220 protein-coding genes, 17 tRNA genes, 3 rRNA genes, 2 pseudogenes and 7 riboswitches (2 of these 249 running past the window's edge) are annotated in these 230686 nt (G+C 43.0%); of the genes and pseudogenes, 77 read left to right on the forward strand and 165 right to left on the reverse strand.

Annotated elements, in window-relative coordinates:
* From aceB to ABN702_RS13795, 8 genes are all read right to left on the reverse strand, one after another.
* Positions 1 to 395, reverse strand: partial view of a malate synthase A gene (gene aceB, locus ABN702_RS13760; RefSeq protein ID WP_417897391.1) — the start only. 1201 nt of this gene lie to the left of the window's left edge; 395 of the gene's 1596 nt are visible here — the first part of the coding sequence; its start codon is at positions 393 to 395; its stop codon lies off the left edge, out of view.
* A 329-nt stretch (positions 396 to 724) separates the two neighbouring features.
* Positions 725 to 1987 carry a M48 family metallopeptidase gene (locus tag ABN702_RS13765; protein ID WP_417897392.1) on the reverse strand — a complete coding sequence of 421 codons (1263 nt, stop codon included), beginning with the start codon at positions 1985 to 1987 and terminating at the stop codon, positions 725 to 727.
* 118 nt (positions 1988 to 2105) lie between these two features.
* On the reverse strand, positions 2106 to 2414 hold the full coding sequence (locus tag ABN702_RS13770; protein WP_417897393.1) for an AzlD domain-containing protein: 309 nt from the start codon (positions 2412 to 2414) through the stop codon (positions 2106 to 2108).
* Positions 2407 to 3135 (reverse strand): AzlC family ABC transporter permease, encoded by a 729-nt coding sequence (locus ABN702_RS13775; protein WP_417897394.1) that lies wholly within the window; start codon positions 3133 to 3135, stop codon positions 2407 to 2409. The genes ABN702_RS13770 and ABN702_RS13775 overlap by 8 nt, the downstream gene beginning before the upstream one ends.
* 130 nt (positions 3136 to 3265) lie before the next feature.
* The gene (locus ABN702_RS13780) at positions 3266 to 4045 is read right to left on the reverse strand and encodes an enoyl-CoA hydratase-related protein (RefSeq protein ID WP_417897395.1); all 780 of its coding nucleotides are present in this window, start codon (positions 4043 to 4045) and stop codon (positions 3266 to 3268) included.
* A gap of 79 nt (positions 4046 to 4124) precedes the next feature.
* Positions 4125 to 5675 carry a fatty acid--CoA ligase family protein gene (locus tag ABN702_RS13785; RefSeq protein ID WP_417897396.1) on the reverse strand — a complete coding sequence of 517 codons (1551 nt, stop codon included), beginning with the start codon at positions 5673 to 5675 and terminating at the stop codon, positions 4125 to 4127.
* Between the two features lie 176 nt (positions 5676 to 5851).
* Positions 5852 to 6838 carry a lipoate--protein ligase gene (locus ABN702_RS13790; RefSeq protein ID WP_417900910.1) on the reverse strand — a complete coding sequence of 329 codons (987 nt, stop codon included), beginning with the start codon at positions 6836 to 6838 and terminating at the stop codon, positions 5852 to 5854.
* Between the two features lie 3 nt (positions 6839 to 6841).
* Complete coding sequence (locus ABN702_RS13795) at positions 6842 to 7582, reverse strand: MBL fold metallo-hydrolase (protein ID WP_417897397.1); 741 nt, start codon at positions 7580 to 7582, stop codon at positions 6842 to 6844.
* Positions 7583 to 7734: 152 nt separating this feature from the next.
* On the opposite strand from ABN702_RS13795, the gene yhfH reads away from it, so the two are divergent.
* Complete coding sequence (yhfH, locus tag ABN702_RS13800) at positions 7735 to 7869, forward strand: protein YhfH (protein WP_204416747.1); 135 nt, start codon at positions 7735 to 7737, stop codon at positions 7867 to 7869.
* Positions 7870 to 7917: 48 nt separating this feature from the next.
* On the opposite strand, the gene ABN702_RS13805 is transcribed toward yhfH, so the two are convergent.
* Together ABN702_RS13805 and ABN702_RS13810 are read right to left on the reverse strand one after the other, a co-directional pair.
* Positions 7918 to 8424, reverse strand: a complete 507-nt coding sequence (locus ABN702_RS13805) for a GNAT family N-acetyltransferase (protein WP_417897398.1) — start codon at positions 8422 to 8424, stop codon at positions 7918 to 7920.
* Positions 8425 to 8532: 108 nt separating this feature from the next.
* Positions 8533 to 9843, reverse strand: coding sequence for a polysaccharide deacetylase family protein (locus tag ABN702_RS13810; protein ID WP_417897399.1), 1311 nt, complete (start codon positions 9841 to 9843; stop codon positions 8533 to 8535).
* Between the two features lie 198 nt (positions 9844 to 10041).
* On the opposite strand from ABN702_RS13810, the gene ABN702_RS13815 reads away from it, so the two are divergent.
* Positions 10042 to 11778 carry an ABC transporter ATP-binding protein gene (locus ABN702_RS13815; protein ID WP_417897400.1) on the forward strand — a complete coding sequence of 579 codons (1737 nt, stop codon included), beginning with the start codon at positions 10042 to 10044 and terminating at the stop codon, positions 11776 to 11778.
* 184 nt (positions 11779 to 11962) lie between these two features.
* A complete protein-coding gene (locus tag ABN702_RS13820; protein ID WP_417897401.1) occupies positions 11963 to 12841 on the forward strand; it encodes a PIG-L deacetylase family protein in 879 nt (292 codons plus the stop codon).
* Positions 12842 to 12891: 50 nt separating this feature from the next.
* On the opposite strand, the gene ABN702_RS13825 is transcribed toward ABN702_RS13820, so the two are convergent.
* The 8 genes from ABN702_RS13825 to ABN702_RS13860 form a co-directional block, all read right to left on the reverse strand.
* Positions 12892 to 13902, reverse strand: coding sequence for a LacI family DNA-binding transcriptional regulator (locus ABN702_RS13825; protein ID WP_417897402.1), 1011 nt, complete (start codon positions 13900 to 13902; stop codon positions 12892 to 12894).
* A 342-nt stretch (positions 13903 to 14244) separates the two neighbouring features.
* The gene (locus tag ABN702_RS13830) at positions 14245 to 16437 is read right to left on the reverse strand and encodes a YhgE/Pip family protein (protein ID WP_417897403.1); all 2193 of its coding nucleotides are present in this window, start codon (positions 16435 to 16437) and stop codon (positions 14245 to 14247) included.
* Between the two features lie 74 nt (positions 16438 to 16511).
* Positions 16512 to 17078 (reverse strand): TetR/AcrR family transcriptional regulator, encoded by a 567-nt coding sequence (locus tag ABN702_RS13835; RefSeq protein WP_417897404.1) that lies wholly within the window; start codon positions 17076 to 17078, stop codon positions 16512 to 16514.
* 133 nt (positions 17079 to 17211) lie between these two features.
* A complete protein-coding gene (gene hemY, locus ABN702_RS13840; RefSeq protein WP_417897405.1) occupies positions 17212 to 18639 on the reverse strand; it encodes a protoporphyrinogen oxidase in 1428 nt (475 codons plus the stop codon).
* Positions 18640 to 18663: 24 nt separating this feature from the next.
* Positions 18664 to 19605 carry a ferrochelatase gene (hemH, locus tag ABN702_RS13845; RefSeq protein ID WP_417897406.1) on the reverse strand — a complete coding sequence of 314 codons (942 nt, stop codon included), beginning with the start codon at positions 19603 to 19605 and terminating at the stop codon, positions 18664 to 18666.
* 43 nt (positions 19606 to 19648) lie between these two features.
* The gene (hemE, locus tag ABN702_RS13850; RefSeq protein ID WP_417897407.1) at positions 19649 to 20689 is read right to left on the reverse strand and encodes a uroporphyrinogen decarboxylase; all 1041 of its coding nucleotides are present in this window, start codon (positions 20687 to 20689) and stop codon (positions 19649 to 19651) included.
* 149 nt (positions 20690 to 20838) lie between these two features.
* The gene (locus tag ABN702_RS13855; RefSeq protein WP_417897408.1) at positions 20839 to 22485 is read right to left on the reverse strand and encodes an ATP-binding protein; all 1647 of its coding nucleotides are present in this window, start codon (positions 22483 to 22485) and stop codon (positions 20839 to 20841) included.
* A 37-nt stretch (positions 22486 to 22522) separates the two neighbouring features.
* Entirely contained in the window at positions 22523 to 24631 is a 2109-nt protein-coding gene (locus ABN702_RS13860; protein WP_417897409.1) for a transglycosylase domain-containing protein, read from the reverse strand.
* Positions 24632 to 24926: 295 nt separating this feature from the next.
* On the opposite strand from ABN702_RS13860, the gene ABN702_RS13865 reads away from it, so the two are divergent.
* Entirely contained in the window at positions 24927 to 25445 is a 519-nt protein-coding gene (locus tag ABN702_RS13865) for an antibiotic biosynthesis monooxygenase family protein (RefSeq protein WP_417897410.1), read from the forward strand.
* A 38-nt stretch (positions 25446 to 25483) separates the two neighbouring features.
* Here the strand turns inward: ABN702_RS13865 and ABN702_RS13870 are convergent, their stop codons facing one another.
* The 4 genes from ABN702_RS13870 to ABN702_RS13885 all read right to left on the reverse strand — a co-directional run bounded on the left by ABN702_RS13870 (position 25484) and on the right by ABN702_RS13885 (position 28827).
* The gene (locus ABN702_RS13870; protein WP_417897411.1) at positions 25484 to 26134 is read right to left on the reverse strand and encodes a response regulator transcription factor; all 651 of its coding nucleotides are present in this window, start codon (positions 26132 to 26134) and stop codon (positions 25484 to 25486) included.
* A complete protein-coding gene (locus ABN702_RS13875) occupies positions 26135 to 27199 on the reverse strand; it encodes a histidine kinase (protein WP_417897412.1) in 1065 nt (354 codons plus the stop codon).
* Positions 27186 to 27986 (reverse strand): cell wall-active antibiotics response protein LiaF, encoded by an 801-nt coding sequence (liaF, locus tag ABN702_RS13880; RefSeq protein WP_417897413.1) that lies wholly within the window; start codon positions 27984 to 27986, stop codon positions 27186 to 27188. The genes ABN702_RS13875 and liaF overlap by 14 nt, the downstream gene beginning before the upstream one ends.
* A 160-nt stretch (positions 27987 to 28146) precedes the next feature.
* Entirely contained in the window at positions 28147 to 28827 is a 681-nt protein-coding gene (locus tag ABN702_RS13885; RefSeq protein ID WP_417897414.1) for a phosphatase PAP2 family protein, read from the reverse strand.
* Positions 28828 to 28954: 127 nt separating this feature from the next.
* On the opposite strand from ABN702_RS13885, the gene ABN702_RS13890 reads away from it, so the two are divergent.
* A complete protein-coding gene (locus ABN702_RS13890) occupies positions 28955 to 30163 on the forward strand; it encodes a M20 family metallopeptidase (protein ID WP_417897415.1) in 1209 nt (402 codons plus the stop codon).
* Between the two features lie 40 nt (positions 30164 to 30203).
* Here the strand turns inward: ABN702_RS13890 and ABN702_RS13895 are convergent, their stop codons facing one another.
* From ABN702_RS13895 to ABN702_RS13905, 3 genes are all read right to left on the reverse strand, one after another.
* Complete coding sequence (locus tag ABN702_RS13895) at positions 30204 to 30908, reverse strand: EcsC family protein (RefSeq protein ID WP_417900911.1); 705 nt, start codon at positions 30906 to 30908, stop codon at positions 30204 to 30206.
* Between the two features lie 152 nt (positions 30909 to 31060).
* Positions 31061 to 32275 (reverse strand): ABC transporter permease, encoded by a 1215-nt coding sequence (locus tag ABN702_RS13900; RefSeq protein WP_417897416.1) that lies wholly within the window; start codon positions 32273 to 32275, stop codon positions 31061 to 31063.
* On the reverse strand, positions 32268 to 33008 hold the full coding sequence (locus ABN702_RS13905; protein ID WP_417900912.1) for an ABC transporter ATP-binding protein: 741 nt from the start codon (positions 33006 to 33008) through the stop codon (positions 32268 to 32270). The genes ABN702_RS13900 and ABN702_RS13905 overlap by 8 nt, the downstream gene beginning before the upstream one ends.
* A 743-nt stretch (positions 33009 to 33751) precedes the next feature.
* Between ABN702_RS13905 and ABN702_RS13910 the strand changes: the two genes are divergently transcribed.
* Together ABN702_RS13910 and ABN702_RS13915 are read left to right on the forward strand one after the other, a co-directional pair.
* Entirely contained in the window at positions 33752 to 34174 is a 423-nt protein-coding gene (locus tag ABN702_RS13910; RefSeq protein WP_417897417.1) for an HIT family protein, read from the forward strand.
* Between the two features lie 586 nt (positions 34175 to 34760).
* Positions 34761 to 34919 carry a DUF3934 family protein gene (locus tag ABN702_RS13915; RefSeq protein ID WP_417897418.1) on the forward strand — a complete coding sequence of 53 codons (159 nt, stop codon included), beginning with the start codon at positions 34761 to 34763 and terminating at the stop codon, positions 34917 to 34919.
* Positions 34920 to 35154: 235 nt separating this feature from the next.
* On the opposite strand, the gene ABN702_RS13920 is transcribed toward ABN702_RS13915, so the two are convergent.
* A complete protein-coding gene (locus tag ABN702_RS13920) occupies positions 35155 to 36033 on the reverse strand; it encodes a hypothetical protein (RefSeq protein WP_417897419.1) in 879 nt (292 codons plus the stop codon).
* Between the two features lie 101 nt (positions 36034 to 36134).
* Here ABN702_RS13920 and serC point away from each other — a divergent pair, with 101 nt between their 5' ends.
* Together serC and ABN702_RS13930 are read left to right on the forward strand one after the other, a co-directional pair.
* Positions 36135 to 37217 (forward strand): 3-phosphoserine/phosphohydroxythreonine transaminase, encoded by a 1083-nt coding sequence (serC, locus tag ABN702_RS13925; protein WP_417897420.1) that lies wholly within the window; start codon positions 36135 to 36137, stop codon positions 37215 to 37217.
* Between the two features lie 124 nt (positions 37218 to 37341).
* Positions 37342 to 37866, forward strand: coding sequence for a tryptophan transporter (locus ABN702_RS13930; RefSeq protein WP_417897421.1), 525 nt, complete (start codon positions 37342 to 37344; stop codon positions 37864 to 37866).
* Positions 37867 to 38107: 241 nt separating this feature from the next.
* Here ABN702_RS13930 and ABN702_RS13935 read toward each other — a convergent pair whose 3' ends face one another.
* On the reverse strand, positions 38108 to 38299 hold the full coding sequence (locus tag ABN702_RS13935; RefSeq protein WP_417897422.1) for a hypothetical protein: 192 nt from the start codon (positions 38297 to 38299) through the stop codon (positions 38108 to 38110).
* Between the two features lie 220 nt (positions 38300 to 38519).
* On the opposite strand from ABN702_RS13935, the gene ABN702_RS13940 reads away from it, so the two are divergent.
* Both ABN702_RS13940 and ABN702_RS13945 read left to right on the forward strand, forming a co-directional pair.
* Positions 38520 to 38882: a YtxH domain-containing protein gene (locus ABN702_RS13940; RefSeq protein WP_417897423.1), complete on the forward strand. Its 363-nt coding sequence runs from the start codon at positions 38520 to 38522 to the stop codon at positions 38880 to 38882.
* 97 nt (positions 38883 to 38979) lie between these two features.
* Entirely contained in the window at positions 38980 to 39576 is a 597-nt protein-coding gene (locus tag ABN702_RS13945; RefSeq protein ID WP_386636731.1) for an HTH-type transcriptional regulator Hpr, read from the forward strand.
* On the opposite strand, the gene ABN702_RS13950 is transcribed toward ABN702_RS13945, so the two are convergent.
* Positions 39563 to 39904 (reverse strand): DUF1878 family protein, encoded by a 342-nt coding sequence (locus ABN702_RS13950; protein WP_417897424.1) that lies wholly within the window; start codon positions 39902 to 39904, stop codon positions 39563 to 39565. The two genes, ABN702_RS13945 and ABN702_RS13950, sit on opposite strands and share 14 nt — an antisense overlap.
* 172 nt (positions 39905 to 40076) lie before the next feature.
* Between ABN702_RS13950 and ABN702_RS13955 the strand changes: the two genes are divergently transcribed.
* Both ABN702_RS13955 and ABN702_RS13960 read left to right on the forward strand, forming a co-directional pair.
* Entirely contained in the window at positions 40077 to 40631 is a 555-nt protein-coding gene (locus ABN702_RS13955) for a DUF3267 domain-containing protein (RefSeq protein ID WP_417897425.1), read from the forward strand.
* A 118-nt stretch (positions 40632 to 40749) separates the two neighbouring features.
* A complete protein-coding gene (locus tag ABN702_RS13960) occupies positions 40750 to 40935 on the forward strand; it encodes a hypothetical protein (RefSeq protein ID WP_078381556.1) in 186 nt (61 codons plus the stop codon).
* Positions 40936 to 41054: 119 nt separating this feature from the next.
* On the opposite strand, the gene ABN702_RS13965 is transcribed toward ABN702_RS13960, so the two are convergent.
* Positions 41055 to 41141: a YjcZ family sporulation protein gene (locus ABN702_RS13965; RefSeq protein WP_082380849.1), complete on the reverse strand. Its 87-nt coding sequence runs from the start codon at positions 41139 to 41141 to the stop codon at positions 41055 to 41057.
* Positions 41142 to 41280: 139 nt separating this feature from the next.
* Positions 41281 to 41367, reverse strand: coding sequence for a YjcZ family sporulation protein (locus ABN702_RS13970; protein ID WP_223701000.1), 87 nt, complete (start codon positions 41365 to 41367; stop codon positions 41281 to 41283).
* 343 nt (positions 41368 to 41710) lie between these two features.
* On the opposite strand from ABN702_RS13970, the gene ABN702_RS13975 reads away from it, so the two are divergent.
* Positions 41711 to 42598 (forward strand): peptidylprolyl isomerase, encoded by an 888-nt coding sequence (locus ABN702_RS13975; RefSeq protein WP_417897426.1) that lies wholly within the window; start codon positions 41711 to 41713, stop codon positions 42596 to 42598.
* 60 nt (positions 42599 to 42658) lie between these two features.
* Here the strand turns inward: ABN702_RS13975 and ABN702_RS13980 are convergent, their stop codons facing one another.
* The 7 genes from ABN702_RS13980 to ABN702_RS14010 form a co-directional block, all read right to left on the reverse strand.
* Entirely contained in the window at positions 42659 to 42844 is a 186-nt protein-coding gene (locus ABN702_RS13980) for a sporulation YhaL family protein (protein WP_417897427.1), read from the reverse strand.
* A gap of 78 nt (positions 42845 to 42922) precedes the next feature.
* Positions 42923 to 43867: a 3'-5' exoribonuclease YhaM gene (yhaM, locus tag ABN702_RS13985; RefSeq protein ID WP_417897428.1), complete on the reverse strand. Its 945-nt coding sequence runs from the start codon at positions 43865 to 43867 to the stop codon at positions 42923 to 42925.
* Between the two features lie 270 nt (positions 43868 to 44137).
* Positions 44138 to 45355 carry an MFS transporter gene (locus ABN702_RS13990; RefSeq protein WP_417897429.1) on the reverse strand — a complete coding sequence of 406 codons (1218 nt, stop codon included), beginning with the start codon at positions 45353 to 45355 and terminating at the stop codon, positions 44138 to 44140.
* 91 nt (positions 45356 to 45446) lie between these two features.
* Positions 45447 to 48467, reverse strand: coding sequence for an AAA family ATPase (locus tag ABN702_RS13995; protein WP_417897430.1), 3021 nt, complete (start codon positions 48465 to 48467; stop codon positions 45447 to 45449).
* A gap of 6 nt (positions 48468 to 48473) precedes the next feature.
* The gene (locus tag ABN702_RS14000) at positions 48474 to 49706 is read right to left on the reverse strand and encodes a metallophosphoesterase family protein (protein ID WP_417897431.1); all 1233 of its coding nucleotides are present in this window, start codon (positions 49704 to 49706) and stop codon (positions 48474 to 48476) included.
* A 144-nt stretch (positions 49707 to 49850) separates the two neighbouring features.
* The gene (locus tag ABN702_RS14005) at positions 49851 to 51098 is read right to left on the reverse strand and encodes an ABC transporter permease (RefSeq protein WP_417897432.1); all 1248 of its coding nucleotides are present in this window, start codon (positions 51096 to 51098) and stop codon (positions 49851 to 49853) included.
* Entirely contained in the window at positions 51091 to 51993 is a 903-nt protein-coding gene (locus ABN702_RS14010) for an ABC transporter ATP-binding protein (RefSeq protein ID WP_417897433.1), read from the reverse strand. Before ABN702_RS14010 ends, ABN702_RS14005 begins: the two co-directional genes overlap by 8 nt.
* Before the next feature lie 135 nt (positions 51994 to 52128).
* Here ABN702_RS14010 and ABN702_RS14015 point away from each other — a divergent pair, with 135 nt between their 5' ends.
* A complete protein-coding gene (locus ABN702_RS14015) occupies positions 52129 to 52314 on the forward strand; it encodes a YhzD family protein (RefSeq protein WP_417897434.1) in 186 nt (61 codons plus the stop codon).
* A gap of 46 nt (positions 52315 to 52360) precedes the next feature.
* Here ABN702_RS14015 and ABN702_RS14020 read toward each other — a convergent pair whose 3' ends face one another.
* The 6 genes from ABN702_RS14020 to ABN702_RS14045 all read right to left on the reverse strand — a co-directional run bounded on the left by ABN702_RS14020 (position 52361) and on the right by ABN702_RS14045 (position 58679).
* Complete coding sequence (locus ABN702_RS14020; RefSeq protein WP_417897435.1) at positions 52361 to 53227, reverse strand: TVP38/TMEM64 family protein; 867 nt, start codon at positions 53225 to 53227, stop codon at positions 52361 to 52363.
* 234 nt (positions 53228 to 53461) lie between these two features.
* A complete protein-coding gene (locus ABN702_RS14025) occupies positions 53462 to 54229 on the reverse strand; it encodes an enoyl-CoA hydratase (RefSeq protein WP_417897436.1) in 768 nt (255 codons plus the stop codon).
* 214 nt (positions 54230 to 54443) lie between these two features.
* A complete protein-coding gene (locus ABN702_RS14030) occupies positions 54444 to 55949 on the reverse strand; it encodes a coproporphyrinogen III oxidase (protein WP_417897437.1) in 1506 nt (501 codons plus the stop codon).
* A gap of 127 nt (positions 55950 to 56076) precedes the next feature.
* Complete coding sequence (locus ABN702_RS14035; RefSeq protein ID WP_417897438.1) at positions 56077 to 56937, reverse strand: Cof-type HAD-IIB family hydrolase; 861 nt, start codon at positions 56935 to 56937, stop codon at positions 56077 to 56079.
* 153 nt (positions 56938 to 57090) lie between these two features.
* Entirely contained in the window at positions 57091 to 57447 is a 357-nt protein-coding gene (locus tag ABN702_RS14040; RefSeq protein ID WP_417897439.1) for a YlbF family regulator, read from the reverse strand.
* A gap of 98 nt (positions 57448 to 57545) precedes the next feature.
* Positions 57546 to 58679, reverse strand: a complete 1134-nt coding sequence (locus tag ABN702_RS14045; RefSeq protein WP_417897440.1) for a DUF445 domain-containing protein — start codon at positions 58677 to 58679, stop codon at positions 57546 to 57548.
* A gap of 223 nt (positions 58680 to 58902) precedes the next feature.
* On the opposite strand from ABN702_RS14045, the gene ABN702_RS14050 reads away from it, so the two are divergent.
* From ABN702_RS14050 to ABN702_RS14085, 8 genes are all read left to right on the forward strand, one after another.
* Complete coding sequence (locus tag ABN702_RS14050; RefSeq protein ID WP_417897441.1) at positions 58903 to 60279, forward strand: YheC/YheD family protein; 1377 nt, start codon at positions 58903 to 58905, stop codon at positions 60277 to 60279.
* Positions 60280 to 60281: 2 nt separating this feature from the next.
* Positions 60282 to 61352: a YheC/YheD family protein gene (locus ABN702_RS14055; protein WP_417897442.1), complete on the forward strand. Its 1071-nt coding sequence runs from the start codon at positions 60282 to 60284 to the stop codon at positions 61350 to 61352.
* 3 nt (positions 61353 to 61355) lie between these two features.
* Positions 61356 to 62714: a YheC/YheD family protein gene (locus tag ABN702_RS14060; RefSeq protein ID WP_417897443.1), complete on the forward strand. Its 1359-nt coding sequence runs from the start codon at positions 61356 to 61358 to the stop codon at positions 62712 to 62714.
* Positions 62711 to 63907 carry a YheC/YheD family protein gene (locus ABN702_RS14065; protein WP_417897444.1) on the forward strand — a complete coding sequence of 399 codons (1197 nt, stop codon included), beginning with the start codon at positions 62711 to 62713 and terminating at the stop codon, positions 63905 to 63907. The genes ABN702_RS14060 and ABN702_RS14065 overlap by 4 nt, the downstream gene beginning before the upstream one ends.
* Before the next feature lie 46 nt (positions 63908 to 63953).
* Entirely contained in the window at positions 63954 to 64166 is a 213-nt protein-coding gene (locus ABN702_RS14070; protein WP_417897445.1) for a YheE family protein, read from the forward strand.
* Between the two features lie 54 nt (positions 64167 to 64220).
* Positions 64221 to 64406 (forward strand): hypothetical protein, encoded by a 186-nt coding sequence (locus ABN702_RS14075; protein WP_417897446.1) that lies wholly within the window; start codon positions 64221 to 64223, stop codon positions 64404 to 64406.
* A gap of 93 nt (positions 64407 to 64499) precedes the next feature.
* Positions 64500 to 65411, forward strand: coding sequence for a PucR family transcriptional regulator (locus tag ABN702_RS14080; protein ID WP_417897447.1), 912 nt, complete (start codon positions 64500 to 64502; stop codon positions 65409 to 65411).
* 146 nt (positions 65412 to 65557) lie between these two features.
* Positions 65558 to 66661 (forward strand): ABC transporter ATP-binding protein, encoded by a 1104-nt coding sequence (locus ABN702_RS14085; protein ID WP_386636785.1) that lies wholly within the window; start codon positions 65558 to 65560, stop codon positions 66659 to 66661.
* A 45-nt stretch (positions 66662 to 66706) separates the two neighbouring features.
* On the opposite strand, the gene ABN702_RS14090 is transcribed toward ABN702_RS14085, so the two are convergent.
* Complete coding sequence (locus ABN702_RS14090; protein WP_417897448.1) at positions 66707 to 66880, reverse strand: hypothetical protein; 174 nt, start codon at positions 66878 to 66880, stop codon at positions 66707 to 66709.
* 317 nt (positions 66881 to 67197) lie between these two features.
* Here ABN702_RS14090 and ABN702_RS14095 point away from each other — a divergent pair, with 317 nt between their 5' ends.
* Entirely contained in the window at positions 67198 to 67401 is a 204-nt protein-coding gene (locus ABN702_RS14095) for a small, acid-soluble spore protein, alpha/beta type (RefSeq protein WP_386636789.1), read from the forward strand.
* Between the two features lie 718 nt (positions 67402 to 68119).
* On the opposite strand, the gene ABN702_RS14100 is transcribed toward ABN702_RS14095, so the two are convergent.
* From ABN702_RS14100 to ABN702_RS14120, 5 genes are all read right to left on the reverse strand, one after another.
* Positions 68120 to 68863 carry an amino acid ABC transporter ATP-binding protein gene (locus tag ABN702_RS14100; RefSeq protein WP_417900913.1) on the reverse strand — a complete coding sequence of 248 codons (744 nt, stop codon included), beginning with the start codon at positions 68861 to 68863 and terminating at the stop codon, positions 68120 to 68122.
* Positions 68864 to 69066: 203 nt separating this feature from the next.
* Positions 69067 to 69768 (reverse strand): amino acid ABC transporter permease, encoded by a 702-nt coding sequence (locus ABN702_RS14105; RefSeq protein WP_417900914.1) that lies wholly within the window; start codon positions 69766 to 69768, stop codon positions 69067 to 69069.
* The gene (locus tag ABN702_RS14110) at positions 69755 to 70576 is read right to left on the reverse strand and encodes an amino acid ABC transporter substrate-binding protein (RefSeq protein ID WP_417897449.1); all 822 of its coding nucleotides are present in this window, start codon (positions 70574 to 70576) and stop codon (positions 69755 to 69757) included. The genes ABN702_RS14105 and ABN702_RS14110 overlap by 14 nt, the downstream gene beginning before the upstream one ends.
* Before the next feature lie 246 nt (positions 70577 to 70822).
* Entirely contained in the window at positions 70823 to 72853 is a 2031-nt protein-coding gene (locus ABN702_RS14115; RefSeq protein ID WP_417897450.1) for an ABC transporter ATP-binding protein, read from the reverse strand.
* Positions 72850 to 74607 (reverse strand): ABC transporter ATP-binding protein, encoded by a 1758-nt coding sequence (locus tag ABN702_RS14120; RefSeq protein ID WP_417897451.1) that lies wholly within the window; start codon positions 74605 to 74607, stop codon positions 72850 to 72852. Before ABN702_RS14120 ends, ABN702_RS14115 begins: the two co-directional genes overlap by 4 nt.
* A 792-nt stretch (positions 74608 to 75399) precedes the next feature.
* Here ABN702_RS14120 and ABN702_RS14125 point away from each other — a divergent pair.
* On the forward strand, positions 75400 to 75600 hold the full coding sequence (locus ABN702_RS14125; RefSeq protein ID WP_386636799.1) for a cold-shock protein: 201 nt from the start codon (positions 75400 to 75402) through the stop codon (positions 75598 to 75600).
* Positions 75601 to 75846: 246 nt separating this feature from the next.
* Complete coding sequence (hmpA, locus tag ABN702_RS14130; RefSeq protein WP_417897452.1) at positions 75847 to 77076, forward strand: NO-inducible flavohemoprotein; 1230 nt, start codon at positions 75847 to 75849, stop codon at positions 77074 to 77076.
* 202 nt (positions 77077 to 77278) lie between these two features.
* On the opposite strand, the gene thiE is transcribed toward hmpA, so the two are convergent.
* The 15 genes from thiE to ABN702_RS14205 form a co-directional block, all read right to left on the reverse strand.
* Positions 77279 to 77944: a thiamine phosphate synthase gene (gene thiE / locus ABN702_RS14135; protein WP_417900915.1), complete on the reverse strand. Its 666-nt coding sequence runs from the start codon at positions 77942 to 77944 to the stop codon at positions 77279 to 77281.
* Positions 77944 to 78753 (reverse strand): bifunctional hydroxymethylpyrimidine kinase/phosphomethylpyrimidine kinase, encoded by an 810-nt coding sequence (gene thiD, locus ABN702_RS14140; RefSeq protein ID WP_417900916.1) that lies wholly within the window; start codon positions 78751 to 78753, stop codon positions 77944 to 77946. The genes thiE and thiD overlap by 1 nt, the downstream gene beginning before the upstream one ends.
* A 182-nt stretch (positions 78754 to 78935) precedes the next feature.
* The gene (locus tag ABN702_RS14145; RefSeq protein WP_417900917.1) at positions 78936 to 79961 is read right to left on the reverse strand and encodes a thiazole biosynthesis adenylyltransferase ThiF; all 1026 of its coding nucleotides are present in this window, start codon (positions 79959 to 79961) and stop codon (positions 78936 to 78938) included.
* Positions 79958 to 80725 carry a thiazole synthase gene (locus ABN702_RS14150; protein WP_417897453.1) on the reverse strand — a complete coding sequence of 256 codons (768 nt, stop codon included), beginning with the start codon at positions 80723 to 80725 and terminating at the stop codon, positions 79958 to 79960. The genes ABN702_RS14145 and ABN702_RS14150 overlap by 4 nt, the downstream gene beginning before the upstream one ends.
* A 1-nt stretch (position 80726) precedes the next feature.
* Positions 80727 to 80930 carry a sulfur carrier protein ThiS gene (thiS, locus tag ABN702_RS14155; protein ID WP_417897454.1) on the reverse strand — a complete coding sequence of 68 codons (204 nt, stop codon included), beginning with the start codon at positions 80928 to 80930 and terminating at the stop codon, positions 80727 to 80729.
* A gap of 4 nt (positions 80931 to 80934) precedes the next feature.
* Complete coding sequence (gene thiO / locus ABN702_RS14160; RefSeq protein ID WP_417897455.1) at positions 80935 to 82062, reverse strand: glycine oxidase ThiO; 1128 nt, start codon at positions 82060 to 82062, stop codon at positions 80935 to 80937.
* A 13-nt stretch (positions 82063 to 82075) separates the two neighbouring features.
* Positions 82076 to 82666, reverse strand: coding sequence for a thiazole tautomerase TenI (tenI, locus tag ABN702_RS14165; protein WP_417897456.1), 591 nt, complete (start codon positions 82664 to 82666; stop codon positions 82076 to 82078).
* Between the two features lie 324 nt (positions 82667 to 82990).
* Positions 82991 to 83097, reverse strand: a riboswitch (TPP riboswitch).
* A 60-nt stretch (positions 83098 to 83157) separates the two neighbouring features.
* A complete protein-coding gene (locus ABN702_RS14170; protein WP_417897457.1) occupies positions 83158 to 83958 on the reverse strand; it encodes an energy-coupling factor transporter transmembrane component T family protein in 801 nt (266 codons plus the stop codon).
* Entirely contained in the window at positions 83939 to 85417 is a 1479-nt protein-coding gene (locus tag ABN702_RS14175; protein WP_417897458.1) for an ABC transporter ATP-binding protein, read from the reverse strand. The genes ABN702_RS14170 and ABN702_RS14175 overlap by 20 nt, the downstream gene beginning before the upstream one ends.
* Positions 85418 to 85430: 13 nt before the next feature.
* On the reverse strand, positions 85431 to 86021 hold the full coding sequence (locus ABN702_RS14180) for an ECF transporter S component (protein WP_417897459.1): 591 nt from the start codon (positions 86019 to 86021) through the stop codon (positions 85431 to 85433).
* A gap of 3 nt (positions 86022 to 86024) precedes the next feature.
* The gene (gene tenA, locus ABN702_RS14185; RefSeq protein ID WP_417897460.1) at positions 86025 to 86708 is read right to left on the reverse strand and encodes a thiaminase II; all 684 of its coding nucleotides are present in this window, start codon (positions 86706 to 86708) and stop codon (positions 86025 to 86027) included.
* A gap of 119 nt (positions 86709 to 86827) precedes the next feature.
* Positions 86828 to 86934, reverse strand: a riboswitch (TPP riboswitch).
* Between the two features lie 82 nt (positions 86935 to 87016).
* A complete protein-coding gene (locus tag ABN702_RS14190; protein ID WP_417897461.1) occupies positions 87017 to 90076 on the reverse strand; it encodes an efflux RND transporter permease subunit in 3060 nt (1019 codons plus the stop codon).
* Between the two features lie 213 nt (positions 90077 to 90289).
* Entirely contained in the window at positions 90290 to 91570 is a 1281-nt protein-coding gene (locus tag ABN702_RS14195; RefSeq protein ID WP_417897462.1) for an MFS transporter, read from the reverse strand.
* A 382-nt stretch (positions 91571 to 91952) separates the two neighbouring features.
* Positions 91953 to 92918 (reverse strand): quinone oxidoreductase family protein, encoded by a 966-nt coding sequence (locus tag ABN702_RS14200; RefSeq protein WP_417897463.1) that lies wholly within the window; start codon positions 92916 to 92918, stop codon positions 91953 to 91955.
* 185 nt (positions 92919 to 93103) lie between these two features.
* Complete coding sequence (locus ABN702_RS14205; RefSeq protein WP_417897464.1) at positions 93104 to 95131, reverse strand: transglycosylase domain-containing protein; 2028 nt, start codon at positions 95129 to 95131, stop codon at positions 93104 to 93106.
* A 273-nt stretch (positions 95132 to 95404) separates the two neighbouring features.
* Positions 95405 to 95506: riboswitch (purine riboswitch) on the forward strand.
* A gap of 129 nt (positions 95507 to 95635) precedes the next feature.
* On the opposite strand from ABN702_RS14205, the pseudogene ade reads away from it, so the two are divergent.
* The 3 genes and pseudogenes from ade to ABN702_RS14220 all read left to right on the forward strand — a co-directional run bounded on the left by ade (position 95636) and on the right by ABN702_RS14220 (position 98636).
* A pseudogene (gene ade / locus ABN702_RS14210) lies at positions 95636 to 97359 on the forward strand (adenine deaminase).
* A 108-nt stretch (positions 97360 to 97467) separates the two neighbouring features.
* Entirely contained in the window at positions 97468 to 97980 is a 513-nt protein-coding gene (locus tag ABN702_RS14215) for a universal stress protein (RefSeq protein WP_417897465.1), read from the forward strand.
* A 128-nt stretch (positions 97981 to 98108) separates the two neighbouring features.
* The gene (locus ABN702_RS14220; RefSeq protein WP_417897466.1) at positions 98109 to 98636 is read left to right on the forward strand and encodes a hypothetical protein; all 528 of its coding nucleotides are present in this window, start codon (positions 98109 to 98111) and stop codon (positions 98634 to 98636) included.
* A gap of 62 nt (positions 98637 to 98698) precedes the next feature.
* Here ABN702_RS14220 and ABN702_RS14225 read toward each other — a convergent pair whose 3' ends face one another.
* Both ABN702_RS14225 and ABN702_RS14230 read right to left on the reverse strand, forming a co-directional pair.
* A complete protein-coding gene (locus ABN702_RS14225) occupies positions 98699 to 99028 on the reverse strand; it encodes a hypothetical protein (protein WP_417897467.1) in 330 nt (109 codons plus the stop codon).
* Between the two features lie 13 nt (positions 99029 to 99041).
* Complete coding sequence (locus ABN702_RS14230; protein ID WP_417897468.1) at positions 99042 to 99194, reverse strand: hypothetical protein; 153 nt, start codon at positions 99192 to 99194, stop codon at positions 99042 to 99044.
* Positions 99195 to 99342: 148 nt separating this feature from the next.
* Between ABN702_RS14230 and ABN702_RS14235 the strand changes: the two genes are divergently transcribed.
* From ABN702_RS14235 to ABN702_RS14245, 3 genes are read left to right on the forward strand one after another with little or no spacing between them, the layout of a single operon-like run.
* A complete protein-coding gene (locus tag ABN702_RS14235; RefSeq protein WP_417897469.1) occupies positions 99343 to 99936 on the forward strand; it encodes a TetR/AcrR family transcriptional regulator in 594 nt (197 codons plus the stop codon).
* 1 nt (position 99937) lies between these two features.
* Complete coding sequence (locus ABN702_RS14240; protein ID WP_417897470.1) at positions 99938 to 100279, forward strand: DMT family transporter; 342 nt, start codon at positions 99938 to 99940, stop codon at positions 100277 to 100279.
* A 1-nt stretch (position 100280) separates the two neighbouring features.
* On the forward strand, positions 100281 to 100595 hold the full coding sequence (locus ABN702_RS14245; protein ID WP_417897471.1) for a DMT family transporter: 315 nt from the start codon (positions 100281 to 100283) through the stop codon (positions 100593 to 100595).
* 56 nt (positions 100596 to 100651) lie between these two features.
* Here the strand turns inward: ABN702_RS14245 and ABN702_RS14250 are convergent, their stop codons facing one another.
* Complete coding sequence (locus tag ABN702_RS14250) at positions 100652 to 101917, reverse strand: dicarboxylate/amino acid:cation symporter (protein WP_417897472.1); 1266 nt, start codon at positions 101915 to 101917, stop codon at positions 100652 to 100654.
* Between the two features lie 311 nt (positions 101918 to 102228).
* On the opposite strand from ABN702_RS14250, the gene ABN702_RS14255 reads away from it, so the two are divergent.
* Together ABN702_RS14255 and ABN702_RS14260 are read left to right on the forward strand one after the other, a co-directional pair.
* Positions 102229 to 102459 carry a hypothetical protein gene (locus ABN702_RS14255; protein ID WP_417897473.1) on the forward strand — a complete coding sequence of 77 codons (231 nt, stop codon included), beginning with the start codon at positions 102229 to 102231 and terminating at the stop codon, positions 102457 to 102459.
* 253 nt (positions 102460 to 102712) lie between these two features.
* On the forward strand, positions 102713 to 104170 hold the full coding sequence (locus ABN702_RS14260) for an IS1182 family transposase (RefSeq protein ID WP_417897474.1): 1458 nt from the start codon (positions 102713 to 102715) through the stop codon (positions 104168 to 104170).
* A 203-nt stretch (positions 104171 to 104373) separates the two neighbouring features.
* On the opposite strand, the gene ABN702_RS14265 is transcribed toward ABN702_RS14260, so the two are convergent.
* Positions 104374 to 105276, reverse strand: coding sequence for an aldo/keto reductase (locus ABN702_RS14265; protein WP_417897475.1), 903 nt, complete (start codon positions 105274 to 105276; stop codon positions 104374 to 104376).
* A gap of 193 nt (positions 105277 to 105469) precedes the next feature.
* Between ABN702_RS14265 and ABN702_RS14270 the strand changes: the two genes are divergently transcribed.
* From ABN702_RS14270 to ABN702_RS14280, 3 genes are all read left to right on the forward strand, one after another.
* The gene (locus ABN702_RS14270; RefSeq protein ID WP_417897476.1) at positions 105470 to 106309 is read left to right on the forward strand and encodes an STAS domain-containing protein; all 840 of its coding nucleotides are present in this window, start codon (positions 105470 to 105472) and stop codon (positions 106307 to 106309) included.
* 122 nt (positions 106310 to 106431) lie between these two features.
* Positions 106432 to 106627, forward strand: a riboswitch (cobalamin riboswitch).
* A 356-nt stretch (positions 106628 to 106983) separates the two neighbouring features.
* Entirely contained in the window at positions 106984 to 109218 is a 2235-nt protein-coding gene (locus ABN702_RS14275; RefSeq protein WP_417897477.1) for a ribonucleoside-diphosphate reductase subunit alpha, read from the forward strand.
* Positions 109219 to 109239: 21 nt separating this feature from the next.
* On the forward strand, positions 109240 to 110283 hold the full coding sequence (locus ABN702_RS14280; protein WP_417900918.1) for a ribonucleotide-diphosphate reductase subunit beta: 1044 nt from the start codon (positions 109240 to 109242) through the stop codon (positions 110281 to 110283).
* 51 nt (positions 110284 to 110334) lie between these two features.
* On the opposite strand, the gene ABN702_RS14285 is transcribed toward ABN702_RS14280, so the two are convergent.
* From ABN702_RS14285 to ABN702_RS14300, 4 genes are all read right to left on the reverse strand, one after another.
* Positions 110335 to 110595, reverse strand: coding sequence for a hypothetical protein (locus ABN702_RS14285; protein WP_417897478.1), 261 nt, complete (start codon positions 110593 to 110595; stop codon positions 110335 to 110337).
* 400 nt (positions 110596 to 110995) lie between these two features.
* The gene (locus ABN702_RS14290; RefSeq protein WP_417897479.1) at positions 110996 to 112681 is read right to left on the reverse strand and encodes a DUF2339 domain-containing protein; all 1686 of its coding nucleotides are present in this window, start codon (positions 112679 to 112681) and stop codon (positions 110996 to 110998) included.
* Positions 112682 to 112770: 89 nt separating this feature from the next.
* Positions 112771 to 113550 (reverse strand): undecaprenyl-diphosphate phosphatase, encoded by a 780-nt coding sequence (locus ABN702_RS14295; protein WP_417897480.1) that lies wholly within the window; start codon positions 113548 to 113550, stop codon positions 112771 to 112773.
* Positions 113551 to 113564: 14 nt separating this feature from the next.
* On the reverse strand, positions 113565 to 114149 hold the full coding sequence (locus ABN702_RS14300) for a DedA family protein (protein ID WP_417897481.1): 585 nt from the start codon (positions 114147 to 114149) through the stop codon (positions 113565 to 113567).
* Between the two features lie 177 nt (positions 114150 to 114326).
* Between ABN702_RS14300 and ABN702_RS14305 the strand changes: the two genes are divergently transcribed.
* From ABN702_RS14305 to ABN702_RS14320, 4 genes are all read left to right on the forward strand, one after another.
* A complete protein-coding gene (locus tag ABN702_RS14305; RefSeq protein ID WP_386636865.1) occupies positions 114327 to 114683 on the forward strand; it encodes a hypothetical protein in 357 nt (118 codons plus the stop codon).
* Between the two features lie 322 nt (positions 114684 to 115005).
* Positions 115006 to 115428 carry a hypothetical protein gene (locus ABN702_RS14310; protein ID WP_417897482.1) on the forward strand — a complete coding sequence of 141 codons (423 nt, stop codon included), beginning with the start codon at positions 115006 to 115008 and terminating at the stop codon, positions 115426 to 115428.
* A gap of 57 nt (positions 115429 to 115485) precedes the next feature.
* Positions 115486 to 116151, forward strand: coding sequence for a hypothetical protein (locus ABN702_RS14315; RefSeq protein ID WP_417897483.1), 666 nt, complete (start codon positions 115486 to 115488; stop codon positions 116149 to 116151).
* A gap of 225 nt (positions 116152 to 116376) precedes the next feature.
* A complete protein-coding gene (locus ABN702_RS14320) occupies positions 116377 to 116571 on the forward strand; it encodes a hypothetical protein (protein ID WP_417897484.1) in 195 nt (64 codons plus the stop codon).
* A 57-nt stretch (positions 116572 to 116628) separates the two neighbouring features.
* Here the strand turns inward: ABN702_RS14320 and ABN702_RS14325 are convergent, their stop codons facing one another.
* Positions 116629 to 117030, reverse strand: coding sequence for a DUF2500 domain-containing protein (locus tag ABN702_RS14325; protein WP_417897485.1), 402 nt, complete (start codon positions 117028 to 117030; stop codon positions 116629 to 116631).
* Positions 117031 to 117137: 107 nt separating this feature from the next.
* Entirely contained in the window at positions 117138 to 118118 is a 981-nt protein-coding gene (locus ABN702_RS14330) for a hypothetical protein (protein ID WP_417897486.1), read from the reverse strand.
* 257 nt (positions 118119 to 118375) lie between these two features.
* On the opposite strand from ABN702_RS14330, the gene ABN702_RS14335 reads away from it, so the two are divergent.
* The 5 genes from ABN702_RS14335 (at position 118376) to ABN702_RS14355 (ending at position 123797) form a co-directional block, all read left to right on the forward strand.
* Positions 118376 to 118996, forward strand: a complete 621-nt coding sequence (locus tag ABN702_RS14335; protein ID WP_417897487.1) for a hypothetical protein — start codon at positions 118376 to 118378, stop codon at positions 118994 to 118996.
* 167 nt (positions 118997 to 119163) lie between these two features.
* A riboswitch (purine riboswitch) is annotated at positions 119164 to 119265 on the forward strand.
* Positions 119266 to 119406: 141 nt separating this feature from the next.
* Entirely contained in the window at positions 119407 to 119997 is a 591-nt protein-coding gene (locus ABN702_RS14340; protein WP_417897488.1) for a xanthine phosphoribosyltransferase, read from the forward strand.
* Positions 119998 to 120024: 27 nt separating this feature from the next.
* The gene (locus tag ABN702_RS14345) at positions 120025 to 121554 is read left to right on the forward strand and encodes an NCS2 family permease (protein WP_417897489.1); all 1530 of its coding nucleotides are present in this window, start codon (positions 120025 to 120027) and stop codon (positions 121552 to 121554) included.
* Positions 121555 to 121692: 138 nt separating this feature from the next.
* Positions 121693 to 122217 carry a hypothetical protein gene (locus tag ABN702_RS14350; protein WP_417897490.1) on the forward strand — a complete coding sequence of 175 codons (525 nt, stop codon included), beginning with the start codon at positions 121693 to 121695 and terminating at the stop codon, positions 122215 to 122217.
* Positions 122218 to 122627: 410 nt separating this feature from the next.
* Positions 122628 to 123797, forward strand: a complete 1170-nt coding sequence (locus ABN702_RS14355; protein ID WP_417897491.1) for an IS256 family transposase — start codon at positions 122628 to 122630, stop codon at positions 123795 to 123797.
* A 403-nt stretch (positions 123798 to 124200) separates the two neighbouring features.
* Here the strand turns inward: ABN702_RS14355 and ABN702_RS14360 are convergent, their stop codons facing one another.
* From ABN702_RS14360 to ABN702_RS14380, 5 genes are all read right to left on the reverse strand, one after another.
* A complete protein-coding gene (locus tag ABN702_RS14360) occupies positions 124201 to 125721 on the reverse strand; it encodes a potassium/proton antiporter (RefSeq protein ID WP_417897492.1) in 1521 nt (506 codons plus the stop codon).
* 17 nt (positions 125722 to 125738) lie between these two features.
* Entirely contained in the window at positions 125739 to 126296 is a 558-nt protein-coding gene (locus tag ABN702_RS14365) for a tyrosine-type recombinase/integrase (protein ID WP_417897493.1), read from the reverse strand.
* 178 nt (positions 126297 to 126474) lie between these two features.
* Positions 126475 to 127290, reverse strand: coding sequence for an undecaprenyl-diphosphate phosphatase (locus ABN702_RS14370; protein WP_417897494.1), 816 nt, complete (start codon positions 127288 to 127290; stop codon positions 126475 to 126477).
* A 12-nt stretch (positions 127291 to 127302) separates the two neighbouring features.
* A complete protein-coding gene (locus ABN702_RS14375; protein ID WP_417897495.1) occupies positions 127303 to 128256 on the reverse strand; it encodes a calcium/sodium antiporter in 954 nt (317 codons plus the stop codon).
* 24 nt (positions 128257 to 128280) lie between these two features.
* The gene (locus ABN702_RS14380) at positions 128281 to 129012 is read right to left on the reverse strand and encodes a DUF3784 domain-containing protein (protein WP_417897496.1); all 732 of its coding nucleotides are present in this window, start codon (positions 129010 to 129012) and stop codon (positions 128281 to 128283) included.
* A 150-nt stretch (positions 129013 to 129162) separates the two neighbouring features.
* Between ABN702_RS14380 and ABN702_RS14385 the strand changes: the two genes are divergently transcribed.
* From ABN702_RS14385 to ABN702_RS14395, 3 genes are all read left to right on the forward strand, one after another.
* Positions 129163 to 129657, forward strand: coding sequence for a hypothetical protein (locus tag ABN702_RS14385; protein ID WP_417897497.1), 495 nt, complete (start codon positions 129163 to 129165; stop codon positions 129655 to 129657).
* A 153-nt stretch (positions 129658 to 129810) separates the two neighbouring features.
* A riboswitch (cyclic di-AMP (ydaO/yuaA leader) is annotated at positions 129811 to 129956 on the forward strand.
* A gap of 80 nt (positions 129957 to 130036) precedes the next feature.
* A complete protein-coding gene (locus ABN702_RS14390; RefSeq protein WP_417897498.1) occupies positions 130037 to 130693 on the forward strand; it encodes a potassium channel family protein in 657 nt (218 codons plus the stop codon).
* A 3-nt stretch (positions 130694 to 130696) separates the two neighbouring features.
* A complete protein-coding gene (locus ABN702_RS14395) occupies positions 130697 to 132016 on the forward strand; it encodes a TrkH family potassium uptake protein (RefSeq protein WP_417897499.1) in 1320 nt (439 codons plus the stop codon).
* 68 nt (positions 132017 to 132084) lie between these two features.
* Here the strand turns inward: ABN702_RS14395 and ABN702_RS14400 are convergent, their stop codons facing one another.
* Both ABN702_RS14400 and ABN702_RS14405 read right to left on the reverse strand, forming a co-directional pair.
* On the reverse strand, positions 132085 to 132564 hold the full coding sequence (locus ABN702_RS14400; protein ID WP_417897500.1) for a hypothetical protein: 480 nt from the start codon (positions 132562 to 132564) through the stop codon (positions 132085 to 132087).
* Positions 132565 to 132633: 69 nt separating this feature from the next.
* Entirely contained in the window at positions 132634 to 133746 is a 1113-nt protein-coding gene (locus ABN702_RS14405) for an FtsW/RodA/SpoVE family cell cycle protein (RefSeq protein WP_417900919.1), read from the reverse strand.
* Positions 133747 to 134033: 287 nt separating this feature from the next.
* Between ABN702_RS14405 and ABN702_RS14410 the strand changes: the two genes are divergently transcribed.
* Positions 134034 to 135281, forward strand: a complete 1248-nt coding sequence (locus ABN702_RS14410) for a hemolysin family protein (protein WP_417897501.1) — start codon at positions 134034 to 134036, stop codon at positions 135279 to 135281.
* Positions 135282 to 135326: 45 nt separating this feature from the next.
* Here ABN702_RS14410 and ABN702_RS14415 read toward each other — a convergent pair whose 3' ends face one another.
* The 7 genes from ABN702_RS14415 to ABN702_RS14445 all read right to left on the reverse strand — a co-directional run bounded on the left by ABN702_RS14415 (position 135327) and on the right by ABN702_RS14445 (position 141424).
* The gene (locus ABN702_RS14415; RefSeq protein ID WP_417897502.1) at positions 135327 to 135962 is read right to left on the reverse strand and encodes an FMN-dependent NADH-azoreductase; all 636 of its coding nucleotides are present in this window, start codon (positions 135960 to 135962) and stop codon (positions 135327 to 135329) included.
* Positions 135963 to 136147: 185 nt separating this feature from the next.
* Positions 136148 to 136297, reverse strand: a complete 150-nt coding sequence (locus tag ABN702_RS14420; RefSeq protein WP_417897503.1) for a hypothetical protein — start codon at positions 136295 to 136297, stop codon at positions 136148 to 136150.
* Between the two features lie 360 nt (positions 136298 to 136657).
* The gene (locus ABN702_RS14425; protein ID WP_417897504.1) at positions 136658 to 137977 is read right to left on the reverse strand and encodes a hemolysin family protein; all 1320 of its coding nucleotides are present in this window, start codon (positions 137975 to 137977) and stop codon (positions 136658 to 136660) included.
* Between the two features lie 467 nt (positions 137978 to 138444).
* Positions 138445 to 139659 (reverse strand): DUF4825 domain-containing protein, encoded by a 1215-nt coding sequence (locus ABN702_RS14430; RefSeq protein WP_417897505.1) that lies wholly within the window; start codon positions 139657 to 139659, stop codon positions 138445 to 138447.
* A complete protein-coding gene (locus ABN702_RS14435; RefSeq protein ID WP_417897506.1) occupies positions 139652 to 140176 on the reverse strand; it encodes an RNA polymerase sigma factor in 525 nt (174 codons plus the stop codon). Before ABN702_RS14435 ends, ABN702_RS14430 begins: the two co-directional genes overlap by 8 nt.
* Before the next feature lie 128 nt (positions 140177 to 140304).
* On the reverse strand, positions 140305 to 140943 hold the full coding sequence (locus ABN702_RS14440) for a protein kinase family protein (RefSeq protein ID WP_417897507.1): 639 nt from the start codon (positions 140941 to 140943) through the stop codon (positions 140305 to 140307).
* Between the two features lie 43 nt (positions 140944 to 140986).
* Positions 140987 to 141424 carry a DUF6376 family protein gene (locus ABN702_RS14445; RefSeq protein ID WP_417897508.1) on the reverse strand — a complete coding sequence of 146 codons (438 nt, stop codon included), beginning with the start codon at positions 141422 to 141424 and terminating at the stop codon, positions 140987 to 140989.
* A 702-nt stretch (positions 141425 to 142126) separates the two neighbouring features.
* On the opposite strand from ABN702_RS14445, the gene ABN702_RS14450 reads away from it, so the two are divergent.
* Together ABN702_RS14450 and ABN702_RS14455 are read left to right on the forward strand one after the other, a co-directional pair.
* A complete protein-coding gene (locus ABN702_RS14450) occupies positions 142127 to 142447 on the forward strand; it encodes a PadR family transcriptional regulator (protein ID WP_417897509.1) in 321 nt (106 codons plus the stop codon).
* Positions 142444 to 143619: a chromate transporter gene (locus ABN702_RS14455; protein ID WP_417897510.1), complete on the forward strand. Its 1176-nt coding sequence runs from the start codon at positions 142444 to 142446 to the stop codon at positions 143617 to 143619. The genes ABN702_RS14450 and ABN702_RS14455 overlap by 4 nt, the downstream gene beginning before the upstream one ends.
* 167 nt (positions 143620 to 143786) lie before the next feature.
* On the opposite strand, the gene ABN702_RS14460 is transcribed toward ABN702_RS14455, so the two are convergent.
* The 3 genes and pseudogenes from ABN702_RS14460 to ABN702_RS14470 form a co-directional block, all read right to left on the reverse strand.
* Positions 143787 to 144908, reverse strand: a complete 1122-nt coding sequence (locus tag ABN702_RS14460; protein WP_417897511.1) for a DUF418 domain-containing protein — start codon at positions 144906 to 144908, stop codon at positions 143787 to 143789.
* Positions 144909 to 144918: 10 nt separating this feature from the next.
* Positions 144919 to 146040 (reverse strand): annotated as a pseudogene (locus tag ABN702_RS14465) (threonine aldolase family protein).
* A 145-nt stretch (positions 146041 to 146185) separates the two neighbouring features.
* The gene (locus ABN702_RS14470) at positions 146186 to 146626 is read right to left on the reverse strand and encodes a ferritin-like domain-containing protein (protein WP_417900920.1); all 441 of its coding nucleotides are present in this window, start codon (positions 146624 to 146626) and stop codon (positions 146186 to 146188) included.
* A 149-nt stretch (positions 146627 to 146775) separates the two neighbouring features.
* Between ABN702_RS14470 and ABN702_RS14475 the strand changes: the two genes are divergently transcribed.
* Positions 146776 to 147411, forward strand: a complete 636-nt coding sequence (locus ABN702_RS14475) for a histidine kinase (RefSeq protein WP_417897512.1) — start codon at positions 146776 to 146778, stop codon at positions 147409 to 147411.
* A 51-nt stretch (positions 147412 to 147462) separates the two neighbouring features.
* Here the strand turns inward: ABN702_RS14475 and ABN702_RS14480 are convergent, their stop codons facing one another.
* The 6 genes from ABN702_RS14480 to ABN702_RS14505 all read right to left on the reverse strand — a co-directional run bounded on the left by ABN702_RS14480 (position 147463) and on the right by ABN702_RS14505 (position 154443).
* Positions 147463 to 149331 (reverse strand): PTS fructose transporter subunit IIABC, encoded by a 1869-nt coding sequence (locus tag ABN702_RS14480; RefSeq protein WP_417900921.1) that lies wholly within the window; start codon positions 149329 to 149331, stop codon positions 147463 to 147465.
* Between the two features lie 15 nt (positions 149332 to 149346).
* Positions 149347 to 150258: a 1-phosphofructokinase gene (gene pfkB / locus ABN702_RS14485; RefSeq protein WP_417897513.1), complete on the reverse strand. Its 912-nt coding sequence runs from the start codon at positions 150256 to 150258 to the stop codon at positions 149347 to 149349.
* Positions 150255 to 151010 carry a DeoR/GlpR family DNA-binding transcription regulator gene (locus ABN702_RS14490; RefSeq protein ID WP_417897514.1) on the reverse strand — a complete coding sequence of 252 codons (756 nt, stop codon included), beginning with the start codon at positions 151008 to 151010 and terminating at the stop codon, positions 150255 to 150257. The genes pfkB and ABN702_RS14490 overlap by 4 nt, the downstream gene beginning before the upstream one ends.
* A 131-nt stretch (positions 151011 to 151141) precedes the next feature.
* Entirely contained in the window at positions 151142 to 151924 is a 783-nt protein-coding gene (locus tag ABN702_RS14495; protein ID WP_417897515.1) for a type II CAAX prenyl endopeptidase Rce1 family protein, read from the reverse strand.
* Positions 151925 to 152073: 149 nt separating this feature from the next.
* Positions 152074 to 152991, reverse strand: coding sequence for a DUF2628 domain-containing protein (locus ABN702_RS14500; protein WP_417897516.1), 918 nt, complete (start codon positions 152989 to 152991; stop codon positions 152074 to 152076).
* 654 nt (positions 152992 to 153645) lie between these two features.
* The gene (locus ABN702_RS14505; protein WP_417897517.1) at positions 153646 to 154443 is read right to left on the reverse strand and encodes a sulfite exporter TauE/SafE family protein; all 798 of its coding nucleotides are present in this window, start codon (positions 154441 to 154443) and stop codon (positions 153646 to 153648) included.
* A 622-nt stretch (positions 154444 to 155065) separates the two neighbouring features.
* On the opposite strand from ABN702_RS14505, the gene ABN702_RS14510 reads away from it, so the two are divergent.
* The 5 genes from ABN702_RS14510 (at position 155066) to ABN702_RS14530 (ending at position 159211) form a co-directional block, all read left to right on the forward strand.
* Entirely contained in the window at positions 155066 to 155350 is a 285-nt protein-coding gene (locus ABN702_RS14510; RefSeq protein ID WP_417900922.1) for a four-helix bundle copper-binding protein, read from the forward strand.
* A 177-nt stretch (positions 155351 to 155527) separates the two neighbouring features.
* Positions 155528 to 156889: an ATP-binding protein gene (locus ABN702_RS14515; RefSeq protein WP_417897518.1), complete on the forward strand. Its 1362-nt coding sequence runs from the start codon at positions 155528 to 155530 to the stop codon at positions 156887 to 156889.
* A complete protein-coding gene (locus ABN702_RS14520; protein WP_417897519.1) occupies positions 156886 to 157581 on the forward strand; it encodes a response regulator transcription factor in 696 nt (231 codons plus the stop codon). Before ABN702_RS14515 ends, ABN702_RS14520 begins: the two co-directional genes overlap by 4 nt.
* 23 nt (positions 157582 to 157604) lie before the next feature.
* On the forward strand, positions 157605 to 158531 hold the full coding sequence (locus ABN702_RS14525) for a F510_1955 family glycosylhydrolase (RefSeq protein WP_417897520.1): 927 nt from the start codon (positions 157605 to 157607) through the stop codon (positions 158529 to 158531).
* Between the two features lie 149 nt (positions 158532 to 158680).
* Positions 158681 to 159211, forward strand: coding sequence for a hypothetical protein (locus tag ABN702_RS14530; protein ID WP_417897521.1), 531 nt, complete (start codon positions 158681 to 158683; stop codon positions 159209 to 159211).
* Between the two features lie 85 nt (positions 159212 to 159296).
* Here ABN702_RS14530 and ABN702_RS14535 read toward each other — a convergent pair whose 3' ends face one another.
* The 3 genes from ABN702_RS14535 to ABN702_RS14545 all read right to left on the reverse strand — a co-directional run bounded on the left by ABN702_RS14535 (position 159297) and on the right by ABN702_RS14545 (position 163047).
* Complete coding sequence (locus ABN702_RS14535) at positions 159297 to 159884, reverse strand: YdhK family protein (RefSeq protein ID WP_417897522.1); 588 nt, start codon at positions 159882 to 159884, stop codon at positions 159297 to 159299.
* A 147-nt stretch (positions 159885 to 160031) separates the two neighbouring features.
* Positions 160032 to 161339: a murein hydrolase activator EnvC family protein gene (locus tag ABN702_RS14540; RefSeq protein ID WP_417897523.1), complete on the reverse strand. Its 1308-nt coding sequence runs from the start codon at positions 161337 to 161339 to the stop codon at positions 160032 to 160034.
* A gap of 292 nt (positions 161340 to 161631) precedes the next feature.
* Positions 161632 to 163047, reverse strand: coding sequence for a SpoVR family protein (locus ABN702_RS14545; RefSeq protein ID WP_417897524.1), 1416 nt, complete (start codon positions 163045 to 163047; stop codon positions 161632 to 161634).
* A gap of 159 nt (positions 163048 to 163206) precedes the next feature.
* Here ABN702_RS14545 and ABN702_RS14550 point away from each other — a divergent pair, with 159 nt between their 5' ends.
* Positions 163207 to 164067, forward strand: coding sequence for a sulfite exporter TauE/SafE family protein (locus ABN702_RS14550; RefSeq protein ID WP_417897525.1), 861 nt, complete (start codon positions 163207 to 163209; stop codon positions 164065 to 164067).
* Between the two features lie 72 nt (positions 164068 to 164139).
* Here the strand turns inward: ABN702_RS14550 and mgtE are convergent, their stop codons facing one another.
* The 3 genes from mgtE to ABN702_RS14565 form a co-directional block, all read right to left on the reverse strand.
* The gene (gene mgtE, locus ABN702_RS14555; protein WP_417897526.1) at positions 164140 to 165498 is read right to left on the reverse strand and encodes a magnesium transporter; all 1359 of its coding nucleotides are present in this window, start codon (positions 165496 to 165498) and stop codon (positions 164140 to 164142) included.
* 222 nt (positions 165499 to 165720) lie between these two features.
* Positions 165721 to 165885: riboswitch (M-box (ykoK) riboswitch) on the reverse strand.
* 57 nt (positions 165886 to 165942) lie between these two features.
* Positions 165943 to 166260, reverse strand: coding sequence for a DUF3889 domain-containing protein (locus ABN702_RS14560; RefSeq protein WP_417897527.1), 318 nt, complete (start codon positions 166258 to 166260; stop codon positions 165943 to 165945).
* Between the two features lie 32 nt (positions 166261 to 166292).
* The gene (locus ABN702_RS14565) at positions 166293 to 167315 is read right to left on the reverse strand and encodes a M14 family zinc carboxypeptidase (protein ID WP_417897528.1); all 1023 of its coding nucleotides are present in this window, start codon (positions 167313 to 167315) and stop codon (positions 166293 to 166295) included.
* Positions 167316 to 167451: 136 nt separating this feature from the next.
* Between ABN702_RS14565 and ABN702_RS14570 the strand changes: the two genes are divergently transcribed.
* On the forward strand, positions 167452 to 167715 hold the full coding sequence (locus ABN702_RS14570) for a YhdB family protein (protein WP_417897529.1): 264 nt from the start codon (positions 167452 to 167454) through the stop codon (positions 167713 to 167715).
* 298 nt (positions 167716 to 168013) lie between these two features.
* Here ABN702_RS14570 and ABN702_RS14575 read toward each other — a convergent pair whose 3' ends face one another.
* The 8 genes from ABN702_RS14575 to ABN702_RS14610 form a co-directional block, all read right to left on the reverse strand.
* Entirely contained in the window at positions 168014 to 168553 is a 540-nt protein-coding gene (locus ABN702_RS14575; protein ID WP_417897530.1) for an NADPH-dependent FMN reductase, read from the reverse strand.
* 139 nt (positions 168554 to 168692) lie between these two features.
* Complete coding sequence (locus tag ABN702_RS14580; RefSeq protein ID WP_417897531.1) at positions 168693 to 169328, reverse strand: response regulator; 636 nt, start codon at positions 169326 to 169328, stop codon at positions 168693 to 168695.
* Positions 169325 to 170461, reverse strand: a complete 1137-nt coding sequence (locus tag ABN702_RS14585; RefSeq protein ID WP_417897532.1) for a GAF domain-containing sensor histidine kinase — start codon at positions 170459 to 170461, stop codon at positions 169325 to 169327. The genes ABN702_RS14580 and ABN702_RS14585 overlap by 4 nt, the downstream gene beginning before the upstream one ends.
* 174 nt (positions 170462 to 170635) lie before the next feature.
* The gene (locus ABN702_RS14590; protein WP_417897533.1) at positions 170636 to 171358 is read right to left on the reverse strand and encodes an SDR family oxidoreductase; all 723 of its coding nucleotides are present in this window, start codon (positions 171356 to 171358) and stop codon (positions 170636 to 170638) included.
* 78 nt (positions 171359 to 171436) lie between these two features.
* Positions 171437 to 173200, reverse strand: coding sequence for a phospho-sugar mutase (locus tag ABN702_RS14595; RefSeq protein WP_417897534.1), 1764 nt, complete (start codon positions 173198 to 173200; stop codon positions 171437 to 171439).
* 179 nt (positions 173201 to 173379) lie between these two features.
* Positions 173380 to 175053 (reverse strand): FAD-dependent oxidoreductase, encoded by a 1674-nt coding sequence (locus tag ABN702_RS14600; RefSeq protein WP_417897535.1) that lies wholly within the window; start codon positions 175051 to 175053, stop codon positions 173380 to 173382.
* 351 nt (positions 175054 to 175404) lie between these two features.
* Positions 175405 to 176895 carry a glycerol kinase GlpK gene (gene glpK, locus ABN702_RS14605; RefSeq protein WP_417897536.1) on the reverse strand — a complete coding sequence of 497 codons (1491 nt, stop codon included), beginning with the start codon at positions 176893 to 176895 and terminating at the stop codon, positions 175405 to 175407.
* Between the two features lie 104 nt (positions 176896 to 176999).
* Positions 177000 to 177902, reverse strand: a complete 903-nt coding sequence (locus tag ABN702_RS14610) for an AEC family transporter (protein WP_417897537.1) — start codon at positions 177900 to 177902, stop codon at positions 177000 to 177002.
* A gap of 186 nt (positions 177903 to 178088) precedes the next feature.
* Here ABN702_RS14610 and ABN702_RS14615 point away from each other — a divergent pair, with 186 nt between their 5' ends.
* Positions 178089 to 178520 (forward strand): DUF4395 domain-containing protein, encoded by a 432-nt coding sequence (locus ABN702_RS14615; protein WP_417897538.1) that lies wholly within the window; start codon positions 178089 to 178091, stop codon positions 178518 to 178520.
* Positions 178521 to 178747: 227 nt separating this feature from the next.
* Here the strand turns inward: ABN702_RS14615 and ABN702_RS14620 are convergent, their stop codons facing one another.
* Positions 178748 to 180247 (reverse strand): GNAT family N-acetyltransferase, encoded by a 1500-nt coding sequence (locus ABN702_RS14620; protein ID WP_386637147.1) that lies wholly within the window; start codon positions 180245 to 180247, stop codon positions 178748 to 178750.
* A 248-nt stretch (positions 180248 to 180495) separates the two neighbouring features.
* On the reverse strand, positions 180496 to 182178 hold the full coding sequence (locus ABN702_RS14625) for a glycoside hydrolase family 13 protein (protein WP_417897539.1): 1683 nt from the start codon (positions 182176 to 182178) through the stop codon (positions 180496 to 180498).
* Between the two features lie 243 nt (positions 182179 to 182421).
* On the opposite strand from ABN702_RS14625, the gene ABN702_RS14630 reads away from it, so the two are divergent.
* Positions 182422 to 182856: a disulfide oxidoreductase gene (locus ABN702_RS14630; RefSeq protein ID WP_417897540.1), complete on the forward strand. Its 435-nt coding sequence runs from the start codon at positions 182422 to 182424 to the stop codon at positions 182854 to 182856.
* A 2-nt stretch (positions 182857 to 182858) separates the two neighbouring features.
* A complete protein-coding gene (locus ABN702_RS14635; RefSeq protein ID WP_417897541.1) occupies positions 182859 to 183341 on the forward strand; it encodes a thioredoxin family protein in 483 nt (160 codons plus the stop codon).
* Positions 183342 to 183362: 21 nt separating this feature from the next.
* Here ABN702_RS14635 and ABN702_RS14640 read toward each other — a convergent pair whose 3' ends face one another.
* Positions 183363 to 183776 carry a DUF5365 family protein gene (locus tag ABN702_RS14640; RefSeq protein WP_417897542.1) on the reverse strand — a complete coding sequence of 138 codons (414 nt, stop codon included), beginning with the start codon at positions 183774 to 183776 and terminating at the stop codon, positions 183363 to 183365.
* A 154-nt stretch (positions 183777 to 183930) separates the two neighbouring features.
* On the opposite strand from ABN702_RS14640, the gene ABN702_RS14645 reads away from it, so the two are divergent.
* A complete protein-coding gene (locus ABN702_RS14645; RefSeq protein WP_417897543.1) occupies positions 183931 to 184824 on the forward strand; it encodes an RluA family pseudouridine synthase in 894 nt (297 codons plus the stop codon).
* 10 nt (positions 184825 to 184834) lie between these two features.
* On the opposite strand, the gene ABN702_RS14650 is transcribed toward ABN702_RS14645, so the two are convergent.
* Positions 184835 to 185254 (reverse strand): GNAT family N-acetyltransferase, encoded by a 420-nt coding sequence (locus ABN702_RS14650; RefSeq protein WP_417897544.1) that lies wholly within the window; start codon positions 185252 to 185254, stop codon positions 184835 to 184837.
* 149 nt (positions 185255 to 185403) lie between these two features.
* Between ABN702_RS14650 and ABN702_RS14655 the strand changes: the two genes are divergently transcribed.
* Positions 185404 to 186216 (forward strand): FixH family protein, encoded by an 813-nt coding sequence (locus tag ABN702_RS14655; RefSeq protein WP_417897545.1) that lies wholly within the window; start codon positions 185404 to 185406, stop codon positions 186214 to 186216.
* Between the two features lie 230 nt (positions 186217 to 186446).
* Here ABN702_RS14655 and ABN702_RS14660 read toward each other — a convergent pair whose 3' ends face one another.
* Positions 186447 to 187229 carry an aldo/keto reductase gene (locus ABN702_RS14660; protein WP_417900923.1) on the reverse strand — a complete coding sequence of 261 codons (783 nt, stop codon included), beginning with the start codon at positions 187227 to 187229 and terminating at the stop codon, positions 186447 to 186449.
* Between the two features lie 170 nt (positions 187230 to 187399).
* Between ABN702_RS14660 and ABN702_RS14665 the strand changes: the two genes are divergently transcribed.
* Positions 187400 to 187726, forward strand: coding sequence for a hypothetical protein (locus ABN702_RS14665; RefSeq protein WP_417897546.1), 327 nt, complete (start codon positions 187400 to 187402; stop codon positions 187724 to 187726).
* Positions 187727 to 187777: 51 nt separating this feature from the next.
* Here ABN702_RS14665 and wrbA read toward each other — a convergent pair whose 3' ends face one another.
* From wrbA to ABN702_RS14685, 4 genes are all read right to left on the reverse strand, one after another.
* Positions 187778 to 188392, reverse strand: a complete 615-nt coding sequence (wrbA, locus tag ABN702_RS14670) for an NAD(P)H:quinone oxidoreductase (RefSeq protein WP_417897547.1) — start codon at positions 188390 to 188392, stop codon at positions 187778 to 187780.
* 186 nt (positions 188393 to 188578) lie between these two features.
* Positions 188579 to 190501, reverse strand: coding sequence for a S8 family serine peptidase (locus ABN702_RS14675; RefSeq protein ID WP_417897548.1), 1923 nt, complete (start codon positions 190499 to 190501; stop codon positions 188579 to 188581).
* Positions 190502 to 190699: 198 nt separating this feature from the next.
* Positions 190700 to 190864, reverse strand: coding sequence for a hypothetical protein (locus ABN702_RS14680; protein WP_417897549.1), 165 nt, complete (start codon positions 190862 to 190864; stop codon positions 190700 to 190702).
* Between the two features lie 12 nt (positions 190865 to 190876).
* A complete protein-coding gene (locus tag ABN702_RS14685; protein ID WP_417897550.1) occupies positions 190877 to 192178 on the reverse strand; it encodes a helix-turn-helix domain-containing protein in 1302 nt (433 codons plus the stop codon).
* Between the two features lie 289 nt (positions 192179 to 192467).
* On the opposite strand from ABN702_RS14685, the gene ABN702_RS14690 reads away from it, so the two are divergent.
* Entirely contained in the window at positions 192468 to 192980 is a 513-nt protein-coding gene (locus ABN702_RS14690; protein ID WP_417897551.1) for a MerR family transcriptional regulator, read from the forward strand.
* 12 nt (positions 192981 to 192992) lie between these two features.
* Here the strand turns inward: ABN702_RS14690 and ABN702_RS14695 are convergent, their stop codons facing one another.
* A complete protein-coding gene (locus ABN702_RS14695; RefSeq protein WP_417897552.1) occupies positions 192993 to 193289 on the reverse strand; it encodes a hypothetical protein in 297 nt (98 codons plus the stop codon).
* A 116-nt stretch (positions 193290 to 193405) separates the two neighbouring features.
* Here ABN702_RS14695 and ABN702_RS14700 point away from each other — a divergent pair, with 116 nt between their 5' ends.
* Complete coding sequence (locus ABN702_RS14700; protein ID WP_417897553.1) at positions 193406 to 194710, forward strand: LytS/YhcK type 5TM receptor domain-containing protein; 1305 nt, start codon at positions 193406 to 193408, stop codon at positions 194708 to 194710.
* 77 nt (positions 194711 to 194787) lie between these two features.
* Here the strand turns inward: ABN702_RS14700 and crcB are convergent, their stop codons facing one another.
* Together crcB and ABN702_RS14710 are read right to left on the reverse strand one after the other, a co-directional pair.
* On the reverse strand, positions 194788 to 195177 hold the full coding sequence (gene crcB, locus ABN702_RS14705; protein WP_417897554.1) for a fluoride efflux transporter CrcB: 390 nt from the start codon (positions 195175 to 195177) through the stop codon (positions 194788 to 194790).
* Positions 195174 to 195575, reverse strand: a complete 402-nt coding sequence (locus tag ABN702_RS14710) for a fluoride efflux transporter FluC (protein WP_417897555.1) — start codon at positions 195573 to 195575, stop codon at positions 195174 to 195176. Before ABN702_RS14710 ends, crcB begins: the two co-directional genes overlap by 4 nt.
* A 220-nt stretch (positions 195576 to 195795) precedes the next feature.
* On the opposite strand from ABN702_RS14710, the gene ABN702_RS14715 reads away from it, so the two are divergent.
* Positions 195796 to 196044: a hypothetical protein gene (locus ABN702_RS14715; RefSeq protein WP_417897556.1), complete on the forward strand. Its 249-nt coding sequence runs from the start codon at positions 195796 to 195798 to the stop codon at positions 196042 to 196044.
* A gap of 91 nt (positions 196045 to 196135) precedes the next feature.
* On the opposite strand, the gene ABN702_RS14720 is transcribed toward ABN702_RS14715, so the two are convergent.
* Positions 196136 to 197200, reverse strand: a complete 1065-nt coding sequence (locus tag ABN702_RS14720; RefSeq protein WP_417897557.1) for an SDR family oxidoreductase — start codon at positions 197198 to 197200, stop codon at positions 196136 to 196138.
* A 354-nt stretch (positions 197201 to 197554) separates the two neighbouring features.
* Between ABN702_RS14720 and msrB the strand changes: the two genes are divergently transcribed.
* Positions 197555 to 198508, forward strand: coding sequence for a peptide-methionine (R)-S-oxide reductase MsrB (gene msrB, locus ABN702_RS14725; RefSeq protein ID WP_417900924.1), 954 nt, complete (start codon positions 197555 to 197557; stop codon positions 198506 to 198508).
* A gap of 58 nt (positions 198509 to 198566) precedes the next feature.
* On the opposite strand, the gene proC is transcribed toward msrB, so the two are convergent.
* The gene (gene proC, locus ABN702_RS14730) at positions 198567 to 199379 is read right to left on the reverse strand and encodes a pyrroline-5-carboxylate reductase (protein WP_417900925.1); all 813 of its coding nucleotides are present in this window, start codon (positions 199377 to 199379) and stop codon (positions 198567 to 198569) included.
* A 125-nt stretch (positions 199380 to 199504) separates the two neighbouring features.
* Entirely contained in the window at positions 199505 to 200773 is a 1269-nt protein-coding gene (locus tag ABN702_RS14735; RefSeq protein ID WP_417897558.1) for a hemolysin family protein, read from the reverse strand.
* 198 nt (positions 200774 to 200971) lie between these two features.
* Between ABN702_RS14735 and ABN702_RS14740 the strand changes: the two genes are divergently transcribed.
* On the forward strand, positions 200972 to 201940 hold the full coding sequence (locus ABN702_RS14740; RefSeq protein ID WP_417897559.1) for a ring-cleaving dioxygenase: 969 nt from the start codon (positions 200972 to 200974) through the stop codon (positions 201938 to 201940).
* A gap of 149 nt (positions 201941 to 202089) precedes the next feature.
* The gene (locus ABN702_RS14745) at positions 202090 to 202269 is read left to right on the forward strand and encodes a hypothetical protein (RefSeq protein WP_417897560.1); all 180 of its coding nucleotides are present in this window, start codon (positions 202090 to 202092) and stop codon (positions 202267 to 202269) included.
* A gap of 186 nt (positions 202270 to 202455) precedes the next feature.
* Here ABN702_RS14745 and ABN702_RS14750 read toward each other — a convergent pair whose 3' ends face one another.
* The 4 genes from ABN702_RS14750 to ABN702_RS14765 form a co-directional block, all read right to left on the reverse strand.
* Positions 202456 to 203163 (reverse strand): DNA alkylation repair protein, encoded by a 708-nt coding sequence (locus tag ABN702_RS14750; RefSeq protein ID WP_417897561.1) that lies wholly within the window; start codon positions 203161 to 203163, stop codon positions 202456 to 202458.
* Between the two features lie 132 nt (positions 203164 to 203295).
* Complete coding sequence (locus ABN702_RS14755) at positions 203296 to 203505, reverse strand: hypothetical protein (protein WP_417897562.1); 210 nt, start codon at positions 203503 to 203505, stop codon at positions 203296 to 203298.
* Positions 203506 to 203631: 126 nt separating this feature from the next.
* Positions 203632 to 204633, reverse strand: coding sequence for a DUF3231 family protein (locus tag ABN702_RS14760; protein WP_417897563.1), 1002 nt, complete (start codon positions 204631 to 204633; stop codon positions 203632 to 203634).
* A 97-nt stretch (positions 204634 to 204730) separates the two neighbouring features.
* Positions 204731 to 205588 (reverse strand): VOC family protein, encoded by an 858-nt coding sequence (locus ABN702_RS14765; RefSeq protein ID WP_417897564.1) that lies wholly within the window; start codon positions 205586 to 205588, stop codon positions 204731 to 204733.
* Positions 205589 to 205768: 180 nt separating this feature from the next.
* Here ABN702_RS14765 and ABN702_RS14770 point away from each other — a divergent pair, with 180 nt between their 5' ends.
* Positions 205769 to 206092 (forward strand): winged helix-turn-helix transcriptional regulator, encoded by a 324-nt coding sequence (locus ABN702_RS14770; RefSeq protein WP_417897565.1) that lies wholly within the window; start codon positions 205769 to 205771, stop codon positions 206090 to 206092.
* Positions 206093 to 206159: 67 nt separating this feature from the next.
* Here the strand turns inward: ABN702_RS14770 and ABN702_RS14775 are convergent, their stop codons facing one another.
* Entirely contained in the window at positions 206160 to 206651 is a 492-nt protein-coding gene (locus ABN702_RS14775; protein ID WP_417897566.1) for a DinB family protein, read from the reverse strand.
* Between the two features lie 246 nt (positions 206652 to 206897).
* A complete protein-coding gene (locus tag ABN702_RS14780; protein WP_417897567.1) occupies positions 206898 to 208331 on the reverse strand; it encodes an alanine/glycine:cation symporter family protein in 1434 nt (477 codons plus the stop codon).
* A gap of 361 nt (positions 208332 to 208692) precedes the next feature.
* Between ABN702_RS14780 and ABN702_RS14785 the strand changes: the two genes are divergently transcribed.
* Positions 208693 to 208896, forward strand: a complete 204-nt coding sequence (locus ABN702_RS14785) for a hypothetical protein (RefSeq protein WP_417897568.1) — start codon at positions 208693 to 208695, stop codon at positions 208894 to 208896.
* A 329-nt stretch (positions 208897 to 209225) separates the two neighbouring features.
* The gene (locus ABN702_RS14790) at positions 209226 to 209864 is read left to right on the forward strand and encodes a phosphatase PAP2 family protein (RefSeq protein WP_417897569.1); all 639 of its coding nucleotides are present in this window, start codon (positions 209226 to 209228) and stop codon (positions 209862 to 209864) included.
* A gap of 124 nt (positions 209865 to 209988) precedes the next feature.
* On the opposite strand, the gene ABN702_RS14795 is transcribed toward ABN702_RS14790, so the two are convergent.
* From ABN702_RS14795 to queG, 9 genes are all read right to left on the reverse strand, one after another.
* Entirely contained in the window at positions 209989 to 210573 is a 585-nt protein-coding gene (locus ABN702_RS14795; protein WP_417897570.1) for a hypothetical protein, read from the reverse strand.
* The gene (locus tag ABN702_RS14800) at positions 210570 to 210854 is read right to left on the reverse strand and encodes an autorepressor SdpR family transcription factor (protein ID WP_417897571.1); all 285 of its coding nucleotides are present in this window, start codon (positions 210852 to 210854) and stop codon (positions 210570 to 210572) included. The genes ABN702_RS14795 and ABN702_RS14800 overlap by 4 nt, the downstream gene beginning before the upstream one ends.
* A 126-nt stretch (positions 210855 to 210980) precedes the next feature.
* Positions 210981 to 212228, reverse strand: coding sequence for an ATP-binding protein (locus ABN702_RS14805; RefSeq protein ID WP_417897572.1), 1248 nt, complete (start codon positions 212226 to 212228; stop codon positions 210981 to 210983).
* A 130-nt stretch (positions 212229 to 212358) separates the two neighbouring features.
* A complete protein-coding gene (yhbH, locus tag ABN702_RS14810; protein ID WP_417897573.1) occupies positions 212359 to 213528 on the reverse strand; it encodes a sporulation protein YhbH in 1170 nt (389 codons plus the stop codon).
* A gap of 307 nt (positions 213529 to 213835) precedes the next feature.
* The gene (locus ABN702_RS14815; RefSeq protein WP_417897574.1) at positions 213836 to 213997 is read right to left on the reverse strand and encodes a hypothetical protein; all 162 of its coding nucleotides are present in this window, start codon (positions 213995 to 213997) and stop codon (positions 213836 to 213838) included.
* Positions 213998 to 214310: 313 nt separating this feature from the next.
* Positions 214311 to 216206, reverse strand: a complete 1896-nt coding sequence (locus ABN702_RS14820) for a PrkA family serine protein kinase (protein ID WP_417897575.1) — start codon at positions 216204 to 216206, stop codon at positions 214311 to 214313.
* Between the two features lie 526 nt (positions 216207 to 216732).
* Positions 216733 to 217233, reverse strand: a complete 501-nt coding sequence (trmL, locus tag ABN702_RS14825; protein ID WP_417897576.1) for a tRNA (uridine(34)/cytosine(34)/5-carboxymethylaminomethyluridine(34)-2'-O)-methyltransferase TrmL — start codon at positions 217231 to 217233, stop codon at positions 216733 to 216735.
* 63 nt (positions 217234 to 217296) lie between these two features.
* The gene (locus tag ABN702_RS14830; protein WP_417897577.1) at positions 217297 to 218184 is read right to left on the reverse strand and encodes an amidase domain-containing protein; all 888 of its coding nucleotides are present in this window, start codon (positions 218182 to 218184) and stop codon (positions 217297 to 217299) included.
* A gap of 93 nt (positions 218185 to 218277) precedes the next feature.
* Positions 218278 to 219417, reverse strand: coding sequence for a tRNA epoxyqueuosine(34) reductase QueG (gene queG, locus ABN702_RS14835; RefSeq protein ID WP_417900926.1), 1140 nt, complete (start codon positions 219415 to 219417; stop codon positions 218278 to 218280).
* Positions 219418 to 219539: 122 nt separating this feature from the next.
* On the opposite strand from queG, the gene ABN702_RS14840 reads away from it, so the two are divergent.
* Positions 219540 to 220238 (forward strand): B3/4 domain-containing protein, encoded by a 699-nt coding sequence (locus tag ABN702_RS14840; protein ID WP_417897578.1) that lies wholly within the window; start codon positions 219540 to 219542, stop codon positions 220236 to 220238.
* A gap of 119 nt (positions 220239 to 220357) precedes the next feature.
* Here the strand turns inward: ABN702_RS14840 and ABN702_RS14845 are convergent.
* The 21 genes from ABN702_RS14845 to ABN702_RS14945 form a co-directional block, all read right to left on the reverse strand.
* A tRNA-Gly gene (locus ABN702_RS14845) sits at positions 220358 to 220431 on the reverse strand.
* Between the two features lie 34 nt (positions 220432 to 220465).
* Positions 220466 to 220546: transfer RNA gene (locus ABN702_RS14850), tRNA-Leu, on the reverse strand.
* Positions 220547 to 220570: 24 nt separating this feature from the next.
* Positions 220571 to 220659: transfer RNA gene (locus tag ABN702_RS14855), tRNA-Leu, on the reverse strand.
* Positions 220660 to 220692: 33 nt separating this feature from the next.
* A tRNA-Cys gene (locus ABN702_RS14860) sits at positions 220693 to 220766 on the reverse strand.
* 11 nt (positions 220767 to 220777) lie between these two features.
* A tRNA-Gly gene (locus ABN702_RS14865) sits at positions 220778 to 220852 on the reverse strand.
* Between the two features lie 4 nt (positions 220853 to 220856).
* A tRNA-Gln gene (locus ABN702_RS14870) sits at positions 220857 to 220931 on the reverse strand.
* 70 nt (positions 220932 to 221001) lie between these two features.
* A tRNA-His gene (locus ABN702_RS14875) sits at positions 221002 to 221077 on the reverse strand.
* An 18-nt stretch (positions 221078 to 221095) separates the two neighbouring features.
* Positions 221096 to 221169: transfer RNA gene (locus ABN702_RS14880), tRNA-Trp, on the reverse strand.
* A 31-nt stretch (positions 221170 to 221200) separates the two neighbouring features.
* A tRNA-Tyr gene (locus ABN702_RS14885) sits at positions 221201 to 221284 on the reverse strand.
* 7 nt (positions 221285 to 221291) lie between these two features.
* Positions 221292 to 221367: transfer RNA gene (locus ABN702_RS14890), tRNA-Thr, on the reverse strand.
* 23 nt (positions 221368 to 221390) lie between these two features.
* A tRNA-Phe gene (locus tag ABN702_RS14895) sits at positions 221391 to 221466 on the reverse strand.
* A gap of 7 nt (positions 221467 to 221473) precedes the next feature.
* Positions 221474 to 221549: transfer RNA gene (locus tag ABN702_RS14900), tRNA-Asp, on the reverse strand.
* A gap of 4 nt (positions 221550 to 221553) precedes the next feature.
* Positions 221554 to 221630: transfer RNA gene (locus tag ABN702_RS14905), tRNA-Met, on the reverse strand.
* Between the two features lie 46 nt (positions 221631 to 221676).
* Positions 221677 to 221752, reverse strand: a tRNA-Val gene (locus ABN702_RS14910).
* An 84-nt stretch (positions 221753 to 221836) separates the two neighbouring features.
* Positions 221837 to 221911: transfer RNA gene (locus tag ABN702_RS14915), tRNA-Glu, on the reverse strand.
* 9 nt (positions 221912 to 221920) lie between these two features.
* Positions 221921 to 222012: transfer RNA gene (locus ABN702_RS14920), tRNA-Ser, on the reverse strand.
* A gap of 6 nt (positions 222013 to 222018) precedes the next feature.
* A tRNA-Asn gene (locus ABN702_RS14925) sits at positions 222019 to 222093 on the reverse strand.
* Between the two features lie 9 nt (positions 222094 to 222102).
* Positions 222103 to 222219, reverse strand: a 5S ribosomal RNA gene (gene rrf, locus ABN702_RS14930).
* A gap of 112 nt (positions 222220 to 222331) precedes the next feature.
* Positions 222332 to 225264, reverse strand: a 23S ribosomal RNA gene (locus tag ABN702_RS14935).
* Between the two features lie 292 nt (positions 225265 to 225556).
* Positions 225557 to 227106, reverse strand: a 16S ribosomal RNA gene (locus tag ABN702_RS14940).
* The 16S, 23S and 5S rRNA genes sit together here with 17 tRNA genes alongside, the layout of an rRNA operon.
* 404 nt (positions 227107 to 227510) lie before the next feature.
* Positions 227511 to 228380 carry a nucleotidyltransferase-like protein gene (locus ABN702_RS14945; RefSeq protein WP_417900927.1) on the reverse strand — a complete coding sequence of 290 codons (870 nt, stop codon included), beginning with the start codon at positions 228378 to 228380 and terminating at the stop codon, positions 227511 to 227513.
* Positions 228381 to 228569: 189 nt separating this feature from the next.
* Between ABN702_RS14945 and ABN702_RS14950 the strand changes: the two genes are divergently transcribed.
* Positions 228570 to 228923: a YgzB family protein gene (locus tag ABN702_RS14950; protein ID WP_417897579.1), complete on the forward strand. Its 354-nt coding sequence runs from the start codon at positions 228570 to 228572 to the stop codon at positions 228921 to 228923.
* Between the two features lie 41 nt (positions 228924 to 228964).
* On the opposite strand, the gene perR is transcribed toward ABN702_RS14950, so the two are convergent.
* From perR to ABN702_RS14965, 3 genes are all read right to left on the reverse strand, one after another.
* A complete protein-coding gene (perR, locus tag ABN702_RS14955) occupies positions 228965 to 229399 on the reverse strand; it encodes a peroxide-responsive transcriptional repressor PerR (RefSeq protein ID WP_204415488.1) in 435 nt (144 codons plus the stop codon).
* 103 nt (positions 229400 to 229502) lie between these two features.
* On the reverse strand, positions 229503 to 230060 hold the full coding sequence (locus ABN702_RS14960; protein WP_417897580.1) for a cob(I)yrinic acid a,c-diamide adenosyltransferase: 558 nt from the start codon (positions 230058 to 230060) through the stop codon (positions 229503 to 229505).
* 2 nt (positions 230061 to 230062) lie between these two features.
* Positions 230063 to 230686 carry the 3' portion of a D-2-hydroxyacid dehydrogenase gene (locus ABN702_RS14965; protein ID WP_417897581.1) on the reverse strand. It continues 333 nt past the right edge of the window, so the window shows 624 of its 957 coding nt (coding positions 334-957); its start codon lies beyond the right edge, outside the window; the stop codon is at positions 230063 to 230065.

Below are 230686 nucleotides of genomic sequence, written 5' to 3' on the forward strand. Positions count from 1 at the left end.
TTGATTTGGCCATCCATGATATTGGACCAGGTAGGTGATGTTGCATCCTCAAAGTCTGCCATGAACACTCTTGCACCTGAATTCAGCGCATGGATGATCATTTTCCTATCCACCGGCCCGGTAATTTCCACTCTTCTATCCTGTAAATCTTGTGGGACTGGGTTGACCTGCCAATCACCGTTTCTGATATGTGCAGTTGATTCAAGGAAATCCAATTTTGTTCCTTGATCGAGTTTCTTCTGTTTTTGCACTCTTTTTTGAAGAAGCTCTTTTCTCCGAGGATTGAATGTTGTCTGCAGCTTTTCAATAAAAGTAAGTGCGTCCTGTGTTAATACAGTTTCATAGCCTTTTTTCCATTCCCCTGTAACCCTAATGCCTGATGTGTCTATGTTCACGCTTCTTGCAACCTCCTTTGTTATGAAACAGTTAATATATTTGTATTGTATTATATAACAGAATGTTCAAAAAAATAAAGCCCTTTTTTGGATTTGTTTAGTAATTTTTTTCGACAAGGTGAATTCCACACAAACACCGCTGTTGATTTCCTCACTAGGCGCAGCGACCCAAGGGGCGTTTGTGGAGCCTCCTCGGCTGCGCCTGTGGGGTCTCAGCTAAACGCTTCCTCCTGCAGGAGTCTTCGCCTATTGCTCCAATCAACAGCTAGATTCATAAAAATCAATTCCATTGTTTTTTGACCCATCAAAAAAAGAGGCAATAGGTTTCCCTACTCCTCTTCTTTCAAGAATTCTTCAAGATAGGCGATGCGGTCGACCATCGGTGGATGGGTATATCTCAGGAATTTTACAAGTGCCGGCGGATGGACTTCACTGAGGCTGGATCTGGTTATCTCCTGAAATGCGCCGATAGCAGCCTCCGCATCACCAGTCAGTTCGATGGCATAGACATCCGCCGTATGCTCCTGGTGCCGTGACACTGCATTGGTGATGGGGCTTGCAAGAAACAGAACAAGGGATAACAGGAGCAGCAGCAAAGGCAAAGAGGCCAGCTGTCCCAAACGCGTAATCTTGATTGCCTCCCCCCACCTGCGGATCACTCTGACTGCACACCAGTGAATCAGATAAAAGGCAAAAAAGGAGAATACAATATAGCCAGTGATACCGATCACCACATGGTTCATGACGAAGTGTCCCATTTCATGTGCCATGATGAACAGGATTTCCTCCTCTTTGAGGCGCGTCAATAACGTGTCCCATAAAACAATGCGTGAATTTCCTCCGACACCTGTTACATAGGCATTGATGCTATTTGTCTTTTCCGACATATTCACTTCATAAACCCTGTCCGCTGCAATATCCGATTCTGCAGCAAGCCCAAGGATTTTCTCTTCCAATTCCTTGTCCTGAAGCTCGGTGAAGTCGTTGTACAATGGATCGATGACAACGGGCTGTATGTACATGAGGAAGAAAACAAACGGAATGAACAACGCCCAGGCTGCCACCCACCACCTTTTCTCGAAGCGCCGTATCAGATAATAGAGGACCGCCACCACGAGCCACATGATGAAAATCCCTTCCCAGAAGCCGACCACCTGATCCCGCATCCAGCCGGTAAAGGGTTGAACCGTGATATCATAGCTTTTCGAAAGACTGAACCGGAGATAACCGAGCGGAAAGCTTGCGAGAGTGACAAAGAGCGTCAGCCAGAATACATAGATGCCGCCTTGGAGCCAAGCGTATTTTGTCACCTTCTCCGACCAGGACTGGATAGCCCGCGCACCTCCAAGCAGGATCAACAGGAAGTAAAGCACCCAATCAAACGGCAAGGATAGAAAATACATCATATTGCGTATCTTGGAGTATTCCTCTACGAGCAGCATTTCCTTGCTTGAGAGAAACGTCCTCGGATCCGCCTTCGTTCCCATCAGATCTGCCGGCAGGGAAGTATCCGCACCAAACCAGAGATAATAGGCCATCACAAGCGCATATAGGACGTACCCTGCTATTGTTCCAATAAGAATTTTTTTCAAGAACGCACCTCCCCACTTCCATACTATTCTATTGCCGAAATGGCTGTTTTATTAGTCTGTACAAAAAAACACACATAGAGACATGTGTGCTTTACAGAAAGGCTTTCCTATCATACTATCAACTCACCACCCATGAATATACACTCAGAGCGGCAATTGCACTGATGACAACCAAGATCACATTCGCCCCTAGATAGGCAACAACCAAGGCCACCGCACCGCCGATCACCCCGTACAAGATATCTTCATTGATGAGAAAAATCCCTGGAACGATCAGTGCTCCAAGTGTTGCATACGGAACATTTTTCAACACCGCTTGCACAAAAGGAGGAAGCTCTTTCCCCTGAAACATGACAAATGGGATAAGACGAGGCAGATAGGTAACCACCGCCATGCCGACAATCATGATGACAATCATATTATTCATGGTCCTTCTCCCCCTCTTCTACACCACTTCGAAAAATAATTTCCACTCCAACTGCACTGACTAGCGTGGCCAACACAATGGACCATCCTGGTGCAATGCCGAGGACAATGGCGAATGCCGTATTCAACATCGCAGCAATCCCCGCCAGGACAACGACTTTTCGATGCTTTTTAAAGGACGGGACAAGCAAGCCGACAAACATCGCATACAGGGCCACTGCCATGCTTTCCTGCAGGGAATCAGGCAGGCTGCTTCCGATGGCATGGCCGATCCCGGAACTCACGACCCAGCTGGAATAGGAGATGAAAATCACTCCAAACATATAACCTGTCCTGATGGTTCCTTCTTTTGTCGCTGTGACAGAAAACGTTTCATCTGTAATGCCAAATGAATAGAGTGACTTCTTCCAAAGCTTATCTTCCTCGACCTTCTCATTAAGTGAAGCACTCATCAGAAAATGGCGGATGTTCAGGATAAAGGTGGTCATGACAATCTCAAACACTCCTGACCCCAGGACTATCATATTCAAACTCATATACTGTGCCGCTCCTGCAAAAACAAGGAGACTCATCATAACTGTTTCCGTTACTGTCAGCCCTGCCGATTTCGCCAGCAAACCAAATGTAATCGCAATCGGAACATAACCGATCGCGATACTGACACCTGCCTGCAGACCGTTCCGGAAGGATGAATTGTTTCTTGTTGCAATAGTCGTTGCCACGCCGCATTTCCCCTATACCTGTCAATTTTATTAACTATTAATATACTAATTGTCAGGAGGGATTGTAAAGAGTATTTCGAAAATCGTAATAGATCAATAAAAGAGTGCCCTCATACGAGAGCACCCTTCCTTATTTCCCTTTAAATTCCGGCGCCCGTTTCTCCCCGAACGCCACCAATGCTTCCACCCTGTCTTCGGTCGGAATGATAACTTCATAGGCTTTGCGTTCGATCTGCAAGCCTGTCTGCATATCGACACCCATCCCTTGCCTGATGGCAAATTTGGCCTGTTGAAGCGCAACAGGACCATTTTTCAGCATTTCATGAGCAAGCTCCATGGCTCCGCCGAGTACTTGGGAGCTTTCGTCTACGAGTCTCGTGATCAAACCAAAGCCGTTCGCCTCTTCTCCTGTAAAACGTCTTGCAGTCAGGATTAGCTCCATTGCCTTCGCTTCCCCTATGATTCGCGGGAGACGCTGCGTGCCGCCTGCTCCCGGGATGATGGCAAGGCTCGTTTCCGTCAGTCCCATTTTCACATCGCGGGCCGTGACACGGAAATCACATGCCAAAAGAAGCTCCATCCCGCCTCCGAATGCATAGCCGTTGATCGCGGCAATCGTCGGCTGCGGCAGGTCGGCGATGCGGTTGAACACATCCCCGATCTTATACACATTGCGCCGGACCTGTTGCTCGGTCAGGCCTCTTCTTTCCTTCAGATCAGCACCGACACTAAATGACTTTTCCCCGGCTGCCGTCACAACGACAACCCGTACCTCCGTGTTCGTACGTAGTTCTTCTGCCACAAGGCCAAGCTCCACCAGCATATCGTAATTAAACGCGTTCATCGCATCAGGGCGATTAAGCGTGACAGTCGCAATATAGTTCTTTACTTCCACCTGTATAAAATTCATGTCTGTTCCCTCCTCGAGATTGTTAGCGGTTACAAAATTCGCTATTTTTATAGATTCTCTAAGGAGTCCAAATATCCTCTTATACTCCCAGCTTTTCTTTCAGAGCTCTTCTAAGTATCTTCCCCGTCGTATTCTTTGGCAGCTCCTCCAAAAACTCAATGGAGGATGGAACCTTATACTTCGCCAAACGTTCAGCACAATAAGCGAGCAGCTCCACTTCCGCCACCGGTCGATCTGTCACGACGAAACACTTTACCGCTTCACCGAGCTCGGGGTCAGGCACCCCAACAACTGCCACTTCCACCACATTTTCATGGCTGTACAGCACTTCCTCGACTTCACGTGGGTACACATTGTAGCCGCCGACGATGATCATGTCCTTTTTGCGGTCGACGATGTAGAAATAGCCTTCGTCATCCATTGTGGCAAGGTCACCGGTATAGAGCCAGTTATCTCGGATGGCGTGTGCCGTTTCTTCCGGCATCTTGTAATAGCCCTTCATGACATTCGGCCCGCGTACCACAAGCTCTCCCACTTCACCAGGAGCAACCTCTTCCCCCAGTTCGTTTACGACCTTGTTCTCCACGTTCACGATTGTCGTACCGATACTACCTGGTTTTCTTGGCTTATCCAATGGGTTGAAGCATGTAACAGGTGACGCTTCGGATAGTCCATAGCCTTCAGAGATGATGACCTGGTATTTCTTTTCGAAATTCTGCAAGAGTGCAACAGGCATGGAAGCACCGCCACTGATGCAAAGTCGCAGTGATTTTAGATCCTCCACATCGCCCTGGGATTGCAAGAGGAAGTTGTACATCGTCGGCACTCCGGCAAACACGGTTGCTTCGTATTTTTTCACAGTTTCAAAAATTGCCTGCGGGCTGAACCTCGGCACAATGATCACGGTTGCACCATTCATCAACGGGGCATTCAGCGCCACCGTCAAACAGAAGACATGGAACATCGGCAAGGTTGCCACGACCTTATCACTGTCATTCATTTTCAGGAAGTCAGCTGCATCCTTGGCGTTTCGGTACAAATTCTTATGTGTCAGCATCGCACCCTTTGGCTTTCCGGTCGTTCCGGATGTATAAAGGATCACTGCCACATCATCATCCTGAAGTTCCGGACCCTCATAAGTAAAGGTTCCGTTCGCCATAATGCTTGTAAACGATTTCATTTTAGGGAATAGGGAAAGCTGTTCAACCGGGAAGCTCTTCGCTTTTTCCTTTCCATCCGGTGTTTCGCAAATGATGTAGGTTTCTGTGTCTGGTAAATAATTATGAAGCTTTTCAAAAAGTGGGACAAGAAGGTCTAAGGTGATGACAGCCTTTACATCGCCGTCTCTTAATATGTAGCCCAGTTCATCTGGTGTGTAGATGGGATTGATTGGAACGACCGTTGCTCCTAGGCGTGCGGCACCGTATAAGCCGACAACAAAATACGGAGAGTTGCCTACCACAAGTGCGATATGGTCACCCCTTTTGATGCCAATTGCTTCAAGTCCTGAAGCGAAGGCATTGATTGCAGCATTCAGTTCCGCATATGTTTTGGAATCCCCTTCAAAAACATATGCCTCTTTCATCGGGTTCGTTTTAGCCGTCAGTGCTAATTGTGACGAAATATTCATTTGTTTCATCTCCCCTATAGTTTATTGAATGAATGACCATTCATTTATCTCCCACTAACAATTATAGTAGATTGCTAGAGTTCTGTCATTAAATTATGTCTATAAAATTAAAATATTCAGATAAGATATTTCGCTATAGAAAAAAACGTGAAGCCGACTGCCCCACGTTCCCAAAATTAGTATATTAGATCAAGTAATTCTTCACGTGTTATATTACCGAAATAATGTTTCACATCTACTGTTTCGATCGCTTGGGCTATTTCAGCTTTCTCATATTTGACGCCAATGAGCAGCTCTTCTATTTCACTGACATCCCCGACACCAAAGAAGTCCCCGTAGATTTTGCAGTTTTCGATTTTCCCTTTTGTCACATCAAGGCGGATATCAATCTGTCCGACCGGGAACCGGTGTGAATGCTGCAGGTTGAACTTGGGTGATTTTCCATAGTTCCAGTCCCAGTTCTGATAGCGTTCCTTCGATAGCTCATGGATGTTCTTCCAATCCTCTTCCGTCAGTTCATATTGAGGAACATCCTTCGTCTTGAAAATCGCTTCCAATAGTAGCTGGCGGAACTGCTCGATGGTGATATCCTCTTTCAGGAATTCCTTGATATTCGCCACACGGCTCCGGATCGACTTGATTCCCTTCGATTCGATCTTATCCTTTTTCACATTGAGTGCAGAGACAACATGCTCGATCTCGGAATCGAATAATAATGTCCCATGGCTGAACATGCGGCCCTTTGTGGAAAATTGCGCATTCCCTGAGATTTTGCGTCCCTCTGCCAGGATATCATTGCGTCCGCTCATCTCTGCATCCACACCTAGGCTCTTCAACGCCTCCACCACAGGTGCGGTGAACTTTTTGAAATTGTGGAAGCTCTCCCCGTCATCCTTTGTGATGAAACTGAAATTCAGGTTTCCATGGTCATGATATACCGCTCCACCGCCGGAAAGGCGCCGTACGACATGGATGCCATTATCCTCCACATATTTCGTATTGATCTCTTCCACACTGTTCTGATTCTTCCCGATGATGATGGAAGGCTCATTGATGTAGAACAATAGGTAGGTATCCTCGATATCAAGATTTTTCAGTGCGTACTCCTCGATAGCCAGATTGATCCTTGGATCGGTAATTCCCTTATTATCAATAAAAAGCATCATTTATTTTCCACTCTCCCACGTATATCCTTTATGTGCCAATGTGATTTCACCCTTATAGATGGAGGAAGCCTCCTCCACCAGCTGCTCGATGTTTCCGAAATGTGGCAGATGCGTAAGCAACAGCTTCGGAACAAAGGAATCCCTTGCCACTTTTGCAGCATCATGGCTGTTCATATGCCCTGCAGCCTGTCCATTCTGATGGGCATACAGGTTGCACTCGCATATCAAGAGGTCCGCGCCCCTAGTAAAAGGGATGAATGATTCCTGATAGCTCGTATCTGCGGTATAGACAAAAGAGCCCTTTTCGGTCGTGACCTTCATCGCATAGCATGGAACCGGATGGGTGGTCTTCATGAACTCTATGGAAAACGGCCCAATCTGAAGAGTCTGCGCGGGATCGTATGCCACACCCTTTGTATACTCCTTATGATCCAATGAGGCAAAACCCTGCATGTCCTCCTGATGACCATAGATCGGCAATTGTGTCACCGATTTGCCCATATAAAAGGAAATAAGTCTTGCAAACTGCAACGGCCCGATGTCTGCTACATGATCATGATGATAATGCGACAGGATGACGGCATCCAACTCTGTGACTTCTATGTAATTCTGGAGCTGTGCTAATACACCGCTTCCGCAATCAATCAGTAAACGAAAACCATCATGCTCGACCAAATACCCGCTTGTTGCACTATTTGCAGCCGGATATCCGCCCCAATACCCTACAACCGTAAGCTTCAAAGTCACATCACCCTTTACCTGTTTCTATTCAAAATAAGAATACCATACCCACACCCAATTTCCTATTTTACGCTTTGTATTAAAACAGTTGTTGACAGGACGAGCCCTGTTATAATACAATAACAACAAATAACAAAACGGAGGGTGATAACATGTTGATTAAAAGTACAGAATTTTTCAAAACCTTACCACCTAAAAAATGCGTAGAATGCAAAAAAACAATGGATGAGCAGCACGAATGCTACGGCAACCATTGCAACGAATGCATGTCCAACCAATTAAAATAGGAAACTACCAACAGGGTATCCTTATCGGCTACCCTGTTTTTATTGTCGTTACTTATATTTTTTATAGACTTTTACGATATTATTTGATTCTTCTTCTTTCATTTCTTCAATAAATTCCATGGATGACTTTTCTAAAATCTTTATGGATGGGATATTCTCCACATCAGCAATTGCTACAACTTCCTTTATTCCTTTTTCAGCTAGTGCAAACTCTATAAGCCCTTCTAGAACCTCGTGCCCGTACCCTCTTCCCCAAAATCTCTCCAAAATTCTATAACCAATCTCATTTTTCCCATAATCATTTTTTACTAGGGCACACGTTCCTAATAACCGTGCTTTATCTTTTACTTCAGTAACTGCCATTACAAGCAGGTCTGTATTTTCTTGTTCATAACTTTTAATAATCCTATTAAATTCTTGCATGTTTTCTTCTTCCATTTTCGCTCGGCCAATAATATACCTCATCACATTAATATTACCTTGCATTTCATGAAAAGCTTGAAAATCACTTTGCTCTAACCTTCTGATCTCTAGACGTTCCGTCCTGAAAAACATGGTATTCCTCCTAAAAACGTTCTGAAGAACTCCCTCTCTACAACTCTTGGTGATGATCAGCAATTCCGAAAGTCTTAATACTTTTTATAATATCAGGAGATTGCGCTGTCATTCAGTTTTATATCCTTGAATCGATAAAAGGGTTTCTAAATCCACTAAATCATAATTCCTTGCTTTCAATTCCAAAATCAATTTAGGTAAAGCTTTGGCAGTTTCAGTTTTTTCGGAATCGGAATGCATAAGAATGATATCTCCATTTCGAACATTTTCCATTACATTATTCACAATATTTTCTGATTCCTTCTGGGACCAATCAAGGGTATCAATGGACCAGAGTACAATGGAATACCCTTCTTCATCTGCAATATCCGCAACAAGTCCATTCGTTTCCCCATAAGGAGTTCGGAAGATTGCTGGCTCCCTTCCTATTACTTTCTTCACAGCGTTCCCGGCCATTTCAAGTTCAAGCCTTATTTTGTCCTCTGGCAAGGTAGTTAGATCCACATGATGGTAGCTATGGCTTAATACAAAATGCCCCTCCGAATAAGTTCTCTTCACAATATCAGGATGCTTCTCAACTTCACTCCCTAGATAGAAGAAACTTCCTTTCACATTATACTCTTTTAAAACATCCAAAATGGCAGGTGTTACGAAATTGTCCGGTCCGTCATCAAACGTGAGGGCAACCTTTTTCTTATTTGGGCCATTTATGTAGATATGGTCATAGTCTCTGGAAAATGAAACAATATCCTTCCGCCATTTTTGCATGTCTTTCCATGCCTTAGCAGATAGTTGATTTGATGTCCCTTTTATATCAAGGTGATAGTCTCTTTCCTCTTCGATCACAGACGCTTTTGCCCTTTCCCCATTAAACACAGACAAATGATCAACTCCTTCAGTCTGATTGGTTATTACCATTTTCAACTCAAGCTGATTTTCAAGTCTATAAACATAAATCCTTTCGTTTTCAAGCTCACGTATTTCCGAAGGTTTCCCCAACTTCTTTTCCATCATTTCCAAAGTGATTTCATGAAGATTTATTGCATAGGACCGGATATCAAAAATCTCCCCGTCATCGCTATATCCGATGGTAATCTGCTTCTCCGGGAAGCTGGCATATATTCCGTAGCCTGCCCGATCTACCTGCTCGGGTTTGCCCCATTCCTTTTCCACTTGGGCGATAGTTGTTTGCCATACGTCATATGAGCTTTCCTTGATCATTCCTTTTTGTGCCATGGCTAAGATTTCATCAAGTAGTATGGATGGATCGATCTCATTAATTGGTGAGGGTTCTTTTTCGACTGAAGGACTTTCTGCTTCATCAGGTGGAATTACCATTTCCCCTTTTTCACATGCCGACTGGGCGAAAATAAATAAACAAAGGAGGAAAATTAAGGAATTGGCTATTTTACGTTTCATCCGATACCGGACCTCCCTTCATTTCTTGGATTGATTTCTTTTAAAAACATTATATTCTCTTTTGGACTGACTCATCATAATATTGATGAATTCATGTAAGATTTAAAGGAGATGATAAGCATTTTCCTACATGTAATTCAATAAGAGAGTGGTAAAATAAGGAGTCACCCTTATTTCGAGTAAAGGAGTTTACATATTTTGACAAACGGACAAAAAAAGACGTTAAAGCCTTTTATAACACTTATTCTTTCCACGAACATACCCAAGCTGGCATTGACCCTCGGTTTAATCGGTAGCATATTGACGACCTTTGTCGGCCTTACCATCCCATTGTTGACCAAACAGCTTGTTGATGGGTTCTCAGTCGACTCCCTCAGTATCTGGCTCATCGTCGCCATCGGAGTCGTCTTTATTGTCCAGGCGCTGATTGACGGTTTTTCCACCTATCTTCTTGCATATGTCGGACAGAAAATCGTCTCACGGCTTCGTGAACTGATGTGGCACAAGCTGATCCGCCTCCCTGTGAGCTATTTTGACAAGCAGAAAAGCGGGGAATCAGTCAGCCGGGTCGTCAATGATACGGGAATAGTTAAGGATCTGATTTCTCAGCATTTCCCTCAGTTCATTACAGGTATCATCTCCATATTTGGTGCAATCATCATCTTGCTCATTATGGACTGGAAGATGACTCTTCTCATGCTTATATCTGTGCCCGTCACCACAATAATCATGATTCCTCTCGGCAGAAAAATGGCATCCATCTCCCGCGGACTTCAGGATGAAACCGCCCAGTTCACCGGAAGCATCCAGCAGACATTGAGCGAGATCCGCTTGATGAAGGCCTCCAATGCGGAAACGGCGGAAGCTGCGAAAGGGATTGACGGAATTGGCAGGCTTTTGACTTACGGTTTAAAGGAATCTCGTATTTTTGCCATGATCGGCCCTTTGATGTACTTGATCATCATGGCGGTCATTGTGGTCATCATCGGATATGGCGGTATTCGGGTGGCAGAGGGTTCCATGACCACCGGTGCCCTTGTCGCTTTCCTGCTTTATCTTTTCCAGATCATCTTTCCCATCACCTCCTTCACGATGTTCTTTACCCAGCTTCAAAAAGCGAAGGGTGCTACAGAACGGATCATCGATATTTTGAACCTGGAAGTCGAAGCGGGTCAGGAAGGATTGGCAATGGACATTTCCGATCTACCGCTGAGCGTGGAGGGAATATCTTTTTCCTATAATGATGGTGAGCCGATTTTAAGCCATGTTTCCTTTGAAGCCGAGCCTGGCACCATGGTGGCCTTCGCTGGTCCAAGCGGCGGAGGGAAGTCAACGATGTTCGGACTGCTGGAGCGATTCTATGAACCTACCTCCGGGGAAATCTATGTTGGAGACACACCCATCCATGATCTTTCCATGGAATCCTGGAGAAGCCAGATCGGCTATGTTTCCCAGGACAGTCCCATGATGGCTGGAAAAATCCGCGACAATCTGACGTACGGATTGAGTGATGCTTCAGAGATCCCTGATGATCGCTTATGGGAAGTGGCAAGGATGGCCTATGCCGACCAGTTCATAGCCGAGTTTCCAAAGGGCTTGGATACCGAAGTCGGTGAGCGTGGGGTCATGCTTTCCGGCGGACAGAGACAGCGGATTGCCATCGCCCGCGCATTCCTCCGAGATCCGAAAATATTGATGATGGACGAAGCGACGGCGAGCCTCGACAGCCAGTCTGAAAGCATCGTGCAGCAGGCACTGACGAGACTGATGGAAGGTCGCACCACCTTTGTGATCGCCCATCGATTGTCGACCATTGTGCATGCGGATAAGATTGTTTTTATTGAAAAAGGGCAAGTGACTGGTGTGGGTACTCATCAGGAACTGATTCGCAACCACGCCTTGTACCGGGAGTTTGCAGAGGTGCAGCTTGCTTAAAAATATTACCCGTTTAGGACTGGCTTTTATAAAGGCTGGTCCTTTTTTTATTGATAAGTGATATCTCTATGATTTTATTAACAATTAAAGTAAGGGATTTTTTTAAAACATAGTTGTACTTTCAAAAATTCGATATATTGTAAAACAAGATATATAGAACATAATTATATACGGGGGAATCGGAATGGCTCAGACAGTATTAAGAAAAGGCTCCAAAAAGAGAATTTTATTGAAGGTTTCAGGAATTCTTTTCATATTTCTTTTGCTTCTTTCTGCTATAGGGACTTATTCCTTAAATGCCTATATCAACGATAAAGCAGTACCTGTTAAAGATACTTTAATGTCTACAGGAGAATCAAAGAATCTATTGGCCATTTTTGCTCATCCTGACGATGAGATCATGGCTGCCGGGACTTTACACAAGCTTGCAGATGAAGGAGTAGAAATCACACTTTTATACTTAACTAAGGGGGAATCTGGACCTACAGGCGGTATTGTTTCGCAAGATGAATTAGGTGCCGAACGTGAAAAAGAAACAAAGAAAGTAGCGGAAATATTGAATGTGGAACACCTTGAAATACTTGATTATCCTGATGGTGGACTAGTTGAAGCTGATCATGCAGCCATAAAGAAAAGTATTACAGATATCATTAGGCAAACAGAGCCATCTACAGTTATTTCATTCGATGATACTGTTGGGCTATATGGACATGCGGATCATCTTCTTACAGGGAAACTTGTAAAAGAGATTTTACTAGAAGAGTCCTATGGCGTAGAGCGTTTCTATCAAATGACACTTCCACAACCTATGATCGATACTGCTTTGAAAATATCGAAAACCTTCCAGGAAAGATATCCCACTGATCCGGAAGATGGTCTGCCTCAACCAACAGTGGCAATAAAAATGGCATCTGAAGCAAGAGAAAAAATCTCCGTAGTTAAAGCCCATAAAACACAATGGGAGGTTACCGGAGATGTCCAGCCATTACATGATAAACTCCCTTACTGGATTTATTATCGGATTTTCAATCGTGAATATTTTGCCGAGGTGGAGTTGGATTAGATACTAAATACAAAAAAGCGCACCATCCCCACAGTGCGCTTTTTCCTATTCTATACGTAAACCCCTTGTTTGACCGTTGATTCCCGAACGATGAGCTCGAGATCGTATTCGTAGATTTCCTTGTGGCGGAAGCGTTTGGAGCGGACCTTTTCCATCATGACCTGGAAGGCTTTGCGTGCCATGTCCTCAATCGGCTGGTTGACGGTTGTGATGGACGGTTCGACCAGTTCAGTGATGGCCTGGTTGTCAAATCCTACAACTGCGAGATCCTCCGGAATTCTTACTCCATGTCGCTTCGCTTCTGTAATGATGCCGGCAGCCACTTCATCCCCGCCTGTGAAAACGGCGGTCGGCTTTTCCTTTAGTGTGAGCATATCGCGAAGAATTCTACGGCCGTCCTCGATGGTGAAGGCGTCCCCAAAGGTGAACTCTTCTTGAAATGGCACATTAAATTCCGCCAGCGCTTTCCGGAAGCCAGCTTCACGGCTTTGCGCCACATTGCTTTTGTACCCCCCAGTACAATATGCAATCTTACGGTGACCAAGCTCGAGTAGATGCTTGGTGGAAATGTATCCCCCATATGTCTGATCAAGGCGGACGGATGGCACTTGCGCATCTTCTTCAAATTCGTTGCATAAAACGATCGGTCCATATTCTAAAAATGGCTCTATTACATTCCAGTCGTTTTGAATCGAGGAGAGTATGATGCCGTCAACCTGCCTTGTTTTCAGAAGGTTTAAGTAGTCCATTTCCTTTTTCTTGGAATATTTCGTCTGACAGATGATCAGCTGATAGCCGTTCTCCGCCGCTGCCATTTCCATTCTTTCAATCAGTTCGCTGAAAAATGGATTCATGACCCGCGGAATCAAGAGGGCAATCATCTCCGTCTTTTGACTGCGTAAGCTTCTGGCCGAGGAGTTCGGGACATACCCAAGCTCACTCATCGCATTCATGACAAGCACTCGCTTCTTCTCCGACACATACGGGTGGTTGTTGATGACACGGGAAACAGTCGTTCTCGATAACCCTGCTAGTCTTGCTACATCTTCTATAGTTGCCACGAGTCTCCCCACCTAACTAGAATTTAATATCTTAGTAGAATAATTGAAATCGTTTTCATAACTACTAGTATAAAAGGAAATGTAAGTGTTTTCAATAGGTTTTTTGCATTTAAGCAGGAAATATGGGTGTGGTGCGTTAGAAATTAATTCTTTTACTGGAATAGGAATGATGATTTAGGCATGTTGACATCGAGTTCGTGCGGAACAAGGCAGAGTTGATGCCGAACTTGGGTGAGTTCGTGCCAAACATTGGCGAGTTCGTGCCAAAGTCCCCCTAGTTCGTGCCAAACCACCGAAATACAGAAAAAACGGAGCCCAGCATCCAGCCGGGCCCCGTCTCCATTATTCTTCTATCAGTCTACCAATCTTCTTAAATCTTGCCACAAAGTACATCCACGTCCCGGCCATCAGCACACCCATGAATCCCGCAAGAACCGCTGCATTCTCCCACATGAAGCCGTAGTCGCCGCTTGAGATGACCGCTTTGAAGCCGGCAACCGAATAGGTCATCGGTAGGAATGCATTAAACACCTGCAACGCTCCCGGAATCAGTTCCAATGGGAATGTACCTGCGCTTGTTGTCAGCTGCAGGATCAAGATGATGATAGCAACAAATCTTCCCGGATCGCCGAGCAGTGTCACGAGGAACTGCACAAGTCCGATAAATGCAAGCGATGTGAGGATACTGAACCCTACAAACAACGGAACGCTTTGCACCTCAATGCCAAGCCCATATAACAGTACCACATCCGCAAGCAAGGCCTGCACCACACCGACAGCCACCAAGACACTCAGTTTCCCGAGAAACCAGCCGGTACCGGAATTTGGTTTACCGACAGTGTCCCGTAATGGATAGACAATCGATAACAACAGGGCTCCGACAAACAACCCGAGTGATAAAAAGTAAGGAGCAAATCCTGTACCGTAATTAGGGACACCATTGGCAACCTCTGATTTCACTTTCACCGGATCGGCGAACATCCCGAATGTCCCTTCATCCCCTTTGACCTCTCCTGCCTGATCGGCTGCATCCGTCAGCTTGGACTCCAGTTCCCGGGATCCGTCCCCCAGCTTGCTGATTCCTTCGTTCAAAGCGGAGGAACCTTCTGCAAGCTTGGATGTCCCATCGCTGAATTGCTTCGAGCCATCATCAAGTACTCCCATTCCGTTGACCAACTCTTTTCCTCCGGCAGAAAGCTCACGGCTTCCATCAGCAGCAGAAGTCAAACCATCACCGAATTTGGCCATACCTGAAGTCAGCTCGGTCTGACCAGCAAGCAACTCATTTGTCCCTGCCGTCAATTTTCCGGACCCATCAACAAGTGCTGCCAACCCTACTGAAAGATGTGCCTCACCGCCAGCAAGCTGTGCAAGTGAAGCTTCTGACACATTCAAACCGTTCTGCAGCTCACGCACCCCGCCGACAAGCTCAGCCATGCCTTGTGAAAACTGATCGGAACCTGCAACAAGCTCCTTCATATAAGCCTCGACAACAGCGCGCTCCTCTTGAGTCGCATCTTCCAAAACAGGCTGCAGCACTGTTTCAAATTCTTTCATGCTTCCAGCAAGCTGCTCCGCCTTCACAGCAGCTCCTGAAGTCTTTTCCTGCAAGGAGGCTCCTCCTGATGCCAGTTTTTTCGATCCTTCATGAAGCTGTGAGGCAGCACCGGCAAGCTGTTGCTGGGAGCCGTATGCCTTCTCAATACCTGCCTGTGTTGCTGCAGCACCATCACTCAACTCTTTCGTTCCAGCAAGCGCGCGCTCCATTCCATCTGTCAGGCTTCTATGTCCCTCTTCCAGCTCATCCAAACCATTTGCAAGCTTTTCATTCCCAACATAGATTTCCTGTACTCCGCCATAGGCCTTTGCCACCCCTTGACTGAAACTGATCGATTTTTCAGCAGCCTGGCTCAAAGCTTTCTTCAAATCCCCCGAGCCTGATTGAATTTCCGCAACACCTTCATTTAGTTGATGTGTTCCATCTGCCGCCTGAGAAAAACCGTCCCCGAGTTTTTCTATATTGGCAAACATCTCTTCCGCATAGGTAGCTGTCAATTCGTTGGAAACTTCTTCTTTGATTTTCTCGACAGCGGTTGAACCGATCTGTGCAGATAGGAAGTTGTAGCTTTCATTCGGTACATATTTCAATTCCATTGGAAAAGGCTTTTCATCCAGAAGCGTCGTTGCCCGCTTCGAAAAGTCTTCCGGTATCTCGATCACCATATAATATTTCTGATTTTCCAGGCCTTGATAAGCATCGTCCTTATTCACAAACTCCCATTGGAACGAAGGATTATCCTTCAGATTCTTCGAGAGATCCTCGCCTATCGCAAGCTCCATTTCTTCAAATTGAGCACCTTCATCAAGATTTACAACCGCAACCGGCAGGTCATCCAATCTTTCATAAGGATCCCAAAATGCCCACAGGAACATCCCACTGTACATCAATGGAATGAAAAGGACTGCCAACACCGGGATCAATATTTTTTTATTTGTAAAATGATCCTTCCATTCTGCACCAATTAAATTTTTCATTGTATCAATACCTCCTGTAAACTATATGACCATTTTTCTCATTTGGTCATTTCTCTTCAAATAGATAAGGATCATCAGACTGACAATCCTTTGAAAAAGTAGAGCTCAAACAGCTCTGCGATTTTTTCTTTTGATAATGCTTCGTGATTTTTTTCCCAATCCACAATCAGGGCAAAATAGAATTTCAGCATCAGGAAAGCTGTAAGTTCTGAATCGCATGGAATGATGTCACCTTTTGCAATGGCAACGTCGATCTTGTCCTGGATATAGGCGACAATGACCTGTTCCACTTTTTGCAACTCTTCCTTCACAATCGGTGTGCCAAGCTCTTTTTCCTCCTGGATCAATTTTATCGTCAACTGATGCTCTTTCCGGAACTCCAAAATCCTTACAAGTGCCCGGTGTGCGTTCTCATGAAACGTCAGCTCGGGATCGATTGCTCTATCTGCAACCTCTCTCATTTCGCAAATGATGGCTGATACAATGTCACCGAAGAGCTCCTCCTTATTGGAATAAAAATTATAGATAGTTCCTTTTCCAACATTGGCAATTTTGGCAACCTGGTCCATGGTGGTGGCTTTGTAGCCGAACATGGAGAAGGATTTCGCAGCCGCTTCCTTTATGCTTTGTTTTTTATCCATGATTGATTGGCCCCTTTTTATTTGCTGACCAAAATACAATTTCGGTCATTTCGTCATTATTATATTCCCTGTTCACAAAAATTGCAATAAAAAAAGGGGATTACATCCGAAAAATGCAATTCCCCTTTTCTATTTATACCGTAACCGGCTGATTCTGGTAATGATTCAAAATGGTCGCCACTGCCGCTTTCCCTTGATCAATACAATCCGGCAGTCCCACCCCTTCAAAGGAGCTTCCTGCAAGATAGACTCCTGGCATATCTGCAGCAAGACGCTCATTGATCTCACGCAGCATCTTTTTATGGCCGACAGCGTATTGTGGCATGGCCTGCTTCCATCTGCTCACAATGGTGAAATCAGGCTTTGCATGGATGTCCATGATCTTATTCAGGTCATCGAGCACCACCTGCTTGATTTCTTCATCACTTTGCTCGACAATAGCCTCTTCACCAGCTCTGCCGACATAGCAGCGCAACAGTATTTTCCCATCAGGTGTCGTATGCGGCCACTTTTTGTGGGTCCAAGTACACGCGGTGATGGTGTAGTCGCTGTTTCGGGATACCACAAAACCAGTGCCCTCGATATCATGCTTGATGGCAGATGCGTCAAACGCCATGGCTACTGTTGCAACACTTGTAGAATCCATCTCTGCAAGTGGTGCCAAATAATCAGCATGTGGCAGCATGCTTGTAGTTGCAAAATGTGGTGTGGTCATCACTACATGATCAGCTTTCAGCGTTTTGCCATTGCTTAATGAAATCTGATAATGAAAATCACCCTGCTTGACTAATTCATCCACTTTTACAGCCTTTTGCACGTTCACATGTTTCAATTTGTCCTCAACAGCATCCACAAGTGACTGCAAACCGCCCGTCAATGTCTGGAACATCCCTTTTTTGCTCTTCGGTTGATTGGCTGGACGCTTTGGTGTGGTCTGCTTCATTCCTAAGATCAAACTGCGGTACTTCTGCTCCACCTGCTGAAATTGCGGGAAGGTTGCCTGCAAGCTGAGTTTATCAATGTCCCCTGCATAGATGCCGGATAACAATGGTTCTATCAGGTTTTCGACAACCTCATCTCCGAGCCTTCTACGGAAAAAAGATCCCAGTGACTGGTCTTCACCATTTCCTGAAGAAGGCATGATAAGGTCTGCCGCTGCTCTCATTTTCCCCATTGGAGAAAATAGACCGGTTGTGACAAATGGTGTCAGCTTTGTCGGAATACCCATCACTGCACCCTCCGGCATTGGATAAAGCTTTCCTTTTAACAGGATATGGGCAGTGCCTGTTGCGTTATTGGTCAATTTGCTTTCAAGCCCTACATCCTTGGCCAACTGACCGGCACTGACCTTTCTCTCCAAGAAAGAATCCGGCCCGCGCTCAATGGTAAAGCCGTCTTTTTTCACCGTCTGGATTTTCCCGCCTAATCGATTGCTTGCTTCAATCAATGTAATCTCTATATCTAAATTTTTCTCTAACATTTCTTTTTGAAGATAATAGGCGGCAGAAAGGCCTGTAATCCCTCCACCGATGATGACAACCCTTTTTTTCTCCTCGTTCATGGTTTCATCGCCTTCTTTACTAGTTTACTGATTGTGCTTTTTCAATTCTTCCAATACGACTGTTGCCATTGCATCCACAAACTGTGGCTGAGTATTCGGCATTTCCGGACGATAGTATTTGGCACCGATCTCGTCCGTTACAATCTTACACTCGATATCATTATCATAAAGTACCTCAAGATGGTCGGAAACAAATCCTACTGGTGTGTAAACAAATGATGTGTAACCCTTTTCTTCATGAAGGTCACGTGTAATATCCTGAACATCGGGACCTAACCATGGATCTGGTGTGTTTCCTTCACTTTGCCAGGCAATCACATAGTTGTCGACCCCTGCACCCTTGGCGATCAAATCAGCCGTTTCCTGAAGCTGGTCGCGGTAAGGGTCCCCCATTTGAAGGATCTTTTCAGGCAGACTATGTGCAGAAACAATCAGTACCGCCTTCTCTCTTTCAGCATCATCCATGCTTTGGAAGGTTTCCTTGACACCTTTTACCCAGTAGTCGATGAATTTTGGCTCATCATACCAGCTCTCCACAGAGTAAATTGCCGGACCGTCGATTTTCTCTGCCTCTTCCTGTGCACGGCCGTTATAGGATTTCACGCTGAATGTGGAGAAGTGCGGCGCAAGAACGATGCTGACCGCTTCTTTGATTCCGTCATTATGCATCGCTTGCACTGCATCTTCCACGAAAGGCTCGATATGCTTCAACCCCAGATACACTTTGAATTCGATATCGTCCTGGATGGAGTTCAGGTGTGCGCCAAGTGCATTCGCCTGGTCTTCTGTGATTCTTGCAAGAGGAGATATTCCTCCGATTGCATCATAGCGGTCTCTCAAATCCTGCAGCATTTCATCCGACGGTTTTCTTCCATGTCGGATATGTGTATAATAACGCTCCAGGTCTTCTTCTTTATATGGCGTACCGTAAGCCATGACCAATAGGCCCATTGTCTTTTTTGCCATTAGTTCTACACCTCGTTCTATTATTCTTTATAGGATAAAGTGATTATTTCTTAGAAGAATAGTCGTGTACGAATTGTGCCAGACGTTTCAATGTGTCAGGGTTCACTTCAGGGAATACACCGTGACCCAAGTTGAAGATATAACCAGGCTGTTGCATCCCTTGATCCAGGATAGCCTTCGCTTTTTCCTCGATCACTTCCCATGGGGCAAGAAGAATGGAAGGATCCAGATTCCCTTGTACCGTTTTAGTGATGCCGCGCTGTCTTGCTTCTGCGATTGGCAGTCTCCAGTCAAGTCCCACTACATCCAATGGAAGGTCATGCCATTCATTGGCCAAGTGGCTCGCACCGACACCGAACATGATCAATGGGACATTTTCCTCTTTAAGAGATGAGAAGATGCGGTTCATGACAGGCTTGATGAAGTAGCGGTAATCTTCCACATTCAACGCGCCAACCCAGCTGTCGAAAATCTGAATCGCTTTTGCTCCTGCATTGATCTGTGATTTCACATAAGTGATCGTCATATCCGCAAGTTTATCCATTAATGCGAACCATGCTTTTGGTTCTGCATACATGAATGCTTTTGTCTTGTTGTAGTTTTTGGACGGACCGCCTTCGATCATGTAGGAAGCGAGTGTGAATGGCGCGCCCGCAAATCCAATCAGTGGTACATCCAACTGTTCCTGTGTCAATAGCTTGATTGTATCAAGTACATAAGGAACGTCCTCTTCCGGATTTATTTCCCCAAGCTTTTCCACGTCCTGAACGGAACGGATCGGATTATCGATAACAGGGCCGATTCCTGATTTGATTTCTACATCCACACCGATTGCTGGTAGCGGACTCATGATATCCTTATACAGAATGGCAGCGTCGACATTATATTGATCAACCGGGAGCTTTGTTACGTATGCACATAGCTCAGGCTGGTGTGTAATTTCAAACAGGGAATACTTCTCTTTGATTTTTCTGTATTCAGGCTGTGAACGGCCGGCTTGCCTCATATACCATAAAGGAACATGATCCGTTTCTTCCCCTCGACATGCTTTTAAAAATGTATCATTGAACTTGCGTTGACTCACTGTGATGACCCCTTCCGTCTATCGATTGATTCTCTTTTATTACGTTTCACTTCTGTCATTTAACACTATACCTATTATTGTAAGGAAAGTATAGAATTAGCGCACATTGTTCATAAAATAGACGATTTATTTATGCACTTTTCGTACATTTATTTATGCAGCGGCAATAAGATTCTTACGGTTGTACCTTTATTTTCCTGACTTTGGATCGAAACTGCTCCACCATGGTTTTCAATGATCTTCATGCTGACCATCAGTCCAAGGCCTGTCCCCTGCTCTTTTGTCGTGAAAAAAGGCTGTCCTATTCTTTCAATCAGTTCATCCGGTATGCCTGTCCCTTCGTCCTCAATGAACAGATAGATGAAGTCGTGCTCTTTTTTTACCTTGATACGGATCTTTCCACCTTCAGGCATAGCTTCTATTCCATTTTTTATCGTATTGAGCAGCACCTGCTTGATTTGGTTCGGTTCACAATCAATCCATAAGGCAGTTTCTTCATGCTCCACCAAAAGCTCCACCTTATGCAGCAGTGCTTCGCTTTCAAGGAAATCGGTCACCTGGCAGATCAGTTCCAAAAGATTCTGGTTTTTGATTTTGATTGCCTGGGGTTTGGCAAGTGCCATAAATTCATTGGTGATCTGGTTGATTCGATCAAGTTCCTTTTGCATGATATTGAAGTAATAGGGATCCGGGATGGTCCGTTGCTGAGAGAGAAGCTGAACGAACCCTTTCAGGACGGTCACCGGATTGCGGATTTCATGGGCCACTCCTGCTGCCAATTCACCGATGACGGAGAGCTTCTCCGACTGCATCAGCGCTTCTTCCGTCCTTTTCTTATCCGTAATATCCTCTATCAGAAAGATGAGTGCGATGATGTTTCCTCTTGGATTTTTGATAGGTGTTACTGTCACTTTCACTTCGAGCGATTGATTGCCGACAGAAGTCACGGTCTCGAAGGAAACGTTCTTCTGCTCTTCCATTATGCGTAACAGAGGGAGCAGATTTTCCATTTTCGTGAAAGCAAGAAAGCTTGTTTGCTTGCCGACTACATCCTCTGCACGGACTTGAAAGATATTTTCAAAGGATGCGTTGATTTGAAGAGCATGTCCATTTAAATCATACACGCCGATTGCATCGGTAGTATTGGCGAAGTATGCCTCCAAGTACTCTTTGGTTGAAAGCAGTTCGCGGGATGTCTCTTTTTCTTTCTCCTCCGCTTTCAGACGGAAACGTTCATTTAAGCTGCTTGAAAAAAGGAGATAGACGGTTACAAAAAGCGTAAACAATAAAAAGTAGACCACGTCCACTTTTATATTTTCATAAAATACAGTTTGGAAATAATAGAAGTAGAAATATGTCAAGGTAACCAGGGTTATGGCACTGGCCAAGATGGTAGGCATGATCCTGTTGTATACCGAAGACATGATTAAAGGCATCGTTAAAAATATGTAATTGATAACATCCTTGTCAAGGTAGGCTACCACCCAAAAGGGCAAAAAGGATGTACAGACAATCACGTACATCCCTATTTTTGCAAGCCTGGGCTGTAAAACAAAATAAAGGGTCACGCAGCAGCCAAACAAAGACAGAAGAATTACCGGCAATAGAATACTTGGAAAAACAAAGATGTTTGTGATGGTATCAAGGACGGACAGCGTGACGAAAACAATCAGCAATAGTTTGTTCCTTTTATGAATCATCGCAAGCTGTTCACTCGTGTCGTTCTTTTCCAAATTCCATTGTTCGGCTAATCTTAGGGTGAAGCCAGTAAAAAAGTTTGGTTGATAAGATTTCATTTCCTTGTTTCTCCTCTATTGCATTGCTTTATCTATTTTAGCGAAATGCTGGTTTTACTACAGGTGACGGTTCCCCTTCCTGTTCTGTCTGCGGATTGTATGGAACCAAATAATAGGAAGGGACGGCAAAGATATTGATCATTTCCATCTCATACGTTCCGTTTCCTGTGACCTCATCTACAAGTGTCGCTTTGTCATCTTGAAGGGAGTAGATACGGTAGACTACCCTCTCGTCCTCCGATGCAGGCCAATGCAGGATCGTGGTAAACAGGCCGAATGGACGGAATGTCAGCGATGCTTTCAGCTCTTCGACTTCGGGCAGAATGATCGGCTCTTCAAGATCGGTTACACCTGCCGGAACGGAAAACATCCCATCATCCAATCCTGATTCCCTGACTATGTCCTTAAAAAGCTTGGTAGGGAAAGCACCGCCGCCTGTCAGATACTGCTCTTCAGTCGTCACATCGTAGCCCATCCATACCGTTCCAACGATATCCGGAGTATACCCGACAAACCAAGTATCCTTGATGGCACCCTCGACATGGGGATAATTGGTGGTCCCGGTCTTTCCCGCCAGATCCCCTTTTATCGATCCTGCCTGTGCAGTCCCCTGCTCGACTACTCCCTCAAGCATTCTTGTCATGGTCCACGCCGTTTGGGAGCTGAAGACATGCTTTTCTTTTAATTTTGCCTTTGCGATGACTTCTCCGGTTCTGCTCTTTATTTCCTTGATGAAGTATGGTTCCACAATTTTACCGCCGCTCCCGAAATTACGGTAAGCCTTGGTCAATTCCAGAGGTGTAACCCCTTCTTTCAACCCGCCAAGTGCGATGGCCAATCCGTTATCCGGGATGGACAGATCCATTCTATCGAGATAGCCTTTACTCTTTTTTATCCCCAGTTCATTTAAAGCCCAAACCGCTGGTGCATTAAGCGAATCCCTAAGCGCATCATACATCGTGACCTGCCCCAGATACTTGTGATGATAGTTTCTAGGTTCATAGTCGCCATAGGATAGAAGCTTGTCCGATAATAGGCTGTATGGCTCAAACTCTTTTTCCTCAAGGGCGGGTGCATAGACAGCGAGGGGCTTAAAAGTAGAACCTGGCTGCCTTTTGATGGAAACCCGATTGATGCCTTGGGTGACATAATGCCTTCCTCCCATCACCGCAAGCACGCCTCCTGTTTGCTGGTCCATCAGAACAAAGGATCCTTCCACATTTTCGGGTTTGCCTGGAAAATACTCATCCTTTTGGAACAGCTCGAAGGCGGCGTCCTGTGCGGCAACGTTCATTGGGACAGTAATCGAGTACCCTCCTCTGTGCAGTTCTTCGTTGGTAAGGCCATAACGGGTTTCGGCCTCTTCCACCACCATATCGATATAGGTCAGATAGGCCTGTTTCTCTGTTGGCTCCACAACATGGATTCCAAGAGTTTTGCCTTGCAGGGTCACCGCTTCCTCCGCTTCCAGGTATCCATGCTGATGCATAAGCTGAATCACCAGATCTCTCCGGTTCTTGGCTTCCTCCGGATTATTGATAGGGGAATAGCTGTTTGGAGCCTTCGGAAGTGCCGCCAGCATTGCACCTTGTTCCACAGTGAGATCCTTGGCGCTTTTATTAAAATAGAACTTGGAAGCCGCTTCTACTCCATAGGCACCGTGCCCAAAATATATCTGATTCAGATACATTTCAAGGATTTCATCCTTCGTATACCGTCTCTCCAGATTAATGGCAATGACCGCTTCCTTCGTTTTACGTAGCCAAGACTTCTCATTCGTCAAAAAGATATTTTTCGCAAGTTGCTGCGTTAAGGTGCTCCCCCCCTCCGCCTTGCTCCTTGTCACCACATCTCGATAAACTGCCCGTCCAATGGCCCGGACATCAATGCCACGATGCTCATAAAACCGTTGATCCTCCACCGCAACAAATGCATGCTGGACATGCTTCGGAATACGGTCGAGCGTCACAATTTCCCGATTTTCAAAAAACAGCTTCGTGATGGGCTTCCCTTCTTCATCAACTAGCGTGGTGGTCGAATCCATAATGAGCTTCGTATCGTCTATCACGTAGTTGCCCGCCAGAATAATCGCGATATACCCGACTAGACTGAATAGTATCGCACAGACTGCTATCAATGGAAACACAATATATTTTTTCTGAAAATGCTTCTTTACCTGTTGAATTCTATTCCACTTCTTTTTTTTCGTAGATCTTTCTATGATGTTTACCTCCTTATGAAAAGCGGTAATAATAAGTAAGACTAATTTGCTCGGGCAACCTTGTATTGGGGCCCGGGCATACTTTTTCTTATATAATGGGAGAAAAAGAGTAAGGCTAAAAACGTCCAGGTACTATTTTAACTTATTCTGGAGAATCTTTCTTGCATTTACCTTATTTTGTTATAAGAAACCGTTAATTAAACATGAGGAGAGATGAAAAATGAACTTTTATATGACATTTGGAACAGCGGGGTTCCTCGAGGATCTGCGCGAAGGTATACATGATGGTGAATTACTGTTGATGCATGGGGAGGATAACGCAGTACTGATGCACGAAACCACAGAACAGTCCAGCTTCAATTCCGGAAATAAATATGAAGTGCTGGACGCATCCGGCGAGCTCTCGAAGGGGAAATTCGCAGTCCTGAATAACATTCCGGTGTCAGATGAAGGCCGGCCAGTATTTGAATACCGCTTCAACCAGCGAGCAAGATTAATTGAGGATGAAGCAGGTTTTGCGGCTATCAGGGTTCTACGACCAGTAGGTTCTGATACTTACGTGATTCTTACACTATGGGAAGACATCAAATACTTTACACAGTGGCAGGAATCCAAGGCATACGATAAAGCCCATGAAAAACGCGGTTCATCGGAAGGAATCGACCAAAAGCAGCAGGTATTCCCACGTCCCTCTTATGTCACCACCTACCATGTGCAGATGCCTTCCGAGGCGGAATAGGCAGCAAAAAAGGACCGTTGATCCGGTCCTTTTTTATATCATTTTTTCTCTTTATCCCTCAATACCCCATGCCTATTAGCATAAATGGCTGCTTGGGTGCGATCTGCGACATTCAGCTTGCTTAGTATATTGCTTACATGCGTTTTGACTGTTTTCACACCGATAAAAAGCTCATCACTGATTTCCTGATTCGTTAATCCATCCCCTAGACACATCAGCACCTCTATCTCCCGGCCTGTCAATTCATCGTGCGGGAGCTTGGAAGGAGCACGGAATCTATTCATCATCTTGCTGGCCACCTTAGGTTCAATCACTGGCTCATTACGGACAGCCTTCTCGATGGCCAGGATAATATCCTCTGCCCTTGCGGTTTTCAATAGATAGCTGTATGCGCCTGCTTCTATTGCCGGAAAGACCTGTTCATCATCATAATAGCTTGTGATAATGATAATTTTGCAGTTTGGGTGGAATTTCACTATTTCCCGTGTAGCTTCTATCCCCGTGCCATCCTCCATTAAAAGGTCCATCAGCATGACATCCGGCATTTGCCTTCTTGCCAATTCGATGGCAGCCCTGCCACTCGCCCCTTCTCCGACTATTTCAATTCCCGGCTCTGTTATCAGGTAAGCCAAAAGGCCTTTCCGCACCATGTCATGGTCATCCACCACAGCGACTCTTACCTTATCCATTTAATTTTCCTCCCCTCTTATCGGAATATGAATTTCTATATGCGTGCCTTCCCCTCTTTTCGAACGTACCGTAAACTCTCCGCCAATCTCTTCACAGCGCTCCTTCATATTCGACAGACCGTAGGAGGATTGCTTCTGATGGTTCACTTCAAATCCTTTTCCGTTATCACTAATAAATATGTATACATACTGATCTTCCTTTTGATGCATATCTATTTTTACAATGGTGGCATCAGCATGACGGAGTATATTCGATATCGCTTCCTGAACAATCCGGAACAAGTGATCCTCCGTTGCATTGCTCAAGGATGAGATTTCCTTAATATCATGCTGGAACGTAATTGGAGTCCTTTCCTCCAATTCTTCAAGGAGCTTATGTATTCCCACACACAATGTATCGTTCGTCAGGGAAACAGGACGTAGATGCAAGAGCAATGCCCTCATCTCCCCTTGTGCCTGGGCAGCGATACCTGCAATATCATTCAACTGCTTTTTGGACTCATTCGGGTACTGCTCAAACATTCTTATCGCAGCAGAGGACATGATACTTAAGGCGAAAAGCTGCTGACTGACGGAATCATGCAATTCCCTGGCCAGTCTCTGTCTTTCTTCAATGGTCGCAGCATTATGGGCTTTCATGGCAAGCTGGTTTTTCTCTTCCGCAAGCTTCTGAAGCGAACGGACCTGGCTTTGAAATTTGTTTGCAAGCTGGTTGATATCTTCCGTCAATCTTCCCAATTCATCCTTTTCTGCGACAATGATTCTTTCAGAAAATTTCCCACGGCCCAGTGTCGCAATGAAGGTTGAGATATCCTCCACCCTCTTTTTCAAATAGCTGCTCTGCTTATAGCCGATATAAATACTTGTACCAACAGAAATCAAAAAACTCATGACTGTCATCCAGATCGAAATGGAAACAGTGATTTCAAAATCCTGAACTAATAGGACCAGTAATTGAAGGGAAATGAAAAATAAGGAGCAGGAAATCGTCGCCACCGTCACAAAAGAACGAATCAGCCAAAAGCGCAAACTGTTTATCTTTTTATCTTGTTTAGATTCGGTCAATGCGCACATCCCCTATTTTCAGATCCAGTTCAATATTAAGCTTTCTGGTCGCACTATCATAATTCGGTGATTCATAGAAAACCCTGCATTTTTTCCCTTGAGAGGATTCATCAAAAACCCTGATTTTCCCTATCTTAACCGATGACTCTATTCGAATTGGCAGGTCATCCGGTATCAACATTTTCAAGTCCGCGACCACTCCCTTTATTCGAATTTTAGTTTCCTTGTCAGGGATATAAGCTTTTGAAAAATCAAAGTAGTAATCCCCTACCACCGTTTTCAATGTCAAAGGCTCAACAGCCCAGTTCGGCTGATTCATTTTTAACTCGCCGATTGTAATGACCCTCTTTTGATGGGAGGGGTCTTTCTTTTCCTCATTTGAAAAATCATCGTCTTCCTCTTTTGAAAATAGGTCAAAATCATAATCACCCTTAGTGACCGTTATTTTAACCGGGCGCTTTTTGATAAATAACTGGAGGCCAAAATAGATGAACAAAAGCGGCCAAAGCTTCCAGATCATCCTAAATTCAAATACGAGGAAATCAAGACGGTCCATCAGCAATAACGCCCCAAACACGACAAGTACAAGGCTGATAAAGAGAGCTTTCTTACCGTATAGAACAGATTCTATGAGCCACTTTAACCCCAGCAATACGATAATAACGGGATAAAACGTGACAAAATACTCTTTTATTTCCAAGGAAATGACTCCTAAATTGACAAGAAGCAACATAATTCCTATAAGAACAAATAAAATTGCGATTATTTTCTGATTGAATGTTTTCATGATGATGCTTTTCTCCCCCCTTATACCTAATTAGACAACCTCAACGGAAAATCCTTTTAATCTACTATCAGTTTACTTAAAATCAAAGCTTTAAAAACCGACCTGCAGTTTGTATCTTTATCCGTCTAGGGGCGGAAATTGCAAAAAAGAGCAGCTTGCCCTAAGGCTTCACTGCTCTTTTCTGAAAATAGGAATGTAACCATTCGTAGGCCAACACACCTAGTAGCAGACAGATATAGCCTGCTGCATAACCTGCAAACACGTCGGAAGGATAGTGGTAGTTAAGGAAGATCCGACTGGTCCCAAGCAACGCAATGAATACGATGCCGGCCACAAGGATGATAAACCGTTTCCCTCCGGTCTTGGTATAGGTCAAGATCAGATACAGGAGCAGCCCATAGAAAAAGAGCCCTACCATTGCATGTCCACTTGGAAAGCTGAGACTTTCCGCACCTGGTCCGGTCATCGGCCGCTCTCTCCCGGTATAATCCTTAAGCCATTTGTTTAACTCATTGACAACAATAACTCCTGCAATGATCGTTCCCATCGCTATGTAATCCTTTTTTCTCCACCAGATCAGCACCACAGCAATTAGCATGATTGTGATCACACCAGGTTTATCGCCAAGTGTGGTAAACAGATGAAAGAAACCGACAAGCCACTCCGCTTCCAATCCGTTGACTGCCTCCCGGATCACTTCATCAAAAGCTATCGTATTTTCAGCAACAATCTGTTGAAAGGACCAGAAGAAAAACAGTCCACATAAAAGAAAAATGGCACTCCGCGTCCAAATCCTATATTTGATTGCAACCTGTTCTCTTTTCACTTTTTCCGCTTGCATTCTATCTCCTCCACCATACTTTCTACCTAACTATCATACATGATTTTTGAAAAATATGACTATTCTTTTTTGGTGAAATCATATAGAATACTAGAAAAACAATATTTATTTCGAAAGGGGAAACATTATGCTGGAAAAATTGAATGAGCTTTTAGAAAAACATTTTGATGAAATGGTAGAAATCAGGCGTTACTTGCATCAATTTCCTGAGGTATCCTTCAAAGAATTTCACACCGCGACATACATATCCGATTTTTATAATAATCTCGGGATCTCCGTGACAACAAATGTAGGTGGAAACGGCGTGGTTGCAAAAATAGAAGGAGCCCTCCCAGGCAAAACGGTTGCATTGCGTGCTGACTTTGACGCCCTTCCTATCCAGGATGAAAAAGAAGTGGAATACAAATCGAAAGTTCCAGGAGTGATGCATGCATGCGGTCATGACGGTCACACTGCAACCCTTCTTGTACTGGCAAAATGCTTAAATATGCTCCGCGATCAATTGTCCGGGAACGTGGTCCTCATCCACCAGCATGCCGAGGAATATGCTCCAGGCGGTGCAATTGCCATGATCCAGGATGGCTGCCTGGAAGGCGTTGATGTAATATTCGGCACTCATTTATGGGCAGGTGTTCCCGTTGGTACCATCCAATATCGTGTAGGTCCCGTAATGGCCGCTGCTGATCGCTTTTCCATTAAAATTCAAGGCTCAGGTGGACATGGTGCCCAGCCTCATAAAACAAAGGATGCCATTGTGACCGGCTCCCAGCTTGTCATGAACCTGCAGCAGATCGTCAGCCGAAGAGTCAATCCTGTAGATCCGGCGGTCATTTCTGTCGGAACATTCGTAGCAGAGAACGCCTTTAATGTCATTGCAGATTCTGCACAACTTATCGGTACTGTCCGAACCTTTAACGATGATGTCCGCGACCAGATCGAAAAAGAAATTGATGCAGTGGCAGCCGCAACTTGTTCGCTGAATGGCTCGACTTATGAATATACTTTCGATCGCGGCTACCCTGCTGTCGTGAATCATAAAGAGGAAACAGAATTTCTCGTGGAGATTGCCAAACAGATTTCCGAGGTGGATTCTGTCGAGGAAACAGCGCCTCATATGGGTGGGGAGGATTTTGCCTATTACCTTCGTCATGTAAAAGGAACCTTCTTCTTTACAGGGGCGAAACCTGAAGGCGTGGAAGTTGCCTACCCGCATCATCACCCTAAGTTTGATATCAATGAAAAATCCTTGCTGGTTGCAGCAAAAACACTTGGTTCTGCAACTGTTCAATATCAGAATCAGTCACAAAAGTCTCTCGTTCAGCCCCGTCAGGCATAGTTAAAAAGCACCGAACTTCTCTTTTGAAGTTCGGTGCTTTTTACATAAGTCCCTGTTCCTTCAGATATCTCAGTCGGTAGCAATTAACCGCTGTTTTCCCAAGATGATCGAGGAAATTATAATTTGCATATGCCCCAACAATCGCTCCAAATCCCGGAATCATCTGCAGCATCTTGATAAGATCGATATAATCTCTGTACTCCTGTTGAAATGTCTGCCAATCCAGTTCGGTTATATCCTCTTTGTTCTTTTCCCACTCTTCTAAAAACCCTAGAACATTCCTGCGGTGGTCTTCACCTGAAAATGCCAGCTGGAAAATATAAAGGATGTACACCCGCTCCTCATAGTCCTTTACGTTGTAGCCGTAGATGGATGCGACTTCAAAAAGGAACTTCATTTTGATTGAAAGGAGAAGAGGGAAGTCCGCCAGTCCCAATAAAATGCCGCCAGCCCCTGTTCCCGCCCCTTCTACAGCAGCGGTTCTCTTGTAAAAATCAAGCTTTTCCTGTACCAGTTTTTCTTTTTCTTTCAAGGAAAGGTTGTTGATATCTTCCTTCTTCTTAGTAGTAATATTACTCCCCACTAAAGTTGCCTGTACCATCTTTTTTATACTTTCACGCATCACCGTATGGACTTTTTCCGGAATCATGGCATTCACTTTATTTTGTGCACCTTTGGAAAGCCTTTGGAACATTGTTGATTTTTTCTGTAGCTGGAGTTTCCATTTTGTGACTTCTTCTAGCATTATTTGTTCGTACACGGGAAACACTCCTCTGTTCTTTATTTTCATATATACGTTTGTTTTTACGACAGGTTTCATCTGATGTAGAAGAAAAATGAATCAACTCCATAAAGTATAAAAGCACGCAAACGCCAATACGCTTACGTGCTCAACATTTACAACTTTGCAATTTTATTCTTCACTACAGTATTCACATAAACAAAAGCGAACAACACACCACCAGCCAACACGATGACCACTTCCAACCAGGAAGCCACAGACGCAACAAGGACACTTAATATCACAGACTGCACAACTAGAATGCCTGTCATCATCTTCAAGAATGCGCGGCTTCTTTCCTCTTCCTTGACCGGATAGATGGATAACCATAATTTGTTGTAATGATGGCGCCACATCGGCACAAGTTGGAAGGCTGTCAGATAAAGAACGAACAATGGTGCAAGGTAGGTTGCATATCCCACAGGCAATAACAACAGGAACACTCCGCCGATGATCAGCAGCCTCAGGAATAAACCGAAGTAGTCACCAGAACGAAGAAATGTCCGCAAGTATAAATAGAGATAGCTTTGTTTCTGATGATACTTTGCCAATGGCAGCACCGCATCCAGCCATCTTCTCCTTTTCACTTTTTCCTTCAGTCCAGGCACATCCACAAACAGGTTTGCTACACGGTAGAAAAGCTGCATTCTCTTTGTTTCATTTTCGATCAGGTATTCCCATTTCCAATTCAGGTTAGAGGTTGCTTTTTGGAAATAAACGAGCAAGAAAGCCATGATTACCAATACAAGCCCAATGAATAGATAGTCTGCCCGCGCAAAAACGAGGTACAGTAGGGCAAAGTTCAAGAAAAGCCTGATCCACCAATCAGCCAGGCGCGCCTTATTATCCGTGTAAAAGCTCATAAGCCAGGCTATCCAGAGGTTCCAGGCTTTCACTGCAACTAAAAGGACCAGGATTGCCACGACAGTCTGCATCGTTACCCCTGTAAGCGTTACAAACAATGGCACCGATACTCCAAAGACGAGGAGAAGGAAATAGCTCTCCAGGACAATCGAAAACTTGAATGATTTTTTTATGTATGGCCCAAGCTTTGCTTCAAGCGGAAGCAGAAAGACAATATCCGGATCCTTTAAGAACGTATGAATGCTTCCCCTTGTCAAAAGAAGAGCAAGAAGCGCTCCCATAAGTGGGGCATACGGGAAATCCTTCGGGACGACCTCCAGCCAGTTTTGATAGGCAAGCGCAAGTCCACTTAATAGAAAGATCATGACAATGACCAGATGATCATTGAACATATAGCGTAAATATTTTCTGGTATCCTTTATATATTGACTGAACCTTGTTCTCCAAAGCTGATCGACATTAAACATTGTTTTCTTCCTTTGTAAGTTGGATATACAGGTCATCCAATGAAGCATGCGGCATACCGAATTGCTGTCTTAGCTCCGTTAGTGTTCCCTTTGCCCTCACTTCCCCCTCATGCAGGATGACAAAGGAATTGCAATATTTCTCCGCAGTTGCCAGGATATGCGTGGACATCAGTATTCCTGCACCACTTTTCTTTGCTTTGTCCATGATTTCCAGCAAGGAATGGATCGCAAGCGGGTCCAACCCGACAAACGGTTCATCCACAATGTAGAGCTTCGGTTCAATCAGAAAGGCAGCCAAGATCATGACCTTCTGCTTCATTCCTTTAGAGAAATGCGCTGGAAACCACTTCAAACGCTTCTCCATACGGAATTCCTTCAATAAAGGATGCAGCCGTGCCTCAAATGTTTCCTTGGATAGGCCGTAAGCCATCGCTGTCAGCTCCAAATGCTCGTAAAGAGTCAGTTCATCATATAAAATCGGCGTCTCCGGTATGAAGGTAAAAGTGGAACGGTACTTGGTCGTATCCTCCTGAATGGATATGCCATCTATCTTAATGGACCCTTTCTTCGGCTCCATCGTACCGATCACATGCTTGATTGTCGTACTCTTCCCTGCCCCATTCAGACCAATCAATCCAACCAGCTCGTTCCTCTTCACCGAAAACGAAATATCCTTCAACACTGCCTGATTCGTATATCCTCCGGTCAACCCGCTAATCTCCAACAAATTCAAACTCACCAACACCCCATCCTTTCACAATCCACTAAAGCAATATTAATATGTACTACATAAAAAGGGAAAATCCTGCTGGGGTCTGGCCCCTTATTTTTTTCTTGTTTTTTCTTATATATAAAATTTACCATAACATATTTTCGCGGAAAGTGCGCATCATATGTAAGGAAGGGGAACAGAGGGCAAGAAACAAGCCTTAAGGTTAACTTTATGAGATGAGGTGGCTGTCCAAGACAGTTGTGCTTGACTCAAAAAAAGTTAAATTAATGTTTTCTCGTCGTTGTGGGACTTAACCGGCTACAACAAATCGATCATCATGAACTCCTACGATGATTAAGAATGAGGTGTTTACGGGCGACGCTTTACTGTAAAGTAGTGTATCCGTGAGTAATTCATTTTGAAAATGAGGTGTTCGTCAAAGACTATATAGTCGAAAATCCAAGTTACTCTAGTTGTGAAACCAAGTAACAAGGGGATGGTTGTTTTGAACAGGAAAGCTGACCATTAGACACATTTTTAAAAACAGATGAGGTGTTTATCAAACACAGTTTATTTGTAAGCTAAAAATGCTGTTTGAAGGCTTCTCCTAATTCTGATAGAGAAGCTTGTTGCCCCCTTTCCCTTTCTTTAAAGCAGAGGCTTAATGCTTCTGCTTTTTATTTTATCCAATTCTTGATGATTCACCGATTATGCAACGTGTCCAAAACATGGTAAAATGAGAAAAAATTAATGAGGTGATTCTGATGCATGATTGCATTTTCTGCAAAATTATCAATGGAGATATTCCTAGTGCAAAGGTATACGAGGATGAGCATGTTTACGCATTTTTGGACATCAGTCAGGTAACGAAAGGTCATACACTGGTGATTCCTAAAGTACATAAGGAAAACATCTATGAACTCACTCCCGAGATTGCATCCAATCTGTTCAAGGTGGTACCGAAAATCGCAAATTCCATTCAATCACAATTTGAACCGATCGGCTTAAACCTCCTGAACAATAACGGGGAAGCTGCAGGACAATCGGTATTCCATTATCACCTCCATATCCTGCCGCGCTACGGTAAAGGGGACGGATTCGGTGCAGTGTGGAAGTCCAATCAAAGCGATTATTCCACCTCCGACCTATTGGAGATTTCCTCCAAGATCGCTGAAGGAATTAAATAAAATGATTAGATGAGCTGTCCGAAACTCAGGCGGCTTTTTTGATTTTGCTGGGGGTATTTAAAGCAGCGGGCAATTCTAAGTGGATGATGGACTTTTTACATGCATTCACAGCTCAAAAAGTCCTTCATAAACCCGATGATGGACTTTTCACATACCTTCACACCCCAAAAAGTCCTTCATAAACCCGATGATGGACTTTTCACTTGCATTCACACCCCAAAAAGTCCTTCATAAACCCGATGATGGACTTTTCACTTGCATTCACACCCCAAAAAGTCCTTCATAAACCCGATGATGGACTTTTCACTTGCATTCACACCCCAAAAAGTCCTTCATAAACCCGATGATGGACTTTTCACTTGCATTCACACCCCAAAACGTCCTTCATAGCCACGATGATGGACCTTTCCATAAAGATCACACCCCAATAAGTCCTCATCCAATAACGCTACAAAGACATCCCTTCATCACCCACTTTTTAAAAGCACCTTTTACATATCAACAAAAAACATGATATGCTTGTTGTCATGTGTTCATTTCTTTTTCAAATCCAACGAACACATACAAGAATGATGGAGTTGATAGTATGAGTAAGAGCAAAGGCGGCGGAACTGGCCGGGGTACAGGAAAAAAAGGCTGGAATCGCTGGAAAGCCGGCGCCAATAAAGCAAAAAGCGCAAAGCCCTATAAAAGCAAGGGTGTCAAGCACGGCAGCAAAGACAATCCCGATAGTTCCGATAACTGATAGATACCTGTACAGTGCTTGGTCAAAAACCATCGCACTGTATTTTTTTGACTGTTTACGCATACAGTGTTGTTTTGACGTATCCAACGTAAACACGTCATATTACTTACTTTCGTGCTCTTTTCTCGTGAAGTAGTTTATTTTTTCTTTGAATATTATGGGGTGAAATGCTGTAAACAATCCAAAAGCCGATTTTTTACGGACAGAAGCAACCAACTTTACGAAAAGAGCTTTTTTATCTGAACGATCGATTCATCTCCCCGATGCTTGCAATCGTCTCGAGTGGCTTCCAATCCTCATGATGAAATTCACCTGTATGCTTCTTCAAGAAAAGCTCCACCTGTTCCCTGAACGCGAAATCCCATCTTATTAAATGGATAAATTCTTCCCTGGTTCCCCTAAAATCGATCCTCTCTCTCACCTCATTCAGCATATCTGCCTGCCAGATAGCCGGAAGCTGACTTGTGCCAGGGATATCAGGAAACCTTATCATATTCCCTTCCCAAACAAGCGCTTCGGGAACAAAGTAGGCATATACTTTTTCAAAAACCTCACCTGATTCCAAGACCACCTTCTGGCCGCTATGTTCCCTTAGCTCATAGCCCTTTTCTGTCGCGTTTATCAATTCGAGCTGCTTTTTATCCATAAAGGTGATCCAGACCTCGGTTTCCGCTCCCTTCATTGGTGCTATTACCGCAGGCAACGAACCATATGGTGCAAGAAAAGGACCATACACAATTTCTGAATCCGTAATTTCACCCTTAACACAAAGCATGAAGTCATCTACAGATGGACGGAGATTGAATTTATAGCGGAGCTGTGCTAAGCAGACGTTCGACCCATAAGCGACTACAGGCACTTTTTCCTTCATTAGATCCTCGCCTAAGAAATCCGCCACCTTCCTTGTCTCAAAGCTATTGAAGGCAAGGCTGCCGAGAATATGGTCACTATTTGATAGATGGACACATTGGTGCTCAATAGGCAATCCTTTGACCGCTTCTATTCGGTGTGCTTTTCCCTGCCAAAAGACAAACGAGGAATGCGGCCTTGGTCCAGGATAGATATCGGGATGGTCATAAGGACTCAAATCAAATGGTTTGTTATCTCTATACATGATAGGATCTCCTTCGTTTTCAAAATCTTTTATGTATTCTAACATAATTCGTGGTAGGATATATATTAATATTTTGAACCAAAGCCAAGGAGGAATCTTCCATGAAACAAGTGTTCAATTTCAATGCTGGTCCTGCAGCATTACCCAAAGAAGTACTGCAGAAAGCGCAAGCGGAACTATTAAACTATCAGGATTCAGGCCTTTCCGTCATGGAACTCAGTCATCGCAGCAAGCAGTATGAAAGTATTCAGAATCATGCCACAGAGCGACTTCGGACGTTGATGAATATCCCGGATGATTATGACATCCTCTACATGCAGGGCGGTGCCAGTCTTCAGTTTTCTGCTGTTCCCATGAATTTTCTCAAAGAAGGTAAAACCGCCAATTACTGCCTGACCGGTTCCTGGTCTGAAAAGGCGCTGAAAGAGGCAAAGAAAGTCGGCAGCACCCATATTGCATCCTCCTCAAAAGAGGCAAACTATTCCCACATACCAGAATCCCTGGAGCTTTCAGACAATCCTGCCTATTTGCATATTACCAGCAATAATACCATTTTCGGCACGCAGTGGAGAACCACACCTGACCTGCCTGCAAAAGTCCCTTTGATTGCGGATATGTCCAGCGATATCCTGAGCAGGTCCATACCCGTAGATGACTATTCTCTTATTTATGCCGGTGCCCAGAAAAATCTTGGACCGTCCGGCGTGACCGTTGTCATCGTCAAAAAGGAATTGCTTGAGCGTTGCCCGGATAACCTTCCAACTATGCTAAACTATCAGACCTATGCAAAAAACAGCAGTTTATATAACACACCACCAACCTTTTCCATCTACATGCTGTCCCTTGTATTGGATTGGGTAGCGGATCAGGGTGGAGTAGAGCAAATCGAAGCCATTAATACTGAGAAAGCAAACCTGCTCTACCATGTAATCGATTCCAGTGACAACTTCTACAAGGGACCGGCACGAAACGATAGCCGATCAAACATGAATGTCACTTTTACATTGCCATCAGAGATGCTCACGAAAAAGTTCTTGCAACAGGCAAGCGAATCAGGCTTTGTGGGACTCTCAGGACATCGCCTGATAGGGGGCTGCCGTGCTTCCATCTATAACGCGGTCCCACTTGCGCATTGCGAAAAACTGGCGCAATTCATGAAGGATTTCCATACCAATTTTATGTAATAATGATCATTCCCCTTTTCAAACACGGAAATAGTTTGTATAATTGTCTCTATAATCCGCATTAGACAACGAGTGTACTAATGGGGTTATAAAAAAGAGTAGTAGAGATGAGGAGAGTTGAGAAATGAATACAAAAACGTTAGTTGCACTATCTTTAATGGTGGGAATCGGTGCGGTATTACATACCGTTGTTCCCGGGGTGATCCTTGGCATGAAGCCTGATCTGGGCTTGACCATGATGTTCCTTGCGATCATGCTGTTCCCGGAAAAAAAGAATGTATTGTTGGTTGGTATTGTTTCAGGATTAATTTCCGCTTTGACCACAGGATTCCCTGGAGGTCAGATTCCAAATATCATTGACAAACCGATTACAGCGTTTCTTTTCTTCTTCCTGCTTCTTGCAGTGAAAAAGATAAATAAACCTTTAGTGAAAGCTGGAGTGTTAACCGCAATTGGTACCATTATATCAGGCGCTATTTTTCTATCGTCTGCACTTCTGCTTGTCGGGTTGCCAGGAGGAGAATCATTCACGTTTTTCTTTGTTACTGCCATTTTACCGGCAACAGCATTAAATACCGTGCTGATGGTAATCATTTATCCAATTGTAACCTCCATTGCCAAACGATCAAATATTATTGCTACTGCTTAAACAACAGAGGGGATGCTCCAAATGGAGTCATCCCCTCTTTTTATTGCGTCTATTTTCGCATACATGGTTGCTATTGACGTATCCAACGTAAACACGTAATAAACTTTGCTTTCGTGCCTTTTCCCGTGAAATAGATATATTTTCTCTTTGAATATTAGGGGGAGAAATGCTGTAAAAAATTCAAAAGCCGATTTTTTACGGGCAAAAGCAATAAACTTTACGAAAAGAGCCTTATTGTTATTTATGAGATCCATAAAGCAAGCAACGCTAGTAGAAAAACTGCCCCGCCTCCACCGCAGATGACCAGGCCTTTTTGCTGCAATACTCTCTTGGGCGGGTAGACACCTGCTCTTTGGGAAGCTAATAGAAAGTTTACTCCTCCCAACAATAGCAAGATGCTTATGGTAAACAATCCAAATGTTATCCCTGCCATATCATGCCGCCCCCTTTCTTCATATCTATGCAATCCCCCTCTTTCTTATGTACATGTTCTTCTTCCGGCACCATATTTTCCAGTCTTCAATCCGCGGATAAATATTTTTATCCTATCTCGTAAAGAATAAAAAAAGGAATTTTTCAATAAATGTTGAATTATATAATAATCTTAGGGTATTGAACTATACTTACATAATTTTAATAACGAGGTGATTTTAATGAATGGCAAATCATTCATCTATGGTGTAATTATTGGCGGCGCAGTGGCAGGAGTTTCCACTTTGCTTGCGACTCCCACTTCCGGAGAGAAAATGCGAAACCGCCTACAATCCACAAAGCAGCAAATCCAACTGGGTATAAATGAGCTCAAAGACGAGGCAATGGGAATAAAAGATCAGGTTTCACAGGCAGTGGAAGAAAGCAAATCTGTTGTCACAAACCTTTCAAACGACTTGAAAACTTCCGTGGAGCTTTGGCAGAATTCCATCAAACCTCATCAGGATTCGATCCAGCACAGCATCGCGCTAGTGGAACAGGAATTGGAAAAAATAGAGAAAAACCTAGGCAAAAAAGCCGAGTGAAGAAAAAATTTTAATTTTTTGTAAATTTTGACCTTTATTAATTATTATTTTATTGTCATAATAGATAGTAATATATTAGAAAAAAGTAGGTGAGTTTGTGAATACACAGAACGGTCAGTATTCATTAAAAGAAGCTATGCTATTTAGCCAGCGTGTCGCCCAGCTAAGTAAAGCTCTTTGGAAAACAATTGAGAAGGATTGGCAAGCTTGGATCAAGCCATATGACTTGAATATCAATGAACACCATATTTTATGGATTGCATATCATTTGAAAGGTGCAAGCATTTCAGAGATTGCTAAATTCGGAGTCATGCATGTATCTACCGCCTTCAATTTTTCCAAGAAGCTAGAAGAACGTGAATTACTGCAATTCTCCAAAAAAGAAAATGATAAGAGGAATACTTACATTGAATTAACGGACAAAGGGGAAAAAATTCTGCTCGATCTAATGGAAAGCTATGATCCTAGCAAAAATTCCGTTTTCAGCGGAGCCCTTCCTATGCATGATTTATATGGGAAATTCCCAGAGCTGTTGGATGTGATGTGTGTTATCCGCAATATATACGGAGAGGATTTCATGAAAATCTTTGAACGTTCTTTTAATAATATTGAAGAGGACTTTGAGGAGATTGATGGAAGACTTTCCAAAAAAGAAGAAGCTGCAGAGAAAAATGAAAGCGTTACTTCTTCTTAATAAAGGGCTTCATAAAGGCATCCATAAGTGGTTCATACAACCTTTGTGCCTTCATGGCATGTATCGTTTTTTCCAATGGCAGATCAGGATGTAATTTCTGATGAAACTCAGTAAGAAGCGGAGCGAACGTCACAAACCCTTCCGCTTTTTGCTTTTCCATTTCTATGCTCAGTTTTTCACAAAGATTCATCAGTTCCAGGACTTCTTTTCTTGAAAGTTTACTCTGGATTACCAGGGCATCGAAAGGATATTGATCCATTTGAATCTGTTTTAACAATAGTTCCATATGGTATTCCAACTTCGCCAATCTTTCTTCTACACTACTCATTTTCTTCTTCCTTTTTCGTCATTTCCCTCTATTTTACCCTATAATTTGCCTCTTACCAATATTTAGATTCCATTCTTTTAAAATAAGTGAAAAACACCTATTGCTTTTCAATACAAAAAGGCTTACAGTAGTTTAGTAATTTGAACTTGTAATAACGGAAGGTGAATCAACCATGAACTGCTGGAAATCCATTAATATCGTTAAACAATATGGACTCCATCGCATAACGCTCGTTTCCTTTATCATCGCCTTACTTTCATTTATCTTGTTGTTTTTATCTTTTAGCCTCATTTTTCATGACATAACGGTTTCATCCAATAATTTTGGTTGGTTCTGCCTATCAATAGCTTCCATGTTTACCATGCATAAGCTATGTCATGCTTTGCCGCTGCTTGCTACTAGAAAACAAGTGAAGTTTCGCTGGAAACTGAAAAGCTTTATGCCTTATATGATTATAAAAACAAAAAAACCTTTTTCAAAATTCCAATCATACATTGTATTTTTGTCACCATTCTTTATCATTACGTTTGCCATACTAATACTTACGAGCATTTTCCCAAGCTATTATCATTATTTTGCGATGCTTGCCGCTTTGAACATCGGGTTGTGTTTTCCTGATTTCCTGTATGTCAAACACATCCAGGGTGCACCGAGCGCATGTCAGATTGAAGAACTGGAAAGCGGTTATGATATTTTGATAAGTAATGAAACAGAAGTGGCTTCCTAACATATATTAGGAGGCTTTTTCTTATTTCTGTAAAAGTTTTGGAACGTCTAGGTATCTTTTTTACTCAAACTTTGGTAATGTATTATGTATAACCGGAAGCCAAAAGGAGGGATCTTATATGGCTATCTTATTTATCGTGGTGGCTGTATTTATACTCTTCTACATAAACAAATTAACTAATGCATTGTGTGTTCAGAAGGAAATCCCTGAAGAGCGTCAACCAAAGGTATTCCGAACCATCAATGTACTCATTACCATTCTTTTAATTTCTTCTTATGTAGATATCCTGTTAAAATCTCTGTAACTATTCATCCAGCATTCTATTAGCAATTTGATCAAAAAAGCATCTCTTTCTTAAGGGGATGCTTTTTGCATTCCAAAAGCAAAGGGTGGGGAAATTCTTCCCCACCCTTTCTGGTTATATTAGCATAACCAAGCTGCACCTACGATTACTAGCAAAATAAATAGTACTACGATTAAAGCGAAACCGCCTGAATGTCCACCTGACATCTTTTTTCCTCCTTTTGTTTTATAAGTGAAACTCCCAGTAATGAATGTTTTCATCCATTACAAGTTAGTTGAACCAATCGGGGTGTTAATTTCCGTCCACTTTATACAAGTTGAACTGACAACCTGGATTAGAATGTACTTAGTACAACCAAGCTGCACCTACGATTACCAACAAGATAAACAATACTACGATCAACGCGAAGCCACCTGCATATGGAGTACCCATTTAGTAACACCTCCTTCTTGAGTTGTTACGATATCTTATGCTGCATTTTCTTAGGAGGCATAGGCGTTTATCCTGCCTCTAAGCTTTTTTACATGAAATCCTTGTGTGTTCTGGACAGTTGGTGTATTTCATGATTCTGTTTATCATATGTAGGGCAGTCAGAATTGGATTGGACTTTTACCCATTTTTTTAGGAAGAACGTACTTCGCCTAAATAAACAGCTCTTCAGCCAAATGCTACAAATTTCTTATCTTTCTGTATAAATCCGATAATTTTTTCATTAATTTAGGAGATTATGCTATAGTAGACTTTGTACCTTTAATACATATGGGAGTTGTTTAGAATGAAAAAATGGATGATTGCTTTTACTGCGACAACAACAATCTTTGCACTGTCCGCCTGTAACGCCGAAAAAGGAGACAATTCCGATGTCGTGGCAGAAACTGCAGCGGGGAACATTACGCAAGAGGAACTGTATACTGCTTTGAAGGAGCGTTTCGGCGAGGAAGTCCTTCGTGAGCTTGTGTATGAAAAAGTTCTTGGAGATACATACGAGGTAACGAGCGAAGAACTGGATGATCGTTTGAATGAACTAAAGCAGCAGCTTGGGCCACAGTTCGAAGCTGCCCTGATGCAAAGCGGATTTAAAGACGAAGAGCAATTAAAACAGACTCTCCGCATTTCCATGCTTCAGGAAAAAGCTGCGATTGCAGATATAGAGCTAACGGACGAGGAAGTACAGCAATATTACGATAGCATGAAGGCTGAAATTCGTGCGAGCCACATTCTAGTTGAAGATGAAGCAACTGCCCAGGAAGTAAAGAAGAAGCTTGAGGAAGGCGGAGACTTTGCTGAATTGGCCACAGAATATTCCACTGATACTGCTTCTGCTGCAAACGGTGGCGACCTGGATTGGTTTGGTGCAGGCAAAATGCTACCTGAGTTTGAAGAGGCAGCTTACAGCCTGGAAGTTGGCCAAATCAGCGACCCGGTACAAAGCATGTACGGCTACCACATCATTAAGGTGACCGATAAAAAAGAAAAGCAGCCATTGGAAGAAATTCGTGCAGACGTAGAAGATGAGCTACGCCGCTCCAAGGTTGGACAAGAGTCTGTCGATGCCGCTGTGGAAAAAGAGTTGGAAAACGCAAAGGTAGAAGTGAAGGAATCCTCCTTAAAGGATACGTTTAAGAAAGATGAGCCTGCCGAGGAAGCAAAAGACGAGGAATAATATACAAAAAGCTGGAGCATCCGTGCTCCAGCTTTTTTGTTGACCATGCTACTCCAGACTTTAAGAGGCATTGGAAGACATGACCTGTCTTCTCTTCTCCCTTTCTTCCTGGATCCGGTCCATATAGACTTGTCCTTCTTTTTCGATGATGGCACTTTCCACTTCTTTCTCCTCTTTTGCAGTCCGAAGCGTCATATACGCACTGAAACAGATGCCAATAACCACAAGCAACATCCACCAAGGCATGTTCATTCCTCCTTCAAATCTAGCTTACACTTCCTAGCTAGTCTATTTATATGAAAGAGAATGATAGCCTATTACTTATTATTCATGAAAAGTAGGCTTATAGAAGTTTCGGTTGTCCATCGCAAAAATTCTCTCTGTATACTCTCCAGGCTTTACTCGTTCAAGTGCGCGATCAAGCATATTCATCTTCGCATCAATATTATCAATATAGTGCAAGATCTCAGCTTCCTTGATCAGAGGCATCTTAGGACTGCCCCATTCCAGCTTCCCATGGTGACTTAATACTAGATGCTGAAGCACCATCACTTCTTCACCGGCTATCCCCAGCTCCTCTGCGGCTTTGCCGATCTCATTCACCATAATGGATATATGTCCGATCAGGTTCCCTTCAATCGTATAGCTCGTAGAAACAGGTCCTGAAAGCTCTGTCACTTTCCCCAGGTCATGCAGGATGACTCCAGCGTAAAGCAGGTCCTTGTCAAGTGTTGGATATAAGTTGCTGATTGCTTTTGCGAGATCCAGCATGGAAACAACATGATAAGCTAAGCCTGAAACAAATTCATGATGGTTTTTCGTTGCAGCAGGATATTGCAGAAAGTCCTGCTGATGTTTTTTTAACAGATGACGGGTAATACGTTGGATATTGGGATTTTTCATTTCGAAAATAGCCTGTGTGATCTTTTCCATCATCTGATCTTGGGCAAGTGGAGCGGTCTCTATCAAATCAGCAACGGAAACTGCTTCATGCTCTTCCTTGGGCTTGATTTTGCGTATTTTCAGCTGATTTCGACCACGGTAATGGTGAATATCCCCTTGGACCCGAACGATGCTTTGAGGGGCATATAGATGCTCGTCATCAGTTGAAGCATCCCAAAGCTTGGCTTCGATTTCCCCGCTTTTATCTTGGAAGATAAGCGTCAAAAAAGGTTTTCCATTACTGGCAATCCCTTTTGTCGAGTTTTTAATCAATAAATGAACATCCACCTGTTCGCCAACCTCAAAGTGGAGAATTCCTTTTTTCATGTACATTTCCCCCTGTCTACATCTAGCAAATGTAGGATAGTATTATATTATTTAGTTTGGCTCTTTTAACACCGCTGTTGATTTCCGCAAATAGCACAGCGACCCTCGGGGCGGTGCTTGCGCCTCCTCGGGCTCCGCCCTGCGGTGTCTCAAGCCTACCGCTGTCCCCCGTAGGAGTCTACGCCTTTTGCTCCAATCACCAGTTGAATACGGATAAATATCAACATACTTCTTTAACAGAGCTTATAGTATGAAAAGCAGTCCTGTATATTATGAAGAGACTTCCACGGCTCTGTTTTTTTTCGCAAGCCACAGTTTTGTAGCGGAAAGTCCGAACAGCATGACAAATGCACCAAACAGATATGGAATATGAATATTAACTTCGAAGAAAATACCTGCCAAAATAGGGCCTGCTACATTCCCGAGGCTTAAAAAGGAATTATTCAGCCCCATGACCAAACCTTGTTTATTTCCGGCAAGCTTGGAAATGAAAGAATTAAGTGATGGACGAAGCAGGGAGTTCCCCAGGAAGAAAATGCTTGTCGTCACTAGAACGAGCAGGAAATTCGTCGCCAGTGTCATCAGTACAAAGCCAAGTGCACTGATCAATAGCGATGCTGTCACGACTCTTTCTTCTCCGAACCTTTTAGTAAGCCTTCCAACCAGCACTCCCTGGACCACGGTGCCAACGATTCCCACCAAAAGTATGATCAGTCCCACTTCACTCGGGTCATAGTGGTAGCGTTGCATGGTATAGTACCCGAAAATGGACTGGAAATTTGCCAATCCGAAACTCATTATAAATACCAAAATCAGCAAGAAACCTACTGGACTTTTTAATGCCTTCCACATCTGTACAAATTGGTTATCCCGTTTCTCTCCTGCTTCAAGAAGCGCATCCTGCTCCCGTTTTTCCTTAGTATAGGATTCCGGCAGAATAAGAATGGATAATACTCCGGCTATGCTTGCAGCTGCACCTGCTACGATAAATGGGAAGGACAGATCGATTTCTCCAAGCCATCCACCAAGGCCGGGTCCTACTACTATTCCAAGCCCCATGGCTGCTCCAAGAATCCCCATTCCCTGACCACGTTTTTCTGAGGTGGTGACATCCGATACGTAAGCCATTGCTGTCGGCATCAGAGCTGAACCGAAAATACCTGCAAGTATGCGCGATAGAAACAGCATCCACAGTCCATTGGCAAAAGCAAAGACGAATTCAGCTACGGCAAACCCGAACAGTCCGATGGTAATCAGTGGCTTTCTCCCTATTCTATCGGAAAGTCTACCCCATAATGGTGCAAACAGAAATTGCATAAATGCAAAAACAGCTACAAGCAACCCAAGGGTTCTTGCATTTGCACCGAAAAGGTCAATATAAAAGGGAAGGATGGGGATGACCAATCCGATTCCCACCATGATGATAAATAAATTGAAGCTCAACAAGATCAAGGGAGCTTTTGTTTTTGATACAAGTCTTTCTTTCATTCATTTGTTCCTTTCAGGCGTTCCTCATTTTTGTCTATATAAGCATAGCACTTGTCTTATCCAGGTAGCAATCAAATATAGACAATAAGCCTTAGCTTACCGTGATTGGTAGGCCCGTTCGTTCCAATTCTACGATCTTGGTGTTTTCTACTTTTTCAAAGAGTGCTTTCATATGCTCATGGCAAGTAAAAAATAACAGCTGTTCTCCCTCCTCAGTGATCTTCTTCATGAGATCCAGGGCTTGAACCGTACGGATATGGTCGAAGTTGACAAAACTGTCATCCATCATAAATGGAAAGCGTTGTTCCTTGCTCCAGACGCTCGCAACTGCAAACCTTATTGAAATGTAAAGCTGTTCAACAGTCGCCTGGCTGAGTTCCTTCGGTTCAAAAGCAAGTCCGTTTTTATGCTTTACCATCAGCTTTGTCTCATTAGTCGGATCGTAAACTTGGCTATACTCCTCTTTGGTCAAAAAGCGGAAATACTCGGATGCCTTATCGAGGACCTCAGGCAGTTTTACGGTGCGATAATAGTCCATTGTTCTAATGAGCAATTGCTGGGAGGTTGCAAGGACAGCCCACTTCCTGGCCTGCTCCTGGAGATTGCTTTTTGAGATTTCGAATTTCTGGACCGCATCAGAATAGGTTCCTCCCTCTTCCAAAGTGTGAACGGCTTCTTCTTTTTTGGTTTTCAATTGATAGTAACGGGTTTGCTCCTCCGATAAGTGGCGAAGCTGTTCTTCCGTTTCCGCTTTATCCGAATTCCACATCGAAACGGTCTTACCTTTTTCTGGAATGATGCCGTATGAATTCTGCACTTGCTCAAGCTGTAACTCTAGCAGCGACATATTCTGCTCATATTCCATCCCTTTTTGAAACAGCCGATGTTTGTATCGAAACTCCTCTTCCGTTGAAACGTCCGCTTGTTTCATCAATTTCCATATTTTTTCAGTGATATCCTTCGCTTGAATGGTTAAGAATGTTACTTCTTCCTCGATTTCTTGTCTTTTAGTATGAAGGGATCCAAGTTTTTGCTTATTCCTCTGATTCTTCTCGAGTTCCGCCTTAAGATAATAGAAAGCTTCCTCTAAGGATGATTGAGTCAAGCCTAGTTGATTCATGATCTTGGAGGCTTCATCCTTGAATTGATCAACCATGCTTTCGCTCAGTTGGATCCTCTTATGGAGATTCTGCCTTTCCATGAATACCGCTTTTAATTCTATTGCTTTGGCAAAGGCCTCATCCATATGACTTGCAGGAATTGCTTCCAATCCTCGATTCTCTGCCCATTCCTTCCACTTCTCCTCATAGGAAAACTGTTGTTTTTCCCACTCTTCAAATTGAAGAATGATTCTGTCATAGGTTCTTTCGCTTTGGGAAAGAAGTAGCCTTTCTTTTTGCAGAAGCTCTTCAATCTGCTTTTCTTTTGCCAACATCATCCTATACTTTTCAAGACCGGTTCTCTCAGGACTTGTGTAGAGTGTTTCCTTGATTTTGCTGAGCTTCTCTTTCTGGGCCTCCCGATCCTTTTGCAATCGAATCAAAAGGGATGTGGATGCCTTCGTAAAGAAAAGATATCCTCCGATACCCAGTGAGAGAATGAACAAGAATAGTCCTAACAATGTGTTGTCCTGCATGTATAATATAGCAGCCCCTGCTACCCCTCCTGCGCTACTTATCACTGCGGCGAGCTTTTTTTTCTGTTCCCTTTGGACATGTTCATGCTCCTGCTGTTGAATCTGACCTTCAATTTGATGAAGCAACTGCTCCTGGATAGCGATATCAGTTTCCAGACGTTCGACCCCAAGGCTTTGCACCTTCTCCTGCAGTTGTTGAAAGTCTTCTCGTGGTAGCTGTTCCTTTAGCAGGGATGATATGCGATCTTCCTGCTTTTCAAGTTCATCTTTCGCTTGCTGGAATTCTTCATCCAAGTGCTCTTTTTGAAGGGACAGCTTATTCTGTTGTTGCAGAAGTCCTCTCAGCTCCGCTTTCGCTGCAAGGCTTGTATCGATTGCCTCTACCTGTTCTTCGTGTTTTCCTTTCCATTTCAGCTCCATTTTCAAAACTTGAATCTGTTTTTCCAGTCGCTGCTCCTCGGTAGATAGAAACGCTAATCTCTCCATCGATTCCTGATACTTAGGGAATTGAGTCAATAGGCTTTCTATGCGTTCCCGCTGCTCTAGTAGGACTTCATCCACTTCGAGCTGCTCCATTTTTCTATCCATCGAGAACCTGTCCTGCTCTAGCTTTTCCAATCTGGAATTGTAGTTGGACTGTTCAATCAGGAGCTTTTCCAACCTTGCTATCCCATCAAGAGGAAAGGTTGAATAGTCCCCTAGCTTAGATATCTCGCTTTTCACTTGTGATAATTGATCCTCAATAGGCTGTATGGCTACCATCGCATTAATTTTTCTTAGCTTTGTGGAGAGATTTTCCTTTTCTGACTTCAATGTTTTAAGCTTGTCTGCTGCATGTTGTATATCTTTCTGGAGCGATTCATATTGCTCGAGCTTTTGCTTCCATTGAAGCACCGTCTTTTCCTCTTCCTTTAAATCCCCCAGAAGCTTATTCATCATAGGCTTTCGACCGCCCGGCTTGAACAATTCCTCCATAGATTTGTTCAACTGATCCGAAATCCTCTGCAGCTTATCTGACCCAATCAGACCCGATGAGAACAAATAGCCTCCAAGTTGCTCTAAATCTATAAGCTTCAGATTTTGTACATCCATAATATTGAAGGAAAAAATTCCTTTATAAATATTCCTATCAATTCCTGCCAATACAGAATCGATGGAAAGGTTCATCCCCTTCTCATCCGTTACCGTTACATCACCTGCTGATTTTCCTGCAATTCTTTCAATGGTTAGGAGTTTGCCAGCCTTCGTTTCCATGATAAGTCTACCGCCATACTTGTACCCTTTTTTGGGCTCATACCTTAGTTCAGTCTGATTTTTCAAAGGAAACCCAAATAGAATGGCATGTATAAATGCCATCAGTGTGGACTTTCCAGCCTCGTTTCTTCCATAGAATACTTGAATGCCTTGGGAAAACTCATCTATTTTCACATTCTCCAATTTACCAAAACCATAGATTTCGAGAGATTTTATTTTCAAGTTCTATCACCTCTTTTCCGATTCCAGAAATTTCGTCACGAGCCATTGCTCCGCTTCTTCCAAGATGGCTTTTTTATCCTCCTGCTTAAACGGATCCAAAAACCCCCTTGCATCAGAATGCTTGAACAGCGATCCCAGGAATGGAGTGATATCCGCTGTTTCCTCTACCACCTTAAAGAAGTCTTCATAAAAGGCTTTCTTTTTTAACTCTTCCTTTGTGAAAGAAGGGGTAGTTTGATTTGCTGCACTATATACAAATTGAAAAATGGGCTGAGCTGATTCGTCTTCATTTAAAAATTGCAAAAGATCCTCCAGGAGACTTTCATCTTGAATCTGCACAAATAATGGACCGCTCCCTGTTAATACAATACGGATAAGAGAGGCTTTTTCTTCCTGCCTACTTTTATCCAGTAGGTTCTTTGCTTCCTGCAACAGTTCATCCATTGTCTCAATCGATTCAATGGAAAGTTTGAGTTCCTTCCATAAAATGGTGGCTGTCTCCTTAAAGGTAGTTTTTGCCCCGTGCTGATCCAGTTCAACTAGATAACAGCCTTTCTCACCGGTTTCTTTTTTATTTCTGCCTTGGATGTTTCCCGAATAGATAACAGGGGGATTCTCATGAAGGATCTCGCGTTTATGTATATGCCCAAGCGCCCAGTAGTGGAATTCCTTTTCCAATAGTTCCGAAAGGGAAAATGGCGCATATGGGTCGTGATCCTCCCTACCTGCCAGGTTTCCATGCAACACTCCGATATGAAAAGGGACGTCATGGTCCTTCTTTATATATTCACTTGTTCTGTTCTGAAGTACATGCCGTCTGTCATAGCTGAATCCATAGATATTGGCAATGTGCTCTCCATCCTTGATAAACTTTTTGCTAGCTACCTTCTCATTAAAAATATGTACATTTTCCGGATACCTGAATTGCAGAGAGCCGGCACCGATGAAATCATGGTTTCCGTGAATAACATAGACTGCGATGGCCGCCTTCTCCAGACGCAGGAATTCCTCTCTCAGCTTTGCCTGAGCCATTAGACTTCGTATTTCCATGTCAAAAAGATCTCCTGCCAAAACAAGAAAATCAACCTTCTCTTTTATAGCAATATCCACCAGGTTGGCAAGTGCTGTAAAGGTGCTCGCTCTCACTTGCTCAAAAATTTCCCGCGGCACATAGTTCAGCCCTTTAAATGGGCTATCTAAATGCAAGTCTGCTGCGTGTATAAATCGAATAGCATTCATTGGTATACCTCATCTATCACTCTTTTTCTTTATTTTACCACGGTTGAAATACGAATGCACGTTCGCGCCGAATGAAAGTTATGGTTTAGACTAACCCTTTTCAAAAAACAAACCCCCAAATGATTTCATTTAGGGGTGAGTGCATTATTTATCTTTTGAAAGCTGCAATGCCTTTTTGATATCCTTCAGGGACGTGCTCTTTCCATACATGAGAACTCCGCCACGATATACCTTTGCTCCAAATATCGCAAGAAGCACAATGGTGGCAATTAAAATCCCAATGGATAATCCGATTTCCCATAATGGAACCTCCAGCATCCCGACTCGCAGGAACATAATCATTGGCGCAAAGAACGGGATGAATGAGGTTACCTGAATAAACGAATTATCAGGGTTGTTCAAGCCAAACATCGCAATCATAAAACCAGCAACAATCAACAAGGTCATAGGCAGAATGATTTGCTGTATTTCCTCGATTCTGCTTACTAAAGATCCCAAGAATGCTGCAAACGTAGCATAGAGGAAATACCCGAGCAGGAAGAATACAACTGCAAAGATAAAGGTTGAAACCGCAATATCCCCTACACCGAAGTATTCAAACACGCCACCTGTCATGCCCTCCAGATTCCCACTTAAGGAGATGTAGCCAACCACAATCCAGAACGTCAATTGTGTTAAACTCAGTAGGGCAATTCCCAGGATCTTTCCGAACATATGCATGATCGGTGATGCCGAAGAAATCAGGATTTCCATGACCCGGGACGATTTTTCCACTGCCACATCTGTAGCAATCATACTTGCATACAGGATTACCGAGAAATAGATGACAAATAGAAGGATATACACCAATCCTCTTGCCTGACTCAGTTCTTCCTCCGATTTTGCCGACTCCTGTAAAGCTACGACATCAAACTGTATCGGCTCATATAGGGATGCTATCTGCTCCTGGGTGAGCCCAATCTGACTTGTTGCAATACCAACCTTGATTTGCTGCAGGGCCTGCTCAAGCTGGGAGATGGTTTCGTTATCTGTGATGGACGAAGCCTTGTACTCTCCTGTTGGGAGTCCCTCCTCATCAAAGGATACGACCAAAAGCCCTTCATACTCACCGGACTCAATCTTTTCCTCGATTCCTTCCGTATTGTCCACCCGTTTCACTTTCAAGGAATCGCCGGTAGCAGCCAACTGCTGTTCAAGCAAGGGAATGGCCACATTCTGTTCATCATAGACAGCCACAATTTTTTCTTCCTCTGAATCAAATATATCAATGATCGACTGGATATTGGTGATGCCCAAAATGAAAATGGTACTGATAATCGTTGTGATAATGAATGATTTGGATTTCAGTTTACTCATATACGTATGAAAAAGAATGACTAAAAACTTATTCATGATAGGAGGCACCTACCTTTTCAATGAAAATATCATTCAACGACGGCTCTTCAAGGATGAATTTCCTTACATAGCCTCTTCCGGTTATCTGCTGTAGAATATCCTGGGAGATTACTTCATCCTTCACCTGAATAATCATGCCCTCCGCTGTTTTCTTTGTGTTCGTCACTCCCGGCAACTTCCCTAGAAACTCCAAATCAAAGTCTGCATGAATGATGACATTTTTTCTTCCGAAGGAGCGTTTAATATCCCTTAGCGCGCCATGCACTACCGGTTTCCCGTGATGCATGATGCAAAGATGCTCACAAAGCTCCTCCACATGCTCCATCCGATGCGAGGAGAACACGATCGAAGTGCCCTGATTTTTCAGATCTACCACCGCTTCCTTCAATAGCTCCACATTCAATGGATCAAGTCCACTGAACGGCTCATCGAGGATCAGCAGCTTTGGTCTATGAATGGTGGAAGCGATGAACTGTATCTTTTGCTGATTTCCCTTGGAGAGCTCCTCCACCTTTTTATTCAAGTATTCCGGCACCCGGAACCGTTCTAGCCAATAGTCAAGCTCCTTCAATATTTCGGACTTTCCCATCCCTCTTAGGCGTCCTAAATAAATCATCTGGTCTTTTACTGTCAGCTTCGGATACAGCCCTCTCTCTTCTGGAAGATATCCAACAATCTGACTTTCCTTGTACGTAATCGGCTTCCCTGCCCAGGAAATCCTGCCTGCCGTAGGTTCGAGCAGCCCAAGGACCATACGGAACGTCGTCGTCTTCCCCGCACCGTTTGCCCCAAGGAATCCGAACATCTGGCTTTCAGGGATCTCCAGGGTTAGATCATTCACTGCGACATGTTTCCCGAATTTTTTTGTTACACCTTCTATTTGCAATGCCATCACTATATCCCTCCTAAACTCTCCTTAACTATACGATATATAAAACAAATAGTTTCATATTCTTTTTACAAAATAGGAATCTAATAGTAAAATAAAAGCAATGAATGCGTTTCATTCTTTGATGGAGGGATTAAGATGGGGAAATACACACTGACTGTATTCAGCAAAGCAGGGGAAACGCTACTTGACCAAAGCTTTGAAGCTGCGACTGAAAAAGAAGCAAAAGAAACAGGCGAAAAAAGATTAGCCGAACTGAACTACTTGGATTCCACCCACCGCTGTACAAATGCAAGCGGGAAATTGGTATTGTTTCATAGATAAAGGCTCTTTACGATAAGAGCCTGGATAAAAAAGACGCTTCGATCAGTCATTGTGATCGTAAGCGTCTTTTGCTTTTTTCCAACACTCTTTTGATAGCGATGCTAGAAACGAAGATGACAAGCAGGATAATAGAACCAGCAACCACCAGCTGGGTGCTGGTCAAGGAAAGTGCTGTGGCAAAATAAACAGAATAGGCTAATAAGGAGGTAGTGAACAGCTTGGAGATGGCTGCGATGACAAAGAATCTTTTGAACGAAACCGCCCCAATCCCCGCCCCAACGCAAATGATTTCGTCCGGTAAGATCGGAATGATAAAAAGTAGCGCCAGTATAACTGTTTCATTCTTCCCCATGTAATCCTGAAATTTCAGGAGATGCTTTTCCTTCACCAATCTGGATACCAGCTTAATTCCGCCGATACGCGCAATGAAAAACATGAGGATAATTCCGGCCATCGTTCCCAGGAACCCCATGTATGCAGCAGTGAAAGGACCGAAAACCGCACTTCCAGCCGGGAGAGTCACTGCTTCGGGAATCGGGAGAATAATGGGCTGTGCCATACAAACGAAGAAAAAGATCAACTGGGCTGTCGATTCATGTTCACGCAGCATATTTTCCATGCCATACATATCCGTTAAAACCAGGAATTTGGTTAAGTAGTATACTAGAAATAAAAGAAGTACAAAAATGAGAACGGTAAAATGTGCGATTTTTGTGATTTTCAGATATTCATAGCGTTTCCAAAGCATAAGAAAAAAGTCCACCACTACGATTCCGATGATGATGAATAGAAAAACCAATTTATAAGTTAAAAGCAAGGTTGGAAAAACTGTACAGAGCAAATAAGTGGATGTGACCGCTAAAAGGATGTGCAAGAAGACCTCGAGCGGCAACTGTTTTCTGTTATTTATCAAGGCAGTAACATCTCCAATGTGAACCGTAATTTTCTAACTGATATACCACTTTTATTATAGTTAACCACCAATTATGATAAAACGCACCAAAGCATTAAGTTTAGATAAGTCTTGAGTCTTAGTTGAAAAAATAGTATCACCATTGGGGGAGCTCTGTCTATTTTTAACACAAGCAATAATTTGGATGAAACAAAAAAATGCTGCTACTCGAAAAAGTAGCAGCATAAACACCTATTATTTTCCTGTAAAAACAGGCATCCTCTTTTCCACGAAAGCCTTGATGCCCTCTTTATGATCCTCGGACTTTCTCATTCTGCCTTGTGCATTTTTTTCAAGTTCCAGAATCTGTTGCAAACGAGGCAGGGAAGTTTTAGTGTAAATCTCTTTTGTCTCGAGCATCGCCTGGAGTGGAGCATTTAGAAGCATGGACACTTTTTTCATGATCATTTCCTCCATCCCGTCTTCCTCTACACGATCTACCAATCCCAGTTCCAAAGCGGCAGCCGCGGAAATGGTTTTGCCTTCCCATATCATTTGTTTCGCTTTCGATTCCCCTAAGCGCTTTTCCATAAAGAAGTGCCCGCCGCCATCGGGAATAAGGCCGATCTTGATAAAATTCATCGCCAATTTCGTAGAAGAATGAGCTACAACAAAATCACTTGCAAGAGCCATACTCAACCCAAGACCTGCGGCAGCCCCGTGGATGGCGCTGATCGTAATTTTCGGCATCGTGTATAGTGTCGTAATCATCGAAGCAATGGAATCCATGACTCTATCAAAGTTGCCCTCATCCTCCTGCAGCATCATCTTGATGTCTCCCCCTGCACTAAAGGCATTCCCGCTTCCCTTCAGCACTACTACCTTCGCATCTCCTTTAGCGATATTTTCCAGTTCCTCCGCCAAAGTCTCCAGCATCTCCACATTCATGGCATTCAACGACTCCGGTCTATTCAACTCCACCATAACAACCTGTCCCTGATCCTTCACCTTCACCGTGCTCATTCAATAACCTCCCCATTATCAAACCAAATATGAATGACTATTCATTTCTTTATTATACAATAAAACTTATGTGGTTGATAGAATTTTCAGAAATATAAAATTGTGTTTTGAGGCAAAGGACACAGCACAAAAAAGAACGTACAGCTCAAAAGCTCATACGTTCTTATCCTTGGGCCTACACTTCTCCTCGAAATCAGCCCATCCATTCACCCTTTCATACCTCCAGCTTATCATCCGAAAAGAACAGCTCATCCAGGATGCGGATTTTCTCCTCCGTATAATGAAGAAACCCGTCGTTATACGATTTCGGGTCTTTCGGGTTTGCGAATCTAGTAATTTTCCCGGTAGTCGGATGGACAAATTTACTGGAGGCACCGCAGCCCAAACCGATGATCGTCTGCTTTTCTTCCATGATCATGATGTTGTAAATGCTGTCCTGTCCTGGCAGTGCGTAGCCGACATTCTCAAGATTGCCTAGGATGTTCTTCTGACGGTACAGATAATATGGCACATAGTCATGTTCACGTGTCCATTCTGTCGCCATATCCATCATCCGGCTGATTTCATTGCGGTCCGCCACCTTGTATTTACGCTTATTTTGCGTCATCTCGGAGGCACGCTTAAAGGAAAGGGTATGCACCGTCAAGGATTCCGGCATCAGTTTTTCCGTCTCCCGCAGGGTATGGTCGAATTCCTCGACACCTTCCCCAGGCAAACCGATAATGAGATCCATATTGATATTGTTCATTCCCATTTCACGCGCGAGATGGAATTTTTCAATGGTCTCCTCGACCGTATGGTGACGCCCGATCGCCTTTAAGGTTTCCTGTGTGTAGGATTGCGGGTTGATGCTGATACGGTCGATGTTCCATTTTTTAAGAACCTCGAGCTTTGCTGGGGTAATCGTATCAGGACGGCCCGCCTCCACCGTTACTTCGCGTACACGGTCCATGTCAGGAAATGCTTCATACATCTCCTCATACAGCATGTCCATTTCCTGGGCCGTGATGCTTGTAGGTGTTCCGCCGCCATAGTAGACGGTCGTGATCTTGATTCCTTTTTCTTTCAACCAGGCACCGATTTCTTTGATTTCATGATGCAATCCGCCCAGGAAGGAATCTACCTTGCCCTGCTTGCCATTGATCGCATAGGCCGGGAATGTACAGTAGGCACATTTCGTCGGACAGAATGGAATCCCGATATAGATGCTGACCTCGTTTCCAAGCTCGTAAAGGTCAGGCACGACGGATAGCTGACGATCGACAATCTCCTGCATCAGTGCAATCTTTTCGTCTGTAATCAAATAGTCCTCACGCAGCTGCTGGTGGACCTTTTCCTTCTCTTCGCCCTTTTGCAGCTTTGAATGTAGAAGCTTGGTAGGACGTATGCCTGTCAAAATACCCCACTTCTGGACTATTCCCGTCTTATTTTGCAGCAGAGTCAGATAAACATAGGAAACCGCCTGCTTTTTTAAGCGAAACCGTTCCTTCTCATCAGTTGATGTCAAATCCTTGTCATGTTGGACTGTATCTCCGCCAAGCATTCCTTGTACATGGAACGTATCAGCCACTTCCTCAATAGAAAAAGTGATAAGGATATCAGCCATTTCCTTTTCGCTATTCTGAAATTGCACTTTCGTTTCTTCAAAAAACAAGTCCGAAATCAAGGATAACGGACGGTGGTATCTATCATCATGAAGCCCTTTAATTGCTATTTTCATTATAATCACCCTTCAATGTTGCTCTCCATTTCACTCTTTCTAGTGTAACGGAACAGGTGAGCCATTATCAAGCGTCAGGATAAGGAAAAAGAGGCGGACCAAAGTATGCGTCCGCCTCCCTATTCATCTATATTTTCATTTTATTTAAAAATGCAATTCGCTGCTGCTTGCGGAAATGCTCTTTTATCATGTAAGCAACACCGGACTCATCATTGGTCCTAGTGATCCAATCGGCTGCCTGCTTCACTTCTTTTGGTGCGTTGCCCATTGCTACACCAAGACCTGCAACCTCGATGATTGGCAGATCCTCCATCGTGTCTCCGATGACGACCATTTCCTGTGGGGGAATCTTAAGAACATCCCCAAGCATCAACAGCCCATCCAGCTTTGTTCCCCCATCAGGAAGAATATCCACTTTTCCATCTGCATGTACGAGGATCTCAATATCGTTGAAGGCGGATTTCAATGTATCGATGACCCGCTCCCTTTCTTCCGGCTCTGTAAAATAAACCTCGATCTTTGGCGGCGCTATCGGATTATCTATTAAAGTATCTCCCAGCGATTCCACAAACTGCATCGGATAGATCAACGGATCACTCGAACCGAGAACCGCCCTTGCCATCAGGTTATTTGCACCCCTCAATCTGTTACCGATTGAGTAGCGTTCATGCAATATCCTCACCGTACAATCATAGTTTTCCAATACCTGAACAAGATTGAACGTTTTATCCTCCGAAATTCTTTTTGCCTGCAGCGGCTGATCCAGCTTGGAGGCGATGAATGCTCCCCCATGTGTGATCAGGAATGTGTCAAGCTTCATCGATTTGGCAACCTTCTTCGCAAATGCAAAGTTCCTGCCCGTCACTAACGTCACATAGACCCCTTTATTCTTCACATATTCGATGGCTTCCTTCGTTTCCTTCGCTAATCTTCCATTCGATTTCAACAAAGTGGCATCGATATTTATGGCTAGTAAGCGGTATATCATGGAGAGGCCTCCTTATCTAAGATGTTTGTACTTACTGATATGAGTATGAGGAATGAGGGCAAAATAGAACAGGTAAGGTGCGGTTGCAGGGGATGTTTATGGTTGTATGCAAATAATCCAAAAACAAAAAGCGTACCGAAGTACGCTTTTTGTTTAGTTCTGGTTCTCTTCGCTATACAATTCTTCAAGAGGCTTCATGATGATTTTGTTCAGTTCGCTTACCATCATGCTCATGCGCTGCTCGGCTTCCATCAGCTTGGCGATGCTTTCGTTCTGCTGAACCAGAGCCACCGTTTGTTGCGCCTGCTCCACTTCTTCCTGAGTGATTTCCTGACCGTTCATTTGCTTCTGCTGAAGCTCCAATTGGATGTTACGGAAGTTCTCGAACATTCTTTTAGTAGACTCGTCAGCAAAAACCTCTTTATATAAATGTTGAAGATTTTTAAAGTCGTCGCTTTCTCTAACCGCTTTTTCCAAACCATATGCTACATCATAAACATTATTAGACAAGATAAATCATTCCTTCCTTTTTTACCCAACTATCAGGTATGCTAGTGACCAGTATAACAAACCTGCCAATCTCATTCAAACAATTCACTATGCGGCTCTTAAACGAAAAGAACAAATATCCCCTGAAAAAGTCCGATCAGCCCGCCGAGCAGGGCTCCAAGATAGGTGATCATCTTCAGTTCCTTTTTGGATACCGAAAGGACCATTTCCTCCAATTGCTCCAAAGAGAAGGACTCGACCTGATCAGAGACCACCTCCTCGAGCTGCAGTTTCGCAAGAAGTTCTTCGAGTTTTTCGAGTACGAGATGACTCCCTGTCAAAAGAATCGATGGTACAAGCTTTTCCATCATCCATGGATGAATCGGCCCAATAGCCTCAAGCAGGCTCTTCTCCATCCAGCCTGGAATGTTCAAGGTGCGGTCAAGCGCTTTGTGGATAGTGGAGAGGATGGTCACTTTTGTCAGCTTCTCTTCGACTTCCCCGATTTCCATCCTCTTGATTTTTTCCCATTCTCCATACAGCACCTTCATCAGTACATCTTTTGTTCCATCATGCTTCAGGAACTTGACGACCTCTGGCTGCACTTTATCCACGATATTGTAATTGCCCATAAACATTTGGACCACACTGCCGAGCTTGCCCCGTGTAGCGATAAAATCCTGAATCATTTTGTTGAGCTGTCTTTTTCCTTCAGCGCTTTCAAAATAATGGACCCCTTTTGATAAAACATATTCCGCAGCATACGGTATATTGCTCTGGACAGAATGAACTATTGAAGCTGGCAGTACTTGATGTAGTGGATTGGAGCGCAGACCCGTCATGATTTCTTCATATTTTGATTCCACGACGCGCTCCAGATTCTCCTTCAACTTTTCATCCGCATTTTCGATTCCGAATCTGGACAAAAACTCCTGGACGGTAATCCCGCTTTCCAGATAGTTTTGCAGTTCTGCTTTGACCCATTCCTCCATCTTCTCTTGGAACTGGCTGTTTTCCAGTCTTCGCTTCATGCTGTCTGCAGTGAGCAGGTGCTCCATTACAAGCTTTCCCAGTTGGTCTGCCAGCTCCCCTCTTCGTTTAGGAATAAGGCCTGGGGTAAACGGAACCCTTTTCCCGAATAGATAAATGGGTTTGTAAGGACGGAACAGCATCCGTATCGCAAGGGAGTTCGTGACTCCCCCGATCAATGCACCTACAAGAACCATAACAGATATGACATACAGTATTTTCATCTATAAACAACCTTTCTTTTATCACCTATTACTTGCGCTTTCATATTATAAAAGGAACCTTCTACTCGGTTAGGAGCCCAGGCTTCCAACCAGAGTTAGTTGAACCAATCGGGGTGTTAGCGACCTTCCTCCCATAGACGAGGACAGATCCTGGCACCTTCTTACTATCCACACACTGAATCACCTACACTTTGCCGCTACAGGTAATAAATGAGGGAATATCATGAACTTTCATATTGTAAGAGTAGTACCCTTTGAAAGCATGCATTCAGTTCCAATTATACAAGTTAGTGAAGCGTTGGCAAAAAAATTGAAGCTTCCACGGGATATAACTTTACTTGAATTGCAATGCAGCCGGAATACAATTTCGGCTCCGGTCGTATGTATCAAGGGAGAGGATTTCACCATAAGACTCGATCCCTCTATTTTACATTCCCTGCTGCTCTTTGAGGAAGAAAAAAATTATTTGATCTCCTTTGATCACGCAAACCAAAAACTTGTGATCGGTCCTGTTATCGGGCTACTGACTGAAATCACCTTAAAAGAAGAAGGTATCGATCTGAAGTCCATACATGAATACTGCCAGGAGCTGGCGAATTACTCTGATGAGATAGGAGCCATCTTTTATGTGTTTTCCATACCGGATCAGTGGGCAGCGCCATCGATTGAAGGCTATTTTTACGAAAATGATTCCTGGAAACGATACACCCTCCCTTTTCCGCAGGTGATCCATAATCGACTCCATAAACGTACGAATGAAAGACGGCAAATGTTTCAGGATTTCACTCAAGCATTGCAGGAGTGGAAAATACCCTATTTCAATGACCATTTTCTTGATAAGTGGACGGTCTATAAGCAGTTGCAGGAAGCAGAGCATCTTCAGCCCTTCTTGCCGGAAACGGCTCTCTACTCGAAGGAATCGCTGATGAGTTGGCTGGACAAATACTCCACCATTTTTATTAAACCCATCAATGGCAGTCAGGGAAAGCAGATTTTCAAGGTCTGCAAGATGCCAGATGGTTTTGCATTAAGCTACTCATCCATTCAACAGGAAGTATCTTCAACATACAGTACTTTTGCTGAATTGTACAAGCGACTCTCCTCGCATATCAAAAAAAAGCACTATATTATCCAACAGGGTCTTGATCTGTTGGACCTCGATGGCCGACCGGTGGATTTCCGCTACCTCTGCCACCGCGGGGAAAACCACCGCTGGCGTGTGACCTCCTCCGTCGCTAGAGCGTCCAAGGCGGGATACTTTGTCTCCAACCTTGCACAGGGCGGCGAAATGCTGACCGTTTCAAAAGCATTGCGAACACGTTATGAAAGGGAGGAGCTTCTACATCTGCGTCAGCATCTGAAGGAGATTGCGCTTGAGGTGGCCGATGTAGTGGGAATGGTTTCGGAGGGAATATATGGTGAGCTTGGGATTGACCTGGCTATCGATCATACCGGACGTCCCTGGATTATCGAAGTGAACACCAAGCCCTCCAAAAATTTGGATAGTACTCCAAGCTCCCCTACTGTCCGCCCTTCAGCAAAAGCGATTATCCTCTACTGTCTGTATCTGATAGATGAAACAATAAAGGAGGCCAAATAAGCATGATAGCACTAGGAATACTTTCTTTTTTGAAGCCGACTCCATATATGACCAAAATAGCACAGCATGCCGTCAGCAGTACGATGGTATATCACTTTACTCCTCAAGCATTAAACGGAGAGGAAAAAATAAATGGTCTCCGGTATTGTCGTGAAAAAAAGGAATGGGTAAGTGACAGCTTTCCTATTCCTTCTTTTATTTATGACCGTTGCTTTTACTCCTCCCAATTGGCTCGTGAACTGTCCGGTAGAGTGGAAAGGTTGAAGATGGAGAGGGAGTGCCGTTTTTTGGGATATGGCCTGCCAAACAAATGGATGGTTCATCAGGCTGTTTCAACAGACCCATCTCTTGCGCCTTTTTTCCCGAAGACTTTAAGACTCACAACATCAAGCTTTCTATTGGCAAATTTGCAGCTTCAAAAAAAGTGGGTGCTGAAACCGATTCAAGGCTCACAAGGAAAAGGTCTGATCAAGGTGGAAGCCTCCAATGGGCATTTTGTAGCTAAAGAAGTGAAGCAGCCGGGGGAGCAGCATTTCACTTTTCCGTCCTCAAGCCTTTTTCAGCAATGGCTACATACCCGCATGAAAAAAACATCCTATATCTTCCAGCCTTTTTTATCCCTTCAAAATAAGGAAGGTACGCCTTTTGATATCCGGCTCTTGCTGCAAAAGGATGAAAGGGGTGAATGGCAGGAGCGGATCAGGGTCATTCGTACAGGCATTCCCCATCACATTACCTCCAATCTGGCTGGGGGAGGAAGGATGCATCCCTACTCCTCGCTGACTAAAAGCCTCAGCTCCCTGCAAAAAAGAAAACTGGAAGAGGACATCCGAAAAATAGTTACTCACCTTCCTGTATTACTCGAAAGAGCATTTCAGCCCCTATTTGAATTGGGCGTAGATCTCGGATTGGATAGCCGTCAGAATTTATGGATATTAGATATTAATTCCAAGCCAGGTCATAAGATAGTAACAATGACAGCAAAGCAAAATCAAAAGGAAATCTATGAGGCTCCAAGTAAATATTGCGAGTTTCTGACTTTTTCAAAAGGAAACAAAATGGGAGTTGAATAAAATATGAAAGCTCTTTTACCTGTAAAGTGTAAGGATTCATTAAAGGAAGATGCCATTTCCATCCCTGACACATTGAAGGAATGGCCAGTCTCCTCGATTGCTTTTGGAACATTGCAATACAGCTGCAAGCCCACCTACCATACAGGAGGAACTTTATACGTATCAAAGAAGATCTATGAGGAACTTATGCTGCCATATGAAGGGAAAATCCACTTGTTCATCCATGAGGATGTGCTCCATCTCGGACCATTGATCGGTATTTTCACAGCCGGTTTTACCAACTCCATCGTCAGGCCAATCGGCGAGCGGACTCTCTTCTTTTCCAAGCTTTTGGCCACTGAGAAAAAGGTGGGTGCGTATGTATTTCTTTTTGGTGCAAACCATATCAATTGGGAAGATGGAACAATGGAAGGATATATGTTTTCAGACGAGGGCTGGTGCAGAAAAACCGTACCCTTCCCTCATGTTGTGTACGATAGACTTCCAAATCGACGAACAGAAAAACACAAGCTTCTCTCGGAAACGAGAGAGAAAATCCAAAAAGATTATGCCATTCCCTGGTTCAACCCAGGTTTTTTCAACAAGTGGGATATCCATCAGAAATTGATGATCGAGGAGAGCATGGTCCCCTATCTCCCTGAGACGAGCAATAAAGTGACCATTGAGAAAATGGAGGAATATCTGGCTCATTATCCTTTCATTTATGTAAAACCGATGAACGGAAGCCTTGGTCTTGGTGTTTATAAAATCATCTATGACCGCGAGAAAGGCCTCTATTATGTTCGATTCAAAAATGCAGAGCTTCAGAACAAGCTGATGCGCTTCTCCTCTTTGGAAACCTTGCTCGGGACCGTCATGAAAAACAAAGATCTATCAGGCTACATTATTCAGCAGGGCATTCCTTTACTGAAAAAGAATGATTCTCAGGTGGACTTCCGGGTACACACGAATAAGGATGAAAATGGCAGATGGATGGTAAGTGCAATGGCTGCTAAGCTCAGCGGCAAAGGGAGTGTCACCACCCATATGAATAGCGGCGGAGTGGTAAAAACCCTCTCTGAGCTATTTCCTGACGAGGTCGATCATGCGGATGTCACACAAAAACTCACCCAGGCTTCCCTTCTGATCAGTGAATCCATTGATACTCATTTGCCCGGATTTATCGGGGAAATCGGCTTTGACTTTGGGATGGATAAGGAGAAAAGGGTCTGGCTATTTGAAGCTAATTCAAAGCCTGGAAGATCAATTTTCTATCATCCAAAACTTAGAAATGAAGATATCCTGACAAGAAAGCTTTCCATTGAATATGCCGTCTATCTCACAGAAAAAAGCATCCAGTATCCGGATGGTATATTCTCATGAAGCAGCTTTTCTACGATTTGTCCGGAGAATCCTGGTATCATCTCAATCAGGGGAAAGAGAAAATATTTCTGGGTAAATACTTTACTGTCCCCTATAGGGACTCCCATCCAAAGAGCTATCAGTCCTTTCACTTCCATTTCGAGGAGTCCAAAGCAGGTCCGCTTGTCGGGATCCTGGCGAGCCCGAATAAAGAGGGGTTTATCGGGAATATCGGTTTGTTCAAACGGCTGCAGCTCTCCTTGGCCAGAAAAGGCGGGAATTCGATCGTCTTCACTCCGGATCAGCTTTCAGAGGATGGTATGGAAGGATTCTGTTTTCTGCCGGCCCACCGGAACTGGATAAAAATGAAGGCACCACTCCCTGATATCATCTATAACAGGCTCTATTCCCATGAAGATGAAGCGGAGCAACTGGAACAAGTGCAGAATCTTGCCGACCTTTACCATATCCCGATTTTCAACCCATGTTTTTTTGATAAATGGGAGCTTTATCTGCAGCTGAAAAGCCATGAAGAAATAGGGCGGCACCTCCCTCGGACTGCTCTTTTATCCGAAGAGAGTCTGGAGGAATTCCTGACCACATTTGGGGCCGTTTACATTAAAAAAAGAAAAAGTAAAAAGGGAATCGGTCTTGCCTACATCTATAGCAATGGCCATAGTTATATACTAAAAACAACTTCTGCCAAAACCTTTTTGTTCCCGAGCATTAAAAAGCTGGTCCAATATTTCGGCAATACCGACTCATTACACTCCTTCATTGTCCAGGAAGCCATCGCCACCCTTCCTTTTGAAGGAAAAAAGTTCGATTACAGGATTCTTGTCCATGCAAAAGGACTGAGCCTAGGTTTTGACATCACAGGAATCGGAGTACGGGTCGCCAATACGCAGCAGGTCACCACCCATGTTCCTGCAGGCGGAAGTATTGTATCCTTGGAAGACCTTCCCTTTGCGCTCGACATTCCTGCCGTTCGAAATCTAATCAACCTATGCGGTAAACATCTCTCCACCTTTTATGATAATCTGAGTGAGTTCTCAGCTGATATAGGATTGACACCTGATGGGAAACTTTTTCTTTTTGAGTTGAATGCAAAACCGATGGACTTCGATGAACCAGCAATCAAAAAGGCTTCAACAGAAAAACTGATTGACCTTTTTATCGGAAAATCAAATAAAATAAAGGATTTTTCTGTTTAATGAAGAACTAATCATTATTGAGAAATAATGATTAGGAGGTAACAGCATGATATCACATTTCCAGATAAAACCTTTCTATAAAAACAGCCAGTTGCCCGGGTGGCACCTGTCCTTCTTTTTCAAAGGCCAGAGCATAAAAGCCACCTATCATAAAGATGGAAAAATTGAATTTGACGAGTCTGCCTCCTTCTCTCCTGCTGAAAGAGAGCAAGTGGAAAAGCAAATACATGAACTGATGCTCTTCCACGTATATGAATAACTGGTATGGTTCCTCCCTCCTTCACACAAACTACTTGTAAAAGGAGGGATTTTTTTGAGTGAAAAAAAGAAGGATCAGACCAGGAAAGAACCAAGCTATGAGGGTCGTGATGAATATTTCATGGACGTGGACCGCTATATCAATGAAGGGATGGCCGGTGGCAGCGTTTTTTCCAGAGACAAGTATACGAATATCGAAGAGGCGCGCGAGCTCGAGAGGGAAACGCCGCCGAATGAATAGCTTTATGGACTCTTCCTTTCTGTGGGAAGAGTTTTTTTGTTTGTTCTTTTGCTATAATAGAAGCAACGCATGTACAGAAAGAAAGGGATCCACATGTACAATCAACTGAAAAAAATTTACGGAGATTCTCTTGTCAGAAGATCCATGCCTGATGATTTCGAACAATATGAATGGTTCTATGGTCCAACCAATGATTATATAGGTATTGAGAAAAGCGAATTAGGAGAAAAGGACAGGCTATTGTTGGCTGCATTTTTGGAGCGGGTTTCACAAGTCCAATTCGAAATGACATCAACCGAAAATTGGTGGCATTCCTTCTTATATCTAAATGAATATAGTGCACCTGACCATCCATATCCACCCCATATGCAGTGCCGTTTTATCCAGTTTCATTTCGGGCAGGCCTTCCCGCTCAAGGAAGAATGGAAGGAAGCATTGGCTGCCTTCTTTGAAACTCCCATCGAGCTGATATGGGAAAATGCGACAAGCGGAGTCATGGTTGAAGTCTTTCCGAAAACCCATAAACCAGAAGACAGCCCTCCCTATTCCGATATTACCGATACGACTGCAAGCGACTTTTACTCAAATGTAAAGCTGTTCATCGGCTCCACCAGACCTATAGACGAAAAAGCGAAGGATTCCTTTGACTGGGAAAAGAAATGCTTTGACCTCTCCCGCCACTCACAAAAGAAAATGGCGATCCATACATTTGAACAGGCCATCCCCTACTTGGTGACAGGCCAATTGGAACCTGAGCTGGTCACACAGTTTAAGCAGCAGTTCGGACCTGTGCTCGAAGAAGACCAGGAATTGCTGCAAAGCATCAAGGTCTACATTGAAAATAATCTCAATGTCTCGTTGACTGCCAAAAAACTTTTCATGCATCGCAACAGCCTGCAATATCGAATAGATAAGTTCTCCGAGCGCACCGGGATAGATATTAAAAACTTCCAGGGGGCATTGGCGGCTTATCTTGCACTTATCATTTTGGAAACGGAAAAGTAATGGTTACTGCACCATGTTGTCAGGCTCATGACAACATGCACAAAAAACCTCCCCCATCTTTGTGCAACTTGTACATTTACGAAATGTATCCGTTTTCGTTACACTGATACTAGTTAAGAAAACGATTTCACAGGAGGAAATGAACAATGGCTGAATTAAAATTAGATCATATTTATAAAGTATACGAAGGCGATGTTACTGCCGTTAAAGACTTCAATTTACACATCAAGGATAAAGAGTTTATCGTATTTGTAGGACCATCAGGTTGTGGTAAATCTACAACTTTACGTATGATTGCCGGTCTTGAGGAAATTTCCAAGGGTGACTTTGAAATCGACGGAAAAAGAATGAACGATGTAGCTCCAAAGGACCGCGACATCGCGATGGTATTCCAGAACTATGCGCTTTACCCGCATATGAATGTATATGACAACATGGCTTTCGGATTAAAGCTTCGTAAGTTCCCGAAAGAAGAAATCGACCGCCGCGTAAAAGAAGCTGCAGCAATCCTGGGGTTAGAGCAATATTTAGACCGTAAACCAAAAGCATTATCTGGTGGTCAGCGTCAGCGTGTTGCGCTAGGTCGTGCAATCGTTCGTGATGCAAAAGTATTCTTGATGGATGAGCCTTTATCCAACCTTGATGCGAAGCTGCGTGTTGCGATGCGTGCTGAGATCTCCAAGCTTCACCAACGTCTGCAAACAACTACTATCTACGTAACGCATGATCAGACAGAAGCAATGACAATGGCAACTCGCCTTGTTGTAATGAAAGACGGTATCATTCAACAGCTTGGTTCTCCAAAAGAAGTATACGAAAATCCGGAAAACGTATTTGTTGGAGGATTCATCGGATCTCCTGCAATGAACTTCTTCAATGGTAAATTGGAGGAAGGTGCATTCTTACTAGGAGAGCAAAAAATCTCTGTTCCAGAAGGAAAAATGAAAGTTCTACGTGACCAAGGTTATGTTGGGAAAGAAGTGATTCTTGGAATTCGTCCAGAGGATATCCATGATGAGCCTGTTTTCATCGAATCAGCTGTTGGTTCTACCATCACTGCAGTAATCGAAGTTGCAGAATTACTTGGTGCTGAATCCATGCTTTACTCCCAAATCCACGGGCAGGATTTCGTAGCACGTGTTGACTCTCGTTCTGATGTCAAGCCTCAGCAAACGCTGCAGCTTGCACTTGATATGAACAAAGCTCACTTCTTCGATTTCGAAACAGAATCTCGCATTCGTACAAAATAATAAAGCTTCCAAGCCAGGCCGTCTCTTTCATGAGTGGCCTGGCTTTTATTCATTTACTGCCAATATCAGGTCCTGATGACAACTAGTGCAACTTATAACATGAATGCAGATATTATCACTCAGACTTGTCAAATTCCCATCAACCAGCTTTAACACATCAATATCCATATATGCGCTGTAATCATCCAAAAAATCTGTTGCCGTACCAAGGTCGTGCATCAAACCACCACAAGATGAGCACCGGCTTTCATAGACCTCAAATCCATTGCACAAAGGACACATCGCCATCCTTGTCCCTCCATTCCTGATTAGGTTTATTTTTTCTCAAACTGTTGGAATTATGCTTTGTCACCTCCTCTGTAATATCCAATAATTACCTGAAAGAAAAAAGAATAAGGATTTTAAGAAATTCCTATAATACAAGTAACATCTTACTAACAAATGGACCAGGCTAAAGAGCGCGGCGGAAACATCTGCTGAACTGGTGCAAACCCAGTGGGTCCAACCAAAACTATATTTCGAGGAGATGAATCAACATGGCAAACCAATCAAGAAATTCGTCTAATCAATTAGTAGCACCTGGAGCACAAGCAGCTATCGACCAAATGAAGTATGAAATCGCTTCTGAGTTCGGAGTTAACCTTGGTGCTGACACAACTTCTCGCTCCAACGGATCTGTTGGTGGAGAAATCACAAAGCGCCTAGTACAAATGGCTGAGCAATCCCTAGGCGGAAGATAAGTTTCAGTTTTTATGTAACACATAATTTTATATGAATGGCTATGGGCACCTCAAACTAACTTTGGGGTGCCTTCCTATTTGTGTGGATAAAAAAAGACTGATTTTCAATTCATTGTTAAATTGTTGCTATTCTAATAAAATGTAAACATTAAATTTAGCCCGTTGATTTCCGCTCCAGACACTTGCTTTCCGCGGGGACGGATGGGAGCCTCCTCGGCTTCGCCTGTGGGGTCTCCCATGCCCTCTATTTTCCCGCAGGAGTCAAGTGTCCTCCGCTACAATCAACTCACGGGTTAAACATTATTTGCTACTAGAAAACCTTAAAACAAATTAAATTCGCTATTGAAATGAAAATTTGATATAAAATGCATTTATTGTACCTTTAGTAAGTTGAATTTTTTACTATGAGTCACCCCTGTTGGTTGGAGTGCAAGGTGTGAGACTCCTTGAAAATGCAAGCATTTTCTGCGTGCGATGTATCGCTGCCGGAGCCTTCCTTGTCCTGCGGGAGAAGCGTGTCAAGGGAGACCCCGCAGGCGCAAAGCGCCGAGGAGGCTCCCGAGGCCGCCTTAGGATAAGCGAACGCCTGGAACGGAGACCAACAGGGTGTTTAATGTTGATACTTTATCTTTAGCCCAGCCCTATTCTTAAAGTATAAATCTTTACTAATAGAACCTAAAAAAAGACCTCGCACAATACGAAGTCTCAAATACTATATTCAAACTCCACTGCTGATCAAACGCAGGAATTGTTTCGTTCTCTCTGCCTTTGGAGACTCAAAGATCTCCTCCGGCTTCCCTTTTTCGACAATCACGCCTTTGTCCATGAAGATCACTTCATCTGCCACTTCCCGGGCAAACTGCATTTCATGGGTGACCACAACCATGGTCATCCCCTCCTGGGCAAGCTCCTTCATGACTCGAAGAACTTCGCCGACAAGTTCGGGATCCAACGCGGAAGTCGCCTCATCAAAGAGCATCACTTTCGGCTCCATCGCCAAAGCTCTTGCAATTCCGACACGCTGCTGTTGTCCTCCTGAAAGCTGGAATGGATAAAAGTCCGCTTTATCGCCGAGGCCAACCTTCTCCAGGAGACGTCTTGCTTTTTCTTCGACCTTTGCCTTCTGTTCCTTTTTCACCGTTATCGGCCCTTCCATTACATTTTGGAGGGCTGTCATATGAGGAAAAAGATTATAGCTCTGGAACACCATACCCGTCAATCTTCTGAAGCTGGCAATTTTCCCTGAAGGAACCTTCGAGGAAAAGTCCAATATCTGACTGTCAATGGATACTTTTCCGGAGGTTGGTGTCTCCAAAATGTTCAAGCAGCGTAAAAGTGTCGTCTTTCCTGAACCTGATGGGCCAATGACGACCACCACTTTCCCCTGCTCCACATTCAAATCTATTCCTTTTAAAACTTCTAAATCTCCGAACTGCTTGTGCAAGCTCTCTACTGCAATCATTTCTCGAGCTCCTTTTTCATGGCCGGTTTCGCATAGTCTGTTGCTTTCCGTATGGATTTCCACCCGTAGTAAACGTACCATCGTGCTCTTTTCCTAAAAATCATACGAAGTGAGAACAACATCTTTTTCATATGAATGTAAAAAATCCAACTGCAGATTTTTTACTAGCGACAGAAAGCAACATTGATGTGAAAAGAGCCTTTTTATTTAGCTACATATCTGTCAAGGCGTCTCTCAAGCTGCCCTTGAACAAGTGAGAGAAGAAAACAGATAATCCAATACAAGGCAGCTGCCTGTGTATATAATAGTAGAAATTCATAATTGGTGGCTGCAATTTCCTGTGCTTTCCTGAACATTTCCGTCACCAATATCAACGACGCCAAGGAGGTATCTTTGACAAGGCTGATAAAGGAATTAGACAACGGAGGTATGGACACCCTGGATGCCTGCGGTAAAATAATGCGTTTTAACGCCTGCGGGTAAGTCATTCCCATGGAATAGGCTGCCTCCCACTGTCCTTTTGGCGTGGATAGAATGGCTGCACGGATAATTTCAGAAGCATATGCACCAAGATTAAGTGAAAATCCTATAACGGCAGCCGGAAATGAATCTATGGTAACGCCTATAGACGGTAAACCGTAGAAAATGATAAATAATTGCACCAATAGCGGCGTTCCCCTGATGATGGAGACATAGATTCTTGCTATGATCTGGAGCGGCTTAACCGAAGAAATTCGTGCCAATGCCGTTAACACCGCAATCACAAGACCGATGTAAAAAGAAATCAATGTCAATGGTATCGTATAAGTGAGAGCTCCCTTCACCAATGGGAGAAGGGAACTCTGGGCAATGCTCATCATCCGGTCGAGTCTTTCAGGATCTGAAAAAATACTAGTTAAGTACATCTTCACCAAACCATTTCTCAGAAATTTTTGCGTAAGTGCCGTCTTCGATCATTTCTGCCAATGCACCGTTGACTGCTTCTACAAGTTCGTCACTGCCTTTTCGGAACATAAATCCGCTTTGTGCAGCATCTTCATGCTCTGCTACGATCTTAATTGGTGCATTCGGGCGGTTTTTCTGGAAATCAAGGACAGACAGATTATCATTGATTGTTACATCTACACGATTGGATGATAAAAGCTCAATCGCTTCATTAAAACCGTTTACTCCAACAATCTCCGCTTTGTGCTCGCGCGCAAGATCCGCGTAGTTGCTTGTCAGGGACTGAGCAGATTTTTTTCCTTCAATATCAGCAAATTCCTTGATGTCATCATTGTCTTTATTTGCTACAACGACAGCTGTGCTTGTAATATAATGATCAGAGAAATCATACTTTTCGAGACGATCCTCTCTGATCCCAACCTGATTTGCAATCATATCAAAACGTTTTGCATCAAGACCCGCAAACATGGCATCCCATTGCGTTTCCATGAACTTCGCTTCAACGCCTAAGCGCTTTGCCACTTCTTCTGCCACTTCCACATCAAAACCAGTCAGCTTGCCGGAATCATCATGAAATGTGAATGGAGGGTAGGTGCCTTCTGTTCCAATCAGAAGTGTTCCTTCTTCCTCCACTTTGCTTAGCAGATTTTCCTTTTCTTCTGCCTTGTCGCCCTCGCCTGTCGTACCATTATTATCTGTAGTTCCACATGCCGCCAAAACGAATGCGAATGTGAACAATAGTGTAAAGAGTGTTAAATATTTCTTCATCTTTTTTAAACCCCCAGTAATCTTATCAGAATTGTTTTATTTACATATTGTATAGTATTATAAAGTTTCTCCTGTTGTAAAGAGTTTTGTTTCAACATTATCATTTCCTATTTCCTTGATAATAATGTTGCATCAGATCACCTAGAATCATCCATTACTGAACCTATACCCTGCACATGATAAGAATAACTGATTATTTAGCACCAAAAAAAAGAGCCCGGATTATCCCGGACTCTGGTTGATATATTAACCTGCCAAATGCTGGCCACCCTGTTGCAGCTCATACATCTGATAGTATTTTCCCTTACGCTCCATGAGTTCTTCATGGTTACCTCTTTCCACAATTGCGCCGCGATCCAATACCAGGATCTGATCTGCACTCTTAATAGTAGAAAGTCGGTGGGCAATGATAAAGGTCGTTCTTCCTTTTTTCAGCACTTCTAGTGCATTTTGGATGACTACCTCCGTTTCGGTATCAATGCTGGCAGTAGCTTCATCTAAAATCAGGATTGCCGGATCAAAGGCCAAGGCTCTTGCAAAAGAGATGAGCTGTCTTTGTCCAGAGGAAAGCGTGCTTCCCTTTTCGATAACAGGCTCCTCCAAACCTTTTGGCAGTGCGGAGATGAAGTCCATTGCACCCACATCCTCCAGCGCTTTTTCGACCTTCTCCATGGAAATCGAAGGATCCTCCAAGCTCACATTGGAAGCGATCGTACCAGAGAAAAGGAAAGGATCCTGAAGCACAATCCCCATGTGCTGCCTGATTTCCTGTTTAGAAAGTTGCCGAATATCTTTCCCATCAATAAGGATTTTTCCTTTTTCAATATCATAGAAGCGGAAAAGAAGGTTCATGATGGAGCTTTTTCCTGAACCTGTGTGACCGACAAGTGCCACCGTTTCACCTTTTTGGGCCTGAAAGCTTATATCCTTCAGGACATATTCATTCTCTTTGTAGCCAAACCATACTGATTCAAAGGTGACATTCCCTTCATAGCGGGGATGCTTATCATCCGATACTTCCACCCCTGCCTCATCCATCAACTCAAATACCCGAGCTGCGGATACACGTGCCTGCTCCAGGTTTGCCAATTGATTGACCATCCCTGTAATCGGTCCGAACATTCTTCCAAGATAGTCTACATAGGCGTACAGAACACCCAAGGAAATCATCGATCCGGCACCCAATGAGGCACCACCGAAATACCAGATAACCACCACAAACGAAATGTTTCGCAATACACCAACCAGATTATGGGAGGTCAACGCATTCAGGCTCAACAATTTGTTCTGATAAGTGAAGTGCTCCTCGTTCCATGTTTCGAATTCTTCCTTCGCTTTCTTTTGACGGCGAAACGCTTGAATAATCGTCATCCCCTGAATGGATTCATTGATATTTCCATTAATATCGCTTAACAGTGCTCTGATTTTATGATTATAAACAGATGCGTACTTTCTGTAGAAAATAAACCACACTATAAGGATCGGGATGAGCAGCAAGCTTATGGCTGCAAGCTTGGCATCCAATAGGAATAAAGCAATATAGATCCCTGTAATATAGATGATTCCGGAAAAGAACGTAGCAAGGACTGTTACGTACAATTCCTTGATTGTTTCCGTGTCATTGGTGATACGTGATACAACCTTACCAGCCGGAAGATGATCAAAATACTGGATTGGAAGCTTTTGAATCTGACCGAATACATCCTCTCTCATCTTTTGGATGATTCGGTTTGCCGATGTCTGAAGGTAATAGCTTTGCCCGTACTGGAAAAATGATGATACGACCAGCAGTCCAAAGTATATCGCAACGAGATACCCGATATATTTTACCTCAGGCTGATAAAAGTCGATCAGCTCACCGTTAGTGAGTAATGTTGCCTCATACGTAGCTGATTCTTCACCCCGGGTAATGGTGAGTTCGCCATTGTAAGCACTTCGCTCACCATCAAAAGTAATTTCTGAAGGGACAAAATAATACTCTCTTCCAACCTGGAGAACCCTAGCTGTTTCGCTACCGGAGACATCTATTCCTTCCGAACGGTCCTCCCTTATATAGTACGATCCATCATAATAGACCTTATCCTTTCCGTCCTTCTCTGTCGCAAACCACGTTTTTTCAATACCTAAAATGTGGTTGTCGATCATACGCTTCGCAATAAACGGACCTGTAAGCTCTGCTGCAACGGCTATGGAAAGCATGATTAACGCAATAATGATAATTTTCTTTTGTGTAAGGGCATAACGGAATAGCCGTTTCCCTGATTTTACTTCTTTCATGTCAACACCTCGCCTCCTTTTGGCGACTGAACTTGCTGTCGTTCAAACTGTTCTTTGTACCATCCTCCAACTGCCATTAGCTGCTCATGTTGCCCGGACTCGACGATTTCCCCGTTTTCAAGCACGATAATCCAATCTGCATGCTGCACTGCGGATAAACGGTGAGTGGAGATGATGGTCGTTTTACCTGATCGTTCATTTCGGATATTTTCGATGATGGTTGCTTCCGTTTTTGCATCCACTGCCGATAAGCTATCATCGAGAATCAAAATTTCAGGATTGGCGATCAATGCTCTCGCAATTGAAATCCTTTGCTTCTGTCCGCCTGATAACGAAACACCTTTCTCTCCCACAAGCGTCTGCAATCCTTCCGGAAGCATCTCTAGGTCTTTTGTGAAAGCAGAGGATTCAATTGCCCTTGCAATCTCTTCTTCTGTAGCATCATGCTTTCCGAATAGTATGTTCTCTTTTACCGTTCTGGAAAACAAAACGTGATCCTGTGGCACATAGCCGACCCATCCTTGTATCTCCTCGAGGGTGATTCTCTCCAATGGTACGCCATCAATCGTGATTTTGCCTTTACCAATCGGATACTCTCTCAGCAATTGCTTGATGATGGTTGTTTTACCGCTTCCCGTCTTACCGACAATACCAAGTGTCTGCCCTTTCTTTATATGGAAGGAAACCTTCTTTAAATTATCCACTGTAGAGGAAGGATAACGGAATGTCACCTCGTCGAAATCAATGGTTGCGGGATCGTTTACCGTTACCGGTGAAGCATGGTCCGAAACATCCGCTTCATAGGCAAGTGTCTCATTGACACGGTCTAAAGAAGCGTTCCCTCGCTGCATGACGTTGATCAGCTCACCAATTGCGAACATCGGCCATATCAGCATCCCTAAGTATACGTTAAAGCTTACCAGTTCCCCGAGTGTGATCTCCTTATGGAACACAAGGTATGCCCCGTAGCCCAACCCGATCAGGTAGCTTGCACCGACAAGCAGTTTAATAGTAGGTTCAAATAATGAATCAATGATTGCCACTTTCACATTCTTTTTGTAGACATCGTCTGTCATATTATGAAATCTGCCCTGATCTGCCCGTTCCTGCACATACGCGCGGATAACTCGCACTCCTGCAATGGATTCGAGAACCCTGTCATTCATATCCCCGAAAGCATCTTGGGCTTCGGTAAAGCGTTGATGAATTTTCTTTCCGTATATATTCATCGCAAGGGCCATCAACGGCAATGGAAGAATGGCTGCGATTGTCAGTTTCCAGCTGATGAGGAACCCCATCGTTCCAAGGATGACCAGCATGAACGCACTGGAGTCGATAAGCGTCAGCACCCCGAAACCGGCGGTGGTCGAAATCGCCTTCAGATCGTTCGTTGCACGCGCCATCAAATCCCCTGTTCGATTTTTTTCATAAAAAGTCGGTGTCATCTTTAAAAGATGCCCCATCAGCTTTGAGCGTAAAGATCTTTCAACCAGGAATGAACTGCCAAAAAGCTGATACATCCAAACATACGTAATTCCATAGATAACAAAAGCAAGAACAAATAAAAAGGCAACATACTGAAAAAGCCTTTCTGGTGTAAACGCTCCAATCTGTATATCATCAATGGCCATCCCGATCATCTTTGGCGGGATAATCTCCAAAAACCCCGCAAAAATCAATAATCCTATTGCAACAGCATATCTTCTCCAATGCTCCTTAAAAAACCAACCTAATTTGCCTAAAACTGAAAGCATATGATCCAACCCCTTTCCGTTCTCCTAAAACTAAGGTACCTACCCATCATCTGAAGCCTCACTGTATGTGATCCTAAGAACCATTACTTTTTCCATTTTCATTTCCTCCTCATTTTAGTTTGGTTAGCGGATTCTTTTGTGGAAAAAAATAGTAATCCATGCAAACAAAAAAAGGCATACCGAACGTTAGCCCGGTATGCCTGAGAAATTTCCCAATAAAAAAGCACACGTCACGTTCCTAAAGTGACCTGTGTTTGCACAATTACATTATCCCAAATAATACAAAAAATATTAGGTGAGGTGACAGTCAGTATCAATCCAGACTGAAAACACTCTTAGGACAGGTCACGAGATCTATGAAGTTATTAGGCTTACCTGCAACATCATCACCGAAAACAACAATTAAATTAATCATCTCGAGCCCTCCATTTCCTTTTAAATTTTTGTTTCATATAATTTCCACCCTCTAAATTTATCACCACGGACAAGATTTTGTCAATTACTAATTTTAAGATAATTAACAATCGGAGTACGAAATACTCAATAGAAAAAAATAAAATGAAAGTCGGGGCCAGACCCCGGCAGGAGTATCGTCATCCATGTCGAACGGCTTCCGAATTCCTAAAGGAATATCATCTTCTCTTGCTATTTTTGGTGTTTACTGTTATTCTTAAGAAGAATTATTTTTGTTCGGTATGTAAGGATTCAAAGTTAAGATTTAACTTTCGCCTTGATATTGTTTGAGCAAGAATAGTAATACATTTGTGCGTAAAGCACATAGGAGGTAACAACATGTTACAAGGTACAGTAAAATGGTTTAACGCAGAAAAAGGATTCGGATTCATCGAGCGCCAAGACGGAGACGACGTATTCGTACACTTCTCAGCTATCCAAGGCGAAGGTTTCAAATCTTTAGAAGAAGGTCAACAAGTTACATTTGAAATCGTTCAAGGTAACCGTGGCGACCAAGCAGCTAACGTAAACAAAGCATAATTTTTCAAAAGATAAAAAAGGCTCCCTTTATGGGGGCCTTTTTATTTTGCCCTTTTTCAACAGATTAAACCTCCATTCCTCTTCCCTTCCTATTCGATTCATATACACATACACAGACCTCATTCACAATTCAGCCATAAGATTGTGACAGACTTGTTAAAGATGTATTTGAAATATATCTTTAACCATTCATCCCTCTTATAATAAAGATGTATTTAAAATATATCTTTTAAAGGAGATCTTATCATGTTAAGCCAGAAAACAATTGAGATCGTTAAATCCACTGCACCTGTATTAGCAGACAAGGGCGTAGAAATTACTACTTACTTCTATAAAAAACTTTTCGAAAACCATCCGGAATTATTAAATATCTTTAATCATGCAAACCAATCCAAAGGACGCCAGCAAACTGCTTTGGCCAACACCGTTTATGCAGCAGCAACCTATATCGATCAGCTTGAAGTCCTGCTTCCTGCAGTAAAACAGATTGCACATAAGCACCGAAGCCTACAAGTAAAACCTGAGCACTATCCTATTGTAGGTGAGCATCTGCTACTCGCGATCAAGGAAGTGCTTGGAGACGCAGCGACCGAGGAAATCCTGCATGCATGGAGAGAAGCCTATGGCGTCATTGCTCAAGTATTCATTGATGTGGAACAGGAAATGTATCAAGAAGCAGAAAAAGCGAATGCCGGCTGGTCCGACTTTAAAGAATTTGAAGTAGTAAGAAAAGAAGAGGAAAGCTCTGTAATCACTTCCTTCTATTTGAAGCCGGCAGACGGAAGCAAAGTTTCTCTTCATAAGCCTGGCCAATATATCACCATCCGTGTATCCATTCCAGGTGAAGAATACTTATTGAACCGCCAGTACAGTCTATCTGATGCGCCTACTGAAAAATTTTACCGGATTTCTGTCAAAAGAGAAGCGGAAATCACTCCGGAAGGGAAAGTCTCCAACTACTTGCATGATCATGTCAAAGTAGGTGATAAGCTGGAGCTTACTGTACCTGCAGGAGACTTCACTCTTGATACAGGCAATGAACCAGTCTACCTCATCAGTGGTGGAGTAGGGATCACTCCTATGCTAAGTATGTTGAAGGCAATCGCTCAAACAGAGCCTACCCGCCCAACGACCTTCCTGCATGCTTCAAAAAATGGAACGGTTCATGCATTTTATGATGAAGTGAAGAATTCAATGGAAACTCTGAAAAAAGGTGAAGCCATCTTTGTCTATGAAAATCCAACTGAGGAAGATCGCAGCTTCCAAAAGTTCCACTTCGATGGATATGTAACAGAAGAAATGATCAAAGAGCTGCATGCTGAACCAGAAGCTATATTCTATGTATGTGGACCGGTTCCATTCATGCGTGCCATCCTGACCCACCTGGATAACATCGGAGTACCAGCCGAAAAAATCAACTACGAATTTTTCGGACCTGCGATGGATTTGAAACAGAAGGAAAGTGTAGGGGTCTGACCCTCACTACATTAAAGCACTAAAAAGGGTCCTGACCCCCATCGCTTTAAAGCGGTGGGGGTCAGGCCCCTTAACGTCGTTCACTTCAAACAAAGTGCCAAGCACATAAAAAAACCTGCTCCAAAAAGGAACAGGGTGGTTACAAACATGTAATAAAGTAAATGGTCCTATTATTATAGCATCATTTTTTGATAATGGATATTTATTTTTTTGCAACATGCAAAACTTTTTCCACCGCGTATAGCAATTCCCTTGCTGCATCAGTGGGGTATGGGTCTTGGCTAATTGCGGAAATAACAGCAACACCATCCGCACCGGCCTCCACTACACATGCAGCTCGTTCTTTGTCTATCCCACCGATCCCGACGATTGGAAGAGTGATTCCAGCTGCGCGGATTTCTTTGATTACATCCGGTCCTTTGACCTCATGCAGATCGGTTTTCGTACTGGTAAAATACATTGGACCTACTCCAAGGTAATCAGCACCGCACTTCACTGCCTCTTCCGCCTCCTGTACATTATGGACGGAGACACCGAGTAGTTTTCCGGCAAATTTTTCTCTTGTTTTGGTGATCGAACCATCCTCCTGACCGATATGTAATCCATCCGCCCCAAGGTTCAGGGCAAGTTCCACATCATCATTCACGACAAAAGGTACACCATATGAACGACAACGGTTCATCAACGCCTGACCGAGCATTATTTTCTCCTGCCCGGATTTGGACCCATTCCCCTTTTCACGGTATTGGAAGAGGGAAACGCCTCCTTTTAAAGCTGCGTCAAGAACGGTCAGGGGATCATTTTCACGACAATTGGTGCTTCCCATCACTAAATATAGTCGCAGCAGATCTTTCAATTTATTTTCCATCAAGAAATGACACTCACCCTTCTCTGCTGGTAAGCCCAGTGATTGGTCGGGCCATGGCCACTGCCAATTTGAAGGTCATCTTCAATCGCAGCATGGATGAATTCCTTGGCTATCTGTATGGCATCCCAAACCGACTGTCCCTTTGCCAGTTGAGCTGTAATGGCAGCGGCAAAGGTACAACCCGTTCCATGTGTGTTTTTCGTGGCAATCCTCATACTCTTCATTTCATGGAAGCTATCCCCATCAAAGATTAAATCAATGAGTTCGTCTCCATATCCGTGACCGCCCTTGATAACCACAAAATCTGCACCAAGTTTATGTAGGATCCTTGCTGCCCGATGACGGTCCTCCATTGAACGGATTGGAATTTCAGTCAACACCTCCGCTTCCGGAATATTTGGAGTGATGACGGTTGCAAGTGGAATGAGCGATTCCCTCAGTGAACGAATAGCCTCCTCCTGCAAGAGCTTGGCTCCCCCTTTTGCAATCATCACCGGATCCACCACTACATTCCCCCATTGAAAGCTTTTTATCTGTTGTGCGACTGCTTCAATCAGGTCGCTGCTAAAAAGCATTCCTGTCTTTATAGCATCCGGTTTCAAGTCTTCCTCTATGGAAGAAAGCTGTTGAAGCACCATATCAATAGGGATGGGGTATACCGCTTGAACGCCTTTTGTATTTTGCGCAGTTAGGGCAGTAATCGCAGACATCCCGTAGACCTTCAATTCCTGAAAGGTTTTCAGATCTGCTTGTATTCCTGCTCCTCCACCGCTATCCGAGCCTGCGATGGTTAATGCTTTTCCTACCATGGTTGTCACCTCCGTGCTCTTCACTTTTTCCATTGGCATTTTAAACATATTAAACACTTTAAACACCGCTGTTGATTTCCGCACTAGGCGCAGCGACCCAAGGGGCGGTGCTGGAGCCTTCGCCTATTGCTCCAATCAACAGCTAGGCATACAATTAAAGCACTTTTCCATTTTAAAGTGTTTTAACCAAAATACCGATAATACAAAGATTTTGCTGCCTGTATATCCTTTGTTCCATGGATGAGCACTCTGCCATCCTTGAATGCCACCAGGCGGTGATGCTCTATTTCAAAGGACAGTAGATAAGGATTTTCCTCGACAGCCATTCCTCGTCCGATGAGTACTCTTTTCAGCTCCGGCAGATTTCTTTCCCCCGTTTTGGATGGGCGGATCTGGACAGAGTCGCGTCCGCATAGGACCGCTGTTTTTGTTTGGTTTTCAAAGGAGAGGTTCGGATAGGTTCTCTTTTCTCCGCAGCTCTTGCAGCCTGCCTGTTTCATTTTCGCAACATCCATGGACACATAGTGGTTTTTCCAGAGGTCAAAAGAAACGAGCTTTCGTCGACAAGCTCCCTTGTTGCCTGTTAACAGCTTCAAGGCTTCTGCCACCTGATGCGCCACCACCATTCCAACAGCGGGAGAGATGATGCCGACCGTGTCGCAGGTTGCTCCTCCTAGCGGAACGGTGTTCAACAGGCATTGAAGACAAGGAGTTTCTCCTGGCAAAACGGTAAAAGAAAGGCCGTAGCTCCCTACGCATGCCCCATAAATCCAGGGTATCTCATATTTTTGCGAGATATCATTCATGATCAGACGGATATCAAAATTATCTGTGGCGTCAAGGAGCAGGGAAACCTGTTCGTTTTTCACGAAATTCTCCAGACTCTCTGCTGTAACATCGTCTACTAGCGCAACTATCTCTACTTCCGAATTGATTTTTTCCAGACGTGCTTTAGCGGCAATCGCCTTGGGTAGCTTTCCGCTTGCGTCCTCTTCGCTGTATAGCTGCTGACGCTGAAGATTGCTCCACTCGACATAATCCCTGTCGACAATGGTCAGCCTGCCGACACCGGCACGAACCAGCGCCTCGGCATTTCCTGTTCCAAGTGCACCTGCACCGATCAGAAGGACATGTTTTTGCCCTAATAGATTTTGACCGTCTTCCCCGATCGGTGAAAATAGGGTCTGACGTGAATAGCGTTCCATTATCCCACACTCATTCCTTCGGTCGGGCTGCTTGCTGTTGCATAGCGCTTTTTCTCCATTCGGCCGGCTTCATATCCTAGGCGTCCCGCTTCAATGGCAAGTTTCATGGCATAGGCCATTTTCACAGGATCTTTCGCGGCTGATACAGCGGTATTCAATAGCACCCCATCTGCACCCAATTCCATCGCCTTGGCTGCGTCTGCTGGGGATCCTATTCCTGCATCGACAATTACAGGAACATTCGCCTGTTCGATGATGAAGCTAAGGTTCAATTCGTTGATGATTCCTTGGCCAGAACCGATCGGGGATGCACCTGGCATGATGGCATGTGCGCCAAGCTCCTCGAGTTTCCGGGCAAGGACGACATCATCGGACGTATATGGCAGGACGATAAAACCCTCTTTCAGCAATTCTTCTGTTGCTTTCAAGGTTTCCACTGGATCTGGCAGCAGCGTCTTCCAGCAGCCGATCACTTCGACCTTGATCATGTCACACAGCCCGGATGCTTTTGCGAGCTTGGCAATACGCACCGCTTCCTCAGCCGTTTTGGCACCTGCTGTGTTTGGCAGGAGCGTGTATTTTTCCAAATCCAATTTTTCCAAAAAGTTCGGCTGACTCGCTTCAAAAATATTCATTCTTCTAACGGCAAACGTCAGGATCTCCGATTCGGATACATCCACAGCCCTCTGTTGAATATCAAAGTCCGGATACTTTCCTGTTCCAAGTAATAAACGAGAATTAAATGTGTATGAACCAATTTTCAACATATCATCCGCCTCCTACAAAATGTACTAATTCCAGCTGATCACCTTCTGCAACGGGTTCCGCTGCATGAAGATTTTTTCGCAATATCTCTTTGTTCTTTTCTACAATAACTACCTTTTGATCGAGCTGAAAATGTAATAATAATTCCGCAACGGTGGTTACATCGTTTGGAATCTCCAGCTGATCGCCATTTATCCATATTTTCATTTTTTCACCTCATTGAAGGTTCTTGTATTCTTTCCAGTCCAAATGCAAGCATATAATCCGGCAGCTTCCATCCATTAATCATGCCAGCCACCAGCTTCCCTGTGATTGGCGAAAGCAGTATTCCATTCCGGTAGTGACCTGTGGCAATAAAGATACTGGGGAAGGTTGGGTGCTTTCCTAGAAATGGAAGTCCATCACCCGTTTGCGGCCTGATTCCTGCCCATGTACGTTCAAAGCTGGCATGCTCGATTGCCGGAAGAGTTCTGATTGCTTCCTTCATTAGGGAAGCCAGTCCTCCAATGGAAACTTTTTCAGAGAAAGTGTGGGGCACCATGGTGGCACCAACCACCAGCCGGTTGCCGCTTTTTGGTACTATATAGCAGGAGTCTGTAAAAATAGTACTCTCCAAAATCGGCTTATCTGTCAGCACTGAAAAGCATTCCCCTTTAACCGGATAGGATGGGAGATTCAAACCAAGCTCCGATAAGATTCTCTTGCTCCATGCACCTGCGGTTACAACAATGGAATCCCCTGCAAAGCTTCCTTCACTCGTTTCCACTTTTACAGTTTCTTGATTAAGATCCTGTATCGAATACACTTCCACATATTCTTTGATTTCTGCCCCGAGCGTGATGGCAGCCTTGGCAAATGCATGTGTCAGCTTTTCCGGATTGACGTGTCCATCCATCGGAATATCCATGGCGCCAAGCATCTCCACCCCTAAATCAGGCTCTCTCCTCAAAACCTCTTCCTTGCTAATCCAAGCTGCCTTTTCTCCAAGTCCCTGTTGAAGAGCAATCGTCTTTTTTAGCGACATAACTTCCTCTTCGTGATACGCAAGCTTCAGCATCCCTTTTTGAACAAGCTCAATATCTATACCGGTTAATTCCTTCAGGTCTTGTTGCAAGTGAGGGAATATGGCTCTGCTTTCTTTAGCAAGTTCAAAAAGAGGACCTGCCTCGGTCACCTCCACTTGAGCACCGAGCATGCCTGCAGCGGCACTGGATGCCTTTGATGCAATCCGATCTTTTTCCAATAAAAGTATCTTTTTTCCGGTTTTGCTTAAGTAATAGGCGGATGCACATCCATTGACACCCCCACCTATGATAATGACGTCATAGCTTGTGCCCATCCAATCCCTCCTGTCACCAACTAGTTTGATAGGAAATTGCCGCCTCCACGGGATTCTTGGCACTCATGATACCGGACATGACGGCTATCCCTTTTATGCCAATACCTTTAATCTCGGCAGTCTTGTCTGGAGTAATCCCCCCAATTGCGATCACTGGAATGGATATAGTAGAGGCGATAGCTTTCAGCTCCTCCATTCCTCTGGGCTTCAGACCATCTTTTGACTTTGTACTGTATACGTGTCCATAGAGCAGAAACGATGCCCCATCTTGTTCCGCTTCTACTGCCTCCTGATAGGAATGGACCGATTTTCCAACTTGCAGACCGGGGAAGAATCTCCTAACCTCAGTAACACCTAAGCTATGATACGCCAGCTGTACGCCTCCAACTCCGAGTGTATGGGCCACATCCACCCTGTCATTGATGATGAGCTTCTTAGGAGAAATTCCACTATGAATCAATCTTTCTACTATTTGATATAAATCTTTTGCTGGTCGATTCTTTTCCCTAACATGTATGTGGTCCACATGGGAATGAATCGAGCAAAGAATGGATACCAGTTCATCATCTGTTCTTTTTCCATCTGTAATAACATGCAGCGTCATTTCCAACACCCTTTTTTTCTTTTATCTCAAATAAAGACTAGTGTTGATACTTAAGAATCTAAGCAATAGGCGAAGACTCCTCGAAAATGCGAGCATTTTCTTCGTGCGATGTATCGCTGCCACAGCCTTCCTTGTCCTGCGGGAGGCAGCTGTAGGCTGGAGACCCCACAGGGCAAAGCCCGAGGAGGCTCCAGCACCGCCCCTTGGGTCGCTGCGCCTAGTTCGGAAATCAACAGCGGTATTTAATGGCGCCTTTCCATAAAAAAACCACTCTTCGCGTAAGAGTGGTTTTGTCTATCAATGGTATGTACTTTCCTCATCCAAAATAGAACGGCTCCACTTCCCTACGCTGGTATTAACCAGATCAGGTTCGAAGGGTCTGGAAATCGTTCTTTCCATCTCAGTCACTTATGACTCCCCTAGTGATAAATTTTCAATTGACACTTTCATTTTAACACACGATTACGAATCTTCAAGAAATTCATTCTGACCTACCTGTAACGAACATCGGAAATCGAGAAAATCGGCAGGTAGTCGGCAGCAGCAAAGCCTAACATAAACACGCATATAAAAAGGGCGACAAACCATATGTCTTTTTTTGAAAATCCCGTCCTATAATAATAGGTCCGTTCCTTCTGCCTACTAAATCTTTTCGCCTCCATCGCCACCGCTACACGATGTGCCCTCCTGATGCTCTGGGATAAAAGGGGAATGCTAAAAAGCTTTATCTTATTAAAAAACGCAGCCACCACTTTTTTCTGCTCCACCCCTCTAACCAAATAAGCATTTCTTAATGTGAGATACTCCTCCAACATGATGGGCAACAGTCTTACTCCAGCCATGAATCCATAGGCAAACTTCGGAGGAAGCTTCCCTTGCTGCATCAAGGAATAGAATAGCAGCACAGGCTTTGTGGTAAGCGCAAAAATCAGGCCGCAAAAAGCAAACACCATCGAACGAAGACCTAGATGTACCCCCCTGAAAAAGCTTTCTTCGGTCACATGAATGAGTCCAAAGCGCAACAGGGTGGTATCCCCTTTTCCAAACATGATCATCGCAAGTGAACTTGTAAGAAAAATGAACAAAAAAGGCAGGAGAATCAACATTTTTATTTTTACAGGGTACCTTATTGAACCTAGAAAGACCAACAGGAATAACAGGGTCACATAAGTAATGACATCCACATTATGAATGAACATGATGCCGATAAAAATAAGCAGCATGATCAGGAGCTTCAGGCTTGGATTCACCCCATGCATCCATGATTGTTTATTAGTTAGCGCTAACTGCATGCTTCTCTCTCCTACTCTCAAGCTTACTGCAAAGTTCTTTACCCGGGACCTCTTCTTTTACTTTCCCATTCTCCACCACCCACACTCTATCCGCGAAATTCTCCGCAATATGAAGATCATGCGTGACCATGACAATGGATACTCCTGCCTGTTTCATTGAGTACAGCCATTCCAGCATTCGAAACGTATTTTTGCTGTCCTGCCCGAATGTCGGTTCATCGAGCAGGAGTACTTCTGGTTCGTTGATGACTGCAGCTGCGACACTGAGCCGGCGCTTTTGACCCATTGAGAGCTGATAGGGATGCTGAGTTTTCAGATGCTGAAGCCGAAACCTTTGCAACAATTCCTCGACCCGCAACGCTACCTCCTCTTCCTTCTGCTCTTTCCAACGCAATGAGTATGCGATTTCCTCATAAACGCTGGTGGTGACAAATTGGAACTCCGGATTCTGAAAGACAAAGCCAATACGATTAGAAGGAATGCCTTTTACAGCCTTGCCATCCAAGGTATATACACCTTCCGTTTTGACCAGCTGCATCAATGACTCCAGCAAGGTGCTTTTGCCAGCGCCATTTTCGCCTACAATAGCTATCCACTCTCCGCGATGGATAACCTTACCCTCTACCTCGATCTTTTTCTCTCTTCCCCTATAACCAGAAAAACCGTCTAAGGAAATAATAGGAAGCTGTTCGGGTTCTATGGAAACTATGTCAGCCTCTTTCTCTCTTTCCTTCAGATAATCCTCCCACACTCCCGGATACCAGATCCCATATTTCTTTAAAAGTGGAATATGATTCTGAAAGATGCTGGCTGTTGGACCGTCCGCCACGATACATCCTACCTCATCAAGCACCACAATCCGGTCCACATAATCGAGGAGGAGATCCACCTTATGCTCCACAATAATCACCGTTTTTTCTTCGTCTATTCCCTTTATCGTATCCCAAACCTGCTGCGTCCCTACTGGATCCAGCATGGCGGTGGGCTCATCCAGAAACAATACCTCCGGCTCCATGGCAAGAACGGACGCTATCGCCAAACGCTGTTTCATACCTCCTGAGAGCTTCCCGATGCTTGTATGTATATCATCGAGATCCAATCTTACTAGTTCCAGGAGCTGACGAATTCTCTCGGGCATTTTATCTCTTTGAACCGCCAGATTCTCCAGAACAAATGCCAGCTCTTCATCAACATATGGCATGCAGAATTGGGTATCGGGATCCTGGAAAACATAGCCCCAGGAATTTGGAGCCACCCTATCCCTGGCAACCATCGGGACATCCAGCACCTCCGGAATCAAGCCTGACAGCACCTGAAGCAGGGTCGATTTGCCACTTCCTGAAGGCCCAAGGATCAGAACTTTTTCCCCCTTTTTTACAGACAGGGAAAAGTCATGGAACAACTGCCTGCCCTCTGGATACTTCAATCGTAAATCTTCCAATAGGATGATTGGCTCCATATTTACCTCCTTTTTACTGTCTCAAGGAATCGTAGTCCTCTTTGCTCGCAGGACGCAATAAACTCGTGACTCCTGTTGCTTCCAACGCTTTTACAAGGATATAGGCAAGTACTCCAGATAAAAGGATGGCTCCGATGATACGGAAAGAAATCAACAGCGTCACATTCCACCACACAAAATCAAACAGGTAGCCTCTGAACAAGTCCATCAGAAGAGATCCTATTGCAGCAGCAACACCTGCAAGTGAAACAACCATCATGTCAAAGCGCTTATAGCGGAAGCCCATGAATACAGCCTCTGCAAAAATCCCCTGCACCACTCCATAAACAAGTACCATCAAACCATACTCCGAACCGACCAGAAATTCACCCGAGGCAGCAGCCACTTCCGCCAAGAAGGCGACACCTGCTTTTCGGATTAGCAGATAGGCAACAGAAGCTGCAATAAACCACATACCATAGGATAACTCCTGGATCTGCAGTCCCAATGGGGTTAAAAGGCTGTAGATTGGTCCCCAGATTTTATAGACGATTCCAAACACCAATGAGATCACAATAGTGACAAGAATATCCGTCAATTTTAGTCCCTTTTTCATTTTCCTCATCCCTTACGCGTTTATTTGTATTTCCACTACCGGCCACTTTTCCAAGGTATAGGCCATCTCCCAGAAGGAATATTCATAATGGCTGCTGATGATAAAATACTCCATCATTCTTTCCCGTTCTTCTTTCGTCGCTTTTTCCGCGAGCTCATCCAATCTATTAATCTGTTCCTCCACAAGTTCTCGGAACCACTCCCCACCATAGGCGGCAATCCACTCCTGATAGATCGACTCGGCAGGTGTGGCATCCTTCAGCCTTTCACCAATCTCGTAATATAGCCAATAGCATGGAAGCAGGGCTGCAATGACTTCCCCAAGACCCCCGGTAAGAACGGCACGGTACATATGGGAGGTATAGGCGTGTGCAGTAGGTGCTGCTTTAAAGCTTACTTTTTCCTCCTCTGATACTCCCAATCTCTTGGAAAAGTTCTCATGCAGAGACAATTCCGCCTCGTACGTACCTTGTGCGTGGGCAGCCATCCTGGATGTAGTATGTAGATCGAACGCTTTGGCTCCTGCATATGCCTGGACTCTTGCAAAGTGGCTTAAATAGTAAGCATCCTGCAGCACGTAGTATTTGAATGACTCCATTGACAAAGTACCATCGGCTATCCCCGTTACAAATGGATGGTGAAAGCTAGCCTCCCAGATAGGATCTGCCTTCATGCGTAATTCCTGTGAAAATTTCATTCCTCTTCCTCCTGTCCAAATCTTTTTTTGAAAAAACAAAAAACCACCTTCCTCGCTTACGCAGGAAAGGTGGTTGAGTATATTTCACAATTCTCTTCCACTCGAAATAAAGAGATGGAGAGCTCGACCGACCACTTCCCTACGCTGGTGTTAACCAGATCAGGTTCTAAGAGTCTTAGAGTCTCACTCTAATCTCAGCCTTTTGAAGGCACCCCTAGTGGTAGAAAACTATAAAGTTAATGAATAAGGTGGAATCCTTTTTCTGATACCAATCTTATATCAGCTTTCTCCGGTTTGTCAAAAACTTTTTAATTTCCGCTGACTTCGATTGGACTTTTATCCTTATTTTTACGCCCAAACCATCTACGTTTCTTCTTGGATTTTTTACCGAAGCCATCCAGCAATTCATAGACAACCGGAACAACAATCAGGGTCAGGGCGGTGGAAACGGTCAGCCCTCCGATTACGACAACGGCCAAGCTCTTTGATACTAGGCTGCTGGCACTTGCATGACTGAAAACAAGCGGCATCATCGCGGCGATAGTCGTAACTGCTGTCATCACGATCGGACGCAGTCGGGTTGCACCTGCTTCAAGCAATGCTTCTCGTGTTGCAAGATCCCGTTGTTTGTTTTGAATGACTCTCTCCAATAGCACAATCGCGTTGGTTGTCACGATTCCAATCAGCATCAATGCGCCGATCAGTGCATTCATATCAAGCGAGGTTCCCGTCACGATCAATCCGATTACTCCACCTACCACTGCAAGCGGCAGCGAGAATAGAATGGCGAATGGAGCACGAGCTTCACCAAATGTAATGACCATGATCAGATATACAAGCAGAATGGCTATCCCCATCATCTTGAATAGGTCCATAAAGGTTTCCTGCATTGATTCGGTGACACCGGCTACAGCCACATTCGCTCCATCAGGAAGGTCAAGATCCTTGATCATCGTATCTACCTCAAGACCGATTTTTCGGACATCCTCTCCCACAATCTCTGCTGAAACCTGTATCGTTTCTTCCCCGTCCTTGTGGAAAATCTGCGTTTTAATATTCTGCTCTTTAACGGTTGCTACATCCTTAAGTTCCACTAGACCTGCCACAGGGGAAGCAAGCTTCAGGTCAAGTAGCTCTTCTTGTGAATCCAATCCATTGTGGTTGTATTTAAAGGTTGCTGGGAGTCTTTCCCCGGCTACTGTCACTTCTCCCATCGGTGTTCTGGCCAAAGCCATTTTCACTTGTTCCCCGATCTGTTGGGCTGACAATCCCGCTTTTTCGGCTTCAGACTGATTCACTTCCACCTTCCACTCGGACTGCATCTCTTCATAGTTGGAAGTGACTTTATCCAAGCCCTCTATATCCTTCAGCTCTTGCAGCACCATTTCAGCTGCAGCTACCCGCTCCTCTTCATTGGCAGCTGTTACATCGATTTGGATCCCGCTTCCGCCAAATCCACCAAAGGAATTTTTCATGGCTTCCACTTCGACCGCATTAAAGTTCATTGCCTTCTCTTTTGTTTCCTCGATAAAAGCGTCCACATCTTTTCCTTTTTCAAACATGACGAAAAACGCTGCGACATTCGATTGTGTTACCTGGCCAAATTCTGCATCCTCCTGGGCCATCCCCATACGAAGCAGCACTTGGTCCGCTTTTTCTTCTTTCAAAAGCTCTTTTTCAAACAGAAGCGCGTTTTCCCTTGCCAGTTCAGGATCCATGTCCTTAGGGAAAGTAAGATTGACGCTTACTGCAGACTCCACCTCTGACTCCACATTGGATTGAGGAATCAGGAAATATCCGCCAATGGATGCAAGAAATATCACGAAAGAAGCTGCAAGGACAATGAATTTATGAGACAGGGACCATTGCAGGACTTTCTTATATCTCAATGCTGGTTTTTCCTCCTGCTGCTTCACTTTCTTCAACAGCATAAAGCTCAGCATCGGTACTACAGTCAAAGCAACCAGCAAGGAAGCCATGATGGAATAAACAACCGCCAAGATCATAGGAAGGACAAACTCACCAAGCGAGCCTGATACAAATCCTACCGGCAGGAACACTGCAATAGTGGTAAGGGTTGACGCGGTAATCGCCATTCCCACTTCTCTGGTCGAATCGATGACAAGCTCTTTCGAAAGTTTTTCAAGCTTCAGTCTTCGATAGTTGTTTTCCATGACCACGATACTATCATCTACAAGTCTACCAACAGCGACCGCCAATCCCCCAAGGGTCAGAATATTCAAGCTTACCCCTGATTGTTTTAACAAAAACATCGTTATTAGTATGGAAAGCGGTATGCTAACGATTGCAATAAAGGTTGTTCGGATATTTCTTAAGAACAATAGGATGACAAATGTGGCCGCTATCGCTCCGATTCCCACTTCACGTGCCATTCCATATACTGCACTTTCCACTTCGGCTGCAGTGGAGAAGAGCATGTTTATATTGTAATCGGGATATTCCTTTGCCAACTCTTCCAGCTTCTCATCCATTGCCTTACCAACATTTACAGCATTTGCACTTGTTTCCTTAGTAACAATAAAGGCTAAACCATCAGCACCATTCAAACGGGTAAGCGCCTCATAGTATTGATTGATCGATACTGCTGCGACGTCGCCCAACTTGACATCGGGAGCAAGCATAATCGCTTCAATGTCACTCACATCATCGATTTCCCCAACCACTCTCACTGCGGTAGAGGAGCCATCCACATTCAACTGGCCGGATGGAACCGAGATGCTTTTGCCTTGAAGTGCCATCATTACCTGCATAGCAGTCAATTGCTTCTCCTCGAGGCTTGCCGGATCTACTTCAATCAACAGCTCTGTGCTTGATTGACCGTACAGAGAGACAGTGGATACTCCTTCAACCTCTTCCATTTGCGGCAGGATTTTTTCTTTGATTACCTGTTCGTCTTCAAGTGTCATTCCCTCATCTGTTTGAACCCCGATCTGCGCAATCGGAATCATCGAAGTGTTCAACAGGACAACAAAGGGCTTCATCGCCTCCTGTGGCAATGGCAGCTGATTGACGATCCTCTCCACCTCTTGATTTGACTCTTTCAGATCTGCTTCGTTATTAAAATATATATCTATTCTTGAAAGTCCTTCGCTAGTGGAAGAGACCATCTGCTCCACATTCGCAAGTTGCTTCAAACCGCTTTCAATCGGTTCTGTTATCGTATCTCCCGTCGTTTCCGCATCCATCCCCTGTGCAATCGTCGTCACCGTGATCACCGGATTATCGACGCTAGGCAAAAATTCGACTGGCAGCTTCGTAGTGGAATAGACCCCCATAACCGAAACCAAAAATACCATAATAATGATTGCCGCTCTGTTTTTCAATGAAAAGCCGATTAATTTTTTCATCTCACATATCCCCTAAGAATTTACTGGTTTTTTCGTTCTTTTCTAACTATATCGTGGCATTACGTTTACTAGTGTTAAAACTTCGTAAAATCATCCTTTCTCTTCCAACCGGGTGTCCCATTGGATATTTTAACATCATAAGAAAATTATGGAAATATTTATTTTCAAAATAAAAGATGCTAACCGAAGTGGATAACACCTTTTTCAACTTCCTCAAACCGAGGCTGATTTTTCAAGAGCCTCTGGCGCTTCCTCTTCCTCTTCTGAATGTTTTGGAAGGGTGGCCATGTAGAAAAATGAGACAAAAAGCAGACATCCACCTACCAACACATAAATCCCTTCGACACTGACAACTTTCTGGAAAGTCAACGCGATAATTCCAAGAGTGATGGACTGCGAAAGCATCATTACAGGCGTAATCCACCCCTGCACCCGCCCCATCATTTTCGGATCTACGATTCTTGGAAGCCAACCCCCAATTCCGATATTCACAAATGGCAGACTTAATCCAACAAGTGCACTGAATGCCAAGTAGTAGAATACCGACGTGCTATACCCCGAGGCGATAACAAATGCTCCAGAAACCCCTACGCCAATGATTACCATTTGATAGAGCTTCAGCTTTTTGGCAAGCATGGAAGCTATGATACTGCCCAAAAGCACCGAGATACCAAATACAATTCCTACAATAACCATGATTTCCTCATAATTGTCCGGCGCCAGTTTATATTTCAAAATATACGCAGGCATGACAGACATCCCTCCGTTCACAATCCCGAAAACAAAGAATCCGATGATCAAATAGACGAGCAATGGGCTTTTCAGGATATAAAGGAGCCCATCCTTAAAATCCTTTGCTACAAATTTGATGTTGATCTCCTTCCACTTGTGAGTACCATTGGGAAGACGCACTGTCTCGGAAAGCACACACGCTCGGATTAAAAGTGCACTGACGATATACGTGGCGAAGTCCACTATGATTGCGCCTTGTAGTCCGATGGTCCAGTAGATGAAGATACCCAGAGCATTTCCGAAAAGCATGAACAAACTGCTGGTCATCTGGTTTAATCCTGCTGCCACCGTATATTCATCCTTGGAGAGAATTCCTTGTATCATCGCACCTTGCGCCGGATAGAAGAATTTTGAAACCGCACTGCGCAAAAACAATAGGGCAAAAATCAACGGCATCCAATCTATGTAGATGGCACCAAGCAAACCAAGTGACAGGATAGCACAGATCCAATCACTATTGGCAGCGATCTTCTGCCGGTCCATCCTGTCTGCCAGCACCCCGACCAGGAAAAATACTGCCAGGGTAGGCAAGGAGTACATAAGCTCCGTAATGGCCGCGTAGAAGGGCTTTTCTGAAAATCTATCCAACAGGTAAAGCATAAAAGCGGCAATTCCAATTATATTCCCCATCTGCGAAGTAAATGCTGCCAGAAACAAAAGACTGTAATTGCGATTTTTAAAGATTTGCACCATGTTTTTCATCGAATTATCCCTCACCATCATCTTGTTATCTAGCATCATTTTACCTTGATTAGTAAACATTGGTAACGGACTTACGGGTAATTTTCTATCGGTCTCAAGGAGGAGAGCAGGGTAGTGACGGAGGCTTACTTTTATGGATAGTCGGGGGTGAGGAAGGAGTGTGATTCTTCCGTCACCTCCAAGTTTTTTCTGGGTGGCGGTACGAAAGGGTCAGTCTTGTTCCGTCACACCCATGTATTTTGCTGGGATGGAGTATGAAAGGGTGGGTTTTGTTCCGTCACACCCATGTATTTTGCTGGGATGCGGTATGAAAGGGTAGTCTCAATCCATTGCCGTTAAATAAAAAACGCCCGGCAATCCAAAAGGATTACCTAGCGTCATTTTAAGGCTTCAACAATATTTTCCCGGTACTTTTTCTGCTCTCCAAAAGCTCGTGGGCTTTAGCTCCATCACTTAGGGAAAAAACATTCGGCTCCGCAATTTCCAACTGACCCTCTGCGATCCAGGAAAACAGCTGGTTCGAACGTGTTACCCTCTCTTCCCGTGAAGTCAGCACATTCCAAAGGTCTCCGCCTGTGAGGGTCTTAGAGGTATCCATCAGCATCCTTGGATCGACAGGTTCCGGATCGCCGCCTGCCATTCCAAAGAACACAACCGTCCCGCCAACTTTTGTTGCTTTAAAGCTTGATGCCAAGGTCGAACCGATTGACTCGTACACCACCTCAACGCCTTGCTCCGAAGTTGCCTTTTTCACGTCTGCCACCCAATCGGAACCATACAAAAACACATGGTCCGCACCTGCACCCTTTGCGATAGCCGCCTTATCCGCAGAGGAAGTCAATCCGATTACCGTGCCGCCAAGCAGTTTAGCCATCTGGGTCAAAAGCTGACCGACTCCACCCGCTGCTGCATGCACCAGAACTGTGTCCCCTTTTTTAACAGGATAACTGTCGTGCACAAGGTAATGTGCCGTAAGTCCTTGAAGTAAAACGGCAGCAGCCGTTTCACAAGAAATCTTATCAGGAAGAGGAATTGCTTTCTCGTAAGGTACTGCCACAAATTCCGCATTCGCATATGGGACATCTGCAAAGCCTATTTTGTCACCAACCATAATGTCCGTAATAGCGGCTCCAACTTCTGAGACCACTCCTGCCCCTTCATATCCCAGAATATAAGGCGGCTCACCTGCAAGATGGTAGTTGCCTTTTCTACGATAGATATCAGCAAAATTCAAACCAACCGCTTCCGTCTTAACCAAAATTTCATGATCACCTATTACAGGGTCCGGTATTTCCCTGTAATTCAGAACATCCGGACCGCCAAATTTATCAAATACGAGTGCTTTCATTAGAGGTTCCTCCATTTCTATTCAAAATTCCAGCCTGCTTCATTGTCCAATATACTATCTTGATGACTTTGGATGCAAAAAACTTGTTCTCACCCATTTGCCTTTTTAGCAATGGCTGAGGCTCGCAAACTTAAAATGCCAAGTCCTAAATCAGGGACTTGGCACTCATTCTCAATAATCAGTGGTTAATCGTCATCATCATCGTCGTCTTTTTCCTTCTTCTTCCCGCGATCTTTCTTATCTTTATCTTTTTTCTTTTCCTCTTTCTTCCTTTCGCCCTGATTGTCAGAAGATCTTTGAGACTCTTCTTGCTTCTTAACAGGCGCTTTCTGTTTTCCAAAAGCAGGTAGATTGAAGGACTCCACCGGCTCATCCTTCAATGCTTCACTCACTACCTGCTGGAAAATCTTCGCAGATGGACTGCCGGCTCCTGAAACAATCGGAAGGTACAGATCTTCTGTAGGCTTATCGAATCCAATCCAGAAAGCCCCGACCACTTGTGGCGTGAAGCCAGCAAACCACTGGTTGGAGGTGGCTTTATGGTTATCATCCCTTGTCTGGGTGGACCCGGTCTTTCCTGCCACTTCTCTGCTTTGAATGATGGCGTTCTTCCCGCTCCCTTCCTCCACAACATTTTGGAGGATATAGGTCATTTTCTCTGCTGCTTCCTTGGAGACGACCTGCTCTTTTTCACCTTCAAAATTTGCAACTGCATCGCCGTCTCCCGTTTCGATTTTCATAATGGCATGGGATTCGACAAGCTCGCCCTTATTCGGGAAAATGGTGTAGGCCTCCGCCAGATGCTTAGGTGCGATTCCTTTGTCAAATCCACCAAGAGCCAGGGCTGCAAGGTTATGGTCATTTTCCGTGATCGGCAGATACAATTTTTTTGCCGCTTCAACACCAGTTTTGATTCCCATTTCATGTAATAGGGAGACTGCCGGAACGTTATAGGAGTTCAGCACAGCGTCGTACATGGAAACTTCCCCACGGTAATCAAGTGTGTGATTCAGCGGCTTGTATCCGTCTATATCGATAGGTGAATCATTTAACATATCATACATATCATAGCCCTTTTCCAGAGCAGGCGTATAAACCAATAATGGCTTCACCGTGGAACCGGGCTGCTTGGCGAGTCGTGATGCCCGGTTGAAATCCCGGAACTTATAGTCTCTTCCACCGATTAGTGCAAGAATCCCACCTGTCTTGGGATCCATTAAGATTCCACTGCTCTGGGCCACTTCCCCATTAGGTGCCGTCGGGAAGTTGGCTGGGTCGGCATACACCTTTTCCAAGGCTTCCTGTGCTTTAGGCTCAAGGGAAGTGTAGATTTTGTACCCACCTGCCAATAGCTCACTTTCACTGATGCCATACATTTTATTGGCTTCCTCGAGAATGTAATCCATATAGCTTGGATATTTCCCTTCGTATGGGTCGACATTTCTCGTTTCAAGCTTCAACTCTTCCGCTTTGGCGGCTTCGAGTTCTTCGAGGGTAATAAACTTTTGATCATACATCAGGTGCAGGACCAGATTTCTTCTTTCGATGGAACGGTCCGGATTATTCAACGGTGATAAGGCTGAAGGTGCTTTAATTAATCCGGCAATGGTGGCAGCTTCCGCCAGTGTCAATTCGCTTGGATCCTTTGCAAAATAAACGGAGGCTGCATTCTTGATTCCCCATGCTCCCTCACCGAAATAGATCTGATTTAAATAAAGGCTGATAATCTGATCCTTTGTGTAGGCCTTTTCCACCTTCTTGGCCAGGAAAAACTCATCAAACTTCCTTTTAAATGTTTGTTCATGTGTCAAAAATACATTCTTCGCCAGTTGCTGTGTAATGGTACTTCCGCCCTGTACGACTCCCCCTGCCTTGATATTAGAGGAAAACGCACGGAGTGTACCAACAAAATCGAACCCGTCATGTTCATAAAAACGATGATCCTCCACCGCTACGACAGCGAGTTTCATCACATCCGGAATATCCTCACTCGATACTCCCTCTATTTTGCTTGCAGTCAGTTTACTCGCAACTTCACCATGACGGTCAAAGATTACAGTCGCCTGAGGCAAAGGTTCTGTCAAAGCACTGACATCCCTTGTATTAATATATAATTGCATCCCTAGCAATACGATTAGCACGAATAACCCAGCCATTAAAAACAAGGCTCGCAGGCTGACCTTTTTCTTATTTCTTTCTACTCTCTTCGCCATAAGAACCCCCTATTTCACAACAAAAATCTTTACAGTAATTCGGAGCATCCCCAAATTTTTTTAGGGTAAGCACACATAATTCCACGCTTCATCCATTAGAATTAAATACGACGGAACCCTGTAATACCTCTATTCTCCATAACTTGAACATTACTTCTTACCCATTTTACAAGAAGTTGAACCACAAAAATAGAATTCTAATAATTGCGCGAATTCAAATTCCCTTGACTACCCTTCTTTTCACCCACTATAATGATGAACAATTACCTTAATGAATAAGTATAAAGTGCTACTCGTATAATCTTGGAGATATGGTCCATAAGTTTCTACCAAACTGCCTTAAACAGTTTGACTACGGGATGGAGCAAATACTATATGTATGTTTTCGGCAAAAACCTACTTTTTATGTAGAACGGAAACAAAAGATAGCCTCTTTGCCACTTCTCTATTGTCAAACTCCAGGATTTTTATGGAGTTTTTTATTTTTTATTGGAGGAGATTGAAATGAATACAACCAACCTGACAAATCTTGTCAAAGCTTCTGCAAAATACACACCCGCTGACCTTGTCATCAAAAACGGGAAAATCGTTGACGTGTTCAATCTCGAAATCATCGAGGATAATGTAGCAATAAAAGACGGAACGATTATTGGAATAGGAGACTACGAAGCTATAGATTACCTGGATGCCAAAGGAGCGTATATATGTCCCGGTTTCATTGATGGACATGTCCATATGGAATCCTCGATGGTTCACCCTTTTCATTTCACCAATACTTTAATTGAACATGGCGTAACCACCATCATCACCGATCCTCATGAAATTGCCAATGTCAGCGGGGCAACCGGCGTGCAGTTCATGATTGATGCAACCAAGGATTCATTGGTGGATGTATTTTTCATGCTGCCTTCCTGTGTCCCTGCTACACCATTTGAACAGAATGGTGCCACTCTGCAGGCAAAGGATCTGGCACCTTTTTACGAGAATGATAGGGTCTTGGGACTGGCTGAAGTAATGGACTTCCCAGCTGTCAGGGATGCCGATGAAAAAATGATGGAAAAGCTGACGGATGCTTGGAATGAAAGAGCGCAGATTGATGGGCACGGTGCAGGCTTAACCGAAACGGGAATCAATATTTACCGCAGTGCCCAGATAAAAACGGATCATGAATGCGTTACTGCAGAGGAAGCTTTGGCCCGAATCAGGCGGGGGATGTATGTCATGATACGGGAAGGCTCTGTTGCCAAGGACTTGAAGGCACTGTTACCTGCTGTTAATAATCGAAATGCAAGGCGCTTTTTGTTTTGCACGGACGATAAGCACCTCGACGATCTTGTAAAGGAAGGAAGCATCGACCATAATATTCGGCTCGCGATTCAAGAGGGAATGGATCCGCTGCTTGCCATTCAATTGGCCACATTGAATGCAGCTGAATGCTTCTCCCTTCCCCAAAAAGGTGCTGTCGCGCCAGGCTACCACGCGGACCTTGTTTTAGTAGGGGATCTGAATAATCTAGAAATAATAAAAGTCCTGAAACGCGGAAAACTAGTAGCGGACCCTTTAAAGGGTTTATCGAGAGTTCCTCATTCCGCGCCTAATGAACTCACAAATTCTGTTCACATCAAAACGTGTTCAAAGGAAGACTTGAAACTGCCTGTGGATGGTTCAGTACCTTGCAACATTATTGAAATTATCCCTAACAGCCTTGTCACCAACCATATAAAGGAAACGGTACAAACAAGTGCAGGGGAATTCGTTCCATGCACAGTGAATGATCAGCTGAAGCTGGCAGTAGTCGAAAGGCATAAAGGTACCGGAAAATTGGAATTGGCATAGTGAAAGGACTGCAATTAAAAAATGGAGCGATTGCATCCACCGTTGCCCATGACTCTCATAATATAGTAGCGGTTGGAACCAATGACGATGATCTCCTTGTTGCCATTCAAACACTTGAGGATATACAAGGAGGATTGGTAATTGTATCGAAGCAAAAACCAATTGCCACCCTGCCTTTGGAAATTTCCGGATTGATGTCAGAGCAGCCTTTGGAGTACGTTTTAGAACATTTAAATAACCTTCATCGCACATTAACAGAAATAGGGATGGAGCTTGATTTCAATCCATTTGTCACCCTCTCATTTCTGAGCCTGCCTGTTATTCCTGCACTAAAGCTCACAGAATCAGGATTGTTTAATGTAACAGAGTTCAAACATATCTCCATTCAGTAGTTTTTTCACAAAAAATATCTTCTCCTCCACTCTTGGTCTACGTTTAAAAGTCTAGTTACAGGGTACTTAATTTACAAACGACCAGATTAAAAAAAGGAGAGGAATAACATGCACTCGTTCAACAATATCCTCATTGCATATGATGGATCAGAGGGAAGCGTCAAAGCTCTCAAGCTTGGCATCGACATGATGAGAAGACTCGATACAAATATTACAGTTTTGCAGGTATTGGAGGAAAAAATGACGGGAGCCCCCATTTCATCAAGGCAGCCTGAAGTCATGCCTGTCGGAGGATTTGGACTCGAAGGTATGAATATGTACGCTAACAATGTCAAAGAGCGTGTCCCAACCGACCGCCCTTCACAGGCTACCAACAATGATCCGACAGAGGAATCAGCCATGGAAATACGGGAACTATTGGCACAGGAACGTGTAGAAGCACCTGTTGAAGTAATGTTTGGAGATCCCGCCAAATCCATCTGCAAGTTCGCCGAAACGCAAAATCATGACCTGATCATTATCGGGAGCCGCGGACTAGGTGGTCTAAAGAAACTTATTCTCGGCAGTGTCAGCGATAAGGTCACAAATTCCGCCACCTGTCCTGTACTTGTTGCAAAATGATAAACGGCTGAACCAGGTCTTTCCTTCTGGAAAAGACCTGGTTTTTTTGTGCTTTCAAACGCCACTCTTCACCAATCCATAGGCTAACGCATACCGTATATAGATGCTACACGAAAGGAGATATCCCTATGTATCCATATAGACAATTACCTGGAATGCCTCCGATATTCGGACCAGGATCCGGGCAAGGGCAAGGTGGAGGATTTGGACCTCCAGGACAAGGGCCGGGCGGATTCGGACCTCCAGGACAAGGGCCAGGCGGATTCGGACCTCCAGGACAAGGACCAGGCGGATTCGGACCTCCAGGACAAGGGCCAGGCGGATTCGGACCTCCAGGACAAGGACCGGGCGGATTCGGACCTCCGGGACAGGGAGGCGGTCAGGGTGGACCTCCACCGGGACCTCCACCATCTTCCCCTCCACCGGAAGCGATGGGTTATGGTGCAGGTGGACCTACTGCACTTGCAGTCGATCCGGGATCGATGTGGGGATGCTTACGTCGTTATACCTGGGTTAGACTGAATAACGGGGAAGGCTTCTGGTTCTGGCCTACCTTTATCGGCAGAAGATCTGTAGCCGGCTACCGCTGGTGGTTCTTCACTTGGGTATACTTCGGTATTGATACAAACAGAATCAGATCATTCCAGTGTTTCTAAGAATTTTATTGAAATGAAAACTCGACAAAAACACGCCACGATTCATATGTGGCGTGTTTTTGTTATCCTTGAATTTTCTTGGCATGGATATTTACTTCCTCGTCGTTTTGTTTCATCTTGTTGACCATATTGTGGAAGGCGCTCCACTTGGACAGTTTATCAATGGCTTCTTCTTCTGATTTTACTCCTGTGACACGGAAAGAGGTGTCGTTCACAAAGACTTCATAGGCAGGCTGAAGTGCCTTTTGCTCTTTCCGCTTCTTTTCCCGCTCCATATGCCGATTGATCCTGCTCACGCTTTTTGCATCCTTTTTTAAGGAGGATCCGTCCTCGGCATATTTAGCCTTTTCCATTAAACTCTGATTCTTTGTCCGTAATGTGTTTTCACTCAAGGAAATACCCTCCTCATTGTTCTCTTGCTGTCGCTTTATGTGTATTACTTTGAGTTCTCTGATGTGCATTGACCAGGCGCTGCGTATGCCCGATGGCACGATGCTCAGCATGGGACTTGAATAGAGCTTGTCTTTTTTCAAGCTTCTTCTTCAATCTTCTTTTCACATCAATTCCTCCCTCATCTCTTACTTTTACTTACCCCATATCGTTAATCTAAAACATGGAAATTGCTTTTTTGGATAGTTCGTTGTAGGATATGTTTATAACCTAACGAACGGTAGGTAGTAAAAAACAAGAAAGGTGCCGATAAATCATGCCCCCTTCCACTTACGATAAAATAAAAAAAAGTGCGCTCCAACTTTTTGCCCAAAGAGGATACTATGGTACCTCTCTTAATGATGTTGCCAATATGGTGGGAATTAAAAAGCCCTCCCTCTATGCGCATTTCAAGAACAAGGATGAACTATATAAAACTGTCATTATTGAATTGGTGGATGTATTTACAAGAAAAATCACCATGACTTATCAAAACGCCCATCATCAATCAACCAGAGAACAATTGTTTGGAATGGTAATAAGCATGGTTGATTTTTGGAAGGATGAGGAGCTTGGGCTTCTTTACAAGCGCTCGATGCTTTTCCCGGAAGAACAATTTCAAGAGCTGACCCATGAACAATTCAAACAGAGTGAAGCACATACAACCGAGATTCTAAACCGGATATTCATCGAAGCCATCCGGACAGAACAAATAAAGGAGCAGGAGATTCTACCATTGATTGATGCCTTTTATTGTTTAATAGATGGGCTTTTCGTTCAACGTTTTTTTTACCAGCCTGAAGAATATGAAGCAAAAGTTTTCCATGCTTTTGATCATTACTGGAAGGGAATACATCAAGGAGGAATATAACATGCATTGGGTCTTCATCTTTATAGCGGGACTACTTGAAATAGTTTGGGTGCTTGGACTGCGCTTTTCCAACGGCTTTACGGAGCTGGTGCCGAGCGTGGTTACGATTACAACCCTTGCGGTCAGCTTTTACCTTTTCTCCAAATCTTTGAAGTTTTTGCCGATAGGAACCGCCTATGCCATTTTCACCGGCTTTGGTGCAGCAGGGACAGCAATTGTCGGAATACTTTTCTTTGAGGAGTCTGCTGGTGCTTCCAAGCTTTTTTTTATAGGACTGATGCTTGCAGGCATTATCGGATTGAAACTCACGACTCCTGCAGAAGTTCAAGGGGAGGAAGGATAACATGGCTTGGATTTATTTGACGATAGCAGGATTTTGTGAAGTTGGAGCCGTTCTTTCGCTTAAAAAGGCGGAAGGATTCAAGCGTCTCCTACCTTCTATCCTCTTTATTGTAATTGGAATGATGAGCTTTTACTTTCTATCGCTTTCACTGAAGGAAATACCGATGGGTACGGCCTATGCCATCTGGACAGGTATCGGTTCGGCGGGGAGTGTTCTTCTAGGGATGCTTCTTTTCAAGGAATCAAAAAGCATCATTCGCATGCTCCTGCTTTCGATGATTATCATCGGGGTGGTGGGATTGAAAATAACCTCGTAGTGACAAGAGAAGGACAACAAAAATTCGAAAAGCCACTCCGGGGAGTGGCTTTTCAATTAATCCATTTCTTTTTCAGGTATTTGTGTACTGCTGTCCTCTGATTTCGCAACAACGTAGGCCGCTACTGCATCACCTGTAATATTAACAGCTGTTCTTGTCATATCAAGAAGTCGGTCAATTCCTAGTATTAATGCGATACCCTCAACTGGAAGGTTTACAGATTGTAAAACCATCGCCAATAGGATAAATCCAACACCAGGTACTCCCGCGGTCCCGATACTTGCTACAACCGCCAGGCCGACAACCGTAAGTAATTGCGTAAGTGACAGATCAATTCCATACACCTGTGCAATGAACACTGTTGCCACCCCTTGCATGATTGCCGTTCCGTCCATATTGATTGTCGCACCAAGCGGCTGAACAAAACTGCTGATACGCTTTGGCACACCTAGGTTTTCCTGGGCTACATCCATGGATACTGGAAGAGTGGCATTACTGCTTGACGTACTGAATGCAACACTCATTGCAGGTACAAAGCGTTTAAAGAAAGTGATCGGGTTTACTTTACCCAGGAATAATGCAGCTCCACCGTATGTTACGATAAAGTGGATTAACAATGCCAGCACTACTACCATAAAATAGGCGCTCATCGCCTTGATAGCATCGATCCCAAGGCCGCCCACCGCAGAAGCGATTAGCCCGAATGCTCCATATGGCGCCGTTTTAATTACAACATGCACAAGGTACATGACGATATCATTGGCTTGTTCAAAGAAGGTTTTGACAACGGATGCCTTCTCTCCCAACGCATTTATGGCAAATCCAAGGAAGACCGCAAAAGCGATGATTTGAAGCATTTCCCCTTTTGCAAGTGCTTCTACCGGATTTTTAGGAATAATATTCAGCAGGGTCTCTTGAACCGGAGGAGCTTCCTCAGGCTTTTGATCATCTGCAAGCTCTTCAACAAGCATATCTTCAAAGTTCCCTGCATTTCCAGGCTCGATGACAGAAGCCAATGTTAATCCAATAATAATGGCAATACAAGTCGTCACTAGGAAAAATGAAATTGTCTTAAGACCAATCGATCCCAATTTCTTTGTATCTCCCAATCCCACTACACCAAGAGTAATAGAGATAAGTACAATTGGAACAACCAGCATCGTAATTAAGTTAAGGAATATGGTACCTAATGGCTGAAATAGGAATTTATCAAATGGTTCGTATAGGCTTGGCGCATAGAGATTAATAGCCAGACCAACTAGAATACCTACGATAAGTCCGATTAGTATTTTTTTCGTGAGTGATAATTTTTTCTTTTTCACATGATGTTCCTCCCTTTTGCAATAGTAATATAATGTTTTTTTGAAGAAAATTACAGGAGATGTATGTAATTCACAAAAGGCGACTTTTTTCATTCTACGTCTAATATAATATTCTGTAAAGTGCGTTATGATAGATTTACTTATGCGCCATGTGTTATATTACAGAGATCAGGTACGAAAGTCGGGTTGTCTTCTTTTCAAATTTTTGATATAGTTAACAACGATTTTCTACTTTTATTTACCCATTAATTAAACTTTTATAGCATTCACAAATAGAAAAATTTTCATGCAGAAAGATGGAGGGGTTTTCGTTGAAATTACTTTGGAGAGTTATGGTGGCAATATTTGTTCTAATTGCAGCAAAAGTGGCCATCGATTCCTATCAAATCATCAAGGTAGCCGCCGCTGCAGATCACGTAAGGATCGATCCTGCCCTATACTTCAACCTGTCATACTTAATTTTCGGCTTTATCGGACTGATGTTTTTCTCTGACATATTCAAGAAATTCATCAATAAAAGAAACAACCAGTTGAAGTTTTAATCCACAAAAAAAGCAGGCATGATGCCTGCTTTTTTTGATTTGGCTGTGTTAAAGACCGCTGTTGATTTCCGCACTAGGCTGCGCTTTCCGCGGGCGGTCCGGGAGCCTCCTCGGCTTCGCCTGTGGGGTCTCCCCTGTCCCTTCCTCGAAGCCACTGAAAAAGTGCTCCTATAGCTAGACAAACCTAAATTTTTTAAGGCTTGTCTAGTTATTTTATTTTATAATAAAAGTACTAACTTTAGGTGGTGTGCTTATGTTAACGAACCAAGAAGAATTCGCTTTGAGTCCCTATGCCAAGATTTATGACTTAGTAGTACCGAAAGATAACCTACTAAGAAGAATCAACGGAATTGTGGACTTTTCCTTCATACACGAAGAACTGAAAAATAAGTATTCCCTCGATAACGGACGTAATGCCATACCACCAATCAGAATGTTTAAATACTTATTGTTAAAGGTAATTTTCGACCTATCAGATGTAGACGTGGTGGAGCGCTCAAAATATGATATGTCATTTAAATTCTTTTTAGATATGGCTCCAGAAGAATCCGTAATCAACCCTAGCTCACTCACCAAATTCCGAAGACTTCGTCTTAAGGATATGGAAATTCTAGATATGTTAATTGGAAAAACTGTAGATATCGCAATCGAACATAATCTTATTAAACAAAACATAATCTTTATCGATTCTACACATACAAATTCTCGTTATAGATCTAAAACAGCTAAGCAATATCTTCAGGAAAAATCAAAACTATTGCGCAAAGCTGTCTACCAAATTGATGAAAAAGCAAAAAAAATATTCCCTGAAAAACCAGTAAGTAAAGATTTACAAGCAGAATTAGACTACACGGAAAATTTAGTAGATGTCTTAGAAAATAATCCACAATATTCACAGATCCCTGCAGTCAATGAAAAGCTAAACCATTTAAAAGAGGCATTTGAAGATTGTAATCACCAAACTCATTTCTCTACAGATTCCGACGCACGGGTTGGACATAAATCGGAAGACCACTCTTTTCTTGGATATAAAACCCACCTAGCTATTTCTGACGAAAGAATTATCACTGCTGCCGTAATCACATCAGGAGAAAAAGCCGATGGTAAATACCTAAAAGAACTAGTGGAGAAAACTAACCAGGCAGGGATGAAAGTAGATGCAGTAGGTGGAGATACCGCTTACTCCGGGAAAGATAATTTGATTTATACTCATAAAAAAAACATAAAACTTGTAGCGAAGCTGCATCCGGTCATCACAAACGGCACCCGGGAAAAAGAAGATGGTTTTGTATTTAATAAAGACGCAAACCGATTTACTTGTCCTGCTGGGCACTTATCGAAAACGAGTGGACTGATAAAGAAAAGGGGAACAAACCGTAACGATCAACTAAAATATTTCTGGAACGTTGAGGTTTGTAAAGCTTGCCCGATTCGTCGAGGGTGCTATAAAGAAGGAGCTAAGTCGAAGACCTACTCCATCCCTATAAAATCAAATGAACACTTAGTACAAGAAGCGTTTCAACAGACAGATGAATTCAAAGAACTTGCCCGCTCAAGATATAAAGTTGAAGCAAAGAATAGTGAGTTAAAGAATAGACATGGGTATGAAAAATCAAAAGCCGCAGGTCTATTTGGGATGCAAATTCAAGGTGCCACTACGATATTCGCAGTAAATTTAAAACGAATAGTTAAGCTAATCGATGAAAAATAAATAGTAAGATAGGGTGAAATGTGAGCTTAATTGGGTGGCAATTGCCAATTAAGCTCTTTTTGTTTAGTTTTTTAAATAAAATTCAAATAATAAACTCGTTTTTCAGTGGCTTCCCCTTCCTCCCGCAGGAGTCTTCGCCTATTGCTCCAATCAACAGCTAGATTCTTAGAAAATCAACACTACTCAATAACAGAGCCTTTGATTTAATCCACTTCACGTCCTCTGTACGCTTCATAGATTTCAAACCATTGCTGTCTGGATAGAGAAAGTTCTGTCGACTCTACCGCCGCTTTTACCCGCTCAATTTTCCCAGACCCTACAATCGGAATGATTTTTGCAGGATGAGCTAACAGCCATGCATACAACACTTGATCGATCGAGGCAGCCCCAATCTCTTCTTTTATCTGTTCAAGCACATTTCTGACTCTGACGACACCAGCTTCCTGGCTTGTGAAAATCGAACCTCCCCCAAGTGGCGACCAGGCCATCGGAGACACTCTCTCCTGCTGGCACAGCTCAATGGTTCCAGCTTCGAAATGCTCCAGATGTGTGGCAGAGATTTCGATTTGATTGGTCACTAACGGGAAATCCAAATAGGAGTTCAATAGCTGATAAGCTGCAGGTTTGAAGTTCGATACTCCAAAGCTTTTCACTTTTCCTGACTCCTTAAGAGCAGTGAAAGCTTCTGCTATCTCCTCGGGGTTCATGAATGGATCCGGTCTATGGATGAGCAGTAAATCTAGATACTCCGTTCGGAAGTTCTTTAATGATTTTTCAACCGACCACATGATATGCTCTTTGCTTGTATCATAGTACTTGATTTTATGCTCCGGTCTATTGGATGAAATAAGCTTGATGCCGCACTTGGTGACCAGCTCCATTTCATCTCTCAGAGAGGGTTTGAGGGCCAAAGCTTCACCAAATTTTCCTTCCACCATATAATTCCCGTAAATATCGGCATGATCGAACGTCGTCACGCCCATTTCCAGACACTGTTCCATAAAAGAGAGTGTTTGCTCGTTCGTATAGTTCCATTCCTGCAATCTCCACATCCCATGGACAATCCTGGAAATGGAAACCTCTTTAGACAGGTGTATCTTTTCCAATTATCATCACTCCTTTCCTTCTTCAAAATGGATTATACTAGGTTGCCGGAGAATTTACCAATTTAATTGAGAGAAGGATTCCCTTAAAAAAACAAAACTTTTTTCCTATGTGAAGCATGTAAAGATATACATCTGTTCTACTAATGATTAGAATAAAGATAGATAAAAATTGACAAAAAGTGAGGATACTACCATGCCTACAGCAGTACACTATAAGATCGGGAAGAGAATGCTAGAATCAGAGATTGAACTATCAGAAAGAATATTGAATGAAATAAGGCTTGCTTATCCTGAAATTTCGGAATACCGGGATCCACATCATCAGGCAGCAATAAAAGAAATCTTCCAGACTCTTATCAAATTTATTGGGAAGTACGTGCAGGACCCGGTAAATACATTATTGGATGAGGCAAAAGACTGGGGTGAATCCGTGGGAATCATGTCTGTTCAGGCTGGCGGCTCCTTGGAGAATGCATTATCCAATATGACGCTGTATAAGCGGGCACTATGGACCTTCATTCAGGAGGAAGGTGCCAAAGAAGGCATTCACCTTAATCAACTTACTGAAATTTTCATCCACATTGATGAGATTTTCAATATCATCGTCTACGGCTTCAGCCATGCATTCACAGTTGCATCCGAACAGAAGATACAGGACACCAGGACTAGCTTCATAAGGCTTTCCATCCCGATCGTGCCACTTTTCGAAGGTCTTGCGGTTCTGCCTTTAGTTGGGGAGATCGATGAGCTAAGAGCAAGCATATTGATTGAAGAGACTTTGCAGAAAAGCAAGAACTTGTCCATCAATAAGTTGATTGTTGACTTTTCAGGCGTATATAATTTGGATCAGACGGTAGTGCACACTTTAGATCTGCTTATCCGTTCCCTGAAGTTAATCGGGATTACACCGATCATTACCGGGTTACGACCGGAACTCAGCCTGCAATTCATCTCCACTGGGGTGAGTTTGACAGATATCCAGATTACAGGGTCCATCGAACAAATTCTCCAGGATTTCCAATTGAACAAATAGGAGCCGCGCTTATTGCAGCTCTTTTTTTATTTTTTGATTGTAATATACTTAAAGATGGATTATGATAGATTTATCACAAAAACACAAAATACAGTTATTTGAATATATAAAATAACTATATATAGTATTATTGCGAAAAAGGTGTCTTTAACAAGACTTAATAGGGAATCCGGTGAAAATCCGGGACTGTCCCCGCAACTGTAAGTGCTGACGAATTGAATCACCACTGTATAAGTAGGCTTAACGGCTCTTATATGGGAAGGGTCAATGTAGGAAGAAGCACAAGTCAGGAGACCTGCCTTTTCGAACTAGTTTCTTATTCTTCGGGAGTTGAGATGATGAAACGGTGCTAGAAGCTTGCATGAATCAATACCCCTTCTCTATTGAGTTGGAGGTATTTTCCATGTCGTATTCTAATATCGTTTGATCCACTCAATCCTGGGTGGATTTTTTTTATTAGGCTCTTTTCGTAAAGTTTATTGCTTATGTCCGTAAAAAATCGGCATTTGGATTTTTTACAGCATATTTCCCTGTATTATTCAAAAGAAAATAATTCTACTACATGGGAAAAGAGCACGAAAGCAAGTAATGTTACGTGTTTGCGTTGGATACGTCAAAAGCAACAATGTATGCGAAAACAGCCTTTTATTATTGCGAAACGGAGTGAACGGCTAATGATTACTTCAACTTTAAATAATACGAACAAGGCATTGGACAGCAAGGATTGGATCCTTGGTATATTGGAAGAATTCCCCCACTTGGAAACAGAATCCTTCAATGAAAAAACAGATAAGCTGGTTGGAAGCCAAAATACGGAAATCTATAAGCATCTTACCTTGGAGGCGATTGGCTACATTTCGGAGAGTGAGCCAGATTGGACCTTTGTTGCCGAACGTATCCTTTTGAAACAATTATATGAAGAAGCATGTGAGACACGTGGCACAGATAGACCCTATGATAATTTTCACTACCTTTTGCATTCCTTGGTGGAAGTAGGCATTTTTCATCGTTCACTTCTGGATTCATATAGCATTGAAGAAATAAAGGAATTGGAAAAGGCCATCAATCCGGAGCAAGACAAGCTTTTTACATACATCGGCCTCAAGACGCTGGCAGACCGTTATCTGTCCCGTGGCTACAACAAGGCTCTATGGGAGCTGCCGCAGGAAAGGTTCATGATTATTGCGATGACCTTGATGGCCAAGGAAGAAAACAATCGTCTTGCTCTGGTAAAAGAGGCATACTGGGCACTCAGCAATCTGTATATGACGGTCGCGACACCCACCTTCTCCAATGCCGGGAAAAGCTATGGCCAGCTATCGAGCTGTTTCATCGATACGGTGGATGATAGCTTACAAGGAATCTATGACAGTAACACAGATATTGCCAATCTATCAAAGTCAGGTGGCGGAATCGGCGTGTATTTAGGAAAGATCCGCAGCCGAGGAAGTGATATCCGCGGCTTCAAGGGTGTATCGAGCGGGGTCATTCCCTGGATGAAGCAGTTGAACAATACCGCTGTAAGTGTAGATCAACTGGGACAGCGCAAAGGGGCCATCTCTGTATACTTGGATGTCTGGCATAAGGATATTTTCTCCTTTCTCGACAGCAAGCTCAATAACGGCGATGAGCGGGTGCGTACCCATGATCTATTTACCGGTGTCTGCCTCCCCGATGTATTTATGGAACAGGTGGAAAGCCGAGGCGACTGGTATCTGTTCGACCCGCATGAAGTGAGAAATGTGATGGGCTATTCGCTTGAGGATTTTTTTGATGAACAAAAGGGCGCTGGCAGCTTCCGTGATAAATATTGGGAGTGTGTGCACCACCCTTCCCTGCATCATGATAAAGTACCAGCCATCGATGTGATGAAAAGCATCATGCGTGGCCAGCTTGAAACAGGAAGTCCGTTTATGTTCTATCGCGACGAGGTCAATCGTATGAATCCCAACCATAACCTTGGGATGATCTATTGCACCAACCTTTGTACAGAAATCACCCAGAATCAAAGTGCTACCACCATGAACCAGCAATTTGTAAAGGACGGGGCGATTGTGACGGTGAAAACCCCTGGAGATTTTGTTGTTTGCAACCTCTCCTCCATCAATCTTGCGCGGGCTATCCCTGCTAAAGTCCTAAAAAGATTGGTAGCTATTCAGGTTCGTATGCTCGACAATGTCATTGATCTTAACAACATTCCGGTCCTTCAAGCAAAGCTGACCAATGAGAAATACCGTGCAATTGGTTTGGGAACATTCGGGTGGCATCATCTTCTTGCCTTGCAGGGAATCAAATGGGAAAGTGAAGATGCGGTACAATTTGCAGACTCACTCTATAGAGAAATCGCCTTTTATACGATTCAGGCAAGTGCAGCCTTAGCAAAGGAAAAAGGGGCATACCCAGCATTTGAAGGCTCCGATTGGCATACGGGAGAGTATTTCAGTAAAAGAGGTTATCAAACAGATGATCTTTTTGATTGGGGAGGCTTACAGGAGCAAATAGCTTTAAGCGGCATCCGAAACGGCTATCTCATGGCAGTGGCCCCTAATGCTACCACCTCAATCATCGCAGGCAGCACAGCAAGCATCGATCCCATTTTCCTGAAAGTGTACTCCGAGGAAAAAAAGGATTACAAAATTCCAGTGACTGCCCCTGATTTGGATGCAAGCACCACATGGTTCTATAAATCTGCCTACCATATCGACCAGCATTGGAGCATCGCCCAGAACGCGGCCAGACAGAAGCATATTGACCAGGCGATATCGTTTAATCTGTATGTGACCAATGGAATCAAAGCAAAGGCGCTCCTTGATCTGCATCTGGATGCATGGAAGCAGGGATTGAAGACTACCTACTATGTCAGGTCCACGTCAAAGGAAATAGAAGAATGCGATTCTTGCGCAAGCTGATAACTTAGGAGGGAAACAATGATGACTGCTTCACTGACTTCTCGATTACTGATGGACGCAACCGCTCCAAACCGATCGACGAAAATAATAAACGGCCAAAGCTCGAACGTGCTGAACTGGGACGATGTCGCCTTTTCCTGGGCCTATCCCAAATACAAAAAAATGCTGGCAAACTTCTGGTCACCATTTGAAATAAATATGTCCCAGGATATCAAACAGTTTCCCGATCTTACATCGGACGAAAAGGATGCCTTCCTGAAAATCATCGGACTTCTTGCATTGTTGGATAGCATACAAACGGATTACGCAGGAAAAGTGGCGGACTATTTAACCGATTCCAGCTTGAATGCACTGATGATCATGCTCGCCCAGCAGGAGGTCATTCATAACCATTCCTATTCCTATGTATTGTCAAGTCTGGTTTCCCGGACAAAACAGGAAGAGGTTTTTGAATACTGGCGGACTGAACCGACACTCCGAAAAAGAAACGACTTTATCACAAATGGATATGCCGCATTTGCAGAAAAGCCGGATGTGGAGAGCTTTCTTCATTCGATCGTCTATGATGTCATTTTGGAAGGACTGTTTTTCTATTCGGGATTCGCATTTTTCTATCATCTGGCAAGACAGCAGAAAATGGTCGCATCCAGCACCATGATCAATTACATCAACCGGGATGAGCAGATACATGTGGACCTATTCGTGAAAATCTTCAAAGAGGTGCTGGTGGAGTATCCGGAATATGATACAGGTGAATTGGCAAGCTTTGTTACACAAACCTTTGTACAGGCAGCAGAGCTTGAAATCGACTGGGCAAGACATATCCTGGGAGATAAAATTGCAGGGATAGATATAGAGGAAGTTGGGGCTTATATTAGGTTCTATGCCAACGTACGATGTAATCAACTCGGTTACGCGCGCCCCTTCGAAGGATACAGGACCAACCCTTTGAAATGGATCAAGGCCTACGAGGAGGTTGACCTTGGCAAATCAGACTTTTTTGAACAGAAATCCCGGCAGTATACAAAAGTGAATGTTGTGGACAATGGATTTGATGAGCTTTAAATTTATAGTTAAAAGCCGGTAGCTGAGTTACTCGCTACCGGCTTTTTATTCTCACCAAACAGGATAAAAGAAAATGGATACACTCAGATACACTACTCCCAACACCACATAGCCGATATACTGCTGCTTGTGTGAGAGCCAGACTTCCAGGCCCCTCATGAGAAAAGCCAGGCTTACCTGACAGAACATCCATCCGAGATACAATGTGTTATCTGTGTAGACACCAATACCACCAAAAATCAGTCCAGAAAAAAACAAAAGCAGCTGTAGTAAAACAAATGGCTTATTTCGTGATTTTATATCCTTAAACATCGACATTCCCCCTTGATTTGGTGCGAAAAATAAAGAGTTTTATGTATGTATATATTTATTTTAACAGAATTTTTCGAGAAAAGTCGTTTTTGTGTGATAATCGGTCAGGTCTTATTGCTGGGGGTATGGTAGTGGGATGAAAACTCAGATTCGTGCCGTTTAACAGACAAATACATTCGGGTGACGGAACGTATCACTACCTTTCTTACCGCCTGATAGACAAATACCCTCGGGGGACGGTACGAATCGCACCTTTTCGTACCGCCTGACAGACAAATACCTGCAGGTGACGGCACGTATCACTCCTTTTCGTACTGCCTAACAGGCAAATACCTTCGGGTGACGGCACATAAAAAAGCCCACACCTGGAAAATCCTCTCCAGCTGCAGGCTCCCCCACTTTATTTCTTCTTATAGAACACCCTCGAAGCTATCAGCCCAATCAGTCCCAAAGCAATAAAAAGAATCGCTTTGAACTGAATAGAAATAAACGGTAGATCCAGCAGAATCAGCTTTACGAGCGTCAATACCAATAATCCGACACCGATATATTTTGCAAGATTGAACCTCTTCCATATGCCCAGTCCAATAAAAACAACCGCTTGGGTCATCCAGGCAAAGCTAAGCCATAGGGTCTGGTTTTCATAGGCCAGATCACTTGTCATCGCCATCGTAAGCTGAGTAACAAACACCAACGAAAAGAAGGTGAAAAGCAGACCCCCAATGGTCAAGGTCCGTTTCCGCACATCCTGATTAAACTGCCAGACAACCCAGATCCCGAGTACAAACGTCACCAATAGAATCAGCCACTGTACCGACTCGAAGGATACAGGTTCCATAATTGGATCCACTAATACCATCATCGTCCCTATCAGGAAGATAAATACAGACAGCACCTTACTCGCCAAGCTTTTGTATTTGAAAGCTGCATAAAACGCACCCATACCCTGGAGCAGAAGCAAGGCTCCCAAATATTCATCTGAAAAGAAATGGAAGAAAAAGAAGAACATAAACAATAATCCGTTAATAGCAAGCTGATCGACTTTATGCTTCTGCTGCTTCCAAAGGAAACTCAATACTGCATATGTTGCAATTCCAAAAAGCAGATAAAGGGTAATGGAAAGGTCCTGGAATATTCCATACACCCATGTGTACGTAATAAATACACTACTAAATACCGTGCCTGCCTGTATCTTCATGAAATGCTCCGTTGTCAGGAAGAAATACAGGAGTACTGCATGCTGAATGATAATGGCAGTCGGCAGCAGATAGCTTCCTTCCACTTCCGGAGAAAATGCATAATAAAAAAGTAAAGCTCCATTTAATAATAAAAAGGATGCCACATACAAGTAAAGAAACCGAAGCCGAATGGCAAGAAACAGAAACACAAGGAATAGCACAGTTTCATATCCGACGAAAATGTAGCTGGACGGATTGGTGCTCTCGATCAAAAACGGTACGAGAAATCCTCCTACCACACTGATGATTGCGAGTGCTTGAGAGGAAAATCGCGTGGTCAACCAGACGCCGCCAATGATCCATATCACCTGAAGGATAAAAGCCGATATCGGTCCAATCATGCTGTATAGACTATGCATGGCAAAAGTGGCAAGGATCAGCACCGCTATGCCGCCACCAAGCAGGACCTGCCCCAATACTTCCCGCTTATGATTCATCTGCTTGTATCCGATAAAAAGGAAAGCCGCTGATGTAAGATAGCCAAGACTAATCTTGACCCAATCATTTAACCAGCCATAATCTGATGCCGCTTTAAAGCCCCATACCACACCGACAATAAATACGAAAATGAAAATACGGGGAAGCCAGGTTTGCAACAGGATCTTTTCCCAGTCCCTCGGTTCTGTTTTAAAAGGCTCGGGTATCGCCTTCCTTTTGATAAACGATTCCTGTCTTCCACTTATATCTGAAGGTGGAATAGGCGCAGCTTGCTTGATCGGTGCTTTCCTGAAACCAGCCTCCACTGGACTTTCCTCTATGTTCTTCACCTTCGCCTGCAAAAGTGATAGCTCTTGTTCCAAGACTTTCAGCTTCTCTTCCAGCGCGTCAATTTTGGACTCCTGATCCATATACTCACTCCAATATTAAGACATCGGCATTACAATTGGTAATTACAACCATAACTCCATCTTACTATTAGAACTGCGCCTGTCAACAACTAGAACAATTTAAAATACTGCAGGGCAATGATTGCCATGCCCAATATCCATACGTACACCGCAAACATTCGCAAGGAGTGCTTTTTTAAATAATTGATCATCCATTTGACGGCAAAATAGCCAAAAAGGCAGGAGGAAAGTATGCCGACCATCAAGGCCAGAAGAGAAATATCCTCTTTACCTGTCTGTGCGACCTCCACAGTCTGAAGGAATACAGCGCCCGCGATGGCTGGAGTGGATAGCAGAAAGGAAAAGTATGCCGCTGTTTCACGATCCAGCTTCCGGAATAAACCAGCCACAATCGTCAGTCCAGAGCGTGATATGGCAGGAAAAATCGCGGCAGCCTGAAAAGAGCCGATGAAGAGAGCATCCTTCCACGAAATATCCTCCATTTTCTTAGCGCCCTGTTTGATGCTGTCTGCAAACCATAGAAATGCTCCTGTGATCAGAAATTCCCATCCGATGGTAACCCCTGTTTTGGAAATCTCCTCAAAATAATCCTTAAAAGTCAATCCTATGACAACCGCAGGAATGGTCCCGATAATCAATAGAAAGGATAGCTTATGAAAGGGATTGCGGATAATTTTTGCAAACTCTTCCCTGTAAAAGTACAACACGGCGACCAATGTTCCAAAGTGCAGCATGGTATCCAGTAAGAGGCCTGCTTTCTGTAGCCCAAAAAGATTTCTGCCCAAATACAGATGTCCTGTACTTGAAATTGGCAGGAACTCTGTCAACCCTTGAATAATGCCAAGTATGAATGCCTCTATTTTAGACAAAATAGCTCCCCCCTCTACCCTCTCTTACGATCGAACACAAAATAAGTAATGGCTCCAAGAATGATCAGGATCATGATCGGAATGATCAAAGGCTGTGCGCTCTGTTTGATTTCCCGCCAATTCTCCCCAAGCTGGAAACCCAGAAATAAAAATAGAATGGTCCAAGGTATCACCGCTGCTACCGTATAAAATAAAAAAGGGAGAAATCTCATTTTTGCAATACCAGCGGGGATGGAGATGGCGTGCCTTACTACAGGAATGAAACGGGCCGTAAAAATGACGATCGGGCCATATTCCTGAAACCATCTTTCCGATACATCAAGATGCTTCGGATGAATGAATACAAACTTTCCATACTTTTCGAGAAACGGCCTTCCGCCCATGCTCCCAGCCCAGTATAAAAATAGCTGGGCAAATGTCCCCCCCACTACCCCAGCTACTGTAGCGGCCAGAAATCCTACCTCACCTTTGGAAATCAAATAGCCCCCATATCCAAGCACAATTTCACTGGGGATAATCTCAATCATCAATCCAAGTGCAATACCAAGTACACCCAATCCAGTAAAAAGCTCAAAAACAGATAGAAAGAAATGTTCCATTTATCACGCCTCTTTTTTGGTATGTTGTCCTTTATATGTATGAAAGCAAGTCCTTAATAATCACCATAAAAAAGAAACAAGCATCCGGGCTATCAAAAAGTATTTTGGAATTCAAAAAGGATTTTCTTGCTTTTTGTCGAATCGTATATATGATTGTCAAAATGAATGAGGTGACTGATGATGAAGAAACTGTTTCTTCTCTCTGTGTTCCTCCTTTTTCTTACAGCATGTGGCCAACCTCCTGAGATCAAGCAGCGGTATTCCTTTGTGGAAGTGGTAGAACAGCAAGAGGATGCTTCTCTGTCTGAAATAGAAGATATCGATCTGATATTAAGAAATGGCGAAGTGATCGTGGGGCTTGCGAAAGCTAATGAAAAGTACTCCCGTTACAACTTTGAGCAGACTCCTGCCTATGCCATTTTCGAATACACTGGTTATTTGACGGACGATATGATTATGTTCACTTATGATAAAGAAGAAGCGGTAGCACTTCTTGAAGAGCTGATACAAGAGGAAAAGGAAAAAGAGGAATAAAAGTGGTCGACCAAAGGGTTTGAAACTTCATCCCCTGACGGCTCGACCTTTTATTATCCTCATATTGTAAGCGTTTTCTTTTATTCTGGTGCTGAGCATTTGCATGCACCCATACACTTTATCAAGGGGGAATATGATGCCGTTATTAATAGGATGGGGGAATGAAGATGAACTCTTTTTGCATCCAAAGCTTTTGTGTAGGATATGACCTACTTGCGATCACCTTAGTTTGCATGATCATATTATATATAGGCTACCGCTTTTTGGGGCACGAAGACTGATAAATGGAATGGGACCGTGCATACTAAAGAAGAGGTGAATAATGATGAAAAAAATTTCACTCCTTCTTTTTTCGGCCTGCTTGATTCTTTGCCAACAGACCTTTGCTCAAACGGATATTCAAATAGAAGTATTTGACGTAGCACAAAGCAAGGTGGTAAAGTCCATTCCACTTGATGAAGATAAAAAAAATGAGGCCATCAGGCTAGTGAGAAGTGTTGAATCCCTATTTCCAAAGATAAATGCGACACCGAGATCAGGTATCATGGTCAAGGTTCCATTCGATTCCACCATTAATCTTAACAATATTCTTGTCAAGGATCCTGTGAAAGAAGTCATCTTCATTTTTCCAAACGGGGAACGGCCCTATATGCTTCTTTTTAATGAGCAGAAAAAGAATCCGATGTTTTACTACTTTAAGGAAGATGCAAGCCCGTTTTTGGAGCAATTAGGGGTGACCCTATAATGTAATACTGAAAAATGGTTACACTAACAATATCTATCTATTTTGGAGGAGCAAAAAATGAGAAAATGTTATCTACTCCTTTTCGCATTTTGTGTTAGTGTAACCTTACTTGCTGGATGCAGCACAAAGAATATAGATCCTTCCGCAGATAAAGGGCAAGCAGAAAAAGCTCCCCTTCTGCCGGTATCAGGGGACTATACTTTTTTGCGTTATGTGGAAGATAAAGAGCATACGGAATATCGTGTACTGTACAGCCAAGTACCGGACAGCAAAATTGTACAGGTAAAAACGGTCCAAAAACTTGATTCAACAGAAATTTCCGAAACCAATAATTTTTATGAAGAACTGAAGGACGGAATTTATGGATATGTGGTTCTATCAGAGGATTTCCCTAAAGATTGGACTGCCAAGGATATTAAAAAATTTCAAAAGACCAAAATCATCGCATATCCTCTTGAGGTTGGAAACAAATGGACAGAAAATCTGGAAGACTTGGGCGTGTCCATCTCCTACCACATTCGCTCCATTGATTCTACCTTGGAAACACCGGCAAAAACCTTCAACCAAACTATTGTCATTGATTTTGAAGAAAAGGATAAAGAGGGAAAAATCCTGCGAAAGGGTACTTCCACCTTTGTACCACAGATCGGTTGGATTCGTCATGAAACAGAGGAGGAGTATTTAAAAGACATTCACGAACTCGTGAAAATCAACGAATCTTAACTCATTATTTCTTAGCTCATTTTTTTCATGAATATTAGAACTTTCAAGCTTTCACTTACGTTTTAAGGTTAGCCATTGCTAAAGTTAGTTTTTATAAAAATTTAATGAAGAGTCATATCAATATCGTGTATAATAGTAAACGTGCAATTATTATATTTTAGGCTATAAACCGTTACATACATTTTTCCAATTTTTAATATTTATTCATGGACGGGGGATGGACTGTTGAGGTTAAGTAAAATTATCTTTGTTATCAGCATCATGGCAAGCTTTTTAATGCTAGTTGCCTCTGTCATAGCATTTGTCATACAAGACATCGGTTACTTTTGGGTAATGTTTGCCTTGATGGTTATCAGTATTCTGCAAAACATTTCCGTTTACAAACATATTTATACAAGTGAAGAGCCGGCAAAAAGCTAGACCGCACCTTTTACTATAAATAAGGGCGGTCTTTTTCATGCCAAAATTAAGACCAAATCAACCTCTTCTCTCAAAATCAAGAAATCTTGTACCCTGAAAAGTCAGTTTCCCCTTATCTCCCTCTGCCAATAAGCCAAAGGCACCTTCCTTCATCATGAACTCCATCCTGTCTCCGCTTTCCACTTCGAATGTGCAGAAATAATCAGTGGATGTTTGAGAATGGTGATGATGATCATGATTATGAGTTCCCCCATGTCTTCTTACCCTTGTCCGCTTGGCTACGAGAATTGCTGCTACACTCAGTTTCGGCTGCTGATTATTGCTGCTCCACTCTTTGATGCCTCGAAAAAAAGAAAAAAGAATGATACCGAGAACGATAATAAAAAAGATCGGAAATAGCTGAAAAAGAAAATCCCCTGCAAAAAATCCACCAGGCATCCCCATATTGTCTGTCATCATATATACCCCTCCTTTTAAGTCTCTACATCGAATATACGTATTGTAGGCGGGGAAAGTTCCGAAAAAAAAGAAGCTGGTTTTCCAGCTCACCTACCAAAACATTTCCCTCATAATTTCAATTCCGTCCCCAGAAATTTCCCCTCTCCATCATAAAGATGAAATTTTCTCACCACTTTTCCCCCTTTAATAATGTGTTCAGGGATTTCAACATGCAGCAGAAATTGCTGATTCTTCACATCGCTTGCGGCCTGGAAAATCATCTCATCCTCGAGTTCCACCTCCAACACCACTTTTTGCACTTCCCCCATATTCGGAATAAGCCCATGAATATAGGTCAACTCACCATCTGCACTTGTTACCTGTTTTTCTTCAAAGCAAAAAGTCTTCTCTCCCTCCATCGAATAGGTATCCCTTTCTCTTTCAGACGCTATTCGATAGCCTTCCTCTGCAATTTCAAAGCTGCCCAAAACAGTATTCAATTTATTATTTTCAAGGGAATGAAGCATATAGGTTTGATTCACTCTGTCCATAAACAACAGCTCCATCCCGGCATGTTCCAATGAAGCATCTATTGCTCCCTGCAGGGTTTTGTAATAGTAAACGGGGGAAGATCCGCTTTTTATAAAGGATTCCGCTTTTTCAATCTTAGTAAAGTACGCTTGAGGAGGTACTGTTATTTTCTTAACTTCGTTTTCTCCCTTAATATCAGTAAGAATGGTCTTAATGGCCAAGTCACGGTTTTCTCCAAGGAAAAAAGCATAGGTCCCTTTATTCGTTTCAACAAGCTCTGAATAGAAAGCTTGATTATCCAGAACGCTCTTCAACTTTAATTGCCGGTTCATTCCTTTTTCAAAAATCATCGCACCGATGGTATCCTTTTTATGTAAGTAGGTTGCAATAACAGTGGTGGATTGATCGATGGTATGTATCTCCAACAATAAAGGCTCATCTTCTTTATACCATTCATGAAGGAAATGTTGTATGTCTGCTTCGGAGTGCTGTAAGGAGTAGATGTCATAATGATGAACAATACCCGCTGCAACTGCGATAATGCTAATGAAAAAAACGAGCAATGCTACTTTTCTCAAGCAATCTCCCCCTCTGCAAGATCCATATTTTTAGAAAAAAATTACTTTTTTTTAGTTCTATAGCCTCATCTTCTATCATAGAACAAGTTTTCTTCGGTAGCTATTGGGAAAGTTGCAACTCTATTTGGACTTTTATTCGTGATTCCCACTGACGATTTTCCTCAGATGAGAAAAGTACTATGAGAATAAGGAAATAATTGCATTTTTTAATATAATTTGGACAAGTTAAGAAAGATAAATCTTAAGGAGGGTATCTGTTGAAGAAATTAGTATTCAGTTTGATTACTTGCTGGCTTTTATCAACTGTCGGAGCATACTCTATGGTCCATGCTGAGGATCACGCCAATCACCCAGCAGAGCATCATAAACATAAAATGGAATGGGAAGCCGGAGAAAAAGAAAAGATGGAAGAATTAATCAAACTTGGCTACTCCAAGCATGATATCTTTGTTGCCCTGAAGCTTTCCAAAGAAGCAAATGTCGAGGCGGAAGAGATTCTTGCATTCCATCAAAACAGTAAGTCATGGCAAGAAACGGCCACTCATTTTGGCCTGGACCCAACTAAAGTAAAGCATCATCATGACTGGAAGAAACACCATCTCTATCTGGAGAAAAATAAAGACAAGGTAATGCCCTACTTGGCAACTTATCTTGGTAAAGAGGAAGCGGAGTTGAATGGCTACCTTGAAGATGGTGCAAAGCTTCATAATCTCGTAAAAGCTTCCATTGTCTCAAAGCTTGCAGGAGTGGAGCTGAAGGATGTTCTGAAGAAAAAGGAAGATGGTCAATCCTTCCGCGACATTGCAAAAGAGTACAAGCTGGAAAAAGCAGACTTGATGATGGAAATGAAAAAGCTTAAAGATGCGATTGATGCGTAAAAAACGCTCCCGGTGATTCTTTCTCACTGGAGCGTTTTTTTCTTATCCACTTTTCCTACTTACGCAAAAACCGAATTATTTTACTTATATTTTATATTTTAATTCGCTTTTTACTTTTCAGGGGTTTCTTTTTTTCTGATTTTCCGATATAATCGCTACATAATCCAAACAAATTCATATTAGAAACTCGTATAATAGTGGGAATATGGCCTACAAGTCTCTACCAAGCTACCGTAAATGGCTTGACTACGGGTGATACCCTGACATGGTACAAGTCAGCAACAGTCATTCCCTGCTGCGCTTGTATTGTTTATTTTCCATTAATAAACCCGAAAGTCTTGGTGGTCACTTGTAGTACAGTGCCAACCAGCTTTCGGGTTTTTATTTATTCATTTTTAGGAGGCAACGAGATGGAAGCTTTGAAAAAAGCCATTCAAGAAAAAGGCACTGTTCTTCCAGGTGGGGTACTGAAGGTTAACTCCTTTCTAAACCATCAGATAGATACCGGTTTAATGATCGAGATTGGAAAGGAATTTGCACATAGATTTAATGACTGTGGTATCACCAAGGTCATTACGATCGAATCATCAGGAATCGCACCGAGTTTCTTCGCCGCTCATGAGCTTAATGCACCACTGGTTTTTGCCAGAAAAAAGAAATCACTTACTCTTCAGGATAATCTCTATACAAGCAGCGTCTATTCCTTCACTAAACAGGAAACTAGTGAAATTACCGTTGCCAAAGAATTTCTGCATGAGGATGACACCGTCCTGATCATTGATGATTTCCTGGCAAATGGTCAGGCAGCACTTGGCTTGGTTGATGTAGTGAAACAGGCTGGTGCAACTGTAGCAGGTATTGGGATTGTCATAGAAAAATCCTTTCAGCCTGGCAGAGAAAAGCTGGAATCAGCAGGCTACCGTGTTGAATCGCTGGCAAGGATTGAAAGCTTGGACAATGAATCCGTTACGTTTCTTCAGAAGGACGCTGTCCATAGCTAATAAAATTTCTATTTGGAGGTATTGTGCATGTCCACAAAAACGGTAAACTACCCTTGGTATAAAAAAGAAGACACAGATGCATTTTTTGCGCTCTTTCAAAATAACCTGGCAAATTTCGTCATCATCGCTGTTACCATGCTAGGCTTGGGCTTTCCTGCAAGCATTGTATTCGGAAAAGTCATTCCTGGTGCTGCAGTAGCCGTGATGGTCGGAAATCTCTATTATGCTTACATGGCAAACCGTCTTGCACAAAAAGAAGGCCGGACCGATGTGACCGCCCTCTCTTATGGGATAAGTACACCAGTCATGTTCGTCTTTTTATTTGGTGTTCTCGTTCCAGCCAAAACACTGACCAATGATCCTGAACTTGCATGGAAAATTGCAGTGGGAGCAGCTTTCCTGAGTGGACTTGTGGAAACCCTGGTAAGCTTTACAGGCAACTGGGTCCGTAATCAGCTTCCTAGAGCAGCGATGCTTGGTGCCCTTGCAGGGGTTGCCTTGACATTTATAGCAGGGGAAATGCTGTTCAACACCTTTTCCATCCCTGTAGTGGGTCTGGTTGCACTCGTCATTATCATCGTTGGGGTTGTCGGAAAGATGTCCATGCCGTTCAATATCCCATCCTCTTTATTTGCAGTTATCATCGGTACCATTCTTGCTTTCACTTTGGGCTATCAATCTCCCGGAAAAATAAGTGAAGGCCTTGCAAATATCGGCTTTTATCCATTATTGCCAACACTTGCAGCATTTGATGGAATGACTTACTTGTTCGGTGCTCTAATCGGCCTGTTAGCCATCATTCTACCAATCACTTTATATAATGCAATTGAAACGATGAACAATGTTGATGCCATGGCAGCTACAGGAGATTCCTATGACGTGCGTGAATGTCAGGCTGTGGATGGGGTAGGAACCATGCTTGGCGCAGTATTCGGTGGACTATTCCCTACAACCGTATATATCGCAACAGTCGGTTCGAAATGGATGGGAGCAGGTCGAGGCTACAGCATCCTGAATGCCCTTGTCTTTGGCGTAGCAGCGGTAACAGGCGTCATCGCTGCAATGGCCGCCATCATTCCATTAGCAGCCGTTGCTCCGATTCTTGTTTTCGTCGGAATATCCATGGTGGCTACAGCCTTTCAATCCAATGAGAAAAAATACTTCCCAGCAGTGGCAATTGCAACGCTCCCTTATTTTGCCAACTACGTGATGACACGCTTCAATAATGCTGCAGGAGAAGTGGTGGCAGGCATTTCTGAAGGAATCGTTCCACTCGGTCAAGGGGCGATGTTTACGGCAATTGTGATAGGCTCCATCACAGTTTATGTAATCGATCAGCAGTTCAGAAAAGCTGCCGTCTTTTCACTTGTTGGAGCACTTCTTTCTTTCGTTGGCTTCATGCATGCACCTAAGCTTGCATTCAACGCTTCACCGGAGTTTGCGCTCGGCTATATGCTTGTCTCTGTGTTCCTGGTCTATTGCGCCTATCAGCATGCTTCCAGTACAGTGAAGGCCGACAAAAAGATTCTAGTAAAACAACAGCATATCGCTTCTTAACCTGAATGGTACCTGACAGCTTCTCTTTTCTAAGAGGAGCTGTTTTTTGCTGATTTAAGAGGAGTGTTCATTGGTCGGGCACCGATTGGACATTTGTACATAGTATACCAAGTAGACCTACGCGAGAGGAGGAGAATTATGATAGCACATCGTTGGAATGGTCCATCTCCCTTGGCTTTCCGTTCTAGAGGATTAGGGTTTGGTGGCCCAGGTGGGTTTGGTGGCCCAGGCGGCTTTGGTGGTCCTGGCGGCTTTGGTGGTCCTGGCGGAATCGGTGGATTTGGCGGATTTGGATTTCCTCTAATTGGTGGATTAGTCGGAGGGCTTGTCGGCAGTGCACTTTTTAATCAATTTGGCGGGCCATTCGGTGGAGGATACGGAGGGTATCCCGTTGGATATGGTGGCTTCCCTGGTTATGGAGGTGGCCCTGGAATTGGCTTTGGTGGTCCCGGGTTCGCTGGCGGTGGTCCTGGGTTCGGTGGCGGTGGTCCCGGGTTCGGCGGCGGTGGTCCTGGGTTCGGCGGCGGTGGTCCCGGGTTCAGTGGCGGTGGTCCTGGGTTCGGTGGCGGTGGTCCCGGGTTCGGCGGCGGTGGTCCTGGGTTCGGCGGCGGATACGGACCAGGCTATGGGAACAGTTATGGAAATATAGAGAGTCCCAACTAACTCGTTGAATATATAGCAAGGTATGGAGAAGCATAGAAGTTACACAAAAAATATCTCTTATTTTAAAATTCTGAAAATATAACTCAACAAGACCAGTGCAATTGAACTGGTCTTCTTGAGTTATAGTAGGTATGAGACCACCATTCCACTTTCTTCACGTTTTCATGGTCTCAAAACCACTTTTTGAGACCACCATTCCACTTTCTTCACGTTTTCGTGGTATCAAAACCACTTTTTGAGACCACCATTCCATCTTCTTCACGTTTTCATGGTATCAAAACTGCTTTTTGAGACCACCATTCCACTTTCTTCGATTAAGTCCATATAATTGTGTAAAAAAAAAGAGTCATTTTATTCACTCTTGGCAACACTGTTTTCAACCACGATAAACAATGAAAAGAGGAATAAAGATGACTCAATTACAGTTTAACCTTAATGTTGACGTATTAAAAGAAGCTATTATGAATTCCAATCTTGATATGGTGATTAAATCAGCTATTGTATTGGTGTTGAACGAGTTTATGGAAAAGGAAAGGGATGAATTTTTACATGCTGCCCCATATGAACGTGCTGTTGAGCGCCGTGACTACCGAAACGGTTACTACGATCGCGAACTATTGATGAGCATTGGTAACATAACTTTGAAGGTTCCACGAACACGTAATGGGGAATTCTCTACTTCTGTTTTTGAAAAGTATGCCCGGTGTGACCAAGCCTTGGTGCTCTCCATGTTGGAGATGGTCATTAATGGAGTTTCCACTCGGAAAGTGACCAATATAGTAGAACAGCTTTGTGGTAAAAATGTATCCAAATCGTTTATCTCTTCACTTACGCAGAAGCTTGACCCTATAGTTAACGAATGGGCCACGCGGCCCTTGAATACAACGTACTACCCTTTTCTCTTTGTGGATGCAATGTATATAAAAGTGCGTGAACACCACCGTGTTGTCTCAAAAGCTGTTTATGTTGCGACGGCAATTACAGAGAAAAACACACGTGTAATACTTGGTTTGAGTGTTGACCATGTTGAAAGCTTCGAGAGCTGGAGCCGTTTCTTTCAACTTCTCAAGTCACGGGGTCTTCAGTCTCCAAAACTGGTCATTTCTGATGCCCATCAAGGACTCCAGAATGCAATACAACGCGAATTTATAGGAACTGCCTGGCAAAGGTGTAATGTTCATTTTAAACGAAATATTATCAATAAACTCCCTAAAAAGAATACCGCTGAGATTCGTACGATGATTAAACGAGTCTTTGATGCTGTCACGATTGAAGATGTTCGCCAATTTAAGGATGAATTGATGAGCCAGTTTGGGTCAGAGCCAAAGTTTGAAAAAGCTCTTGCCATTTTTGAAGATGGTTTCGAAGATACCATCCAATATATGAGCTTTCCACAAAATATCAGGTGCCACATCCGAAGCACAAACTCTTTAGAACGATTAAACCAAGAGATTCGCAGAAGAGAAAGGGTAATTCGTATTTTTCCGAATACCCAATCTGCTTATCGTTTAGTTGGTGCTGTTCTAATGTACTATCAGGAAACCATCTATTCGAAGAGAAAGACACTTCTTAGTAGATAGACCATAATCATTTTTTACTTCACTTCCATTATGGATAATTTCATATCTGGGAAGGGATGTCAAAGTGAAAAGCCTTTGACATCCCTTCCCAGATATGAAGAAAAAAATCCATGGAAGTTTCGCAAAAAAATAATAATAGTGGGTTGAAATCATTGCCTACAATTTTACACAATAACCAGGACTTGACTCTTTCTTCACGTTTTCAAGGTATCAAAACCACTTTTTGAGACCACCATTCCACTTTCTTCACGTTTTCGCGGTCTCAAAATCGCTTTTTGAGACCACCATTCACTTTCTTCACGTTTTCATGGTCTCAAAACCACTTTACCTGACATCGTTCCATCCAAAACCACTAAAAAAACCAGGTCCTCCCCCTCACAGAGAAAACCTGGCTCTTCATGCTCTACATTTTCATTTTTAATTGCTCAGATCCATAATGATCCTCATCATCCGCTTTCTTTTCCTTCAAAAACTCCTCAAGCTTCTTTTTACTTTTTCTTGAAGTTAATATATATAGAAAATCCTTTTCGCGAATGACGGTATCTCCAGATGGAGTCACAAGTATGCCCGAACGGATGATGGCATTGATCAGCGTGTTTTCAGGGAACTTGATATCCGCTAGAGACTGACCGATGATTTTTGCATTGTCCTCCACTTCCACCTCAATGATTTCCGCGTTAGCCTTTCCAATGGAAACGAGCTCCAGGGAATGAGGTGGCGAAACCTTCTTGGGACCCATCAGCTTCAGCTTTGCAGCAAGCATGGTGATGGTGGATCCCTGAACCAGGGTGGATGTCAATACAACGAAAAATACCACATTGAAAAATAGTTGGCTGTTCGGAATTCCTGCAAGCATCGGGAAAGTTGCAAGCACGATCGGTACCGCGCCGCGCAAACCTGCCCATGATAGGAATACCTTTTCTTTTGTATCAAAATCCATACCGATGGTGGATAGGAATACTGCCACGGGTCTTGCCACAAGAATAAGGACAAAGGAGATCAGCAGACCTTTTAGGATAATATCCAATTGAAACAGCTGTCCAGGGAATACCAATAGTCCCAGAATGATAAACATGAGTATCTGCATCATCCATGCGAATCCTTCGTTGAAACGGAAGATGGAGTGGCGATACGTCAGTTCACTATTTCCGATGATAAGAGCGGCCACATATACAGCAAGCAGGCCACTTGCCCCCATTAATGCTGCGGCACTATAAGTGAGCAACGCAAACGCCATTGCAAAGACCGGATATAGTCCACTCGAGTCAAGATTAATCGTGTTGATGGCATAGGAAGCAAACTTTCCTAACAGTAATCCAAGAAGTAATCCGATACCCATTTGCCAGAAAAAGTTGCCGATAAATCCGAGGTAGCTCGGTTCAGGTGCAAGTATCAGTTCGATGAATGCCAATGTCAGGAAGACAGCCATCGGATCATTGGTACCTGACTCCGCCTCAAGGGTCGCTCCCATGCGCTCTTTAATATTCTGCCCTTTCAACACTGCAAATACGGCTGCTGCATCTGTAGAACCAACGATGGCTCCGAACAGGAACGCCTCAAGCATCGTCACGTCCAATATAAGCTTTGCAGCCAATGCAACAATAGTTGTTGTCAGGATAACACCAAAGGTTGCCAATGATAAGGATGGGATGATGACAGGTTTCACTATCTTCCACTTGGTTTGCAAACCACCCTCGAACAGGATGATGACAAGGGCAAATACACCGATAAGCTGGGCGTATTTTGCATTATCAAAATAGATGAATCCAAGTCCGTCACTACCTGCTACCATCCCCACGATAATAAAGAGAACAAGCGCAGGAACACCCATTCTGGCAGAGAATTTTGTAGTCAGGACACCAACAATCAATAACATTGCAATCAATAAAATAAAATAGTCTACATTAAATGCTCCAGAAATCATCGTCTCCCCCCTTAAATCTATAAGTTCACATCAATCTTGACCAATGTGTTTTCAGCTTTATTGATTCCCAGATATCGAAGTGTCTCAGAAGGTGTTGTATGGTGGAAATACTTTTGAAGGATGGATATTGCAACACCGCTTTTATAAGCGTGATAGCCAAATGTTTTACGGAGCGTATGCGTCCCCACCTTTCCAGGCACACCTACTTCCTTGGCGGCATGGTTAATGATCCGATACGCCTGCTGGCGAGTTATGGGTAATGCACATTTTTTTGATTTAAAAAGATAATCATGCGGCTCCATCTCCACTGTTTGAAGATAGGAGGTCAATGCCTCTCTTACCTGATTGTTGATATAGATGGAAGGAGAATAATCATCATTGCCTGAGTAGAACTCCTTGATGCTTTCCTCTCCTTCCACCACATCCTGAACTTTAAGCTGAAGCAGCTCGCTTACACGAAGACCCATATTTATACCCATTACAAAAAATAGGTTATCCCTTAATGAATGCTTAAGAAGATACTCTTTCATCGCTTGTATATAGTGTTTATCCTTTAAGGCCTCCACATACTCCATTCCTAAAATACACCCCCCTAATGTTACTTAACTCCATTATAGCATATGTATATGTAACATTTTATTAATTTGCTCATTTCGAGATAAATAATTTTAGATAATTTAATTAACATCAGCCGTCTATTGATTAGCATAAAAAAGAAGCCCCTAAAATGAAAGGCTTCTTCTATCCTACAATCTATAAAAATAGTATTACTAGAGTTCCTACGATAAAGCAGTAGATGGAAAAGTAAACAAGATTCCCTTTTGCCATGATGTTCATGAACCATTTCAAAGAAAAATAAGAAGCAACCAGTGAACCTAGGAATGCCAATGTATACGGCAGGGCAAGTTCCCCTAGGTTCGGGGTATTAATGAGATCGGAAACTGCTAAAATGATGCTTCCCACACTGACAGGAATGAATAGCAGAAACGAGAATTTTAATGCTGTTTCCTGCTTCATGCCAAGACCCATTGCGGCAACAATGGTCGCACCTGATCTGCTGATTCCCGGAATCAGGGCAACAGCCTGGGCCAAACCGATGATGATGGCATCTTTTAGGGATAGCTCCGCATCATTCTTTCTGCCTCGCAGATTTCGGATCAGGAACAAGGCAACCCCTGTTACAAGAAGGGTTACTCCAATTATCTTAATGTTATCATCGAGCTGTGCAGCAATCCAATCACCAAACAGCACGCCAATGACACCTGCTGGAATGGTTGCAATAATAAGATATACCGAGAATCGGAAATCAGCCTTATCCGCTTCATCCCTTTTAACCAAATACCTTGTTGCACCAAAGAAAAGCTGGGAGATGGATTCGCGATAAATAATCAGGATAGCCAGCAATGATGCAAAGTTCACGACAATTTCAAATGTCAACCCTTCCAGTCTCATACCTAACAGTTCTTGTAGAATCATTACATGACCACTTGATGAAATGGGAATTGGCTCGGTGATCCCCTGGAAAATACCTAAAAGCAAATATTTAAACAACAACAATATTTCTTCCATGATTAATAAACCTCAATTTCGTAAGATGATAAAAATTAAATATAACACATAAGCGACGGCTAGGATACTACCCTCTATTTTACCAATTCGGTATCTTGTACGAGAAAATATTAGCAGCACAACAGTCAGGAATAGCATAATAAAGACATCCATAAAAATTTTACTATTGACGGGTAAAGGGGCGATGACAGATGATGCACCAAGTACAAAGAGGATGTTGAATATATTGCTTCCTACAATGTTTCCAAGGGCGATTTCGCTCTGCCTTTTTATTGCAGCCGTTATGGAAGTGACCAGCTCAGGAAGGGATGTTCCTACAGCGACAATTGTCAGACCCACCAATGTTTCACTCATACCAAGGGAGACAGCAATTTCCGTACTGTTTCGGACGACCAATTCCCCGCCAAAGATAATGGCGGCAAGACCAAGTAAGGTTCTGACTGCATTTTTTCCCCAAGGACTTTTTTCTGTTGCTTCAACGGATTCCATTTGATCCCGATTATTTCTGGCAACTTCGAAAATATAATACATGAATACCGTGAATATCAATAGAAAAATAAAGCCATCACTTCTCGTTATCAGGTTCGAACTAAATCCCTGTAACGCAATGTCACTGATGACTACAAGCAATACCATACTTCCCAACAGGGTGAATGGTATTTCCTTTCGGATAGTGGCACTCTCTACCTTCAAGGGATTTATCAGCGCTGTAATACCTACTACGAGCGTGATGTTGAATATATTACTTCCAATAACATTTCCAAGTGAAACTTCGGCACTGCCATCAAGGGCTGCCAGAATACTGACCGTCGCCTCCGGAGAGCTTGTCCCGAAAGCAACGATGGTAAGTCCGATCAAGAGCGGAGAAACTCGCAGAAGAGATGCTATTTTGGACGCACCTTCCACGAAAAAATCCGCTCCTTTAATTAATAATGCAAAGCCTACTACAAGAAGTACATATGTCATAACATTCGATTCCTTTTCTTTGTATTAGTTGGTAAGTTTCGACCTTTGTACGAGCTGCTCAAACCTTTCTTTTGTTTCGGACTCCGATTTAGCATTAATGAATATGTGTTCGTCTCCTACTGCCACATACACATATGGGGCATTTCCTTTATATATGTACAATAGGCTGTTGCCGTATCCCTTGACTATAAAATGCCCTTTTGACATCGTCTGCATTCCAAAACCATTTTTCCGTACTTCCACCTTTGGCATTTCCTGTAGAAGCTCCACTCTTTGTACATCCTCATAGCGCCATTCACCACCGTAGACACCAGTTACTTCAAAAGTATCATCCTTATGCACCAACTGAAAATCCTGATAGCCTATAAAGGTCAGAACACTCACAAACCCGATTGTAACGATGAATATGGATGAACTGATGAAATAGCTTTTCTTCCTCTTTGCTGCCACTTCATACTTTGACAGGTAGATGAACCCGCCGAGCAGCAAGACAAGCATGAAAACAATCTGAACTTCCAAAGCGTAGGCAAAATCCGTGAATAGCAGAGGCATCAAGATCAGCATACCCAGGCCTGTAACCATCAGCATTTTACCTGCATTTTGAGGATAGCCATTTTGAATCAACTGCTTTTTCTCTGCTTCAGGCCGTGAATGGAAATTGGAGATAAGTCCGTATGCCTTTTTGAAAAGAATTAACCATCCCAATCCTAAAAATATCAGTGCAACCGAAAATTGAATGAAAAATAACGTCCACATTAGCCCCACACCTTTCATACATTGCCGAACACACCTATCTTCTCATTTAAAGTTTATGCTTTTCACAATAATTTTTGCAAGTTTCTAACTTTACAGAGCGTCTATTACTCCTAATATCACAATATCCTAATAGTAAGAAAGGGGGACTGTATGATCAACATGAGTATAGCAGCTTTATTCATCCCATTTTTAATTCTTGTTTTATTGGGTATCTGTCTTTTCATGGCAGGAAGCTATGCAAGAAAAACTACTTCAGAAAAAAGTCGAGGTGCAAGCATGATTAGAGTGGTATATTACTATTTAATCCTATTTATGACCTTAATGATGACCATCGGAGGTAGTGTCGCAGCCTTCATGGCAATCGCTGATATCGTTTCGCCACCAAGCTATTATCAAAGCTTTATGGAATACAAGGAAATGAAAATTGCCAACAAGACCAAATATGATGAAAACGGAAAACCGATTTCCACCCCGGAAATAGACGAAGAGGACTTGCTTAAGGAGTACGATATGGTGGTGAAACAGGATAAAGAGCGCAACAAGGAAAGAGCCTGGAACACACTGATTAAAAGCTTCGGCTGGATCGTCATTCCTCTTCCGATCTTCATCTTCTACCAACGGAAAATCCGCAGTTCCAAGGAGTAAGTCTCACTCTTAGCCTCCCACCACATCGTGGAGAGGTCTTTTTTATGTTCCCAAACCTAATACCTGATTCTTTCTTCATAAAAAATTTACAAAAAAAACGTATTGACGAACAAGAAAAAGGGGAGTAAATTATAATACATCATACAGAAACATATAAACCTATTGCTTAATCTTTTAAGAGCGGGGGAACCATATTGATAATGGACTTTTTCATTATCTTGGGGTGAATCGCAGACATGCGAAGAGGACTCTCATCCTCTAATCCGACAGCTAACCTCGTAAGCTTATTGAGAGAAGGGTCTAATTTATGAACGAGTCAGACCATTCTTTGTGTTGTCAAGGAATGGTCTTTTTATGTTCAAAGGGAGAAGGAACTATCATGAAAAAGCAGTTTGTCGTAATTGGATTAGGACGATTCGGAGGCAGCATCGTAGAAGAGTTTTCCACTCTGGGTGTTGAGGTGCTTGCAATCGACAAAGACGAGGAAAACATCAATAAGATCAGTCCTTATGCGACCCATGCTGTACAAGCCAATGCAATCGATGAGGCCACTCTGAATTCGCTTGGCATACGGAACTTCGATCACGCTATCGTATCCATGGGGGATGATATCGAATCCAGCATCCTCTGTAGCCTCCTGTTAAAAGAGATGGGACTAAAAAAAGTGTGGGTAAAAGCAAACAATAAATATCACCAAAAGGTTCTTGAAAAAATTGGAGTCGACCGCATCATCCAGCCGGAGCGCGATATGGCAAAAAGAATTGCTCACCATGTCGTCTCCGATAAAATTATCGACTACATCGAGCTTTCGGATAACCATTGTATTGCAGAATTATATGCAACCCAAAAGGTTGCAAATAGGAATTTGATGGAGCTGGATATACGTGCAAAGTATGGCTGTACCTTGATTGGAATACAGCGAGACGGTGACATCATTCTTTCTCCGGCGGCAGATGAAGTGATCCGCCAAGGAGATTTGATGATCATTCTAGGAAGAAATGAAGATATCCACCGTTTTGAGGAGACTGGAGTGTAAAGCATGCGTAACCTGAGTATTAAACTGAGTCCGCCTCAATTGCTCATTCTCGTTTTCATCGTTTTTGTTTTTATCGGATCCATTCTGCTTATGCTCCCGGTTTCCACTACCGAGCGCATATCATTCATCGATGCCTTGTTTACTGCCATGTCAGCCATGACAGTCACAGGGTTGGTTGTGGTGGATACCGCTTCCGTTTATACAGTATTTGGGCAGGTCATCATCATGGCTTTAATTCAATTGGGCGGGATCGGAATCATGACATTTGCCGTCCTCATTTTCATGATGCTCGGCAAAAAAATCGGTTTTCAGGAAAGATTGCTTCTGCAACAAGCATTGAATCAGACTTCTGTAGGGGGGATTATTCTCCTTGTTCGAAGGATTGTCATCTTCTCTTTGTTGATAGAAGGAATAGCTGCACTCTTATTGTCCTATCGCTGGGTACCGGAATATGGGTGGGGACAAGGCATCTATTTGAGTATTTTTCACTCCATTTCTGCCTTTAACAATGCTGGATTTGCTTTATGGGCCGACGGCTTGACCCAATACGTCGGAGATCCTGTAATAAATATCGTCATATCCTTCCTTTTTATCATTGGAGGGATTGGATTCACTGTTCTTACGGATTTATGGTACACAAAAGAATTCAGGAAGCTTTCCTTGCACACGAAGATTATGCTGTTTGGGACACTTGGGATCAACCTGTTGGCCATGCTTGTCATTTTTTCACTGGAATACTTCAACCCGGACACATTAGCTAATCTGACCTTTATGGAGAAACTCTGGGCCTCCTATTTCCAAGCGGTTACAACAAGGACAGCCGGATTCAATTCAATTGACATAGGGGCGATGGAGAGTTCATCCATCCTATTTATGATACTGCTGATGTTCATTGGGGCAGGAAGCACATCAACCGGAGGGGGGATAAAGCTCACAACCTTTCTCATTATTATTCTGGCGGTCATCACCTTTATAAAAGGCAAACAGGAAATTGTCCTTTTTAAAAGATCCATCCATGAAAAATATGTGTTTAAGTCGCTTGCAATCACGATCATCAGTCTTCTATTCGTCTTTTTATCTTTATTCATCTTAACGATCACAGAAAAAATGGACTTTCTTCTATTATTATTTGAAGTGGTTTCCGCTTTCGGAACTGTCGGACTTTCCATGGGAATCACAGCTGATCTCACCCAAATTGGAAAAGCGGTCATCATTTTCATCATGCTGCTTGGGAAGCTCGGTCCGCTGACCCTTGCCTATTCCCTGGCAAAACCAGCCCGTGCTAAGATTCGCTACCCTAACGAAGATCTGTTGACAGGATGATAAAAAAAATGCTCCCTTTGCCGGGAGCATTTTTTTGTATCGGATTTTCACATCAAAAAAGCGATTCCTCAATAGAATCGCTTTCTGAATCCTTCTTCAATCAGATACTGCTTTGCTTCATTATAGGAAGGAAAAGTACCGTCCAAGTTTGGACCTGCGTAGACATTCCACATATCATCCTCTAACACCAGCATAAGCGTCTGATTTTCGTCATTCGCCCACTTCTCATCTTCAAAAGCCTCCGCTTCATCGGACACTTCCGGGTTGGTTTCCACACTCAAAACCTCGATTGCTTTTCCGATAACCTCTTTTAACTCTTCTTCGGAAAATTCGCGGATATTGACCATGCCTTTTTCATCCGTCCGATATCCCTTGATCCCCTTGGCATAAACAAATCCATTGCCGTTTGGATGCAGGTGATACACTACATTTTTCTTGTCACTCAAGCTTTCCTCGAATTGAAAATTGACACGTTTCAAAGATACGTCTTTACGTTCTAGCTCCGGAAAGGATTCGATAATTGCAAGTTTTTGTTCGAAAGTTAACATAATGCCTCCAAGAAGATATATTTAAACATTGCACCATTATAACATTAGATCATTGTTTCTCAAAAAAGATTATGCGAACACATATTTCCGGGTTCTCAACTGAACATTCAATACAATACCTATCGCAATCATATAGGTTAGGAGCGAACTTCCCCCATAGCTGAAGAATGGAAGCGGAATACCCGTAATCGGCAAGAGACCAACTGTCATCCCGATATTTTGGAAGACCTGGAACGTAATCATCCCAATGATTCCCGTACAAAGATAACTGCCAAAGGTATCATGGCATTGCAAGGCAACGAATGTAATCTTATACAATAGCAGAAAGAACAGCGATAATACGACCGTCGTCCCCATAAACCCGAACTGATTGGCAATAGCGGCAAAGATAAAGTCGGTATGTGCTTCAGGAAGATAGACATTCATCGAGCCATATCCGGCACCCGTATACTCGCCTGATCCGATCGCCAGCAGGGAACGAACCAACTGGAACCCCTGTTCATCCTGATATTCATATGGATTCAGCCAGCCATAGAATCGGTCAAGCTGATATTCAGGAATGAAATACGTATGAAAAAACTCAGGAAACTGGATGAAAATATAGATAAATATTGCGGCAAAGCCCACGCCGATGGAGATAAGTCCAACAATAATGCTCCAGCGTATACCTGACACCAATACCAAAGCAGCAATAATGGAGAGGTACACCATGGTTGTCCCCATGTCAGGTTGCCTCATCAAAAGAAGGACAGGCACGAGGGAGGCAGCAGCCATCTTGAAAAGAAGATAAAAACTATCTCTCACTTCAGGATTCTCGTATTTGGTGCGGTGGTCTGCAATTATTTTACTTAATACCAGAATAAGCGCTATTTTCATTAATTCAGAAGGCTGGATATTCCCAAGGCCCGGGATACTGTACCAGCTTCTTGCACCTTTTATTTCAAGCGTACCCGGAAAGTTCAATTCCAATCCTATTAAAAAGAAGATACCGATTCCATAAGTGATCCATGCAAGATTTCGAAGGTAATCAAAGTGGATAAGCAGTGATATGCCTATCCCGACTGTTCCTACCAAAAACCAGACAAGCTGCTTTTCCATGAAATTTATACCTTGCAGCGCCTTAGGCAAGGTCGGTTCAATACTATCGAGTGCAATTAAGCTTGCAAGCACCATCATGATCATCAAAAAAATGAGCGTGACATCTAATTGTTGTTTATCTTTATAATCCACATTCTTCTACTCCATTTTCAGCAAATAATTAGTATAATATCACTTCATCTATTATTATCTAATAATATAGTACATACCTACAGTCTGTATTGTTTTCTTATCGAATAAATCATATTCGAGTATCGGGGTGTAGTCAATCATTTTACTATCATTTTATATATGTAGTTTTAGCCAAAAGAAAGTATTCTTTATAAGGGAATGGGGAAATTACTACTATTATATCTTAGGAGGCAACAAACTTGATTATTGCATTATTATTTTTCCTTTTTATATCGTTTTTTCTCTCGGGCAGTGAAACAGCCTTGACCGCCGTAAATAAGATGAAAGTACATACACAGGCGGAGAACAATGATCCACGTTCAAAAAAACTGTTGAAGCTGATTTCAAAGCCTGATGAATTCATTACCGCCATTCTCATCGGTAATAACATAGCCAACATCATGCTTCCTACACTCGTTACGTTGATAGCGATCCAATATGAAGTCAACATCGGAGTTGCGACTGCCATATTGACGGTGGTCATCATTATTTTTGCAGAAGTGCTGCCAAAGTCCATCGCAGCAACGTTTGCCAACCGCGTAGCTTACATAGTATCACCTGTGATTTCCGTATTGCTAATCGTTCTGAAACCATTGATATTTCTCCTCTCCCTTTTCACCAACTCTGTTATCAGGATGCTTTCAAGGGGAATGATCCAAGAAGCCACCCTTTCAAAAGAAGAGCTGAAGACCATGGTGGACATCGGATTAACGGAAGGAACCTTTTATCAGGAAGAATCCCAAATAATCAAAGGCGCTATCGATTTCCATACAAAAGATGTCCGGGATGCTCTGAAGACCCCACGAATCGAAATTCATGGTCTGCCCTGTGAGGTGACATTTGAAGAAGCCAGGAATTTTGTCATGGATAGTAGCTATACCAGATATCCAGTCTATAAAGATAATATGGATAATATCGTAGGTGTTTTTCATGCAAAATTGCTGCTCAACTGGTCCCTTGAACCAGATTTGACTATTAGGGATTTTATGGACAAAAGCCCCCTTTTCGTAGCTGAATCCACCAATATTGAAAAAGTGTTCAAGATGATGCTGAAGGAAAAGAAGCACTTGGCCATTGTCATTGATGAATATGGAGGAACAACGGGTATTATTAGCCATGAGGATATCATTGAGGCGATGATTGGATTGGAAATTGAAGATGAAACAGATGAAGACAGCGACATACTGATTGATGAATTGACTGAAAATCAGATCATCTGCCATGGGAAGATAGCAATCAGACGTTTTAACGAAGTTTTCAAAACGAAGGTACCTGAAGACGAGGATACGATTGCCGGATTTTTCTTTAAAGAAATTGGTCATATCCCTGAGGTTGGCGAAACAATGGTATACCACCATCTGCATTTTGAAGTGGTTGTCATGGAGGATAATGTGCTAAAGCAGGTGAAAGTCACAAAGAAAATCAAGAAGCCAACTGATTCCCATTAAAAGAAGAAAGGAGCCAATATATCAGTTGGCTCCTTTCTTTTGGGTTTAGAACGTATGAGCTAGATCCTTTGCACGTGCAATCGCATCTTCTTTGATTTCCTGTGCTTTATCAGGCATTGCGGCATGTCCTTCGACAAACAGGCCTTCAAATGATGGAACGCCAAAGAATTGCATGAGAACAGTTAAATAACGATGTCCCATTTCCATTCCTGCAGCAGGACCCTCGGAATAGATTCCGCCGCGCGCTTGAATGTGAAGGGCTTTTTTATCCGTTAGTAGACCAACAGGACCTTCCGCTGTATATTTAAACGATTTTCCAGCCACTGATACAGAATCGAGATACGCCTTCATAACTGGAGGAAATGAGAAATTCCATAACGGTGTAACAAACACATACTTGTCTGCAGCAATAAATTGCTCGGTCAGTTCCGAAAGACGGCTGACCTTCGCTTTTTCTTCCTCGGACAGCTCTTCAAATCCTTTTCCGGATTGAAGCTTTCCCCATCCACTGAACACGTCAACATCAATTTGAGGTATATTCTCACGATATAGGTCAAGATGAATTACTTCATCACTCTGGTTTGCTTCCTTGTACGTATCAATAAAAGCTTTTCCCACCGCCATACTGTAGGATTGTGTATCGTCATGCGGATGTGCCGTGATGTATAAAACTTTAGCCATTTTAAATCTATCCCTTCCATGTAAGAAATTTGATAGTTTAGTTTGCCTTAAAACGCAAAAATTAACAACTATCTTGAATGAATTTATTTTTAATTCGAGATAATAATATTAAATATATCTTTCAGATGCAAGTTATTTGTTTCTATATAAAAAAAAGACTTGCCCAAAAGACAAATCCCTACCAATTATTCCTCATTTTGTAGTACAAACGGATTAGCTGCAATATTCTTTCTCATTTCATCCGTTACGATCAACGTTTCATTTTCCGATAAAGGATCTTGATTCCCGATTACCGCTTGAACGCTGCCATCATAGTGATTAGGCTTATTTTCCATTCCACTCACCTCCATCTTTGTAATGGTTAGTATATACTTTATTGTAAAATGAATTCCATCATTACGAAAGGTGTTTTTGGTATTTTTTTCAGAAAAGATGTGATTTTTTACCCATTTTTCCAAAGTAGATAATTTTGGACCATTTTCTCTTGTGGATATCCACGAAAATTTTAATATATCCACGAATCCGTGGGCGATATCAACGAAAAAAATATTTTATCAATGAAAATGTCATTATATCCACGAAAACATGGTGGATATCGATAAACCGCATATTACGACATACTACGCAACTTTTCATGACCTACCACTATACAAAAAAGCCCCGTTTTCCATGAAAACGGGGCTCTGACCTTAATATCATCTATTTTCAGATAAAGCTCCTAGCTGCAAGGCTACCTGCTTTACCTGGTGATTTTCCATCTCAAGAATTGTCCAGGTGTTGTTATCATGCTCGAAGGTATCAACATTCTCCTCTTCGGCATTCTGCAATTGTACTTGAATCCACCCGCCGATTGTATCAATATCCTCGCTCTCTTCGAATATGATATCAAATTCATTTTCGATTTCCGAAAGCAATACTCGTCCGTTGATATGATATAGACCTTCACCATGCTGGTCAATCTCTGGAACTTCATCTGCATCAAACTCATCGCGGATTTCCCCAACGATTTCTTCAAGAATATCTTCCATTGTAAGGATACCAGCTGTACCCCCATACTCATCAATAACAAGCGCGATATGAACCTGCTCTTCCTGCATCTTTAATAGGGCATCCTGCAAAGAAGTGTACTCGTGAATAAGTGGAAGTTCATGAAGGAAATCTTTTAATTGGCCTTCACGACCTGCTGCAATGCTTGTCAGCATTTCTTTCACGTTCACAAATCCAATGATACTATCCTTATCCCCATCATCAGTAACAGGGTAGCGGGTATATTGGTGCTCATCAAGGATGGCAATAATCTCTTCACGGGTAAACGCTTGTGATAAAGTGATTATCTGAACTCGAGGGACCATAATGTCCTTTGCAACTCTTTCATCAAATGTAAAAATATTTTCCATATAGGAAAGTTCTGTCTGATTAATCTCTCCGCTTTCAAAGCTTTGCGCCATAATAATTCTCAATTCTTCCTCTGAGTGAGCTTGTTCATGATTTGCAGGCTGCACACCAAAAATACGAAGCAGGATACGCGCTGAACCATTCAAAGTCCATATGAATGGATACATCAGCTTACCAAACCAATATAGTGGTGAAGCAAATAGCAGTGTCATTTTCTCAGCATATTGTATAGCCAAAGTCTTTGGAGCAAGTTCCCCTACTACAACGTGTAAAAATGTTACTAGTGAGTAGGCTACTGCATATGATATTACACTTATCATGGAAGGTGATACTCCGAGACTTTCAAGGAAAGGATAAATAAGGGCTTCTACTGTCGGTTTACCTAACATACCTAAACCTAATGCTGTTACTGTAATACCCAGTTGACAGGCTGATAAATAGTAATCCAGATCATGGATCAATTTTTTTGCCCTAACCGCTTTCTTGTTTCCTTCTGCTATCAATTGATCGATTCGAGACATACGTACTTTAACTACTGCAAACTCAGATCCTACGAAGAATGCCGTTAGTGCAATTAACAAAGCTACTAAAAGCAAGTTTATAATCGTTATACTGTCCAATTGGTTCCCTCTATTTTGAGGGATTCACCTCCGTGAAATTTTAATTTTTACTTTCCAATGAATAAATTACTTTTTACATATTATATGGTGCTTCCCTCCTATTTACATAAAAAAACCTTTACCAAGCTTATTAGTAAAGGTTTTCCATCTATATAACCTTTACCGAATAGGCAAAGGTCTCGCAAACAACATGAATGTTGCCAGTTAGGCCGGCGATGTATCGCACATCACGGATTGACGACATAACTGTTAGCTACTCCCCTTTGGAGTTTTATAAACTCTGTTGCAGAGTAATAGTTTCACTCTTAAACTACTAAGTTAATAATATTAAAATGCGGGGGAGATGTCAAATGACCTCAATTTCCCCGCTCGACCCTTCCTAGAATTTCTGAACTTCCTTTACCTGACCAATATAAAACAAGTAAGCAGTTAAAATAAAACTCCAACCCGCATGCCTGCAAAAATCATTAATTTATCTTTGGTGTCACTCTTTCCCCAATTTCATCCACACCATAAACCTCATTTACCTGCTCATACAAGCCAAGCTTAGGATTATAGTGTTTGAGTTGGTTCGCTTCAATTAAAAAACTCCGATTGACTACCTCCACTTTGTCCGTTATTCCATTTCCATAATCCAACACAACCTCATGGACCGGCTCTCGGTCAAATGGAATGGTGCCCCAGATGACTGGAATGCCATCAATTTCAGTTGCTTGTGCCCAGAGAGGGTACCCTCCACTCATACTATCTATATGTTCTTCATTATATACAAAGGTTCCTTCACTTCCCTCGAATCTTGCTAGAATGTATTGAAAATCCTCTTCATACTTCCTCCAATAAACCATACTTGATAGAGACGGTGCTGTAAGCTTTACAAAAATTTCAGCATCGGAACCCTTTCTTCTATAGGTTGTTTCCACAGCTTCCTGAAGTAAATCAAAAGTTGGCTCCCACGCTTCAATACTTTCATAGAACTTTACAATCTTGGATTCATCCTTCAACACTTTTTCCACCACTTCACTTTTCCAAACTGCCTCTTCTTCCTTAAAATTTGTAAGGTCCTGACCATAAAAATCTTCCATTTGTTCACGTGTGATGGTAAAAGTCCCCTCTCCCCCCCTTACACTGTCAGGCTCATAGTGAATAGTAAGGATCCCAAGGTTATGAAAAAAGGTGAAATATGCTGTTGCATCATAGAGTAAAGTTTCCGGCAGATTTTCCTCTGTAAAAGCCTCATGTTCTTCCTCCAATGAATAAAAAATCCTGATCTCATAGGGTTCTTCCTTCGTCTGAAGCTCGAATGTCCTTTCTGCATCATTTCCTGGCAGTAAATACGCCATACTAGTAACAGCCCCATTGTCGCCTACATAGTTGGTCGTGGATGAAAATTCATCATGCAAATTTATTTTACTTAGTTCGGTAATATAGTCATCATTTGGATGTGATGATCTTGGTGCGCCACCTTCTTCGCCTTTAAAAATAGTAAAGGTCAAAATCATGACAGCAATCGCACTTACCGTGACTGCAGTTATTCCCTTCAAATTCTTCAACCAGCTTCCTTTTTCTTTACGGATTTCATAACTCATCAGTCTATCATGGATTTGTTCTTTTCTTTCTGTGGACATTCGTGGTTTTGAGACTCCTCTGAGTTTTTGAACCAATTGATCTTCTCTTCTATTCAAGGTGATCTCCTCCTAGCTTCTGCTGTAAGGCTGCCTTGGCACGGTGGTGTGTCGATCGCACCTTATTCTCACTCCAACCAAGCACCTCTGCTGTTTCCTCTATTGAAAACTCTTTTATACTCCTCATGATCAACACATCCTTATACGACTCCTTGAGAGATCGGATAGCAGCTATTAAGACCCTCTGCTCTTCCTTGTCAGTAAGAATATCTTCTGGTGTCAGCTCCGTGTGGTGGGACTCCTGGTGGCTATCGTCAAAGGAAAGAAACCATTTCCATCTGTCTCTTGTCCGTTTTCTGCCTTCATCAATTGCAACATTTCTTGCAATTGAAAAAAGCCAGGTTTTCGGGCTCGAATTCCCCTTAAAATGGGAAAGACCTTTTAACGCCCGAATAAATACTTCCTGTACAAGATCTTCTATGTCATGCTGCTTGGCATTTAATCGGAAATGTAAAAATTGATAAATATCATCGCTATATTCATAAAACCATTTGGAAATGACTTGTTTGTCTGACATCCTCTTCCCCCGTATCTTGCAGTTTCTAATTATATAGACGAATCCATCTCCATTTTATCGCACTTAGGTAATAATTTTTTGATAAACAAAAAAGAAGCACCTCCCGTTATTGGAGAAATGCTTCCTTTCTAATAGAATCTGGTCAACAGTTTCTTTTTGTATAAAGCTGCAATGAAGTACAGTACTCGGGCTGGCCATTTTTTCGGGAAATACCTTTTTTTATAGTACTTGAAAAATACTGTTTTGATATCTTCCCACTGTGTACAGAATTTCTCCTGTCTGAATCGTGCCACATCTATCAGCTTCACCTCGTCTGTGGGGGTGATGATGATATTGTGCAGATGGATATCCGAGGGGTTCAAGCCTCTTTCCCTTGCCATCCCGAGAGCTTCGTCTATCTGCTCCACATGGCGCTCATTCATTTTCCTGCCATGAACCAGACATTCAAAAAGTGTCAAACCCTCTATATGATCTATGACAAGATAGTTTTCTCCATCATCATAAAGAGTTGGATAATAGGAAATTCCTTTTAGGATTTGATAAATTTCTGCTTCTTTTGTTGCAATGTCTTCAAAAGGCGGGTAGAAAACTTTAAGTACCCTGTTTGACCCGCTAATTTTAAATACATATGCGCTTCTCCCATAACCTATTGGAGTTAATTCCTCTTTATTATAATCCACCAAGGATGTTCCTTGATTACCGTGAACAAACACGACACTTTTTGCAAGTGCATCATAAGATTGCAGGAGCTCGGTGTTATGTCTCATTCTAAACCTCTCACTCTCTTAAGAAGCTTTGGGAGGAAGAAGGTTAGTTCCCCAAGTCCTCCACCAAGTTCATCAGCTTTGTAATTTCATTGATTGTCGTGATCAGCTCAGAGTTCTGAAGCTCCTCTAAAGCCAACTCCCCGTTTACCATCGCATTATTGATGATTTCTTCTAAAGCTTCATTCTTTTCTACTATTTGCTGGTGCAGATCTGCCGCAATAGCTGGCGGTTCTGTCTTGTTGAATTCGTCAATTTCCTCCAGTAGGGCATTTAACTCCGCTTCCAACTCTTGCTTAGTCTCAGGATTAGTCGCAGCTTCCTGGATCATTTGAGGTGCCTCCTGACCGAAGTCCTGCCACGTATTGATATGTTCCGTCGCTTTGTTCGCGTATTCCAGCGAATTATTGACCTCTTCCAAAAGAGAACAGCCACTGAGAAGTACCGATGAGATAATTGCAACAATCACTAATAATTTTTTCATGTCCATTCACTCCTATTATATTATTTCTTCATTCTTTTCTTTACTTCTTTCATCACAACAGGCAATACTTTCTGTTTGGCAATCTTGGCTCCTTTTTTCAAAATCAGTGCTTTCACTAACTTTTTTATCATCGTTTTTCCCCTCCTTTGATCTTTTGCCCAAACCCAAATGCCCCTTTGAACACCGCTGTTGATTTCCGCACTAGGCTGCGCTTTCCGGAGGGCGGTGCTGGAGCCTCCTCGGGCATTGCCCTGTGGGGTCTTCGCCTATTGCTCCAATCAACAGCTAAGCGGGGTTTTTAGATTAATCTTCAATTTTTCTAAAAAGAAAAGAGGCCTTCTACCATTTTTCTGGTAGAAGGCCTCTTGGAATAGAAAAGACCTTTGCCAGAATGCTAGTACTGACAAAGGTCTCGCAAACAACTTGACGTTGCCAACAAAGCCGAGGACTAAAAATCCCGTAATGACGACTTTATTGTATAGCTACTCCCCTTTGGGATGAATTCATTTGTTTATGTTAGGTTCATCATAGCTTAAATCGTTTAATTGGTCAAATTTTTGCACACTTTTGATAAAAGGTTAAGCTTTTGTAAATTTAATTAGAAAGGGTTGGGCAAGTATTTATTGTATGTTAGTATCAACATATCGATTTCCAATATCGAAGTTCGATATCGAAGTCCAACATGCTGTGGGAGGCGAAAACTTGGAAGAGAAAGTGCTACGCAAGCTATTCCTTGGATTTATTCAAATTCACATACTCCATCATGCGAAAGAACATCCCATTTTCGGATTATGGATGCTGGAGGAGTTAAGGGAACATGGATATAACATTAGTGCCGGGACACTTTATCCCATTCTTCATACGATGGAGTCGGATGGTCTATTAGTAAAAGAGGAACAAAAGGTGGAAGGCAAAATCAGAAAGTATTATACCACCACCGAAAAAGGAAATCTCATTCTTCATGAAGCAAGAAACAAAGCATATGAGCTATTCAAAGAAATCAAAGAAGGTGATGAAACATGAACAAATTAAAGTCGTTGCTCGAAATACTTATTGTATCCACAAGATTGGGACTGACCTCCTTTGGTGGTCCGGTGGCACATTTAGGTTATTTTCATACTGAATACATCCGTCGCAGAAAATGGATGGATGAAAAAAGCTATGCAGACCTGGTGGCACTCTGTCAGTTTCTGCCAGGACCTGCAAGCAGTCAGGTCGGAATAGGGATTGGCGTGATAAGGGCTGGGGTCCTTGGAGGCATTGTTTCCTTTATCGGCTTCACCTTGCCTTCGGTATTGGCATTGATCATCTTTGCACTGTTACTGAATACCATGGATATTGGCAGTGCGGGCTGGATTCACGGGTTGAAGATCGTCGCAGTTGCAGTCGTTGCACATGCAATTATGGGGATGGCAAAGAATCTGACTCCAGATTTCCAGCGTAAAGCCATTGCGCTTTTTGCGCTGGTAGGAACCCTATTATGGCAAACAGCCTATTCTCAAGTTGCTGTCATCCTTATAGCTGCATTAATTGGATTTCTATTATTCAAACAGCACGCAGTAAGTGATTCGGATAGAATAAAATTTCCTATCTCCAAAAGTTTCGCTGTTGTATGTTTAGCCTTATTTTTCGGTCTATTGGTGTTACTTCCTATTCTAAGAGAGGCTACCTCCTTAAATTGGATCGCCATGTTTGACAGCTTTTACCGTTCCGGATCACTTGTATTTGGTGGAGGCCATGTAGTCCTTCCATTATTGGAAAGAGAATTTGTTCCAACAGGCTGGATCAGTGAAGAGGCATTCCTTGCCGGCTACGGGGCTGCTCAGGCAGTACCAGGTCCCTTGTTTACATTTGCCGCATATATCGGAGCAGTTATCGATGGGTGGAAAGGCGGATTTTTAGCAACCTTCGCCATTTTTCTTCCGGCATTCCTGCTCATTTTAGGAACCCTTCCATTCTGGGATTCTCTCCGTCGCAATGTGAAGGTTAAGGCAGCCTTGATGGGTGTAAATGCGGCTGTTGTCGGAATACTGATATCAGCCTTTTACTTCCCTATCTGGACGAGCTCCATCCTTGTTCCCATTGATTTTGCATTTGCTGCCATTTTGTTTTTCATGCTTGTTTATTGGAAGCTTCCACCCTGGGTCATCGTGGTGACAGGAGCGATTGGCGGGACTTTGATGACACTAGTGTAACGGACTTAACTCATAGCTCATACTTGGTTCTTCTTTGAAGTGAAAACTCTTATCAGTTGTGGAAATTGGCATTATATTGGCACACAAAAAATGCTTGGAGAATAATCTCCGAGCATTTTACTATGTGTCATATAAAAAAAGGAAAACAAAATTTTTACTCCATATTATTAAATTGCTGACTTTTTCCTTAAGAAAGTTTCAAATGGTCCTCTTATAGACCTTTGATGCATAAAATTAGCAACTATAATTGAAAAAATCCAAACAAAAACCGCAATCAAATCACTCCAAAATTGATTAATATGCCCACCAAGACCACCTGCATATGGAGCTAATATGAGAACAAACAGAATGGACTGAAATAGATAGAAACTCAGTGATCGTTGTCCAAGGGCAACAATCGCCTTTGTAATGCTGCCAATCTTCCCTTCGACCTTTATGACTAGCAATCCAAACAGCGCCGTCCATCCAACACCACCTGCATAACCTGTGATTGTATGAAGTGATTTTGCAGTTGCTTCCAATACATCATTGTAACTTGTCCAAAACAAAGACGACATTAGGGCCATCGGAATACCGCCAGCTGAAGATAGTAATAGTCCCAGTGTAGCAACCGTGATAAGGGCCTTCTTATGTCTCTTAGGGTTATCTATCACCTGAAAACGCGCCAGTAATATACCAATTAGAACCCCTGGGATTACTTGATAACTAAGCACAGGTGTGTAGAACAACCAATCAAACATTCGAGTAATGGATGCCTCAATAGGATCTTCAATTGTAGCCGAAGTAGTGACCTCCATGTTTAAGGCATCAAAACCTCTAGGCATGAACGGAGCAAACACTCCCACCAAGACAAGAAAAAACACGGTTATTATAATGATTTTTCTATTGGAAAATCGAAGAAATAAACTTGCAAAAAGGAGCGCGATAAATCCATATACCCCGATAATATCCGCGAAGAAAAGAGTTGCATGGAAAAAGCCTATCACTAACATCCAAGCTCCTCTACGTTTGAAAATTTTCTTCGTATCCTTCCAAGTGGTCCCTTTTCTCTCTTGGCCTTTAAATACTTGATGGAGACCATATCCAAATAGTATGGCAAATAAAGGGAAGGCACGTCCATCAATGAAAACTTGCCTGAAAAATACGGTCAACTGGTCGGTTAAAGTAATTTTTTGTTCATTTGAAAATATAAATTGATTGGCATGAGCCAACGCAATAAACAACAACATAAAACCTCGTGCTAAGTCTGGTGTTAATTTTCTTTTGTTGACGATTGAGATACTATTCATTAATTTTTCCTTATGATATATTATTTTGATTTACTTTAAATAGCTGTTTACGCAAACTCTCATCAAGCAAATGGAACGCTTTTCGTAATTCCTCATTTGGTACAGCTGCATATCTATCCCCGACGCTAACCTCATAATAGCATGCTTCCTCGCTTGTTTCCCTTATATAGCTGGATAAACCGATTCCGGTTTCTTTATAAATGGCTATTAGAATAGGTTCAAGCTTCTCTTTTGGAACATGGAAATTGACGTGGAACATATTAGAGACAGGTACAAGAGGCTTTGTCGTTATTCCTTTGCAACCGTTATAAAGCTCAGCCAGTTCTTTCGCTTCCTCATAATACTACCCCATTTTATCCAGCCTCTTATTAAAATAATAGTCAGCACTGATTATATAAGGATATAGGCTTATCAAATCCCCGCCATATCGTCTTTTCCATTTTTTCGACTCTTCTACAAATGGTGAATCCCCAGCAAGAATCGCACCTGCAACTCCGCCAATGCCTTTGTAAAAAGAAACATACACACTATCAAAAAGGTTGCATAGTTCAGCTGCCGTTTTCTTATAAAAAGGAAGAATTTCAACAAGCCGAGCACCGTCCAAGTGCAATTTAATCCCTTTTTCGCGGCAATATCCAGAGATGGATTCAAGCGTTTCATAATCCGGCAGCTGTCCGCCAATTTCCCGTTGAGGCAATTCCAACAATAAACATGCCACTTCCTCTTCCATATTGATGACATCATCGAAATGTATCAACCTTTTCGGATCTGCCAACAGAATGGTCTGTATCTGATGCAATTCCTTCAACCCATCCTCTTCATGAATTTCCAAATGACTTAGTGGATGATAGGCAACTTTTTTTATTCCTATTTTGTCACACCATATCCTCAATGCAATCTGCTGTGCCATGGTTCCGCTCGGGAAGAACACTGCATCTTCTTTCCCTAAATACGTCGCCATCTTCTCTTGAAAATCTTCGATAATCTTCCCTTTCCCATATATATCACTTTCCTGCTGTCCATCGACATTGGCCAAGGCTTCTTTCAATAGTTGAATGTTCCTTGGACCATGCCCTGCTACTTGATATTTGGTCTGTTTGAATATTTCTATTAATTCTCCATCTTTCTTCAATGTTTTCTGCACCTCAATTGTATGCTTGATAAAATCAACTCTGTCCTTTAATTCGTTTAAAATATAGATAATCCTTTTATTTATGCCAACTGTTTTAGATTTTCTTTACACAAAAAAATGGGACAGTCGAGGGACTGTCCATTTTTCATCTATTTTCCATCATATAATACAAAAACCAGACGGCATGATTCTGTTCATCCGCAGCTGCCCTTTTAAACACTCTTCTTATATAAGGATTTTGCGTGGAATCTGCAATATCCAAATAGAAATCCACTGTTTCCTGTTCATCTTTGAAAGCAGCCAGTATTCCCTCCTTGAAATCATCCGGGCATTCCTCGCTGATTTGTGGAGTTGACTGCTTGCCTGTCAAAGATTGATAGATTTGAGAGAACGCATTCAGATGCCTGATCTCATCATTTCTTATTTCCGAAATCTGATCTCTGACCTGGCCTGAAGGCGCCTCCTTAGCAAGCTGTTCATAACACTGGACCGCACTGTATTCCCCATTTATGGCTTTAGCAATGTTATTGATCAGGCTCTCATCCTGTTGGGCCCTTGTGTAATAAGGATAATAGTAGTTGTACAACTCCTTCATTCCCTTCAAAATGTTATACTCTTCTCATTTTATGAAAGGGAAGTACATTCATTCCTTTTTATTTTTGGCTATTCAACATTTTCTACCATTTTTAGTATAATGGTAGAAATAAATATATTTATACTTGGAGAGGTGAAAGAATGAAAGAGAACATATTGGTTTGTGTAAGTAATCCCAGTAACGTGGAAAAATTGGTCCAGAGGGGTAAAATCATTGCTGACGCATTTGGCGGGGACTGCTACGTACTCTATGTATGCTCTGTGGAAAAAGATGAACTGGATTTGAATCATATTCGCACCAAACAGCTTTTTCAGACCATCGCAGCAAAGTATCAAGCCACCATGCTTGTAGAGTCCGCCCAGGGGAAAAAGGTTTCTTCCATAGTCGCAGAGGTTTCCAATAAAAAGGGGATCACCCAGATTATTTTAGGGCAGCCTGTACAATCCAAATTCGAAATGATGATGAAGAATTCCTTAATTAACGAGATATTTCAAATTGTCGAGGGCATCGACATTCATGTAGTGGAAGTCGGACGCGAAGCAGTGGTGCAAGGAGTCGACTACGATCGAGGAATAAAAGCACAACTTGTGAAAAAATCGGCGGATTACGAGCTTGTCTTTGACTCCAAACTTCCCGATGCACGCAATGGGGTATTTTACAAAGAAGCATCCACCGACTTCCTAAACGGCTTCTTCGTCATCACAAAAAACGAGGATCATACTGTACTGAAGGTGAAGGACGGTATAGTGGAAGGCGACGACATGGTTGTTGGTTAATTTTGTTGATGGAAAAGACCGTCCCATATGTTCTGGACGGTCTTTCATTGATTAGACGGTTGCTTTCTTTTTCAATAATCCAACCATCACAGCGGTTACAAATGCACCAATTAATATAGCCAAAATGTAAAGTAGAATACTCCCCGTAATGATCGGGATGACAAATATTCCGCCATGAGGGGCAGGCAAGCCGATACCGAATAGCATCGTCAATGCACCAGCAATCGCTGAACCAACCACAACAGAAGGGATGACTCTCATCGGGTCAGCTGCAGCAAATGGAATTGCTCCCTCCGTAATGAAGGTCGCTCCCATTACATAACATGTTTTTCCTGTTTCACGTTCCTGCTTGTTGAATTTATTTTTGAATAGGGTAGTCGAAATTGCCAATCCAAGTGGCGGTACCATTCCCGCTGCCATGATCGCAGCATGCGGCGCATAATTACCTGCGTCAATCATCGCAATTCCGAATGTAAATGCCGCTTTATTGATAGGTCCTCCCATATCAATGGCCATCATTGCACCCAAAAGCAGCCCCAGGAAGATTAGATTTCCTGAGCCCAATCCGCCTAACCATGATGTCAGACCTTCATTGAAAGCCTTTAATGGAGCAACCACCTGAAGCATGACCATTCCGGTAAAGAAAATCCCGAATAAAGGATACAGCAGCACAGGCTTGATTCCTTCCAAAGATGAAGGCAGGACATTCAATGCTTTTTTCAAACCAAGGATAATGTAACCTGCCAAGAATCCGGCGATGATACCACCGAGGAAGCCTGCCCCACCGGTCGAAGCCATCAGTCCCCCTACCATACCGGCAGCAAGACCTGGTCTGTCAGCAATACTCATCGCGATAAAACCTGCCAATACAGGAATCATCAATCCAAAGGCGTTTCCTCCGCCAATTGTGGAAAGTGCTTCTGCAAACCAATGATAGCTCGGATCATCCGGATTCGCCGCTTCAATCCCGAACATGAATGAGATGGCAATCAAGATACCTCCACCCACAACAAACGGTAGCATGTTGGAGACCCCGTTCATCAGATGCTTATAGAATCCGGAGCGCCCCCTCTTCTCTTCAGAACCTGACTCCGCTTTTCCTGTTCCGGAATAAGTTGTTCCTTCCCCTCTGCTCGCTTTTGTGAGCAGCTCTCCCGGCTTGCGGATTGCCTGTGCAACAGGAACCTGGATGATTTTCTTGCCATGGAACCGCTCCATGTCGACATGCTTATCTGCCGCAACAATAATTCCTGTTGCAGATTCAATATCTTCTTTTGTCAGTTCATTTTTCACACCGCTTGACCCGTTTGTTTCCACCTTCACGTTCAATCCGAGTTCTTTCGCCTTCTGTTTTAAGGCGTCCGCTGCCATATAGGTGTGGGCAATTCCGGTTGGACATGCTGTAACAGCGAGAATCATCCCTTTAGTTTCGGTTGTTTCAACCTCTTCTTCCTCTTTGAACAATTCTTTTTCTTTATCATCTATTAAACTGATAACCTCTTCTTTCGATGCAGCACTCAAAAGCCCAGCACGAAAATCGGTATCCATCAGCATGGAAGAAAGACGTGATAGTGTTTCCAAATGGGCATTGTTTGCACCTTCACTTGCAGCTATCATAAAGAACAGGTGACTTGGTTGACCGTCCAGCGACTCATAGTCGATTCCTGCATCTGAAACACCGAATGCAATTGCGGGAGTTTTAACCGCTTTTGTTTTTGCATGGGGAATGGCAATGCCCTCCCCTATTCCTGTTGTACTTTGTGCTTCCCGGGCCAGGATCGCTTCTTCATATCCCTTTTTATCCGAAAGCTTGCCCGCCTGGTCTAGCGTATCCACCAACTCACGAATGACACTTTCCTTGGAGCTTCCCTTCAGTCGCAGGGAAATCGTTTGTTTTGTCAATAAATCAGTAATTTTCATCATGAACTCCCCTTTCTATAATTTATCTATCTCTACTTGCTTTAATAATTTTTCCACTTCTTCCTTCTGGCAAAGGTCATGGGAAAATGCCGTTGCGCTTCCTGAAGCAATTCCATATCTCAGTGCTTCCTCTATATTGGCATATTTTTCGTAGCCTGCCAGGAATCCTGCAACCAGGGAATCCCCTGCTCCAACCGAATTTTTCACGTTCCCTTTTGGAGCTTTTGCAATATAAACCCCTTCGCTGGAATAAAGAAGGGCGCCTTCCCCTGCCATCGAGACGATGATATTCTGCACACCTTGGTCATGAATTTTTCTGGCATATTCCACAACTTCTTCCTTCGTCTGAATGGTTACGCCAAAAAGGTCTCCCAATTCGTGGTGATTCGGCTTTATAAGAAAAGGCCGTTCAACGAGCAGATCCTTCAACAAAGCACCACCAGTATCTATCACTACATTGGCTTCATGCTTGTTGCACTTTTCTACAATAGTTTGATAAATCGTAGGAGGCACCGTACCAGGAAGGCTTCCGGCTATCACAACAAAATCTGCAGGTTGCAAGGCATCCAATTGGCTGATAAGACGGGCTGCTGCTCCTTCATCAACAATTGGTCCTGTTCCATTGATTTCTGTTTCCGTCCCTGCCTTCAATTTCACATTGATGCGCGAGGTTCCCTCCACCTCAATCAGTTTTACCGCGACCTGCTCCTCTATTAATTTCTCTTTTATAAAAGTGCCGGTAAATCCTGCTGTAAATCCAAGTACTGTTGTATCAGCACCCATCCGCTTCAGCACCCTCGAGACATTAATGCCTTTTCCACCGGGGTAATACATGGTGTGTTCGGCGCGATTGACTGATCCTTCCTTGAAATCCGCAACTTCCATCACGTAATCAATGGAAGGGTTTAAAGTTATGGTATAAATCATTTGTTGGTCACCACCATAATCGTCGTTTTTTCTTCAAATGCTGGAATCAAGTCTGGATCCATGTGATTGGTGATAATAACCGCTTCTTTTAATGCCCCGACTTTTGAAAAGGTCACTTCATTGATTTTTGATTCATCTGCCAGTACATATGCCTCTTGTGCCAGCCTCATCGCAAGGCTCTTCACAGCCGCCTCTTCCGGATCCGGTGTTGTATAGCCGCTCTTTAGATGAACGCCGTTTGCTCCAATGAACGCTTTGTCAAAATTGTAGGCTTCCAAGCTTTCAGTCGCTTTTCTTCCGATGATGGCCCCCGTTTTGTTTTTCATAAAACCACCAACAATGTAAGTGGAAATACCTTTATCCATCAGTGCTTGGATATGGGCAAAACCATTGGTCACAACAGTGATCCTTTTGCCCGAAAGGAACGGAATCATCTGGTAGGTGGTGGTACCTGCATCAAGAAAAATGCAATCCCCATCCTTTACAAGCCCTGCCGCAGCACTGGCAATGATCGTTTTGGCATCCAGGTTTATCGAGGATTTCTCCAGAATGCTCGGTTCCTCTCCTTTTTGATGAAGCTTTGCTGCACCGCCATGCACGCGTTTTAATTTGTTTTCCTCTTCCAGCTGGCTAAGATCGCGACGAATGGTTGACTCCGAAGCGCCTGTTATATCAACTAATTCCTGTAATTTCACTATTTCATTCTGTAGTACCAAATCTATAATTTTCTGTTGTCTCTCTGGAGTTAACATGAACATCACCTTTTTTATAGGACTTAAGTAAGTACCCTCATTTTAATGCAAGCCCTTTCAAAAATCAATCAAAAACATTCATTAACTTTCAATAACTTTCAATAACGTTCAAAAATGAGCAAAAAAAGAAACTAGATATCTAGTCTCTTCTCTTTTGCATCACCTTTATTAAAATACACCATCAGTGACAAGAACATAATAGCTGGAACAATCAAAGACAGTACTTCAAATATCCATCCATCCTTCACACCCTTTAGAATAAATATCCCACCCTTTTCACCGCTTCCCGGCAGGCCGTATACTAAGCTATACATCATATTCAAGCCCCAATGGATACCGGTTGTAAACCAGATGGAGTGCGTTTTGGCAAAAGCCAGGGAAAGTGATAAACCGAGAATAACAGAGAATGTAAAATTGTGAAGGCTGATCCCTTCATACCAGCTATCGTCGAGTGCATAAATAATCGTGGAGATGATTACTATTCCCCAGACAGGAAAGGAAGATTTTAAATGTGCAAATATGTATCCTCTACAAATAGCATCATTAATGGTCGAACCCAAAAACATTCCAATAGAAGCTTGGACCAGCAGCCATATCATTGCAGTGGGTTCCACGAATCCGGTAATTTCAAATCTACCTAACATATAGGAAACCCCATAAAGAATACCCCAAGCAAAGAAGCCGATTAGAAATCCTGTAAATAAGTTTTTAGACCATCCTTGATGAAACCGATATCCAAAGCTTTTTATCCCATCTAAACTTGTAAGTTTTGCCACGAAATGCGCTAATACAAAAAACAGCAAGGCAAATCCTACCCAGAAAACACCATCCAATGGTACAAGTATCGGTATCAGTTGGAAGTAAGCACTCAAAATAATAAATCCCAGGATAACCAAAAACCAATTTTTCTTCATACTTTGATACAATTCCCTTCGAACATGACTTTTTTAGAAAATTTTACAAGTTATATATTCTATATGAACTAGGTGTTATCCTCTTCGACCAAAATAACAGGACGCTAATTAACTAGCATCCTTAGGTCTTGAACAATTTAATATGTCAGCTATTCAACACTAAATTCCCCTTTTGCCACCACTTCATTATCCTGGATGATTTTCATTATATAGCCGCCTTCTTCTTCAGGCGAGTACATGCTCCCTACTACACCCGGCCAGTCAGGTGGTACTTCATCATCCCATTGATCATAAAGGGATTCAGTGCCCTCCAGCTTTTCAATCACCACTTTATAAGGACCACCTTCTTGACTTGGAAAATAGAAGGAATAGTAAATTTCATCATATTCCTGAAATTCTGAAGATGGATCATCGATTTCCCCGTCCATTTCACTATAACCGAATTCAATCACTTCCATTTCCGGAGTGGCTAATGCCGGATCTAATATAAAAGCAGATATGACTATGTAAATTATCATCATGAAAATGGAAAAGAAAAGACCAAGTGGGCTCCTTCCACCAGCTCTAGCTATTTTATCCTTTAGATAGATGCCCTGGTGAGAGTTTTTCATTATAGATTTTTCTGCTTGTAAGTAGTAGAAATAATTACCCATTAATCCGAGGACAATGGAAGTACCCATTCCAATACCACTGTTTATCAGCGTACTATCGATATCTATTGCATATAAAATGACATCCGTCACCAAGTAGACTGCCACTAGCGCAAAAAGTACTGAGTACATTTTCCTGTATCCCAGCCAGAAAAAACCCAAAAAGAATGCCGCCCAATTCCAGCTATCCTTCTTCACTTCCCCCGTTTCAATCTGCCACTTGTTGAAATAATAGTCGGCATTTTTCCCAACATAGGCTCTTAGCGCATCCGTCTTGGCTGTCTTTTCTGAAGTTACATCATTTCGCAAATCACTCTGATAGATATCCTCTTGCGATGGATTACTTATCGGTGCTCCACAACTTGGGCAAAACTTTGAATCTATAACTTGTTTTGCTCCACATTTTGAACAATACATCCTTATTCCCCTTTCTACAAATGTTAGGGCTTTGATGAATTTATTACATGAAAATTCATATTTTTACATATTTCTACAAACCACTTTTAATTCCCTTCTTTTTCATAGTAACAGGCATATTTTTACGCAAGTGGGCTTCTAATGTTCCCGATGCAACGATGCTCATAGAATATGAATCCGATGCTGATGATTTTGTTGTAAATGAAAATCTGATTTCTGTTTGCGCGTACTCACAGGCCTCTCTCACACCGGAGTTAAACTCTGTACTTGAATAAGTTCACAACTATGTGATTACCGATGACGAATTCTATGCTTCTTCTTTATATTGAAAATAGAAATACTTTTAAGAGCCAGGCAGTTACCGGGCTCTTTTGGTTAATTGATTGATACTGTAGTTCAATATTTAATCCTTTGACATATGCTTTCGCAATTTTAAAAAAGAGCTTGTTGTAATTACGTAGCCTCCCATAGCATTCCTCTTGATCATCTTGGAATGGAGAAGAGCTAGTGACTCAAAGTCTACATCTTTTTTCAACATTTGACCTGTCCTAAATATAATATTGCGAGAGGTATAAACCACACTGCCGCCAATCCTAGTCATTACGATTTATAAATTATTTCTACTAAATCATAAATAAACCATAAACTTAATCTTTAAATGGTCCAATAAGTTAAAGTATCCAATATCCCTAAAACAACTAAAAAGGCACCTGCAACTTTCTGGATAGTACTTCCCACTCGTTTTCCTTTCTTCATCACCATGCCATAAGCTTCGAAAAACCATATCAGAAACATAAATATGAATATTGGCACCGTAGTTCCTATCGCTAATACGGAAGGAAGAACCATGCCATATGATTCTGTTAATGCAACCGGTATAAGGCTTAAAAAGAATAGGACGAACATGGTCGGACAAAATCCTAAGGAAAAACTGAAGCCCAACAAGAAAGGTCCCCATATTCTTGACTTAATATTTTCACCAGCAATATTAAGCATAGGGAGGTACCAATTCATTTTTAAATATCCTAATAAAAATAGCCCTACCACAATCAACAGCGGTCCAATCAATTTCCGTATCCATGGAAAATAAAGGATCAGTGAAGACTGAATTTCTCGACCAAATAACCAAATTAGAAGCCCAAGAGATGTAAAGGCAACAATTTTACCTAAAGTGAATAATATGACATCCCCCCAAGCGACTTGTTTATCAAGCGACTTTTTTCCGAAAAGGGTTAGTGCCCCAATATTCCCAGTCAATTGGCAAGGAACCATCGATCCCACAATACCTAACAAAAAGGCATATAAAAGTGTAACCTCTCTAAATGAACTTGCAACATTAGAAAGTGGGACTGTAATGGAGTTTGTAATCCCATTCATCATTTCGTACATTAAACCACACCATTTCATACTCTTTTTTATCTTAATTGTAAGATAAAAATGTGCAGATTTCATGAAGGAACTCACTTATTCATTTATTTGTAACTATTACTTTCCTACCATCCCAGCTTCCCTATGACCTGGAACCGTTAAAATTCAAGATCTCCTGCTTCAAGAGGGGTGAAACGAATCTCATTTTGACTATTTCCAAGAGCGTGTAAATGCAAAGCTCCCGTTAAATGATGATGACTACTTTCCATTGTTTTTACTGACAGCAATTATTGTGGAACTGAATATGTCACCTTGGTACATCAAGCCAAATGTCAATCCAACTATTAAACTTATGGTCATTGGATAAGTCATGGATAAAACCATTCCCGCCATGGAAGGCAACTGTTTCTTCAGTATTCTTGATAGTACTAGAATTATCACTATCACCATAATCAATGTTAATAGAATATACCTTTAAAATACATGCATCGCTTCCCCCTCCCCTCTGACATACTTATGCAAGTAATGGTGGGTCATGTATGCTGTAGTTTTACAATACTGTGCAGATTATAAGGATTTTTATTTTTAAGTATTAGGAAGTTAACTGGCTGGGTACACCATTAATGTTTAATAAATCTTGAAAGGAGTTTTTCCATTGTTAATTAAAAATGAATATCAAGAATGTTTGGACGCCTGCTTGGCCTGTATGGAAGCCTGTAATATTTGTTTTGATGCTTGTTTAAATGAGGAAGATGTGAAGATGATGGCTAATTGTATCCGACTAGACCGTGTATGTGCTGATACTTGTAGTCTTGCGGCAAAAGCCATTCAATCAGACAGCCCTTTCAAAGAAGAAATCTGCAGATTATGTGCCGAAATATGTGCAGCCTGTGGGGAAGAATGCAATAAGCATAGCCACGAACATTGCCAAATGTGTGCAGATGCATGTTTTCGATGTGCTGAAGCTTGCAGAAGAATGATTACTGCATAATTTTCATCTTTAAGACACGCCGGATTTAGGCGTGTTTTTATTTTGTATTTTCAAATAACACCCCCTATAATACATACATCGAATCCAAGAGAATATTTTTTTGTTACATTCAGTAAATCTGCAAACTTTCTCGATATTTTCCATATACTCTATATTTATTAAAAGTAGGTGAGTTACATGAAATTTTCAACCAAGCTAGGTCTTTGGTTTTTCTTTTGTATATTAATTATTGAAACAGGTTCCATGCTGTTTCTTCACCAAAATGTCGTCCATTCTCTCGTTGATAATGAGATGAAGTCACTATTGGCAAGGGGTGATAGCCATCGGGATGTTCTCGAAGAAACATTTACCGACAATACACTTCAACATATCGTGTTAATGGAATCCAAAACCGATACTGAAGTGGTGGTTACCGACACAAGTGGAAGGGTTATCAACAGTTCCATTGCCATCAACAACGAAATAAAATCCATTATTGCACCAATTTCTAATAACAACCAAATTATCGAAACGGATTGGGAATCCCAACCTTATATAGCCACTGCTTCTCCATTCAGCTCAAATAGTGGTGAAAGCGGAACCGTCTTTATGTTAAAGAGCACCAGCCAGATGAAAGGTTTAATCACCGATCTTAATCACCACTTCGGCATTGCTGTCATCATCATTTTATTTTTTTTGGTGATTACGAACCTCGTCTTAGTGAAGCTTTTAACTAAACCGTTAGTATCCATGAAGGAAGCAACGAAGAAAATTAATGAAGGAGACTTCACTGTTACTCTTCCTGTAATATCCAAGGATGAGATCGGAGAATTGGCAAACTCCATCCAAACTCTTGCAAGCAATTTGAACTACCTGCAACAGGAGCGGAAGGAATTTCTGGCGAGTATATCCCACGAACTCCGTACTCCTCTAACCTATATCCGAGGTTATGCAGATATTGGACAAAAGCCTCATTTATTGGATACACAAAGAATGGAGTACCTTAAAATAATTCATGAAGAATCGATTCGCGTTTCTACTCTACTTGAGGATTTATTCGAACTTGCAAAGATGGATCAAAATTCTTTTTCTATTGTAAAGGAGAAAATAAAATTAGGTGAATTTTTACAGCTTATTTTCGAAAAGGCTCGCCCTGTTTTCTCTAATTCTGGTATTGACCTTCAATTTTATATCAAAAAGGAATGCTACGTGAATATTGATCCATTGCGATTTGAACAAGTAGTGCAAAATATATTGGACAATGCTCTGAAGTATTCAGATGGAGGCACCACAACCATTAAATTAAGTAAACAGGACAATACCTGTGAACTCACCATTTCTGATGAAGGGAAAGGAATCCCTGAGGATCAAATTCCTTATATATTTGATCGATTATTCCGAGTTGAAAAATCCCGTTCTCGTCTTACAGGTGGTGTTGGTCTGGGGTTATCCATCGTAAAAGAAATTGTAGATGCCCATGAAGGAGAATTGAAGGTAAGCAGTAAAATTGGTGTCGGTACAACTGTATCGATTCTATTAAAGGAGACACAGAATAAATGAAACAAATCTTACTGATAGATGACGAACAAAGAATGCTAGATCTCTTATCTCTCTATTTAACCCCGCACGGATTTACCTGTATCAAAAAGACTTCTGCAAAGGCAGGAATTCGGTTTCTTGGAGATCATGATGTTGATCTCATCATTCTTGACGTCATGATGCCAGCCATGGACGGTTGGGAAGCATTAGTTGCTATTCGACAGTTCAGCAAAACCCCTATTATTATGCTGACAGCCCGAAACGATAACAGCGACATGATAAAAGGATTGAAGAATGGTGCGGACGATTACATTTCCAAACCATTTAATGAAGACGTGCTTTTAGCTCGGATTGAAGCAGTACTTCGCCGCTCCGCTAAAGACGAGACAAAAGAAAAGACATTACTATTTAAAGGTTTATCACTTGACTCATTCTCTTACAAGCTATCGTATAATGGGAATCCTATCTCGGTTACACCAAAAGAATTTTCCTTACTTGAATTATTCTTAAAATATCCGGATAAGGTCTTCTCTAGGGATCATCTACTTTCTACAATATGGGAGTTGAAATCTGAGACCGAAAACCGCACCATAGACTCTCACATTCGCAATTTAAGGGAAAAATTGCGACAAGCAGGTTTTAATGTGGATAAGCATTTAAAAACCATTTGGGGTATAGGGTATCGGTGGAATGATAAATTCGAGTCATGCTAAGTAGTTCTATGGAGGGTTCAGCAATGAAAAAGATAAAACTGATTATTCTCGTATCACTCATCAGCATTTTGGTTATTGGATGTACAAGTAAAGACCAGAATGATGAATACTTTGTAGCAGCAAAAGAAGAAAAGATAAACCACATCCACGGGATTGGTTACTTAGGTGATAAGAAAGAATTATTCCTAGCAACCCATCATGGCCTTTTACGCTTCTCTGAAGGTAAATGGTTCAGGACAAATAGAAATAATCATGATTATATGGGTTTTCAAACGACCGATGAGCAATTTTTTTCCAGCGGTCATCCTGAGCTAGGTTCCGACTTAAAAAACCCCTTGGGACTCATAAAAAGTAAAGACCAGGGAAATTCAATGGAAAAGTTAGCTTTTTACGGGGAAATTGACTTCCACTATCTTGCCGCAGGGTATAAGAGTCATACGTTATATGTTTTTAATGAGCAAGAAAATTCTTTGGAAATCGGGCTTCATTATTCGGTTGATGAAGGTGAAACGTGGAAAACAAGTTCTATGCAAGGAGTCTCTGCAAATTCGATAGGAAACCTTGCTACACATCCTACCATTTCAGAAAATGTTGCTATTTCCACCAATAAAGGATTATTTATTTCTTCTGACTTTGGTAATGAGTTTAAATTGCTCACAAGTTCAAATCCCGTGACAACAGTGGAATTCCAGGAGGACAGCCTGATTTACTTTATCTTGGAATACAATGAAACCAAATTACTGACATACAATTTGAAAAATGAAACTACCGACGAGTTGTCCCTGCCTGAAGGAATCTCAAGTAAAAATCCCATCATGTTTATTGCCACGAATCCTGAAAATCGGACAGAAATTACAGCCGTCTCCTTGAATAATGACATTTTTCAATCGAACGATAATGGAGCAAGCTGGAAGCTACTAGTAGAAGAAGGAAACGTCACGGGTGAATAGGGGTCATTATCGGAGTCTGCTCACTTCTGATAAGTTATTTGATAATAAGAAGCAGAAATCATAGTTAAACTAGCACTCTTTATTTAATAATTCTAAATAGTATTACATGAAAAAATAAGTATAATTATAAGAACTAGGGGGAAATACCAGTGGAACAAATCACTAAAACATGGAATCTAATATGGTTTCCATATGTCATTTATATCATGTACTTTTTAGGAGTTGGGCTCATTTCTGGAGGAATAGTCCATATGCCAATCGAACCAGCTCGTTATTCTATTATCCTAATCTTGGGTTCTATTTTGTTTATTTCTGCGTCTTTTGTAAATGAGTTTTATGTAGAAAAAAAGAAAATGAATTTTTCTCAAGCTTTAAAGCTTCTATTTTTTTCCCTTCTACTTTCCTTAGGAGTAGGTATGGTAAGCGGTGGAATTCAGCATTTTGGTGATCTAGGTGGATATGCTGTGATTTTAATACCAAGTGGCATTGTATTGTCAGTGTTTAGTTTTATTTTAAAAAACAATATTCTCTTAAATACAAAACAAACTGCTTTAGTAATTACAATGCTATTTCTTTTAGTCTCCCCTCTAGCATTCACCCTTAACTGGTATGTGGATGGGGAAGCCCAGCATGAAAACAATAGTGAGATTAAAAATGATGGTCACGGACATGGTCATTAATATTTGTTATCGGGTTTTCCCTAAAAAAATCTATACTTGTTTCATAAAGAAAAGCTCGCAACCTATGCGAGCTTTTCTTTATTGCTTATTCTGTTGATGATAGTTCTTCTTCCGTTACCCACTTATGATTGGTTACTTCTTCCCCACTGTCTTTCAAGGTGAAGTCCACCATGTAGACGGTGGTTTGTTCAGCAGAATCAATAACTGAAGTCGCACCCTCCATACCTTCCATATGGTCAGCTTCTACTTTTACTTCAGCTCCTGCTTCATAGGGTTCTGCCTGTCTATCCGCTATTTCTTCGTGGATGATCCATTTATGATCTTCGACTCTTTCTCCACCATCAGTTGGATCATAGGATATGGTATATACGGTTGTATCATATGCTCCAACAATTGTAGCTTCTGCACCTTCCATCCCCGGCATGTGAGCCTCTGTAATAATCGCTGTACTTCCAACAGGGAATGCAGGATTTTCTGCTTCCTTCAGTCCTTCTGGCACCTCACCAGAGCCGGACATATCCATACCGGAATGATCCATACCAGAGTGTTCACCTTCCGAGTGATTCTCATCATTCTTATTTGAAGCTGTATTATTACCATTATTTGAGCAAGCTGCTAATACAAGCAATGCAGCAAGTGCTCCAAACATTATTAGCTTTTTCCACTTCATCATTATATCCTCCTCTTTATGATACAACTAATATACCCAATAAGTTTGCAGAAAATATGGATTAATGCACATTCTTATCGCTTTTTCTAAGCAAAATAAGTTGAAAATTCCATGTGGAGTCTTCAACATATTTACATATTCAAAAAGAAATTAGAAAGAAATGTATTTCCTTGGATTTACCGCATTTGATTTTGCATTATTCCAATCTCCTTCATGCAGTTCAAAATGGAGGTGGTTCCCGAATGAATAACCGGTGTTGCCCATTCCACCCAAGTATTGTCCTTTCTCCACATATTGACCTTGACTGACTGAAAGGCTGTCCATATGGGAATAGACTGTTGTGAATGTTTGTCCATTAATGCTATGTGTGATAATGACCCAATTTCCATAAGAACTGCTATATGAAGCATTTGTGATATAACCATCCGCAGCAACTACGATGGACGTTCCTCTTGCAGCTGCAATATCCATGCCATAATGATAACGGGATTTTCCATTCAGTACATCATATCCGAACTCAGTGGTAAATACTCCATATGCAGGAGCAGACCATGAACCTTCAGCGACAGGAGTAGATGCTGATCCACTTGCATGCTGTGGCTTGGCAGACGCTTCTTTTTTCCTTTGTTCTTCTGCAGCTTTTCTTTCGCGTTCTTTTTGTTTTGCTAATTCTACTAATCTCGCTTGCTCAGCTATAATGCTCTCTTCTATACCTCTCTCTAACTCGTACAATTCACTGCTCTTTTCCTCAAGCTCGACCTGCATTTGTTCTATTTCTTTCTGTTGAGCTGTAAGACTGTTGATAAGTTCATTTTGTTGTTCCTTTTGTAAACCTAAACTAGCAATAAACTGATCTAGTTCTTTCTTTTGAGTTTCTAAATTTAGTAGTTCTTCCCGAACTTCTTGTTCTTTCTGTTTTAATGTTTCCTGTTCTTTGTTTTGTTCGTCAATTTTATCGCGGTCTGCTTGTACAAGTGTACTTACTGCTGTTAATCGATTTATGAGGTCAGCAAAGTTTTCAGCATTCAAAATAACTTCTAAATAGTTATTAAATCCTCCGTTTGTTTGAAAGGCACGAGCCCGATTTTCTAACAAAGCTGCCCTTTTTTCCAGCTTTTCTTTCAGTACCTCTATGTCTTTCGTCAACTTTGATATATTTTCATTCGTTTTTTTTATATTGCCATTTACGGATTTTATCTCTTTATTCGTATTGGATATATCCTTGTCCAACTTTTTAATTTGGGCTGTCAGGTCATTTTGTTGAGCTATGATACTATCAATTTTTTTTTTATTATTCTCGATACTTCTGTCAATTGACTGACGTTCTTGCTGAACATCCTGTTTTTTCTCCTTTAAACTATCAATCTCTTCAGCTGAAGTGGAGTGAGGGAAAAAAACATTAATAACTGATAAAAATGCAACTACAAAATATCCGAGAAACCTCTTATTTTTATTCATTGATAACTCCTACATGATTATTTCCTCTTTCTATGTATGGATAGCAATTAATGAAATGAGGATACGAATGCATTGTGTGTCGAAAAATAAAACTTGTTAGCGAAACACGTTTTAATCGTATCATTATCTGGAGCATAGTTGATGACTGCTGGTTTACATAATCTTCACATACTGGTTACATTTCCTTGCAGTTTTTGTGCAGAAAAAGACGGTTCCCTCTAATGAAGGAACCGCCTTGTATAGTGATTATAACATGCCTTGATCCACTGAATAGACCTTAATAAATCATTTTTTATATATATTTCCGGTGCACACTCTTCCCATCATAAGTAAACAGTACATTCTTCGTCTCGATCACCGACTCCATATGCACCGGTCTTCCCCAGATCTGATGGATGTATGGCAGGACTTTTTCTAGGTATTTTAAGTCAAGCTCTATTCCCTCGAACCAGTGCTTGAGGTAAAGCTCCCCTGCACGGAGGTAATCGCCGTCATTGACGGTGATGTATGGGAAGCCACCATTCACCCTCATATTCACTAGCTGATCACGCACCTGTTCCCATGCCTTGTCGACAATCTTATAGTCCTTGCCCTGCTTCTGGAAAAGATACATATCCTCCCGCATGACGAGGTCCTTGTTCAGGTAATTGCGCAGGAACGAAATGTCCGATTCCACTTCCCGTACTTCAAACATTCTTTCACGCCCGGAGCCAGGCTTGATGCCATCCCTCTTCATCTCTTCTGTCGGATTGTTGTAACGTTCTTCAATGTCTTCAAAGATTTTGATGCCCAGATAATAAGGGTTGATGCTTGTTCGTGAAGGCTGCACCACCCCTGCATTCAATTTTGCGTACTCCAACGCTTCGCCGCTTGTGAGATCCATTTCACGGAGGATGCGTTGGTGCCAGTAGGAAGCCCAGCCTTCGTTCATTATTTTTGTTTCCATCTGCGGCCAGAAATAGAGCATCTCCTCGCGCATCATCGTCAGGATATCACGCTGCCAGTCCTCGAGCTCGCTACTGTAATGCTCAATGAAAAGTAGGATATCCTTTTCAGGCTGCGGCGGGAATTTCTTTTTCCTCTTTTTCGGAACTGCTCTTGGCTTGTTTCGCGAATCCAGATTCCATAAGTCATCATAGGCACTCGTTTTTTTCTTCACTTCTTCCTCTTCTTCCATATCATCCATGCTCCAGGCGAGCTTGGAACGTACCAAAGATGGGTCAATATGCTCTTGAATGGCAAGGACTGCGTTCAGGAAATTCTCCACCTCTTCTTTTCCATGATCATGCTCATACTGCTTGATCCTTTCAGCGGTTGCAGCCATGCTCTCTACCATGTCCCGGTTCGTATTCTGGAAACGGCAATTATTTTTGAAAAAATCACAGTGGGCGAGCACATGCGCCACAATCAGCTTATTTTGAATAAGGGAATTGGTATCCAACAAAAAGGCGTAGCAAGGATTGGAGTTGATTACAAGCTCATAGATTTTACTGAGCCCCAGGTCATAATGAAGCTTCATTTTATGAAACTGTTTTCCGAAGCTCCAATGGGAAAAACGAGTTGGCATTCCATATGCTCCAAAAGTATAGATGATATCGGCTGGGCAAATCTCATAACGCATCGGGTAAAAGTCTAGTCCAAACCCTTTTGCAATCTCGGTAATCTCATCGATGGCCCGAAATAACGCTTTTTCGTCATCTGCTCTCATGTTACAACCTCCCTTTTCCTCTTATCACAATGTATGAACAAGGTCTTGATATGATGAAAAGGGATTGCTTTTTTATGAACTTCTTTTCTGATTCCGGGAAAGAATAGGGATGTAACATGTTATAATTTTTTTATTGTGATTTTTTAGGGAGTGTTTTTTTTGGAGTTAGCATTATTCATCCTAATGGGGTTTTCCATCAGTATGCTATCGGGATTTTTCGGTATCGGGGGAGGCTTCGTTCTGACACCAGTACTCATGTTAATGGGGTTCAGTCCCATTGAAGCTATTTCTACTAGCCTTATGTATACGATCGGTACATCCATCTCGGGTGTTTTCGCCCATTATAAAATGAAAAATATTTTATGGAAGCAGGCCCTGATCATTGGGACAAGCGGAATTTTAGCTACTCAGCTTGCCTATCCTTTAGTAGAGTGGTTGGATTCCACCGGACTTGACGCAACGGTGATACCTACAATGTATTTGATATTGCTTAGCTACTTCGCTTTCACGATGTTGAAACAATCAAATAGAGAGGGCAATGTTCAGCACAGGTCTAAGTCCATTATCCCCTTGATGTTTATCGGATTGATTGGAGGGTTCCTCTCCACTGCACTTGGTGTAGGAGGCGGCTTCATCATTGTGCCGCTACTGATCAGTTTCTTGGGACTTCCGTCGCGGAATGCTGTGGCAACCAGCCTCACTAGTGTAATTTTAATAGTTACTGCAGGATTTCTTACTTATGCCATCAACATACCGATTCATTTTGACACCGGGTTCCTATTGATTGCCGGGGCCATTTTCGGTTCACAGTTCGGTGCAAAAGCTACATCCTTTGTAAAAAACGCCACCATTCAACGGCTGCTCGGAATCCTTTACATTTGTACAATGGCGAGCCTGATCATTAACATGACAGAGTATACCGTACTTGGATTAGTGGTGCTGGCTAGCTATACGTTGACGATGAACATTTTCATGTTTTTCCGGATATTTAAGCATGATATGGTGGAATCGAACGGCTGAATGTTACCCAGTAATACAAAAAATAGCCTGGAAGTATTATCAAAATACTTCCAGGCTGTTTTTTTTCATGTATCATGTAATATAAGACAAAAACGCTGTCGCAATCCCAAAGTAGATCAACAGCGACAAAATGTCATTAACCGTTGTAATCAGTGGCCCTGATGCGATAGCAGGGTCAATGTTCAATTTATATAAGATTAGCGGAATAATCGTTCCTGCCATTGTTCCGATGATTAATGTTATAAAAAGGGAAGCACCTACGACCATCCCTAATATTAAGTCCCCTTGCCATACATAAGCAATGATTGAAATAAGAATCGCACATGTCACTCCGATGGTGATCCCCACACCCAACTCACGGAAAACAACCTTTGTGACCACTTTTTTATCCAAATCACGTGAAATGAGTCCACGTACGATTACAGCCAACGACTGAGTTCCGGTGTTACCGGTCATCCCAGCAATCATCGGCATAAAGAATGCCAAAGCCACAACGTCATCCAATGTACCTTCAAAACCACTAATAATGCTTCCAGATATAAGTCCAATAAATAATAATAAGATCAACCACGGTAATCTTCTCGCGGACGCTACAAGCGCCGGTGTATCAAAATCGATGTCTTTACCGGATGCGGAAAGCTTTTCGATATCCTCATTCGCTTCCTGGATCACGACGTCAATGACATCATCGACGGTAATGATCCCGATGAGAATTTGTTCATCATCCACTACCGGGACCGCTAAAAAGTCGTAGCGTTCAATGATATTGGCCACTTCCTCCTGGTCGGTATCAACGTGAACGGAAATGACACGGGAAAACATGATGTCCATGATTTTTTCATATGCATCCGCTAAAATGAGGTCTCGGTAGGAAACAACCCCCACCAGCCGTTTCGCTTCATCAATGACATATAAGTAGTTGATTGTTTCCGCCAATTCCGCAAAGGATTTCAGCTTATCCACTACCTCACGAACGGTATATTCCTGTGGAATCCATACATATCGATTCGTCATTAATCGACCGGCAGTTTCTGCCTCATATTTCATCAAGTCCTGTACTGCAGTGGATTCCGCTTTGTTCATTTTTGATAAAAAGGCTTCCTTAATGTCAGGGTCCATTTCATCAAACAAGGAAGCAAGATCATCGTTATCCATGCGATCCATTACTTTAGCCGACTTTTCGACCCCGATTTTCTGGAGTACCTCAAGCTGAAACTCCTGATTCAGCTCCTGTATAAGTGCTGTGAGCTGGTCGATTGTCAGATACGTCAAAAAGCGTACACGGTGCTTTTCAGGCAGCTGCTGATAAATGATAGCTGTATCATACGGCTGCAATTCTTCAATGATATCCTGGAAGCCTTTACGCTTCCCGTCTTTTAAAAAGGTAATAATATTTAATATGATTTGATCCTCTGTCATGTTATGCACCATGCGCGCTACCTCCTCTGCCTGCTAGGAAGTACTAGGATTCACTCTATTTTTTACCAAAGGAGTGGTAACAAAAAAAGTAAGCATCCTGTACTGCCTTTGTGTTTGTCCTCGGACTCGGACTACTATCCATTTTCGCTACCAGCTCCTTTTCATTATTTTCCCCATTAAAAAAGCACCTTTCATCCACAGAATGAAGGCGCATAAAGGCATAGTTACCCTTATAGATTCCCTCATTCGTAGAGCTTTAGCACTGTGTGGCATAGGAATGATCCAGCTGCATTAAAAACCACCTTATATCGATGGTTCCTGTTGACCCATTGGCGTCTTTGGACGTTTCTGGGCAGCAGCGTATCTCCAGCACAGGAGCCTCACCTAACGAAGGTTCAAGTGTTCTCACAACTACTACTCTACAAGGGAAAAACCGGCTATGTCAACCTTTTTCGGTTACTGTTTTTTCTCTTCGATATTTACTGATTTAAGCTGTTTCGTTTGCGGATTGAATGTAAGCGCTACATAGATATCGATGCTTTTGTTATCTTGTTTGGCAGTGAAGTGAAAAGTATCCTTCGCTTCCGTTTCAGATATCTCTTCACGTCCCTGATACTGGTAATCGGAAATTTCCGCTTCCGGATAATTCTCCTTAGCCAGCTGGATTGCGATTTTTCCCCATTTCTCATAATCGGTATTTTCTGCCTGTGCAATGCTGATAGCAGTGGTAAGCACTAATAAAACACTTAACAAACCTAATACCCATTTTTTCATGCAACATAACCTCCATTACATTTTTTTCTTGGTTATTCTTCCTCAAACTGTACAGAATCATTACCTGATAGGAACAATTTTTTGGATTCTGTCGCCAAGAACAGTCCCACCCTTTTATTTCTCTGCCATTCCTCGCGAAAAACGGATAATGGAGGGTTGGTCTCTTCAACTGGATATGAAATTTCCGGAGTAAAAGATGGCCTTTTAAACTCCGAAACAAACCAGTCGGAGAATCCTCCTCCCACTGCATGATCCTCTGGGTAATCCAGTTTGTAACCAGTAATATTGGATAGCTTTTTGGCAACAGTCAGGTCCCGCTTTAAAATGGTTTGATCATTGGTGAAGTTCCAATATAGCACCCTTCCGGATGAATGATATGTAACAGCCATCAATGGAGCTATGCTGCGTGAAAAATCTACGACAGCCCTTGTCTCTTTTGCCTGCAGAGGAAAATCCCCTTTATAGAACTGATAATAGGGTACACGGATACTTTCTTTGATCGCGTTCCATCCTGCCGGATATTGCCTATTAAGATCCAGCCCTTGTCCGTTCGCCTTCCACCTCTCAAAATTCCTGCTGTCCCCGTTCATCCTGATCAGCTTTTCCTGAAGGTGTATCGGCAAAAAATGAACACCTTCCTGCTGAATCCTGATGCCATCCGGATTTACCATAGGCACAAACCAGATGGCTACATCGTCCAGGATGGAAGTATCATATCCGTACCGGTGCTGTTCATCAGAATAAGCATGCACATATTGCTCTAGCATCGTCATCACCAAACTGCATGTCAACCATTCTCTTCCATGGTGACCTGCCAAGATAATAATGGTCTCGCTCCCTTTTCCCACCTTGACGGCCCAGATATCCTTTCCAAATTCGGTCCTCCCGATCGAATCAATGTCGAGGTCACTACCATATTGGCGCTTAAGCGCTTTAAGATCCTCCACCATTTTTTCATACGTGTACCACTCCTTCCCATTTACAACTTCAGCATGGAAGAGTGGCTGATTTAAATGGATTACGAGGAAAAACAGGAGGATCGCTTTTTTTGCCAAGTTCATCACCTCAACATTTCACTTTCGCTTATTATTCCTTAGTATTCGTATGGAGATACGACCAACATTTACAATGAGGATTCCGGGCCAAAGAGACGCAAAATAATATCACTCCTTACCAAGAGGAGGAAGGGAAATGAACTCAGTAGACTATGATCGAGCATTGTATTATACGCACCGTTCGGAGTGGGATAATCTGCTCATCTTAATGGTAAGAACGAAAGACGATTTTTTATCGAAAAACATTGAACACTTTCTGCATTCCTACAATTTCTCAAAGGACTACCGGGAAATTGAGAAGCACCTATATCAATTGCTGCGCTATATCGATCACGCAGTCGATCGAAGCACAGCCGATCATGGGGAACATGCCGAAGTCAGCCATGGGTATATGGTGTAGGCAGCTTGATTTATTATTGTAAGCAGCAAAATGGGGTTTATTCGACCCTGATTTGCTGCTTTTTGGTTGTGTGGTTGCGTGCCACTCTCCCTCGCACCATCTTTTCACCATGGATCTAAGAAAACTTTGCGGTTACGCCCGATTATTTAAATTTGCGCCCGATTTTGAACCGTTTTCGCCCGATAAAAAAGTTTTTCGCCCGTTTTCGGACGTTTTTCGCCCGTTTTCGGACGCTTTCCGCCCGTTAGTAAATACTTTTCGCCCGAATGGCAAATCCCGAAAAAAAAAAGAGACCCACTCAGGCCTCTTCCTTCGCTAACATATATTGGCGCATTTCTGCGTACATCACCAATTCATTATAAAGAGCTTCCACAAGCTTGGCACTTTCTTCATTGACAGCATCTTTTTCGTAGTCAAAGCAATGAGGATCAAGCACAAGTTGTTTCGGAATCACATTGGCATACACTCCGCGTCCGACTGTACGCATACTGTTCAGTGCATTGATGCCGCCTTTTCCGCCGCCGGCAACCGCCAATAGTCCAACCGGCTTTTGGTGGAACTGTTCGCTTCCGAGAAAGTCCATCGCGTTCTTCAGGGCTCCACTCATGGAACTGTGGTATTCCGGTGAGAGCAGTAGTACGGCATCTGCCTCCTTCACTTTTTTCCGAAGTGCCGCCACATTCTCAAGTTCAGCCTGATACGCTTCGCCATTATATAAAGGGATATCCCCTTCACTGAGATCTATAAGATCGGTATTAAAGGTACGCTTTATATATCTTGCGGCAATTCCTGTTCTGCCGCTCTTTCGTGGACTTCCATTGATGATTAAGATGTTCATTTAACATTCTCCCTTCTACTTGTTGATACTCTTAGTATATCTGTATACCCGATTATCGAAATCGGAAAATATGGCTAAGTTTACCTACAAAAATGGGAGGAGCTTTTGCACCAAAATCTACGACTAAAGTTGTAGGTTTCTACCCGATTCCATGCTTCACTGCGTACAAGGCTGCCTGCGTTCTATCTGCAAGCTCCAATTTTGCCAGGATATTGGACACATGGGTCTTGACCGTTTTTTCAGTAATAAAAAGAGAGGAGGCAATTTCTTTATTGCTTTTCCCTTTTGATATCTCACCAAGCACCTCGAGCTCCCGTTTTGTTAATTCTTCATGCAGGGATCGATTGTTGCCACCGCCTTTTGTCAGATGTGACATCACGTGAGAGGTCACTTTCGGGTGCAACTGACTTTCGCCCCGATGAACCGCATGTATGCTAGCGATCAACTGATCTGGCTCCACATCCTTCAACTGATAACCTGCCGCTCCGGCGCGGATGGCTGGAATGACATGGTCCTGGTCGGAAAAGCTTGTCAGGATCAATACTTTGCATGCTAAGCCCATTTCCATGATCCTTCTTGTGGCTTCTATCCCATCCACCTCAGGCATAACGAGGTCCATTAAGATTACATCCGGCTTTAATGAGGAAGCGAGCGTCACTGCCTCCTCCCCATTTTTGGCCTCGCCAACTATTTCAATATCCTTTTGTGTCTTCAAAAAGAACAATAACCCACGGCGTACAACGTGATGGTCATCTGCGATCAGGACGCGTATCATCGATTTTCCTCCTTTTTCACCGGCATCTCTATTCTTACTTTCGTTCCATGGCCAAGTTTGCTGCAAACAGAAAAGCATCCGCCTAAAGCTTCTGAGCGTTCCTTCATGCTTCTTAATCCCAAAGAAGGTATCTCTTTGCTTTCATGAACGGAGAACCCCGCTCCTCTATCCTCGATTTCAAAAATGACCTGTTTATTTTCTACAAGAATGCGCAGCATCGCCTCACGGATACCTGCATGCTTTTTACAATTATTGAATGCCTCCTGACCAATTCTCCATAGGCACTCTTCAATATGTGTAGGCAGATCTATGACACCTTTCACTTCACAGTCAATTTCCATCCCAAGCACCTTACCGTAATTCATCAGGGCACTCACGAGTCCATTTTCCAGCCCTTCAGGCCGCAGCTGCCAAATAAGTGCCCTCATTTCACTTAATGCCTCCTGGGACAACTCCTGCATATAGGTCAGCATTTCTTTTATTTGCGGATTGTCTGTAAGTTCTTTTGTCCCACGTGCTGTAAGCATCAGCGAAAACAATAGCTGATTGACAGAATCATGAAGATCCCTGGCCAGTCTATTACGTTCAGCGATCACTAGCAGATGCTGTTCATTCTCTGCAAGCCTGATCCGCTTGAGCGCAGTGCCTATCTGAAATGCCACAGATTCCAGTAACGCAAGCTCTGAATCAGAAAAATGGGTTTTTTTTGGAGATGCCACATTTAACAGGCCGAATTTCTCTTCTCCTGCTCTTAAAGGGACTGTAGCATGATGAGTTATTTCGCCTGTATCTCCCGTTTCATATTTAACTGCATCCTCAAGCCTTTTGCATTCTATAATATTCGACGCACGCTTCAGACGGCCATCTTTATATTGATCCAGACACCAGCATCCTCCCTGACACATCGGCTTTTTATTGTCCTTGATCAGTGCTTCGGGAAGATTGAAAGCGGCCGTTAATGTATAGGAGCCTTTTTCATCAATCAAGTATATCCAGCCTGTTTGAAGGCCAGTGACCCTTAATAGTTCTTCCAAAACGCCACTTAACATCGATTGCAGATCATTGGCTTGATTCAAAGACTCTGCAATAATCTTCAGCGCGCGTAATTCCTGTATCCTCTGAGCCTCGCTCACAAAGCCTCTCCCCTTGAACCTATAAACTTCTACTCAGTATCTTTCTATTCTAACAAGCATTTCCCCTTTTCACCTTGGAAAAAAGTCTACACTCTTCTACAACTTTAGTCCCATAAGTTCAAAAAAAGAGGGGCCAGACCCCTTAAAATAGGTTCGACCCCAATGCATCATCATTTATGATATTGGATAATTCTGCACCAATGGATGGATCACCAACTCATCGATCAACATATGCTTCGGTGCGCTTGCCATATAGGCAACTGCTTCAGCGATGTCTTTTCCCTTCAGCCAGTCTTTTTTCTCTTCGACTCCTTCTTCGGAATTGTTGAAATAGCTGTCCACCATACCAGGGTTAACCGTACCGACACGGATGCCGTACTCGCGAACCTCTTGGGCAAGTGATCCACTGAAGCCTTGAACGGCATATTTTGTTGCCGTATAAGCGGAACCATTGGCAATCGTGTAACGCGCTACATCCGAGGAAATCGTGATGATTGTCCCTGCATTCTTCTCCTTCATATGAGGGAGAACGGCCTTGGAGCAGACGAAGACGCCTTGGACATTGACTTCAAAAACCTTTTTCCATTCATCAAGGGGCGTTTCCTCCACAAGCTTGAAGAAGCCCACTCCTGCATTGTTCACGAGAAGATCGAGGCCACCGAACTTTTCAATCGTGGATGCTATCATTTTCTCCACCGCTTCTTCATTTGCTACATCGACTTGAAAGCCTACTACATGCTCAAAGCCTTTTTCTTTTAGTTCCTTCTCTACCTTATGTATTTCATTGGAGCTGCCAATCAGTGCGAGCTTCATCCCTTTTTCCGCTAATTCATGCGCAATCGCTTTTCCTATACCTCTTGATGCACCCGTCACAATCGCAACTTGGTTTGATAACATGTCAAATCTGTCCCTTCCTGTTGAAAGATGTGATATCAATAACAAAAGGAAAGGCATAAAGCCTTCCCTTTATACCATTCAAGCTTTTCCTGCTGAATTCAATTCTGCTAAAACACCTTCCACCTTCACCATAAAGGCTTTTGAAATTTCTTCTAGCTTATCCTTACTTTGCTCCAAAGTTTCCGACTGGATTCCAAAATAGAATTTCACTTTCGGCTCTGTACCTGAAGGACGTACACATACCCATGAACCATCCTCCAAGAAATACTTCAGCACGTTGGACTTCGGCAATTCGATCTTTTCCTGTTTACCGGAAGCTGTTACGGTTCTTTCTTGTACCGCATAATCCTCCACAACTTCTACTTTATAGCCATTGACTTCCGTGGGTGCTGCGTTTCTGAATGCAGTCAGCAGGCTTGCGATCTGCTCTGCACCCTCTTTTCCTTTTAGCGTCAAGGACTTCATGCCTTCGAAATAGTAGCCATACTGTTCATATAGCTCCATCAGACCCTGATACATCGTCTTGCCCTGCTTTTTGTAGAATGCACAGATTTCTACAGCCATGACTGCTGCCTGTACTGCATCCTTATCACGAGCAAAGTCCCCAATCAAGGAGCCATAGCTTTCCTCATATCCGAATAGGAAAGAGTATTGACCTGTTGCTTCATATTCTTTCATTTTTTCTCCGATGAACTTGAAACCTGTCAGTGTATCGACTGTTGCAACACTATAGCTGTCTGCAATCGTACGGCCAAACTCCGAGGTAACAATCGTTTTCAGCATAACACCATTATCCGGCAGCGTTCCTGTCGCTTTCTTCTCCGCTAAGAGATAATGAAGGAATAATGCTCCGGTCTGGTTTCCAGTTAAAATGACATATTCCCCTGCTTCATTCTTTACCGCAACACCCAGTCGGTCCGCATCCGGATCTGTTGCGATAAGGATGTCTGCATCCATCTCTTTTCCATCACGGATGGCAAGCTCAAACGCAGCATGCTCTTCAGGATTTGGAGAAGCAACCGTAGAGAAATTAGGATCCGGCAATTCTTGTTCCGCTACAATCTTTACATTGGTATAACCCAATGCTTTCAAGCCTTCACGCACTGGAAGGTTGGCTGTACCGTGAAGCGGCGTGAATACAACCTTCACTCTGTCACCCATTTCCTGACCAAGTTCAGGGTGTACAGAAATGGTTTTCAGCTTCTCCTGGTAAGCATGGTCTATCTCTTCGCCGATGATTTTGATAAGCCCTTTTTCTTTAAGTGTCTCTTCGGACTCCACCTGGATTTCCAGTTCATTCTCCACTTCCTGAACCTTGGCAATCACTTGATCCGCTTCAAGTAAAGGCAACTGCCCTCCATCGGGACCGTATACCTTGTAGCCGTTGTATTCAGGCGGGTTATGGCTTGCCGTCACAACAATTCCGGAAAATGCATTCAGCTTTCGGACGGCAAAAGACAATACCGGTGTTGGACGCAGGCTTTCAAACACATACGTCTGAATGCCGTGGCTTGCCAGTGTCTTAGCAGCCTCCATCGCAAATTCAGGTGATTTATGACGGCAATCATATGCTATTGCAACGCCGCCTTTTTTCGCTTCTTCCCCAAAAGATTCTATGTATCGTGCCAATCCCTCGGACGCTTTTCGAACCGTATATACGTTCATGCGGTTCGTGCCTGCACCAATTTCACCGCGCATGCCACCTGTACCGAATTCCAACTCTTTATAAAAGCTATCTTCTTTTGCCTTTTCATCACTTTTCATTTCTTCCAAGAGCTTGACCATTTCCTCGTCAAGGTTCGAGTTACTTTCCCAAAGTTCGTATTTATCCATCCAGTTCATGTTTCTTTTCCTCCTTGCAATAATCAGGATACTGTAGACTTCTCTTAAGCTGGTACGACATCCTGCAAATATAATACGTCAGTTTGCGACAAATTGTGCACGGTGAACGCTTCCATTATTATTATACTAGAAAAGGAAAGGAATCGCATCGGCAATTCCTCATAGTGGTTCATCGCTTTTCATCCATCATCTTCCATTACCGTTACCGCATCCTTGATATGCTTTTCCAATTGACTTCGATGCTGCTCTGTCATTTCTTTCGTCCAGAACAGCTCCCTTGCCATTACGTCCAATACCTTACCCTTCCACTTTTGCACCCAGTGAATGTGAAAAAAAAGGGCACCAGTGCGCCTGATGAAAAAATCCAGCGGTGTTACGGCCATCTCCTCATGAATGGCATATAGCAGCTGTACATGGATGTTCAAAGGCAATGCAATTCCATTACCCTTTGCATTCTCCTTCTCGGCTATCCTGAATAGCTTATCGACATTCGATCCATACCGGGAAACAAGGGTTAGTGCATCCTCTTGTGAAAACCCAAGCTTCTCCCCCTCTTCAATCTTTTTCGCCACAAACGCCGGCATACTCTTGGACCCACCGAGATTTCCCCCTGAAATGGGCAGATTTTTCGTTTTACATGCATCGAACTTTACCTGATCGTCTTTGTTCAGCTGCTTTCCAATCAGGTCCACTACCATTTCCGCCATTTTCCGGTAACCGGTCAGCTTGCCACCAGCGATCGTAATCATCCCCGAATCGGATATCCACACCTCATCCTTTCGAGAGATTTCCGATGCGGACTTCCCCTCCTCATAAATGAGCGGTCGAACTCCTGTCCAACCTGATTCGATGTCCGTTTCCTTGATGTTCAGTGAAGGGAACATGAATTTGATTGCCGCGAGTACATAGTCCTTATCATCTCTGACCATGCGTGGATGAAGCATATCCTCCTTATATACTGTATCCGTCGTTCCGACATAGGTCTTTCCGTCACGGGGAATGGCAAAAATCATTCGCTTGTCTTCTGTGTCAAAATAGATCGCCTGTTTTAAGGGGAATTTGCTCTGATCAAAAACAAGATGGATCCCTTTTGTTAATTGAAGATGCTTCTCTTTTTTGGAGCTATCCATATCACGCAGGGAATCCACCCATGGTCCGGCTGCATTGACTATTTTTTTGGCACGGATCTGATAGCTTTTCCTGCTGATCTGATCCACCACCATTGCACCGGATATCCTGCCATTTTCATACAGCAGCTTTTCCACCTTTGCATAGTTCACCGCATCCGCTCCATGTTTCACAGCTTCCTTCAGCACCTCGATTGTCAATCTGGCATCGTCTGTACGATACTCTACGTAAAGACCACCGCCTTTTAATCCTTCTTTATTCAACAAAGGCTCTCTTTTTAACGTTTCAGAAGCTGTGAGCATTTTCCTCCGCTCCGACTTTTTGACACCTGCCAAATAGTCATAAACACGAAGTCCGATGGATGTGGAAAGCTTGCCGAATGTCCCTCCCTTGTAAATGGGCAACAGCATCCATTCCGGCGTTGTAACGTGCGGTCCATTTTCATATACAATCGCCCGCTCTTTTCCCACTTCGGCTACCATCTTTACTTCCAACTGCTTCAAATATCGCAGACCGCCATGCACAAGCTTCGTGGAGCGGCTTGACGTTCCTCCAGCAAAGTCCTGCATTTCCACAAGCGCCACCTTCATCCCGCGGGACGCTGCATCCAAAGCAATGCCGCTTCCTGTTATTCCGCCACCGACAATAAGGATGTCATATGTAGATTCCTTCATTTTCTCTAAAATCATCGTACGGTTCGTGCTGGAGAAGGATAGTTTTTTCATAGGATAAGAGCCTCCAAATGTTTTTTCTTCTACTTACTACTACACAAAAAAAGACCACAGCAAACATAGACAAAGCCCTTGCTCTGATTATGTTCTGTGATCTTTTCCCGACTATGGCCGATATATTGACTTACTCCGATTATACCATATTCTTCTTTTTACTTGAAAGCTGTTTTCGCATACATTGTTGCTTTTGACGTATCCAACGTGAACACGTAATAAACCTTGTCTTCGTGCTCTTTTCCCGTGTAAAATAATATATTTTCACTTTGAATAATAGGGGGAAAATGCTGTAAAAAATCCAAAAGCCGATTTTTTACGGACAAAAACAACAAACTTCAAGAAAAGAGCTTACTTGAAAGCCATAGTTGCACGGATCGCTTTATTCCACCCGTCATATAATGCCGCCTGCTGCTCTACTGACATCTTTGGTTCAAAGCTTCTTTCCACTTGCCACTGTGAAGCGATTTCTTCTTCACTTTTCCAAAAGCCTACCGCAAGGCCTGCTAGATAGGCTGCACCAAGGGCGGTCGTTTCATTGATTGTAGTCCGCTCCACATCCACTCTCAGCATGTCACTCTGGAACTGCAGGAGGAAATTGTTTTTTACTGCTCCCCCATCCACACGAAGCGACTTCAGCGAGATACCGGAATCCTGTTCCATTGCAGTCAGGACATCCTTCGTCTGAAAGGCAAGTGATTCGAGTGTGGCCCGGACAAAATGTTCCTTGGAGGTGCCGCGGGTCAATCCGAACACCGCACCTCTCACATCGCTGTCCCAATACGGAGTTCCAAGCCCTACAAAGGCCGGCACCACATATACCCCTTCGCTGGATTCCACTCTTGTCGCATACTCCTCACTTTTTGCCGCATCCTTGAACATGCGGAGACCGTCCCTAAGCCATTGAATCGCCGATCCTGCGACAAAGATACTCCCTTCCAGTGCATACGTGACCTTCCCGTTCACCCCCCAGGCAATGGTGGTCAATAGGCCGTTTTCGGACTTGATCGCTTTCTCTCCAGTATTCATCAACATGAAACAACCAGTCCCGTATGTATTTTTTGCCATTCCTTTTTCATAGCAGGCCTGACCGAACAATGCCGCCTGCTGGTCGCCTGCAGCCCCGGCAATCGGAATCTCCTGTCCGAAGAAGTGGAAATCAACCGTTTTCGCATAGACTTCCGAAGAGCCCTTTACCTCAGGCAGCATGGACTTTGGAACCTGCAGGATTTCCAAGAGTTCCTCATCCCACTTGAGATCATGGATATTGTACATCAATGTCCTTGATGCATTGCTATAGTCTGTTACATGTGCCTTGCCACCGGACAGTTTCCAGATCAGCCAAGTATCGATCGTTCCAAAGAGCAGATCTCCATTTTCCGCTTTCTCTCTCGCCCCCTCCACATTATCCAGAAGCCACTTCACTTTTGTTCCGGAAAAGTAGGCATCGATTAAAAGACCCGTTTTATCACGGAAAAAATCTTCATGTCCCTGCTCCTTCAGCTCCTCACAAATGGCAGCGGTCTGTCTCGATTGCCACACGATGGCATGATGGATCGGCTCTCCCGTTTCCTTATCCCAGACAACCGTTGTTTCACGCTGATTCGTGATGCCGATTCCCGCAACCAGAGACGGCTTGATCCCGGACTCTGAAATGCACGAGGCAATCACCGCAAGGATGGAGCTCCAGATTTCGTTGGCATTATGCTCCACCCAGCCAGACTTGGGGAAATACTGCTTAAACTCCTTCTGTGCCGTATAGACGACTTCCCCTTTTTTATTGAAGAGCATAGCGCGCGAGCTTGTGGTTCCCTGATCAAGGGATAAAATGTATGATTCCATGAATGGTTCGCTCCTTTCTGTAATCCTTTTTTTAGATTTTCGCCTGAAGTGGGGGGAATTCCTCCTTTATTGGGTGCGTTCCTTGAATTTAGGATAAATACCCTCTACAATACCACCCAAAACAGCAGCGGAAGCGTAAACAGTGTCAATACCGTACTTACGAGGGTTGCACTGGAGACAAACTCAGGCTCCGTATTGAATTCAACCGCATACATCGTCGTGTTTGCTGCTGCAGGCATCGCAGCCATCACAATCATCAGTTGCTTGATCAACTCATCTACGGGCAAGACAAGGGTGATCAGAAAAGCGATAACAGGTGATATAATCAGCTTGATTCCCACGGCATAAAACAGCTTCTCTTTTTTGGCCGTTTTTATCGATATCTTCGCAAGCTGCATGCCGAGAATAACCATGATTACAGGAATGGTTGCATCTGCCACTAGATTTACCGCCTCCATAATAGAAGAGGATACCGGTACAGAAAGGTATTGAAAACTTAGGCCAATCATGGCACCGTACATGATTGGCATCTTTACGACAGCCCTTGCAGCGGAACGGAAACCATCACTTTCCGGGCTCCCTTTGGCTGCATAGTATACTCCGACAGTCGCCATCAGCATCTGTTGAGCGACCATCAGGACAACCGCATATTCAAACCCCACCACACCAAACAATAGAAGGGCAAGCGGCGTTCCATAGTTTCCATTGTTCATGAAGCTCGCTGAAAGGATCATCCCGCACGTCTCAGCCCTTGAGTACTTTTTAACCCATGATAACAGGTAGACAAATAGAATAAGAGAAAAACATAGCAAGATCGTATATATCACGATATAGAGATGCTCGCTCGTAAACTCATTCGTATAGAAAGTACGAAATACAAGTACTGGGGACAGCAAATACAATGCCATCTTCGATAAGGCTTTCGTATCGAATCCCAGTGTTTTTTGACCGATGAAACCTATCGCAAATATTAGAAAAACTGGTAATAGTACGTCTAGAAAAATCATGAGTATCCTCGCATTCTGCTACTATTTCAATGTTGTAGTTTTTTTCTATCTTAACAAATTCCCTGAAAAATGACAGGAATTTATTTCGGCTCACTTAATAATTTACCAGTTCTATTCCCTTGCACGAATTACAGGTTATGGAGTAAACTGAATATATTCCGATTATACAGGTGGGATTAATAAGTTATGAAAAATACTGCATCAAATACAATACCTAAACCACTCGTCACTTCTAACCAATGGTTCATTTTACTTTCTGTGGTGATTTCTTTGATCAGTGGATTATATTTTATTTTGCTGCTGCCTTTATTGGCTGGCATAATCGGCTTGCTAACAGGGTATAACCCAGTCTTGAAACTGGCTGGCAAGTTTCTTTCAAAGCCGTACTCATCCTATCCTCAGGAGGATAAAGCGCAATTACAATTCAATCAGACAATCGCTGTCAGCTGTCTCGCACTTTCACTAATTGGGTTCTACGCCGGAATCACGGCTCTCGGCTACATTTTCTCCATCATGGTTGCGGTGGCCTCTGGAGTTGCACTTCTAGGATTCTGTGTAGGCTGCTTCATCCGTTTCCAATGGCAGCAGTATCAATATCGCAAGCATACGGCAAAATAAAGCAGGAGTCGACTTATGAAAAAGTCGACTCCTGTTTTTTAAACTATTTTCGCATAAACTGTTGCTATTGACGAATACAACATAAACACATAATTTTACATATCATCGTGCTCTTTTCGATGTATTAGATAATATAATTTTTAAATTATGCGAAGTTTATCTCGGTAAAAAATCCAAAGGCCGATTTTTTACGGTCAGGAGCAACAAACTTTACGAAAAGAGCTTTTTTACTTTTTATATTTAATTTCATACACATCACGCCGTCTGTCCTTCAACTGACGCACTGTTCCTGACTGGCGCTGGCGGCGCAGGATTTCGAGATCCACATCCCCGATGATCACCATTTCGATATTTGGGTTGCACTCGCCGACAATTCCGTCACGGGCAAATTCAAAATCGGATGGGGCAAAAATGGCGGACTGGGAATATTGGATGTCCATGTTTTCTACCTGTGGCAAGTTTCCACATGTTCCGGCAATGACTGTATAGATCTGATTTTCAACGGCACGTGCCTGTGCACAGTATCGAACGCGAAGATAGCCTTGTCTGTCCTCTGTGTTGAATGGACAGAAGATGATATTTGCCCCTTTTTCAGTAGCAATACGGGCAAGCTCCGGAAATTCGATGTCATAGCAGATTTGTATTGCAATCTTACCGCAATCCGTATCGAATACCTTCACAGTGTCACCGCGACTGATTCCCCACCACTTTCTTTCATTTGGTGTGATATGGATTTTATACTGTTTCTCGATCGTCCCATCACGACGGAAAAGATAGGCAATATTGAATACTTTATCATCCTCCTCGACGAAATGAGAACCGCCGATGATATTGACGTTATATTTTACAGCCAAATCGGTGAAAAGCTGGATATAGTCTTCGGTATATTCCGTCAGACGCTGAACGGCTTTACTTGGTGATCTTTCATTCAAAAAGCTCATCAGCTGGGTCGTGAATATTTCCGGGAAGACAGCAAAATCTGCTCCTGCATCAGAAGCCACATCCGTATAGTATTCCACTTGGGTAGCGAACTCTTCAAATGAACTGATCGGCTTCATCATATATTGAACCACACAGACCCGGACAGGGAAGGAAGTTTTAAAATGACGCTTCGTTTGCGGGATATACTCCACATTGTTCCATTCCATCAATGTTGCGTATTTATTGGAAGCGAGATCATCCGGGAGATAGCCTGGATTGATCCTCATTAGTGTAAATTCATTCAAGAGCTGGAACGAAAGCACCGGATCATAGATTTTGTGGCGCATCACCTGGCGGACGTATTCGCGTGGCGACATTTCGTCTGCATGCTTATGATAGTTTGGAATTCTTCCGCCGATAATGATACTCTTCAGGTTCAGCCTTCTCGCCAAATCTTTTCTTGCTTCATAAAGACGATGTCCGACCTTCATTCTCCGGAAGCCTGGATGCACCATCACTTCAATTCCGTAGAGGTTGTAGCCATCTGGATTATGATTCGTTATGTATCCTTCGTCGGTAATATCATCCCATGTATGTCGATCATCATACTCATCAAAGTTGATAAGCAGGCTTGAGCAGGAACCGATGATTTCCCCATCATACTCCGCACATAGCTGCCCTTCCGGAAACATGATCAAATGACTTTCCAGCTGCTCTCTTTTCCAAGGATCCATGCCTGGAAAACATAAATGCTGCAGGGCAATAATATCATCTATGTCTTTCATTTCTATATTTCTAATAATCATTTTTTTCTCGAATTTAGACAAGTCGATTTTAGACAAAAACACCATCTCCTCATAATTGTGCTAAATAAATGGATTTCATATTGGGCTTTTTCAGTAAAAAAAGGAGAATTACCCAATATTACTTATTCCCCAATTTCATAAATACAAAACACTTCCTCTTCTAGTTTTGCATAATGAACACGCAATTTGAAACAATAAGCACTAAAAAAGACCGGCTGCTGATTTAAACCTGCTGCCGGTCTTCATTATTATGTCAACTTATATACTCGTGCTTCCCAAGGGTGTAGAGTAAATTCTTTTACATCCTCATCTTTCACATCATAATTGCTGATTAGTAGTTCCTTTTCCTCGAAATTTGTTGGATGCTCCCATTTAAAACGGTGAATATTTCCTGAGAAATTTGTTACAACCAATAAAGTTTCGTCGTTTAATGTTCTAATATAGGCAAATACTTCTGGATGGTCTTCATAGAGCATGTCAAAAGACCCGTAAACGATAATCTCATGCTTCTTGCGAAGTTCTATCAGCTTTTTATAGTAATGAAAAATGGAATCCGGGTCTTCCAGTGCTTTCTGGGCGTTGACTTCCTTATAGTTCGGGTTCACTTTGATCCATGGTGTACCTTCTGTAAAGCCGGCGTTGGCAGTATCATCCCACTGAATAGGGGTTCTCGCATTATCACGGCCTTTTGTATAAATCGATGTCATGATATCGTCCACATTTTCCCCGTTTTCAAGCACACGTTCCTTATACATGTTCAACGTTTCAATATCCTTGTATTCCTCGATTGTCTCAAAACGGACATTGGTCATTCCAATCTCTTCCCCCTGATAGATATAAGGGGTGCCCTTCATCATATGCAGGGTTGTTGCAAGCATTTTGGCTGAAGTGACACGATATTCCTTATCCTCTCCCCAGCGGGAAACGATTCGTGGCTGATCGTGGTTATTCCAGTATAGGCTGTTCCATCCGCCATCCTCGAGCTCGGACTGCCATTTGCCAAGAGATTTCTTCAAATCCCTTAAATCAAGCGGTTTGAGGTGCCATTTATTTTTACCAGGCTGTGTATCGAGGTCCATATGCTCAAATTGGAATACCATGTTAAGCTCTTTACGTTCTTCTCCAGTGTAAAGCTTCCCTTCTTCAGGGGATACACCAGGCATTTCTCCCACTGTCATAATGTCATAATGGGATAGAACCTCATTGTTCATCTCCTGAAGAAACTCATGGATACGAGGGCCGTTCATGAAATATTGGTGGCCGGACACATATTTTTCCCCTTCAGGATTTTCCCCATCCGGCAAGCCGTCTACTTTGGAGATGAAGTTGATGACATCCATCCGGAAGCCATCAATCCCTTTATCAAGCCAGAATTTCATTAGATCGTATACTTCTTGGCGAAGTTTTGGATTTTCCCAGTTCAGGTCTGGCTGTTTTTTAGAGAATAAGTGGAGAAAATATTCCTCGGTCGTCTCGTCGTATTCCCATACAGAACCGCCAAAAGTCGCTTCCCAATTGTTAGGCTCCCGTACTCCCTTTCCAGGTCTCCAGATGTAATAGTCACGATAAGGATTGTCTTTGGACTTTTTAGCTTCCTTAAACCAGTCATGCTCGTCTGAACTATGGTTCACCACAAGGTCCATGATCAGCTTCATGTCTCTTTTATGCATTTCAGCCAGCATTTCTTCCCAATCTGCCATCGTTCCGAATTCATCCATGATTGTTCTATAATCACTGATATCATAGCCATTATCATCATTTGGGGATTGATAGACAGGCGATAGCCACACCACATCAACACCCAATTCCTTCAGATAATCCAGTTTTTCTATGATTCCCCTGATATCCCCTACTCCATCTCCGTTCGAATCATTAAAGCTGCGAGGATATATTTGATACACAACTGCTTCTTTCCACCATTGGCGTGTCATTGCTCCGTCTCCTTTTACCCTATTAGTCTTATACGAATGAAATCGATTCCATAACCTATTGTACAAGATTCCTTTTCCATTGGAAACCGCTTTCTTTTTTCTGCATCCAGTACACTTCCAACCTGTCATGAAATGTTCACAGGTAAAATGATGGATTAGCTTTGCAAAGCTGATGGACAAGTACTATAATTTTAAACAAGAATCCAAGATATATGAAACCAAGATAAATGAGGCGAGAAAAAAGTGGATCACTCCAAAAAAATTGAAAATCTTTTATTGGCAGCTTCCGTTGTCGCTTTAGTTGCAACATTGGGAAGCTTGTATTTTTCCGAAATACTACTATACATACCTTGTGAGCTTTGCTGGTACCAGCGTATTCTCATGTATCCGCTTGTCGTGATTCTTGGAATAGCTGCTGTAAAAAAAGATGCAGGAATTGCAACCTATTTACTTCCGTTATCCATTCTTGGCGGGGCGATCTCCTTCTACCACTATCTTGTACAAAAAGTGGATTTTATCGGGGAAAACTCAGTGTCTTGTGGCGTCGTGCCATGTACAGGACAGTATATCAACTGGTTAAGCTTCATCACCATCCCATTTTTGGCACTTATCGGTTTTATTCTTATCACGATCATCCTATTCATGGTTAAAAAATTGAACGTAAAGGAAGGAAAATAATCTTGAAGAAAATTGTAGTTATCGTATCTGTTATTGTCGCTATCTTTATTGCACTAGCCGCCATTACAAATATCCAGCAGAAACAGCAGTCTGAAGGCAATCCGTTTGGGAAAGCCAAGATATACCCAGCTACTCAAGAACAATTGGATGACCCATTGTATCAAAATATCATTCTTCCAGAAGAATTGGAGGAAAAGCTGGATAATGAAGAATCAGCAACTATCTATTTCTATAAATCAGATTGTCCTGCGTGTATGAAAACCAGCCCAGTAGTCGTTCCGATGGCGGAAGAGATGGAAATTGACCTAGAAATGTACAACCTGCTTGAATTCGAACAAGGCTGGGATGACTTTAATATCCACTCTACACCGACACTTATCCACTTTGAAGACGGCAAAGAGGTAAGCCGACTGGAAAACTATCACCAAGATGAAACTGTATTCTCTGATTGGCTGGAAGAAGTAAAAGAAACTACGGGCGAATAATACGCCCGTAGTTCTTTTTTGTTACACTAGGAATTGGTTGGATGCTCGAATGAACTTGCTGAGCATCGTGGGATTTTTTGTTTGTTGTGTAAACTGCTCAATGGCAAATGGAAAGGAAAATCCGAAATCCCTTAACATGTTGACATTCCTCGTATATAGTTCACGGTGTTTCAGCTTGATGCCCTCATCTTGGATTGTCTCGATTACCGCAATGATTGCCTGTAGACAGGAAATGATATGAAAAGCTTCTTTCAGTGTTCCATTATAAACGGTAAATGTGTCATGGACGGCACCTGTATGGAGGGATAACTGACTCTCAAGGTTTTCTATCTCTTTATCTGTGAAATAATATGGAAGAATGTTCGTTAAGAGGTGCTGGACCAGTTCCCCAATATGGTCCTCCTGCTCTGGGGTAGATGCATAAACTACTTTCACGAATTAAAACCCACCTTTGTAACTTCTCTATAATCTCTATAACAAAAGAGTAACATAAATACATGTTATATTGCGTAGGTAGTTAATGGAATCACTAGACTTGATACGACAAAAAGAAGGACATCCCTTCTATTTATTTAAAGGAGTTTTACCTATGAAAATACAGTTAACTGTCCATACGGAGAATCCCCCTTCCTTACAGGACTATCTAAAGGATTTAGTAGGGGTGCCAAAGGGGCTGCTTCATGAATTGCGCATGTCGAAAAAGGTACTCGTAAATGGAGGAATTCCCAATTGGACACAGCCGTTACAGACCGGAGATACGATCATACTTCCTGTATTTTCCGAAGAAGTAAGTCCTGTTCCAAACACCATGGACATTTCTGTTCTGTATGAGGATGAACATCTGTTGATTGTCAATAAGGCTGCTGATATGGAAACACATCCCTCCTCTGAAACCGATCAGAATTCTCTTTCTAATGGTGTTGCTAACTATTTCGTGGAAAATGGGATACAGTCAAAAGTCCGTCATATCCATCGTCTGGACAAGGATACTAGTGGAGCCATCCTTTTTGCGAAGCATAGCTTAAGTGGAGCCATTTTAGATAGGGAGCTTGAGGCAAGGAAAATAAAAAGAACTTATGTTGCCCTTGTTGAGGGTCTTATGTCCAGTTCTGCGGGCACCATCGATAAAGCAATCGGTAAAGACCGACACCACGCTTCCCGCCGGAGGATTTCACCAAGCGGCCAAAAAGCGGTTACTCATTTTAAAGTGCTAAAGAAATTTGTGAAAGAAAAACTTACACTGGTGCAACTCACCCTTGATACCGGCAGGACACACCAGATACGCGTCCATATGAGCAGCCTCGGCCACCCGCTCTTCGGGGACACTTTGTATAGAGCGAAAAGCAAACATACCCGTCACAGTTTGCATGCCTGGAAGTTAACTGTCCCCCATCCGTTTCAAGGTGGTTCCATCACGGTTGAAGCACCGATTCCGACTGATTTTGCCCCATTTACCCTTTCAGGTGAATGGAAAGAGCTGTAGCATACTTCTGCTACAGCTCTTTTTTAAATACATAGCTCGTTTTATCATATTCCATTTTTTCAACATAAAAACGATGGGCATCCTTGCGTTGCAGTCCGGAAGATAGCGTAACCGTCTGGCAGCCTTTTTCTACTGCCAGCGTTTCGATATGTGACAATAGCTTTTCACCGTACCCCTTGGATCTGGCATGACTTGCTGTCACCAGATCATACACATAAATATGATAGCCGTCATAATAGTTTGTCAGAGGGATGATGCCGGTGACAGCCTTGACTTCCTCCCCCTCATAACAGGCATGGATTTCATATCCCTCCTGTTTCATCTTTTCGTACATATCAAAGAAAGTTTCTTCTGTTAGATGTGTTCGCAGTTCCTTTAACACATGGTACCCCTGAAGTAATTCTTCTTTTTTCTGAAGATGCTTGATCATTCTACTCACACTCTCCTATGTATAAATAATCTTTCGTTTGGCAATTAACACTATAGTACCTTAAAAATTCACAAGATTGATCTTTTTTTCGATTCTGGGCGTTATTTTTATAGATATAATGAATGCATATAGATAAAGGAGAGTTAACGATGAAAAAATTATCATTATTCTTAAGCATATTTGCTGTTCTTCTGTTAACAGCTTGCGGAAACAATAATTCAGACAGCACCAAAGGGGATGGAGACAAACTTCCGGAAATGGTGGAAGTGGAAGTACTTCTTCCTGAAAAAATTGAACCGAATGAAGAAGTGAAAATCGAAGCGCTCGTTACCCAAGGCGAGGAAAAAGTCGAGGACGCAAACGAAGTAACCTTTGAAGTATGGAAACAAGGACAGGAAAAGGACCACGAAATGATTGAAGGGAAAAATGACGGTTCCGGCATCTATTCCTTTACGAAGACATTTGAAGAAGAAGGCTTCTACTTTGTCGTGGCACATACAACTGCAAGAGACATGCATGTCATGCCGCGAGTAGAGATGACCGTTGGAAATCCTGATCCTGCCACTAAAGAGGAATCCGGTCATGACCATGGTTCAGAGCATTCCAATCACGAAGGCAGCCATGATGGGGAAACTCATTCAAACCATGAAAGTCATGAGCACGAACACGATGCAACATTAATGATGACACTTAATAATAAAGAAGCGGTAAAGGTAAACGAAGAAGTGACTTTGTCCACAGAATTGAAAAAAGACAATGCAGCTCTAAAGGATGCTACCGTTCGCTTTGAAGTGTGGCATGTGGATGCCGAAAATCATGAATATATCGATGCCAATGAAGTCACTGAAGGTGTATATGAAGCGAAAACCACCTTCAAGGAAAAGGGCATGCATCATATCCAGATCCATGTAGAGAAAGACGAGCTTCATGAGCATCAATTGGAAGAGCTTGAAGTGGAGTAACAAAAAGGATGACCTCGAGGGGTCATCCTTTTTTTGGCTGTTTTCGCATAAATTGTTGCTTTTGACGTATTCAAAGTAAACACGTTATATTACTAGTCTTCGTGCTCTTTTCTGTGTAGTAGATTCTTTTTCACTTTGAATAATATGGGGAGAAAAGCTGTAAAAAATCCAAGTGCCGATTTTTTACGGGCGTAAAGCAATAAACTTTAAGAAAAGAGCCTTTTTGTAAATTAAAAATCAAAATTATCCGGATCTGGACCAACACGTTTGTTTTCATTTAACGCATGAATCTTCTGCATATCCTCATCCGTGATTTCAAAGTCGAAGATATCGGCATTTTCCTTGATACGGTGCTCTTTTACAGACTTAGGAATGGTAACGACACCATTCTGCAGGTCCCAGCGAAGGATGATCTGTGCAACAGACTTGTTGTATTTCTCTGCAAGCTCCATCAGCACTTCGTTTTGAAGCAGCTCACCCTGCATAAGCGGAGACCACGCTTCCATTTGGATACCATTCTCTTTACAGAAGTTAAGCAATTCAACTTGAGATAGTTTAGGGTGATATTCCACCTGATTCACCATCGGCTTCACTTCTGCCACATTCAAAATGTCCTGAAGATGATGGATGTGGAAATTGCTTACGCCGATTGCCCTAACTTTTCCATCCGCATAAAGCTTTTCCAATGCTCTCCAAGTGTCGACGTACTTGCCTTTTACCGGCCAGTGAACTAGATATAAATCCAGATACTCCAAGCCAAGCTTCTCCATGCTTGCCTCAAATGCAGCAAGAGTGGATTCATATCCTTGATCGGCATTCCATACCTTTGTCGTGATGAATAATTCTTCACGAGGAACGCCTGCTTCTTTGATCGCCTTGCCCACACCATCTTCATTTTTATAGATGGCTGCCGTATCGATGCTGCGGTAGCCCGCTTGAATTGCCATTTTCACGGAGCTTTCCACTTCCTGCCCCTCTTCCACCTTGAATACACCTAATCCAAACCAGGGCATTTCCACCCCATTATGTAAAGTCGTTGTTGAAGTTAAACCATTTACCAAAGGAATCAGCCTCCTATTCATTAATAAATTCATTATGACCGATTACAGGTAAGATGCAAATTTTATGCTCGGATTCACACTTCTTTTTGTCCCAGGATATAGATAGAAAAAAGGAGTTTTCGATGGAGATGTATGACTACCTGATGCTCTTGAATGTGTTGGTGATTGTCTCTTCTACAATGATCAGTTACCTTTATGTCTCACAGATGGTTCTGAAAAAGGGAGCATTTCTGTTCCACACTGTAATAAGCCTCTCCTTTGTGGTTGCTGCCTGGTTTGTGACCACCAGTATATGGTACTACCTGACCATAAGAGTAGATGGACTCCTTTACCTCGGCGGGATGCTATTCAACCTGATAGTCATGATGTTCTGTGTAACAGTCCTTATATCGTATCTTATTGTAAGGCGAACTTATCTGATCAGGCAATTTCAAGCTAAAAATAAATAAAACTCATCACCCAGCGTATCTAAAGCTGGGTGATGAGTTTTTTGTCCTTTGTTACTTCATTCCATTCTTCACAGCACCCGCAATCTGGATGGTACGTTTAGCCTGATGCTTTACTGCTGCTGTCACATCTTCCTTCCATTTTCCTTCCTGATCTGCTGTTACACTCGTTCCATATGGGTTCCCGCCTGCAGCAAAAATGGAGTCATCCGTATAACCCGGTGCCGCTACAATTGCTCCCCAATGGAACATTGTCGTATATAGGGACAATATGGTCTGCTCCTGGCCACCGTGGGGATTGCTCGCAGATGTCATCGCGCTGACCACCTTATTTGTAAGCTTGCCTTCCGACCATAGCCCACCTGTTGTATCCAGGAACTGCTTCATTTGCGACGGAACAGTTCCATACCTTGTTGGAACACTAAAAATGTACGCATCCGCCCATACCAGATCATCCAGGCTCGCAGTAGGAACATCCTTCGTCTCCTCCAAATGCGCCTTCCAAGCTGGGTTTCCATTTATCGCTTCTTCCGGTGCCAGCTCAGGAACCTTTACAAGCTTAACTTCAGCCCCTGTTTCCTTCGCCGCTTCTTCCGCTGTTTTGGCCAATTTGTAGTTTGTCCCTGTTGAACTATAATAGATGATTGCCAATTTCACATCATTACTCATAAAAACAACCTCTCCTTTTCGTAAAAAAATGCTACATCCTCATTCAACTTCAAAGATTTACCTATATAGTCCCTCTACCCTCTTATCTTGATTTCAAACAAAATGGCACTTTTCGTAAAGATGGCTGCGAATACACCCAACAAAAAACCGCCGGCAATTACCAGCGGTTCTTTGTCTACTAATCTATTAGTTTACAATTGCCAACGAGAAGTTCTGTGGTCCAACAGGTACGTTGTAAGCCTGTACCTCTACCGTATACGTCCCGCTTTGCGGCGCATTGATAAATACATTTTCAACGTTATTGCGGCCATCCCAGTTATTATTGTATGGCGCAGTAAAGTCATTTCCTACATATTGGGTGCCATTTGGAGCTGTAATGACAAGATCCAAATCATTTACTAGCGTTACGGAAGCAGTTGTGCTCGCTGGAGCATCAGACCATACCAGGGAAATCTTCAACGGCTTGCCGGCAGTAGCAGTAAACGAGTACGTCGCTTTTTGGCTGGTTGATAGAGAACTGGACTCGTTCACATAGGCAACGTTCAGGGATTTATCCAATGTCACTCGGCCCCATCCTTGGTTTCCGTTCGGGTAGCCAAGGCCGATGTCAGCCGCACCAGCAATCAGTGCCGCTTTTAATAAAGATGGCTTTGGTGTGATGCCTCTATTTTTTACAAAATGCTCACGAAGCTGTGCTACATTTCCTGCAACAATCGGTGTAGCCATGGAAGTTCCACCCATGTATGCATATTTGCTGTCATGGTTCGCCCAGAAGGAGGAATCCGGTGCAAGTGACGATCTTGCTGATAAAATGAACGTTCCCGGTGCCATGACATCCGGCTTGATACGTCCATCCTTCGTCGGTCCACGGGAAGAGAACTGTGCCACATGGTTGATGTTATCCGCATAGGACCCGAAGCTTGGACGGAGGTTTTCCGTAGCGCCGACTGTTATCGCATTTTTAGCAGTACCTGGTGCACTGATGGTTCCGCCGTTCGGCCCTTCATTCCCGGCAGCGAAAAGGATCGTCATATCATTTTTGCGTACATAGTCATCCACATTTCTGGAATCTGTCGTGTAAGCCCCATTCACTGCTGCACCCCATGAGTTTGTATGAATTCTGGCTCCTGCACTGTATGCTTGGCTGAATAAGGTTTGCAGATTGGAAGGTAGACCTCCAAGTCCTCCACCGCTATCCATGATAGATTGGAAGACTAGATTCGCCTGAGGTGCCATTCCCTTATTAGTGGAGCCGTTTCCTAATACAGAGCCTGCCACATGTGTACCATGACCGTGTGTATCATTGGCATTATTCGTGCGGCCTAGGGCATATAATGCCGTAATCTTACCACGGAAGGCTTCATGCATCGTACTGTCGTTTTTCCCAGTATCAAGCCCTGTATCGGCAACTGCTACGATCTGTCCTTGTCCATACAACCCGTAGCTGCTCTGAGCCACATCCGCTTTGACAATTCCACGCGCAACATCATTCATCACCTTATACTCAGGCTTTGCCGTAATATAAAGCACATCATTGCTGGTTGCGAATTGAGCGATTTGCTCGATGCCTCTTAATTGCACCTCTTTATTTTTCTGCTTTGTATCAAGCGCCACTGCTTTTACAAGCTCTGATGCCCCTTTTGTGAAAAGCTGGGGATCTATTCTGTATATCGGCAAGTAAGGCTCCACGGATTCCACGTGCTCAATGGTGCTTGTTGCTGACTTAACATCGCCCTCATACTCGACAATGTAAGCATAATCAGGTATGTAGTCGAGAATCTTTGCCCCTGTTTTTTCTAGCTGCTGTTTTGTTTCTTCTAGAATTGGTCCATTAAATTGGACAATATGGAGTTTATTATTTGCCGGGACTGTTTCAAGCTTCTTCTGCAAACCTTTTGGAAGTTTCACATTTTCAGATTCCACCAGAAATGCAGCAGCACCAGTCTGCCCCTGCTTGGAGAAACCTTTAGCATCAGTTGTTGTCTGAATTCCTTTGAAATCCAGATCAAAATTCCTTGCACCACCTGCAGATGGATTACTTAACGCAACAGTCGACAAAATCGCTGCAGCTGATAAAACAGATAAAAACACCTTTTTCTTCTTTCTCATCCTGAACCCCACTCCTCTCAATTCGTAACTCCCCCTTAATTTAGCACACAAAAAGAATACTTTATATTGGGAAAATTCAGACTTAAAAGGCATACTGTTAGGCTTTTTTCCGCCCTACTTTCCCAATGGAAAAGCACTGCCAAAAATAAAAAACACACGCAAGATCCCATAAGGGACTTACGTGTGCTCTGAAATGAATCAACCGTTCGGAAGCGGATCCGGATGCTCATCCTTCAATGGGGAAACCAAATCCGGAGCTCCCACAACCACCACAGCTTTCTGGGTAGTCTGTGAGGCAATATCATCTTGACCATTAGAGAAAATGAAACCAACCATCAGGAAAACAAGTAACAATTTTTTCATCTGACCCTCTCCTTAGTATAAAAATGTTTGCTTCTTTAACTCCTGGTAACACAAAGAATAGAAGTAGCTCGCTTTTTTGTACTTATAGCAGGACTCAAAGTAGATAGCGAGTTTTTCCGCATATTTTATAATAGGCTCCTTAAAGTCATGCTGCTGGAAAAAAGGGAGCGCCACTTCCAAGAAAAATGTGTCCAAATCATCATAATTTCCCTCTAGGATAAATTCGAAAATGGTGAAATAATAATGATGCTCGATGTGTTCCTCTGGATCTTGCATCAGGGATTTCCCCAGATGAAGCCATTTTCTGCACTGTTCGGCATCTCCCAGATGGTCATACTCTATCAAAAGGCAATAGATAGAATCCAACTTACTTTCGAGGTTTCTGCCCTCTTTCAGATAATAGCTCTTCTCAAACTCTTCAATTGCTTGCGTGTGATGCTTCCGAATGGAGTACAATTTCCCTAGATTGTGATAGATTAGTGCCTGTAGATACGTATTATTCAAGGATTCGGAAAGCTTCTGTGCCAATAGGTAGCTTTCCTCGGACCGGTCATATTCACCGATTCTGCGATAACAGATCCCGAGTAGCACCTGACATTCAGCACTTCTTTTCAAATCATAGATTGCCTGAAAGATAAGCAGCGCCTTCGTAGTATGTGTGATGCTCAAGGGGACTTTTGTCGTCTGGCTGTATGTGAGGCCAAAAAGATAATAGAGGTCGGCCTCCTCCGCGCTTTCAAAATTGGTGCTCCGCTGCAGCAATTTTTCGGCTGCTTTCAGATGCTCCAGTGCTTCAGAATAATTGTTCTGCCTGTAGCTAAAAATCGCATAGAACTTTTTAAAATAATAATGCATCTGCAAGTCAAAAATATCATGGAACTGTACCAGCTTATCGATTAGCACCTTGGCCTGTTCCAAGTCCCGCAGATAAAGATAGTACCGGAGTTCAAATAGAATGAAATACATGTATGTTTTTGTATTGACAGACTGAATTTTCAAGGAGAGCTGCTCGTAGCGCAGCTTTATTTCGTCGCTGTTGCTAGTGACCATCAATTTGTACCAGGCCATCAGCTCACCAAGGATGGTCTCGTCCTGTTGCTCGATCAGACTGACTCCAAGCCTCTCACATAACAGCTGTAATACTTCCTCACTTGGGGAGGTCAAATTGTTTTCTATTTTAGAAAGATAGGACACCGAAATGATTCCCTTGGCCAAATCCTCTTGCTTTAAATTGCGCTGGATGCGAAAAAACTTCAGCTTACTACCGATATCCATTTTGGTTGTTTTGGCAGATTGTTGATCGATCTTAATCATATGGACCATTCCTCCGCAATATCTATATTCTTAATATTCAGATTACTAAAGGTGAGTCTATGTAACTAAAAACTGTCTCTTCTTTATTATAAAAGGCTTAATTCCATTTAGTAACCATTATTTATAGTTTTCTAGGCATATTTTTAATGGGAATATTTCCCCATTCTCCCACATATACTTAACCCTTGTTATTTTTACACTATATTTGACGAACGGTAACTAGTTTTGTCTACTATAAAGGATTTCTTCATTGAATGTTTAATAGTGTTGTGTAAGGGAGGGATGTTACATGGAATTAAAAACACATGAAGTTGCAAAAGAGTTGGGGATGGCTCCAAGAACCATCCGAAAATGGGTACAGAAATACAAAATCCCTTGCAGCAAAAATGATTATGGTCACTATGTATATGATCAGAAAGCTATTCTCTTGTTGGAAACCTTGAAAGCCAGTTCAGAAGTTGCAGGGTCACTGGATGAATATGAGTCTCCCCCTCCAATTAAAGAACCTACATCCATCATCCAACAGCCCAATGAGCCAAAGGAGCAGAAAATGGAACTTCTATATGACAGAATAAATAGAGTAGAACGATTGTTAGACCAAAAAGCGGACGAGGTGGTATCCTACCAATTGCTCCAACAACGAAAGGAAATTGAAGATCTCACGAAAAGAGTCGGGGAATTAGAGGAAATCATCCTTACCCTGCAGACTCCGAGTGTAAAGAAATACGAACCGCCCCTTATTTTTGACCAACCCGTTAAAACCAAACGGCGCGGGATGTTCCGCTCCATTTTTGGGCTTTAGGGAAGCTGACCTTTATTTTGGCCAGCTTCTTTTTTTGTCTTCCACAAGCAGATGGTCCATTACAAGATTGAACTGATGTATTAATCCTAGTTTCTCTGTTTCCTTCAGGCGGGACCCACTTATCCGCTTGATCGCAAGGAAATATTTTGCCCATGGTGATTTTCTCGTCCGGGGATGAGTCAACTCATCCTTCAGCTCTATCTTTATCGCCTCTTCAAGCTGCTCGGTCACGGGTTTTGCAGAATGGGATAATGATCGGTTACTCCAAAGCTCCTTATAGGCCTCTAATAGTCTATCCGGGTTCTCCATACAGTTTCTGCCCACTTTCTTACAAAATTCGTCAAACATATAGAATTTTCTTTCAATTTATGGTACTTTGTTAATGAATAATAGTACTTATCGCATCTTGGTTAAGGGGACTCGCAATGAATCTACTGAAAGATATTCTACTACAATTATTCTTTTTATTTCTACCTGTATTTCTATATTACCACTTCGATAATAAATACCAACATCACATATCGGAATTCAAAAGGCAATGGACGTTCTTTTTGTATTGTGCTGTTTCTGTACTCATATGCATGCATTTCCCTATTGAATTACAGGATGGCTACGTTTTTAATCTGGCATTTATCCCTGTCATCTTATCCATTTTATATGGTGGTTATCTTTCCGGAATTTTGACGATTCTCCTTATATTTGTCTATCCGTTGTTTTCAACAGGATCAACCAGCTTTCTTTTCATTTTTTTAACGGTACCATTTATCGTACTTTTACCCACTTTTTTACAACCTCGATGGAAGGGTTATCATAAAAATAAAAAATATCTGCTTTCCTTTTTAATTATTACTGTCAAGCTTCCCATTTACTTTGTTTTCATTTTATACAAGGGAATTTCGGGAGACTTACTTGGACCAGACATCTATGTGTCCGCATTATTGTGTTGGCTGATTCTATGCTTGTCTTTATTTCTCCTTATTTACTTTATTGAATATTGTCTAGACCTTGGTAACCTTAGAAAACAGTTGAAACGTATGAGAAGGCTGCAACATGTAACCAGCATAGCTACAGATGTATCTGATGAGGTCCATAAACCTCTGACAATGGTAAAGGGCTTCACTCAATTGCTTGGGGCGGAGCAGAACAAAACAAACAGAGAATATGTTCCTATCATCCTTTCGGAATTGGACCGTGCAGAGTCCATTATCCATTCCTACCTCAATCTGGCAAAATCATCAGAAACCTTTCCTGCCAAATCCCTTTCTTCCAAAGAACTGATGGAAGAGGTAATGGATCGATTGCACACCTATGCAGCAAATAATCACATCCAGCTTAATGGGGGACCATTGCGTAATCTTCGTCTTCGAGGGAATATGGAACTTCTGTCCGAGTCCTTCACAAGTATCCTCAAAATCTGCATGGATGCAATGCCCGCTTCTGGAGGAAAGATTGATGTGAAAAACTTCCGAAGAGGAAACGATGTCATTTTTGAAATTGTGGATGTGGAGGGCAAAATGAAAGAAGCCACCCTTCATTTACTTGAGAATTATCAGTATCCATCCGAAAATATACATAACGACCAAGTCAATGCCGCTTTTTCCATTCTTTTCGCTCATTATGGTGATATTGAAGTGAAACGCGGTTTTTTCCGAAGTAACGTGATCCAGTTAACACTTCCTGCTTATATCAGGAAAAGAAACCAGCTTAACCATAGATTTGTATCTCCTTAAGATGAAAAAAGTCCTTATCCAAGTTAATGGATGGAGGACTTTTTTGTATTTCTAGCCTGAGAAAATGACCTGCATGTTTAATGGGCCATTAAGGCATAACCCGACATAAACCCTATAATTGCACCAAATACACTTATCAGGATATAAAGTGCCGCTTTCTTGAAATAGCCTGCCCGCAGCAGCTGCACAGCCTCCATACTGAATGTGGAAAAAGTAGTAAAAGACCCGAAGAAACCAATGCCTACTAAAAGAAAAAGAAGATTGCTGTAAAGTTCAGGTTCTTCATGCAAATGGCCCATCAACATCCCCAATCCAAATGACCCGGCTAAATTGACCATGATCATGGCAACTGGAATACGCGGGGAAGGATAGCGCTTCATTATTACTACTCCGGTTAAATATCTGCCAACAGCCCCAGTGCCACCGCCAAGGATAACCATCAGCTGTTGAATACCTTCATTCATCATTCCGCCCCAACCTTTCCGGCCTTACCGTGAAGCGCTCCAGCTTTCATACCCAAGTGCATTCCCAGGAAAGCCAAAGCTATCCCTAAGATAACGGTAACGGATACATAACTCGCAACCTCCAGGATCTGTCCATCCATCCATAAGTGGAAAACATCACCACCAAACGTGGACATCGTGGTAAAGCCCCCACACAGCCCGACTCCAAGACCAAGCTTCACCCATTCCCTGCTCTGCACCACCAAAAAAACCCCGCTCAGAACACCCAACACAAAACTCCCAAGCAGATTCTCCACCACCGTCCCGAGCGGAAAACCAAACCCAAGCAACCCAACATTAATCAAATACCGCACATAAGCACCTGCTGCGCCCCCTACAAAAACCGCTAGCACATTCGCCATAAATCTTCATTCACCTTCCGGGGTCTGGCCCCTAACAATAATTTATTTCTATTGTAATCTATTGTAATACAATTTAAGTGTAAATTTACAGGGCCCTTTGATTGGAGGGGAGCACACAACGATTTATGGAGGGAGATTTTTTTCTTTCGGGGGCTGTATTGGTTATTGTTTGCTGGGAATAATATAGAATAGACCGACTCTACCTTAGGAGGAGTATTTTGTGGATCAGCAGGAAAGGAAGCAAGCCGCAAACGTCAAAGGAGTAAAGAGTGCCGAAAATAGAATGAACGTGAGGAACCTCTTAGTTCAGGAGAAATTGCAGCAGCATCTATCCTATGTCCGAAAAGAGCTTGCAGAAGATTACCCGCTTTCTTTGAAAAAGGCGCTTTCCGAGCGCGTCATTTCCTTGAACAGAAAAAAGCTTACCCAGATATTGAAGGAAGATGAACAGTCAGAAGAAGCAAGATAATGTCCTATATCTTCATCTGCGGAGGTGCAGCTCTCAAAGCCGCACCTCCGCAGCAAAAAGAAGCTGGCCCATTATGGCCAGCTTCCTCTTTTTAGAGCTCCACCTTTTCCAATTCTGGTTCAAAGTAGGCCCTTACAATTATATTCAGGATCTCATCAGTCATATTCAGATGAGCAATCGGGCTATCCGCAATCAGCTTCTGCGTATTGCGATCCTTAAACGAAATACTGCGGTCAAGATAAGGATCAAACACTTGCAGCATGCCATTTAGCTGTTTCTCAACAGGTGACAGTGAAAAGCCAGTCCCTTTTTCATAGATGCCAAGACTATCGAATTGAAGATGATTTTTAATGGTGTTCAATATATCCCTGTTTTTAGGAGGGGTTGGATTCGTAATATTATAGATTGTATTCTTCTTGGCCTTGGTAGCTGCAATGGTTAAGATATCAGCTACATAATCGACTGGCACCAAATTGGATGTACCATTCTTCGAACCGACAAGATGCACCTTCTCCACACTGTCTTTGCGGTCCAGACGGCGTTTGAAAAGCTCGAGGCCTCTCATGAAGCCATAAAGGGTAAAGGTGGAATCCGCTTCTCCCGTTTTGGAATCACCTACAATAATGGCAGGCCTGAAGATGGAAACCTCCATTCTTTCCCGGTAACGGAATACCTCATGCTCCGCTAGAGCCTTACTCTCTTCATATGGATTATTGAATCCTTGAGTGAGTTCATACAATTCCTCTACACCTTCATTGGACTTTCCAACCGTATAGGCCGTGCTCACATGAATGAACTTCGCTGCACCAAGTTTTTCTGCAACCTTAAGCGCCTCTTTTGTTCCAGTGTAGTTCATATTCATTAATGTATCATGCAGGTCATGGTCGAACTTCACAAGTGCAGCCAGATGATAGAAAATATCGACTGTATTTGATAAGGAATCCAGTACAGCCTTTGATATTCCGAAATTCGGCAACACAATATCCCCTTGAAGGATATACACCCTCCCTTGTAAGGATAAAGGGAGATTTCCCTTCAAAGCGTTTGCCTTTTCCAGGTTTCGAGCCAATATATGAACAGTGTGACCTTCTTCCAAAAGGTTGCGAATAAGCCTGCCCCCAAGAAATCCAGTAGCACCGGTTAAAAATATATTCATAGAAGTTCCTCCATTGTTGAAACATGATTTTCAATCAACACAACTACAATCTTAATATAGAATTCTTGTTAAATCAAAACTTGGAAAATATTGAAGATTCTAAACGAGCATATCTTTGTTGGTAGATGGCTTGTCCACTAAGGTATAATGCAAGAAAAGGTGTCTGAAAGGAAGTCTGTGATGAAAAAATTTTGGGGAATCATCATTCTTGTGGCTATTGGATTGACAGCCTATTTTTTTATACCCAATATTTTCGCTTCTGTAACCCAAAAGTCACTTGGCAGTGTTCCATTTGAATATAAGGAAAATGAAAATATCGCCTACGCCACATTTGCAGGTGGATGCTTTTGGTGCATGGAGCCTCCTTTTGAAAAACTGCCAGGAGTTTATGAAGTAATATCCGGCTATACAGGAGGAGAAGTTGAAAACCCATCCTATAATGAAGTGACTACCGGCACGACCGGCCATATGGAGGCGGTGGTTGTCACCTATAACCCCAACATTATCGAGTACTCCACACTGTTGGATGTTTTCTGGCGTCAGGTCGATCCCACCGATGCAGAAGGACAATTTGTCGATAAAGGCACTCCTTATCAATCCGCCATTTTCACACACAATGAGGAACAGCGGATGGAAGCCGAAAAATCCAGGGAAGAAATGATAGCCTCCGGTCGTTTCGAAAAGCCGATAGTGACCAAAATCATCGAGGCACAAAACTTTTATATTGCAGAAGATTACCACCAGGACTACTATCTGAAAAACCCGGTCCGCTATGATTACTATCGCAGCAATTCCGGTCGTGACGACTTTTTGGATAATATTTGGGGTGAGGAACGTTTCATTACACCTGTAGTAAATGCTGTTGATAACTCCCTGCTCCACCTCTCCAAGGAGGAACTGAAATCCGTGCTGACCGAGGAACAGTATTTTGTCACACAAGAGGAAGGCACCGAGGAACCCTTCAACAATGAATACTGGGATTTCGAAGGGGAGGGAATCTATGTGGATATCGTTTCAGGCGAAGCACTATTCAGTTCCTTGGACAAATATGATTCCGGTACTGGCTGGCCCAGCTTTACGAAGCCGTTGGTGGCGGAAAACATTGTGGAGCTTGAGGACCGCGGCCTGTTCACCGTCCTTACAGAGGTCCGCAGCAAGCTTGGAAATTCGCACCTCGGTCATGTTTTTGATGATGGCCCCGAGCCGACAGGCCTCCGCTACTGCATGAACTCGGCTGCCCTCCGTTTTATTGCAAAAGAGGATTTGAAGAAAGAAGGATATGGAGAGTTTGCGGAACTATTCGATTAAGCAGACCAAATTAAAAGCACTTTTCCCCATCAAACGGAAAAGTGCTTTTTGTTTAGTCCTACCTATCCCCTGCCAGCACCTTGGACTTTTTCGTGCATGCCTCCATGGCTGAAACGACTGCGGCACGGAAGCCCTGTTTTTCAAGTGTGGTGACGGCTTCAATGGTTGCCCCGCCTGGAGTACAGACATTATCCTTCAGCTCGCCTGGATGCTTGCCTGTCTCCAGCACCATTTTTGCTGCTCCCAATACCGCTTGGGCTGCGAGCTTGTAGGCCTGATCCCGCGGGATCCCTTGCTGCACCGCTCCATCCGCCAATGCTTCAATGAACATATAGACATATGCAGGCGAAGATCCGCTGACAGCAGGAATCGCATCCATGAGTTGTTCCGTCAACACCTCCGCTTGACCGAAGCTTTCAAATAACCGGATTACCTCCTGAAGCTCGTCACTCTCCACCAGGTCATTCGCACATATGGCGCTCATCCCTTCGCCTACCAGTGATGGGGTATTAGGCATCACACGGACCGCCTTGATTCTTTTTTTGAAGGCACCCTCCAAAAAGTTCAAAGTAATCCCGGCAGCAATGGTAATAATCACTGCGTTTTCTTTTACATATCCCCTGATTTCCTCAATCACCGCTCCATGTAAATCAGGCTTTACCGCTAAAATCAGGATATCAGCGTGCTTTGCCACTTCACCATTATGTAGTCCAGCCTGTATGTTAAACTTTGTTGATACCTGCTCCACTGTCTGTTCTGTTCTCGCACTGGCAACTATGTGGTCTGGCTGATAGAGCTTAGACTTCAGCAGCCCGCCAATGATTGCCTGTGCCATTTTTCCGCATCCGATAAATCCTATTGTTTTTGTCATGGACATTACCTTCACTCCCATACTGTATGAATCGTATTATATAAGAATGGATGATATATGTACAATGGGACACGGAACCTGTCCCCATAAAAAAACTCACCACTTCTACAAGCGGTGAGCATTTTTTATGCCGAAAAGACAATTTCGAGATTTCTTTCCACGACTACCTTTTGGATGCGGTGCTTTTTCACTTCCTCTATGTGGATGGTAAAGCTTTCGCACTCGACTTTTTCACCCTTTTTTGGCAAGTATCCGAGGGTGTCCGATATCCAGCCGCTTAAAGTATTGGCGGTGGACTCCTCCACTTCCAATTGCAACAGCTCGGAAAACTCTTCAACCGGAAGTCGTCCGTCCATACGGAACATTCGATCATCGATGACTTCGATAAAATCTTCGTTCTCATCATGCTCATCCCAGATTTCCCCGACAATTTCTTCAATAATATCTTCAATCGAAATGATTCCTGCCGTTCCTCCATACTCATCGAGCACAATCGCCAAATGATTCTGGGAGCTTTGCAGCTCTTTCAAGAGGTTGGATATTTTTGCGGATCCAATCACGAAGAATGGTGCCCGACTGATATCCATTAAGGTGAAATTAGGATTTTGGACATATTGAGCAAAAAAATCCCGGTGTGAGATAACGCCGATGATATTGTCGACCGAGCCATCATATAGAGGTAAACGGGAATACTTTTCATGTATGAATATTTCCTTGATCTCTTCAATAGATGTCTCGATGGAAATTGCTACTACGTCAGGCCGTGGCGTCAGGATATCTTTTACGATGATATCATCAAACGCAATGGCATTGTGCAGCAATTCTCGTTCCTGAGTGAGAAAAGTCCCTTCTTCTTCACCGATTTCCACCATTGCTTTTACATCTTCCTCTGTTACAGTAGGTTCATCCTTACCAACCCCGATAAGTTTGTTGACACCTACCTTTAATTGGACAAACAACCATGTGATCGGGAAAAAGAGTTTCATGACTGTCATTAAAGAAGCTGATATTAATAGTAGATACTTTTCCGCAAATTGTTTAGCTAAAGATTTTGGCAAAATCTCACCGAATATCAGGACCAGAATAGTGATCACCGTGGTGGAGATAAGCAGGGTACTGCCTTCCCTACCATAGACCTGGGTGGCAATATTCGTTGCAATCGCAGCCAGTGCAATGTTGACGATATTGTTCCCGATCAAGATGGTAGAAATGCTTTGATCAAAATTATCGGCCATCTTCAATGAGCGTTTTGCTTTTGCATTGTTGTTTTCCGCCTGATTACGGAGCCTCACCTTATTGACACTCGTAATGGCAGTCTCTGATGCTGAAAAATATCCTGATAATAATAACAATGCCCCTAATAAAATTATCGAGTCATAGGGTATACTATCCAAGTTTCCATCACTCTCCTACATATTGATACTATAAATATATTTACAAATACCACTTTTAGCAATAAATATGCAAAATTTATTTTAAATTTTTTCAATTTTCCTTAAAATTCATTCATTATTCTTTAGAAGTTTTCAAATACACCCAGAATATGTTATAATTATCTCGAATTCAAGATAAATTAAAGGAGGAGAATGACGATGAAACTTTTAGGACTCCACCACGTCTCTATTCTAACAGGTAAAGCCGAAAACAACTTTCAATTTTTCACCGATATATTAGGTATGCGATTGGTCAAAAAGACTGTGAACCAGGATAACACTTCCTCCTACCACTTATTTTACGGGGATGCAAAAGGAAATCCAGGAACGGAAATCACCTTTTTTGATATCCCAAATTTGGGTCGCACATATGAAGGAGTGTCAAGCATCTCCTCCACTTCCTTGCGAGTCGCAACTACAGATTCGCTTCACTTCTGGAAGGACCGATTCCAGACATTCAATGTGAAGCACGGAGAAATTGTAAAAAGGGCGGATCGGGACACTCTCGATTTTGAAGACTTTGAAGGTACCAAGCTGATTCTCGTTGCAAATAACGGAGAAGCTGGTGTTGCAGCAGGCGTACCATGGGAAAAATCCGATATTCCTAGTGAGCATGCCATCATCGGACTTGGACCAGTAACCTTAACCGTCAAGTCTGCCCCTCCCACTTCAAGTATCCTGACAAATGTGATGGGTTTCAGTTACGTAGGATCCTATCCTTCTCTGAAAGGGGAATTTCCTGAGGTGGAGGTGTATGCAACCGGTGAAGGTGGGCCGGGAGCAGAGGTTCATATTGAAACAAGACCTGACCTTCCTCCAGAGAAGCTGGGTCGTGGCGGCGTTCACCATGTTGCCTTCCGCATTGCTGATGACGAAGAGTTCAACAAATGGGTACAGCGAATACGGGAAACCCGCCTACCCAACTCGGGAGAAGTGGAGCGCTACTATTTCAAGGCTCTCTATTTCAGAGAGCCCAACGGCATCCTATTCGAGCTATCCACAGACACGCCAGGCTTTACTGCTGATGAGCCTCTCGAATCAATGGGCGAAAGGCTTGCATTGCCACCTTTCCTGGAACCGAAAAGAGCGGAGATTGAAGCAAGTCTCCGTCCACTTGAGATAAACTGAGTCAAATTCAATGGACCTTTGGCAATTTTCCAGGGTCCTTTTTCTTTTATACATAGGCAATTGAGTTAAAAACCCATTCTTATATGAAAGCGCTACCATTTTATCTCATGCTGCATATAGTAGTAGAGAAAGGAAAGGAGGGTGTTCTCATGGAAAGAATCATTTTATTTTTTGCTAGTATGCTAGCTGGATTTGCATTAATCAAAGTACCGCTTACTGGTACATTTGCTGCGCTGGATCCTATCGCTTCCATTGTCGGCGTCATTACCATCTTAGTATTCGCACTTGCCTTAATCTATCACGGTATTCGAACCTTAATCAACAGGTAACACAAGATCTTTTTTCCGGTATAATAATTATTAAAGTAGCAATGTAAGGATGAGCGGTAGAAGTGCACCTGCCGCTTAAACTTTTGGAGAAAGGTGGACAAGCATTGACACTATTACAAATTAATAAGGCTCCCCTGTCATAAAGAGAAGCCGCAGCAGCATTCATTGCAAAAACCCGATACTGTTTCAGCATATACACGTTTTCCTTTTGACACCCAACTTTCCCCTTGTCTCGACCTTTTGAATATACTCTGTTGCCAAAGGTACTTTACAGGCTGTCTGCCCAACACCCACATGCACTTTTCCGATATGCTCGGCTACCTGCATTGCCTCATCATGCAGTTCCTTCACATAGCATCCAACAGAGATGACAAAACTGTTCATGACATATCTCACACGGTTCTTCTCATCATGAATGGTTTCCTTGACTTGATGCAGCAATCTGCGAAGTTCCTCTATATCCAGTAGGCTGTCATCCGTTATCGAAAGGTGATTGGCATACACACTCCAGCCAGCTGTGGCAATCTGTTCATTATCCGACTGAACCCATACCCCTGCCAGCTCCATAGCATATGGACTTTCAGCTGTAACATTCGCTACCGTATATTCAGACTGCATATACCAGGATGCTTTTTCCACCCAAGCCTGAAGCTGCTCCTTTGTCATCTCTTTCGGATTAACCGTTAAGCCTGCCAAATACATGGCGTCATGATTACCCGTTTCATAAAGAGCCAAAGCCAATGCCTGATTCTTTTTAACATACTTCACAAGCTTTTTCAGATCTCCCACCTTCACTCCAAACACCGGTCCAATGGCCCCGTGATTGTAATAGATATTTCTCGTCTGTTCCGTTCCAAGGCCCTCAAGCTCCATCATCAATTCCTGCAGATTCATATTTTACACCTCATTATTATTGTCTATTTTCTATCTATACTAGGTAGAAGTCAGAAATCCCTTTTCTAAACATAAAAAAATAATGCCAACTTCTCTTAAATAGAAATCGGCACTTCGCTTATTCACTATACGTTATCGGGATGCTTTTGGCGGTTGGCATACGTCGCACTTTCGTTGGTTATTATTTTTAAATTTCGAAAAAGTTTTTTCAAAGTTGCTTCCACATGCACATTTAAATAGTAACTTTTGTGAAAACCCGTGATATTCGGTGGTTAGCAATTTACTTTCGGAATTTTTCTCAACAAATTCTTTAATTTTATCAATTGTCCATCGTTTATTCATTCTCTAACACCTCCATATTTTATCGCTACCGGAGGCTTTTCTTGGCATCCGTTCCATTTTATATCCTAAGTTTCTCATTATAGCATGAACCGCCACTCAATATACAGATTGAATAAACACTCTGCATTACTGATATAGATTACTCCGGTCTATGGATTGTGGCATCTGTTCCATCCACCCTCTCTTGATCATCAGTTCTAGTCCTTCACCTCCGTACTTGGCTATCTCCGCAATCAGCAGGGCATAGTGCATCGATAAATCCTTTCTGATCGAGGTGGACATTGCATAAGACAGCAACTGGATGCCCGCTGAAGAGGTAGCGGTAATCAGAAATGTGACAAGCCTAACCGAGAAAGGAGAAATCATGGAATCCGTCACTTCCATACTTACAGGTATATTTCCTAAATGCTCCTCTTTCTTCAAAATCTTATTGAAAAGCTCCACCTGCTTTTCGGCAAGTTTCTTTCCTTTTATCAAATACTCTTTTACTTCCTTATCCTTGGTCACTTGTATCAACCCCATCAGCATGACCAGCCCAATATAGTTCCTTTCGATCGCATAGAATATTTCTCCCAATTCCATCACATTTAACGGTCTTTTATCCCCAAACATGGAGCCCAAAAGGGTAGGCTCCACTTTCATGTACTCCACATCTTTTGGATAAGGGATTTTAGGTGGCCGGTCGTAGATTCCCTTGCTTAACATCAATTCTAGGGACTTTTTATATAGCTTGGTAGAAGTTTTGAGACACCCATCGAAAAACTCGACAATATCCTTCCTGGCCACTTTGGTGAGTGTGGTCGAATAGAACGGCAGCAGCATCTGCCCTACACGATAGACATAACTCAGCGCAAACAGGTCGGTATATAAGGGAGGAGCAGACAGATTAATATCCTTATCGGAGAATCCATCCGGAACCGGAAATCCTTCTTTTTGAAAAATTTTTTCAATTACTTTGTTATATAATTCCTCCAAATATAAAGCACTTTTTACTATTTCCATCACTTCCGAATCCTCTAGTTGCTGCAAGAAATGCTTATAAAAGCACATTGTCGCACTATGCTGGATGTAGGAAGTCCATAACGCAGCAATCTCTGGAGTAGTAAGCTGAATATTATGCTCTTTCATGTCCGTCTCCTAGTCTGTATTAAATAGTTTGTGCCTATTTTTTGATAACTTTGGCTCCTTTATTCATCAAAAAACAGACCCCAAGAGGAGTCTGTCTTTAGCCAACCAAAAGCTTTATTCGATTCCCGGAAGGGTCCACTGTAAATACTCCTCCTTCATCTTTTGAAACTTCCGCACCCACGTTGTTTAACTGCTCCACTATCTTCTCCATTTCCATTTCACTTGGCAGCACAAGTGTAAAATGCTGAAGGCCGACGCTGTTCTTGCCAGGCATCGGTGCTCCTACTCCATTCCACGTGTTCAGGCCAATATGGTGGTGGTATTGTCCAGTTGAAAGAAACAGCGCCTGCCCTCCATAGCGGTTCACGATATCAAATCCAAGTCCGCTCGTGTAGAATTTTTCACTCTTTGCTAGATCTGCAACATGTAAATGGATGTGCCCCATCAATGTACCACCCGGAAGGCCTTTCCATCTGGCTCCATCCGATTCTGCAAGAATGCTTTGGATATCCAGCGCTTCTGAAGTCATCGCGACTTCCTGGTCCTGCCAATTCCATGATGCTGATGGCCTGTCGGAATATACTTCTATTCCATTGCCATCCGGATCGGCCATGTATAAAGCCTCACTGACCAGATGATCGGACGCACCTTGGATGGAGTGATTTTTTTGAATCAGATGCTGGATGAAACTCCCCAGGTCCTTTCTGCTGGGCAACAAAATGGCAAAATGGTAGAGTCCGGTTGTGCGCCGCTCTTTCGGTCTAACCCCTTCAGGCTGCTCAATCGTCAATAGAGCATTCAAACCATCAGCCGTGAAGGTTGCCTTCTTTTCCGATTTTTCCAATACCTTCAATCCTATGATTTCTTGATAAAATGCCAGTGAACGCTTTATATCTTCCACTTTAATAACTACTTCCCCAACATAAGTGTTTGGCGCTTCATGAAACCCTGTCATTTAATTTTCCTCCTTCTATCCATTCTTTATCTATATTTACTGCTTCTGAAATTATACACTTACTTTATGTAACTAATTATATTTTTATAACCTTAGTATGTCAAGTAACTAAATTACCTAACCATATTAGCTTATTTTCCTTGAAAATATGATATACTATACCCTATAGGAGTGATGAAGATGAACCAATCGCAAATTTGCCCTAGATTTGAACAAGCAATAAGTCTATTAGGTCAACGCTGGACGGGTTTAATCATATACAAACTACTTTCAGGCTCTCAACGCTTCTGCACCTTGGAATCCGGCATCAAAGGAATTAGCGGAAGAGTTCTTTCAGAACGGTTGAAGGATCTCGAAGGTAAAGGAATTGTGAAAAGGGATGTATTCCCGGAGACTCCTGTCCGAATAGAGTATTCCCTAACAGAAAAAGGGCATGCCTTGGAGCCTATTTTAAGAGAAACGGAAAAGTGGGCGCAAACCTGGCTGGAAGCAGCAACTGAATAAACAGCTAAAAGCAGCATACCTTATTTTGGCATGCTGCTTTTACTTTCTTACAACTGTATGAAGGTTTTTACTTCCCAAAAAGATCATCTATCCCACATGCTCTTTTCAAGCTATTGATGACCCCCTGATGCAAGCCTTCATGCCAATTGGTAAACGCCAGCACCTCCGCCAAAGTCTCCAGGCGGTAATCCCCGATCTGAAATGGACGGATAATTTTCTCCTCCAGCCGTCCTGTAAAATCACTTCTCATCCTATCGGACTGTGTTGAGAGACGTTCTTTCAGTTCGGCAAGGCTTGGCGTCTCCGCCTTCCATTCAAGGGGACTCGTATTCATTTGGAACAAAGGAAAATAGTGTTCCGGAACTTGATGGTCTCCTCCCGAAAACGAGTACATCAGCGTATCCTGGGACAGAAAAATATGCCCAGCATTCCATCTGATGGAATTGCGGAAGCCTGAAGGCATTTGATCTGCCAGATCCTCGGAAGTGGCATCCAACATCTTCACAGTGCGATTTCTAACAAAATCCATTTGTTTAAATAACAGTTCTTCATTTGTCATTCTAATCCCCATCCCCTCTTCTTTACATCCTATTAAGACCAAACCCCAAGTATGAAGACCATCACGGAAAACGTGACAACAGTAATTTCACTTCATTTTTATTATAAAGGATGTAATATCACTCATATGCAAAAATCGGGCAAACCTATAAAAAATAATCGATACATTAGCTTTCAGGGAACTTGTTGCACTACTTCCAAAAATAAAAAATGGAGCCATCAGTCTCCACTGATAGCCCCACCATCACTATGCTTCTTTTCTTAACTTCGCTTTTTTCTCTAAATCTTTTTCATCCTGCCAGCACTCGACATTCTCTAATCCTTCAATATTACTCGCATAGAAAACCGGGTCTTTTCCTTCCTTCCTTTGTCTCAAATAATCCCTCAGTACAGCAATTGCAATTTTCCCAAGGAATGCAAGAGCAATCAGATTCGTGATGGCCATCAGTGCCATAAACAAATCTGCCATATCCCACACCACGCTTAGGCTTGCCACTGAACCGAAAACAGTCATTCCAAGTACAGCCAGACGGAAAATAAAGATCGCAGTTTTACTTTCTTTGATGAACTCAATATTGGATTCCCCGTAATAATAGTTACCGATAATGGAACTGAAACAGAACAATAGAATCGCGATTGCAATAAAGATGCTTGCCCATGGCCCTACATGCTCGGCCAATGCAATTTGTGTCAATTGAATCCCTTCCATCTCTTCCCCTGTCGGAATTCCGGCAAGCAGGATGATGAAAGCTGTCGCACTACAGATAAGAATGGTATCGACGAAAACGCCAAGTGTCTGAATGAACCCCTGTTTTGCAGGGTGGCTGACCTCAGCGGTTGCCGCTGCTACAGGTGCACTACCCATTCCCGCTTCATTGGAGAACAATCCACGTTTGACACCATTCATGATTGCTGCGCCAATTCCTCCAGCGACAGCCTCATTGAAGCCGAATGCACTTGAAACAATCACACCAATCAAGCCTGGGATCTCTGTGATGTTCAGTGCAATCACATATACAGCCAGTAAAAGATAGGAAACAGCCATAATCGGCACAACCACCTGTGAAACCTTGGCGATTCTCTTTACTCCACCAAAAATGATCACTGCTACAACTGCTGTCAGCACTAGCCCCAGCACAAGGCGGTTTGTCCCAAACGCTTCATGGAAAGCGACAGTAATCGTATTAGCCTGAACGGATGTAAAAGCAAGCCCGAAGCAGAACGTAATCAGGACGGCAAATAAAACGCCCATCCATCTGGCCCCTAAAGCTTTTTGCATGTAATATGCCGGACCACCTTTATATCCATTGGCATCTTTTACTTTGTACACCTGAGCAAGCGTACTCTCAATGAAGCTTAAGCTTGCACCAAACAATGCCACTACCCACATCCAGAATACTGCTCCAGGTCCACCAAGCGAAATCGCAATGGCAACACCAGCGAGGTTTCCCGTTCCGATTCTCGTTGCTGCACTAATACAGAATGCACCAAAAGATGACACTTTCTTCTTTGCCTCTTCTGTAGAAGGGCTTTCTTTCAAAAGCCTGAACATCTCACCAATCTGATTAAATTGTACAAACCTTGCTTTAACCGTATAATAAATTCCTAAACCAACCAATAATGCAATTAGTACGTAAGACCAAAGAAAATTATTCGTCCAGTCTAAAATAGTATTCATCATGCTGTTCACCTCAAGTTGTTTATAAGAGTAACTATATTGGCAGCACTACCAATAGTTGGGATGGATAAAAATATTTAATAGAAAAGCTTTGAAGTTTGCCTATTAAATACTTCTATACTCATAAAGATGCGTTAGAATTCGCTTTGTAACACAACACTACCTAAATATCCTCGTGTTATATAATACCTGTATAATTTTATCATTATACTAAAATAGATTCAATAATTATCCCTGAATTAAATATTTTCTTTATTTTCTAATAAATATAATTTCCAAGAAAAATCTTGTCCACCAGTTATCTTTCCTGACGAAAATAGTATATACTGTATGTACCATTACATCTGCTTAGGAGGCAGTATTTATGACTGAATCAAATCAACAGAACGAAACAACAGAACCAAAGAAGAAAATCAGCCTGCAGGATGCTATTAAAAAGCAGCTAGAGCAAAAGAAAAACCAGGCCGCTGGCGGAAAAGGAAACCTGAATGGACCTAAATCCCAGCAAAAAATGAAAAGTCAGCAAACAAAGAAGCCAAGCAATACAAGAAGAAAAATGGGTGTCTAACTCGGGAAACATTTGATTGAAATGATCCTCTCATCAGAATCTCCAGTTTTGAGTGGGAGAAATATTTGCTGCATACGAATCTTCGTATGCTTTTTTTATTGTCATCATTTGGTGCCAACCAAATATGCGGCGTCCTAGCATTTGGTTGGACGAGTATTTTTCGGAAAATTTTCATGCTCAAGTGGAACCATTTTTATGGAAGTTTCGTCTAATACATTGTGAGTGTTATAATTTAGTAGAATAATTTATAATAATTGGGGTATTTCTTATAGATAAAAGATTGTTAGGTTGTCAGGACGGTCCCCCTTACATTGCGGAGAGTGAAGTGTATGAGTGTTAAAAAGAAATTACCATATTTACTATTGTTGCTTGTCATGCCATTACTGGGCTTTATATATACGATCTTAAATGAAAGTCCGAGAAAAGTGACGGAGATTCCATTGCCTATCGACCACGATATCCCATTTATCGTAGCATTTGTCGTGCCATATATTATTTGGTATGTGTTTGTGTTCGGTTATTTGGTATACTTTTGCTTTAAAGATACAGATGTATATGTAAAAACGCTTATTACCATTGTAATCGGAGAGTTGATTTGCTTTATTATTTATTTCTTTTTTCAAACAACTGTTCCCAGGCCGACAGTCGAAGGAAGCGGCTTATTCGTCATGTTGGTGAAGTACATCTATGCGCATGATCGCCCAGTTAATTGCTTCCCCAGTATCCATGTACTGACAACTTACGCCATTATGCTTGCTAGTTTTCATATAAAAAATAAACATAAGTTAAACAAATATTTCATCCACATAATGGGGAGCCTTATTATTCTTTCAACGATTTTTATAAAACAGCATGTGGTGCTGGACATGGTGGCATCCATGTTCCTGGTCGCTTTTATATACAGTACAGTATTTGCGATTTATAGACTGCGATCTGCAGCAAAAGAAAAGATTGGTGCAATTCAGTAAATCAGGGATTGCCTGTACAATAGCAACTAAGCGCGCATCGATCTTTATCGATGCGCGCCAGTTGTCTGGAATCTTTCCAAGGTATATGACGATAAAACAAGAAAGCTCTTTTCAACATACAATTCTATACAGATGTCACCTTTTTATAGGAGACAATGAATGTACATACCAGCGTCAAGGAAAGTAAAATGAAAAAGACTGGCAATGTCATAGTTTCAGGCAATAGAATGCTTGCCACCATCAAGAGCCCACCAATTATCAATGGATAAGATGCTGGCCGGATTATTTTATTCCATTTTTGATTAACTGAATTGGATGATTGTTTTGGCAGCTTGAATCTTGGAAGAGTATTTGCAGTAGCAATCAGGGAAAAGCCGACAATCAGAGGCACCATCGTCAGCAGGTTGAAGCTGTTTCCAGAAACGGTATAAAGTAGCGCTAAATGAAACAGGAAAAACAGAAATGTAAAGGAAAGGAATATACTTTCTAGACCGTTTTTATATCTCGAATAGTAGTGTTGAAGTGCCTTTTGTCTGGAAAGCAATAGCAAATTGCTATTCAGAAGAACAAGAGTTAAAGGAAGCACCCAAACGATTACCTCCTCTCTTCCGTACTTTTCTTCCACTACCTCCATATCCGAACCTAAAAAAAAGATACTTGCTCCAAAAGAAATAAGTATAAGCAATGCGATCAGACTTTTTTTCATCATAGGTTTTTTCCTTCCCCCTTGTTTTGGTTAAATTGAATAATCCACTTCATGACATCCTGAAACACACTGGCATTTAAAGAATAATACACATACTGCCCTTTTTTCTCGGCAAAAACCAGATTCGCATTTTTTAACACTGACAGATGCTGTGAAATACCCGGCTTGCTCATCTCAAAATGATCCGCAATTTCCCCGACAGTCAGATCCCTGTCACGCAGCAGATCCAATATCCTTCTGCGGTTTTCATCAGAAAGCGCTTTAAATAATTCATTGATTGACACAGGCGATCCTCCATTTAAACATTTAAGTAATTACTTATTTAATTAAATAATATCTGTTATTCCAAAAAATTGCAATCCTTTTCATCAAAAAAAGGAATTCTCATAGAGAATCCCACTAAAACAGCCTCACTCCGCTATCGGTATTCTTATCCTAAAAGTCGTTCCTTTTTCATGCTCACTCGAAACATCGATTCTCCCTTTCAACAGTTGTACAATTTGGAAGGAAATGGTCAAACCGATTCCGGTTCCCATATCTTTGGTTGAATAGAAAGGAGTCCCGATTTTGCTCAGTTGGGAAGAGGTCATTCCTATTCCGTCATCTGCTATTTCGATGACCGCATTTTCTTTTTCGAGAAAAGCATGGAGAGATATGGTCCCCCCCTCGCCAATTGCTTCTATGCCGTTCTTGATGATGTTTATCAGAACTTGTTTCACTTCATCCTTATTTGCTTTAATGTATATTTCGTCTTCAATCGAGTGCTGAAAGGTAATGCTCTGAATATTCGCATAAGTGGACATCAGCTGCACCACATTTTCTATTTCCTTTGTCAGATTCATCACATTGAATTCCATCTTGTTCGGTTTTGCAAGAGAGAGATAGTCCTGAATGATGGCTTGAGCCCGATCGAGTTCCCCTATCGATATTTCAATATATTTCTTTTGGGATTCACTCAGATTTTCATCCCTGCTCATCAGCTGAAGGAAGCCTCGGGTGGAGGTCATCGGATTTCTCACCTCATGGGCAACGGAGGCTGCAAGCTCACTAACGACCTTCAGCTTTTCAGATCGCTGCAGTTCACGCTGTAAATTCATCTGCATATTCAGATTTTCAATGATTAACATCACTGTTACCAATGTCCCCCATGTAACAAAGGACACAAGGATGGTGACGAAAATCTCGTCATGTTCATTTATCAGGATTAGACGTACAATTCTTGTTAGTGTAATGAAGAAGAAGAGAATGCTGACAACCAGAATCTTAATCTTTTTTTCCAACCCCTGAAACCACAAGGAAAAGATGGATAACAGCACCGCCACAATAGCATAGTTCACCACCATGATCAGAAAGCCAGGTTCATCCAAAATAAACAAATATCCCAGCATCGCAAGCAACAAGGTAATTCCAAGGATCCATCCCCCGTACATAAATGCAAGGATGATTGGAATGATTTTCTGGTCATAGGTATCTCCATTGGTCACTTCAATCGGGAAGGACATCGTAAAAATGAGCATAATCAGCAATACCATAAGAAATTCATAATTGATTCTTTTCGTAAAATCCGTTATGCCTTTGCTTAAAAATTGGTGATAAAAAAGAATAGGAAATAATATGATTAAAACATGATATAAAACGTGTCCGATATTTTCAAACATACCAACGCTCCTACAGGCCTAGACTCGACGTTAAATGATGTAACATTATCACTTCTATTACTTCTCCTTTCGTATCATTTTCTCCTTCTGGCAGGCAAAAGAAAAACCAGCTCAATAGGCTGGTTTTTCTTTATGCATATTTCATTTCCTGTTCTTTCTTAAAGAACTCCTTCATGGCATGAAATACATCCGGCTTCTGTTTCAGAATATAATGGCGGAACTTTTCATCGTTTACATTTTTATAGGCTGACATGAGAGTGGAGTGCCTATTGTACTGATTTACCTCCCCATAGCCGAACATATTGGATACCTTCATCAGCTCCCCTACCAGCTTCACACAACGTTGATTGTCAGAGGTCAAGTTATCTCCATCGGAAAAGTGGAATGGATAAATATTAAAACGTGTTGGATTGTATTTCGTATCAATAAGTTCCAGCGCTTTTCGATACGCTGAGGAGCAGATGGTACCACCGCTCTCCCCCTTGGAGAAGAAGTCCTCTTCACTTACGACCTTCGCTTCCGTATGATGGGCGATAAACTCAATTTCCACTGTTTCGTACTTCGTTCGCAAAAAGCGTGTCATCCAGAAGAAGAAGCTTCTGGCCATGTATTTCTCCCACATGCCCATGGACCCGCTCGTATCCATCATCATTAGCACCACTGCCTTGGAGTCCGGTTTCACCACTTCATTCCATGTCTTGAATTTCAGGTCCTCCTGAAAGATGGGATGGAAGCTGGCAGTTCCTGTCATGGCATTCCGTTTATATGCCGACATCATGGTACGCTTCTTATCGATATTCCCCATTAATCCGGTGCGTCTTATATCATTGAATTCATAGTGTTCTATTATATTTTCATCTCGTTCTTTCTGTTGCAGATTCGGAAGCTCCAACTGATTGAATAATGCGGCCTCTAAATCCATCATGGAAACTTCCGCCTCATAATAGTCCTCACCAGCCTGATCTCCTGCTCCCTGCCCTTTTCCTGGACCCTTCTGCTGACCCGACCCGTCCCTGGCAACCACATCGCCTACCTGACTTTCTCCATCGCCTTGGCCAACGTGCTTGTTTTTGTCATAATTATAACGAATTCTGTACTCATCTAAAGACCTGATTGGAATCTTTACGACCTCTTTGCCATTTGACATTACAATGTTCTCTTCTGTAATAAGATCTGGCAAATTATTCTTGATAGCCTCCTGGACCTTTTCCTGATGGCGCTTCTGGTCGTCGTGGCCTTTTCGATGGAGGGACCAATCCTCTTTGGATACTACAAAATTCGTCTCATCTGACATCGTCATTCGATATCCCTCCTTTTATTTGGTTAAAAAAACATTTTTACACTTACCGGAACATTTTCGTCATAAGTCACATACAATATCTTGGTGAAATTTTAAAGAGACCAACCTTCTAGCGAAAGAAAGGTTGGTTACTCTATCCTATGCACGCAAACGAAATAATTGACAGATTATTTAGATAATTAGGCTCTTAATACGTCAAAATTAGACAAGCGTCAATGCTTTCTTAGTATTACTAGATTTATGCGCTGTGCAGCTCGTTTTATACTGATATAGAAAAATAAAAAACCTTCCAGACCTCTGGAAGGTTTTACTCTTTTTCATTATCTTCATTGTTTTCATGTTGCTTTGGATCCCGTTCCTGGTCCGTTTTATTCTCCTTAAGCTGCTCCATTTCCTTAGCCAGCTTCTCCATTTCCTTTTCGTTTGGCGCCATTGTATTTTCAATTTCAGTAGATTTGTCTTTTTTCATTGTTATCACCTCTTATTCTTAATTTTCCCATTTTGTGTGGATATGAAACCATGGTGTGTATGAATATGTCTTCTTACCTATTATGCGAACTGGAAGAGGGGGGATGGACTTGGTATTGTTATGAAGAGCTTTTGTAGGAGGGATGAGTAGGAAAAAGCTCTTCATTGAGACTGTGAAGAGCTTTTGGGTGGCTTTCTTCATGTTAAATGTCCATCATAAGCTTGATGATGGACTTTTTTACCGACTTTTTCATACAAAAAGGCCTTCATCAAAACGATGAAGACCTGTAAGTTTATTCTACTCTTGTCATCCACTATCTGTTCAGTAAGCTTCCAACATAGCGCAGCAGGTCATTGGCGGAGGTGGAGTTATAGCCATGCTCATCCACCAGTCGTGCCACTACCTCATTAATCTTCTTCAATTGCGTCTCATCCGGGGTCTTGGATGAAGTCGTGATCTTCACCACATCCTTCAGATCAGCAAACAGCTTCTTCTGTATAGCTTCTCTCAGGCGCTCATGGGAGTTGTAGTCAAACCGCTTCCCTTTGCGCGCATAGGCGGAGATGCGGATCAGAATCTCTTCACGGAATGCCTTCTTCGCATTTTCCGAAATACCGATCTGCTCCTCAATGGAACGCATCAGCTTTTCGTCTGCACTCATTTCTTCCCCGGTTAACGGATCGCGCAGTTTCGCTTTATTGCAATACGCCTCCACGTTATCCAGATAGTTATCCATCAATGTCTTAGCAGACTCCTCATAGGAATACACGAACGCCTTCTGTACTTCCTTTTTCGCGATATTATCATATTCTTTTCTGGCAACCGAAATGAAGTTCAGGAATCGTTCACGGTCCTCATTGGATATGGAGGCATGCTGATCCAATCCTTCCTTCAGGGAACGCAGCACATCAAGGGCATTGATGGATGGCACTTCTTTTCGAATAATTGTAGAAGAAATACGGTTGATGACATAACGAGGATCGATCCCGCTCATTCCTTCATCCGCATACTCCTTTTTAAGCTCCTGAATATCGACCGAATTGAAGCCCTCCACCGACTCTCCATCATACAGGCGCATCTTCTTCACCAGATCAATATCACCGCGCTTGGCTTCCTTCAAGCGGGTAAGAATAGTAAACATAGCTGCCACTCTTAACGTATGAGGAGCAATATGAACGTTCGCAACATCGCTCTCATTAATCATCTTCTCATAAATTCTTTCTTCTTCTGTCAGCCTCAAATTATATGGAACCGGCATTACGATAATACGCGAATGCAATGCCTCGTTCTTCTTATTGGCGATAAACGAGCGATATTCCGTTTCATTCGTATGCGCGACAATCAATTCATCCGCACTAATGAGCGCAAATCGCCCAGCTTTGAAATTCCCCTCCTGCGTCAAGGACAATAAGTGCCATAGAAACTTCTCATCGCACTTTAGCATCTCCTGGAATTCCATCATCCCACGATTCGCCTTATTGAGCTCCCCATCAAAACGATAGGCACGCGGGTCGGATTCAGAACCAAACTCCGCTATGGTTGAAAAGTCGATACTGCCCGTCAGATCTGCAATATCCTGCGACTTCGGATCGGATGGACTGAAGGTACCGATACCGACACGCTGATTCTCCGATAGGAAAATCCGCTCAACCAATACATCTTCAATACGTCCCCCATATTCTTTTTCAAGCCTCATCATATTCAATGGCGACAGATTGCCTTCAATTCGAATGCCATACTCCTGATAGAAGTCATCCCTTAAATGGTGCGGGATCAGATGAAGGGGATCTTCATGCATCGGGCACCCCTTGATCGCAAAGATTGCTCCACGTTCTGTATGGGAATACTGCTCCAACCCTCTTTTTAAAATGGTGACAAGCGTAGATTTCCCCCCACTGACAGGTCCCATCAGAAGAAGAATCCTTTTTCGGACATCCAACCGCTTTGCTGCTGGATGGAAATACTCCTCTACCAAGCGCTCCAATGCTTCCTCCAAGCCGAACAAAGCACTGCTGAAGAAATTATACTTCCGCTGGCCATTTACCTCTTCCACACCAGCATCTTTGATCATATTGTAAACCCTTGAATGAGCGGATTGCGCTACCCATGGTTCCCTTTTTATAATCTCCAAGTACTCTCCGAAGGTTCCTTCCCACTTCAGCCGCTGTTCTTCTTCCCGATACTTTTCAATTTTTCTTAAAATATCCATAAGGACCTCCCCTTTATTACATCTTCAAGAGCGTGATTGCGTGATTAATATACTCTATGCTCATCCTGAATGAAACATGCTAAGAAAAGCGGAGGGCGCTCGTTTTGCGGCGTACAAACTGGAGCACACTGACTGAGATAAAGGAAACACGGAGAGCGCTAGCGATCCGATGTTGACTTATCGTAGGGAAGTGGGCGAAGTTTGTTAGCCGCAAGCGCCCGGAGCTAGACAATGAAAAGCGGAGCCGGCTCGTTCTGCCCCGACATAAAAATGGCTGTCATAAATTATCCACACATTCCATTCACATTACTTGTCCTTTGGGATATAATATAGATAGTATGCTTACTTGAAACTACCTTACATAAGGAGGAATTATCTATGGGAACAAGCGGATTCCTGATTCTTGGCGTTTGCCTAGCATTCCTAACAGCAATTTTCACTGCTGGCTTTGAAGGAAAACCAGGTACTCGTAAAAAGTAATAAAAGCACATACAAAAAAGGCCTCCACATGGAAGGCCTTTTCTATTTACACTTCCGGACATTCGATGGAAAGATCCGGATAGCCCTGCTGACGCAAAGCTTCATATATTAAAATAGCTGCCGTGTTCGATAAGTTCAACGAACGGACATTGGTCGTCATCGGCAAACGCAGGCACCGCTCTAAATTGCTCTGAATCAAGTCCTTCGGCAAACCGGTCGTCTCTCTCCCGAAAACAAAGAAGTAGTCTTTATCCAGACTGCTGTAATCAAAAGAGCTATGCGGCTTTGTTCCATACTTCGTAATATAGAAAAATTCCGCTTCCTTGTTCTTTTCAAACAACTCATCCAAAGAATCGTAATATAACACGTTCACAAATTCCCAATAATCCAGACCCGCTCTTTTCAGCATTTTATCATCTGTTGAAAAGCCCAAAGGTCGGATCAGGTGCAAAGTAGTGTTGGTTGCTGCACAAGTACGTGCAATGTTTCCTGTATTAGCCGGAATCTCTGGTTGATATAGTACAACATGTAATCCCACAATCGTCACCTCAATTTATACCTCAAATATTTCCTATACAACAATACCTTTTTATTGAATGAGAAGCAACCTTTAATTCCTGTCGATGATATGAAAAAACTTGTATTTGATATTCGGTGTATAAGCGGTGGAATCCTCATACTTCCAATACCGCATTCTACTATTATAAGTGTGCGCATTTACCAGTGGCTCATTATTCGGATCCTTGGCTACCACAATCGTATTATGGTCAAATCGACCATCACCTTCAAAATCATAACAGATGACATCCCCTGGCATGAGCAGATCCGCACGTGCCACTTCTCTTGACTTCATCCCCGATTTGGCAGTAGGGAGGTACCAGCGGAGGGCATTTGCGACAGTCCAGGTGTAGCTCCAGTCTTTGTTCCTCATCCACCACGCACCGCTTTTTTTCGGATAACCAACCATTGGAGCTCCGCCTTCATGCAAGCACTGAGAAATGTAATTTGTACAGTCCACATCAAATTTCTTGTACTTTGGATTAAACGTATTCCACCATTGCTCCGCGTAGCGAACTGCTTCCAACCTATTATAAGTAAATCTCACGTTCCTTTCCAAGTCTTCCTCCTCCATCGATGGAAGGGATACCTCCTGCATATTCACGCCCTCTTCATGCAGGGGTATATCCTGGACAACATCTTCTCCATGCCAAACTGCATAGCGTTGATCCGCTTCTTCCTCCATATACAGCTCTTCCTTAAGCTTTATGAGATACCTCACATGCACTTCATATATGGCTGCCTCTTCGTCCATATCCCTGTTCATGGATAGGATTCTCCCAGTTGCGTAACATTTCACGATTTCCGCACCTCGCCTGCGATGCATCTCCTGCTTACTTGAAATAGTATCTCCATTAATAATGGCTCTACCTGAATGCCTGCTTTTAGATACATATTGTTCCAACCTTTTCTGAATATGCAGCATAAGCTTCTCCCTCATGTACAACCCTCCATCATATTATCCTTATATTCATAGTATGATGGGGGATTGATAATCATTAGAAAAAGTTGGAATACAAAAAAAACGAGAGTTTCACCCCTCGCCTTTTAGCATCTCTATCCCTTTATCAATTTCAGATCGTACATCTTCATCCTTTTCTGTCTCTTTAAACTTAATTAATGCTTCCAGCGCAGATATATCTCCTATTTTTCCGACTGCCCAAGCAGCAGTACCACGTATAACAGGCCTAGTATCATTCTTCATCAATTCCAATAGATCAGGAACAGCCGTCTTGTCCTTATAATGTGCCAGCGCCAAAATGGCATTACGCTGGATAGGCTTCTTCCCTCTCCACGAGCCTGAAACCCTTTCAAACCTTTCCTTGAATTCCCTATTTGATATTGTGAGAAGAGGCTTCAACGTTGGCTTCACAATTTCTGGATCCGGCTCCATTTCAGGATGCAAATGAAAGTCCATCCCCTTGTTTTCAGGACATACCGTCTGACAGGTATCACAGCCATAAAGTCGGTTACCGATCTTCGTCCGATACTCCTCTGCCAGGAACCCTTTCGTCTGTGTCAAAAACGCAATGCATTTATTCGAATCGAGCTGTCCACCTTGAACAAGCGCTCCTGTCGGACATACCTCCACACATTTATTGCATGTACCGCAATTATCCTCCAAAGGCTTATCCGGTTCAAAGGCAATGGTCGTAATCATTTCCCCTAGATACACATAAGACCCAAACTCGGGAGTAATGATTGCACAGTTCTTACCGCTCCAGCCGATGCCTGCACGTTCTGCTACAGCACGGTCACTAAGCTCACCTGTATCAACCATTGATTTCATAGATGCATCAGGCTGTTTCTCCCTTATGAATGCCTCCAACTGCTGGAGCTTGTCCCTCAAAATATGATGATAGTCCATTCCCCAGGAAGCACGGCAGAAAATCCCTCTCCGATCCTCCCGTGTACTCCGTGGAGCATCCTTCAGCTTCGACGGATAGGCCAATGCGATGGCAATGATTGATTTAGCTCTTGGAAGCAGCAATTCAGGATTCGTCCTCTTCTCAATATCAGACTCCTCAAAGCCAGACTGAAACCCGTTTTCCTGCTGCACTCGCAACCTCTCTTTCAACCCGGTAAAAACACCTGCACTAGCAAATCCGATTTTATCGATACCTATCTCTTTGCTAAAAGCAATTATCTCGTCCTTCAACTTCCGGTTGGCTATATTCAAAATAAACACCTCCTCTATAAAAACTGCTTAAAGCCTTTCTATCATTCATCATTTCTATATCCTAAACGAAATATGATACACTTACCATATTGAAAACAATGGAAGGGATGAAAAGTATGCAAGTAACGCTGGAATCTATAGTCAAAAAACTTATCCCCAATGCAAAATTCGGTATCATATTCTATGAAGATATCACAATTGGCAGCTCCCCTCAAATGCTGAAAGGAAGGATCCGCCTTTTTCAGGAATCCTTGAACATAGACCTGCTTGAGAAAGAAATGAAAGACATACCAGGAATCATGGAATGGCGGTCTGTCTTCAAACAAACCGGCACAGACCCTTCCAGATATCGCCCTTCGGTTGAAGCCCTTTATCGCCGTATTAAAAAAGGACAGTTCCTGGAGCCTTTCAACTCTGCTGTAGACCTGAATAACTTCTTCTCCCTAAAATACGAAATCCCCCTAGGTATCTATGATTCCACAAAGATTAACGGGGACATCTCCATTACAATTGGAGAGGCAGAAAGCACCTACGAAGGACTCAATGGTCGGGAAATCAGCCTCAAGAACATGGTACATGCAAAAGACGCCACAAGCTCCTTCGGCAGTCCCTTTGTAGACAGCCAAAGAACCGCCATCACAGAAACCACCACTTCAGCAGTACAGATCATATACCTTAAGCCCTCCATGGACACAGAAGAATGCAAAAAAATGCTAGACGCCATTCTAAAAATGTTCACCCAAGTCCATGGCGGCACGGGACGCGTAGTCATGTTGGGGACAGGTTCCTTGTCCCACATAAACAACAGCATATAAATTGAGAGCCTCTTCATTTAACAAGAAGGGGCCTTTTGCATTCGCTGCCTTTTATGTATAAACTAAAAAACGCAATGCATCGTTTTCAAGAAACGAGACACTGCGTTATATACTATGTATGGAGCGGGTGATGGGAATCGAACCCACGACATCAGCTTGGAAGGCTGAGGTTTTACCATTAAACTACACCCGCATAGACAGGTTCGAGAACTTGTCTATACTTTAAGTACCGGTGGCCGGGGTCGAACCGGCACTCCAGAGGAACACGATTTTGAGTCGTGCGCGTCTGCCAATTCCGCCACACCGGCATAACAATAAAACAACTATTCAAATGGTGCCGAGGACCGGAATCGAACCGGTACGGTAGTCACCTACCGCAGGATTTTAAGTCCTGTGCGTCTGCCAGTTCCGCCACCCCGGCTTATATCTATATAAGCCTTCGTTTTTTGAATAGTGGAGGTGGCAACCGGATTTGAACCGGTGATAAAGGTTTTGCAGACCTTGGCCTTACCACTTGGCTATGCCACCTGAATGTTATATGGAGCGGAAGACGGGATTCGAACCCGCGACCCCCACCTTGGCAAGGTGGTGTTCTACCACTGAACTACTTCCGCAAAATGGCTGGGCTAGCTGGATTCGAACCAACGCATGTCGCAGTCAAAGTGCGATGCCTTACCGCTTGGCTATAGCCCAATAATATTGCTATTAATATTTATGCTATTTGTATTGATCTATATGAGTAAATCAATCATTTAAAAAATAATGGGGCGACTGATGGGAATCGAACCCACGAATGCCTGAACCACAATCAGGTGCGTTAACCACTTCGCCACAACCGCCACAATATTAATAAAAATTGGCAGGGGCAGTAGGAATCGAACCCACACCGGAGGTTTTGGAGACCTCTGTTCTACCGTTAAACTATGCCCCTATAGATGAATATGTTACTCTTTTTTAGAAAATGGTGGAGGGGGGCAGATTCGAACTGCCGAACCCGAAGGAGCGGATTTACAGTCCGCCGCGTTTAGCCACTTCGCTACCCCTCCATATATGTGGTGCCGGCGATAGGAGTCGAACCCACGACCTACTGATTACAAGTCAGTTGCTCTACCAACTGAGCTACACCGGCAAATGAAAACTTTTCAAGGAAAATGGTGGCTCGGGACGGAATCGAACCGCCGACACATGGATTTTCAGTCCATTGCTCTACCAACTGAGCTACCGAGCCTTAAAAATGGCGGTCCCGACCGGGATCGAACCGGCGATCTCCTGCGTGACAGGCAGGCATGTTAACCGCTACACCACGGGACCATTTTGGTTGCGGGGACAGGATTTGAACCTGCGACCTTCGGGTTATGAGCCCGACGAGCTACCAGACTGCTCCACCCCGCGATAATATTAATTAAGTTATGACTTATAGTATTCTATAAAAACTTAATGGTGGAGGATGACGGGATCGAACCGCCGACCCTCTGCTTGTAAGGCAGATGCTCTCCCAGCTGAGCTAATCCTCCAATGTAATAAAAGTTATTTTCAAAAGGAATATTTTTTTCGCTAGCGCGATTTGGTTAGTTATTTTCGCTAGCGCGAAAAAACTTTGGTGACCCGTACGGGATTCGAACCCGTGTTACCGCCGTGAAAGGGCGGTGTCTTAACCGCTTGACCAACGGGCCAATAAATAATGGCGGAGAGCAAGGGATTTGAACCCTTGAGACGGCGTTGACCGTCTACACGATTTCCAATCGTGCTCCTTCGGCCACTCGGACAGCTCTCCATAATATGGCTCCACCAGTAGGATTCGAACCTACGACCCTTCGGTTAACAGCCGAATGCTCTACCGCTGAGCTATGGTGGATCAATATCAGCCTGGCAACGTCCTACTCTCACAGGGGGACAGCCCCCAACTACCATCGGCGCTGAAGAGCTTAACTTCCGTGTTCGGTATGGGAACGGGTGTGGCCTCTTCGCCATCATTACCAGACAAATATTATTATAATATATCTTTGAAGAAAATCAAGCATTTTTTTGCTATATTCCTTCAAAACTAGATAACGTTTTTCTTATCAAGATTCACAAGTGTCGTTCATTGTTTTTTGGTTAAGTCCTCGATCGATTAGTATTCGTCAGCTCCACATGTCGCCATGCTTCCACCTCGAACCTATCTACCTGATCATCTTTCAGGGATCTTACTTACCGAAGTAAAAGGAAATCTCATCTTGAGGGGGGCTTCATGCTTAGATGCTTTCAGCACTTATCCCGTCCGCACGTAGCTACCCAGCTATGCCTTTGGCAAGACAACTGGTACACCAGCGGTGCGTCCATCCCGGTCCTCTCGTACTAAGGACAGCTCCTCTCAAATTTCCTGCGCCCACGACGGATAGGGACCGAACTGTCTCACGACGTTCTGAACCCAGCTCGCGTACCGCTTTAATGGGCGAACAGCCCAACCCTTGGGACCGACTACAGCCCCAGGATGCGATGAGCCGACATCGAGGTGCCAAACCTCCCCGTCGATGTGGACTCTTGGGGGAGATAAGCCTGTTATCCCCGGGGTAGCTTTTATCCGTTGAGCGATGGCCCTTCCATGCGGAACCACCGGATCACTAAGCCCGACTTTCGTCCCTGCTCGACTTGTAGGTCTCGCAGTCAAGCTCCCTTGTGCCTTTACACTCTGCGAATGATTTCCAACCATTCTGAGGGAACCTTTGGGCGCCTCCGTTACTCTTTAGGAGGCGACCGCCCCAGTCAAACTGCCCACCTGACACTGTCTCCCAGCCCGATAAGGGCTGCGGGTTAGAATTTCAATACAGCCAGGGTAGTATCCCACCGACGCCTCCACCGAAGCTAGCGCTCCGGCTTCTCAGGCTCCTACCTATCCTGTACAAGCTGTACCAAAATTCAATATCAGGCTACAGTAAAGCTCCACGGGGTCTTTCCGTCCTGTCGCGGGTAACCTGCATCTTCACAGGTACTATAATTTCACCGAGTCTCTGGTTGAGACAGTGCCCAGATCGTTACGCCTTTCGTGCGGGTCGGAACTTACCCGACAAGGAATTTCGCTACCTTAGGACCGTTATAGTTACGGCCGCCGTTTACTGGGGCTTCGGTTCAAAGCTTCGCTTGCGCTAACCTCTCCCCTTAACCTTCCAGCACCGGGCAGGCGTCAGCCCCTATACTTCGCCTTACGGCTTCGCAGAGACCTGTGTTTTTGCTAAACAGTCGCCTGGGCCTATTCACTGCGGCTCTCTCGGGCTTTAACACCCTAACAGAGCACCCCTTCTCCCGAAGTTACGGGGTCATTTTGCCGAGTTCCTTAACCAGAGTTCTCTCGCTCACCTTAGGATTCTCTCCTCGCCTACCTGTGTCGGTTTGCGGTACGGGCACCATACTCCTCGCTAGAGGCTTTTCTTGGCAGTGTGAAATCAGGAACTTCGGTACTATATTTCCCTCGCTGTCACAGCTCAGCCTTATAGGAGAAGCGGATTTGCCTACTTCTCAGCCTTGCTGCTTAGACGCACATATCCAACAGTGCGCTTACCCTATCCTTCTGCGTCCCCCCATTGCTCAAACGGAGTGGAGGTGGTACAGGAATATCAACCTGTTATCCATCGCCTACGCCTTTCGGCCTCGGCTTAGGTCCCGACTAACCCTGAGCGGACGAGCCTTCCTCAGGAAACCTTAGGCATTCGGTGGAAGGGATTCTCACCCTTCTTTCGCTACTCATACCGGCATTCTCACTTCTAAGCGCTCCACCAGTCCTTCCGGTCTAGCTTCAACGCCCTTAGAACGCTCTCCTACCACTGTTCGTAAGAACAGTCCGCAGCTTCGGTGATACGTTTAGCCCCGGTACATTTTCGGCGCAGAGTCACTCGACCAGTGAGCTATTACGCACTCTTTAAATGGTGGCTGCTTCTAAGCCAACATCCTGGTTGTCTAAGCAACTCCACATCCTTTTCCACTTAACGTATACTTTGGGACCTTAGCTGGCGGTCTGGGCTGTTTCCCTCTTGACTACGGATCTTATCACTCGCAGTCTGACTCCCATAGATAAGTCTTTGGCATTCGGAGTTTGACTGAATTCGGTAATCCGATGAGGACCCCTAGTCCAATCAGTGCTCTACCTCCAAGACTCTAACATATGAGGCTAGCCCTAAAGCTATTTCGGAGAGAACCAGCTATCTCCAGGTTCGATTGGCATTTCACCCCTACCCACACCTCATCCGCTCACTTTTCAACGTGAGTCGGTTCGGGCCTCCATTCAGTGTTACCTGAACTTCACCCTGGACATGGGTAGATCACCTGGTTTCGGGTCTACGACCACGTACTCATTCGCCCTATTCAGACTCGCTTTCGCTACGGCTCCGTCTCATCGACTTAACCTTGCACGGGATCGTAACTCGCCGGTTCATTCTACAAAAGGCACGCTATCACCCATTAACGGGCTCTAACTACTTGTAGGCACACGGTTTCAGGATCTATTTCACTCCCCTTCCGGGGTGCTTTTCACCTTTCCCTCACGGTACTGGTTCACTATCGGTCACTAGGGAGTATTTAGCCTTGGGAGATGGTCCTCCCTGCTTCCGACGGGATTTCTCGTGTCCCGCCGTACTCAGGATCCACTCAGGAGGGAACGAAGTTTCAACTACAGGGTTTTTACCTTCTATGACGGACCTTTCCAGATCGCTTCATTTACCCCGTTCCTTTGTAACTCCATGTTGAGTGTCCTACAACCCCAAGAGGCAAGCCTCTTGGTTTGGGCTAATTCCGTTTCGCTCGCCGCTACTCAGGAAATCGCGTTTGCTTTCTCTTCCTCCGGGTACTAAGATGTTTCAGTTCCCCGGGTCTGCCTTCAGTACCCTATGTATTCAGGTAAAGATACTGCTCCATTACGAGCAGTGGGTTTCCCCATTCGGAAATCTCCGGATCAAAGCTTACTTACAGCTCCCCGAAGCATATCGGTGTTAGTCCCGTCCTTCATCGGCTCCTAGTGCCAAGGCATCCACCGTGCGCCCTTAATAACTTAACCGTTGACAAACTAATTGTCATGTTTTTTCGATATCAGCGATGATATCTTAAAAGAAAATTACTAAGATGAACGATACTTGTGAATGTATCTTGATATTACTTAACGTTATCTAGTTTTCAAGGAACATGGCTACTGATTTGCATCACTTCATGCGATGCTTCAGAGCGTTACTTCATGCTGCCATGCGCTGAGGAATCCAACTTCTTGAATTCACTTGCAGACGCAAGCGCATATTTTTTTGAGAGAATGCTCTCTCAAAACTAAACAAAACAAACAGCGTCATATTCCTTAGAAAGGAGGTGATCCAGCCGCACCTTCCGATACGGCTACCTTGTTACGACTTCACCCCAATCATCTGTCCCACCTTAGGCGGCTGGCTCCAAAAGGTTACCCCACCGACTTCGGGTGTTACAAACTCTCGTGGTGTGACGGGCGGTGTGTACAAGGCCCGGGAACGTATTCACCGCGGCATGCTGATCCGCGATTACTAGCGATTCCGGCTTCATGCAGGCGAGTTGCAGCCTGCAATCCGAACTGAGAACGGTTTTATGGGATTGGCTCGACCTCGCGGTTTTGCTGCCCTTTGTACCGTCCATTGTAGCACGTGTGTAGCCCAGGTCATAAGGGGCATGATGATTTGACGTCATCCCCACCTTCCTCCGGTTTGTCACCGGCAGTCACCTTAGAGTGCCCAACCTAATGCTGGCAACTAAGATCAAGGGTTGCGCTCGTTGCGGGACTTAACCCAACATCTCACGACACGAGCTGACGACAACCATGCACCACCTGTCACTCTGTCCCCCGAAGGGGAAAGCCCTATCTCTAGGGTTGTCAGAGGATGTCAAGACCTGGTAAGGTTCTTCGCGTTGCTTCGAATTAAACCACATGCTCCACCGCTTGTGCGGGCCCCCGTCAATTCCTTTGAGTTTCAGTCTTGCGACCGTACTCCCCAGGCGGAGTGCTTAATGCGTTAGCTGCAGCACTAAAGGGCGGAAACCCTCTAACACTTAGCACTCATCGTTTACGGCGTGGACTACCAGGGTATCTAATCCTGTTTGCTCCCCACGCTTTCGCGCCTCAGTGTCAGTTACAGACCAGAAAGTCGCCTTCGCCACTGGTGTTCCTCCAAATCTCTACGCATTTCACCGCTACACTTGGAATTCCACTTTCCTCTTCTGCACTCAAGTTCCCCAGTTTCCAATGACCCTCCACGGTTGAGCCGTGGGCTTTCACATCAGACTTAAAAAACCACCTGCGCGCGCTTTACGCCCAATAATTCCGGATAACGCTTGCCACCTACGTATTACCGCGGCTGCTGGCACGTAGTTAGCCGTGGCTTTCTGGTTAGGTACCGTCAAGGTGCGAGCAGTTACTCTCGCACTTGTTCTTCCCTAACAACAGAGCTTTACGACCCGAAGGCCTTCATCACTCACGCGGCGTTGCTCCATCAGACTTTCGTCCATTGTGGAAGATTCCCTACTGCTGCCTCCCGTAGGAGTCTGGGCCGTGTCTCAGTCCCAGTGTGGCCGATCACCCTCTCAGGTCGGCTACGCATCGTCGCCTTGGTGAGCCGTTACCTCACCAACTAGCTAATGCGCCGCGGGCCCATCCTTAAGTGATAGCCGAAACCATCTTTCAATAAGGAACCAGGAGGTTCCTTATATTATCCGGTATTAGCTCCGGTTTCCCGAAGTTATTCCAGTCTCAAGGGCAGGTTGCCCACGTGTTACTCACCCGTCCGCCGCTGACTTACAAAAGCAAGCTTTTGTAAGTCCGCTCGACTTGCATGTATTAGGCACGCCGCCAGCGTTCATCCTGAGCCAGGATCAAACTCTCCAATAAAGAGTTTGAGCTTATGCTCAAATGTTGACTAGCTTATATTTCTTTTTCGTTCTTTGTTAATCTCGATAAGATTAACGTGGACGCTGTTGTTTTGTTTAGTTTTCAAAGATCATTTCAATCAGTCAATCGCTCAGAAGCGACTTTATTAATATAACATGTTTCATCATTTCAAGTCAACATGTTTTTTAACTTTTTTCTTTCGTTTGTCTCGCAATTTGTTTTCTCTTGCGGCGACGAATACTAATATACCATGGATTCTTTATAACCGTCAATAACACTTTTAAACTTTTTTAAAATAATTTTTTCGAGTCCTTTTTTAGCGTGAACTCCAGAAACAATCTCCTATTAAATACACATTCAAGAAGGGGTATTTCTGGAGTTCTTTGCTTGGAATAACTTTATTGTTATTCTACTACCTTATACTTTCGGTGGTACACGCCCTTACCTTTCGTTTCGACCTGTTCTACTTCGATGTACCCTTTTTCAACCAGGTAGCCGACTAGAACACTTAGATCTACGGAGTACTTGGAGAGCTCGGGATGATGTAGCAACTCATGGTAGGACCAGGCGTCCTCTTTTTCCACCATCGCCTCCAACAGATGCTTGGCCCCTGTTTTGGTTCTGGAATAGATAAGAAACTCACTTGCCAGGAAAAGAAGCTCCAGTCTTTTATCGATTGGTTCCTCTCCTGCAATTAATTCTTCATATAATTTATATATTTCCGGTTCAATTTTTTTAACCTGGCTCCAGACAGTTAGCTCAGGATGGAAACCATGGTCGATTACTGCAAGTCTTGCGAGATGATGCAGGGAATGCACGATATGGTTATAGGCATCTAGATAGTGCTTGGAATCAAAAAAGTCCTTCCCTTCAAGATATCTTCTGATCAGTTTGGAAAATTCGATGCCGATTTTCAATTTTCTATCCTCTAAAGGAAAATCCAGAAGCTTGCCGCGAAGTAGATGAATATATTCATTTCGGTCAAATAGGACCTTACCGTTGATGATCCAATCTATCACACGACGGTTGGTTCCAATGGTAATCCATTCGTGAAGCTGTTCAATGGTTGCTATATAGAGGGCAGCCTTTTTGTCTTGCATTTCATAGTGCTTTACAAACAAAGGAACCTCTTGCTCACGGACAATCATAAAAAGGATGACATCAAATTTATCTGTATTGGGACTGATCGGATTTTTCTTCTCTATCATTAAGATTCCTTGAGTATTCGCTTGACTTGCACGTTCTTGGTATATGGGACGAAGTAAATCTTCCATCATTAGACCTCCATTTAATAAGAGTTTCCCCCTACTATTCGACACTTTTTATAAAAAACCTTCTATATGTATGTAATCCAGAACTTTCTGTTAACTGCATTGTCATAAATCTGTTGGATATATGTAGAAGGTTGCCATCTACTTTTTGTCCTTTTTTGTGATATTATAGTGATTTAGGAGGTTATGTAGATGGCAGGTAAATATTCCAATAAAATAAATAGAATTAGAACCTTCGCATTAAGCCTTGTTTTTATCGGATTTTTCGTCATGTATATCGGAATTTTCTTTAAAACGAATATGCTTGTGATGACTTTGTTTATGATTTTGGGCTTATTATGTATTATTGGTTCAACCGCAGTATATTTATGGATCGGTATCATTTCTACAAAGGCGGTCCAAGTAGTTTGTCCGAGTTGCGGCAAGGTTACCAAAGTACTTGGAAGAGTGGATATGTGCATGTTCTGCAACGAGCCGCTTACGATGGATCCGAGCCTGGCTGGTAAAGAGTTTAACGAAAGCTATAACCACAAAAAAGAAAGCTGATAGGGATTCCTATCAGCTTTTTTATTTAGTTAAAATCAGCTTTAATGCGCGCCTTTATCGCACTCAGGACATACACCGTAAATCTCCATTCGATGGCGACTTACCTTGAATCCTGTTACGTGGGCCGCAAGAGCTTCCACTTCATCGAGACCCGGATAGTGAAAATCGACAATCTTGCCGCAGTCATCACAAATCAGATGGTAGTGATCGGTTGTCACATAATCGAAACGACTAGAGTTATCTCCGTATGTTAGTTCTTTTACCAAACCAACCTCACGAAACACGCGTAAATTGTTATAAACGGTAGCGACACTCATGTTAGGGAACTTACCTTCGAGTGCTTTATATATATCATCAGCTGTTGGGTGAGACATAGATTGAATAAGATACTCTAAAATCGCATGACGCTGTGGAGTGATTCGAACTCCAGTTTGCTTCAATGTTTCGAGCGCTTCCTTTAATTGTTCGTTTGCCACAGTCATGCACCTCACTTTTCATAAAGATTCTTACTTTATAATATTTATAATTAGTGTACCTCGGAATTCATCTTTTTGTCAATCTTCTTCTATTATATAGTTATTATGACAATTCAGGTTTTAGTATAGGTTCTTCCTGTTTCAATTGTGTATTGACGTACCTTGCAACCACAAAAAGGTAATCGGAAAGACGATTCAGATAGGCAAGGACATTTGGGGAAAGCTCTTCACTCAAGGACACCGCCGATCTCTCCGCTCTTCTTACGATGGTTCTTGAACAATGCAAGGCAGCACCGGCTTTTGTCCCGCCAGGCAATATGAAGTTTTTAAGTGGAGGCAATGTGGCATCCAACGCATCCAACTCTTCTTCAAGCTTCGCAACATGCTCTTCTTTCAGCTTCCAACGAACTTCCTTCCCAGTTGGAGTCGCAAGCTCTGCTCCTACATGGAAAAGAATGGTTTGTATGGTTTGGAATGATTGAAGCAGTTCATCCTTCTTATCGAATTTTTCCTCTCTTAAATAAGCGACTGCCAATCCAATCATCGAGTTCGCTTCATCACAGGTACCGTAGGCTTCCACTCTGTCGTGATTTTTGTCCACTCGCTGACCATAAACTAGAGAGGTCTGCCCTTTGTCACCGGTTTTCGTATAGATTTTCATATTTAGTATCCCCTTTTCACATCAATTATGTTTTGATAATCGGAACCACCATGCAAAAACACATATAAGTTATGCTCGAATATTTCAAGTGCACGCGGCTGATAACCTTTCGTTCTGCTTGATAAGTGAGGTGTAACGGTTACATTTTCCATCTTCCAGAAATGGTGGTCCTGCGGCAATGGCTCCACTTCAAATACATCAAGGACGGCATGTGCAATTTCACCACTTTCCAATGCGTGTATCAACACGTTTTCATCCACTAAATCTCCACGTCCGAGGTTCAGGAATACGGCACTATTTTTCATCATGTAAAAGTGCCTATCTTGAAGGAATCTTCTCGTTTCTGTTGTGCTGGGCAGTACACTGGCGACAAAGTCGGCTTGAGGCAATACAACGTCCAGCTCGTTCAAAGTGAACATTTCATCTATGAACGGAACAGCACGACCACTGCTATTTACTCCTAGGGTCCGCATTGAAAAGGCGGATGCCAATCGCGCGATTTCCCCGCCAATGGCTCCTGCACCCAATATCGCTATTGTCTTTCCATGGAGTTCGGATATTGGTGTGTTCCGATCCCATTTTCCCATCGCTTCGTTTTCAATCAGCTTTTTGGTGCTACGTGCTGT

The organism is Bacillus haimaensis (assembly GCF_048270625.1).
GTDB lineage: Bacteria > Bacillota > Bacilli > Bacillales > Bacillaceae_I > Sutcliffiella_A > Sutcliffiella_A haimaensis.

Coding starts and splice junctions, on each gene's coding strand:
- ABN702_RS13900 (WP_417897416.1), bottom strand. CDS start 32,275: ATGTTTAATGTCGATCAGCTTTGGAGAACAAGGTTCAGTCAATATATA.
- ABN702_RS14600 (WP_417897535.1), bottom strand. CDS start 175,053: ATGAAAAAACTATCCTTCTCCAGCACGAACCGTACGATGATTTTAGAG.
- ABN702_RS14190 (WP_417897461.1), bottom strand. CDS start 90,076: ATGAAAAAATTAATCGGCTTTTCATTGAAAAACAGAGCGGCAATCATT.
- ABN702_RS14125 (WP_386636799.1), top strand. CDS start 75,400: ATGTTACAAGGTACAGTAAAATGGTTTAACGCAGAAAAAGGATTCGGA.
- ABN702_RS14945 (WP_417900927.1), bottom strand. CDS start 228,380: ATGGAAGATTTACTTCGTCCCATATACCAAGAACGTGCAAGTCAAGCG.
- ABN702_RS14000 (WP_417897431.1), bottom strand. CDS start 49,706: ATGAATGCTATTCGATTTATACACGCAGCAGACTTGCATTTAGATAGC.
- ABN702_RS14545 (WP_417897524.1), bottom strand. CDS start 163,047: ATGAGAGCAGATGACGAAAAAGCGTTATTTCGGGCCATCGATGAGATT.
- ABN702_RS14070 (WP_417897445.1), top strand. CDS start 63,954: ATGATATCACATTTCCAGATAAAACCTTTCTATAAAAACAGCCAGTTG.
- ABN702_RS14290 (WP_417897479.1), bottom strand. CDS start 112,681: ATGGATCAGGAGTCCAAAATTGACGCGCTGGAAGAGAAGCTGAAAGTC.
- ABN702_RS14525 (WP_417897520.1), top strand. CDS start 157,605: ATGAAAAAGATAAAACTGATTATTCTCGTATCACTCATCAGCATTTTG.
- tenI (WP_417897456.1), bottom strand. CDS start 82,666: ATGACGCTGCATGTTATTACAGATGGAAAAAGAACAGATGATGAACTG.
- ABN702_RS14690 (WP_417897551.1), top strand. CDS start 192,468: ATGGAATTAAAAACACATGAAGTTGCAAAAGAGTTGGGGATGGCTCCA.
- ABN702_RS14385 (WP_417897497.1), top strand. CDS start 129,163: ATGATCAACATGAGTATAGCAGCTTTATTCATCCCATTTTTAATTCTT.
- ABN702_RS14060 (WP_417897443.1), top strand. CDS start 61,356: ATGAAAGCTCTTTTACCTGTAAAGTGTAAGGATTCATTAAAGGAAGAT.
- ABN702_RS14480 (WP_417900921.1), bottom strand. CDS start 149,331: ATGAAAATTACTGATTTATTGACAAAACAAACGATTTCCCTGCGACTG.
- ABN702_RS14740 (WP_417897559.1), top strand. CDS start 200,972: ATGAAACTTTTAGGACTCCACCACGTCTCTATTCTAACAGGTAAAGCC.
- ABN702_RS13820 (WP_417897401.1), top strand. CDS start 11,963: ATGGCTCAGACAGTATTAAGAAAAGGCTCCAAAAAGAGAATTTTATTG.
- ABN702_RS14660 (WP_417900923.1), bottom strand. CDS start 187,229: ATGCCCTGGTTTGGATTAGGTGTATTCAAGGTGGAAGAGGGGCAGGAA.
- ABN702_RS14270 (WP_417897476.1), top strand. CDS start 105,470: ATGCCTACAGCAGTACACTATAAGATCGGGAAGAGAATGCTAGAATCA.
- ABN702_RS14045 (WP_417897440.1), bottom strand. CDS start 58,679: ATGAAAATACTGTATGTCATATCTGTTATGGTTCTTGTAGGTGCATTG.
- ABN702_RS14765 (WP_417897564.1), bottom strand. CDS start 205,588: ATGACAGGGTTTCATGAAGCGCCAAACACTTATGTTGGGGAAGTAGTT.
- ABN702_RS13980 (WP_417897427.1), bottom strand. CDS start 42,844: ATGCCTTGGTGGATGTTGCTTGTGGTTATTGGCATCTGTTTCAGTGCG.
- ABN702_RS14150 (WP_417897453.1), bottom strand. CDS start 80,725: ATGTTGAAAATTGGTTCATACACATTTAATTCTCGTTTATTACTTGGA.
- ABN702_RS14350 (WP_417897490.1), top strand. CDS start 121,693: ATGATAGCACATCGTTGGAATGGTCCATCTCCCTTGGCTTTCCGTTCT.
- ABN702_RS14215 (WP_417897465.1), top strand. CDS start 97,468: ATGCACTCGTTCAACAATATCCTCATTGCATATGATGGATCAGAGGGA.
- proC (WP_417900925.1), bottom strand. CDS start 199,379: ATGACAAAAACAATAGGATTTATCGGATGCGGAAAAATGGCACAGGCA.
- ABN702_RS14300 (WP_417897481.1), bottom strand. CDS start 114,149: ATGGAACATTTCTTTCTATCTGTTTTTGAGCTTTTTACTGGATTGGGT.
- ABN702_RS14085 (WP_386636785.1), top strand. CDS start 65,558: ATGGCTGAATTAAAATTAGATCATATTTATAAAGTATACGAAGGCGAT.
- ABN702_RS14200 (WP_417897463.1), bottom strand. CDS start 92,918: ATGAAAGCACTCGTATTTGATAAATTTGGCGGTCCGGATGTTCTGAAT.
- ABN702_RS14245 (WP_417897471.1), top strand. CDS start 100,281: ATGGCTTGGATTTATTTGACGATAGCAGGATTTTGTGAAGTTGGAGCC.
- thiD (WP_417900916.1), bottom strand. CDS start 78,753: ATGGTAGGAAAAGCATTAACCATCGCAGGCTCGGATAGCGGTGGAGGA.
- ABN702_RS14515 (WP_417897518.1), top strand. CDS start 155,528: ATGAAATTTTCAACCAAGCTAGGTCTTTGGTTTTTCTTTTGTATATTA.
- yhfH (WP_204416747.1), top strand. CDS start 7,735: ATGTTGATTAAAAGTACAGAATTTTTCAAAACCTTACCACCTAAAAAA.
- ABN702_RS14435 (WP_417897506.1), bottom strand. CDS start 140,176: ATGTCAGACAAACAAGTCATTTCCAAATGGTTTTATGAATATAGCGAT.
- ABN702_RS13770 (WP_417897393.1), bottom strand. CDS start 2,414: ATGAATAATATGATTGTCATCATGATTGTCGGCATGGCGGTGGTTACC.
- ABN702_RS14370 (WP_417897494.1), bottom strand. CDS start 127,290: ATGGAAGAAATATTGTTGTTGTTTAAATATTTGCTTTTAGGTATTTTC.
- ABN702_RS13955 (WP_417897425.1), top strand. CDS start 40,077: ATGAACTGCTGGAAATCCATTAATATCGTTAAACAATATGGACTCCAT.
- ABN702_RS13790 (WP_417900910.1), bottom strand. CDS start 6,838: ATGCTTTTTATTGATAATAAGGGAATTACCGATCCAAGGATCAATCTG.
- ABN702_RS14115 (WP_417897450.1), bottom strand. CDS start 72,853: ATGAAAGAAGTAAAATCAGGGAAACGGCTATTCCGTTATGCCCTTACA.
- ABN702_RS14325 (WP_417897485.1), bottom strand. CDS start 117,030: ATGATGACAGACAATATGGGGATGCCTGGTGGATTTTTTGCAGGGGAT.
- ABN702_RS14460 (WP_417897511.1), bottom strand. CDS start 144,908: ATGAATAGTATCTCAATCGTCAACAAAAGAAAATTAACACCAGACTTA.
- ABN702_RS14490 (WP_417897514.1), bottom strand. CDS start 151,010: ATGTTAACTCCAGAGAGACAACAGAAAATTATAGATTTGGTACTACAG.
- ABN702_RS13865 (WP_417897410.1), top strand. CDS start 24,927: ATGAACTTTTATATGACATTTGGAACAGCGGGGTTCCTCGAGGATCTG.
- ABN702_RS14055 (WP_417897442.1), top strand. CDS start 60,282: ATGATAGCACTAGGAATACTTTCTTTTTTGAAGCCGACTCCATATATG.
- ABN702_RS14950 (WP_417897579.1), top strand. CDS start 228,570: ATGGCAGGTAAATATTCCAATAAAATAAATAGAATTAGAACCTTCGCA.
- ABN702_RS14770 (WP_417897565.1), top strand. CDS start 205,769: ATGAACCAATCGCAAATTTGCCCTAGATTTGAACAAGCAATAAGTCTA.
- ABN702_RS14655 (WP_417897545.1), top strand. CDS start 185,404: ATGAAAAAATTATCATTATTCTTAAGCATATTTGCTGTTCTTCTGTTA.
- ABN702_RS14710 (WP_417897555.1), bottom strand. CDS start 195,575: ATGGCGAATGTGCTAGCGGTTTTTGTAGGGGGCGCAGCAGGTGCTTAT.
- ABN702_RS14025 (WP_417897436.1), bottom strand. CDS start 54,229: ATGAGCACGGTGAAGGTGAAGGATCAGGGACAGGTTGTTATGGTGGAG.
- ABN702_RS14805 (WP_417897572.1), bottom strand. CDS start 212,228: ATGTTTGAAAATATCGGACACGTTTTATATCATGTTTTAATCATATTA.
- ABN702_RS14400 (WP_417897500.1), bottom strand. CDS start 132,564: ATGTTAACTTTCGAACAAAAACTTGCAATTATCGAATCCTTTCCGGAG.
- ABN702_RS14065 (WP_417897444.1), top strand. CDS start 62,711: ATGAAGCAGCTTTTCTACGATTTGTCCGGAGAATCCTGGTATCATCTC.
- ABN702_RS14695 (WP_417897552.1), bottom strand. CDS start 193,289: ATGGAGAACCCGGATAGACTATTAGAGGCCTATAAGGAGCTTTGGAGT.
- ABN702_RS14095 (WP_386636789.1), top strand. CDS start 67,198: ATGGCAAACCAATCAAGAAATTCGTCTAATCAATTAGTAGCACCTGGA.
- wrbA (WP_417897547.1), bottom strand. CDS start 188,392: ATGAGTAATGATGTGAAATTGGCAATCATCTATTATAGTTCAACAGGG.
- ABN702_RS14440 (WP_417897507.1), bottom strand. CDS start 140,943: ATGAGACATAACACCGAGCTCCTGCAATCTTATGATGCACTTGCAAAA.
- ABN702_RS14750 (WP_417897561.1), bottom strand. CDS start 203,163: ATGAATCTGCAGGAATTGATGATGGAGCTTGAGGGCCTTGGAACGGAA.
- ABN702_RS14080 (WP_417897447.1), top strand. CDS start 64,500: ATGTACAATCAACTGAAAAAAATTTACGGAGATTCTCTTGTCAGAAGA.
- ABN702_RS13810 (WP_417897399.1), bottom strand. CDS start 9,843: ATGAAACGTAAAATAGCCAATTCCTTAATTTTCCTCCTTTGTTTATTT.
- ABN702_RS14340 (WP_417897488.1), top strand. CDS start 119,407: ATGGAAGCTTTGAAAAAAGCCATTCAAGAAAAAGGCACTGTTCTTCCA.
- ABN702_RS14355 (WP_417897491.1), top strand. CDS start 122,628: ATGACTCAATTACAGTTTAACCTTAATGTTGACGTATTAAAAGAAGCT.
- ABN702_RS14050 (WP_417897441.1), top strand. CDS start 58,903: ATGAACTTTCATATTGTAAGAGTAGTACCCTTTGAAAGCATGCATTCA.
- ABN702_RS14650 (WP_417897544.1), bottom strand. CDS start 185,254: ATGATCAAGCATCTTCAGAAAAAAGAAGAATTACTTCAGGGGTACCAT.
- ABN702_RS14620 (WP_386637147.1), bottom strand. CDS start 180,247: ATGATTATTAGAAATATAGAAATGAAAGACATAGATGATATTATTGCC.
- ABN702_RS14720 (WP_417897557.1), bottom strand. CDS start 197,200: ATGAATATATTTTTAACCGGTGCTACTGGATTTCTTGGGGGCAGGCTT.
- thiS (WP_417897454.1), bottom strand. CDS start 80,930: ATGAAAATATGGATAAATGGCGATCAGCTGGAGATTCCAAACGATGTA.
- ABN702_RS14310 (WP_417897482.1), top strand. CDS start 115,006: ATGATGAAAAAAATTTCACTCCTTCTTTTTTCGGCCTGCTTGATTCTT.
- ABN702_RS14590 (WP_417897533.1), bottom strand. CDS start 171,358: ATGTTATCAAACCAAGTTGCGATTGTGACGGGTGCATCAAGAGGTATA.
- mgtE (WP_417897526.1), bottom strand. CDS start 165,498: ATGGTGCATAACATGACAGAGGATCAAATCATATTAAATATTATTACC.
- ABN702_RS14495 (WP_417897515.1), bottom strand. CDS start 151,924: ATGAAGAAAAATTGGTTTTTGGTTATCCTGGGATTTATTATTTTGAGT.
- ABN702_RS14505 (WP_417897517.1), bottom strand. CDS start 154,443: ATGAAATCTGCACATTTTTATCTTACAATTAAGATAAAAAAGAGTATG.
- ABN702_RS13785 (WP_417897396.1), bottom strand. CDS start 5,675: ATGAATATTTCGTCACAATTAGCACTGACGGCTAAAACGAACCCGATG.
- ABN702_RS13920 (WP_417897419.1), bottom strand. CDS start 36,033: ATGTATAGAGATAACAAACCATTTGATTTGAGTCCTTATGACCATCCC.
- ABN702_RS14345 (WP_417897489.1), top strand. CDS start 120,025: ATGTCCACAAAAACGGTAAACTACCCTTGGTATAAAAAAGAAGACACA.
- ABN702_RS14420 (WP_417897503.1), bottom strand. CDS start 136,297: ATGGAAAATAAGCCTAATCACTATGATGGCAGCGTTCAAGCGGTAATC.
- ABN702_RS14520 (WP_417897519.1), top strand. CDS start 156,886: ATGAAACAAATCTTACTGATAGATGACGAACAAAGAATGCTAGATCTC.
- ABN702_RS14790 (WP_417897569.1), top strand. CDS start 209,226: ATGAGTGTTAAAAAGAAATTACCATATTTACTATTGTTGCTTGTCATG.
- yhaM (WP_417897428.1), bottom strand. CDS start 43,867: ATGAAAAAAGGAATTCTCCACTTTGAGGTTGGCGAACAGGTGGATGTT.
- ABN702_RS13885 (WP_417897414.1), bottom strand. CDS start 28,827: ATGCAAGCGGAAAAAGTGAAAAGAGAACAGGTTGCAATCAAATATAGG.
- ABN702_RS14960 (WP_417897580.1), bottom strand. CDS start 230,060: ATGAAAATCTATACGAAAACCGGTGACAAAGGGCAGACCTCTCTAGTT.
- ABN702_RS14685 (WP_417897550.1), bottom strand. CDS start 192,178: ATGATTAAGATCGATCAACAATCTGCCAAAACAACCAAAATGGATATC.
- ABN702_RS14120 (WP_417897451.1), bottom strand. CDS start 74,607: ATGCTTTCAGTTTTAGGCAAATTAGGTTGGTTTTTTAAGGAGCATTGG.
- ABN702_RS14280 (WP_417900918.1), top strand. CDS start 109,240: ATGACTGCTTCACTGACTTCTCGATTACTGATGGACGCAACCGCTCCA.
- ABN702_RS13835 (WP_417897404.1), bottom strand. CDS start 17,078: ATGGATAAAAAACAAAGCATAAAGGAAGCGGCTGCGAAATCCTTCTCC.
- ABN702_RS14575 (WP_417897530.1), bottom strand. CDS start 168,553: ATGAACATCTTAATCATCAATGGAAGTCCACGAAAGAGCGGCAGAACA.
- tenA (WP_417897460.1), bottom strand. CDS start 86,708: ATGAAATTTTCACAGGAATTACGCATGAAGGCAGATCCTATCTGGGAG.
- ABN702_RS14380 (WP_417897496.1), bottom strand. CDS start 129,012: ATGTGGACGTTATTTTTCATTCAATTTTCGGTTGCACTGATATTTTTA.
- ABN702_RS14625 (WP_417897539.1), bottom strand. CDS start 182,178: ATGACACGCCAATGGTGGAAAGAAGCAGTTGTGTATCAAATATATCCT.
- ABN702_RS14510 (WP_417900922.1), top strand. CDS start 155,066: ATGGAAGCCTGTAATATTTGTTTTGATGCTTGTTTAAATGAGGAAGAT.
- ABN702_RS14595 (WP_417897534.1), bottom strand. CDS start 173,200: ATGAACTGGATGGATAAATACGAACTTTGGGAAAGTAACTCGAACCTT.
- ABN702_RS14365 (WP_417897493.1), bottom strand. CDS start 126,296: ATGGAGTATGTGGAGGCCTTAAAGGATAAACACTATATACAAGCGATG.
- ABN702_RS14195 (WP_417897462.1), bottom strand. CDS start 91,570: ATGAAAAACATGGTGCAAATCTTTAAAAATCGCAATTACAGTCTTTTG.
- ABN702_RS14015 (WP_417897434.1), top strand. CDS start 52,129: ATGGGGAAATACACACTGACTGTATTCAGCAAAGCAGGGGAAACGCTA.
- thiO (WP_417897455.1), bottom strand. CDS start 82,062: ATGGGCACAAGCTATGACGTCATTATCATAGGTGGGGGTGTCAATGGA.
- ABN702_RS14760 (WP_417897563.1), bottom strand. CDS start 204,633: ATGAAAGAGCATAATATTCAGCTTACTACTCCAGAGATTGCTGCGTTA.
- yhbH (WP_417897573.1), bottom strand. CDS start 213,528: ATGACGATGTCAGATGAGACGAATTTTGTAGTATCCAAAGAGGATTGG.
- ABN702_RS14445 (WP_417897508.1), bottom strand. CDS start 141,424: ATGAAAAAATTATTAGTGATTGTTGCAATTATCTCATCGGTACTTCTC.
- ABN702_RS14500 (WP_417897516.1), bottom strand. CDS start 152,991: ATGTATTGTTCAAAATGTGGAGCAAAACAAGTTATAGATTCAAAGTTT.
- thiE (WP_417900915.1), bottom strand. CDS start 77,944: ATGGAAAATAAATTGAAAGATCTGCTGCGACTATATTTAGTGATGGGA.
- ABN702_RS14830 (WP_417897577.1), bottom strand. CDS start 218,184: ATGAGGGAGAAGCTTATGCTGCATATTCAGAAAAGGTTGGAACAATAT.
- ABN702_RS14680 (WP_417897549.1), bottom strand. CDS start 190,864: ATGAAAAAATTGTTACTTGTTTTCCTGATGGTTGGTTTCATTTTCTCT.
- ABN702_RS14260 (WP_417897474.1), top strand. CDS start 102,713: ATGTTAACGAACCAAGAAGAATTCGCTTTGAGTCCCTATGCCAAGATT.
- ABN702_RS14205 (WP_417897464.1), bottom strand. CDS start 95,131: ATGGCGAAGAGAGTAGAAAGAAATAAGAAAAAGGTCAGCCTGCGAGCC.
- ABN702_RS14785 (WP_417897568.1), top strand. CDS start 208,693: ATGACTGAATCAAATCAACAGAACGAAACAACAGAACCAAAGAAGAAA.
- ABN702_RS14285 (WP_417897478.1), bottom strand. CDS start 110,595: ATGTTTAAGGATATAAAATCACGAAATAAGCCATTTGTTTTACTACAG.
- ABN702_RS14645 (WP_417897543.1), top strand. CDS start 183,931: ATGAAAATACAGTTAACTGTCCATACGGAGAATCCCCCTTCCTTACAG.
- ABN702_RS14390 (WP_417897498.1), top strand. CDS start 130,037: ATGAAAAAGCAGTTTGTCGTAATTGGATTAGGACGATTCGGAGGCAGC.
- pfkB (WP_417897513.1), bottom strand. CDS start 150,258: ATGATTTATACCATAACTTTAAACCCTTCCATTGATTACGTGATGGAA.
- ABN702_RS13910 (WP_417897417.1), top strand. CDS start 33,752: ATGCATGATTGCATTTTCTGCAAAATTATCAATGGAGATATTCCTAGT.
- ABN702_RS13960 (WP_078381556.1), top strand. CDS start 40,750: ATGGCTATCTTATTTATCGTGGTGGCTGTATTTATACTCTTCTACATA.
- ABN702_RS14360 (WP_417897492.1), bottom strand. CDS start 125,721: ATGATTTCTGGAGCATTTAATGTAGACTATTTTATTTTATTGATTGCA.
- ABN702_RS14315 (WP_417897483.1), top strand. CDS start 115,486: ATGAGAAAATGTTATCTACTCCTTTTCGCATTTTGTGTTAGTGTAACC.
- ABN702_RS14795 (WP_417897570.1), bottom strand. CDS start 210,573: ATGATGAAAAAAAGTCTGATCGCATTGCTTATACTTATTTCTTTTGGA.
- ABN702_RS13895 (WP_417900911.1), bottom strand. CDS start 30,908: ATGCTAGAAGAAGTCACAAAATGGAAACTCCAGCTACAGAAAAAATCA.
- ABN702_RS14580 (WP_417897531.1), bottom strand. CDS start 169,328: ATGATACGCGTCCTGATCGCAGATGACCATCACGTTGTACGCCGTGGG.
- ABN702_RS14745 (WP_417897560.1), top strand. CDS start 202,090: ATGGAAAGAATCATTTTATTTTTTGCTAGTATGCTAGCTGGATTTGCA.
- ABN702_RS13970 (WP_223701000.1), bottom strand. CDS start 41,367: ATGGGTACTCCATATGCAGGTGGCTTCGCGTTGATCGTAGTATTGTTT.
- ABN702_RS14090 (WP_417897448.1), bottom strand. CDS start 66,880: ATGCACGACCTTGGTACGGCAACAGATTTTTTGGATGATTACAGCGCA.
- ABN702_RS14105 (WP_417900914.1), bottom strand. CDS start 69,768: ATGTACTTAACTAGTATTTTTTCAGATCCTGAAAGACTCGACCGGATG.
- ABN702_RS13930 (WP_417897421.1), top strand. CDS start 37,342: ATGAATACAAAAACGTTAGTTGCACTATCTTTAATGGTGGGAATCGGT.
- ABN702_RS13805 (WP_417897398.1), bottom strand. CDS start 8,424: ATGTTTTTCAGGACGGAACGTCTAGAGATCAGAAGGTTAGAGCAAAGT.
- ABN702_RS13830 (WP_417897403.1), bottom strand. CDS start 16,437: ATGAAAAATTTAATTGGTGCAGAATGGAAGGATCATTTTACAAATAAA.
- ABN702_RS14780 (WP_417897567.1), bottom strand. CDS start 208,331: ATGATGAATACTATTTTAGACTGGACGAATAATTTTCTTTGGTCTTAC.
- ABN702_RS14405 (WP_417900919.1), bottom strand. CDS start 133,746: ATGATCATGATGGTGCTTGCAAGCTTAATTGCACTCGATAGTATTGAA.
- msrB (WP_417900924.1), top strand. CDS start 197,555: ATGGAGCCTCCTTTTGAAAAACTGCCAGGAGTTTATGAAGTAATATCC.
- liaF (WP_417897413.1), bottom strand. CDS start 27,986: ATGAAAACATTCAATCAGAAAATAATCGCAATTTTATTTGTTCTTATA.
- ABN702_RS13990 (WP_417897429.1), bottom strand. CDS start 45,355: ATGAAAGAAAGACTTGTATCAAAAACAAAAGCTCCCTTGATCTTGTTG.
- ABN702_RS14700 (WP_417897553.1), top strand. CDS start 193,406: ATGAATCTACTGAAAGATATTCTACTACAATTATTCTTTTTATTTCTA.
- ABN702_RS14815 (WP_417897574.1), bottom strand. CDS start 213,997: ATGAAAAAAGACAAATCTACTGAAATTGAAAATACAATGGCGCCAAAC.
- ABN702_RS14275 (WP_417897477.1), top strand. CDS start 106,984: ATGATTACTTCAACTTTAAATAATACGAACAAGGCATTGGACAGCAAG.
- ABN702_RS14030 (WP_417897437.1), bottom strand. CDS start 55,949: ATGAAAATAGCAATTAAAGGGCTTCATGATGATAGATACCACCGTCCG.
- hmpA (WP_417897452.1), top strand. CDS start 75,847: ATGTTAAGCCAGAAAACAATTGAGATCGTTAAATCCACTGCACCTGTA.
- ABN702_RS14305 (WP_386636865.1), top strand. CDS start 114,327: ATGATGAAGAAACTGTTTCTTCTCTCTGTGTTCCTCCTTTTTCTTACA.
- ABN702_RS14560 (WP_417897527.1), bottom strand. CDS start 166,260: ATGAAAAAATGGGTATTAGGTTTGTTAAGTGTTTTATTAGTGCTTACC.
- ABN702_RS13780 (WP_417897395.1), bottom strand. CDS start 4,045: ATGAATTTTATACAGGTGGAAGTAAAGAACTATATTGCGACTGTCACG.
- ABN702_RS14615 (WP_417897538.1), top strand. CDS start 178,089: ATGAAAAATACTGCATCAAATACAATACCTAAACCACTCGTCACTTCT.
- ABN702_RS14375 (WP_417897495.1), bottom strand. CDS start 128,256: ATGACATATGTACTTCTTGTAGTAGGCTTTGCATTATTAATTAAAGGA.
- ABN702_RS13890 (WP_417897415.1), top strand. CDS start 28,955: ATGCTGGAAAAATTGAATGAGCTTTTAGAAAAACATTTTGATGAAATG.
- ABN702_RS14475 (WP_417897512.1), top strand. CDS start 146,776: ATGAAAGAGAACATATTGGTTTGTGTAAGTAATCCCAGTAACGTGGAA.
- hemY (WP_417897405.1), bottom strand. CDS start 18,639: ATGAACGAGGAGAAAAAAAGGGTTGTCATCATCGGTGGAGGGATTACA.
- ABN702_RS14535 (WP_417897522.1), bottom strand. CDS start 159,884: ATGATGAAGTGGAAAAAGCTAATAATGTTTGGAGCACTTGCTGCATTG.
- ABN702_RS13870 (WP_417897411.1), bottom strand. CDS start 26,134: ATGGATAAGGTAAGAGTCGCTGTGGTGGATGACCATGACATGGTGCGG.
- ABN702_RS14005 (WP_417897432.1), bottom strand. CDS start 51,098: ATGAATAAGTTTTTAGTCATTCTTTTTCATACGTATATGAGTAAACTG.
- crcB (WP_417897554.1), bottom strand. CDS start 195,177: ATGATGAATGAAGGTATTCAACAGCTGATGGTTATCCTTGGCGGTGGC.
- ABN702_RS14110 (WP_417897449.1), bottom strand. CDS start 70,576: ATGAAGAAATATTTAACACTCTTTACACTATTGTTCACATTCGCATTC.
- ABN702_RS14665 (WP_417897546.1), top strand. CDS start 187,400: ATGGAGATGTATGACTACCTGATGCTCTTGAATGTGTTGGTGATTGTC.
- glpK (WP_417897536.1), bottom strand. CDS start 176,895: ATGGAATCATACATTTTATCCCTTGATCAGGGAACCACAAGCTCGCGC.
- serC (WP_417897420.1), top strand. CDS start 36,135: ATGAAACAAGTGTTCAATTTCAATGCTGGTCCTGCAGCATTACCCAAA.
- ABN702_RS13935 (WP_417897422.1), bottom strand. CDS start 38,299: ATGGCAGGGATAACATTTGGATTGTTTACCATAAGCATCTTGCTATTG.
- ABN702_RS14820 (WP_417897575.1), bottom strand. CDS start 216,206: ATGGATATTTTAAGAAAAATTGAAAAGTATCGGGAAGAAGAACAGCGG.
- ABN702_RS14235 (WP_417897469.1), top strand. CDS start 99,343: ATGCCCCCTTCCACTTACGATAAAATAAAAAAAAGTGCGCTCCAACTT.
- ABN702_RS14840 (WP_417897578.1), top strand. CDS start 219,540: ATGCAAGTAACGCTGGAATCTATAGTCAAAAAACTTATCCCCAATGCA.
- ABN702_RS13940 (WP_417897423.1), top strand. CDS start 38,520: ATGAATGGCAAATCATTCATCTATGGTGTAATTATTGGCGGCGCAGTG.
- ABN702_RS14240 (WP_417897470.1), top strand. CDS start 99,938: ATGCATTGGGTCTTCATCTTTATAGCGGGACTACTTGAAATAGTTTGG.
- ABN702_RS13950 (WP_417897424.1), bottom strand. CDS start 39,904: ATGAGTAGTGTAGAAGAAAGATTGGCGAAGTTGGAATACCATATGGAA.
- ABN702_RS14570 (WP_417897529.1), top strand. CDS start 167,452: ATGAACTCAGTAGACTATGATCGAGCATTGTATTATACGCACCGTTCG.
- hemH (WP_417897406.1), bottom strand. CDS start 19,605: ATGGCAAAAAAGACAATGGGCCTATTGGTCATGGCTTACGGTACGCCA.
- ABN702_RS14415 (WP_417897502.1), bottom strand. CDS start 135,962: ATGGCTAAAGTTTTATACATCACGGCACATCCGCATGACGATACACAA.
- ABN702_RS14540 (WP_417897523.1), bottom strand. CDS start 161,339: ATGAATAAAAATAAGAGGTTTCTCGGATATTTTGTAGTTGCATTTTTA.
- ABN702_RS14100 (WP_417900913.1), bottom strand. CDS start 68,863: ATGATTGCAGTAGAGAGCTTGCACAAGCAGTTCGGAGATTTAGAAGTT.
- ABN702_RS13975 (WP_417897426.1), top strand. CDS start 41,711: ATGAAAAAATGGATGATTGCTTTTACTGCGACAACAACAATCTTTGCA.
- ABN702_RS14220 (WP_417897466.1), top strand. CDS start 98,109: ATGTATCCATATAGACAATTACCTGGAATGCCTCCGATATTCGGACCA.
- ABN702_RS13965 (WP_082380849.1), bottom strand. CDS start 41,141: ATGTCAGGTGGACATTCAGGCGGTTTCGCTTTAATCGTAGTACTATTT.
- ABN702_RS14455 (WP_417897510.1), top strand. CDS start 142,444: ATGAACAAATTAAAGTCGTTGCTCGAAATACTTATTGTATCCACAAGA.
- ABN702_RS14755 (WP_417897562.1), bottom strand. CDS start 203,505: ATGAATAAACGATGGACAATTGATAAAATTAAAGAATTTGTTGAGAAA.
- ABN702_RS14775 (WP_417897566.1), bottom strand. CDS start 206,651: ATGACAAATGAAGAACTGTTATTTAAACAAATGGATTTTGTTAGAAAT.
- ABN702_RS14395 (WP_417897499.1), top strand. CDS start 130,697: ATGCGTAACCTGAGTATTAAACTGAGTCCGCCTCAATTGCTCATTCTC.
- ABN702_RS14610 (WP_417897537.1), bottom strand. CDS start 177,902: ATGATTTTTCTAGACGTACTATTACCAGTTTTTCTAATATTTGCGATA.
- ABN702_RS14035 (WP_417897438.1), bottom strand. CDS start 56,937: ATGATATACCGCTTACTAGCCATAAATATCGATGCCACTTTGTTGAAA.
- ABN702_RS14175 (WP_417897458.1), bottom strand. CDS start 85,417: ATGGAGCCAATCATCCTATTGGAAGATTTACGATTGAAGTATCCAGAG.
- ABN702_RS14180 (WP_417897459.1), bottom strand. CDS start 86,021: ATGAGGAAAATGAAAAAGGGACTAAAATTGACGGATATTCTTGTCACT.
- ABN702_RS14010 (WP_417897433.1), bottom strand. CDS start 51,993: ATGGCATTGCAAATAGAAGGTGTAACAAAAAAATTCGGGAAACATGTC.
- ABN702_RS14675 (WP_417897548.1), bottom strand. CDS start 190,501: ATGAGAAAGAAGAAAAAGGTGTTTTTATCTGTTTTATCAGCTGCAGCG.
- ABN702_RS13915 (WP_417897418.1), top strand. CDS start 34,761: ATGAGTAAGAGCAAAGGCGGCGGAACTGGCCGGGGTACAGGAAAAAAA.
- ABN702_RS14170 (WP_417897457.1), bottom strand. CDS start 83,958: ATGCAGTTAGCGCTAACTAATAAACAATCATGGATGCATGGGGTGAAT.
- ABN702_RS13855 (WP_417897408.1), bottom strand. CDS start 22,485: ATGAAATCTTATCAACCAAACTTTTTTACTGGCTTCACCCTAAGATTA.